This is a genomic window from Paenibacillus sp. J22R160 (assembly GCF_059692135.1).
Window position 1 is genome coordinate 1 of the sequence record NZ_JCAUAU010000006.1, and the last position, 230,686, is coordinate 230,686.

Sequence of the window (230,686 nt, forward strand, 5' to 3'; positions counted from 1 at the left end):
CTCGCGATCAGCTTCCGCTTGGAAGCTGCGTGAGAGGGCCTTTTGGGACTGCTCAGCAAGATATCTTGGTGAAAGCTTGGGTTTTCTCGCTCTGAGAAAGCCATAAAGGCCCTCTCGCGATCAGCTTCCGCTTGGAAGCTGCGTGAGAGGGCCTTTTGTGACTGCTCAGCAAGATATCTTGGTGAAAGCTTGGGTTTTCTCGCTCTGAGAAAGCCATAAAGGCCTTCTCGCGATCAGCTTCCGCTTGGAAGCTGCGTGAGAGGGCCTTTTGGGACTGCTCAGGAGAAACTACTTCCCTTTCATTATACTTAACGGTATTTAACAACGTTAAAATAGCCGAACTCTAAGTTCAGCGCTACTTAACGCTGAAAAACAGCTCTAACTGCAGCCGCACCTCGTAAATTCAAACCACCATCGTTTTAACGTTGTTTTTCAGCGTTAAAACGATGGTGGAAGCCTGGGACTTACCATTAACGATGTTAAACATCGTTAATTGGTACAAGGCCGCTGAACAAGCTGCGCTGCACGTTAAGCATCTTGCTCTACTGCCAGCTCCCGCAGCCGCAGCAGCAGCAAAGGAACCGCGACGAAAACGATCATCGTCGCGGCGGCAACAATGCCGGAGTCATTCAGCAGCAGCGCTGCTATGGCTCCGATCATATTGGCGGAAAACCCGTACATCCAGTACGGGTTTCTGTGCTGCCACACGCGCATGCGGCCGCGAGGACGAAGCACTAACACAGCCATCACGAAGAGGCTCGTGATAAGCACTTTGCTCCAGACGGATGCACGAAGCAAGTGCACGTTCATCCGCAGCTTCCGCACGATCAGATGGCCGATCTGATCGAACTGCCCGGCGCGCAGCGCGTGAAACGCGCGCCCGACATGGCTCTCCCGCGCGAACGCCGCGGGAGAATCGGCGCTGTTGAGCAGCCACAGCGCCCCAACCCCCAGCGCGAGCAGCGCCGCCAGCAGGGCCGAAGCCCTGCCTAGGCGCAGCTCGCGCCAGCGTTCGCCGGCGAAGCACTGCGCGCCGGCTACGCCGAAGGCGACCGCGGCGCTCAGGGCGCCGCCCGCGTTCGCGCCAAGTGACGGTGCACTCAGGCACACAGTCACGAGCAAGAACGCAGCGCATGCGGCGAGCGCCGCCGTGCGCGAAGCACGCGTGCCGCGAGCGGCATGACGGCGCTGCAGGGCCGCCGTCACGCCGAGGACTAGGGCGCCGATAAGGACGCCCATGTACTCGTTGCCGATGCCGTAGTAGCGTGCGCCGATCATCGGATCATAGCCGAGCACGGAATATTTCATCGCGTGCGCACCTGTACAGGCGTCCAGCACGATAATTGCCGCTATTCCCACACCCAGCCAAATCATCGCCGTTGTTTCGCTGTATGCGGCCAGAATCAAAGCTAGGAGCAAGCTACCCACGACGAAACTAAATACGAGGGCAATGATCGCTCCATCGATCCCGAGTTGAGATGTTAATGGCACAGCCAGCCACCCCAGTAACAACATAACGGAAGGAGCAGTCAAAAGTGACAGCAGCAGTATCCGCAGAACGCCATGACCTGGAACTGCCTCTTTTTTTGCATGAAAGGCAGTGCCCCTCCTTTTTACCCACATAACATAGATCAAACTGAGCAGGAGGACTATCATCTCAAAAGTGGCAAAGGGATACAGCAACGAGGGTCTGCTGCGATAAATCATCTGCATGCTGCGCAGATCCTTAACAAGCTCATCTAGTGCAGAGCTCACCCCAGCGGAAGCTAAAGGGATCCCTATCAGCCCAATAGGAATTGGGATTTTGAACTCATTCAGCAGTGTGCTTGTGAAGTCTTGTGAAGTGACAATCCCCTGTCTTCGAGTAGATTCCGAAACAAGGAGCCCTCCTCTACCTTCTGTTGTGTAATGAAGGATTGGGGATAAGTACATTTTGCTTCTGGCTGCTTCCGCGTTAACCTCAGGCGAGAACATCCACAGGCTGTCTATTCCAGGCTGCATCCCCTCCATCAATTGCCCCAACCACTGATCCATGTCACGCAGTACTAATCCTTTGAGCTCATTAAACCGATCCTGATCATAATGCGTTTTCTCACTGTACAATCTATACAGATCCCCAAATTCAACTAGAGTGATACTTGGCTGCCGCCTATTTTTCCACAACGACGCTAGCTGTGCATAATCGGTACTCATACCACCTGGTCTGTCCACAACAGCTATCGCCGCATCGTCACCCAGTTTCCCGTTATCCACAATTCCATTGGTATCCATAAGCATTAGAGGAGCAAAGCGACGCAGTTGTTTTTGTTCGAGGTGCATGCCTCTTCCCAAATCACTGCTTCCTAGCACGGAACGATGAACGCCATATGTTTTGAGCAAATCACCCAATACGCCTACGCCATAGGCTTGCTCCTTGTTAAGCCGTTTGAGCATCGCTAGCTCAGGAACAATCAGGGAGTCTTCCTCCAGAAGACTAATCTGATTCCCCTCCAATAGACCTGTATACCGGTTCATAAGCTCCGAAACGCGAACACCGTGTCTGGACTCATTTGCCTCAAAAGCCAACGCCTCCACAATCCCAGCAGCGGGTTCACCTGCCCCCAAAGAGGCATAGACATCCCGCATCGAACGGTTTGCCGTACGAATATTCATAGCACCAACTGCACCTGACTCTGTCATTTGCTTAAAATGAGGCAGCACCGACAGCTGATCGGGTTGAAGCTCTAGAAAAGAAAGACCGGGTATTGAAACCACGGTCACCTGTTTTGTTCTTTCGTTTCGGTCAGCACCCTTTAAATTGTGGATGGTTGTGTCATCATGAGCCACTACTGTCCCCCAACTTGTGGACAACTGCAAGAAAAAACCTAAGATACCCACAATCCAGACCCTTTTTCTAAACTTCATGGGCATTCTCCTGCTGTTTTTGCTTTTAGCATTTTCATCCATAGGGGAAAGTATCCACTGCTTGATTGTTCCGAAAATTTAAAATGAGCCCTCCATCGTCTATTTTCCATGTGTATAGCGTTATCCACACAAAAAAAGAAGGGCGAAATCCGCCCCTCTTAACGCTTTTCTGTTGTTTTCCACAATCTTATCCACATTATCCACAAAAAACTGTTCAAAAGTTATTCGACAAATTCCGCCTTTACAACCATTGATTTATGGGGGAATTTTAAAGTTATGCACATTATCCACAGGGCATGTGCATAACTTTGTTCACAAGTCGTGTATATAACTAAGTTTTCTTACAATTCAAGTGAATCCATTCCGTTAAGAAGCTGTCGTTACCTCACTTGAACCTGCAGGCTGACCTTGCATCCGAATGGCTTGGTTACACGCTGAGATAAAAGCCTTCGCAACAGCAACAAGCACATCTTGGTCGATACCTGTATTCTTATAGGTTTGACCCTCTACCGTGATCGTGACTTCCGCTTCACCGGTTGCTTTTTCACCTGTGGACAAGGAATGCAGCTCCAGATCGGAGAAATCCACATCCATCGGGATCGCTTGACGAAGGCTTTGAACGATTGCCTCAATCGGGCCTTCGCCTGTGCCTGAGTAGACATTCTCGACACCTGTCTGATTGTTTCGAACCGAGACGGAAGCAACACGATTGCGATCACTGCTAGAAACAACCTGCATATGTGTCAGCGTGAATGGCTCCATTTGCCCATCAACCGTTGAACCAACAAGCTCTAGCAGTTGATCGTCGGTCACCATCTTCTGCTCATCGGCTTTTTCCTTGAACTTGGTGTACAATGTATCCAGCTCTTCTCCTGAGAGTTCAATGCCGAATTGGCCTACGCGATGTTTCAGCGCATGTCTTCCGGAATGCTTGCCAAGAATGATCATGGAGCGTGGAATACCCAGCTTTTCCGGGTCCATAATTTCGTAGGTATTGCGGTTTTTCAGCAAGCCATCTTGGTGAATGCCCGCTTCATGCTGGAACGCATTTCTTCCAACAATCGGCTTGTTATAAGCAATCGGGAAACCCATGATTCGGCTGACCATTTTGGATGTGTTGAAAATTTCACTGGACACAATCCCTGTCTCCACACCCATCGTTTGCTTGCGAGTCTCTATCGCCATCACGAGTTCTTCAAGTGAACAGTTTCCTGCGCGCTCTCCTACCCCGTTCACTGTTACCTCTACGTGTGTGACACCAGCCGCAATAGCCGCAAGGCTATTCGCTACAGCAAGACCCAGATCGTTGTGGCAATGTGCACTGTACTCAACCGTATCTCCGCCTCTTACACTTTGACGCACTCTGCGGAACATCGCCCCGTATTCTTCTGGCAGCGCATAGCCGACTGTGTCAGGGATATTCAGAATCGTTGCGCCTTCTGCGATGACCGCCTCCAGCACTTCGAATAGGAATTCGTCCCCGGTCCGGGTGGCATCCATCGGCGAGAATTCAATGTTGTTCACGAACTGCTTCGCATACGCAACCATAGATCGAGCCATCTCAACGACCTGTTGACGGGATTTGCGAAGTTGGAAATCCAGATGGATGTCCGATGAGGACAAGAACATGTGGATACGGCGCGACGCCGCGTCTTGCGTAGCTTTGATCGCTGAATCAATATCAGCCTTCATCGCGCGGGCAAATCCGCAAATTTCTACGCTTTGCAGCTCACGTGAAATTTGCTGCACCGCATGAAAGTCGCCAGGACTCGAAATCGGGAAGCCAGGCTCGATCGTATCTACGCCCATTTTCGCCAATTGTCTCGCGATACGGATCTTTTCCTCCGGATAAAGAGAAGCTCCCGGCGCTTGCTCCCCGTCTCTAAGCGTTGTATCAAAAATGCGAATGCGGCGGTTTGTGTTATTTTCCATGGTTCAATTCCTCCTTGAGTTTGAGCCAATCTTTGTTGGCTATGGTTTGAAGTTTATTGTTGGTTGGTAACTAGTAACTGGAGACACAGGCCTTGATAAGCGGAACCTCGTTCCGTTATTTCTGCGAAAAGGTCAGGTTAGTAAGCTGAAGCGGAACTACAAGGCCTTATCCCCTCTCATCGGGCCAAGTTTTCACCCAAATCTGCGAAATAGCGGAACGTAGTTCCCGTTCCCACACTTGAATAGCTATTTCATTGAAATAGCGCCCTGCAGTTCCCCCCTCCATCTGCTCGGAGACGTCGCAGCCGTCCAGGAGACGACAAAAAGACCCGTCATCTCCACATAAGAGACGACGGGTCTTCACCCAGCGCGGTACCACTCTTGTTGGCTCCGCCTAACGAAGCCCACCTCAGACATAGCGGTTGCTATGTCACCCGATCACGGAGGTCATCCGTTCATCCCTAACAGCAGGTGAAACTGCCGATCAGGATGACCGCTTCCAAGCGAGTTCAGGGCATTCACGGTCTGCGTCGCATCACCCCGCAGCTTTCTGTACCGTAAAGCGAGCCCTTACTACTCTTGTTCATTGCGTTTGTTCTATATTTGAAAACCAAAAAGACCTGCCATCTCTATATAAGAGACGACAGGTCTGAACCTTCCGCGGTACCACTCTAATTGATCCGAGCTGTTACGCTCGAAACCACTCATGTCCCTGATCACGGGGGTCAACCGTCAAGACCTACTTGGGTGCTGGATCCTTGGCATCCTTATCAGCCTTACCGCTCCCGGGCGAGTTCTGGTCACGTTTCGTCTGTGCTTTCACCAAGCGCACAGCTCTCTGAGCGAAACTGAGGTTCCGTACTAATCCCGTTCGATGCGTTTTAAAGTATTGATTGTGATTATAATATGCAGATTTGGCAAAGTCAATACCGTTATCTGAACATTTATTTTTTTCAGACTACCATTCTTCAAGCTTGAGCTGCGGCTCAGCTTTGAGCTCCATGGTGTCGAACTCCTGCTTGTCCCACTTGAGGAAAGCGGCTGCGCCTATCATCGCAGCGTTGTCCGTACATAGGGCGTGCGGAGGCACCAGCAGCGGCACGTCCAATTCCCCGCAGCGCTCAGCAAGCGCACTGCGCAGCCCTTTGTTCGCCGCGACTCCGCCCGCGAGCAGGAGCTGTTTGGCGCCGTATTCACCGACGGCGCGCGCCGCTTTCTCGACAAGCACGTCGATGACGGATGCTTGGAAGCCTTTGGCGATTTGCGCGGTTTGTACGGCTTCGCCGCGCATTTTGCTTTGGTTGACGACGTTCAGCACAGCGGATTTCAACCCGCTGAAGCTGAAGTCGTAAGAGTCTGCCTCGAGCCACGAGCGCGGCAGCTTGATCTCGGATTCGGCTTCCTGTGCAAGCCGATCGACGTGGGGGCCGCCAGGATAGGGAAGCCCCATGGCTCTGGCGATTTTGTCGTAGGCTTCGCCAGCCGCGTCATCGCGTGTTCGCCCGATGATGCGGAATTTGCCTGGCTCCTCGAGCAGCACAAGCTCTGTATGCCCGCCGGATACGACGAGGGATATAAGCGGATATTCCAGCTCGTGTACGAGCTGATTCGCATAAATATGCCCTGCAATATGGTGGACACCGATAAGCGGCAGATCCAGTGCGCAGGCAAGCGCTTTGCCTGCAACAACGCCAACCAGCAAAGCCCCGATCAGACCAGGGCCTTCTGTAACGGCAATCGCTGACAGTTCCTGAAGAGATACACCTGCTTCTTCAACGGCTTCCTCCAGCATCCACGTAATCGACTCAACGTGCTTCCGGGAAGCCACCTCAGGGACAACGCCGCCAAAGCGCTGATGCGTCTCAATCTGGCTCGAAATGACATTCGAGCGTATGATTTTGCCATTTTCGACAATCGCTACAGAGGTTTCATCACAGCTAGTTTCAATTGCCAAAATATAGACAGGTTTACTAGATTTATCTGCTCTTTCTTCCGTAACTTCTCGTTGCTGTTGATCAAATTTACTCACATTCTTCACCTGCCGAAAGCCTCAATCCCCGAGACTATCCTTTCTTCTCTTAGGCAAATCCGCCCACATAATGACCGCATCTTCACGATTATCCGTATAGTAGCCTTTACGTACACCAACGGAGCGGAAGCCGACTTTTTCATACAAATTTTGCGCCACATAGTTCGTAGCCCGCACCTCGAGCGTCATTCGAATCGCCCCAAGAAATGCGGCAGTTTTCATCAACTCACGTATTAGACGCTCGCCGAGCTTACGACCTCTATAGCTGTCGCGGACAGCAATATTCGTTACATGCGCTTCTTCCATAATGAGCCACATACCGCCGTATCCAGCGACCTCGCCGCCTATATCCATAATCATATAATGAGCGAACTGATTGTTCGTTAATTCATTTTCAAAAGCACCTTTTGTCCATGGTGTCGTAAAGGCTTCCTGCTCGATTTCACAAATAAAGGGAATATCTTCCATGTCCATGGAGCGAAAAACCAACGTTTCTTCCGTTGTCTGCGGCTGATGTTGTTCCACGATCAATTCCCTCCCTTCTTCACCTGGATGCCGGCTAGCAAATTAGCTTCAGCTTCCGGCAGTCTTGTGTAATTTGGCACAAACGTATGCACATCTGCCTTCTCACCTTTGGCTAATCGCGGATAAGCAAGCTGGCCAATAAATTGGGCTTCGATTCCGTAGGAAAGCTGCTCCAAGCTCCCCTTCCAATCTTGCGCAAATTGAGCAAGTTCTTCGCTGAAGCCCTCCGTTTCGCCTACGAAGAGGATCTTATGTGGCGCTCGCACAGGCTCTTCACTTGCTGCCTGTGCGAACAATTGAGTAAGCCATGGCCCAATGACACGTATGCCATCCGGCAGTACTTCATGCCAATCTGCAGCTAGTGCCTCTTGATCGGACATCGGTGAAACACCAGAATAAGCGTAAACGGCAGTGAACGCCTGTTTGCGCCTTCCATCCAATAGCGGCACGACCCACGTAAGTCCCTTATTGCTCTTGTCCTCCTGCTTCATCGCTCCGCCAAGCGCCATGGCTTCCAAGCTCGAAACGCCGATAAGATCTAGGCCGAGCGACCAAGCAAATGTCTTGGCTACGGAAACAGCAATACGCACCCCTGTATACGAGCCTGGCCCTTGGCCCACTGCAACAGCGTGCAAATCTTTCGGTTTCAGCTGTAACGAAGCCAGCAAATCTTGAATATGGGGAAGCAGTCCGATGGAGTGATTCCGTTCAGCATGTGAACTCACCTCACCCAGCATCTTTCCGTTCTCTAGAATCGCAACGGTCATCGCTGAAGATGAGGTATCGATGGCTAAGCATCGTCCTGTATGATTTGTCCGGTCTGTCATTGTAAATGTCCGTTCTCCTTCATCTGCACACACCAACTCACATACGGATCCCCGTGCGGAGTTAGGTGAAACACTCTGGTTTGATCCCCCTGAAGGGATATCTTAATGGCAAGTCGCTCCGGCGGCAGAAGATCTTCAATTAGGCTTGACCATTCAATTAAGGTCACGCCAGTTCCATAGAAGTAATCCTCCAGCCCCAGCTCGTCCGCCTCTTCTTGCGAAATGCGGTACATATCCATATGGTAGAAAGGAAGCTTAGCTCCCTCATATTCTTTGATAATTGTAAATGTAGGGGAATTGACGTATTCTTGAATGCCTATCGCCCTTGCAAAGCCTTGTGAAAATCTCGTTTTGCCTGCTCCCAAATCACCGTCCAGCGTAAGGACGGAGCCGGGGGTCAAATAGTCGGCCAGTAATTTCCCCAGTGAATCCGTATCTTCCTCATGCTGGGAGTAGAACGTAAATGTGGATTGAGCCAGTGATCTCATCCCCTTCTTCCAAATGCGCTTGCTTGCTCCTATTATAGACTTCGCTAGTAGGCAACAGCAACCTGAAATGAAAAAAAGCCCGCTCCGAATTGCTTCGGGGCAGGCTTGCCATTTCCGTCAGTGAACTTCTTCTAGCTCTTGAACGGTCACTAATCGGGAATCGGCCGGATTTTCTTCCGCATGAACCTTAGCGAGCGCTTTGCTGGAGTCGACACTGTCGATCCAGACGGGAACGCCGTTAAGTTCAACCGTAATCTTTTCATCAGCGGCTAAAATTTCCTGAGCGCGATGAAGGTTCATGGCTCATCCAATACGGATTCTGGATGATCCATCGTATCCGTTGTCGAGGATTCGATTAATCCGTTATGCATGGTGACATTGCCGCCTCCCAAGCCCTCATTGATCATGCGGTCAATATCCATAAAATGATCATCTTTTCCCTGATCGCTCGTATCTTGGGATGCATTTGAATCTTGTGCCATCCGTGAATCCCTCCTTAGCATTAGCTTTGCCTATGACAAGCTGCTTAGCATTAAACTTGCATCTTTAACGTACCCACTCCATAAACAAACCATTCTCTTAAAATGCCTCCGTATAAAGGAAAGAAATCAAGAGAATACTAGTACAATGAAGCTCATTCGGGGAGGAATCAAGCGATGCATACGGTTTGGAAAGGCGCTATCTCTTTCGGACTTGTACATGTGCCTGTGAAAATGTTTTCGGCTACGGAAGATAAGGACATCTCCATGCGTTATATACATAAAACCTGCATTACCCCGCTAGCTTATGTACGCAAATGCCAGACTTGCGACAAGGAAGTAGAGTGGGATGAAATTACGAAAGGCTATGAATATGAACCGGGCCGTTTCGTCCTTTTTGAAAAGGAAGAGTTGGAAACGATCTCAGGAGAAGCGAATAAAGAGATTAAGATTCTGGATTTCGTCAACTTGACAGATATCGACCCTGTTTATTTTCAAAAAACGTACTATTTGGGACCTGGGGATACGGGGGCTGGCGCTTATAATTTGCTGCTCGATTCGATGCGCCAAACCGGCAAAATCGGTATCGCCAAGGTTTCAATCCGCTCCAAGAGCTCTCTGGCCGCGATTCGTGTCATCGAGAACTGCTTGGCGCTCGAAACCATTTTTTACCCCGACGAAATTCGTCCTATCTCGCAAGTTCCTAACTTGCCCGAGAAAGTGACCGTGAACGAGCGTGAGTTGGATATGGCAAAAATGCTGATTAGCCAGTTATCTTCTCCTTTTGAGCCAGAGAAATATAAAGACGAATATCGGGGACGATTGCTAGAAGCTATCGAGCACAAAATTGCAGGAGAAGAAGTGCAAGCCGCGCCTGCTCTGCAAAAAACGAGTGTTATCGACCTTATGGCTGCGCTGCAAGCTAGCCTTGACGCCACCAAGTCCTCCGATGACGGCAAAGTAACATTGAAAACAGATACAAGTGTTACGGAGGAAAAGAACCCAAAAGCCAAGCCTCGCGCCAAAAAAGCGAAGGAACCTGTCACGTAGAAAATCGCTTAAAAGCCTGCCCGGTTAATGATAAACCGAGCAGGCTTTTCTATGCGGATTCAACGCACACAACAAACTAGAATTGTTTAAAATTACACGCCTCGGGAGATACGGCTACAATGGATTGAATGCTAGGCTGGCGTAAATTTCTGTCTCGCGTCCAGGCCATATAATTGATTTTGACCGTAATAAGGGGCTGGATCCAGATGGCTTCTTTGGACCTTTCGGGGGTATTGATAAACGGTCTTTTCTCCAACACCATTTTATCTGTGACTTCGGTTAACGATCTCCAATCGCTTTGCGTCAGTTTGCCGGTTCCTGCATGACCTATGTACCAAAGCTCCCCGGCATCGTCATAAAGCCCCAGCATAATAGCATTAACTAAGTTCCCTCTCTTCGTTACCCCGCCTATGACAGCGACAAGATCATGAATAATTTTCTTTTTCATCCAGCGTTTATCTTTGCCATTGAGTTGGTATTTGCTGTTTGAATCTTTGATCACAATACCTTCCATGTCATGCTGCTCCATAACGGCATATAGCGAGGCAGGATCGGAATGATTGGGGACTAGCTGAATCATCTCACTCGTTGAGACCACGCTGGTTAAGAGCTGCTGCCTCTTATGTAATGGCTGATCAACGACCCATTGTCCATCATGAAACAGGATGTCAAAAATCATATAAACGACGGGGACTGTTTTTAGGAGCTGCGGAATGTTCTTGGAGTTTCTTACACCATCTCTTCGCATGATTTCATGAAAAGATGGCTTCCCGTCTTTGAGTGCAATAATTTCCCCGTCTAAAATGACTGATTTGGCTTTGCAGTAGGATGAAATATTCGCTATCTCAGGGTATTGCATCGTTCGATCGTTTAATCTCCGGTTGATGAGACGGACTTCGCTGCCATCGAAATACGTTAGCATTCTAACGCCGTCCCATTTAATTTGCGCCACCCAATCGCCAGACTCGGGCAGAGCTTCAGTGCTCATCGGCTCGAAAGGAATTACAGGCGTTAGTTCCATACATTCCTCCACTTGTTTAATCGGTATTCTTCATTATTTCCATCCCCGGAAAAGAAAAACCCCTCAGCCTTAGGCTGGTGGGTTGGATTGAAGAATTTCGAATGGGCAACTGAGGGGTGATTGCTGGAATACTTTAATTAACGCCGATTTCTCCTGCTATATTCTGCGATTGTTCCACTTTTACCCAAGTAACTGGAGTTTCTACCTCTAATTTCGCCGAATCTACCAGATTTCGGGTAGTTACGGACGAATTAGCTGGAGTTTCTACCGCTATCTCATTCCCTGCCACCAAGCAGCGCAGATTAACGGTAGAATTTCCAGCTATTTCAGTTACGTTTGCGCTGCGGTTGCGGCTACAGCTGCGACGCCGGCTGCCGCGCAGGCTGGTCCGCCTTGCGAGGCTTGAACACGGATAACGCGGCCAAGATCAAGCCAGCAGCAGCCATGCCAACAAGCACGTAAAGACTGTGGCTCAGTGCTCCTTCACCATCGAAATACATGATGCTGCGAAGTCCCGCAGCCGCATAGCGGAAAGGCGTCCACGAGTACAGCCAGTCAGCTGTTACTTGCGGCAACAATTCCTGCGGCATGCCGATAACCGGCATCGAGAAGAAGAAGATGAGCACGAGCAGAACCATCGACGGTAGTCCGATCCAGTTGAGCAGCGCCGTCTGCACGAGGAAGAATGCCACCGCCATGAGCCAGAGGTATAACCAGGTTGACCCAAGCTGCGCAAATGCCATGCCATACCAGGCATGCGCCATCCACAGCATGAACGCCGAGGCGATTGTAACGAGGAGCACGCCAGCTGTCAACTGAGAGGTGATTGTGCCGGTGAGGCTCTGTCTATTTCGGCCGTGCTGCTGAGCAGTAAGGAACATGAACGCGGATGTCACCATACAGGCAAGCCACAAGATTTGCACAAGCAGGTTCGGCGCTCCGCCATTCGCATTGTTCGAGCCAGCAGGATGCACGGATTGCTCCGTCACTTGGAACGGATGCAAGAGCGCGCTTGCCGCGGACACTGCCATCTGCTGCGTATGCTGTCCTATTTGGCTAAGCAATTGTCCCGCAAGCTGCGAGCTTAGTGTGTTCGTTGCCTGCTGCAGAATCATTCGAACAGCCGATACAGCTTGCGTATTGGTCCCCTCGTTCAACATGATGCGGACAGTTGCTGGCTTCGGAGACGGCGACTGCAACGATACGATACCCGAGCTTAAGTCTGCTGGGAGCACCAAAGCGCCGTACACCTTCTGCTCGTCAAGCTGGGTTGCAAGATCAGCTTCTGAGCTGACCTCCACCCATTTTACCGGCAGTTCAGCGATGCCCTTCAACTTCTCTTTCACCATCTCTCCGACCGCTAATGTGCTGCCATCAGGCAGTGTAGCTGGCTGATCGAGGACAACGAGTGCCACAGGCAAGTTTTGAGGTTTAGCGTTCAGTACTGACCCCATTAAAGCAAGCCCAAATACCATGATGACGACGAAAACGACTGCGAAACCTATACGTGCAGTCTTCATTTTGAAAAAAGACATGAACATGACCTCCTAATTTATAATCAACAACATGTTGAATAATAACCACATTGTTGATTATAATCAGGATTAAGAAACGTTCAATGCCCAATACTTCAATGATATGTTGAGTAATGAACAGCTTCGGAAAACACTGTCGATAATCGGGAAAAATAATTCGTTTCGAGGGGAGAGTTGGGCATGACAGAGAAGTTAGACAGAAGAAAAGCGAAGACCAAACAAGCACTTCGCGAAGCCCTTGTGGCGCTTATTAAAGAAAAAGGGCTCGAGACCATCACGGTCAGCGATCTAACACGCAAAGCAAATATTAACCGTGGTACGTTTTATTTGCACTATAGAGACGTGCTAGATTTGCGTGAGCACTTCAAAGCTGAAGTCAAGGAAGGGCTGCTGCGCATCGTCGCGCATTTGGAGCCAAGGGATATGTTTAACCAAGCTTCAGAAGGTAAAGTATATGACGGGCTTATTCGACTGTACGAATACTTCGATTCGCAGGCGGATTTCTTCGAGGTCATGCTCGGCCAGAATGGGGATTTGTCCTTCTCTAGTTTAATGAAGGATACAATCCACTCCCACATGTACCGCAAGTTGATTGAATCTCAGCCCCATAACGTTCTGCTGGTGCCGGCCGATATCTTGATCGGCTACGTATCTTCCGCCCACTTTGGCTTCATCCTGGAATGGATCCGAAATGGCCGACAACAAACCCCAGCTGAGCTAGCCAAATATATGTGTGATATCATGTACCATGGTCCACTCAGAGCGCTTGGTTTCATGCCACCTATGACGACATAAAAGCAAAACAAAGAAACTACAGAGCACTATTTCGACCAAATGACGAGATAGCGACCTATCGTTTCTTCAATTGACACTTTTGCGATTAACGAACAAAACCAAACCAAATGAGATAACAATAATCGCCCCTGCCCAGCACCATGCAAGGGTCTGGTTTCCAGATTCCACGGCAATATAGATAGCCGTAGGCAACGTCTGTGTCTTATGCGGAATGTTGCCAGCAATCATGAGGGTTGCGCCGAATTCGCCCAACCCGCGGGCAAAACCTAATATGTAAGCGGCCGTTATCGAACGCCATGCGAGTGGCAGCGTGATGTAACGCAGCACCTGCCACTCCTTGGCACCCGATGACCTTCCTGCATCCTCCACATCTCTGCTAACGGAGGCAAAGCCTGTTTTCATCGTTTGATATACAAGGGGGAAAGCTACCACAATCGAAGCGACGACGGCAGCACCCCATGTAAAAATGATGGACTGATTGAATAGCAACTCCATCCCTGCGCCGATCCAGCTCTTTTTGCCTAGAAGCACCAGCAAGATGAAGCCAACAACGGTCGGCGGCAGCACCAATGGCAGCAGGATCGCTGTTTCTACAAAGGACTTCCCGCGAAAGCTTCGCCGCGACATTCCCCAGGCCGCCAAGCCGCCAAGGAAAAGGACGAATACACTAGATAGAGCGGCTACTTTCAGAGAAAGCAAGATGGGATCCATGAATTCACGCCAAGTGATTTGTTCGATCATTTCGGAATCGTGAACCCGAATTTCACAAAGACATCCTGCGCTTCTTTCGTCTGAAGGTAGGCATAGAAATCCGCAGCCTCTTTGCTGTGCTTTGTCGCTTTGACAATACCTGCCGGGTACTCGATAGGCGTGTAGGTTTTGGAATCGACACTTAAAGCAACTTTCACTTTTTGGGAAGTCAGCGCATCCGTTTTATAGACGAAACCAGCTTCTGCATTTCCTGATTCTACATAAGTCAGTACTTGACGAACGTCTTTCCCCTGTACGATTTTGGCTTGCAGCCCATCCCAAAGCTTTGTTTGCGTCAGCGCTTCTTTGGCATAGCTTCCTGCCGGAACCGTCTGCGGCTCGCCAATGGCAACGTGCTTGATTCCTTCACTCATTAAATCTTCTACCTTCTGAACTGCCACTTTGCCATCAGCCGGTACGACAAGTACCAATTCATTGATTAGCAGGTTCTTCTGCTGTGCGGGATCAATCAACTGTTTATCAACAAGTGCTTTCATATTTTTGGTCGCCGCTGATAGGAAGACATCAGCCGGAGCTCCTTGCTCAATTTGCTGCTGAAGCGCCCCAGAAGCCCCGAAGTTAAAGTTAAGTTTCATTTGTTTATTTTTGCCTTCGTAACTTGTTTGAATCTCTTTCAAGGCATCCGTTAAACTGGCAGCAGCAGATATGGTCAATTCCACTTTCTCCGCCGGTGTTGATGCTGGTGTTGGTGACGGTACAGCTGTTTGCGTAGTCGCTGCTGGAGTTGCCGCCGATTGTTCTTTGGTGCTAGCACACCCTGTGAACACGATTGAAGCAATAATTAGAAAGGATAAGACATAACCAAACAGTCCTTTTTCGAACAAAATAACCCCTCCTTTATCATTAATATATCTATTTAAATATAAATAGCATGTTTTAGTATTATTCTATTATATAATCACTCTTTTTTCTAGAAGGGATTGCGATTGTCTTCCACCATAGATCCGCTTATGATAGAAGATAACGAAATAACCGAGAGCCACGGAGGGCAACCATGACAGCCGAAATATCCTATACCACGGAAGAAATCGCAAAACTTTTAAAAATCTCGAAACTAACGGTCTATGATCTCATTAAAAAAGGCGATTTACCCGCCTATCGCGTGGGAAAACAAATGCGTGTAGACGCCTCGGACTTAGAGGCTTATAAAACACGTGCCAAAGGCGATATGGTCACTACCCACAAAACGGACAGCGCGGAATTGTCGCCGCTAACCACACCGACAGCCGCATCTCCGGTATCCAAAAATACGCTGGTCATTACCGGACAGGACGTCAGCTTGGACATTTTGGCCAAACATATCGAGAGAAAAATCCCTAACAAATGGCCTCTGCGATCTTATGTAGGAAGCTTGGACAGCTTAATCGCCATGTACAGAGGGGAAACCGACATCGTGAGCACACACCTCTTGGATGGCGACACGGGAGAATACAACATTCCTTATGTACGCAAAATTCTGATCGGCTCCTCTTATGTTGTCATCAATCTCGTCTCCAGATCGGCAGGTCTCTATGTCCAGCAAGGAAACCCCAAAAAGATTCACAGCTGGGCCGATCTCAAGCAGCAGGGTCTTCGGCTGATTAACCGGGAGAAGGGCTCCGGTGCGCGCGTTTTGCTCGATGAGCAGCTCCGCCTTCATGGCTTTTCCTATCGAGATATGATCGGATATGAGCATGAGGAGTCGAATCATATGGGCGTAGCAGGCAAAGTGGCTCTTGGAGAAGGAGATTTCGGTGTGGGTATCGAAAAAGCGGCATACATGGTCGGTGGGGTCGATTTCATTCCGCTCATTCAGGAGCGCGTTGATCTTGTTATGTTGAAGAAACCAGAGAATCTGGCATGGATAGAGAGCGTAAAAGAAGTCCTGCAATCCGAGGTTTTCCATAACGAGCTTCGCCCCATCCAAGGATATAATCTATCCCAGACAGGGCGCGTTCTATTTGAAACTTAATAGACATCTTTCGCATATCGCTTTGTATGCGACATTTCTTTCACATAGCTCTCAGTTTCACTCGCGCTCATGCCGCTATGCTGCTGAATAATTTGTTTCAGCGTAGCATCGACCTCTTTGGCCATCGAGCTGGCATCCCCGCAGATGTAGAAGTGAGCGCCATCCTTTAGCCATCCCCACAGTTCTGCCCCATGCTCCAGCATGCGATGCTGGACGTAGATTTTCTCCTCTTGGTCGCGCGAAAAAGCGGTATCCAGCCGATGCAGCGTTCCCTCTTGGAGCATGGTCTCCAGCTCCTCTTTGAAGTAGAAATCACACGCTGCACGCTGTTCCCCAAAAATAAGCCAGTTCTTCCCTTTGGCCCCAGTTGCCTGGCGCTCTTGAAGAAAAGCTCGGAAAGGCCCAATTCCTGTGCCCGGTCCGATCATGATCATCGCAGCGTCCGGATTGACTGGCGGCCTGAAATGAGCGGACTTTTGGATAAAGAGTCCAACCTCGCCTTCATCCTGGACGCGATCTGCCAAGAAGCCGGAACAAATGCCGGTCCGCGGTTTGCCTTCCATTTCGTAGCGAACGGTTGATACGGTAATATGAACTTCATCAGGTTTCGCTTTGGGGCTTGAGGAGATGGAATACAAACGGGGCTGCAGTGGTTTTAACACTTGCAGAAGCTCCTCCGCAAGGACATCCTTGCTCATCGGATAAGCTTGTAAGACATCAACCAGTTGGCGGCCCCAAAGCCATTTCTTCAATTCTACCTTATTTTTCAACAAGTTACTTAGCGTTTCGTTATTAACTCGCTCCTGGATGAACTCCAGGATACCCGGTGTAACCCTGGCAATTTCGAAGTGGCGACGAAGCGCCTCGGTTAGCGTCATCTGACCTTTCTCTTTTACAGTTACCTGCGTCAACGGATCCAGCTTTACTGCTTCCAAAATATCAGAGACCAGCTTCGGATCATTGGTTGGCCATACACCCAGTGCGTCTCCTGCCTCGTAAGGCATCCCGCTGCCCGCCAGATCAAATACATAGTGACGGGTTTCTTTCTCGGAACCCTCGCCGTTCAAAAGCCGACCCTTAACAACTCGTGTAGTTAATGGATGATTGCGGTCATAAGTAGTTTGGGTTCCTGTGGTAACCGCAACCGGCTCACTTAGACTCGTCACAACAGTTTTCATCCACGATGCAGCCTGTTCCTCGTAATCCGTATCGCAATCGACACGCCCGTTAAGACGCGTAGCGCCTAACTGCTCCAAGCGCGCATCCAAATTGCGCCCAAAGCCGCAAAATAGATCATAGTTGGAATCCCCGAAGGCCAGAACAGAGTATTGCAGCTCAGGCAAACGCGTCATCGCTTCTCCTTTTAGCGCATTCCAGAAGCTTTCGCCGTTATCCGGTGGATCTCCAGCACCGAACGTGCTGACCAGGAAGAATACATAACGTTCCGACCTCAAATCAGCCATTGAATAAGCGTTCATATTCATGAGACGCACGTTGTAACCAGCTTCTTGCAACTTCTGCGCGCATTGGATAGCAGCACCTTCTGCATTGCCTGTTTGCGATGCCCAAAGTATCGATACTGGCACTTTATCAGACAGCGTTGTTTCAGCCGTCTTCACTTCTTGCTGGGTTTCCGGTGTTAACACAGGTAACGCCGCTGTTTCAGGAAGATACGTGCGGGAGAACATTCCAGCCAGCATGCCATCCAGCCAATACCGCTTGGAAGCCTCCAAAGGCGCCGTAGGAGGCAGAACAGGAATACCAGGCACCGGACGCGATTCTCCCGCTCTGAGACTTGTCAAGAATCCGGAAAGATACATCTTCTCATGATTATCCAGCGTCATTGACGGGGATGATTGAATGCCGAGCATCGTTGCAATCGCATCTATAGGTGCCATTGTAGCCATCTTCACTTCCTCCTTCTGTTTAACTAGTGAAACAGCACAATACTTTAGTTCAGGTTGATAGGAGATGCCATCAACCGCATCACTTGTCACCTCGTTAATCGCTAACTTCTCTCCGAACACATCATTCCAATGAAAAGGTGCGAAGCAGTTCCCCGGCCTCACGCGATCCGTAATGACCGCAGGCAGGATGGCAAGCCCGCGACGCGAGCGAATTTCAATTTTGTCCTGATCCTTGACGCCGAGCGACTCGGCATCCTCTGGGTGAATCTCGAGGAATGGACCGGGATTCAGTTTATTCAGCGTCGGTATTTTGCCCGTTTTCGTCATGGTGTGCCATTGATGCTGCAAGCGGCCCGTATTCAATACGAAGCTGAAATCGGAGTCCGGCATTTCAGCCGGCGGCAAATAAGGTCGAGCCAGGAAAATCCCTTTACCGCTCTCCGTCGCAAAAACAATGCGCGGACGACTTCCGTCAGCAAGTTCTTTCAAATGCTGGCTGACTCCGTCATTCAAGTAACGAATCGGATTACGATTATTCTGACGGTCTGGCGCAGCCGGCCATTGTATCGGTGTTTCGCGCAGCCGTTCATAAGAGGCTCCCCGAATATCGTAGCCGGTTTTAGGATTCCATGCTCGCTGTATCTCCTGATACACTTCCGCTGAGGATCCATAGGTGAACGCATCGGAATACCCCATCTCACACGCAACCTTGGCGATGATCTGCCAATCCGGCATGGCTTCGCCGGGCGGCTCAACCGCCTTCTCCATCAGCGTCAAATTCCGCTCGGAGTTGATCATTACGCCTTCGGCCTCCGCCCATAAGGCGCCGGGAAGCAGGATGTCCGCATACGGATTCGTCTCTGTCTCATTGAACGCATCCTGCGCGATGACGAGCTCGGCTGCCTCAAGACCTGCAATCACATTCTTGCGATTAGGTACCGTGGCCACTGGATTCGTACAAATAATCCAGCAGGCTTTGATATCTCCGGCTTTCATGCTCTCGAACATCGATACAGTGCCTGTGCCTGCTTCGGTCTTCAACGTTCCCCGCGGTACGCTCCACATGTCTTCGATGAAATCCCTGTCGGCTGGTGCCAGCACGGATCGCTGCCCTGGCAAGCCAGGTCCCATGTACCCCATCTCCCGGCCTCCCATTGCATTAGGCTGGCCCGTAAGGGAGAAGGGCCCGCTCCCTGGACGGCATATGGCGCCTGTTGCCAGGTGCAGGTTGCAGATCGCATTGGTATGCCAAGTTCCGTGAGTGCTCTGGTTCAGCCCCATCGTCCAGCACGTCATCCATTCCGGCGACTCGCCAATCCATAAAGCGGCTTTACGGATGTCCGCTTCGGGGATGCCTGTTAGTTCAGCTACTTTATCCGGCGTGTAGTCTTCAAGGAATGCCGGCATGCTCTCCCATCCAGACGTGAATTCCGCTATAAAAGCCGGATCCGTGTGGCCGTTCTTAACTAGCAAGTGCAATAAACCATTCAGAAGCGCCAGATCAGTCCCAGGCTTAATCTGCATGAAAAGCCCTGCTTTGTCTGCTGTCGCGTTACGGCGGGGGTCCACCACAATCAGCTTAGCTCCCGCTTTCACCCGATCCATCATGCGAAGAAAGAGGATGGGATGGCAGTCAGCCATGTTAGCACCAATGACGAAAAACAAATCCGAGCGGTCCATGTCCTGATACGATCCTGGCGGGCCATCTGCCCCAAGCGACAACTTGTAGCCGCTGCCAGCGCTAGCCATGCATAAGCGGGAGTTGGATTCAATGTTATTCGTGCGGATGTAGCCTTTTGCCAGCTTGTTAACCAGATATTGGGCCTCCAGCGACATTTGACCTGACACATAGAAAGACATAGCATCCGGGCCGTACTTGTCAACAATAGAACGCAACCGCTCCGCTGTTTCCTTGATGATATCAGCCATCCCAATTTTGACAGGCTCTTTCTTACGCCCTAGACGTTTATATGCGTACTCCATCCGCCCAGACTCTGCGATAGCTTGCGCACAGGTGTTACCCTTGGTGCACAGACGGCCAAAATTGGTTGGATGCTCCTTATCACCCGTCACTTTGAGCACTCGGTTTCCCGACACCTCAAGCACAATTCCGCAGCCAACACCGCAATAAGGACAGACGCTTTTCACTTTGTTTGTTGTCATGTTGGTTCACCAGCGCTAACGTGCAAGTTGCACGAATTGATTTTGTAAGAATGTAAGAAAAGTGACATGATTATAAACGAGTTATCTCTACTTATAACAAAATATATATCGTAATGCGATAAAAATCAAGTAAATATGTCAATTTACATAACATTTAAATGCCAATTTCCCTGAAACAAAATCAATTCAAGTTATATGTGTTATGTTATGTGACATAAAATCACTATTCATCTTCAGGGAATTCCAAAAGCCCAATATTTTTCAATTCATTCATATGAATTTCAGAAAGGTCTTCCAATATGCGCATACCAGACTCCGACAATCGAATAAAAATGCTCCGGCCGTCATCCGGATTAGGCACTCGATACACCAATTGAAGCTGTTCACAGCGGTTAATCAATTCCACACAAGCGTGCGGTGTAACTTGCAAGCGTTCGGCAAGCTCCTTCGGCGTTGCATAATCTCGTCCCGGGAACCCCATGATCGCCAGCATGAGTTGATGATTTTGCGGTGTGAGCCCATGCGCTCTTGCAGCCGACTCACTGAAATGAATAAACTTTCGAATCTGATATCGAAATAAAGCAAGCTGCTCGTAGACCGCTTTGGGTAATCGTTCTTTGGACATAATCGGCACCTCGAAAATAAGATACATCATTTTAACACACTACTTCGATATATAGGTACGGTTTGCCACTCTTTATCAAATCTTTTGATTTAAGCATTGACAAATGATAAAGGAACTATGAAAATGTTGAAGAAATCCGAGTAGGGAGGAACACATGATTTATCTAGCAGTCCTTATTTTTTTACTTACGATTACATTCGTCATCTGGCAGCCACGGGGACTAAATATTGGATACTCCGCTTCGGCAGGCGCTATATTGGCGCTTATTTGTCAGGTTGTTTCCCTGCAGGATGTCGCCACAGTTACAGGGTTCGTTTGGAATGCGACACTGGCTTTTATCGGCATTATATTGATTTCTCTAATCCTAGATAACATAGGGTTCTTTGAATGGGCAGCCCTCCATATGGCGCGCATGGCCAAAGGGAACGGCAAACGCATGTTCATTTACGTCATCCTGCTGGGAGCCGCGGTTTCTGCCTTCTTTGCCAATGACGGTGGGGCGCTCATCTTGACGCCAATTGTTCTGGCGATGGTCCGGGCTTTAAAATTTCCGGATAAAATGATTCTCCCGTTCATCATGGCAAGCGGTTTTATCGCGGATACAACTTCCATTCCATTCGTTGTCAGCAACTTGGTGAATATTGTTTCAGCAGACTTTTTCAATATTGACTTTACCACCTATGCGAGCCGCATGTTCGTCACTAGCCTTTTTTCATTAGGAGCAAGCCTGCTGGTGCTTTATCTGTATTTCAGAAAAGATATTCCTGCGGATTATGACGAGACTCATCTCAAACAACCATCAGCCGCTATTAAAGATCTTGTACTTTTCCGACTTTCCTGGGTCATTCTAGGCGTCCTGTTAGCGGCGTATTTGGCAAGCGGATTCGTTAAAATCCCTGTTTCCTTTATTGTAGGAATCGCTGCGCTCGTTTTCACTCTGCTCGCCCGCGGCAGTAAGGTCATCCAAACAAAGCAGATCGTCAAAGACGCCCCTTGGGCTATCCTTTTTTTTTCAATTGGCATGTATGTTGTCGTATATGGCTTAAAAAATACCGGCTTAACCAATGCGTTGGGAGAATTAATTGAAGTCATTTCGGGGCACGGTCTGTTGGCCGCCTCGATAGGCATGGGGTTCCTGTCAGCGATTCTCTCCTCGATTATGAATAATCTGCCGACCGTATTGATTGGCGCACTCGCTATTAATGGCACTGAGACAGACGGCCCGATTCGAGAAGCTCTCATTTATGCCAACGTGATTGGCTCTGATTTGGGACCTAAAATGACACCCATCGGGTCGCTGGCGACACTGCTTTGGCTCCATGTTCTTTCGAAAAAAGGGGTAACCATCACATGGGGCACTTATTTTAGAATCGGCATCATCCTTACGATCCCTACCCTGTTTATCACTTTGCTTGGTCTATATGTGTGGTTGAAGGTTATTACCTAGGGACTGCATGACGTTTGCATTTATGTCCACACTATAAGAATAAGCGTATTTGCTATTTAAGTAGTAAAGAGGTGAAGGTGATCCTTATGGGTAAAAAGCAGTGGCCTTTGTACGTTATGCTCGCCGTGTTTGCCGTGTACTGGATGTTTATGGCTATCTCACCAACGGATCGTATGCAGTGGCTGATGGAGAATGTACTGCTCGTCTCTGTCATACTTGTCCTTCTTTTCACGTATAAAAGATTTTCTTCTCTCAATTGTCCTATTTGTTCATCTTTATCTTCTTATGCTTTCATACCTACGGAGCTCATTATACCTATCAAGGCACCCCATTCGACGTTTGGTTGAAGGCTGCCTTACATACCCATCGAAGCTACTATGATCGGGTTGTGCATCTCCTGTTCGGGCTGCTATGGGTATACCCTGTCCGTGAATGGCTAAACCGTGTCGGCGGGATGAGTGGCTTGTGGTCCTATGCGATGCCAGTGGCGGTCGTTTTCGGGTTCAGTTCCTTTTTCGAAATCATAGAAATGGGGGCTGCCTATGTGGCTGGCCAAGCTGGCGAGGCGTATGTCGGTATGCAAGGGGATGTCTTTGATTCAGAAAAAGATATGGGACTCGGTTTAACAGGGGCGCTTATTGCGATGTTGCTGCTCGGCTGGAAGCGCAAGCATGATAAATCAAAGCTTGCCCATTGATGCAGGCATAAGTCTCCCCTAACCTCGAGGCGCCCATAACATGATAGAAACACCTATGACACAGACAACGGCACCGGTCCAGTCGTAAAGATCAGGTGTTTTTTTGTCGATGACCCATCCCCATAACACGGCAAGTATGATGAATACTCCGCCATAAGCTGCGTACACCCGCCCGAACGAGGGGAAGCTCTGCAAGGTTGGAATAATCCCATATACGATGAGGATGATACTGCCCACGATACCGTACCATAAAGGCTTGGACTCTCGCAGCCATAACCAAACGAGATAACCCCCGCCAATTTCTGCTAGCCCTGCAACAACAAAGATCAATATGGATAACAACACGGTTTCAATCTCCTTACTGGAAAAGATTCGGCCAAGGCTGACCTTGGTATTTTAAGCCATCATCTGAAATTTGCCCCGCCTTGTCAAGGAATTCCCGTTCCCGATACCGCCTCCACAGGAGAGGAACTACAGGACGCTATTTCGGTAAAATACGAAGGATTCGCATCGGCACGCTTCCACACCAAAAAAACGAATACGCTGCACCGTGAACCAGTTCACAAAGCAGCGTATTCGTTTGCGTCCATTTAGGAAGTCCCCAATATCTTCTTCCCGCGCGGCTGCAACCCATTGGGATCGGGTTCAAGCGTAACGCCGAAGGAATCGATCTGGAAATCCTTGCCCTTTACCGGAATGCTGTAAGTCAGCACGCCTGTGCCTTTCTCATCAACGCGGAGCGTTCCACAGTTATACCGCTTGCCGTTTCGGTTGAACCAAACCTGGTACGCGGTGTCCCCTTTTGTCTCTTGAAGTCCTTGCAAATTAATGACCACGTTGTGGACATCGCCGTTCTGAAGCACCCATGCCGTTCCTGAAGCAGCTGGCATTGTACTCTCTACGGACTTTAATTGGAACGTATGCATGATTTCCGCAGGCTCACTTAAGCCTGGGTTCGCTGAAAGCGCTGAATTCTTCGGTTGACCATTCCACCATATCCCCACAGCCAACCCTAAGATAATAGCAGCCGATAATCCGTATATCCACTTGAACGAACGTTTTTTCTTGTTTTTTATCGCCTTGAGCTTAGGTGGCAGGATGGACTGCATGACCTGCTGTTTCAAATCTGATGGCACTTCCACTTCTTCCATTTCAAAAGGCAAAGCCTGCCAAACATCCTGCAGGTCCCTTAATTCTTCGCGGCAGCTGGCACAAGTTCGTAGATGACGCTCGAAAGCCGCGCGTTCTAGCTCTGTGCAATCCCCAGTCAAATAGTTGACCAAGTTATTGCAATCGACAGTTTCATGTTCTTTCATGACGTCATCCCTCCCTCAGTGATGTCAGGTGCTTACGAAGTATTTTTAAACATTGATGCAAACGGCTCTTGATCGTGCCGACCGGTTCGTTTGTTCGAGTGGCAATCTCGCTTAAAGAATAGCCTTGCCAATACATCATATCGATCAATTGAATCTGACTCTCGGACAAATGCACATAAGCCTCGTGAATTTGTTCCCCAATCCATTTTCGCGAGATAACGGACTCAGGATCTGGAGCATCAGAAACAAGGGTATGTTCCCATTCTCTAGGTTCGAAACGGATGACTTGCTCAAGGCTACGTTTCTTCCTTAAATAATCAATCGTTATATTCCGCGTAACGGTAATGATCCAATTCACATATCCGCCTTTGCTTGCGTCATAGCCCTTCTCCGTCGTCCAAAGACGCGTAAAAACAAGCTGAACAATTTCTCTAGCCGCTTGTTCTTCCTTCAGAGATTTCAGCGCAAAGGAATACACTAGCTTCGCATAACGATCGTAAAGTTCTTCCAACGCAGGATGGTGTTTACTCAAGACCAACTTCATGAGTTCGGCATCCGTTCGATTTCGCATATTCGGCACACTCCGAGTCGAAATAAAGTTAATACTACTACCTTATCTCCCTCATGTTGTCTTGGCAATAGATTTATAGAAAAAGAAAACCCCGGCACTGCTGAGCCTGCCAGCATGCCGGAGCGGGATATCTTATCAGTTTATCTTGCTTCGGTTTTGGCCGGATCAAGCACGAACCAGACCTTGCCTACATTTTGTCCCGTCGTTTCACCAGGGAGATGATCCTTCACCCAGTAGTAAAGCGGCCAGCCTTTGTAGGTGCTTTGCTTTTTCCCGTCAGCTCGTGTAAGAACACCGAAGTCACTTGCCGCAAGATCCGAGGAGACCGTCAGGTTCTCGTCGTAGAAGATTGGCCAATTTACCAAACAAGGACCTACACAGGAGTTAGGGTCTGCTTTATCTTTGGTAAACAAGTACAGGGCCATCCCGTTTTGATCAACTAAATAGGTGCCTAGCGCATCGGATTTGCTTGTTTTTACAGAGGCATTCACAGCTTTGGTCCCGCTGAATTTCACAGGATCAATCACGTACCAGACATGACCAACGTCCTGTCCGGTTGTGTCGCCCATTTTCTTGTCATCGACCCAGTAGTAAAGCGGGAATCCTTTGTAAGTCGTTTGCAGGCTGCCGTCCGCGCGAACCAATGTGCCGAAATCGGCTGAATTCACTCCAGTAGGAGCAGAAATTGCATTTGAGTAGAAAACAGGCCATTTCTCCAAGCACTTGCCTGAGCAATTGCTTACGCCTTTCGTGTCTTTATCATAGTAATACAACGCCATGCCGCGAGCATCGGTCAAATAATTGCCAAGATCGGGCTTCGTGCCGATCGCGATTCCACCATTCGAAGGCTTAATGACGAACCAAACCTTGCCTACATTATCGCCAACCGTGTCTCCCGGTTTCTGATCCTTCGCGAAGTAATACAGCGGCCAACCTTTGTAAGTGAGTTGATCTTTGCCGTCAGCACGTGTGAAAACCGCAAAGTCCGCCGCGCTGAACTCAGCTGGAACCGTAAAGTTGTTGGCATTGTATATTGGCCAACTAGCCAAACAAGCACCCACGCAAGAATTAACATCTGCTACATCCTTGGTGAAGTAGTATAAAGTCATCCCTTTGGCATCTGTTAAAAAGCTCCCTAAAGCATCGCTCATCTTCAAGCTAAGTGCCGGAGTATCGAGTATGGTAAGCTTACTCGCACTAATTTTACCCTTGTCGCTTAAGTCTACCGCCAGCGTTTTGGTCGATCCTTTGATTGGCGCTTTTAACGCCTCAAGAGTAGCGGTCGCGATATGTAGGTTCTTGAATGACTTCACGCTGGCAATCTTGGACAAGCCATTTTTGGCTGCAAAAGTAATGACATCATCGTATTGGAAATCAGTGCCTTGCCCGTAGCCAAGGGATTCTAACAAAACTTTGTAATACTGCTGCGCTGTGATACTAGCCATAGGCTCGAAATTATCGCTGCCTGTTCCCTGCCAGCCTAGAGCAGGATGCGCTTTCAAATAGCCAAGTATCGCTTGATTCTCCTTGGAAACACCGCTAGCATCCTTGAAGTTCGCAGTCCCGCTATACGTCAGCGCCTCGGATTCCAAGCCTTTCAACCTCAAAGACATAACCGCCGCTTGCAGTCTTGTCGTCGATTTATTCAAGTATTCCGCGGTCAAGCCGCTGCCGTCTCCTTGCAGAATGCCCAAATCTCCCGCAATATCCGTTTCGGATTTCACGTTCAGCGGTTCCGCCGCCGCGGCCGATAAAGCCGTAGCGCCTGCTGCTAAACCTAATAACACGAGGGAAGATACGATTACTTTTTTCACATTAACCATGCGCGATGACTCCTCCTTATTTTTGCTACTTAAGGTAACGAAGCGTAGACAAGGGCGGTTTGCTTATTTTCAAAAAAAATTAAAAAACCCCCTTCACTGTCTTCTGACAATGAAAGGGGCCAGCACGCAACCATTTATGATTAGATAAATCTTACGCGATCTTCAAGAGGTTGAAACTCTTTGTCACCAGGAACAAAAGTTGGTTTGCCGAAAGGCATTTGTGCAATCAGCTTCCACTCGCTTGGAAGATTCCATGTTTGAGCAACTTCATCGTTAATGAGCGGGTTGTAGTGCTGTAAGGATGCTCCAAGACCTTCTTGCTCAAGCGCTGTCCAGATCACGAGCTGCAGCATACCTGAAGATTGGTTGGACCAAATTGGGAAGTTGTCGGCATAAGCAGCGAACTGAGCTTGAAGACCTTCCACTACGGTTTGATCTTCGAAGAAAAGAACAGTGCCGGAACCATTGCTGAAGCCGTTAATTCTTTCTTCTGTTGGCGCAAAGCTGCCTGCAGGAACGATTTTTCTCAAAGTTTCTTTGGTAATGCTCCATAATTTATCGGACTGATCACCGAACAAGACAACAACTCTAGCACTTTGTGAGTTAAAAGCGGAAGGTGTATATTTCACAGCCTCGTTTACAATCTCTTGGATGCGCTCATTGGAAATGACAGTACCTTTGCTTAATCCATAATACGTACGTCTTTCTTTGACAGCCTTCAGAAAAGCATTGCTTTTTTCTACTGCGTTACTCATATAAAATCTCCTCCATCACATGTGGTTTTGTTTGGTATATAAATACTATTTAATAACAAAACAGCATCTTCTTCCACTTCATATGTTACTTACTATTTGTTACTTACTTTTATTATTATGATTGATTAGGCGTCTTTTGTCAACCACTTCGGAGATTGAATTTCCGTAAAAGTTTGAGAACTCGTCCTAGAGGGAATAATCAGAACTAAACAAAGTGCAGGAGGGATATTGCCATGGCGGTCACAACCAAAGGGACACTGCTTGTGGAAGGGCATGAGCTGACAATCACTAATCCTAATAAGCTTCTATGGCCTGAAGCAGGCATAACCAAAGGAGATTATCTCTCCAAATTATCCGAGCTGGCTCCTTATCTGCTGCGTTACTGCCGCAACCGGCACTTGACGACCATCCGTTTCCCTAACGGGTATGATCAAAAGTCCTTTTATCAAAAAAACGCCCCCGATCCGGTACCTAGCTTCGTGAAGCTGGCTCCGCTCGATGGCATTCAATACGTTAATTTGGACTCTTTATCTACACTTCTATGGCTGGGGAATCTGGCTTGCCTGGAGTTCCATCCCTCCTTTCACCACATTGGAGATACGCTGCCGGCAGAATGGCTGATTGATATCGACCCCACGCTCGAGGAAGAGCCGCGCATTATGGAAGCTGCTCATATTATCGGCGAAGTGCTGGACTCCCTGCATATTCAGTCCATTGCCAAAACATCCGGCGCCACAGGCGTTCAAATTTATATTCCAATTCAACCTGGCTACACGTTCGAGCAGCTGCGGAAAATCGGTTATTTCATCGCCTCTTACGTTGTCAAAATCTACCCGAATCTGTTTACGATCGAGCGCTTTAAGAAAAACCGCGGGGATAAAATCTATATCGACTACCTTCAGCATTGGTACGGGAAAACGCTATCTGCTCCCTATACCCCTCGCGCCAAAAAAGACGCGTCCGTCTCCACTCCCCTGTTATGGAAAGAGGTTGAACTGCGTCCTAGCCCTCGTGAATTCAATTTACATACGGTTCTCGACCGATTAAGGAAGTACGGCGACTTGATTGAAGGGGTTCCCCTCCAAAATCTTGACGCAATTTTAGCCCGACTGAGTTAGTAGTTCCAATTAGAACTACTTTTTAGAATAAAGGAGATAACAGTCGGGCAATCACTTCTTTCCCCTTCTCCATCCGCGACCTTTGCTCAAACTCGGATAATTTCAGTTCATCGCTTTCTTTTAAATCCATCCAAAAGTCTGCTTCTAGACGATCAATCACGTCCTGATTAAACATGACGGCATTCAATTCAAAATTGCTAAAGAAGCTGCGCATATCCACATTTGCGGTTCCTACTGTAGCCATCATTTGATCGACGATCATGACCTTGGCATGCATGAATCCTTTGCGATAGAGGTAGATCTGAACCCCAGCCTGCATAAGCTCCAGCAAGTAAGAGCGGGAGGCATATTGCACGATCCGGGAGTCTGCTTTGTACGGAAGGATAATGCGGACATCCACACCGCTGAGGACGGCCGTTTTGAGCGCCATCGTAATGCTCGCATCCGGAATAAAGTAGGGCGTCGTCATATATACCCGCTTCTTAGCGGCGACAATCCCCGCGAAAAACATCTCCTGAATCGCATCCCAGTAAGCATCTGGACCGCTTGAAATAACCTGAACCAAGGAAGTCTTCGATTCATGATGCTCTGGAAACAGCGAATCTTCAGCCAATCGCTCCCCGCTTACGAACAGCCAATCGGTCATGAAAGTAGTTTGCAAATAATACACCGAGTCGCCATGCAGCATAAGATGCGTATCCCGCCAGAAACCAAGCTTGGGGTCACCCCCCAGATATTCATCTCCGATGTTAATCCCGCCGACAAAACCGACCAATCCGTCGATGACGATGATTTTACGGTGATTACGGTAATTCATTCGTTTATCGAAAAAAGCAATCAGTGGTCTGAGAAAGGGATGGATCTCAATCCCCGCCTGTTTAAATCTGTTTATGTAAGCTGCCCGAAGCGAGTAGGAACCGATTCCGTCATAAATGACTCGGACCTTCACCCCCTGCATCGCTTTGCGAATGAGCGCCTCTTGAAATCTGATGCCTGTTTCATCATGCCGAATCGTATAAAATTCAAAATGAATATGCTTCTCGGCCTTCTCAATTGCCTTCAGCATCTCCTCATATGTGATATCTGCATTTCTCAGTACCTCCACCCGATTGTTCGGCGAAATAGCCGAGCCCGGAATGTTGTGAAGCAAGCCGGAGAGCCGCGAGTCCTCGAAGAGTTGGTAATGGGGCTCCTCTACGCCCTCCTTGTTATGGTTTCCCATGCCCACCCATTGGTGTCTGGTTTCAGAACTTCTACGTCGCCCTTTGCGTCGAACCGTTTTGCGCTGCGTGTATTCCTTCGCCAAGAAATAGTACATGATGAAGCCGATGATTGGGAAAACAAATAAAACGAACAGCCAAGCCACCGTCTTAGCGGGTCGTTTGTACTCACCGATCAGTATCGTAGCCGTCTGAAAAATGAAAAGAAGCAGTACACAAACAACCCAAATCACGAGCTTCACCCCCTCTTCCCAGCACGAAAAACATCCTTCCATTTCCTTGTCACGTTAGCTTTTGCCAAGGGCTTCCCCTCTATACTGATCTGCCTTCAAGTCATGGACCCAATAAAATTTTCCAACTTTCGTAATAAAATCCTTCATTTCGCAGAGAATAATAAACGCATTCCTACGATCATTCTGGCAGGAGGTGCCATTCGCATGGTCAAAACATCCAATCCATTGATGAAGAGTATCCTGCGCAAGCGCACATCAAACAAGCAGGAGGATTCCAGTGGCGAGCAAAAAGAACTACATGATTCGCTGGACTATCAATTCATCGAAGAGTTGAAGAAAACACCGCTCTCTCTATTATTGGATGATAATCATGCCTTCATCAAAGCCATTTTCCAGGACTGCTCCGATGTCGTAGTTCGCCAATTTGAAATTGAGCCGAACATTCCCGCACTTCTGTTATTCGTTGACGGGCTCACGAACACCCAACTGCTGAATGACACGATGAAATCGTTGATGCTGCTTGGCGGCGGCGAAACGTCCATCGAGCGCATTGCAGGCGTCATACTCCCCGTCTCCCAAACACAGATCTCGGATAATTACGGAGACTTGCTCGTTTCCGTGCTGGGCGGGGATGCCGCCCTGCTCGTCGAAGGAAACGCCAAGTCCATCCTGCTCGGCATCCGCGGAACAGAAAAGCGCTCCGTCGCAGAGCCGGAGACGGAGACTGTCGTGCGCGGACCGAAGGAGGGGTTCGTGGAGAGCATTCGCACGAACACCTCGATGATCCGCCGCAAGCTGAAGACGCCCAGGCTGAAGATGAAATCCATGTGCGTCGGCAAAGAGAGCAACACCAATCTCGTCATCTGTTACATGGATGACTTGGCGATGCCCTCGCTTGTCGAGGAGGTCGTCAAACGGCTCGAGCTCATCAAGATCGACGCCATTCTGGAGTCCGGCATGATTGAAGAACTGATACAAGACAATGCGTACTCCCCCTTTCCGCAGATGCAGTATACGGAGCGGCCCGACGTTGTGGCCGGGGCATTGCTGCAGGGACGGGTGACCATCCTCACGGACGGCACGCCGTTTGCGCTCATCGTTCCTTTCGTTTTCATCCAAACGATGCAAACAGCCGAGGACTACTATGAGCGGTTCCAAATTGGCTCTCTCCTAAGGATGCTTCGCTATGTTTTCGTTTTCTTATCGTTGACGACACCCGCTTTGTACGTCGCGATAACGACGTTCCATCAAGAACTACTACCAACGACATTAATGCTAAGCGTCGCTGCATCCAGAGAAGCCATTCCGTTTCCTGCTGTCGTTGAGGCTTTCATCATGGAGATCACGTTCGAAGCACTGCGCGAAGCTGGCATCCGCTTACCCAAAGCCGTGGGCTCCGCGGTTTCCATCTTAGGGGCGCTAGTCGTCGGACAGGCTGCTGTGCAAGCAGGGATCGTTTCGGCGCCAATGGTTATCGTCGTTTCCATTACCGGGATTGCTTCCTTTACAATCCCTCGTTTTAACGGGGCCATCGCCATTCGCATGCTGCGTTTCCCTATCCTTTTCGCGGGAGCGCTGTTCGGCTTCTATGGCATCTTCTTCTCGTTGATGATTTTGATTGGACATATGGCGAATCTACGCTCCTTCGGCGTGCCCTACTTATCACCGATTGGACCTCTATCCTCGGGCGATATCAAGGATGTATTCATTCGCGCCCCTTGGTGGCAGATGGAGAAACGTCCGGAATTCCTGCCCGTTCAAGATGCTCAGCGCATGGATGACAAGCTCAGTCAACAGATCAAGCAGGACGGAGGCCTAGACGGAAGCTCTATCCAGCATAAGCATCACTCCAGTGAGGAGGGCAATCAGAATGGTTCATCCTAGACGGCTATGTCAGCTCTTACCGCTCCCCCTCCTACTTGTCTGCCTGACAGGCTGCTGGGATCGAACTGAAACCAACGATATCGCGTTTGTTCTCACCTCCTCCCTCGATCTAGAGGATGACGGCAAATTTCGTGTCTCCTATATGCTGCCCCTCCCCGGATCCATGGGCGGAGCCAGCGGCGGAGGCGGGGGCACCGCTGGCGGCAAGAGCTACTACATCGACTCGGATGTCGGGACGACGATGCGCGAAGCGACTAGCCGGCTGCAGATGCGCATGTCCCGCCGATTGTTTCTCTCCCATCGGAGGACGATCGTTATTGGGGAGAAACTGGCTAAGAAGGGTATTGGCGTGATCTTCGACACCGTTCCACGCTCACCTGAGAGCCGGATGACATCCTTCTTGGTCATAACCAAAGGTAAGGGCTATGACCTGCTGAATGCCGAACCGAGATTCGAACGGTTCCCGGCTGAAGTCATTCGGGAGCTGACGAAGTCTAGGCAGTCCTTAGCTACTTCCACCAAGGACATTGGCATGACCCTAAGCTTCAACAGCGATCCGATTCTGACTTATTTGGAGCCAAGGGAATCGCAAGGTTCCAAGGAGCCTTCCCATGAAATCCAAATGATCGGGTATGGCCAATTCAAGGGCGACCGCCTGGTTGGCATTTACAAGAAACACGAGGCCGAAGGGCTCATGTGGCTTAGAAACCAAGTCAAAGAACATCTGCTTACCTTCCCAACAGAGGAAGGCGATGAAATTTCCATTACGGTGACGAAAGGTCAAACACAAATCAGACCAAAGCTTGAAGATGACAAGGTCGTCTTCGATATACTCATCGACGCAAACGGCTCTGTTCGAGAGGATCTATCGAATTTGGATCTGAACAAAGCCGCCGTGATGCGAAAGGTTGAAAAGCAATTAGCGGAGCAAGTCAGTAAATCTATCCAAGCGGCGATTAAGCAAATGAAAAAAGAAGGAACGGACTCTGCCCAGCTTGGTTTGATCGTTTGGCGAAGTCATCCGAATGCATGGAGCAAGGGCATAGAAGCGAACTGGGAGGCTTATTTCAAAGATGCGGAGTTCCGTATTCAGGTCAATGCCTCCATTGAAGAAACGGGCCTGATCAACAAAAATGTTATCAATGAGGGGTTGTAACGTATGAACGGCATATTCATGTTATGTTTTCTGGTTACAATGGCAGGTTCGCTGCTCATCGATCGCAGGATGCTGAGACAAGAGAAAGGCTCGATCAAGATCACCTATGGGTTTTTCACTTTTCTCACCTTAGGCCTCTTCTTCAGCAAGTACTTGCATTGGAAAATCCCCATGCCTTCGCGTTTCTTTATTCATACAGTTTCCCCTTGGTTTGCACGAATGTTGGGCATCTAAGGGCTAAGGAATTACAGGGAAAAGGGCGGAATTCACCATGGATAGAAAACAAGTGATCAATCAGCGACAACTCTCCTGGCTGGCTTCTTCTGTCATCACAAGCGGAGGGATTCTCACCTTGCAAAATGTGCTGATACGCGTTTCACAGATGGATGCCTGGTACAGTTACTTACCATCTGTTTTCTATGTTTTCGGGGTGGCGAGCTTTTTTGGCTACATCACCAAACTCTATCCGCAAAAGAATATTTTCGAAATTGCACAGGAAGTGCTGGGCCGTTTTGGCGGTACTGTCATTAATCTGATTATGCTGTTTCATTTCTGGCAAATTGTGATGCGCGATATTTCATCTGTCTCACGTTTTAGTACAACGCTCTTGCTTCACAACACACCGCTTGAAATATTAACTTTGCTGCCTTGCCTATTGCTGATTTATTTTGGCAAAAGCAGCGTGGAAGTCATTGCCCGGGTGAATGATTTGTTCTACCCGCTCTTTGTCATTACCATACTGAGCATGCCGCTCTTGCTGTCTAACGAGCTTTACTTCCGACTTGTTACACCCGCGATGACGATGCCTCTGGATCGTGTAGCCGCAAGCTCTTTGCTCACAATTGGCAGTGCAGGAGACATCTTCATTCTTGGCGCCTTTCTTCATATGATGAGCAACCCCAATCAAGTCAGGTCTTCCATCCGGCATGGATCACTGCTCGGCATTTTCCTGCTCACCATGGCGATTTTCTTAACCCTGGTCGTTCTTGGACCCAAGATGCCGGGAAATTTCTTGTATCCCGTGTACAATCTGGTCCAAACGATTCATGTCACCGACTTTCTCGATCGTGTTGATCTCATCATCTTGATGATCTGGTATCCCACAGTTGCTTGTAAAATGATTGCGATCTATATGGCGCTTCTCCTGGGTATCTCCGCCATCCTGGATAAGCGTAACTACCCGACGATCAACAAGCCGGTCGCACTGTTCATGGTGATGACAACGTTGTTGTCATTCAAAACTACAACGGATCTCTTAACGTTCTCTAACTACAGCGCTCCAGTCTTCGCTCTTGCCTACCAGCCTTTGGTGATGGCCATTCTCCTGATAGCCGCCGCCCGGAAGAAACGCATGCTGGGCAATCAAACGGATACGAGAGATAACTCGCCCGGCGCTCAGCCTTCTGGCGTGCAAGCGTCTCAGAAAATTGGCAAGCTCAGTCAACGGCTTTCGTACAAGCACTGGCTTTGGGGAGGCAATGCGTTAATCGTCCTTGCAGCCCTTTGTTTGATGGTAGGACTTATGTTCAGTAAATACCATGCCAGCATCGGGACCGCCTGCGCTATCATTTTCGCCATCTGCATGCTGTTGACCTCACTCACGACTTATATGGAGGTGAGCCAACTGAAACAATTGGAAGCCGGCAAATGACATCGGGCATAAAAAAAAAGCACCCGGTTTCACAGGTGCTTGCTCGGTTTAGACAGGAACTGCCTGGCTTAACCGACTTTTGGCCACCTTCAGGTAGCCGTACATATTGAGAAATTCGCTTTCATTTGCGAAACGTAACTTAAGTGAACCTGCCGCCTCTTGGATGTAGGGTCTAAGGGCAGATGCGCCGCCGCCAATGACATAGAAGCATTGAATGTCGGGGTACTTACGCCAGCGCTTTTTGATCATTTCGATCATGCGCAAAGCTGCGCGCCGGAAGTGCTGATCCACGATTGGCCGTATGTCCACTTGACCTTCGCCAAGCAATTGGATCGCGAAATCCCGTTGCTTAATACGCTGCACGAGCTTGGCACGGCTTGGAAACACATAACTGTAAGCATCTTCCACATCGCGAATGATCGCATCAAGATACGTAGCGATGCCAATTTGCTCGCCATGACTGAAATGATTATCAATCGCCATCCGTTTAATAACTGGGAAATCAGTCGTGAGCGCGCCAATTTCACAAACGCCGATACAACCGTTGTAAATTTCTTCGTCCTTTACTTGCAAACTATCATGGGTGGCCAGATGGAAAATAGCTGCGGCCCCTTCAATCGAAACAGCGACCTTGCGAATGGATACTTTAATTTTGCGGTTATGAAATTGCGGTGTGGACAGAAACGTCACTTCATGCTCGCCAAGCAATCTTTGTTCGAACTGTTGATTGTACTTCGCGAATGCGCGAACGGGCAAACCCGTTCCCAGCGTATACTCGACTTCATCCACTGAGCCGTAGACGCTGTTGAAGGCTTGAGCGGCGAGACCTTGGTAGGCCAGCGCAGTAAGCGCGACAATGAGGGATTGATCCGAAACCGCCTTATTATCGGTGTCTTCAAGCTCCAGGTTGTCTTCGTGCTCCAGCGCAAGCTGACCGACGAAATAACGCTGATTTCTCTGGGAAAGAGAGGGACTGTAAATCATGACATCGAGCGCTTTCCAAGGGGAATCCTCTTCCTGTAAAATATGCCTTTCGTAACCCGGCGCAATAATGTTCGGGATGACTAAAGGTTCCCTGGAACCATCGAGAACCAGCTTAATGCTGTCGTTACCAATATCAATACCTGCAAGCTTAATCATGCGTGCCTCCACTCCAAATCTGCTGTCTAACCTGTAATTATTAAGAAGATTCGATTATATCTGACACTATTCCTTCCTACTTTCGACTCATTTTGACTAGGACCAGTAGGTATAAGGAAGGTTTTTATCGGATCATGACGAATCATGTTGTTAGATAAAGTTTACCAAATTCAACCACGACAAGGAGACAAATTAGCCTTTATGAAGCTCAAATGGAAACCCAAAAAACTGACGCTGGTGATCATACCAGATGCCAATCAATCGGTCGTCAGGTTTCGAGTACCCCATTTATTCGCTTATATCGCAGGGGCCAGCTTTTCACTGCTGCTCCTAATAACCCTCATTACGTACGCCCTGCACGCGCAAACCACGAAAAAGGCCAATGCGCTGCAAGCTAAACTTAGCGGAGCGAGCCAGCAATGGAACGCCACCTTAACCTCGAAAGACAAAGCAATTGAACAGCTGCAAAATGAAGTTATTCAACTGTCTCAGCAAGCGGAGCAGATGAAATCGCAAGTCGAAGAAATGAAAAAATTCGAAAATGATCTCAAGTCCATTGCCGGACTCGATGCCAACGCAACCGGCAGAGCGGTTGCCAGTACAGCAGCCAATAGCGATAACAAACCTACGGAGGAACAGACTCCCCCTGTCGCCATCAGCGGAATTGGCGGAAGTCCTAATCCAGCTTCTCAGGAAGCGATTATGCAGCTTGGCGAGCAGACTTCTGCCTCTTTTACAGCGCTAAACAGCGAAGTGAAAGAACTGCAAACCAGTTTAACCGAAACGAAACAAAAGGTTGCCGATAAACAGCACCTGCTCGCCATAACGCCGACGCTGTACCCGACGAATATCAAGGTCGTCACGTCGACGTTTGGGTATAGAACCGACCCCTTTACGCATCGCCCGAGCTTTCACTCCGGCATTGATTTCGGGGCCAGGGAGAATGATGCCGTCTACGCCACCGCTGATGGAAAGGTCGTCAGTACCGGAAAGGATATTTATCACGGCAATAACATCGTCATCGAGCATTCCAAGGGCCTACGCACTTGGTACATGCATTTAAATAAAATTCTTGTCAATAATGGAGACAACGTAGTCAAGGGTAGTACCATAGGCCTAGTTGGCTCCACAGGACGCAGCACTGGCCCCCACCTTCATTATGAAGTACTCAAAAATGGGGAAAGCATTGATCCTAAACCATATCTCAAAGCGAATCGAAAGGATGACTAGACATCATGTTTAAATCCAAGAAAAACCTTATGAATCCAAATACGACAGATACGTTAATCGGAGAAGGGACTACCTTTGAAGGACGCATTAAATCTGAAGCTAGCATTCGCATTGAAGGCGGCATCACAGGGGATATCGAATGTGCCGGGGATGTTATCATCGGGGAGCGCGGCGTAGTGAAATCCAATGTTTCAGCCAGAGATGTGATTCTTGCAGGGAATGTGCATGGCAACATTATCACCAAAGGCAAACTGACCATAACGTCAACAGGCTCGCTGCAAGGCAATATTAGCGCTGCTTCCTTTATTATTGAAGAAGGTGGACAATTCCAAGGAAACAGCAAAATGGAGACAGTATCCGCTACGGCGAATCCTCAGCCAAAAAACGAGCTGGATAACAGTAATTCGCCTGCACCCGCTGCAGGCGGCGCTTACAAAGGAAATACCATCGCCATGTAAGGAAAAGCATCATCAAGGCTGCCCTAGGAGATGCGATAAGAGCATGGTATAATGGTTGGAAATTCATTTCTAACTGATGCAGGAGACGCGCCTATGAAAGAACAATCGATACTTTTTGATCTTGATGATACATTAGTGCATTGTAATAAATATTTTGATGTGGTCATTGACCAGTTCGTTGATCTCATGCTGACTTGGTTTTCCGGGCACGGGCTTAACGCGCAAGACATTAAACAGAAACAGCTCCAAATTGATCTCGCCGGCATTCATATCCATGGCTTTATGCCAGATCGTTTTCCCAAATCGTTTGTTGAAACGTATCAATGGTTTAGCAGGCATTTCAACCGGAAAATGAGCGCCAAAGAAGAATCATGGCTGATGCAATTAGGCCACACCGTGTACGAATATACGGTCGAACCGTATCCGCTCATGAACGAAACGCTCGATCAGCTGAAGCAAGATGGGCATCGGCTCTTTCTGTACACAGGCGGCGATGCATCGATTCAAATGAAAAAAGTCAAGGACCTGAGCCTAGACACCTATTTTGATGACCGAATCTTTGTCACGGTGCATAAGACCAAGGAATTCATGGAAACGATCATGCATGAGCAAGGCTTTGATCGCAAACATACGTGGATGATTGGAAACTCCGTCAAAACGGATGTGCTCCCTGCCCTTCATGCGGGCATCCACTCCATCCACATTCCTGTCGAACAAGACTGGGCATACAACACAGGAACGATCGATATCGCGCCTCAAGGTGCGTTCTACCAGCTTGGTTCCTTGCAGGAAGTTCCCGCCACTATTCAATCGTATATCATGAAATAAATAACGCGATAACGCAAAAAGCTGTCCCTATAGTCATTAAATGACCGAGGGCAGCTTTATTTTTGTTTTTTAGGGCAGCCTTCTCAAATTAACGGGAAATACTGCCGCTATTTATTGGAATAACACAACTAAAACATGAATAACTGGAATTTCTCATGTTAATGGGACAACTGAGCTAGGAAGGCGCCGTATCCAGAGCTAATTAACGGTGTTTTTTCCAGTTAATTTACATCCCGAGCCAGGATTTGCTTGAAATAACGGGAGGATTTCCCGTTAAATGTTGAATCAGCTTAGTGAGGCGGGAATCTCCGACTTAAACGCTTCAGCTATGAGATACGAAGCTTCATACTGGAAAATCAGTATGTGAGGCTTACGCCGCCACATCGCGTCTGCGGAATATTTCCCAGGAAAGCAAGTTAAACAGCAGGAAGTAAACAACCAGGACGACAATGGAAAATCCAAGTGACATTCCCTCTGCAAGCGGCTGCCCGTCCAAATAAGGCGTAAGATCCGTATTGGCAAATAGGAAGTATTTGCCAAAGCTATATCTCAAGAGCAGCATGGCAATAACCTGTCCTGCGAACATGATAAATATGCTGAGACCGATGGCCAATGAGGAACTGCGGAATACAGTCGAGATCATAAACGCAAGCGTCACAATCATCACGAGCTCAATCAACTTCAACCCATAGGTCGCGAGCGTGAACACCAGCATGCTCCCTTCATGCACTTGCCCCTTTGCATCTACCGTCAGGTGAGGAAGCCCAAGGCTCTGAAAGCCGTATAGGAATCCATTCACGATGAGTGCCGTGATAAACATGACAATTAACAGGGTCGCAGCAAACAGAAGCGTTGTTATATATTTGGAAAGAAGGATTTTGGCCCTGCTGGCTGGACGAATAAGCAGCAGCTTGATCGTTCCCCAAGTGAATTCACCAGCCACCATATCCCCGGCAATAATGACCGTAAACAGCGTCACTAATATGATCATTCCAGAGGCCCGCAGCGCTCCGCCCCAGAGCGTATTATCCGTTGGCGGGAAATTATGATCCAGCATGTATTGCTGCAGCGCAATTTCTTCTCTCATCTGTTGTTTAAACTTTTCAGGAAGATCGACATTTTCCAGCTCTTTCTTATTATGCTCAATAGTTTCTGTCGCTCTAAGCTTCCACTGATCGCTTCCATCATTAGCGCCTGGATGAGAGACCAGACCAGCCAGGACGACAATGACGATCAGCAATAAGCCCAGTATCCATGTGCGCAGCCTGCGATAAATTTTCATCTGTTCATTTTGGATTAAATTAAGCAATCGGATCACTCCCCGTCATTTCTAAGAATTGATCCTCCAGCGACTTCGTTGCCGTACGGATTCCGTAAACCGCAATTCCTGCCTCTACAAATCGCTTGTTCCACAGGGCTGTTTCTTCCTTATCTATCATGAGGATCAGATCATCACCCTCTACCTCAGCCTTGACAGAATGTGCAGCAACCAGAGCTAGTGCCTTATCCGGCGACGACACTTCAAAAGCAACATGGAGCTTGCCATCCGACCGTGCATACTCTTTGATCAGCCTGACATCCACCAGTTTCCCGTTCTGAATAATGGCAACCCGGTCGCACATAAGCTCCATCTCCGCCAGTAAATGGCTGGACACAATGACCGATATGCCATCCTCACGCGTCAACTTGCGCAAATGATCGCGCAGCTCGCGAATACCAGCCGGGTCTAGACCGTTCGTAGGCTCATCCAGAATAAGCACATCCGGCTTATGCAGCAAAGCCTGCGCAATACCGAGTCTTTGGCGCATTCCCAAAGAATAGGTTTTCACCTTATCATGAATCCGGTTTTCCATCCCAACAAGCTCAATGACCTCTTGAATGCGATCCTCTCCTATTCCCGGAAACATTCTGGCGTAATGGACCAAATTGTGGTATCCGCTCAGAAACTTATACATCTCCGGATTTTCAACAATAGCGCCGACATGGCGAATCGCTTGTTCAAAATGAGTCCGAATCGAGTAGCCGCCAATCCGAATATCCCCTTCCGTGATCGACATGAGTCCGACCATCATTCGAATCGTTGTTGTTTTACCAGCCCCGTTCGGGCCTAGAAATCCAAAAACTTCCCCACGCGGGACGTCGAACGTTAATTGATCAATAATCGTCTTGGCGCCGATTCGTTTGGTAATCCGCTCGATTTGTACAATCGGCGATTGGTCTTGCGCTGCTGCTGCCATCATCTATCGCTCCCTACCGCTATAAGTCATAAGAGTCATACAGGATTGCTGCTGACAATATGACTGCGCTCACTATGGATTTTTCCAACAATTATGTACAATGATCTTATACGATTTAACCTAGAAGGAGTTCCTCTATGATTCAAAGAAGACCGTGGCATGGCGTGGAGTGGTCCTTATTTATCGTTTTGACCGGCTCTGTACTGCTAGGCCTGCTTTACGCACTGCTCCACATGAACGAAAATGAGCACGGTAATATCTTTTTAACCATATTAGCCCTGCTTCTATCCTATGGTGTTCCTTTTTTATTCTGGAGACCTACCTACATTAACACAACCATGTACCCGATTTCCGTATTGCTCACAGGTATTCCTCTACAAATCTATCTATCATGGATGCAAGAAGATGCCTACCTTACTATTAATTGCCCATTAATGGTCATTGGATTCCTCACGGATCGAAAAAATGCTTGGTGGGCTGCTCCAATCTCGCTGGTCGCGATGCCAGTTGCCTATTACTTGATCCTTCATCGAGATATGGGGATGGGCGTTAGTGAGTTGTTTAGCATCATCCTCAATGCGGTGCTGTTCTTCGCGATCGGCCTTAGCTTGCAGCGAGTTGTAACCTCTAATGAGAAGACAGAAAAGCTTTTAGCGGAAAATCAACGACAATACTATTTAATCCATGAGCAAAATAATGCCCTAGAGCAGTACGCCAACCAAATCGAGCAGTTGACGTTGCTGGAGGAACGCAATCGGATGGCTCGCGAGCTGCACGATACCGTCGGGCATACCTTTACTTCCGTCATCATGGGTATGGACGCTGTCTCCTATTTAATTGAAGCTGCGCCTGACAAAGCCAAAGAAAAGCTGGATGTCCTGCGGGGTGTCACCCGCAACGGTTTGGAAGAAGTGCGGCGCAGCATTCATCAAATGGTGCCCAAAGAAGGAGATATGCTGCTCTCGCAACAATTAACGAGGCTGGCTAACGAGTTTGCTCTCCATACCGGCACTCAGATCCGGTTCACGACTGTTGGCGAGGAATTTGAAATTCCTAAACAAACCAAGCTCTCGCTCATTCGCTGTTTGCAGGAATCCTTAACGAATGCCAAGCGGCATGGCCGTGCCACCACGGTCGAAATCAAGCTTAATTATGTGGAAGACGGTGTCGGCATTCGCATCGAGGATGATGGCGTTGGCACAGAGCAGCTCAAAGTCGGCTTTGGGATTAATGCCATGCAGGAGCGGATCTTTGCGCTGCAAGGTACGTTGCAGGTAAGCTCAGCCGTCGGTCAGGGGACCGTTGTCGAATGCTTCATTCCTGCTAAGCGCTTGCTTTCTTTTTAAATCCTTACTTTCAAGCTGTAGGCAGCGGGTGGTACAATATGGCTAACAACACCACAAGTAAGTTACGCTAGGAGGATTCCCGTATGAACAATGTCCCGCTGAAACTGCTCCTGGTCGACGATCAGGATTTAATACGAGAAAGCCTCCACATTGTGCTGGGCATGGACCCGGACATTGAAGTTGTGGGCTTAGCCGAGAACGGCCATATCGCCATCCAGCAGTGCGAAGAGCATCTGCCTGATGTCGTCCTGATGGACATTCATATGCCTGTCATGGATGGGGTCGAAGCGACCCGGAAGATCAAGGAGACATGGCCGCAAATCCGTGTTATTATCCTGACTACCTTCCAGGAAATCACCTATGTCGTTGACGCCTTGGGAGCGGGAGCTGAAGGCTATCTGCTCAAGGCCATTCATCCGAAGGATTTGGCCGCCGGCATCAAATGGGTGCATCAAGGCGGCACCCTCATCCCGCAGGATATCGCGAGAATGCTCGTCCAGCAAGCCAGAGGCGCTGCCGATCCTGCCGTTCGCGATGCGGAGTCCTCAAGATCAGCGAGCGAGGAGCCAGCTCGCACTGACGCTTACGGACTGAGCGAGCGCGAAGTACAGGTGCTGCACTGCATCGCTGACGGACTGAACAATAGGGAAATTGCCGAGAAGCTTTTCCTGTCCGAAGGCACAGTGAAAAATTACATTTCCAGCATTTACTCCAAAATGGACGTTCGCGACCGTGTGCAGGCTTCAAAGAAGGCGCATGAGGAAGGTATGCTTTAGGGTGAAGCAGCCCTGTGCGAAGCGGTAAAAGCAAAGAGCGATACAAGATGTGTTCTTGTATCGCCCTTTGTTGTTTTGGGGGTGAAGCGGGAGGGTTAAACTGCCAATACCGCACCGCATCGACCTGTTCCAGCCCTGTCCGATGCGATCCACAGGTTAAGGGAACTAGAGGCCGCTATTTAGCCAAAATCGGCTGTTTCAGCGGTTTCGCGGAACTACAGGGCCTTATTTGGCTTCCGGCACCTGTTTTTAAGCTTATAACCGTGAAATAGCGGAACGTAGTTCCCGCACATCTGCGATATGGCTATCTTCCTGATAATAGCGGACCGCAGTTCCTCTGATCCAAGCCGCGCAGCTTTTAACTACTCAAAGAGCTTTTCCAGAAAGCCCTTTTTTCTCTTGCGAATCTTCCGATAACTTTTCACTCGGGAATAAGTAGGCTGTTCCTCCGCCGAAGCTTGAACTTCCGAATACAGAGTCAATGCAGTTGAAGGCGCTTCTTCGATGACCTGCAGCTGGGTCCGTTCCTCATCCACAGGAGAGTCTTGTCTTCCGGCAACCCGGTTAATAATATGCTCATAGAGCTTATGCTCCATCTGATGATTCATTTGCCGAAGCAGCTGTTCCTGCTGCTTGTTATGGAGTTCATGGTGCTCATGAAGCTGAGATTGAAGATCGGCTACCTGCCGCGAAAGAAGGAGGACCACTTTTTGCAGTAATAACAGATGCTGTGTCCCCATAGGTTCATCCGCGTCAAATTCTGGAGCGTCCTCGCCATTCTCGGCTAACAGTGCATACAGCTCCGCAGCCGTCATGAGATTCTCTTTCTTCATGGGCTTCCTCCATTACCGTTTCATGTCGCAGCAACAGTTCCACTGCTTATCCATCTTATTGTACATGAAGTTGCGGAAATGTTCACCTTTTTGATTTCCCATTGACTTCCAATCGTGCTTCCACTATTCTTGGCCTATAATCTACTCAAACTATGAATTTAGCTGAAAGGGCATGTTCCTATGCAAATGGATACACAATTCAAAAAGAAGCCACGCATGTTGGATCAGTTCCTGCTTCCTTTTATCCAATCGCGCTCCTTCCCTTATTTATGGCTAAGCCAACTCATTTCGATGCTTGGCGGCTCTGTTACAACCGTTATTTTACCAATGGTCGTTTATTCACTCACAGGGTCAACGACGATGATGGGCTTGGTCATGACTGCCTATATGCTGCCCTACGTCCTCATGCTCCCCCTCTCGGGATGGATTGTCGACCGTTATGATCGCGTGAGAATTATGATGCTATCCGATATCGTCCGCTTCATCGTCATGTTGGCTATTGCAGTGCTTATATTCTCTGACACCTTGTCCGTCCGCATGCTTTTCGGCTTGGTAAGCCTTTATGGCCTTATGGAAGGGCTTTTTCACCCTGCTTATTCCGCAGTTCGAGCAACCGTGTTCACACCGGACATTCGCAATGCCGCCAATGCGCTGACACAAGTGAGCAATCAAGGGGTCAGGATCATAGGACCCATCCTAGGCGGGCTCATCATTTCCTCCATGTCTGCCAGTTATGGATTCGGCTTGGATGCGCTAACCTATCTAATCTCCTATTTGTGTCTGTTGTTGCTAGTAAAGAAATCGCTAGTTTCACGTCAAAATAAGCCAGAAACCTCAACAAGCAAGCTGTCCTTCGCATGGAAGCGTGAGTTCCTTGAAGGCATCACGATCCTCAAAGGTCATCCTTGGCTTTGGATTACGATCCTCGCCTTCTGTTTCATCAATATTTGCTACACAGGCATTATTGTCATTCTCGTCCCTTGGCTGTTCAAGGTTCATCTTGGGCTCGATCCACTCGCTTATGGGGTAGGCATCACTTGCTCCGGTGCTGGAGCTATTACGGCAGCACTTCTCTTTGGGTCCAAAAGGCAGTGGCATCACCGCGGCATAATCGCCTATGGCGCAGTGATCCTGAGCGGCGCTGCGCTGCTGATGATGACCTTCACTACGTCACCTATTGCGCTCTCGCTGCTCATGGCCGTCGAAGGCTTTGGGCTCATGATCTTCGGGCTCATCTGGGAGACCAGCCTTCAGGAGCTAGTGCCCCCCGAAGCTTTCGGTCGGGTGGTCAGTTTGGATTTGTTAGGCTCTTTTGCCTTATTGCCCTTGAGCTATTTCCTTGTCGGCTGGATTGCCGACCAAATTGGAGGCGTGATCACCATCACGATATTCGCTTCGATCGGCCTGGCCATTGTCGCCAGTGTGCTTTGTGTGCCGGCGATTCGGCGGTTCCAGTAGAAGGGGTGGCTATATCAGCCAGTCGCCTGAGTCAGTAAAATTTTATATCCAACCGAAATATCACAAATAAAGTCGGCTCAGTCCGTTAGACATAAAAGTATCGACAGACGAGCACGCCTGTTCAAATTGCAATAAAAAGGAAGGGCTCCTCCCGGAACCCTTCCTTCCTCCTATCTATGGCAAATTCGACGATCCCATCAAATAACGGTCAACCTCACGAGCCACCGCGCGACCCTCATTGATCGCCCAGACAACAAGACTTTGCCCGCGACGCATGTCGCCAGCGGCAAAAACACCTTCCACGCTCGTCGCAAACTTGCCGTACTCCGCCTTCGCGTTGGAACGCTCGTCTTTGGCGACGCCAAGCTGATCCAGCACCGTATTCTCCGGTCCTGTGAACCCCATCGCGATCAGTACCAGCTGCGCTGGATATACTTTCTCGCTGCCGGGCACTTCCACAGGCACGAACGCGCCCTTCTCGTTCTTCTGCCACTCGATCAGCACCGTGTGCAGCTCTTTCAAGTTGCCGTGCTCATCCCCCACGAATTTCTTCGTGTTGATCAAGTACTGGCGCGGATCTTCGCCTTGAACCGCAGCAGCCTCTTGTTGGCCGTAGTCTACTTTGAGGACCTTCGGCCACTCCGGCCAAGGATTGTTCACCGGACGCGTCTCCGGAGACTTCGGCATGATCTCGAACTGCGTCACGCTTTTGCACTTGTGGCGCAAAGAGGTGCCCACGCAGTCCGTCCCCGTATCACCGCCGCCGATGACGATCACGTCTTTGCCTTCAGCGGAGATAAATTCGCCGTCGGAATGCTCAGAATCCAGCAAGCTTTTGGTGTTCTTGCTGAGGAACTCCATCGCCAGGTGAACACCGCCAAGCTCGCGGCCTTCAATCGGAAGGTCACGGCCCTTGGTGGCTCCGCCGCACAGCACGATGGCATCGAACTCCTCTTGAAGCTTCTCAATCGGATAGTTCACACCGACGTGCGCGGAGGTAATGAACGTGACGCCCTCGGCTTCAAGCAGGTCCACACGGCGCTGGACGTACTTTTTGTCCAGCTTCATGTTCGGGATGCCGTACATGAGCAGTCCGCCCACGCGGTCCGCGCGCTCGAACACCGTCACCCAGTGACCGGCCTTGTTCAGCTGCGCTGCGGCAGCGAGTCCGGAAGGACCCGAGCCTACAACGGCAACCTTTTTGCCTGTGCGCACTTCAGGCGGCTCTGGCCTGATCCAGCCTTCAGTAAAGCCTTTATCGATAATGGCTTTCTCGATGCTTTTGATCGTAACCGGCGTGTCCTTAAGCCCCACGGTACAGGAGCCCTCGCATGGCGCCGGGCATACACGACCCGTGAATTCCGGGAAGTTATTCGTCTTGTGCAGACGATCCAGCGCTTCCCTCCATTGCCCGCGATACACGAGATCATTCCATTCCGGAATGAGATTGTTAACGGGGCAGCCAGCAGCCATGCCGCTAATCAAAGCTCCCGTGTGGCAGAATGGAATGCCGCAATCCATACATCTTGAACCTTGCGTCTGTAATTTATCATCCGTCAGCGGTGTCGCGAACTCTTTCCAATGGCCTATTCGGACCAGCGGAGCAGCCTCGGTTGCCACTTCACGGCGATGTTCTATAAAACCGGTTGGTTTACCCATGAACGTCTAATCCCTCCTAAGAGTTTTGCTTCAACAAAACTTACGCCGTAAGCCTCTGCTCTGATTCGTTAGTTCCCACCGACACGGGAAACATCCCGCATATTCGCCTCGAAAGCAACCATGATTGCCTCTTGCTGGCCAAGTCCGGATCGTTTCACCTTCTCGATGGCATCAAACATCCGCTTGTAGTCCTTCGGTATCACCTTCACGAACTTCCAAACGTATTCATCCCAGTGCTGTATGACGCGGTGGGCAACGCTGCTATCCGTAAATGTAGCATGATGCTGAATCATCGTTCTCAGTTCATTCATTTCAAAAGCTTCCTCGACTTGCTCAAGATGGATCATCTCTTTGTTCACCTTGTCGGCAAAATCGCCTTTTTCATCGAGTACGTAAGCTATTCCGCCTGACATCCCTGCTGCAAAGTTACGGCCAGTCGAGCCCAGAACAACAACACGGCCGCCTGTCATATATTCACAGCCATGATCGCCGACGCCTTCGACAACTGCGCGCACACCGCTGTTTCTAACACAGAAACGCTCACCAGCAATACCTCGAATATAGGCATCACCATCTGTAGCTCCATAGAAAGCCGTATTTCCGATGATGACATTCTCTTCTGGGATAAAAGTGGACTGGGCAGGCGGGAAAATAACAATCTTGCCGCCGGATAACCCTTTGCCCACATAGTCGTTCGCATCTCCTTCAAGGGAGAGCGTAATCCCCTTGGGCACAAAAGCGCCAAAGCTTTGCCCGGCTGAGCCGTTAAAGTGTAAACGAATTGTATCGTGCGGCAAACCTTCCACACCATGACGGCGCGTCACTTCACTGCCGACGATCGTGCCGACCACCCGATTCGTGTTAGCGATGTCCATGCTCACATGCACATGCTCCTTGCGCTCAATCGCGGGTTCGCAGACCTCAAGCAGCTTGCTAACATCCAAAGAGCGATCCAAACCGTGGTCTTGCGCCATTTGGCAGAATCGGCCTACGTCCTCACCGACATCCGGCTGATGCAGAAGCGGCGATAAATCAACACCTTTGGCTTTCCAATGCGCTACAGCTTGCTTAGACTCAAGCACATCTGTGCGGCCGACCATTTCCTCAATGGTGCGGAAGCCAAGCTCTGCCATCAGCTCACGCACATCTTGCGCGATGAAGGTCATGAAATTCACAACATGCTGCGGATCGCCGGCAAATTTCTTGCGAAGCTCCGGATTTTGCGTAGCTACCCCAACCGGACATGTGTCCAAATGGCACACACGCATCATCACGCAGCCAATTGTAATCAGCGGAGTTGTCGCGAAGCCGAACTCCTCAGCACCGAGCAGCGCAGCTACGACAACGTCGCGCCCTGTCATCAGCTTGCCGTCCGTCTCGACGGTGATACGGCTGCGCAGGTTGTTGAGCACGAGCGTCTGATGCGTCTCCGCCAGACCCAGCTCCCACGGCAGTCCCGCGTGACGAATACTCGTCTGCGGCGACGCGCCCGTTCCTCCGTCGTAGCCCGAGATGAGGACCACGTCCGCTTTCCCTTTGGCTACGCCGGCGGCAATCGTGCCAACACCAACCTCGGATACCAGCTTAACGCTGATTCGTGCACGAGGGTTGGCATTCTTGAGATCGTGGATCAGCTCTGCGAGATCCTCAATCGAATAGATATCGTGATGCGGCGGCGGCGAAATCAAGCCTACGCCTGGCGTAACACCGCGAACCTCGGCTACCCAAGGGTAAACCTTGGTGCCTGGGAGCTGACCGCCCTCGCCGGGCTTCGCGCCCTGCGCCATCTTGATCTGAATCTCGTCGGCATTGACGAGATAATGGCTCGTGACGCCGAAGCGGCCGGACGCCACCTGCTTGATCGCGCTGCGGCGCAGGTCGCCGTTCGCATCCGGCGTGAAGCGCTCCGGATGCTCGCCGCCCTCGCCGGTGTTGCTCTTGCCGCCGATGCGGTTAATCGCGATCGCGATCGTCTCATGCGCTTCTTTGGAGATGGAGCCGTAGGACATGGCTCCTGTCTTGAAGCGCTTAAAAATCGACTCGATCGGCTCCACCTCTTCGATCGGGATCGGCCCGCGGCCTGCCTTGAAGGTTAGCAGCCCGCGCAGTGCCATATATTTCTCATCTTCGCGCTTGATGAGCTTCGAGAAGTTCTTATACTGGGCGTAATTGTTAGTACGAACGGCCGATTGAAGGGCATGCACCGTTTCCGGTGTATACAGATGGTCTTCCCCGTCCCGGCGCCACTGCAAATCTCCGCCGGTATCGAGCACCTTATCGCGTCCCTCCTGCTCAGAGAAAGCACGCTGGTGACGAAGCACCGCTTCCTTCGCCACTACATCGATACCTACACCGCCAACCGGCGTATAGGTCCATGTAAAATACGCATCGACCAGCTCTTGGCTGAGACCGATCGCTTCGAAAATTTGCGCCCCGCGATAGCTTTGAATCGTGGAGATGCCCATTTTCGCCAAAACCTTCACGACGCCTTTGGTCACTGCCTTGATGTAGTTATAAGTTGCTTTATCATGATCGATGCCGACAAGCTGATTGCGTCTGATCATGTCATCTAACGTTTCCAAAGCCAGATACGGATTAATCGCGCCTGCGCCATAGCCAAGCAGCAAAGCAAAATGATGCACTTCGCGCGGTTCGCCCGACTCGACAAGCAAGCTGACTTTGGTCCGTGTGCCTTGTCGAATCAAATGATGATGCAGTCCTGACGTCGCCAGCAGCGCCGGAATCGGCGCCTTTTGGCCGTCCACGCCGCGATCCGAAAGAATTAACAGGGAAGCGCCATCCTGGATGGCCCCATCTGCAGCTGCATACAGAGCTTGCATCGCGCTTTCCAAGCCTGCAGTACCTTGAGCGGCCTCGAACAGCGTCGGCAGCGTTACCGTCTTAAAGCCGTCACGCTGAATATGACGCAGCTTCGCCAGTTCTTCATTCGAGAGGAACGGCGTTTTCAAACGAATTTGACGGCAGCTGGCCGGCTCAGGGCTTATGAGATTGCGCTCTGGCCCAATCGTTGTGCCCTGAGCTGTGATAATCTCTTCGAAATTCGCATCAATCGGCGGGTTCGTGACCTGCGCGAACAACTGTTTAAAATAGTTGTATAGCAGCTGCGGACGGTCCGACAGCACCGCAAGCGGCGCATCCGTACCCATGGAGCCGATGGGGTCTACGCCTGTTTTGGCCATAGGCTCAAGAATTTTGCGCAGCTGCTCAAATGTATATCCAAAGGCTTGCTGACGCTGCAAGACCGTATCATGATCGGAACCGAGCACGATAGGCGCATCATCCAGATCCTCAAGCGAAACGAGATGCTCGTTCAACCAGTCGCGATATGGCTGCTCGCTGGCAATGCCGCTTTTGATCTCTTCGTCCGCAACAATACGGCCTGCAACGGTATCAACAAGCAGCATGCGTCCTGGTCTGAGGCGATCTTTGTACAAAATTCGCTCAGGCTCAATATCCAAGACGCCAACTTCTGAGGCCAAAACGATTAAATCATCCGTAGTGACATAATAACGCGATGGACGCAAACCGTTACGGTCAAGAATAGCACCGATCTGACTGCCATCCGTGAAAGCAATCGCTGCCGGCCCATCCCATGGCTCCATGAGTGTGCTGTGGTACTCGTAGAACGCTTTTTTGGCGTCATCCATCGACTCATGCTTGGACCACGGCTCAGGTACCATCATCATTGCCGCATGCGGCAGCGAGCGTCCTGAAAGCATGAGAAATTCGAGCGTATTATCAAACATTTGTGAATCTGAGCCGTCGGTATCAATAATAGGAAGAATGCGTTTGAAATCTTCGCCAAATCGTTCTGAATCGCACATCGCCTGACGCGCATACATCCAGTTCACATTTCCACGCAACGTGTTGATCTCACCGTTATGAATCAGGTAGCGGTAGGGATGCGCACGCTCCCAGCTTGGGAATGTGTTCGTACTGAAACGGGAGTGAACGAGCGCAAGCGCGGACTCCACCTTCTGGTCCTGCAATTCCACGTAGTAAGCGTCAACCTGCTGAGGCGTCAACATCCCTTTATAAACAATTGTCCTGCTAGACAAGCTAGAATAGTAAAATTGCGCATCAGGAAGCGCTGATTTGATAGCGTTTTCAGAAAGTTTACGTATGACATACAGCTTCCGTTCAAAATCGAGATTGCTCGCCACACCCGCACTTGCTCCAATAAATACTTGGCGTACAAAAGGTTCTGCCGACTGTGCGGATTCTCCAAGTAAGCTGTTATCCGTAGGAACCGTTCGCCAACCTAAGAATTGCTGACCTTCCTCGCTAACAATGCGCTCAATGATTTTCTCGCATGCTTGGCGCGCCTCCAGATCCTGAGGCAAATAGACCATACCTACACCATAGTGACCTGCTGCAGGAAGCTTGATATTCTCCTCCGCACAAGCAATTTGGAGATACGCGTCCGGAATTTGCATCAAAATTCCCGCTCCGTCGCCTGTGTTCTGCTCACTGCCTTGACCACCGCGATGATCTAAATTGCAAAGTACACGAAGCGCTTGCTTGACGATTTCATGCGATTTAACACCCTTAATATTCGCGACAAAGCCAATACCGCAGGCATCATGCTCGAACTGAGGATCGTACAATCCTTGCTTGGGAGGTAACCCGTTTTTGGTCATGTTGTGCAACCTTTCTTTTCTGGTTTTTGGACACACTTTGTCCAATGTACGCTTTAAAGTATTACATTGTCGAAACATGGTGACGCCTATTCCATCCAAATATATTGAATAGTACAAATTGATGAAATAGTCCCAATATTTTTTATATTATATTAACACCAGAAATAGTATAGTTCAATCTAAATGTAAAGGTTTTCATTTTAATATTTTTATAAGATAGTCCTAAAAAAAGGAAGGACCATTTGAGGACGGCCATTTACCTCCTTTTTCATTGGATTTGCAGCTTGTCGTGCATGTTTTACGCTGCCTTTTCATACGCTCATGATAGCAAACTTTCTATGTTTCATGCTATGATAGCTAATGCGCTGAAATGAAATATACATCCAGATTCCACAGCCTAGGAGGAACGCTGCTTTGAGTCTACAGCATACTTTTTCGACTGGGATGATTTGGGAGCCCCTTTATAAGTGGCACATACCAGCCCATCCGGTTGAAGTCCAGCTTTTCCGTTCGCAGCCGGTTCGCCGCTTGAAGTTTTTGCATCACTTCGGGGCTTCTGCGCTTTTTTCACCAATGACCCATTCACGGTTCGAGCACACAGTTGGTGTGTGGTCCTTAGTGGCCCATTTTTGCCCAGACGAGCCTTTGCTGCGCATCGCTGCACTTTTGCATGACATCGGCCATTTGCCTTTCTCGCATGCGGTGGAACGAACACTCGGTTATGACCACCATCAACATACAGAGCGATTGATCCTGAACGGAACAGTTGCTGACATTCTAACTGAGCATGGTATCTCTCCAGCAGCGATCGTATCCATTTTGAATCAGGACAGCCCTCTGACGAATAAAACTTCCTTAATGGGACTCGATCATCTGGACAGTTTTCTGCGGGATATCTACTACGCAGGGCAGCAGCTCATGCCGCCTTCTGATCTCGTGCGAAAGCTTCGCCTTCGCGGGAATTATATAGAAACAGATGAAGAAACAGCGGCAGCCCTTATTCATGCCGTCGTGGAGGACCATCGTATTTTCCTTAGCCCGCCCTTCCTTGCCATGGATGCGCTGCTCGCCAAAGCGGTTGCTCATCACTGCGAAACGAACCCGGGTATGAAAGAACGGCTTCCCTCCTTGTTGGATCATGAGCTTATTCAGGAGTTGCTGCAAAGTGCAAACAGGGTAGCTAGGGACACGATGAATGTCTTGATGTACGAACCCCATCGCATTCAGATTACGGAAGAGCCAGTTAAAGGCAGTATAGAAGTCAATATTCGTAAAATATACAAGAAACAACCGCTGATCGGCGACAAGCCAGCTTCCGAAATAAGCTTCCAAGTCGCCGTGAAATTAGAAGAGCTTCAAGCTCTTTCAGCTACTTATTTTTTTAACATATAGTCATACATCCATTCGATCCTAGATCTACAGAGGGGACTGGCCAGCTTGGCAAAATTATATTTCCGTTATGGTACGATGAACAGCGGTAAATCCATTGAAGTACTGCGCGTAGCGCATAATTATGAAGAACAAGGCAAAAAGGTTCTCCTATTAACATCCGTTGTTGATGATCGTTTTGGCGTTGGCAAGGTCGTATCCCGAATTGGTATGCAAAAGAATGCCATTGTTGTCGACGATACATTGAATATGGTTGAACTGGCGCAAATCGAGTCTCCCAACTGCATTCTTGTGGACGAGGCTCAATTCTTAAAGAAAAGTCAGGTCGCGCAGCTGATCACGATTGTCGATGATTTGAACATTCCTGTTATCGCGTATGGCTTGCGGGCGGATTTCATGGGGCAGCTCTTTGAAGGAAGCACGGCGCTAATTGCGGCAGCGGACACGATTGAGGAAATCAAGACGGTCTGCTGGTACTGCGATAAGAAAGCGATCATGAATATGCGCTGCAAGGATGGAGAGCCGATTTTCCACGGTGAGCAGATCCAAATTGGCGGTAATGAAAGTTATGTCCCCGTCTGCCGCAAATGCTACGCATCGAAGCTGAAAGCATCGCTTAACTAGATTGATATATGGTAATTAAAGAAAGGTGAGTTCCTTGCGAAAAAAACGGATTTTGCTCTTTTCTGAGGGCTTCGGGAAAGGTCACACACAAGCTGCGCACGCACTTTCCGTTGAGCTGAGACAAAACTCATCGGAAATTATTACACGTGTTATTGAGCTCGGCGCTTTTTTGCACCCTACCCTTGCACCTTGGATCTTCTCGGCATACCGCCGCACGGTTACTTCACAACCCAAACTCTATGGTATGCTTTACCGCAATCAATATGAAAAGTCACTAGGCCGTTTTGCAGGACTCTTCCTGCATCGGATGTTTTATTCCCAAACGAAAGCGATCATCGAGCAGCTAAAACCGGATATTATCGTGTGTACGCACCCTTTTCCGAGCATCATCGTTTCTCGTTTGAAACGCGCCGGACTTACGGTGCCTCTGTTCACCGTCATCACCGATTACGATGTGCACGGCACATGGATTGACTCTGCTGTAGACAAGTACCTTGTGTCGACTCCGAAGGTGCAAGATCGTCTTATCGCCCGTGGCGTACCGGAGACGAACATTGAAGTCACAGGTATTCCCGTGCACCCTGACTTCCATCTCGAACATAGCAAAGTACAGACCCGCAAGCAGTTCGGGCTTAACGCAATGCCTACGGTGATGGTCATGGGCGGCGGTTGGGGCGTTTTTAAAAAGGAAGAAAAGGAAGAGCTGTTAACGTATTTGGCCAGCTGGAGCAAGGATATACAGCTTCTCATCTGTCTGGGGACGAATGAGAAAGCGCGCCAGCAGCTGTTAGAGGAAGAGATTTTCCGACAGCCGAATATTCATCTGATCGGGTACACCAATGAGATTAATAAGCTGATGGACATTTCGGATTTATTGATCACCAAACCTGGCGGGATGACCTGCACCGAAGCCATGGCCAAGGGTATTCCCATGCTGTTCTACAGCCCCATTCCAGGGCAAGAAGAAATGAATTGCCAGTATTTTCAGGATCAAGGCTATGGTCAAATGATAACATCGCTCGAAATGGTTGATCACTGGCTCAAGCTGCTGCTAGAGCAGTATCCCGAGCTTTCGAAACGCCGCATCACAATCCGCAAGCATCGGAAATTCGGCGCCCAAGATTGCTCAAGAGCGATCATTCAGTATTTAAAGTTATCCGACCAACGCCCCTATCGGCAGGCATCAACAACAACACCGCTCATACAATGGTATTAACCATGTATAGGGCGGTGATTTTTTTGGACCCCTTGAAACGTTTCGGCAAGCAGACGATCTTCGTTTATTTGCTCGCATGGTTCATCGGCAGTCTCTGGATGATGGCTGTGCTCGGCAGCGGGACCGTTCAGGGTAAGCTGTTAGGCATTGATGTAAGCCTATACCATGAATATGCCTGCTTTGGCTTCGCTGGTGCTTTGGGTGGAGCGTTATACGGTCTGAGGATGTTCCACGAGCATTATCATGACCTGACTTCACAGTGGATGTATTGGTATTTCATGCGGCCTATCCTCTGTTTCGGATCTGCTATCATCACCATCGTCCTGTTCGAAAGCGGCATTATGCTGCTGCAGGTTGACGATTCCATGTCTGCACGCATCTCTATTGCTTTCTTGACCGGTTACGGATATGGTAAATTTATGGAAAAAATCAAGGCGCTTACGACAACCTTTTTCAATGGAAATGGAAATGGGAACGGGAATGGGAGCAGCAATGGAAAGGGGAGCGAACCGCCAAAATCTTGAATTCCTTTTAGGGTTATGGGAAACGCTACTTGTACCAAATTAACGAAGGAGACATCATGAGAATCATTGCAGCTTTGTGTATTTGTTTGTTTTTGATACAACCAGTAGCAGCCAGCGCGGCTCCTAAAAAAGACCGTACCTATTATGAAACACGTGGAGAAATTGTCTGGGAAGTGAATACAGATGAGAAGGTGATTGCCCTTACCTTCGATGACGGCCCGCATCCTAAGTACACAGCTCAAGTTCTAGAGCTACTTAAGCAGTATGACGCGAAGGCGACTTTTTTCGTTGTCGGCAACAAAATACAGCTCTATCCTGATGTTCTGGAACAAACCGCCCGAGAAGGTCATGAGATTGCAAATCATACATACAGCCATGCCTATATCGGGCGAAATACCAACATCAAGAAAGAGCTGAACACGACGGAAGATCTGATTGTTGCGAAAACAGGACAGCGAGCACAATTGTTTCGGCCGCCTGGAGGCTTCTACAACGAGCGTCTTGTTTCTGTCGTCAAAGATGAGGGCTACAAAATGATTATGTGGAGCTGGCAGCTGGATACGAAGGATTGGGATACACCGGGGGTCAATCGTATTGTGAACACGGTGCTGAAAAATGCAAAAAATGGGAACATCGTTCTGTTTCATGACTATATTGAAGGCCCAACGCAAACCATCGCAGCCTTGAAGATTATTTTGCCTGAATTGAAAAACAGGGGATACAAGTTAATCACCGTATCAGAGCTTCTGGGCTATAACAAGGCCATCCCCGCGAAAATTCATTAAGACAGCACACGCTTGGCCTTAATAAAGCGATCTTTCCAAACGGCATCCAGCTCCGAGACGGTTACGCCGATGCCTGGACGGAAGGTATGCAGGATAAGTCCATTACCCATATAGACCGCTACGTGGCCGATCTGTTCGGTGCCTTCTTTGTTTTTCCGCTTGGGCGTTGTGAAAAACACGAGGTCGCCCTCGCGCAGTTCATCGACGGAGACCTCAGTCCCCCGCTCACTCTGCTGCCTTGAATCACGCGGCAAGCTTACCTCTTGAGCTGCAAATAGGTATTGGAGGAAGGAGGAACAATCGAACGAGTCGGTTTGACCTCCTTTCGCTCCGAACACATAAGGGGTACCAAGGAAGCTCATCCCTTTGACAATGAGATGATCGGCTTTACGTTTCCACATTTCGTCCTTGCTATCGGAAGCCGCCATTTGTTCGTATTGTTCTTTGATTTTCACGATCTCGGCTGAGGCGAGATTCACTTTCTTCATACCCGGAACAGGGTCATCTCCCTCTCGAATTTGTTCTGGCGTAGGCTTATTTATGGGAGGCGTCGCAGCAATTACCACAGACGGTGTAGGGCTTGCCTGCGGTGCTAGGTTCTCTTGCGCTGGTGCCGTTGCAACTGGAGCCGCTGTGGGACTCTCTACTTCGCTAGGTAAGATTGCAGGTGGCGATAGGCTTGGAGCTGCTGCTTTTGGCGTAGCTGAAGGCTTCGCTATTGGCTTTGCTGTCCGCACTGGGGATGACGTGGAAGGCGCTGACTCCACCGTAGCTTTGATTACAGGCGTTTCCGAGGCTGCTAGTTCCGGAGTCACCGATTCGGCTGGTTGTGCCGGTTCCGTTGTTATCGTATTATGATCGTTCGTATTCTTATTCGTATTAGCTGCGTTCAGCGCCATGTTCTCTGGATTTTGCACGGTAAAACCAATGAGTACGGCAAGTGCGATGACTAGCGTGGAAATCGTATATTTAGGGGCTAGCATGTCTGACCTCCTGTGTATGTGCAAAAATAGCAAGTCTACACATACCATTCTCACCCCACCCCCAAGGTCAGGGGGTCGCGACAATTGGAATTTCATGGATGAGAAGAAAAGCCTTACCGTTAGCTGTCCGCTTCCGGTAAGGCTTTTTTGTTATTTCGGTGCATCGAAGGTATGCACCTTCGTCCAGTTCACACCACCCGTGCCGGTGGTGTACATCACACTCGGCTGCTCATTGTCATTCGTGATCAGCCAACCTTGATTCGCGTCTGCCATGCCCAGCAGAAGCTCGCCGTAGCCGGTGAACGTCTCTTTGCCGTTCACCCAGGTTGTGCCGCCGTCTTTCGTCCATCCGACGGAGTTCGGCTTGTCGCAGCTCGGGCACTGGCCGCCCATGAAGGCTACGTCGGGACTTACGACGTATAACGGCCCGGGCTTCGAGCCCGTGTTCTTCGGCCCTGCGGTATCTCCTGCAGGGATCCCAGGGGCTGGCCCGCCTCCAGCGGTGCTGTTCGCGAGCACCGTCCGCCAGGTCTTCCCTCCGTCCTTCGTGTGGAACAAGGAATACGAGGTTTGGGTCATCCCCGACTCACCGATCAAAACAATCCAAGCGTCGTTCGCTCCAGCAGAACGAATCACGGCGCCTGTGAGGTTGGCGGCATTTGTGCGGGACATCACGCTGTTCCAAGTTTTGCCTCCATCCTGAGTCCTCACAACCTCCACGGTGTCTTTTCCTTGCTTGACGGCCCACCCGTTACTGGCATCATGGAAATAAGCATCTCCAGTAATACCGTCGGGTACAGACATATTCGTCCACTTTACACCGCCATCCACGGTATGTGCATTCCCGCTGAACGCCTCACCATTCGATATAAAATGAAAGAAGGCAGCGTTCGGCATTTTACCGACAGATGCCCAGTAGTGGCCTCCATCCTTGGTGCTCAGCAAGTTGCCTTCATTCCCGACACTCGCCCAGGCTTCTTTCCCATTCAGAGCAAATAATTGTTTGACATCGCCTTTGCCTTCATATTGAACCTGCCACTTTGCACCGCTGTCATCCGTATGAGCAATCCAGCCATTGCCGCCAATCCATCCGGATTTGGCATCCGCCAAGCGAACAGCCGTCACCCCAGTCATAGCAACGTTCGATGGTTTATCACTGGTTCCTGCTACAGGTGTCCCAGAAGGAGCTGTCGTTTGATCCGTTGGTTGCACAGTTGGTTGTGACGTTGCCGTCGTTGTCGGTTGCGGCGAATCGGAAACATTCACAGCCCCATTCGTTGTTCCGGACGACTCACATCCGGTAAGCGTCATAACAGCTAAGGCCAAAATAGGTACATATTTTTTCAGCATCCTATTCACTCCTTCTACTTCTTTTACTGCGCTACTCTTCCCTATAGACGTAATTTTTCTTGAAAAAGTTGAGTACGGGGACATGCTGCCTATACCCATTTTTATACCCAAATTTAGTATGTCCCGCACCAGGCAATTCATTGGCTGATCCTTTCAAAATAATAAATTAGGCATGACTCATCTTCTTTACGAATACAATCCAATCAAGGAGGAGGGACTTTATTACGGAAAGGAAGAGGATCGGTTGAGATTCATATGGGGTAAAAAAGAACTAACCTTAATGATCATTCCGGGCGCCAACCGCCGTACCGTAAGACTCAAGCTTCCGCACAGTAGCTTGTATATTGTGCCTAGCGTGATCCTGCTCGTGCTGATTGGTTTTTTTGTCACGATTTACTTCATGAATACCTACTCCCATCAAACAAAAGAAAACTTACAGCGAACGTTCGATGGACAAGAACGCCAACTAGTTAATCAAATTACACTTAAAGATAATGAACTTGAGCAGCTTCAAGCTAATTTGATTGACTTATCCCAGCAAGCAGATGAGTTTAAGGGCAAGCTCGAAGAAATTAAGAAACTAGAACACGTCATACAGTTAATGAGCCAGTCAGAAGAACCAAACAGGACAAGCAAAAAGCTGTCCGCTTTAAGTGACTCTGCTTCCGAATCGCATGTTGGAGGCAACGAGGTCCCGGTCACTTCACAGGAAGTGACTCAGCTTGTTAGCAGCACCAAGCAAGGGCTTTCTAGCTTAGTCGGAGATATTAACGCGCTGCTTATTAATCTCAGCGAGTCGGAAGCGAGATTGAAGGAAGCCGACTACTTGCGGAGTATTACGCCAACCCTCTGGCCCATCACGACGCACAGTCTTACTTCCGGCTTCGGCATTCGAAAAGATCCCTTCACCGGCAAGCCGTCCATGCATACGGGCCTTGACCTCGATGGCGAGTTAGGTGATCCCGTCTATGCGACTGCTTCAGGTAAAGTGATCGAAGCCAGCTTCGATAATGAGTACGGCAACCGTATCATTGTCGATCATTCGCGTGGCATTCAAACCGGTTATATGCATCTGAATAAAATGCTCGTTAAACGCGGAGAATCAGTAACAAAAGGTCAACTGATCGGCCTGCTTGGTTCCACAGGACGAAGCACGGGTTCCCATTTGCATTACGAGGTGCAGAAAAACCGTGTCCCCATTGACCCTACCCCTTATCTAATAACCAATAGAAAGGATGAACGCTAATGCTAGGAAACTCGAAATCGAAGCGCATTGATACAAAAACAACGGACACGTTAATCGGGGGCAGTACCATCTGCGAAGGTAAAATCATGTCCGAAGCCAGCCTTCGTATCGAAGGCCAGCTGCATGGCGACATTGAATGCGCAGGCGATATTACGATTGGTGAAAATGCGGTCGTCCAATCCAACATCCTAGCGCGCGATGTCATCATTGCCGGCAAAGTGAAAGGCAACATCCAGACCAAAGGCAAGCTCATCGTCACTAGCTCCGGCGTGCTGGTGGGCAACATCGATGTCCGCTCCTTCATTATTCAGGAGGGCGGGATTTTCCAAGGCAGCAGCGCGATGCAGATCGCAGCGGTGAGCGACAAAGGCGGCAAAGTCATCGATGCGCAGGCGCATAAGCAGCAGAAGAACGAGCAGCAAGCTGCTTCGGGCGGAAATTAATAAGGACTGTCCTCCAAAGAAAACAACTTCTTTGGAGGACAGTCCTTATTTGTGTGTGACCGAGGGAGGGAACTGCAGGGCGTTATTTCAGCTAAATCAGACGTCTCACTAGCATTTCCAGGCCATCTCGGCTTCCGAGAGGGCCTTTTGCGCTTTCTCACGCGGTAAGCCTCGTTGCGCGAGCAGCTTTTCGCCATGAGACGGCCTTTTCAGACGTCTCACTAGCATTTCCAGGCCATCTCGGCTTGCGAGAGGGCCTTTTGCGCTTTCTCGCGCGGTAAACCTCGCTGCGCGGGCGGCTTTTCGCCATGAGACGGCCTCTTCAGACGTCTCACTAGCATTTCCATGCCCTCTCGGCTTCCGAGAGGGCCTTTTACGCTTTCTCGCGCGGTAAACCTCGCTGCGCGGGCGGCTTTTCGCCATGAGACGGCCTTTTCAGACGTCTCACTAGCATTTCCAGGCCATCTCGGCTTCCGAGAGGGCCTTTTGCGCTTTCTCGCGCGGTAAGCCTCGCTGCGCGAGCAGCTTTTCACTCTCAAATACTGCGTAAAAAAAAGCCTGTATCCAGTCCAGATTCGGATCGATACTGGCCTCTTAGCTCACTTCCCGTTTTTCACTTCGTCGAGCATGGATAAATCAACAAACTTGCGAAGATCAAGTTCACTTTCCTTAATGCCCTTCACATATCGCGCAGCGATCGAGACCTTCGCCATCTCCTCCATCACCTTGACGTCAACATCCGTGGTGAGCTTCAGACGGCTAAGCGAGGCTTTGATTAAGCCTTTGTCCATGCCTTTGCCGCTGTATTGCTTCAGCTGGTTGTTGATGAGCTCATAGGCTTGCTCCGGGTTGTTCTGGATGAACGCGATGCCGTCCATATTGGCTTTGATCGCGCCCTTCACAATATCCCGGTGACGCTGAATCAACTGATCGCTCGCCACCATAATCACCGTCGGATAATCGCCATGATTCGGCGGGATGGCCTGCCAATCGACGACGACCTTGCCAAGCCCGGCCTTCTCAATCTGCGTCCCCCATGGCTCGGGAACGAGCGTCGCGTCAATTTCCTTCTGCCGGAAGGAAATGAGCGCATCCGACGGCGAGCGCACGATAAGATGCGCGCTTCCCGCATCACGCCCTAAGGAAATACCCTCTTGCTGCAGCAGCATCCGCAATGAAATCTCATTCGTATTCCCTTTGGACGGAATTGCGATCGTTTTATCCACCAAATCTTTAACACCGTTAATTCCTGCGTCATTGCGGGCAACAAGAACCGCACCGCCGTTATTGGAGCCGGAGACGACACGGTAATTCCCGCTTTTCAGAAAAAATGTTGTCGCAGGTCCCGGACCTACAAAGCCTACATCGATATCTCCAGTCGCCATCGCAATCGATAAGTCAGAGCCGTTATCGAAGGCCGTGACCTCTATTTTCACGTCATCGCCCCATTCCCGGGCGAAATAGCCTTTCTCCAGCGCGATATAGGCTGCGGCATGTGTGACATTTTTGAATATACCGACCCTGACCACCTGTGGCTTACCGGAAGCCGTGAGCTTCTCCTCACAAGCGCTCAGTGTCGTAACTACGAACAAAAACAGCAGCAACATCCATGCTTTTTTTCTCATGCGACCCGCTCCCTGCTAAGACTTCGAGCCGGCAAGGCCGTAGCGCTCCAGCACTTTATCTTCTAGTTTCTTAAAGCAGAAATGGTCAGAGACTGTGCCCAGCACGGCAATAATGATGACGATGCACAGCATGAGCGAAGTGTCGCCCAGATTGCGCCCGTCCTGCAGCAGCTGACCGAGTCCCGCCCCTTTGGCGATAAGCTCCCCGGCAACAAGGGCGCGCCAAGCAAAGGCCCAAGCCGTACGCACACCGTTGATTAAATGCGGGAAAGCCGCCGGAATCATGATTTGCACGAACATTTTATACCCGTTGCCAGTTCCCATGGTCTGTGCAGCGCGCAGGTAAATCGGCGGAATGTTTTTGATTCCTGTGCGGCTTGCAAGCGCCATCGTCCAGGTTGCGCCTAGCGTCGTAATGAAAATAACCGAAGATTCGTTAAGACCGAACCATATAATAGCAAAAGGCAGCCAAGCAATACTTGGAATAGTCTGCAGCGAAACGACCAAAAAGCCCAGCGTATCATCCAGCAGACGGTAACGTGCGAATAAGAAGCCTAATGTCGTCCCAATCGCAAGCGACAGGGCGAAGGAAACCAAAAGTCGGATCATGCTGGCTAAAGTCGCTGCGAGCAGCTCGCCATGTACCAATCCGTCATAAAAAGCTTGCAGCGTCTGGGTCGGCGAAGGAAATTTCCAGCCCCAATCAAACAACCTAAATCCCGCCTCCCAAGCTATCAGAAGCAGTACCAGAAAAATCGTTCTTCTTAATGCGGTACTCATCGCCCGTCTCCTCCCTTACCACCTTCTCAAGCTCATCCGCCAGCGCGTCCATGGCCGCATTCTCCACATGATGCAGCAGCGGATCGGCCGTATCTCGGGGTCTTGCCGCCTGCACGGTGAACTCCTTCTTAATCGTGCCAGGACGTGTGGACATGACGACAACTCGATCGGAGAGAATGACCGCTTCGCGGATGTTATGGGTGATAAAGAGAATCGTTTTACGCGTCCGCATCCAGATTTCTTCCAATTCTTTATGTAAAATAAGACGAGTCTGCTCATCTAACGCCGCAAACGGCTCATCCATGAGCAAAATTTCAGGATCCATCGCCAACGCTCTGGCAATCGCTGCCCGCTGCTTCATCCCGCCGGATAGCTCATGCGGGTAGCGATCTGCGAAGCGGCTGAGATGCACCGCTTTGATCTGCTCCATGGCGAGCTCGTGGCGCTCTTTTTTGGGGATGCCTTTCTGCTTGAGGCCGAAGGCTACATTGTCAAGTACAGTCAGCCACGGGAACAGGCCGTGCTCTTGGAACACGACCACGCGGTCAGCCCCTGCGCCTGTTACCTTCCTACCGTTCACTTCAATCGTGCCCTCAGTTTGTGTATCGAAGCCTGCAACGAGGTTCAGCACCGTGGACTTCCCGCAGCCGGATGGCCCCAGAACGGAGACGAACTCCCCTTTTTTTATCGTTAATGTAATATTGTCAAGCGCCTTGTAATTGCCGCCGATTCGCTGTACGAACGTCTTGCTGACACCTTTCATCTCGATCAAAATGCTTCCCCCCACTCGGGTATGTCCCGTAGTCGTTACTATTAAAACAGCATCTTTAATCCTGCGAGACCAAGTCCGATGATAAATCCGCAGATCGCACCGTTGACGCGAATCCATTGCAAATCCTTGCCAATCTTATCTTCCATCAGCTCAGTCAGCTTTTCGTTATCGAATTTATCCAGGTTTTCTTTGACGAGCTGTCCGATCTTGCTATGATTTTTCTCCAAATAGGACGCAATCTGCTCCTGCACCCAGATCTCGCCGCGCTGCAGCAAAGCTTCGTTCTCCTTCACGGAGGCGAGCACATTCCGAATGATCGGCACGACATGTGCAGGGACAAAATCAGGCTGATCCACGAACTCCTCAGCTCTAGCTTTCAGACGTGCGAGAAGTCCTGATAGCTTCGTATCCAGTTCGAACATATCTGGCAGCTTCGTTTTGAGTGAATCCAGTTCGGCCAAAAGCTTCGGATTTCTCTCCAGCTTATTCAGCTCATTGCGAATAAAGGAAAGCACAGCCTCTCTACGTGGATGCTGCTTCATGCGCATTTGCTCAATGTAGGAAAGCAAGAAGTTCTGGATAATGCCCCCGATCTTCTCCTCATTGACCATCCCGATGAACGCGTTCACGGCAAACGCCATGAAGCCGTTGGATTGCAGCCCCTCGAACGCCTTGAGCGCCATGGCCCCAAGCTGATCGCGTGTCTCTGTTTTGAACGCCCAGGCTTCCACTTTATCGAGGACAAAATCAAACGTTTTGCCGTCATAACCGCCGTCCTTAACCGTATCGACAAGCGCGCGAACAAGTCGGCTCGTATCCACATCCTGGAGCGCTTTGCTAATCTCATCCGCCAGCAGCGGTGTTAATTTTTCAAGATCAATGGCGTTTAACGCTTGTTTGGCAAGCGCACTTAGGCCTTTGTGAAGCGCTTCGCTGTCCAGATGGCTTTCCGCTAGCTCGAGCCCTCTTTCAAGAAAACGAATTTGCTGCAAACGGGCACGGATGGTTTCTTTGGAGAGCAGCTCATTTTGAACCGTGGAAACAAGCGCATTCGTAATTTTCTCGCGATTCTTCGGCAGCAGCGCCGTATGCGGAATCGGAATCCCCATCGGGTGACGGAACAAGGCGCTAACCGCGAACCAGTCTGCCAAACCGCCGACAACCCCGGCTTCAAAGCCGCCTTGCAGAAAGCCTCCCCACACCGTGGAAGCTACAGGAAGTGTAGCCAAAAAGCCTGCTCCCATCACACCTAAGGAGACTGTTGCTATATACTTTGCTTCTTTTTTCATCGTCATAACATCTCTTTCTACTCGAATTTCTATCGCTATTCGTTCTATTTTACCACAAATTCCGACGAAAGCTGTTCTCGAACCTGAATCGGTAGAATACACTTCGGTATGTGTAGTATCGGCAAGGCTTGGCCGGAAGTAAAGAGATCTAGGAGGAACCTTTCCATGAGCCTAAATGAGACCATCACGCCCTGGCAGGAACAATTGTTTTGGGTCGAAATTCTACAGGATCACGCCATTTTTGTGGACGAGGCGCTTGCCAATGAAGAGGTGCAGTGGATCACCATTGCCAAACGGTACATAGCGGCATTCACCGAACTGCGGAACCGCATTTTGAAAACAGATCCTTCCCTGCCGGTCTCCTCGGAAACCATGATTAAGCTCTCTAAAGACATATACCCCGTTGCGCTTGGTTTTTATCAGTTTGAAGGTTTTATGCAGCATTTGCGAATAGAAAATAAAGTCGTCATCTCGCTGACACCCGTGTATTTCAACGGAACCTTACTCGAGAACGGCGAATATCTGCGGATTTTGCACGCTTGGATGAACGGAGTGCCTTACGAGCCCCTGCCGCTTGTTGCGCTGATGGAGATGTGGCTGGAGGACCAACTTGGACATACCGTGCTTCTTGGCAATCACTTGGATCCAACGGAAATGGAGCTGCTGAAAAGCACCCAGCAGTACGCGCAGCAATTCAGCGCCCATATTGTCAAAAATACCGCCATCCGCGGCTTCCTCCGCTTCACCGCACCGGGATTCCCGGTCCAGCAGAAGTTCGCCAGACAAGTGGCGGAGACCGTTATCGGCTTCTATCGGGTCGTCGAAGAGGTGATCCGGGAGTATCAGCATACTGAGCTGCTTAGCCGCCTGACCTTGCGTTTCCTCGAGCATCACCTGCCGGAAACCTGCTATTTCTTGCGTAAGCTGGCTGCTTACAACCTGGAGATTCTTACTTTGCCGAATTGTCCGTTGACGAAGCCTTCGTTTGAGTGAAAACGCAAAAAACCGTTAGGCTCTTTGCTCTTCGCCTGGACGGTTTTTCTTCGTACGATTAAGGAAATTAACAGGAAAAAGTGGCGTTAATTTCCACTAGTATGCATCGATGGTATGAGTTAACTGGAAAAAGTCCTGTTAATTCAACCTTGTTTACCTGCTTTTGGGGTTTCCGGCGGCATTTAGATGGAGAAATTCCAGTTCATCCGCTCAAATGGCTCATTCGAGTGAAAATAACGGGAAATTTTCCCGTTAACAGCCCAACCCGAAAGCTGGCGTCGCACGAGCCCAGCTCTTGCTGCCGCAGCAAAAAGATTAACGTTCGCCTTCCCACTCCGCATAAAACTGCTCGAGGTACAGCTCCATGAAGCGGTGCCGCTCCTCCGCAAGCTTGCGGGCGTAAGCCGTATTCATCAGCTCCTTCAGCTTAAGGAGCTTCTCGTAAAAGTGATTAATCGCGGTGTCATTCCCCGCGCGATACTCCGCTTCCGTCAGGTGCTCACGCGCCGTGACGGAGGGATCATGAATCGGGCGGCCCTTCCAGCCCGAATAAGCAAATACGCGCGAGATGCCTACCGCGCCTATCGCATCCAGCCGGTCGGCATCCTGCACGACCTGGCCCTCAAGCGTGCGCATCGGAGGCCGCGCGCCGCCCTTGAACGACATCGTGCTGATGATCTCCAGCACGTGATCCACTGCGGCCGCCGGCGCACCGCTGGCGGCCAGCCATGCTTCCAGCCCGCGCTGCGCAGCGGCTGGATCCGCATTCAGCTTCTCGTCGACAACGTCGTGAAGCAGCGCTGCAAGCTCGCAGACGAAAGCGTCGGCGCCCTCTTGGGCGGCGATGCGCTTCGTCGTCTGCACGACGCGATAGATGTGCCACCAGTCGTGGCCACTGCTATCGCGCTCCAGCTTCTCCTTCACGAGCGTCTCCGCCGCGAGTAGGATGCTCTCTTGTTGTTCTCTCGCCAAGTATTCCCCATCATGCTGCGTCATTTCTTCTTTTTCCTCTTTCCTTCACCGGATTTAGCTTCGTTAGACTTTCCTTCAGCAGTTTTTCCTTCACTAGTTTTTCCTTCAGCAGTTTTTCCTTCACTAGTTTTTCCTTCTCTAGGCTTTTCTTCAACAGCTTTACCCTCAATTGTTGCGGGTTCCAGTCCTGCCTCTACGGCTGGTGCATCCTTCTCTCTACTTTCAGCAGCGGTATACTTCTGTATGATTTTCTTGAAATTTTTCCCATATTTATCTTCCAGCTTAGCGCCCATATCCTGCTGCAGCTCGTGAACCACCACATCACGCCAAAAGCTATTGAGCAGCAGCTCCACCATCGCTGGGTGCTCTGTCAACATCGCAAGTGTCGGCTCGTCGCCGCCTCTTGTGCCAACAATGGCCAGCTTGCGGTCGATCAGCAGTGTAAATTTCCGCCCATTGCGCTCGTTCCACATGGCATCACGTTTATGCGAGAACTGCTGCACGCCACTCGGCAGAGACGCATCGCCGATCGTCGAAACAAGCAGGCGCACTCCCTGCGTCGGAACCTTCCGCAGGTCCTCCTTCAGCAGCTGCGCTTCCTGCGCCCATAGGTCGCAAAGCACCTCTTCCTTCGCTTTCCTCAGCTCCGTTCGGATACGATCAAGTACCTTGGCGTCGCCTTCCAAGCTGAAGTACTCCGAACGGTGCGCACCTTGCTTCGGCATATGCTCTTTCACGTAGCGGATAGACGCCTGCAGCTCCGCCTCAACACGCTCGCCGATCTCCTCGATCGGCACGCTTTGGTAGTGCGTCGGCTCACCGTGACTGGTGAGCACTGCGCCCTTCTCCGCCAGCTTCTGGAGCGCGGAGTAAACATTCGAACGCGATACGCCAAGCTGCTTGGCGATTTCATAACCCGTCTGTGTGCCGCTTTCGGCAAGCACATGCAGGCACTTGGCTTCCAGGTCTGTGAAGCCGAGGTTTTTCAAATGCAGGTGGATATCCTCCATGCCAGTTCCCCTTTTCATAAGCTGCGATAAGTTCATGTTTTCGATATTGTAACATGATTTCTGCCTCAAAGTCGTATAGTCCTTCCTAGCCGGCCATCTCAGCAAAAAATGTTCATTCTCAACAAATTCTCAACTAAGTATTGACAATGATAATCATTATCAAATAATATGAAGGTGGTTGGTAACAACAAGACATTTACAAGATGACTACATACCTATACAAACAATTCGTGGAGGGATTCCCATGCCAAAAATCATTATTGTTTACGCCAGCATGTCAGGAAATACGGAGGAAATCGCTGAAGAAATCGCTGAGGGCATACGTGAGGCAGGCATTGAGCCTGTTGTGAAATCCGTCATGGATGCGAGTGGTGTAGATCTCTTGAACTACGATGGCATTCTGCTTGGAGCTTATACATGGGGCGACGGCGATCTGCCAGACGAATTCGAGGACTTCTACGATGAATTAGAAGATTTGGACCTAAATGGCCGCAAATCCGGTGCATTCGGCTCCGCTGACTCCTCTTACACGCACTTCGGCGCTGCCGTGGACACAATCGAAGCTAGACTTGCCGAGATCGGTACTGAGAAAGTGTTTGACGGTTTGAAAATCGAATTTAATCCGACTAGCGAGCAAAAGAAATTATGTCGCGAGCTAGGTGCTAAATTCGCAGCTGCTGTCGCTATTACGGCCTAATACATGTTGGCGGGCTTTGGCACTTCGCATGGCTCGCTTCTTACCTGAGTAATTGACACCGTCCCGCCTATGTTGCACTTATTACAATCTTATTGATCAAAATAAGTATCGTCTCAGCTCCTCGTTGTACATCGTGCAACCATTTTAGCCGAAATCACCCCATTCTCAGCCATTTGTCTGATAACGTTGTATGTTGTACAACGAACTACCCATCAGGCAGCAAAAATCTCCTCTTTCGCTGCACAAAATGCAACGAAGCATCCATCACAGCCAATTTAAGCTCCTAATAAAAAGGATCGGAACGCAGCTACTCATGCCGCTGCTCCAATCCCTACCTCTACAAAGTCTCTACTTCGGCCATTTCAATATACGCCATGCTCTTTAACTCTTCATATACTTCTGAAGCGTACTTACGGTCAATGAAAACGATGAAATTGAGTTCCTGCAGCTCCTGGCTCAACTCTTTTATGTGTACGCTTTTCATTCTATATCCTCTAGCAATAATGTCCTTGATGATATTCGTTAAACTACCCTCATGCGACACGATGAGCTTGACTCGCAAATCTTTCATTAGCAGCGGTCTTGGCCCCATTTTCTTAATATAGTACGGCAATACCACGACACTCACCATAATTAGCAGCAGTCCCACAAACGCTTCAACAAAAAAACCTGCGCCAATGGCAATTCCTAACCCAGCTGCTCCCCAGATCATCGCCGCCGTCGTTAATCCTATAATGACATCATTATGCTTCCGAAGAATGACCCCTGCGCCAAGAAATCCGATCCCGCTAACTACCTGCGCCGCAAGCCGCATAGGATCCATAACATGAAGCCCGGGAACTGCATATTTATTCGCAGATTCAATAGATACAATTGTCAGCAAGCAACTACTTAGACAAATGACTAGAGAGGTTTTGAGTCCAAGCGGTTTATTTCTGATTTCTCGTTCTAGACCAATTATTAAACCAAAAATAGCTGCGATTCCTAGCTTTATTAAGTCATGTATATCCACAGTCACCATCATCGTTGTTGTCTCCCCTATGTTAGATAACCTTTACAATATATTAACATTAACGATGTGTATATAAACAGAGATGAATGAATTGCTTTTTTAGGTAGAAAAATACAAAAAACCTTCTAGAGCTGTTCACTCTGGCAGGCTTCTTTTAAATGCTTAATTTACAAGTATCAGATACATTATCTTCTTTTCATAGAAACCGATACAAACATACTTAATAGAATCGCTGGAACAAAAATGACAGACACCGTGAACCAGCTCCAGTCAAACGTCCCCCGTAAAAGCATGGATATAACCGTAACTATAGTGAAAAATACTAAAAATATTAAGAACCGTATTCCAGTTTTCTTATCCAAGCCTTATCTTAGATTTTTTTTGGTGAAGTATACTATGGAAATAGTAGTAGATGCAATGAGTGCACCTATCCATCCAATAGTTGGAGCGTACTCAACGTAGTTTTTACCGTACAGAGCAAACAGCATAAAGACTATGTTACATGCCATAACAGAAATGACTAATCGGTTATTTTTCATCTAATTCTCCTATGCGGTATGAACAATCAGCGACCAAAAGTACCAACGTTGTTTTTTACAATCTACTTTTTCTTTATTTCTGAATTAGTAGAAACGAGCATAACAATCATGCAAACGAGAACGAAAATGGCGAAGTACCAGTGCCTATAATAGAGCTGAAAGGCCAGCGGAGGAAGGCCAAATAATAGAATCATTGCATTAATCAGGATTTTCATGGGGATGATTGTCTCCTTTGTTTGACCGTACGCTATTTTTCAATTCCCTCTCGAATGGAGTTTTTTACAAATTATTACTTTTATGAGTAATTCTATAGTGTATACAGTGACTTGGCAAGCATTCACAACTAAGTCATAGGGTTTAGCCAAAAACAAAAAAAGCCCGTCCAGAGTATCCACTCTTTCCAGGCTTCACTTTATATTCGGAACCGATATCCCGCACCCCAAATCGTCTCAATATACTGCGGATTCGAAGGATCTTGCTCAATCTTCTCACGCAGCTTCCGGATATGCACCGTGACTGTCGCGATTTCGCCCATGGCATCCATCCCCCAGAGGAGATCGAACAACTGCTCTTTGCTGTACACTCGATTGGGATTCATCGCCAAATGCGTGAGCAGGTCGAATTCTTTCGTCGTAAACACAACCTCCCGCTCATTTACAAAAACGCGGCGCGCTGTTTTATCAATCATCAAGCCGCGAATACGGACCTCGTCGTTCTTCGCTTCACGCCGCCCCATCAGCCTTTCGTACCGGGCAAGATGTGCTTTGACCCTTGCCACCAGCTCGCTGGGACTGAAGGGTTTGATCATGTAGTCGTCGGCGCCGAGGCCTAAGCCGCGGATTTTATCGATGTCTTCCTTTTTAGCGGAAACCATTAGAATCGGAATGTCCTTCTCGCTGCGAACGCGCCGACAAATCTCGAAACCGTCCATCTTCGGCAGCATTAAGTCGAGAATGATGAGGTCATACTCCTTTGAGAGCGCAAGCTGCAGCCCTTTGTCTCCGCTATTCTCGATATCCACTTCATAACCGCTGATCTCTAGGTAGTCCCGCTCCAGCTCGGCGATGCTTTGTTCATCCTCAATGATCAAAATCCGGTTCATCCTTGATTCTCCTCCTGCTTGTTAAGCGGTAATGCCATATAGACGGTTGTTCCCTGTCCAATCATACTCGTTGCGCCAATACGACCGCCGTGCTCTTCCATGATTTGTTTGGCTATCGCAAGGCCCAGCCCGCTTCCTCCGGTCGCGGTGTTGCGCGAAGGATCTGCCCGGTAAAACCGGTCAAATATATGAGGCAGCGCCTCCTCCGATATGCCTTGACCGGAATCTTTTATTTGAATGACGGCGTTGCCGTCGATTTCTCTGAGTGTTAGGGTGATGCGGCAATTGCCTTCATCACTGTATTTGATTGCATTTTCGATGATGTTCAGCAGCACGCGGCGCAGCTTATCACGGTCTGCTGTTACAAGAAGAGGCTCCTTTGGCAGCTCGGTAAGCTTGAAATGAACACCTTTTTTCTCCATATCGAACTGTAACTCTTGCGCGCAATCCTGTACATACTGACCTAGATCCACGGTTTCGAACTGAAACGGAACTTTGCCCAGATCCAGCTTGGAAAATAAAAACAGCTCATCAATCAGCCGATCCATATCCGCCGCTTTGGTGTAAATGGTTCGAATATATTTCTCCAGCTTATCCGGAGAGTTCGTGACGCCGTCCATAATGCCGTGGGCATATCCTTTAATGGCCGTAACCGGTGTCTTCAGATCATGCGAAATGTTAGAAATAAGCTCTTTGCGGTTTTCTTCATACTGAAGCTGAAGGTCAACGGATTTCTTGAGTTTGCGCCTCATTTCTTCAAAAGCTCTGCTGAGCTCGCCGATTTCATCATCGGATTGCTGCACGACTTCAAAATCCAGATTGCCTTCTTTGATCTCCTCCGCCGCTCGTTTGAGCGCCTTAAGAGGTTTAATTATGCTGCGTGAAACGAAGAATGTCAGTACGCCATTCGTACCAACGAGGATGAGGATAAACGTCAAAATAACCGCTTTTGAAAACTGATGCAAATATTTCTGAAATGGACCTCCATCCAAAAATACAAAGACGGACCCTTTACTATGATCCGAAAACAGAAAATCCTGCTGCCTAGTTATCCACAGAGAACCTTGATTGCGCTGAAATTGGCCGGATGAGGTGCCGTAAGAGGGAAGCTTGGAGCTGTTCTGCGCCTCCCCTTCTTTCAGGTAAGGAGAACTATAAGTGATTTCTTTATCCTTGCGGATGATAATGCCCATATTGATTTTATGAAAACGATCCTCCAAGTCCTGAATAAACACGGGATCGAGAAAAACATCGGGTTCGGTTTCCGTTTTCGCTTTCATGTAAGCGACATTTTCGAGTTCTTGTTCAACGACGCGTTTGATCGGATTTCCCTGCGAGAAATCAACCTGAAAGCCGGACTTCAGATTGCCGAACGTTGCGATGGAGATTAGGATCACGGCTAGCCCCGAAAGGACGAGAGGTACAAGCAGCATGGCGATATATGAGAGTACCAGCCGTAAGCGAATCGACATCGTGTTCAGATCTCCTTTTTATCAAACAAATAAAAACCTGCTGTAAAAAACAATATACTACACGCTATCAAAAACATAAAGATGCTGCTCACCTTGCCAAGCGCCATGCCGCTTCCAATCCAAAGCATATGCCAGTCTGTGTAGGCCGTCGGCGAGTACGTGGCGATTTGTGGGATAAAGAAGGCGGCCACTTTAAACGCCAAATATAGAAGTATGCTCACGGTCAATGCCGAGGAGGAGCTGGAGAAGAACTGTGCCAGAAACACAGCGGCGATGCTGAGCACAAGCAGTGGCAGAAAGGCCGCGCCATACGCGAGGAGCCAGGTCACAATCGTCCCAAAGCCGCCAAAATGCTGGAAAAACAGCGCTGAGATGACGGAAGCCAGTAAGCCGGCAACTAGGTACAGTGCAATAAATACACCAAGCGCAATCTGCTTGGAAGCGAACACTTTGAAACGCGTAATAGGCCGCGTCAATGTGTTCTTCATCGTGCGGTCACCCATCTCGCCGGAGAATACGTCCGCTGCGCCCATGAAAACGAACAACGGTAGAAAAATACTCGTGAGCAGCCCCAGCATAATGATGGGAAAATCCTGCGAGGCAATCGCTCCGATTCCGATACCGCTTTGGAACTGGGACAGCAGCAGTCCTGCTAGGAGTGGAAGCAGTAACGTAACTACGAGGAAAAAGATCGTTTTTTTCTTGGACGTGATTTTGATTGTTTCGTTCCAGACATTGGCTGTAAGGCTATGCATGTGCAGCGAGCCTCCTTACTTCTTTAATTTCGCGCAGATACGCTTCTTCCAGCGTCGCGCTTCCTTTGGCTATCTCCGATACGAGCCCCTCGCGGACAAGACGTCCTTGATGAATGATACCCATGCGGTTGCACATCAGCTCCATTTCATGGATGAGATGGCTGGAGATCAGGAACGTGATGCGCTCTTCTCGCGCCAGGTGCATAATAATCTCGCGGATATGAACCATCCCCTCGATATCCAGGCCATTCGTCGGCTCGTCGAGTATGAGCAGCTCTGGCTTCGACAGCATGGCTGCCGCGAGTCCTAGCCGCTGCTTCATGCCTAGCGAGTAGCCCGCTACCTTTTCCTGCTGAAAAGGGGTAAGTCCGACGATCTCCAAGACTTCGTCTATGCGCTGCTTTCCGATGCCTGGGTAAAATCTCGCAGCCAGCTCCAAATTCCGTCTGCCGCTCATATAGGAGTACGCTTCGGCGGTTTCGATCAGCACGCCTACTTTGGCCATCGCCTGCTCGTAGTGCGTTGACACCGGATGACCAAAGAGCTTCACTTCCCCTTGCTGCGCTTTGATTAGCCCGGTCATGATCTTCATGACGGTCGTCTTCCCGGCGCCGTTCGGTCCGAAGAACCCATAGATGTCGCCTTGCTGCACGGTCATGTTCACTTCGTGGATGCCGCGCAAGTTATTGTAAATTTTCGTGAGATGATTGATTTCTACGACTGGTTTCATGCATTAGCCGCCTTTCAAGGGAATAAGGAGGTGGGTGTTTCCCCCTGCCTCCTTCCTTTTTCTCCTTAGTTTCTGTGATGGGATTTCTCAGGGTCAATCTTTACGGTTTCCAGCTGCTTCCCTGTCAAATCTAACGTGTCCGGTGTTGTCGAGTTCAGGCTGGACAGTGTCATATCCACACTCAATACGACGTTGTGTGCTGTACCTTGTGCGTCTTTACCGGAAATATGAATTTGTGCGGTTTGATTAGTGATATGATTATCGCTGTCTACGCTGGCGTTCACTTCCACTTCATCCATTTTGATGTCGGAAGTTAAATGAGGCAGACTGTTTTTGAGTGTCGTCACGTCAACACCAAACGTATCTGCCTTGGACGGCATTGGGCGTTGATTGTTCTCCATCGCACCATGCTTAATGGCAAGTGAGCCGATCGTGTTGACAACCGGAGAAATTTGGCTGCCTGACAATTTGAAATGAATCTCCTTCACGTTGCCTGCGGCTTCATCCATGGTGACATAGTTTTTGAGGTTGCCGACGAGTGCGTCGACCACATTTTCAACTTCGCTAACGACTTGGGAATCTGGTGGATGCGCTGCGCCTTCACGATCTTTGAATTTGCCGCCCAGGCCCTCTCCTTCCAATACTTTGTAAACATCAGAATCGTCTGTTTTTATAATTTGTTTGCCGTCTTGGTTGTAGAAATGAATGGTTTGTTCGTCCGTGCCGTTATTCACGGTCACTTCTGCGCTTCCTGCGTGATTCTCGCCGCTGCTTTTAATCGTGGACTTTACGCCTAGCAATTGAGCTCCGTTATCCTGCAGTGTCACGTTCACTTGGCGTGTTACATTGTGTACGGTTGCCGTTTGTTTCACGGCTGATTTAAACGTCTCATACCCGGGCGCATCGCCCACACCAGCGTATACCGACGTTACCAGCATCATGCTGCCTACCGCCACGCCTACTCCCATCATCGCTAACTTCTTATTCATACCTTTTTGCCTCCGCGTCTTCTAACGCTCTATCTAATTTGGATGCGTTCCTCGCTTCCATGTAATCATCTTAACCCTCCGATCTTAATTGCCACTAAAACACCTATTAACCTCGCCTAAAACAATTCTTAAATATTTCTAAACTGGTCGGGAGGTGCTAGAGTGCGCGGAGTGTGGCTCTGATGGTGCGAATGGATGCGGCGAGTGTGACTTGTGATAGTGCGAATGGGCGCGGCGCGGCGCGAGTGACTTGTGATAGTGCGAATGGGCGGCGCGGCGAGAGGGCCTTGTGATAGTGCGAATAGGTGCTGTGCGGGGAGTTACAAACTTGGTAATTACTAAACTACCTGTAAAAAGTACATCAAAATTAGGCTCCTCACCACCGCTTGGGCGAAGATCATGTAAATTGTACAGCAAATTTCACGAAAATCCCTCATCTGCCGCATAGTCTCGATGATTTGATGTACTTTATGCAGGATGATCTCTCAAATCCTCATAAATACGGATATTTGCTGCACTTTTTGCAGGTTCACCCTATCGGTGACTTGTTGTGCTGCGAATGGGTGCGGCACGGCGAGTGTGGCTCTGATGGCGCGAATGGATGCGGCGGGAGTAACTTGTGATAGTGCGAATAGGTGCGGGAGCGGCGAGAGGGACTTGTGATAGTGCGAATGGGCGCGGCACGGCGAGTGTGACTTGTGATAGTGCGAATAGGTGCTGTGCGGGGAGACAAAGTTGGTAATTACTAACTACCTGTAAAAAGTACATCAAAATTAGGCTCCTCACTACCGCTTGGGCGAAGATCATGTAAATTGTACAGCAAATTTCACGAAAATCCCTCATCTGCCGCATAGTCTCGATGATTTGATGTACTTTATGCAGGATGATCTCTCAAATCCTCATAAATACGGATATTTACTGCACTTTTTGCAGGTTCACCCTCTCGCCTTCTGGCGAGTACCTCCCCACGCATTTTACACAAATAAAAAGAAGGAAGCATCGAGCTTCCCCCGCCAATTACGTCAGTACTGCTGATCTTTAACCCTCTCTCTCAGCATGCCGGAATGGGTCAGTCGAACGTCCACTTGAACATCCCCTAACTGATACCCTTCAAGCGGCTGCTTACCGTTCGAGGTCAAGCTAGCCCACTGCTTGAAATCCTGCTTATATAAGGTATGTTCCAGCTGATAGATATCAACACCTTGGCCCTTGCCCTGTTTGAACGTTTCCTCGATTTCTTCTATGATCTGCTTTTCAATTTGTTTTCGTATAGTATCCTCATCTATTGTTTCCTGAGATTCAATCGTGATCGCCTTGCATTTCATATGAACATCAAAAATCAGATTACCGCCATTACGCAGTGTAATATGGGGTTTTGGTCTTTGAATAGAAACCGTTCGAACGGGCTTCCCATTGATATGGACGACTAATGGCGAACGAGCGGTACTTTTCTCCATCCACCGGTCACCTTTAAACTGATTATCTGAAAACCATTCGACCCGATTATTTTTTCCTAAAGCATAAACACCGCTAACTTCTAATTTAGGATCGGGCTTCTGATTTTTCTTCCAGGCATCGTCTCGAATGCTCAAAGTCGGCATCATCAAGGTATAGCCAGGTTCACGAAGCAAAGCGGCAGCCCTGTACAATCGGAATGGACGTATAAAGGAAAATTGGCGATAATTTTCAACTGGATTCATCAATATGGAAGCCATTGGAGAGACATTAAAAAAAGGAACAACTGAGAAAATGGCTTCAATTGACTCATCTGTACTATATATCCATTGCGTAAATCTTGTTTCACTGTATCGAACAGATCCGTCCATAAACTTACTAATCCCTTGCTTCAGAGCCTCGCTGGAAAACAAATAGGCGCTGACATGTCCCCAAAAGACGCGCTGTTGCGTCGTTTTGTACAAGCGATTGAAAGCCTCATTCACGGTGGCTCCCTCTTCACGGCCTACCCAAATCTGCGGCGGCTGCCCGGCTTTGCCCCCCTCCTGTTTCGCGACGGAGCTGAAATCCAACATCTGCGCATAGACGATGTAATGCCCTTTTTGGAAATCGAAGCCTATCGCTGTAAAGTAATTCGTGTCTTGGATCGTTTTCATATCCCAGCAGCCTGTCTGACTGAAGAGAATCAGCACGCCAACCATCATCCGTCCTACTCGCTTCATGATCATTGAGGATCCTCACTCTGACGTGTGTCGTCCTTCGGGCTTAGCATCTTAGGTCTACTCTTCATACTGCCGAAAGGCTTGGCGAAAATCGCAGGAATCATTTCCCTAAACCGAGGCGGCGACAAAGGCGACAAGTACGGAACACCGAAAGATTCCAAGGTCGACATGTATAAAATAAGCCCGATCAGTGACACCATGAACCCGTAGATCCCAAAAATCGTCGATTCCAATAAGATAAGGACCCGTAATAAAGTCACGATCCCAGCAAGTGTCTGGTTCACGAGGGTATACATGGCTATGGTCGATATCGAGGTTATGACAAGGGTCGTCGGGCTGGTGATACCAGAGCGAATCGCCGCATCGCCAACAATCAGTCCTCCAACAACGGTAACGGTTTGTCCGACGACTTTAGGCAGCCTCGCGCCAGCTTCTCGAAACAATTCAAACAGCAGCAGCATAATGATAAAATCCATTGGACCCGATAACGGTAATCCCAGTCTGGATGACGAGATGGTAGCGACTAAAGAAAAAGGAATTTGATCGAGATTAAAAGCTGAAAGCGAGATCCAGAAACCAGGAAGAAACGTGGCAACGATCAAGCCCCCCAAACGAAGCACTCGTTCGAACGCTACATAATAAAAAGGAGAGTGAACATCTTCTGGCGATTTTAAAATAAACATCAAATTTGCTGGAGCGATGAGGGCCATTGGTGAACCGTCGACAATAACGACGAAACGACCGCGCAGCAAGCTATCCGCTACAAAATCAGGTCTACCCGCATAATCCAGCAGGGGGAAGAAATTGTACTTTTGCTCCGTTAACAATTCCTCGAGCTGCGCGCTGGAAATTAATGCGTCCACATCAATGTTCTGCAGCCGGCGTCTAGCATCCTGAAGGATATCCGAATCGATGACGTCATCGATATACATAAGAGCTACCGTGGTATGACTTCGCTTGCCGATTTGCATTTTTTCACAACAAAGACTGCGGGTTAACAGCCTCTTGCGAATCAACGCTATATTGGTTACGATGCTTTCCGTGAACCCGTCCCTTGGCCCTTTGATAGAGGTCTCTGTATTGGACTCTTCTGGTGAGCGATTGGGCGGATTGGACAAATCGAGCCCAAAGAGGCGCTGCTGCTCTTCAAAGTACATAACCAGATACCCAGAATATACATTGACCGTCATCGTTTCAATAACGTCAGGTCCGGTTATCTCCTGCATTTGAAGCAGTGTAGGGAGCGTGAACTCGGACATGTCCCTCTCCTGCCGATGTGAGATGACACGCTGAAGGTTAGGGAGTACACGCTGTTCAATATGATCCTTATTAATCATACCGTCGCAATATATTAGCAGGATCTTCTTACTGACATCTCCCTCTGATAACGGGTACTCCTTGATGATGACATCAGCCGACGAGGCAAACCAATCTCGCAAATCTTGCTCATTCACTTCATCACCTTCTCCTTGCGCCTTATCGGCAGAATGGTCAGTACAAGCAGGACAACGAGCAATCCTGCACCTGTAACAAACATCATGGGATAATACCAGTCTTGGATAAAATTCACCATTTGATTGTCCGTGACCGGCAGCAGGCACATCGTGACGAAAAATAGACTCAGCCCGATTAAAAGCAGTGTCCGGGTACGTTTCTTTTTGATCATCAACACATCAATCGAGAGAAACATCAGCATGGACATGCGGATACACGCGCCCGATATCCACTGGAAAATGGATAAGAAATCCAGGTGGGAAATATATTTCCCAAGTGTCGCCATGCGCCATTGTTCAAAAGCAGGATACCTTAATTCATCTGCTTCAAACGGCCCAAAAATCGCAATAGCCCCAATTAAAGGCCCGACAGTTAGACCCACTAAGCAAGCCCCAACAATGAGTAAGGCTGGTAGCCGAATGCGGGTATCTGCATGATGCTGAAGGAAAACAATACTTAACAGCTCAAAAGAAGAACCGCTAGTTAAATACATCGATTTCAGCGCTGGTCCGTATCCATGGGTAAATAAGGGCGTAAGCAAGCTGTAGTCTTTGTATTGAAAATTTACGCCCATCACAAAGTAGCCTAGCAATACAACCACGGGGAGCAAAATACCCGAGGTTATCGCGATGGCCCGCATCCCTTCACGGGCGGCAAAAAAACAGAAAACCATAAACGCCAACGAGATCATAATCGGCGGGGTGCGCGGCAAATAGGAGATGTGCGTCCATGTCACCATATCCTGCATGGTAATGGTCGCATGCGTCATGGCAATGCCAATGACGACCACTTTTAGAAGGAATACAACGAACTTCCCATATCTCTGTCCGATCCATAGCAGTAAATTCTGTTGATTAGAGCGTTTGATCACGATATACATGAGACATACCCACATTAATGTAGGCAGGATAGATAGGCCCGCACCCACCCAAGAATCACGTTTGCCGATATGCAGCAGCACAGGGATTAGGAGCACATGATTCGTTATGGCAATTGAAATAATGATGACGTAATACAACTGAAGCGCAGTAATTTTTTTAGAACTTGCAGCCATAAGGTAATCTCCCACTTTGGTATTAGGTGGAAACTTTTTTATTTGTTAAGTTTTCCAATCCAGGTGGAATTCATGCAAACAAAAAGCCGCCCCTCGATTTCTCGAAGGGCGGTATATGACTTTATCCTAATAGAATGTTGCGAGAATGATAACCAACAGAATGTACAGTACCAGAACAACAGCTGCGCTAGAGTATCCAACTCCTGACATCGCGACATCCTCCCCTCTGCCCGTTGATAACGCCTCATCTTGTGTTATTGCCTGATATATCCTATGTCGGGCAGGGCGAATGGGTATGGACGAATGTCTACCTTTGCGGGAGAAAAGGAGTCAATTCACCTAGATAGCAGACATCCAGGTGATGCAGCGCACGGGTGCAAGCCGTGTAAAACAGCTTGCGCTCCTTCGCTTCCGCGTAAACAGCCGCCCCGGCATCGTAGAGGATCACGGCGTCGAACTCGAGCCCTTTGGCGAGGTACGCCGGCATGATCATGACGCCTGCTTCATAGTGCAGCGTCTCCTTCGTGATCCGCGTGAGGCCCGGCAGCAGCGCCGTAAGGGCTGCGTGCGCGGCTTCCGTCTCGCGCTCGGTCTTGCACAGGATCGCGACGGAGCTAGCGCCGCCGTGCTGACGGGTCAGCGCGGTATCCGCCACCAACCGGCCGAGCTCGGTCGCGTTCGCCGCGCGCAGAAGACGCGGCTCCTCGCCGCTGCGGCTGAACGGCTCGATCGGCTCGCCGAACGGGAGCACGCGGCTAGCGAACAGGACGATTTCGCGCGTCGAGCGGTAGCTCTTGACGAGGCGGATCGTCTCCGTCTCCTCCTCTTTCATCAGCTCGCTGATCGAGCTGTACTCGTTCTTAGGGCCGTCCGCGTCGCTTGCTGCGTTCGCGTGCGTGAATATCCCTTGGTTCCAGTCGCCAAGCAGGGTAAACCGGGCGCGCGGGAACAGCTTCTTGAGATACGCATAGTGGAACGGCGAGTAGTCCTGCGCCTCATCCACCAGACAGTAGCGAATCGTTCCAACGCGCAGCTGCCCTTCAACAAGTCCCTTCAGATACACAAGCGGTGTCGCATCCTCATAGTGCAAGATCCCTTGTTCCAATGCAGCCGATGTGAAAGAGCTGATGCTATCCCAAGTCTCGGGAAGCTGCTGACCAGCCTGCGCGGTCAGCTCCTGATGCAGCTCCTTGTTCGTATACAGATCACGATACATGCCAAGTACGTCAACATAAGTAAGGTTGCGCGCCTTCTCCTTAAGCGGAGCGATCGCTTTGTGAGCTTTCATTTTGCTCATTTTCTTCATCTCGGGTTCCGTACCCACATATTTGGGCTCACGCACCATTTTGCGATAGAAACGTTTCTGCGCATCCGCTTGAATCTCATCCAGTTTCTCCAGCATCCACTCGGACAATTGCTCCATACGTTCTCCGAGCGCGAGAATAGAAGTTTTGCTGTAGAAACGTTCGCTGAGCTCTTCAGCCGTGATCAGCACTTTCTTGCCAACCGACAGATCAACGAAGCGGATACCGCTATGCTTCAGCTTCTCGCCATAAGCCTCAATGACGCTGAGGAAGGCTGCCGATGTCTTGTACGGTATGCTTTGCAGCCGTGCTTTATAGGCAGGATCTTGCTCCGTGCCAGTCAGAATGAATTCCAGCTGATCGTAGGGATCTTCGAGCTTTAACCCTGAATCGCTTAATTTATGGGTTAAATAATCTTGAAAGGTCGTCTGCTGCATAGTCGCCTCGCCCAGCTCCGGAAGCACGTGCGAGACGTAATCGCTGAACAGCGAGTTCGGCGAGAACAAAATCATATTATCGGCGCTGAGCGTCGTCCGATATTTGTAGAGCAAATACGCGATGCGCTGCAGCGCGACCGAGGTTTTACCGCTGCCGGCTGCTCCTTGCACGACAAGCACCTTGTGCCGGTCATCGCGGATGATCTGATTCTGCTCGCGCTGAATCGTCGTCACGATGCTGTGCATTTTCTCGTCGGCGCTGCGGCTGAGCATCTTCTGCAGCATCTCGTCGCCGATGGAGATTCCAGTGTCGAACACATCCTGCAGCTCACCAGCCTTGATGATGTACTGGCGCTTGAGCAGCAGCTCACCGCTGACATCCATCTCAGGCGTGTGATACGTCGCCGGTCCCGGCGGGTAATCGTAGAATAGGCTGGCTATCGGTGCGCGCCAGTCATATATGAGAATTTCATCCGTCTCCGGATCAATGAAGGAAGTGAGACCGATGTAAATCTTCTCGCGCTCCTGCTCGCCGCGTTCCTGGAAATCAATGCGCGCGAAATACGGCGCATCAACAACGCGCTGTAGCTTGTAAAGCGCATCCTGCGCCACCTGAAAACTGCGCTTCTGACCCATCAGCACATGCTCCTGCTGGGCCATACTCGCTGCTGTCTCGATCACGTCGTCCGCATTGTCCGCATTGACGGAGATATCATCCCAGAAGCTGCGTCCAATCTCCGTTACTTCCGAGCGGCGCTGATCTACCGTCTCCCCTAGGTCAATAATTCGCTCTTTAATTTGGGAGCGTACAGAAGCAACACGCCGATCTTCCCGCTCCCGCTCATCTTTATCAATTGGCATTTATTCTCCCTCCTGCCTATTTGTATACCCCGTGGATGACTTCTTCAAACTCAGGCTCTTCCATATGTACATCGTCCATATCTCCCCAAAGGCTGACAATCCGCAGCACGTCCATCGCTTTCAGCTCTTGGCGGTTGCAGGCAACCGTCAGCACGTTGGCCTCCTGCTCCACTACGCGGAACGGCAGCTCCCAGCTCTCTGGCACAGTGATCTCCCCTCGATACGTGATCTTCATCATCGTTGGCAAACCGATTCTGTCTCGCAGTGTATCCAGCGAGCCGTCATATCCGATCTGACCGTGATTAATCACGATCACCCTTTTACATAACTGCTCAATATCATCCATGTCATGTGTCGTCAGCAAAATCGTTTTCCCAAACTCCTGATTTAACGTCTGTAAGAAGCTGCGCATGTTCTTTTTAGCCACAACGTCCAATCCAATTGTAGGTTCATCAAGGAACAGAATATCCGGATCGTGCAGCATGGATGCCGCCAAATCAGCCCGCATCCGCTGACCGAGTGAAAGCTTGCGTACGGGCATATCCATCAACTCTTTGAGCTCCAGGAGTTCATTCAACTCGTCTAACCTGCGGCGTGAGGTGCTCTCCTCCACGCGATACATCGCTGTTAGAATTTCATAGGAATCCTTAACTGGCAAATCCCACCATAGCTGGCTGCGCTGCCCGAACACAACGCCAAGCTTGCCTACGACGCGCCTTCGGTGCTTTTGCGGACTTAAGCCATGGATCAGCACCTCGCCCGATGTTGGATGCAGGATGCCGGTCAGCATCTTGATTGTCGTTGATTTTCCCGCTCCATTAGGTCCAATATACCCGACGAACTCGCCGGATTCAATCTCAAAGCTGAGATCTCGTACAGCTTCCTTCTCTTTATAGGCCCGCGAGAACAAGGTGCGGACACCTGAAAATCTACCTTCTTGGACGATGGGGGTTTGAAAGGTTTTGCGCAAATTCGTGACCGTTATCATGTTGATGCCATCCCTCCTTTTTATTAACGACATTAACTTCCTGTACTCTGATAGCGTGATAAGCCCAGTTTCCAAAACCGCATAGCCAGCCAGAGCGCTGCGCAAGCAACACCTATGGTTCCAAGCAGCATTCCGATCCCGCCTTCATGTCTCAGCAAATATAAAGTTGGTATATAATTCACGAAACCTACCGGTACAAGCACTAGAAGAGCGCCTTGCAGCCATTTCGGATATAACGTGAGCGGATAGCGAGCCGCCGTTTGAGAGGCGTCTTCCGTCATATTTTGTAAGGACTCGATGCGTGTCAGCCAAAAGCCCGCAGCTGCCGTAGCCAGCCCGATCGCGAATAAAATAACCGCTCCCGAACAGATAATTAATGCCGTTAACGGAATCGCCGACCACGCGATCTGCCCATTGGCCATAAGCGCTCGCATGGCAATGACTAGCAGGACGATACCCTGCCCGATCTCAGCGAAGAGGATCCGGGAGTTTTGTGTCATCAGCGCGAGCAGCACCGGGACTGGGCGCGTTAATAACGCATCCAGGTCACCGGATACGAGATATTTCTCCAAATGATGCACATCAGAAGCCAGCGTACGGTAAATCGCTTTCGAGATCATCATGACGCCATAGAGATAACAAACTTCATACAGCGTCCAACCCTTGATATTCCCGAAGCGCATCATCACCAACGCCACCATGAGAAATTCTGAAACTTGTATGCATGAGGCCATGGCCATTGTGAAAATAAAGTTAAACTTATACTGCATCCGGCTGCGCAAACTCGCCCTGATCAGTAGGAGATAGAGTTTAGCTGATATCATCCGCCTTGCACCTCCAGCTTTCTTCGCACCGCCTGCGTAACGGCCAGACAGACACAAGTAAACCCGATGCCCCAAAGAAGAGCTCCGAGCACAATCGTGCCTTGTTCATGCTGCAAGTAAATACGAGTCGGATAATAGAGAAGATACGGATAAGGCGTGTAACCACTTAGGGTGCGAAGCCAACCCGGCAGCCATTCGAGCGGAATGAAAAATCCGGAGAGCAGCATGCTGAAGGAGTAATTCAACCAGTAAAACCAACGGGATTCGGTGGTCCACAAGGCGGCAATGCCAATCAAATAGTTCATGCATATGGAGATATAAGCTGCTGCAACCAGCGCAATCGCTGTCCAGCCGTAAACCGAAGCCTTATGTGGAAGCTGTAAGGAGAAAATGAAAAAGTAGAGGACGTAAATCGGGATAAATTTATACAGAAACTGATACCATACCTGGCCCCATTCCCTGCTCATGGCTTGATAGAACAAGTGAACGGGTCTCATGAGATCAACTGCAATTTGACCTGTGCGTACCGACTGCTCGAGCCCTAGTCCGTTCGTCGTAAACTGTGTAATCCACAGGATCGCCTGGTTAAAGGCAATGTAGCCGACCATCCCTTTTGCTCCGTAGTCGCCGAGCGAGGAGTCGCTCCCGAGTCCAGACCAAATACTTGCATAAATGAAGCCAAATACTGCACTGACTGCGTTGTGGAGCAAATGCGAACCGCGATATTGCAAGTTCCTTGCGTATGCCTTGCGGGCTAAAACCGCGAAAAGCATCGTACACCTCCTATGTTTTTTCGTGCAAAAAAAACGATTTTCCACTGCAGCCGCAGCGTAGAGACGGAGTTTCATATTACCAAAATTCCCCTATGAATGGCAATGTTTTTTTTCTTACATAGAGGCTGTCCCGGAAATCATCAACGGAACGAGGATCAGCTTCACTTTTGAACGTAGGAGGCAGCCTCTTCAAATTAACTGGAAATACTACCGCTATATAGTCAAATAACGCAGTTAAGACATGAATAAAAGGAATTTCTCCTGTTAATGAGAAAGATTGAGCTAGGAAGCAGGGTTTCGAAGCAAATTAACGCCACTTTTTCCAGTTAACTGGATTACAAAATAAAGATTTGCTGAAATAACGGGAGGATTTCCCTTTAAAAATTGAATCAGCTTAGCGCAGCAACTGCAGTCTGGACCCGTCCATGGTGTACGGCGGAGGCACAGAACCATACCAACGTAGAAAAAGAAGCTCTCCCAAAAGTCAATAAATGACCGTGGGACAGCTTCTTTCATTGAACATATGGGACAGTCTCTAGTTTTACTGTACGCTCACAGGCTTAGCTTCCGGAGGACTGCTGCTCTCCCCCGTTGCCCGAAGCTTCGTATCAGGTTGATCAAACTCGGCATTATAACTTGGCTGTGATGACTTCGTTAAATAATCATGATCAACGTAACCGGCCAAATATTGCTTGCCGAAGAGGAGATCATATTGGACGTTCCTGTAATCGTCAATGAGTGTTTTGGCAGATTCAGGCGCCTGTGCATGAAGCGTTTGGTCTTGATCCACAACCAGATTGCTCAACAATCCGGGTACTTGCGCGGCTAGTTCCGCGTTAAGCGTGAAGTTCGCCGGTTTCTCCATATGCAGCATATCCAGCACGTGGGCGCCTAAGAAGGAATCGCTAAGCAGCGGAATATCCTGCTTGGGCATATCGAAATTCGACCAAGTGACCAGCGGAATGCTGTGCATTTTCTTCACTTCATCCAGCGACCAATTGTTGGCATTGCTCGTTGAGATGAACCCGGCTTCTTTGTACACTTGGTAGTCGAGGCCAAGCATCGGCAGATGGTCCCCGTAGAAGACGATCATCGTAGGTTCATCCGAATTTTGATAATGATCGATGAGCATTTGCAGACTTTGATCCGCATCATGCGCACCTTGCGTGTAAGTTTCCAAAATCGTTTTGGCCTGCGGCGTCAAATTGCCTTCCGCCTTGAACTGATTCTCACCGTACCGCGGATCATCATAAGGACCGTGATTTTGCATAGTAACCGTGTAGATAAACATAGGATCTTCTGTTTTATCTACTTCATCGATAATGTTTCGAGACACCTCAGCATCCGAGATGAAGTAACCCTTCGTTTCCGGATTCACGAAATGCTCGCTGCTTTTGAACGATTCAAATCCAAGCTGTTTATAGACGGAGTTACGATCCCAGAACCAGCCTTCATAGGAGTGAATCCCCATGCTTTTATAACCTTGGCCGGCAAAATAACTCGCTAAGCTAGGAACAGGCTTACTTACATACTGCTGATACGGGATAGATCCCCCCGGCAGGAAACTCATAGAATTACCCGTGAGTACTTCAAACTCTACGTTACTTGTTCCTCCACCGAATTGAGGAGACAACAGGTAACCGGAAGTCGACTCCTTCTGCAAACGGTGAATCGTAGGCAGCGGGTCCTCACTAAATGTTACATTTGGCAGTAAGGTTGGGTCCCAGAATGCCTCGCTCATAATGAAGATCACATTCGGCTTCTTCCCTTGCAGTGGATCGACGGACGCTTTTCTCATAGCCGGTTGTGTTTGGGAGACTTGCTCAATATTTGCAGCTACAGTCCCAATCGACTCATTGCTGTAGGTTTCCGGCTTTTGTACGATGGAATTTTTGACGTTGAGTGTAAAAGCGAGCGCTGTCCCATTATTCGCGTAATTCTCTTGCTGATTCCATACAATTTCGTTCACACCGATATGGTCCAGAATTTTACCGGCTAGCGGTGTTTTGATCCCAAAAGCATATAAGGCATAGAGCGAGAACAGCCCTAAACCAATTCTTGAGATAATAGGAATCGTGGCACGTGGAATAACCCATCTTAATGCAAGAACAACAAGAATCGAGACAATGATGGCTCCGATTCTTACCAGCGCGGCTTTACCCGTCACAAGCGAAGCGATATCCATACTTTCTTTGTTGAGCAAAATATCCCATGGGAAGAATGGCTCCCCAATCATTGTCACCTTCATGTAAGAAATTAAAGCCATAAGGCCAAGTAGTAAGGTCGAGATTGCTCCTGAGATCGCTAAGGACCCCACCACAGCATAAATAAAAATAAGTAAACAAAAGGTGATTCCTGCATTTAATAAAAAAAGCGATTGATTGGCTGTTATCCAGCTCATCGTATCATGCAGCGATCCGCGCTCGATTAGCTCCATGCCGGCCACTGATAATACGGGTAATAAAATTAAAAAAAGTACTAACGAAATCGTCGCACCCAGTCGTTGTGGTCTCATCTTCTTATTCGGCTTCTTGCGAAGACGGCTCCGGGGCTTCAAATTCAAGTGCATATTGCATCACTCTCCTCTTGCCCCTATTGTAAACCCCAATTGTGAAGAAAATATGTAGATAACCTTAAAGGAACCTTAGGATACCCATTTTTTCCCTCTACTTAAGACCTGACAACCATGCTGCTAACGCCTTTAACTCTTCTTCTTTGAGAGCAACTTGGAACGGCGGCATCCCGCCACCACCCTTTTGTATCCGCTTTATGATCTCATCTTCCGTCAAACGTTCTCCGACCTTTTGAATATTCGGGCCCTCTCCGCCCTGTAATTGATTACCATGACAAGAGATACAAAAGTTTTGATAAACCTTATGCGGATCGGTTTGTGCAGGCGTTGTCTGCGCGTTGTTTTGTTGTTTATTTCCATTTCCGCAGGCAGTCAGCCCCAAAGCTAAAATGATCATGCTCATCAGCAGCAGCTTTATTTTCATACAGGAAACTCCTTAAAGAAATATTTCCCTCCATCATACCAGAGCTTGGACTGCAAAATAAAGAATTCTCCAAGCCTGAAGGACTTCCGCTGAGCTGCTTGGTGATAGTATGTGACGCGTAAGGATGATTTATTTTGTTAAGAAGATGTAAAAAACACTTAAAAAGAACAATATAAAGACATGGCAGAAGCAGTTGCTTCTTACCATGCCTACTTTTACAAAGCTGTTAACCAGCCTATGAACTTAAGCCAATTTCAAACGAATAACATTCCAAGATGCTTTTCCAAGTGTTGCGTGAATTTGACCATTCGTATCCACTGCTGCATTGCCGCCGTTGTGCGGTTTGACACGATCCTGAGCGTCTATCGTATTCGCGGCTTTCAAATCGTCACTCTCCAGCACGATATGCTGGGTAACCTGGCATGCGCCGAAGCTGCGAAGATCCAACTGCAGCGGAAGCGCCTCCGCCAAATGACGGTTAACCGCGAAGATCGTTACTTCCGACTTCTCTTCGTTATGAACAGCAACAGCCTCCAAATAAGGTACATCGGTATAATCTTTGGCATCGTATTTGGGAGATTTAATGAGAGGCACAAGAACCGTTCCGCGCCCGAACAAGCTTGCGTGCATATAGGGATAGTAAATCGTTTGCTTCCAGGCTGCTCCGCCGTTAGCCGTCATAATTGGCGCAATAACGTTGACGAGTTGTGCTAAACAAGCCATTTTGACGCGATCGGCACGCTTTAGCATCGAAATCAGCATACAGCCTACGAGGAGCGCATCCTCATGATTATAACTATCTTCGAGCTGCGGCGGAGCGATGGACCAAGGTTCGATTTTGCGGTCAGCTTCGTTAGAGTGGTACCAGACATTCCATTCATCAAAGGAAAGGTTAATTTTCTTTTTGCCGCGTTTTTTGGCCTGAACATAGTCTGCTGTAGAGATTACGGTATTAATAAAGCGATCCATACCCATGGATTGTGCCAAGAAATTCGAAGAATCCTTATCGCGATTGCCGTAGTACTGATGCAGGGAGATATAATCAACATGGTTATAGGTATGCTCAAGGACAGTCGCTTCCCAATCGGGGAAGGTCGCCATCGTCAAACTCGAGCTGCCGCATGCCACTAGCTCAATCGTAGGATCAACCCACTTCATAACTTTAGCTGTTTCGCAGGCTATGCGCCCGTATTCCGCAGCTGTTTTGGCTCCAATTTGCCATGGACCGTCCATTTCGTTGCCTAAGCACCAGGTTTTGATGTTATGAGGCGCCTTGTACCCGTGGGAGATCCGCAAATCGCTCCAGTATGTACCGCCTGTGATATTGGAATATTCAATAAGATCTCTGGCCTCATCCGGTCCGCGAGTCCCTAGGTTTACCGCCATCATCGCCTCGGTGTTCGCTTTGCGGCACCAATCCATGAATTCGTTGAGTCCTACCAAGTTAGGCTCAATCGTACGCCAAGCGAGATCTAACCTTTTCTTACGCTGCTCTATCGGTCCAATCCCATCCTCCCAATTGTAACCGGATACAAAGTTGCCGCCCGGGTAGCGTACGATAGGCACATCCAGCCCTTTGACTAGTTCCATTACGTCTGCACGAAATCCTTGCTCATCAGCCTGCGGATGTCCAGGTTCATAAATGCCCCCATATACAGCGCGTCCCAAATGCTCAATAAACGAGCCGTAAATACGGGAATCTACTTCTCCTATTGTAAAATCTTTGTCGACAATCATGCTTGCTTTCATAGACATTGCCATCACCTCATCGTATAATTAATATTAATATAAATCAGTTAATATAAATATTATGATATTGTTTCTATTAAACAATATTCAATGCTTGATTTCAAGCCTTTCTTTACGAAGGTTTTGGATTTATATTTATATGAATCAGTCAAAGTTAGGAATAGAGGAGATTTGTATCATGATACATGCGTCAACAGACCGCAAATGGCTGCCGCTCTATGAAGCTTTAGCCAGCGATGTGCGGCTTCAAATTTTGGATTTGCTTGCCGAGCAAGAGATGAATGTGAAGGAATTAGCCCAAACGCTAGGCTTAAGCAGCGCCATCGTAACGATGCATGTGAAGAAGCTCGAGGCCGGCGGCCTGATTCACACGGAGTTAGTACGTAAGCAAGGCGGCACGCATAAAATGTGCTCGCTTGCGGTTTCACGCGTCGAGATTCAGCTGCCGCAGCTGAGCGAGCCTAAGCGCGTGTTCGATGAGGTGTCTATTCCCATCGGACATTACACGCGCTTTGAAGTGCAGCCTACGTGCGGTCTCGCGACTGCCGATCATACGATCGGGCAGTACGACGATCCGCGCTACTTTTTAGAGCCTGAGCGGATGCATGCGAAGATTCTCTGGTTCGGGAGCGGCTTCGTGGAGTACCGCATCCCGAATTATTTGCTCCCCAGCCAGACGCTGGAGGAGATTGAGATTTCGCTGGAGCTTGGCTCGGAAGCGCCGGGCATTGCCGAGAATTGGCCATCGGACATTCATTTCTATGTCAACGACACCTTGCTCGGCTATTGGACAAGTCCCGGCGATTCGGGGCAGGGCCGCGGGCATTACACGCCTAGTTGGTGGCCGGACTCCATCAACCAATACGGCTGGTTGAAGGTGATTCGGATCACCGAACAGGGCACTTTCCTTGACGGGCAGCGGCTGTCGGGCGTCACGATCAAGGACATCCGCATGTCGCGCAACGAGTGGCTACTACGGATTGAAGTGCCGGAACATGCGGCGCATGTCGGCGGGCTTACGCTGTACGGTGAAGGCTTCGGCAACTACAACCGGGATATTATTTTTCGCACCTATCGGCGGTAGGAGCAGGTGTAAAGCGAAAACCACGGGCAACTGATTCTGTAAATCTCAAAGCATATACGGAGCTCTCTGGCAATACAGTAATGTAAATGACTGCGAGGTTTGATGCCAGAGGAACAAAATGCGCCAATACTAAGTGTCAAGTCTCATGATCATTCCCGCAGAACGGGGTAACCAAGTGGATAGAGGCTTACTTATAAGCAACGCCGATTTCTCCTGCTATTTTCTGAAATTGTTCTACTTTTTCTAATTAAACTGGATTTTCTACATCTAATTTTTCCATATTAACCAGATTTCAGGTAACTACCGACGCTTTAGCTGGAGTTTCTACTGCTATTTCATTTGCTGCCACCGAGCAGCGTAGATTAACGGTAGTTTCTCCATCTATTTCAGCTGAGGCGCCTTGATGGATCATTACTGAAAGGTGGAGCCTCTAGAATCACTTCCAAGGCTCATTTCATATTTAGGCGAGGCATTTTTGACCGCCCTAATTTCTAAATTTTTCAGTGGCTATCCGCTTCGGGATGGCTTTTTTTATTTTCCATCCCCCAATAAATGGTGTCGAAGTGAAGTATGCTATACTGGAAAAAAAAGATAAGGAGCCTCTCTCTAATGCCTGCACCTTTACATTGGAAAAAGTCACTATGGATATTATGGGGGGCTAACTTTTCCATCATGTGCGGAATGAACCTTATTCTTCCGTTTCTGCCCCTATACGTTGAACATCTTGGGGTTCACGAGGTAGGCGATGTCGTGCGTTGGACAGGGTGGATCGTTGCCGCCCAGTTTATCACGTCGTTTCTTACACAACCTCTCTGGGGAGCCATCGCGGATCGCCGCGGCCGCAAAATCATGCTGCTTCGAGCCGGCTTCGGCATGGCTATTGTGACTGCCTTGATGGGGATTGTCACGGAGCCCTGGCAGCTGCTTGCGCTTCGGCTGTTGAACGGTTTCTTCTCCGGCTTCATCTCCATGGCTGTCTCCCTGCAAGCATCGGTGACACCGAAGGAGCATTCCGGGAAGTCGCTCGGTACCTTGCAAACAGGATCAATCGCCGGATCGCTTATCGGCCCTTTGATCGGAGGGTTGCTTGCTGGTATGATCGGTTATAGCCATATCTTCTTTGTTACCGGCGGTCTCATGCTCTGCGCCAGTCTCATCGTGATGATTTTCATTCATGAGGAGCGCAAAGCCCCTGCTCAGAAAAAAGCGCGCCAGCGTACAGAATGGCGCCTATTTCGGCCTCTGCTGCCGGTCTTTGCCGCTTCGCTCATTACACAAATCGGCATGATGAGCATCGAGCCGATCGTGACGGTCTATGCCAAGACGATTTACTTCGGCAATCATTTGGAGCTGTTTGCCGGTCTAATCGTGGCGATTACTGGTATCGCCAACTTGTTCGGCGCGCCATCCTTAGGAAGACTGGGCGACCGTATCGGCCAACGCAAAACGCTGGTCATCGCCTTGTCGATGGCGGCACTTGCCTTCATTCCGCAGGCTTTCGCCACCAGCATTACCATGCTGCTGGTCGGAAGATTCCTGCTGGGGCTGTTCATCGGAGGCATGATTCCCTCCTTGAACGTACTGGTCTTGAAGCTGGCTCCCACTCAAATTCAAGGAACGGCCTACGGCTTTAACACCTCATCGCTGTTTCTCGGCAATCTGATCGGCCCTTTGCTGGGCAGTCATTTTGCAGCAGCATACGGGTTTAAATCGGTGTTCTATATCACAATGGGTATCCTGCTGCTCTGTGCTGGGTTCGTTTACTTGAATCGCAATTTAGAGACCTTGCGCCACTCGGATACGGCTTAACCATTTCTTATTCAAATTTTACTAGTTCATGGAGGATGATTTATGAAACACGAGATTTTATATAAAGGCGCATTTCCAATGCTGCGCGTGGAACTTGAAGCCGGAGAAAATATTAAGGCTGAGTCGGGAGCAATGGTCTCGATGTCGCCTAATATTGAGCTTAAAGGAACAGTTGATGGCGGCATTATGAAAGGTCTTGGCCGTATGCTGAGCGGCGAGAAGTTCTTCTTCCAAGAATTAACCCCAACGCGTGGCGGCGGCGAAGTACTATTGGCACCCGCGGTGATAGGCGACATTGAAGCTGTCGAGCTTGACGGATCGTACAAGCTGTATGTGCAAAAGGACGGCTTTCTTGCCGGAACATCCGGCATTCAAGTAAATACGAAAATGCAAAACCTGATGAGCGGCTTCATGTCCGGCGAAGGCTTCTTCATCGTTGAAATTAGCGGCAGAGGCACAGTTTTCCTCTCCTCCTACGGAGCTATTCATGCCATTAACCTTGCACCTGGGCAAGAGGTTGTCATTGATAACGGGCATCTGGTCGCATGGCCGGATTATACGCAGTATACAATTGAGAAGGCAGCCAAAGGCTGGCTCTCCAGCTTCACAAGCGGTGAAGGTGTCGTATGCCGCTTCCGCGGCGAAGGCGTTGTGCTTATTCAAACGAGAAATCCGCAAAGCTTTGGCGGATGGCTGAAGCAATTCATGCCTGGCGCTAGGTAGCGCTGGGTGTAAGCCTGATGTGCATAACAGGATGCTTATTTGCACGTTCACAAGAGACTATCCCTACGTCATTTTTATGACTTAGGAAAGTCTCTTTTTCATTCCTTTTACCCCCTCGTTTTTTCCACAGCCCTATGCTATGATAGTTTTAATTAGTAAACTAAGTTTTGTATATTAAACCAAATGAGCTGGGAGGTCCACGATTGGACGATAAATATCGCGTTCCAGCCATTGAGCGTGCGCACCTTATTCTCAAAGAAATCTCGCTGCAGCCCGGTCAGCTGAAACTCATCGATCTCTCGCGTTCGCTCAGCATTAACAAAAGCTCGATGTACTCGCTGCTTTTAACGCTGGAGAACCTAGGCTGGATCGAGAAGGATACCGGCGAAACATACCGCCTTGGACGCGAGCTCTCTCGTTTGGGCCATGCAGCTGTCCAGCATCGAGACTTGAACGAGTCCTTCCACAAGGAAGCTTCTCAAACCAAGCTCAAGCTGGGTGAATCGCTGCAATTAGCTAGACTGGATGGTAATGAAGTGCTCTACCTTGCCAAGGAGGAAGCGCTTACACCCGTTCGACTCGCCTCTGGACCAGGCATGCGCCTGCCTGCACATGCCACTGCACTCGGCAAGGTCATGCTGGCTGATCTTAGCGATGAGGAACTTGATCATCTCTACCGCGCAGATCAAGAACCATTTTCACAGTTGACTTCGCATTCCATCGTCTCCTTGAAAGACCTAACAAAAGACTTGGAGCAAATCCGCAAGCAAGGCTTCGCGCTCGATTTGGAGGAAGCCGTTATCGGATTCAACTGCGTCGCCGCTCCAATCCGCAATTCGCATGGGAAGGTCATCGCCGCTGTCAGCTGCTCTATGATGTTGCCTCAATGGCAGCAAAAGAAGCAGATCTGTATAGAAGAAGTTTGTAAGCTTGCTCATCAACTATCCGACTAGTAAAGGAGAATTGAACATGCGGTTACACAACAAAGTCATTCTCATCACAGGCGCAGCATCAGGTATTGGCAAAAGTACTGCTCTCTTATTTGGACGGGAAGGCGCCCAGGTCATCGTAAATGATCTCGATGAGACCAAAGGGATCGAGACAGTAAATGAAATTATTGAGGTTGGCGGGGCAGCCCGCTTCATTCAAGCGGACGTTACGCACTCTGACTCCGTCAAGGCGATGGTTGAACAAATTATTCAGGCCTACGGCCGAATTGACGTGCTTTTCAACAACGCAGGCATTAGCGGTGTAGGAGCGCTTCATGAGCTGGAACCTGAAGCGTGGGACCGCATCATGAGCATTAATGTGAAGGGTGTCTTCCTGCCTTCGAAGCACGTCCTTCCCTATATGATGGAACGCAAGTCGGGCTCAATTATTAACATGTCATCCTGTATTGCCGAAATTGGACTGGCCCGCCGTGCCTCTTATGCCGCAACCAAAGGCGCCGTTCTTGCCCTAACCAAATCCATGCAGGTGGACTATGCCTCATACGGTATACGGGTGAACGCCTTGCTGCCGGGAACGATCATGACTCCTTTCGTTGAAAATTACATACACACCTCTTATGATGATCCAGAAGCCGCTATCGCCTCTCTGAAAACCAGACAGCTCAGCAACGAAATGGGCCGTCCCGAAGATGTAGCTTCAGCCGCCTTGTTCCTTGCTTCTGATGATTCCAAGTTCATGATGGGCTCACCCTTATACATTGACGGCGGGGTAACTTTTGGCAAGAATGCTTAGCCTGTTCCTTATCAACTCTTCATATATAATTATTCAGGAGGTTTTCAAATGAAACTGCTTACATTTAGCCAAAACAATGCTTTCCAGCTAGGGATTCAAACCGATTCCGGTGTCATCGACGTCGCACAAGCTGTTCAGCAGCTATCACCGGCATTCGCTGTTCCGACAACGGTTACCGAAGCTATCCAAGGCGGGGCAGCTGCTACCGAAGCTCTACATCAACTTGTCCACCTCGCACTTGAGAGCAATGATCGCCAAACGCTGATACATAATGAAGAGACTTTAAACTACGGTCCCTGCGTCACAGATCCTGGCAAAATTATTTGTGTCGGACTTAACTACCGTAAGCATGCCGAAGAAACGAATGCCCCCATCCCACAGTATCCGATTCTTTTTAACAAATTTAATAATACGCTGACAGGACATGGCCATGATATCGCCCTCCCCCGTGTCACTAAGGAAGTCGATTATGAGGCGGAGCTCGTTATCGTCATTGGCAAGCAGGCCAAATACATCTCCAAAGAACAAGCGTTGGATCATGTCTACGGATACTGCTGTGTCAATGATCTCTCTGCACGCGACCTGCAAATGCGTACTGCGCAATGGCTGCTGGGGAAATCGTGCGACGATTTCAGCCCACTTGGCCCTTATCTGGTCACTGCAGACGAGGTTGGCAATCCGAATGACCTGAAGATCAGCACCACGGTCAACGGCAAAGTACGCCAAAACTCGAATACAGCGGATATGATTTTCCATTGTGACGAAGTCGTCAGCTATATTTCCCAGCATATGACTTTATACCCGGGAGACATCATTCTCACAGGAACGCCAGAAGGTGTTGTACTCGGTGATCCGGTTGATAAGCGCGTCTACTTGAAGGATGGCGACGTTGTCACCATTTCCATCGAGAAGCTGGGAAGTTTGACGAACCGCATGGTTAGCGAGTAAAGCATTCCACCGAGTTAAGGGCTGAGGATACGTATCCTCAGCCCTTTTTCTCATATCAACTCCTCACCTGCATAAAATGATATAAGCAAAAAAGAATCACCCTAGATCCGCTGAACGATATTGGATTTGCGAGGTGAAGGGAGCGCGCTATGAGGGTTTATGTCGCACATGACGGGGAAACACTCGCTACAGTCTCGAGAAAATGGGGCGTTGATCTCCAAGAGCTATTGCCGCTTAATCCGCATATTTCACATAAAGATCTGAACATTTCAGGTAACTCCATCTATCTTCCTCCCCATTTTCCAACTCATCAACGAACCTCACTTCCTCCTGTATGTCCTAGCCCCAGTAAGCCCCAACATACGAAATCATGGATACCGCTTGCTCCCCTCGATCAGATGGAGATGACCGATTATGATGTCCTCATAGTTGGAACTGGCGCAGGTGGCGGAGCCGCACTCTGGCGACTATGTGAACAGTGGGGCAAAGACGGTAAACGAATTGGCGTCATCGATGCTGGAGAGCTGATCCTGCCTACACATGCCTTTAATACCGCCACACTGAACCCGAGTCATTATGATCGTTACGTACAATTCTGGACGAATCCCAAGTACTGGGAGAAAATAGAAACGGAATGGGAGCCGTATATCCCTTCCTCTAGGTCGACTTGGGTACCGCCCTCTTTTCATCAGTTTTATGGCGTCGGCGGCAGAACGATCTTCTCATCTGGCAATAGCACGCGTATGAGTCCCCTAGATTTAGCACATTGGCCGGTACCCCCTCAAGAAATGGATAAATATTACACAATGGCCGAGCAGTACATGACTGTCACGCCCTTTTTTTCAGCCAGGGCACCGGCTCTACTCCAGCAGCTTCAAAACAACGGGTTTCCTGAAGCCACTTATCTTCCGACTTCTACGGATCTGCAAACTACAAGTTATGGTCAGATTCGTTCCGACATTTGGTTCAGTACGATTCGCCTTTTGGCGAATGCCATGTTCCGCAAGCCATTCGACCTAGCTGTGAAGTCGCGAGCTGTCCAAGTGTTTGTTGAAAATGGCAAAGCAGCTGGCCTAAAAGTGTTAGGCCCGGATAAAAAAGCCTTTTTCCTCAAGGCCAAAACCATTGTGTTAGCCACGAGTACCTTTGAAACCCCGCGCATTCTCTTAAATTCGGGTATACGCAGAGGTGCGGTTGGTCATTATTTGACAGGTCACTCAAGAATTAAAGCAGACATAACCATTCCTTGTCCTCCTGACATCTCTGGCTCCCTGCAGCTTCTGCTGCCCCGTACGCTTGAGCGTCCCTATCAAATTGCCATTCAAAACAGCTCGAACTCCAAACAGGAGCCGTGGGCACTTCATCTGAATGCCTATGGCGTAGTCGAATCCAAGTATAAGAATTATGTTTCACTTGATTACCTCAAACGGGATGATGATGGGATCCCCTTGGCTATCGCTCATTTTGCATACAGCCCCCAAGATGAATCCGTCATTCATCAAATGAATGAAGGCGTTGCTCTTGCTATGAACGCATTAGGTGGACGATTCAGTAAACACATTCTTCTGCCGCCCGGACTCGAGTTCAATGATATGGGAACGTGCCGAATCGGCCATGATCCGGCCACCTCCGCCGCTAATCCTTATGGCCAAATCCATGGGATACAGGGTCTTTATGTTGCAGACAGCAGTATGCTCCCAACTAGTGGTGTAGGCAGCCCGATGCTCTCGATTGTGGCCTTGTCGATTCGAACAGCCGACAGCATCATTGAGCACTTAAAATAAAGCCTCAGACATGCCTGTTGCCCCATTTCTCAGCGCATACAAAAGCAGCCTTAGATTTATGATCTAAGGCTGCTTGCATTGCTCAACAATATAATCTGCGGTGCGAATCGCTAGTGCTACCGTGGTTAGGGTTGGATTGGCCGCCCCGCTAACAGCCACTACACTGTTATCGGCCACATAAAGTCCAGATATTCCATGAACTTGACCATAAGGATTCGTCCCAGAGGTCGATGGATCTGCACCCATGCGACAAGTCCCCATGTCATGTCCGTCCTGTCCCGGCAAGCTTAAACAGATGGTTGGCTGCCCATTTTTTGAAATTAGAGAAGCTTGCATGGCCGAATAGGCCTTCTCAAGCCCCTCCCACATTTGCTGTATAACATCCAAATCACGTTGGCTGTAGCAGAAATCAATCTGAAGCTCAGGCACACCGTACTCATCGCGTTTATTTTCATCTAGGCGAATGTGGTTCTCAACGCGCGACTCAACGACTCCTATTCCTATTCCTGAAATTTCAATTTCAGCTTGCAATGGCTGTTGCTTATTATGGTACCAATAATATTCACCAGGACCGTATAGCAGAATCTCATAAGGATACACTTCTGTATGAGGCACCAATATATTTAAATTACCCAATACTTCAGGAAATTCACTCCGACTTATGATTGCTGTGCTAATTAATCTGGAGTGATTAACTAAATAGTGACCGATACCAGGCCCACGAATGCCGGAATTTAGCAGTAATCTCGGTGTCTCCATGGTGCTTGCTGACAAAACGACATTTCTGGCTCGTAGCTCATACACCTGTTTGTCAGATGACATTACCTGCACGCCACAAGCCCTCCCTTGCTCATGCAGCACCTGTACAGCTCTTGCATTTACGGCTAGATCATATGGGATGCGGTCCAGGGCATTAGCAAGCAATAAAATCGAACTGAAAAACACGTTTGAATTCAATGTTAAATTTGCTGCAAGCGGCATGGGGGTCGCGTTAGGAAACCCGCCGCTCAGTAAGCGCCCAAGTAGGAGCTCCGTCATTGCGGCTCCCTGGGGATAACTTTTTGTAACATTTAATAGTGCTTCCGCAATGTTGTAGTAAACTTCCAAATCGCCATAACTTATCGGCCAATCCTTATAATCAGCAGGGTGCATCCGTGGACTTGTTGCAGCCCACAACAACGTCCTGCCACCCAAAGCCTGAAAACGTTTTAGGCTCCACGGGAGATTTGAACCATAGGCACATCCGTTCCGTGGAGGATATCGTCCCATCTCTGTACTATTCCAAAGGTCCTGCAACCGATTGAAGTCATAGGTAGGCATATTCATCGCATGTGAGGTCAGAAATAGATCTCCCGCCTCAATTATACCAACGCGCTTTCCGCATCCCTCCCATTGTTCGGCCAATCTCCAAAGCATGGCGCCTCCTCCAGCCCCGGTGCCAACAATTAGGACGTCATACTCCGTTGCTGCCATCTCTTCTAGTGAGGTAAGAGGAATCCATCCATCCAGATGCTCGCTCTGCGAGGTTATCCCATTTCCTATCATTTTCAACCACATCCTTGGGTCAGATAACCCAAATATATGATTTCTTTACTAATCTCAGACTTTATGTGCTCCAACAAAACAGAAAATGTGCCCGGTCAACTTACGTTGAACCGGGCACATCATGTTGAACAGCTTTTAGAGGATCAGTTTGGCGATACCTACTATATCTTCAATGCTAATCTTGCCGTCATGATTGTAATCCGCGCTTTTCGCCTCATTCCAGTCGCTGCTAATCGAAGTTTTCCCATAATGTGCAGCTGCCTTGCCCAAATCGCCAATATCGACGGCGTTATCCCCATTGATATCTCCTTGCGCATATACGGTGATGATCTGCCCGCTAAAAGCTTGCAACGCCTGGTTTAACGTATTGGCCGCTTCATCTAGCTGTTGTTGGGTAGCCGCTGGGTTCCCGCCCACAGCAGCTGCCGCTTGGATAGCAGATAATAACACTGCTTTGGAGTTAAGCGCATATTGTCCAACTAGGGTTCCTTCTACTGCATGATCATAAATGGACTGTGCCAGCTGAATGACTGTCTGCAGCGTTGTTTTATCTGTCGCCGACGCTGTAACCGATACCGTTAGGTTAGCTGGAGTAGCATCCAGTTTCTGCGCTAGCCCATTGGAAACAGCTACTTGGGTCAGGACCAGATTTGTTGTCGTGAACGGGTGATTCGGCTTCGCGAACCAATTGAATTTGAATACATCCCCGCTTGCCGTTATCGCCCCTGTATTCCCTTGGCTCACAGCGATAATCCGAATTTGGCCAGGTACGTCGGTATGCGTCTGAACCTCCGTAAAGCCAGATACTAACGGATCTACGGATACAAAGTCGATGGTGCCGGCATCAAAAGTTAATGTGATATCTGCCGCATAAACCGCCGAATATACGCTGGCTGTTACATTGTTTAAGCCGAACTGCGTCGAGAACGCAGCACCTGCTTGAACGACTGCCGGACCCGTAAGCGTAGCCTGCGGCATGTCCGTCGGCAGAGGTGTCTGACCGCTGATGATAATGTAATTGGAGCCTTGAATACCGCTGCCATCTGTAGCTGTTGCTACCACCTTGACGATCCCGTCCTTTTTCGCGGTTAGCAGTCCGCCATCTGTAATGGTCGCTTTATCTGTTATGGTTACGCCATCTGTTTCATAGAACGCCCATGTCACAGACTTGTCCGTCGCATTGGCCGGGAGCACCGAAGCCTGTAATTGAAGGCTTCCGTCCTTCTCGGTAATCGTAGTCGCCGAACTTGTGACAGCGATCGATTGTACGTTCACCTGCCCAATCTGTGTTAGCACAAACGCTTGCAGTGCGGTGTTCAACGCTGCCGTTGCAGCTTCGAGCTCCTGATTAGCAGCAGAATTCAGGTCTACAGTATACTGCGCTTGTACGATTGCTGCTAGCAGGGTTGATTTCGAACTTGCCGGGTAATTGCCGACGGCTGTTCCTACTACAGCAAGATCATGTTGAACCTGGGCATTCGCAATAAGCGCCACTAGATCAGCTCTATACGTGTTTTCAGTAACCGTAACATTCGCTACAGCCGGAATGACTGTGCCATCTACATCACCATTCACGATAAAACTGCCAGCTGCCGCATACTTGGACGAATCTATCGGATCCCACTGAACCGACTTAACGGCAGTTGTTCCATTGTTGTACATCACGGTGACACTTGCAGGCAGAACCGGTGCAACATCCTCAGCCGTAACTACATTTACTGGCATAACGCCCGAAATCACGGGAGCCTCTGCTTCAACAGTCAGCTTCGCATCCGCCCAATCGCCGTGATCCTCACTGTTTCCATTGCCTGAATCCGTAACTTCCAAGATTAGCTCTTTATAACCTTTAACATTCACTTTCATAAATTGGGCATTATCCGACTCTCTCAATACACTTCCGGAGTAAAGTGACTCGATTGTGTTATCGTTCTTCACTCCTGACACTTTAAATTGGATCGAGCCGTTGTAACTTCCGCCGTTCACTTCCTTATCTACGCCAATGAAGGAGGAGAAAGTTTCATAATTAGCCCCAGTAAGATCATACTTGATCACTGAATTGGCATGAGTGCCAAGGCCTTTGGCCAAAGAAAGATCCTCGGCTCCATTCATCAATACGATCGCATTGCCGCCAATGCTCTTGTCTTTCTTAACATCCAACCATCCCGAGGTTGCGCTTAACCAGTTCAGATCGCTCAAATAGTTAACTTCAGGCAAATCTATCTTCTGTTCGGCTTTGCCTTCCGCAACTCTAAACGTCGCATTGGCCCAGCTAGCATGATCCTCGCTATTATCGTTATCGCTCTGCGTAACAACAAGCTCCACGATGCTTGCGCCAGCTACACGGACATCAACTGATTTAGCCACGTCGGTAACTTTCATTACACCGCTCGCAAATTTCTCTACGCCGTCTACAAGCACCTTGAACTCTACATCGGCGTAAGATGGCGATTTGGCGATTTCTTGGTCGACTCCAACAAGAGCATTGAAGGACTCATAATTTTTACCGGAGATATCAAACATAATTCTTGAATTCGCATGTACGCCAAAGCCCTTCTCGTACGTTACAGCGCCGTTACTGCCCATTAGTCTTATCGCATTTCCGTCCAGGCTTTTGTCCTTCTTAACGGTTAACCAGCCTGAGGATGCATGTAACCATTCCAGGTCGCTCGCGTAGCGATCCACCAACTCAAAGTTCAGCGTGTAGACTTCTTGTTTCGCTCCGCCGTCTGCTGTAGCTGTGATGGTTGTTGCGCCTGGCAAGCTGTCGGCTGGGTCGATGACCAACTGCACGTTTTCAGATGCTTTGTCCACGGTAACTGTCGGAACTTCCAGGTTTTTTTCTCTCAAAACAGTCAGCATCGCCGTGCGATTCTCAGAATGCAGGCCACTGACCGGCACTCCGTTCACTTTTACATTTTTAATCAGAGAAGGCAGTCTTTCCACTTTCCATAATTGACTGTCGCTTCCGGTATATGTGTTTTGAACAACCGGATTTCCTTCAGCTGCAGAACCGTTGCTGTTTTCCAATGCCAACAAGCTATTTACGTTGGTAATTTTGAAGTAGCCATTGCCGACATTGGAGATGGCCCACTGCTGGTTTATGGCTGCAGGATCTGCTGCAGTTTCAGAATCTGTCCATTGAATGACTGGTTTTCCAGGCGATTTACTGGCGCCCGGAACATCCATAACATGTCCGCTTTGCTTATTGGCAAGCTTATATTTGCCCAGACCCAAATCATCGATAACCCACTGTTGATCCAGCGCACCCGATTGGGTTCGCCCGGCAACAGCCGCTCCATTCGCAGGCGGACTCCCGACTCCCAATGCTTTGCCGGTCGCTTTATTGACGATGCGATACAACGTATTGACATCAAAGGAGTCAATCCCCGTTCGAGTTGGAACTTCATTGGTGTAAGAGCCGACTGCCAGCTCGCCTGCAGCAGCGAAGCCGCCTACGGCCGAATTCACTTCCAGTTTGACATAGCGTGCTGTTTGCGATGGGAAGGTCACACGTTTCATGGTCTTGTCCCCGTCCCATGTGCCGCTTTTAACCGAAGTGAAATTCGTTCCGTCCTCGCTTACGTATAACGTATAAGAAGTAATCATGCCTTGTGTTAAATTTTGCGAAGGCAAATAATTCAACATATTAACGTTGTTGTACGTGTAGCCTAAATCGAGTGTAATAGATTGAGGCAGAGATGTGCTGGTCTGCCAAACCGTCTCAACGTAAGTATTTACATAATCCATATGCCCATCAATCGCATTGCTTGCATTCCCGCTAGTAGCCGTTGCTGAATTCGCTGTAATCGGATGCTCCATCACGATTGGTTGTTGCGGCAGCGGAGGTCGAGATTCATTCGGCGTCCAGGCTTGTCCAATCTCCCCCAATCGATTGACTACGTTATCATCCAACTCCCCATCCGGATTCGGTGAAACGTTGACCAAAAAGTTTGTATAACGCGGTTCCAAATAGCCAAGATGATCCTGCACAATATTCTGCACGCTTGCCGGCTCTGTATTCGTCATCCAATCGTGCCAGAACCATTGATTGGATACTAGCGGCATGCCCTGATTAGCGGCAAACGAATTGTTGGCAGGTGCCCAAACGCCCTTAGGTTCTTCGAAATAAATGATGTCCTCATCCCATGGCTGCGTTTGTCCATTATGATCCACAATAAGAATATTAGGTTGTAAGCGCTTTATTAATTCGCGAATTTCTTGATAGGGAACTTCATTATGACCCATCTCCCAGGCCCAGCCGTCGATAATCAACACCGGAATTTCGCCGTAATTCGTCAGCAACTCGGTTAGTTGCCCTTTAATAAATTCGATATCCGATCTGCTGACCGAACCTTTCTCAATCCCTTGCTGACGATCCCAGATGGAGAAGTATAGCCCCGGCAAAATTCCCTGAGCACGCATGGAGTCTACATATTGTCTTACGATATCTTTCTTGTAGGGGCTCTTCATCACATTGTAATTGCCATATTGGGTTGGCCATAGGGCAAATCCGTCATGGTGTTTGGTCGTTAGAACGGTATATTTTATGCTTGCGGATTTGGCGGCTGTTGCCCATTGATCCGTATTCACATGCTCAGGATTAAAAGATAGCGGATCTTGTCCTGGCGTGACCCATTCCTGATCGTGATAGGTTCCCATGTTATAGTGGATAAACATACCAAACCTGAGATCCACATAGTTTTTCTGATTCGTGTAACTATCATTGACAACGGGGTTTGCCGGGGTTTGATTATTTGTAGTTGCAAATACGGGGGCCACTGAGGCAAAAAAAAGCATAAATATTAGTCCTACGCATGTTGAAATCTTCTTATTCAATTAAATCCCCTCCTTTTGAAAAAGTAAGCCTGCTGAAAGCAGGCTTACCGTACATGTTGCTATAAACTTTCTTTCTAATTGATCAAATTCGCATATTGCAGCACTCGTTTGATGATGACAGCCGCTTCAGCGCGAGTGGCTACATCTTGAGGTGCAAACGTCGTTGCTGTTTTGCCTTGAATCAATCCTTTGCTGGCGGCGTCTGCTACCGCGCTTCGGGCATAATCCGACAACAGGTCTTGATCAGCGAACGGAGCATTCAGCGCGCTGGCGTTAGATGCTGATGATCCCTTCACGAGCCCAATTGCTTTCATCATCATCACGACCATTTGCTCTCTTGTAATCTGCGCATCTGGGTTGAATTGACCCTCTGCTATGCCTTGAACCAAGCCGTACTTGGCCGCTGTATTCACTTCTGGGGCATACCACTGCGTGTCTGGGACATCGGTGAAAACACTTTGCCCGGCCTCCTCAGCAAGTCCCAATCCTCGCACAAGCAAGGCGGCGAATTGAGCGCGGGTGACTTGCATCTCAGGCGTATACGTACGCTCCGAAGTCCCGTTAATAATCATCTTCGAAGCTAACTGTTCCACATCTTGCTGCGCCCAGTGACCAATCATATCGTCAAACGTTTTCTTGTTTTGAACGATCGCGTACAAACTGTTCGTATTCCGGGTCACCTTCACTTCAGTTTTGCCGCCCTTCACGGAAAATACGGAAGGCACGAATTTCATTTCTCCTGTAGCCGGGTCATAAACGACCGCTGTCGCTGCCGACGAATCTTGAAGCATTGTATCTACATGAATAACGCGTGTCACAAAGCTGTTGCCAAAGCTATGAATTTCCTCTTCTTTGTCCTTGGTTTTAAGAATGACTTTATAATCGATCATATCGCTCACACGCTCCATGCCCTTATCGGAAATGGATTGATCAAATTTCGTTTCATGCAGTGATTTGGCCTTATCGATACGAATAATCAGCGTCGCACCTTCTACACCTGCCATAGCTGAGAAATCCGCATTGTTCAGTATCGACATCGGAAGATCGTATGTGCCCAAATGGCTTTGTACCCTTAAAATGGTATCTTCATGATCCTTCAGGTTGTCGAACAACGTTGGCAGCGGTAATTCTATGGCATTCAACTCACGCTCACCAGGAATCTCAAAACTCAAAACGGCGCTGCCGCTCGTTGCTTGCAGATCTGTTAGTTTCTGCGTCAGACGTTTGCTGTCAATAACCGCTGTTACAGACGTTTGACCGTCTTGTGCCGTTTCGATTCGGAGTTCCGATTCTTTGGGTACGTATAGGGTCGCATCCTCTTTCGTTGGCGGAGTTATCGGCCCCGCTCCTCCCCCTATTCCAGTTCCAGGTTCAGACACTGCAACAGAAATCGTTAGATTTGCCAGGGACGCATCCATCTTTTGACCAAGTGCATTAGAAACGGTTACCTTGGTTAGATTCAGATTCGTTGTCGTGGATGACTGTTGAGGCTTTGCCTTCCAATTGATTTTGAATACATCTCCGCTTGCGGTAATAGCTCCTGCTTCACCTTCACTGATCGCGATAATCCGAACTTGACCCGGTACATCCGCTTTCGTCTCAACCACTGTAAAGCCGGATTTCAATGCATCCACGGATACAAATTCAATCGCATTCGCATCGAAACTTAGTAATATGTCTGCTGCGTACACGCTGGAAGATGCGCTATTCATTACGTTAGTTAATCCAAATTGGGTTGAGAATGCAGCTCCTGCTTGAACCGCTGTCGCGCCTGTTAACGCAGCATGAGGCACATCGGTCGGTGTCGGTGTCTGACCGCTGATCAGAACATAATTGAAGCCTTGAACACCGCTGCCATCAGTCGCTGTCGCCACCACTTTCACAATTCCATCATTATTCGCCGTGAGCAGTCCGTTGGCATTAATCGTTGCTTTATTCGTCATCGTGAGACCGTCGGCTTCCCGAACGCTCCAAGTGACTTGACCGTTTGCACCCGAAGGCAGTACTATGGTATGCATTTGCAGCGTGCCGCCTTGTGCCGTAATCGTATGAATACCACCTGCGCCGCTCACAGAAATCGATTGAACGAGGTACACACTATCGGTTACTGTCACATTCGCAACAGCAGGTATGCTCGTACCGTTAACTGTACCGTTCACGATAAAGCTGCCGACTGCCGCATATTGGGACGGATTAACCGCATTCCATTGCACAGACTTCTGAGCCGTCGTCGCATCATTAAAAGTCACGGTTACCGTGCCAGGCAGCACCGGCGCGGTGTAGGTAACAGTAGACACTGTTACTGGTATTACGCCTGTAATGACAGATGCAACTTGCTCCCACTTCGCATACAGCGTGATATCAGTTGCTGGGATCGTATTCACACTGAAATCCCATGGTGTAGTCAACGCTTCCTCTTGATACCAGCCCGCAAAAGTAAACCCGTTCTTCACCGGAGCTTCAGGTGCTGCAATCTTCGAACCTTCTACAGTTCCGTACACAGAACGAACCTCACTTCCACCGTTGCTGTTGAAGCTCACGGTCGTACCTGTTTTGAAGACGGAGAAATTCCACTCGTAGGACCATCTTGCGGCAATCGTTCGATTCTCGGTATTCAGTTCGATAGGAAGCCATACATATCTGGAATCTTTTAGATCATTTGGATACCAGCGATCGGCCATAAAAATGAATTTATTCGGCACAAGATTGCCATTGACATCGCGGTAAGGCAGAACATGCGTGCTTTGACTTTCGTGAGTCGTTCCTTTCCAGTCATCCACAAACGGATCGCCTTTATCCTCCCATGGACCAAACATGCCATTCGTGGACACGTGATAGTTAGCACGGTTTGGATTCCAACCCGTCAAGCCGGACGTAATCATATAATAAACGCCGTCTTGCTTGAAGACCGTTGGGGCTTCCCTCCAAGATTTAAAAGCTCTTACATAATGAACGCCCTCTACAGACTCGCCATTTCCATTCTGAGCAGGACCCGTGTAATCATCATTCAACATCGTGATAACGGTCGTAGCATTTTCTTCAGATGCATAAATCAAATAGGCTTTGTCATCTGTAGCATCATTGCCATCATCATCGACATATAGCGTCATATCGCGAAGCATGCCGTCATTGCCACCGGGTTCGCCTTTATTCGGCAATCGGAATGTTCCAAGATATTTGAACGGCCCCGTCGGCGAATTGCTGACGGCAACGCCACCTTCCGCCGTCCAATAAGATCCGGCGATCGGCCCGTCTTGATGCCACCACATCACATATTTGTCCGTTTTCTTGTTGTAGACGACCTTTGGACGTTCGACAACTTTATCCCAGTTAAAATCTTTGTACATCGCTTGTTTCTCTGCATTCGTTTTGTCCGCGTACAAAGCATTTAGCTCAGCTATACGTTCAGGCGAATTATGTTTGCTTAACGAATTGACCGGCGATTTCATTGAACCCGTATAGTCGGCATCTCTGCTAGTGATGTTAACTACCCGATTCGGATCGAAAGGAACACCGCTGTTCTTATACGTCTCGCTATTCTCGTCCAAATATAACGGCAGGTTCCCGCCAGGCAATACTGATTCGCCAAGCTGCGGGTTGTTGAATACCGGCAATACGATCCCTTCATTTTTCCAATTATACAAATCCTTAGAAGAGTACGCGTGAACGCCAGTTACCGGTACATAACCTGAGCCAACATTATTTTCTGTTTTGTCTTCCCCATACCAGTAGTACGTTTTGTTCTTCTCGTTGTACAGAACTCCTCCGCCATGAGCCTGAATGGGAACGCCGTCTCCATCGAGCCACACTTCGCCACTTTTAATGGAATCTGTTTTACCAATAGTCTGATAGAGATTGTATAAGTCCTGCAGAGCGCTAGTGTAGTAAGGAATGCTTTCCTCCGTTAAATCGCTGAGCGTACCGATTGATGCAATTTTACTTTCAATTGCAGCCGCTACTTTCGGACTAATGCTAGACGCTGTACGTAATTGCGTAATGGCATTTTCCAAGCTTGACGTATCGAAGCCAGTGGATATTTTCTGGCTGACAGCGATCTCTGCAGTAGTTAGCGTATTACCATCGCCGCCTGTAGAAATAGCCTGAATTGCTACATATCTGGCTTTATGCGATTTGAATGTTGCCGATTGTGCGCTGGAACTGGATGTGTCCCAAACGCCATTCGCTGCAAAAGTGAAATTTTGGTCCAAATAAGCTTGCGTACCGTTCACCGGTTTATTGGTTAAATCCGCTTCGCTATAGTAAATCTTAAATTGCCCAATTCTTCCGTTCGCCTTGTCCTGTCTTGGCGTAACCATAACTTTTCCAACATCCGGCTTGTTCTGACCCAGGTCCACAATGATGTAATCGCCAGCTCTGTATTTTCTTCCGTTTGATTCCCAGTTGGTTTCATAAAACGTTGAATTGTTGTTATCCAGCATGAGGCTGGAAGGATTTGATCCATACGCTTCCGGAGCGTAGAAGAGACTAATCCCGTTAGTTTGCTGTTCATTGCTTTGGATTTTGGCTATTTCGGCAGTGAGTTTGTTTGCCTGCTTCACCATTTCTTCTTTGGTTGCCGTACTGTTGTTCAGGAGCGTCGTACCTTGCGTGCGCAATGTTTTCAGATCAGTCAAATAAGCAGAATCACCTGAAAAATTGTTAATGAACGTAGACGCTGCAGCCATCGCATTGTCAAGCTTGGACGTATCCAGAGTAAATCCAGTCTTGTTGAAAAAATTAATTTCAGCTGCAGATGCATACTGCTTACCTGCATCGCTTTTCGAAGCAAGCGCTGTAAACTTCACATAGGAAGCGCCGTGTGCGTTAAAGGTTGCCGACTTCTCCAGCCTGTCCGCATCCCATGTTCCTTCGGCAACTTTGGTGAAAGAGGTGCCATCAGGGCTAACGGATATTTCAAACTTGGTTACAACGCCGTTCCAATCAGTATCCTGCCTCGGCACATAGCTTAGCTTGTAAACACCGTCATACGCCTTGTTAAGGTTGTAAGTTATGGATTGTGGAAGCGGTGTATAGGAGCCATCCCAAGCCGTATGCCATTTCGTGCCGATGTCGCCGTCCAACGTTTTCGCAGGTCCTTCGCCGGATGCGGAACTGTCTGCCGCTGCCGTTATTTGGCTTTGCGGTATGATTCCGGACGAATTAGATTGCTGATTATACTCAGCGGTAATTTTGCCTGTGATGTTTGTGATAGCTTCTTGTGTCACGTAAGCGGTATCCCGAACTGCCTTACCCTCGCTAACTAACGATTGCAATGCCGTCAAGCTAGGGTTAGCAGTTATCAATGCCTCTGCGCTGGCAATTGTCTGATTTAGCGTATCCTTATCTACGGTAAAACCTGGCTTTCTCATCATGTTGATCTCGGCTGCCGATGCATACTGTGCTCCGGAGCCGTTCGTTTGGTCAACTTTTAGTCTTACATAGTGAGCGGCGGTCGACGTGAATGTTGCTGTTTTCTCGGTTTTGTCGTTATTCCATGTGCCTTGCGCAACAGGATTGAAAACGGTACCATCATTGCTCGTTTCGACGGTATACTTCGTAATAATGCCATTCCAGTCTGCATCCTGCCTTGGTAAATAGCTCAGCTTGTAGACATCGCTATAAGTTTGCCCAAGGTTATAAGTAAGGGTATGCGGACCTCCATCGTAAGGATCCCAAGACGAATGCCATTTGCTTGAAGCATTCCCATCCAGTGTTTTCTCAGGTCCTTCTCCGGATTGAGCGCTGCTAGCCGTTGCACTCATCTGACTCTGAGGAATAACTGTATTACTCGTATAGGATGCTCCGTCAATCACAAACGTTGTAATTGATTTCGGGCTAACTGTCGTAGTTAATGTTTTATTAACGATCGGAACATTTGCATGCTGCTCTACATTTTCCGCAGAAGATGAAACATATGGCGATGCAGTCCCAGTGACCGCATCGAACTGCGACATGTCTAATGAAATATCTTGGCTCGTCGTGTTTGCATTTTTATATACAACATAGATTTTATTATTGGAAGGATCATAAGCGGCTAACGTGTTATCGTTGTTATCTCCAATGAATCTTGATCCCTCTGGGATAAATCTACTAAACTGCGCCATTGCATAATATTTCTTCCCGTACCACCATTGCTCCGTATCGAAATCTGCGTGAAGAAGACCCCAGTTCATGTCTTCCTTCTGCATGTTTTTTTCGCTCTCAATAGCCTGCCAAAGTACCCAAGCCTTAGGTTCAAGCCAAGTAATATCCGTCATAATTCTTTCTGCTAGTGCCAAGGCTGGTTCGAAATCATCATGATTATGAGCAACACCGGAAGGACCTAGATCCACCTCAGACATCCATAACGGCTTATCTGCAGCTTTAGCTGCATCTCTTACAGCAGTTCGGTTCGACCCGCTGTATGTATGGGTATTCATTTGGCCAATGTTATCCTTTGTTGCAGCGTCATACGAGTTCCAGTCGGTCATAAATGTATCTACACTTGTTTCGTCCATAGCCGAGATTGCGACAGATTGGAGTCCTTTGGAGTCAAGCTTGGCACGAGCCGCATTAATCATTTTCGCTTGCGAGCCCGTATCCCAGTGAGAACCTTCTTGCCCTCCGCCAAATCCCCAATAATTCGTATTCGGTTCATTGATCGGAGACAACGTATCGAACTTAATTCCCTCTGTATCGAAGTGTTTGACAACAGTCGCCAAATAATCTGCGAAATTATCATACTCCGTCGATTTCAAGTTATCTTTCCAAGCATCCGAATTCCCAGTCGTACTTCCACTAACCGTCATATAGTAAGGAGCAGAATTGGAGAACGCTTCCAATTTATCGGCCCCTCTTGCTATTGCTGCTCCAAGCCACCAACGTTGATTCGCATCCTGTGTCCAATCGTACACGCCAGCCGAAGGCGAGAATCCAGGTACTTCACCGCCTTGGCGCATCGTTTCATACGCAGGATTTTCACCACCACCTATGTTGTACCTGGCAATATTGAAATTCAATCCCTGGGGCGAATAAAGCGCATCGGCCAAAGCGTTTTTAGTATCCTCGTTCCAGCCGCCTGTAACATTACCAAACCAAGCTAAGGCTGTCCCCCACCCGTCCCAGGATTGCTGCATGTTGCTTGGATCTAGATTAATCGTAGCTGCAGCGGCACTTGCCTTCTGAGCAGGTAATCCGTAAAACGTAGGTGTAAGTAAAGAAACAGCAAGGCAAGAAGCAAATAACCTACGTCCAGTTTTTGTAGTCATCATAAAAACCTCCATCTTAGATAGCTTAACAACAAAAAACCATAATTTGGAACCGCTTACCAAAATACCTAAAAAAATAATGGGAACCGATTTTCATCAATCTCCCATAAAATGAGGAGAGGAGATGACAACGCATCCCTCTCCCATTTTCATGCCTAAACCTTACTTACTTGCTTGCTCTTGCTTTCGCCCACTTGTCATTCAGATCATTAGCGATCTTATCAAGTGCCGTTCCGCCCATCATTTCTTGACCAAGCTTTTTCCAATCCAATTGAATGGAGTTTACATATTTGTTGAAGTTTTCGCCGCCTGGACGATAGTTGAACTCTTCAAATTTGTTATTTTTGTAGAAATCATTCAAGAATGGAACATCCGCTTTGACGCCTTCCATGACGGAGTTCGCTTGCTTCTTATTCACGTAGAAGGTGTAAGCATCCGAGCTGAACATCCACTCTTGGAATTTCTTAGCCGCTTCTTTGTTTTTGGATTTATTGTTAATACCGAAGAAGTTATCCGTGAAGGTCATCACTTTCAGCGGCTCTGTCTCCGAATGACGAGCAGGCAATGGGAATGCTGCGATATCGTCGATGTTACCTACTTTAGATTTGTATTGTGGCAAGTACCACAGACCCGCGGCAATAACAGCTGCCTTTTTCGCTTCAAACAATCCTGTTGCTTGGTCATTGCTTAATCCTAGTGGATCTGCGCCCATTACCTTGGCATCATACAAAGCTTGGATATCGCTGTAAGATTTGTAGAAAGGTGTACCCTTCTCAAAAGGCTTGTCCATACCAGCGATTTTGTCGTAGTAATTTTCGTCACCGGATGCTAACAACGGCATAAACTCATTGAACGGATAGTTCGGCCAGGAGTCCTTACCGCCCATTGCATAAGGCTGATATTTACCGCTCTTCTTAATCTCCGTTAATACGCTTACAAACTGCTCCCAGGTAGTTGGAACGCTTAAGCCTAATTCTTTAAAAACACTTGGATGGTAGTAAACAAGTTCTGGGAAAGAGATGACTGGCAATGCTAGAACTTTGCCATCGACAGCAAATTGTTTCGCTTTTGTATTTTTAGCCGTAACAGTCAAATCATCAAGTGGCAGAAGCTCCGCTTTGAAATCATTGATGAAGTTAGGCTTCAATTCGATAATATCCGGCAGCTCGTTAGCAGCTAATCTTACTTTCATCGCTTGCAGATAGTCGCCGTCGCTTTTGAAAGTTTCAACTTCCATCTTCACGTTCGGGTTAGCTGTTGAAAACTCTTTCACTTTTTTAGTCCAGCTATCTAGGAACTCGCTGTCGCTATCCCACATAGCAAGTTTTAATGTAATCGCATTCTCTTTTGTGGTGTCTGCTGCTGGAGCAGCTGTAGTACTCTCTTTAGTAGCCGTGTTTGCTCCGCAACCTGTTAATCCAATTGTCAGGGCAATGGAAAGTACGGATGTGACTAATTTCTTTTTCATAATATTTCTTAACCCCCTCAAGATTACGTACGTTATTTACATCTTTATCTTACAGAAATACAGAATACGCTTTCATTGATATATTTAGTGATTAACTTGATAAATTTTGTGCTCATTCTTTTTTCCTTGAATAATTATCCCGATATTTCTGAGGGCTGAGTCCCCGATACTTCTTAAACACGCGGCTGAAATGTTCAGGATTCTCATACCCCACCTTAACCGCAATTTCGTACATTTTCATATCCGTTTCAATCAGCCTGGTGGCCTCATTGATCCGAAGTTTCGTCACATATTCAATAAAATGTTCGCCGGTTTCTTTCACAAACTGTTTGCTCAAATGGCTTTCCGTTACCTGTGCCCACTCACTAACTTGCCCCAGGGTAATAGCTGTACAGTAGTTTTTCTCTACGTAACGTTTGACTCTTTCCACCAAGCGCTGCGGGTTTTCTTCACGTATTTTGTCAGGATGAAGTAGATCGGCCATGCGAAAGACAAGCTTCTCAATCCACTCATGCAGGTCTTCACGGAACGTGAACTGTTCAACAATCTCATAGGGCCTACGTCGTGTTTCTATCACGTGCGTCCAGTTCATCCCCTTTGCATGCAGCAATGCGCCTATGTTCCAGATCAATTCCTCATAAATCGGCAGAGAGCTCTCCAGGGTCACATTCGGCACGTCACTCAACTGACTTAATCCTGTATGCAGTTGCTGCTGCCACAGGCTATCCCCCTTCTCCATCAGGTACATCATCACAGTATAATCCCATGGTATAAGATGGGGCCTCTCGGTTATGTTGACCGTTTCGGGATAATACACGCGCCCAGGTCCTTCTGAGAATCGCAAACTTGCCAAATTGCTTGCTTGACTGTATCTAAGATGCCAACTTTTCCAGTCTGTACACGAGTCTGATACGCCTATAGAAAGCGAAACATTTAGAAAGTTTTTTACCGTATTGCGCAATGAATCCAGGAGCTCCATCACGCGTCCCCGTAGATTTAAATAGCTGGTCGATGACTCAAAACAAAGTAAGAACGCATACTCATCCTCTTGAACTTGCAATAATTCATAAGGGTGTTTAACGATTTCCATCCCTTGTTTAATGATCTTAACTAAATGATCCTGATTTTCCGTACCTCCATGCAGCTCCACATTCGCAGTAGGAGATTGTATATCCGGCAAAACAGATACGATAACATGCTGAAAGTTCGCAAATTGCAGCATCCACTTTTGAAAGGAGGCATCCTGCGTCAAGTTATGGCTGTAGATGTAATCTTTATCGCACAACAGACCTCGGAGCCAGGTTTCTCGCTGCTTCAAATCGGACTCATTGGTGCTTTTATTCAAATTTGCCGTAGAAATCGTCTTTTCTTTAATCTGGCTAATCGCTTTTTCAATCACAGGGATGATATGTTCGGGATCAAGATCCGCCTTCATAATGTAATCGACAGCCCCAAGCAGAAACGCTTTACGCACAAAATCAAAATCTGAATAAGCACTAAGCACAATACTTAGCGGTGGATTAGCCAAATTTGCTTCCTGCAATTTAGATAGCAAGGTAAGTGCATCCATAACCGGCATGCTCATATCAACAATCATCAAATCAACGTCCTGATGCACCGATATGCGTTGCCACGCTTCATAGCCATCCGCAGCCTCAGCCACCACCTCGCAGTCCAAATCACCCCACGGAATAATCGCCCCCATGGCTAGTCTTACAAGCGGCTCGTCATCAACGATCATGACTCTAAACATTCTTTTCCCCCATTCTGAATAAAGCCGATATTGCCGCCTTAATCCTGAACAATGACTTGATCGTACTTTTGTTCTATGATACCTGGGACTTCGTATAGTAAATAAGATCGACCACTTACTTCTCCGCGAAACGAGCTCGGAAAGGACATGTATTCTTGTTTGGATAGAATAGGAAGGACCGCAATATCAACGGACAGCCCGAATTTCTCCTTCAACATCAAAGCCGAAATAAAGCTTTTTTCAATGAGGATGACACGATCATATTTCGTATCGTATAAGCAGAATTTCATAGGAAAGACACGCCCCCCTTTATCCGTTTCTCTAAAATAATCCGGATAATAACAGTTACTTGCGGCACCATCTTCGGTTTAAGCAGACTTGTCATCGGTCAATGATGCCTGCAATTGGTCAGGGTCACTCGATAATAGTGGCAGTACCACGATGACTTCTGTTCCGACACCTAATTCACTGTTAATTTTCAAGCCGTACGGCTCGCCGTAATTTAATCGAATCCGATCATTCACATTGGCAATGCCAATTCCGCATAATGACTCCACCTTTTTCTCATGCAGCAAGGCTTCCATCGTCCGCTGTTCCATCCCTTTTCCGTTATCCGTGATTGTAATAATGAGTTGATCATTATTTTTTCTACTCGTTATTTTGACGATTCCCATTGCTTCTGTGCCGTAAAATCCGTGAATAATTGCATTTTCCAAAATAGGCTGCAGTAATAGCTTGAGTATATACGTGTCTATCACACAATCATCGATGTCATATTCGACTTTAAATCGGTCACCATAACGGACTTTCATAATATGGATATACTTCTCCAAACTTTGCATTTCGTCAAATACTTGGATGTAAGAACCGCCGCGATGAAAGGTTGAAGCTAACAATTTGATCAGAGAATCCGTCATTTCCACAAGATTGGTAGCCTTGGACAACATCGCCATAATCTTAATAGCATTAAGAGTATTCACTAGAAAATGAGGATTAATTTGAGATTGAAGCGCATCGATTTCCGCGCGTGTTTTCAGCTTTTCTTGTTCTTGCCTTTCAATGATAAGCTCCTGTATTCGAACAGTCATACTTTGAAATGTTTTGCCTAACGAATAAATTTCCAATGGCCCAGAAAGCTCCAGATCCACATGAAAGGATCCGCTTTTCATTTTATTCATTTGATAAATGAGTGACTTAATAGGACCAACGATACTCCTGATAAGGAAAAACGAGACAATCAAAAAAAGGATTAGCCCTGCCGCGGACACATTCATAATAAACTTGTAGATTTGTCTAACTGGGGCAGTCATCTGATCATATGGCGTAATGTAGATGATCTTCCATTCCGTCCGCTCCATGGTCAGGAAGGTTACGAACATCTTTTCGTCGTAAACCATTGTTTTAAAGTTACCGCTTTTCTTGTTTTGGGCTTGTTCGATTGTTTGTTTCTCAATGTTCTTATTTTTATCTTTGCTTGTGTCCAGCATGATACTTCCACTGCCATCCAGAATAATAAAACTACCGTTTTGGTTGGAGGTCGATTCTGCCAGATTCTCAAATGTTTTTGCTTGTATCACAAAATAGATCATTTCAACATCACTAAATGACCTTTCATATTGAGGAGCTATCGCTGCGGATAAAATATACTTGTCATTCGATTCTATCAGTACATTCTCTTCGGACCCGAACAACAAAACTCGCCCTTGATTTTGAAGAGCTTTCTGATAAAGCGGCGTTCCTTTCAATAAATTTTCGTTAATCCTAGTATTAATGTTATGAAAATGGGTGCCCTCAAAGAAATAGGCGCCTCCATCGCGATAAACGAACATCGCTGAGACAACGTCAGGCATATCATGCAAATAATTTTTTAATTGATTTTCTAATTGGATGGAAGAGTTGAATAGATCTTTGGATTGTGTGCTGCGATGGTACGAAGTAGCAAGGGTAATTAGATTATTATCCGAGGCAATTGCGGCAATCGTCCTGATATATCTACTTTTTTCCTGATCGATGGAGTATGATACTTGTTCCAATGTTTGCATGGTGCGCGATGTGATGTTAGCTAGCAAAATATCTGTATAAGCTCTTAATGACAGGAACGCAACTAAAACAATAGGCATCACGATGACAAAAAAGAACATCACGTACAGGATCGATGTGATTGGCCATCTCTTTTTAAGAATACGCACTGGCCGTCCCCCCATTTTCTCAAGTTAAACTATGGCTGTGAGATTACACACCCCACAAACTGATGGGTATCTGGGCACCAGGTATTTCGCGTAAAAGTTGAGGCGCTTTCATTTATTGCTAATCTCTTTTTCAACAGCATTCGACATGATCTACCGTCATCATAAATTTTATTACGAAATACGTCAACCCCCTATTAAATCCAATTAATTACAACGAAAGATAGAGAAGACATTGCCGTCTTCCCTATGAAATTAAATTATTTACAAACTTCTAAGATAGCTACTCCGTACGGCTCAAGCACCAGCGTCCGCTCATAGACTCGATGAGATAATAAATCCTTATAGGATCCAACATTCAATAGAACAGCTGATTCGTAAGCATTATGATTCAAAACAAAGGTATACGTTTTGTCTTCTTTCTGTCTGCTTCTAATCTCAACACCTTCAGGAGCTTGATGAGCCGTCGCCAAATTTAAACGTTCACAGATCGTTTTGCTGAGCCCTTCCAAGAATCTCTGTTCAGGGTCGGTTGCGACATAATAAGCTTCCCCTTGCCCGAATTTATTGCGGGTGATTGCCGGCATGCCTGCGTAAAAGTCACGTCCATAAACACCAAGCGCCTCTGCTCCTTCTAGGTGCAGCAAATCGCACAAAAGCCCGCATTCGTATTCACCATGGAGTTCTCCAAAAGCTGAATGCATCCTAATTTTATTTGTCATTTCCGGTTGAAGCGAATCGATTTCCTCTACCCATATTCCGAGCAGATCACGTAATTCACCTGGGTATCCGCCTAGTGTTACAAGATCGTTCTCATTCACGATCCCACTGAAAAATGAGGTGACAAACGTTCCGCCCTGCTTTACAAACGACTTCAGCCGATCGCTCACACCAGGTTTCATCATATACATCACTGGAGCGATAATTAATTCATATTTGGAAAAATCGCTAAGCGGACTAATAACATCAACATTTACGTTTAAGTCATAGAAAGCCTTGTAATATTTCTGTGCTTGCTTGAGATAATCCAGATCCACGTTCGGACCACTGGTCATTTCTACAGCATTCCAAGTATCAATGTCGAACAACAGCGCTACCTTGGACTCCGTTACGGAATCTATAAGCGTATCTCCCAATACCTGCAGCTCTTTACCTAATTGTGTGCACTCTTTAAATACTCTTGTATGCTCGTGTCCTGCGTGAGCAATCAATGCACCATGATACTTTTCACACGCACCGACAGATCGACGCAATTGGAAAAACATAACCGTATCTGCCCCGTGCGCTATCGCTTGATAGCTCCAAAGCCGCATAACACCGGGCCTTTTGAGACTATTGTAAGGCTGCCAGTTTTGCTGGCTTGGCGTCTGCTCCATCAGCATGAAAGGTTGTCCGTCCTTTAACCCTCTCATGTAATCATGCCTCATCGCGACGTTGCTCATGGGCTCATTCATTTGGGGATAGCTATCCCATGAAACAACATCCATATGGTCGGCCCATTTCTTAAGATCCAGACCGTTAAATAGTCCCCAAATATTCGACGTGATTTTAATATCCGGAGTGATCTTTTTGATCGTGTCGTACTCGCCCTGATAACACTCTAAGATAGCGTCAGACATAAATCTCTTATAATCTAATGCGATCCCTTGGAAGCACTTATTGTTTCCGTTCAAATTCGTAGGAGGTACAATCTCCTCCCATTCGTATACCGTATGAGACCAGAAGCTCATATTCCACACACGATTTACAACTTCTAATGACCCGTATTTCTTCTGCAGCCAAGTACGGAAAGAGGATGCACACGTATCACAATAGCAATGAGGCGCATATTCATTGCCAATGTGCCACACAAGCAAGGATGGGTGGTGTCCATAGCGCTCTGCCATCTTGGTCGCTAAACGCTGAGAAAACATCCGATAAACCCCGCTGTTTGGGCAGAAGTTGACGCGGGAGCCATGCGTACGTTTCCTCCCGTCAATATCGACGGGAAGGACTTCGGGGTACAAGCGCGACATCCAGGCAGGCTGTGCGGCAGTTGATGTAGCTAAGCACAGGAAGATGCCTTCCTTTGCGACTGTAGCAATAATTTTATCCAGCCATTCAAAATCATACGTATCTTCCGAGGGTTGCAGCTTCGCCCAGCTAAAAACGGGCAGCGTAACGATATTAATGCCCGCCAATTTAAACAATCGCATATCTTCTTGCCAAACTTCCTCCGGCCATTGGTCAGGATTATAATCGCCGCCATAATAGATGTATGGCAGTTTGTCATTAATCATTGCAGGTACCCCCAAAGTTCAATAATTGAACAGCTCTACTCTTTCATCGCTCCGTCCATTAATCCAGCAAAAATAAATTTCCGCAGCACCAAGTAAATCAAGATGGTTGGTAACATAACCAAAATAATGGCAGCTGACAGCTCATTCCAATAGGTCGCGCGCTCGCCTACAAATGTCATCAACGCGGTTGATAACGTACTAAGTTTCTTCGAAGGCATATACAGATATGGAATGTACATATCGTTCATGATATCAACGGCTTTGATGATCGCCAAGGTAGCCGTGGCTGGCAGCAAAAGCGGGAATAGAATCGAGCGGAAAATTCGGAAATACGATGCTCCATCGAGCAGTGCGCTTTCGTCTAGCTGCTTCGATATTTTCTCAATGAATTGCAGATAAATGAAAATTTGCATCAAATCTGTTCCTGCGTAAATGATCAGCGGCGCAAATAGCGTGTTGTAAAGGCCTAACGACTTAATAGTCTGAAAACGCGCCACTTCAGTCGTATAGGCTGGTACGACGGATGCGATAATAAATAGCAGAAAGATTGTTTTCTTGAAGCGGAAGTTAAACCGATTGAGCACAAATGCTGTCATAGCGCCGAGAATAGCATTAATGATTACGCTAGAGACCGTAACACTAAGTGAGTTAATTAACCCTACAAGCATATTCGCTTTCTCGAATGCGACGGCAAAATTGTGGAATGACCAGCTCTTAGGCAGCGCGAACGGCGATGTAGCCGCAAGCTCCGGAGACGTCTTGAATGCTGCGAACACAACCACAAGCAACGGGACGAAGATAATGATCGTGATGAGCGATAAAACGACGTAATAAAGCGACTTGCCCAGAAAGGAAACCAGCGATGCCTTGTCCATCCTACGAGGTTTGGCTGCTAGTTCGGCTTGAGACATGCTCATGATGATTTTTCCCCTTTCTCACGGATCAATAAGTTCTGAATGAAGCTAAACGCGATGATCATAACCATCAATATTATCGCCAAGGCCGAAGCTAAGCCATAACTATTGAATTTAAATGCCGTATTGATTGTGAAAATCGTAAACGTGCTACTGGAGGTACCAGGACCGCCTTGCGTAACAAGAAAAGGAATATCAAAGACTTGTAGTGCTCCCCGAATATTTAAGAACAAAATAATTTCAATGACGCGGCGGATACCTGGTAAAACGATAAAACGAATCTGCTGCATTTTGTTTGCACCATCAATTGTTGCTGCTTCATACAAATCGCTTGGTATGGACTGCACACCTGCTAGAAATAAGATGATATGGAAACCTGCAAATCGCCATAAAGAAATTGCAATAAGCGAATAGTTAACAATTTTCACATCACTAAGCCAGTTATGAATCCAACTCTCCAAGCCGACAGCCATCAAAAACTCATTGATCGGACCGTTTACTGGATTGTACAAATATCCAAAAATATAAGCGACAGCTACACCGTTGATGATGTAAGGAAGTAAAACGATAGAACGGAAAAACTCGCTAGCTCGCATTTTGGCATTCAACATAACCGCCAATAAAATCTCAATGGGAATCAGCAACGCATGGATAATAAAATAAAGCCAGTTATTCGAGAGCGATTGCCACACTTGCGACATTTTGAGCGCTTTCAAATAATTGTCAAACCCTACAAAGTGCAAATCTCTGCTAATCCCGTTCCAATCGGTCAAACTGTATTGAAACAGCTTCACCGTAGGATAAATTAGAAATAACAGCATTAATCCAATCGGCAACGCAAGAAAAGAAAAAATGAGCACTCTTTTTTGCATGATGTTATTCATGTACTTCCCTCATTCCTTAATCAATGGTCTTTGTAATGACAGCGGTGCAGGTGCATTCCCCTTTGATATCATCTTTTTGTAAGCCTAATTTTAGAGAGATTGGACGCGCTTTCACATGATAATTTTTGTGCTTTCAATTGATAAATTTTGTTGAGTAATCAAATAACCCCCGATAAATCAACAAATTGATTTATCGGGGGTTATTTAAATATGGATTGTTATTTTCCATTTATTGTGTTGTCATATCAATTAAAGTATAATTTATATCGTTCATACATTCGCACAGAATTTACACCGGCGCTTCCAGGAGATGAGAACGTTGCAGCTGTTAATAAAGCTGTTATTGAAGGTAATATTCAATATGCACAGCCCAGTAGCAACCCACTTAGTAAATAAAGATAATCATATTTTCACCTTATACGCCCGCATCGCTTTGCGAAGCTCCCGCCACGTAGGCCTTTTACCATACATGAGCACGCCTGTGCGGTAGATTTTAGCTGCCACCCAAGCCATTGCTCCGATTGAGACCAATTGGATGACGATCGACAGCCCTATTTCCCACAACGCTGGCGAGCTCATCCCAATTCGCAGGAACATGATCAACGGTGAAAAGAATGGCACGAATGACATCGTGACAACGAATCCCGCATTCGGATTGTTTAATCCGAAGATCGCGATCATAAACGCCGCTACGACCAGCATCGTCACTGGCATAATCGCCTGCCCTACATCTTCTGTTCGGCTTACCAGCGAGCCAACAGCCGCGAATACAGTTGCGTAAATGAAGAAGCCTAAGAGATAGAAAATCAAGAAATAAACGATGAGTGAAACCTCCAGATCTTCCCAATTCAGATTAAGCTGTGAGACGAGCTGACTGCTGCTGGATAAGCTTAAATTTACAATACCTACAGCGATCGAGAGGGCTATCTGCGTTAAAGCCAGCAAGCAAATACCAACGATTTTACCGAACATCTGCTTAAGAGGTGAAACACTCGTGATGAGCAGTTCCATCACCCGCGAACTCTTCTCTGCGGTTATTTCCATGGCTACCATGTTGCCGAAGCCGATGACGCCCATGTACAACATGAACAGCATGACATACACGAGGGCATAGGACATGACCATTTGTGACTCTGTTTTACCTGCTCCTTCATTGTTCAATAGAAGCTGCACCGTTTCCAAGGAGACGGGGGCTTGCATGTTGGCTTTTTGCTCAGGGGCGATTCCTGCTCCTTGCAGGACCACGTCAGTTTTGACCAACTGAAGGGCGGTCTGAAGCTTGTTTTTAAGCGAAAACTCCATCGTTCCTTCCGATTTATAAACCGTTTTGGGGAAGCCCGCTACGGCTGTATCTGTAAACTCAAGATAACCTTTTATCGTTTTGTCCGCTATTTGCTTCTTAGCGAGTGCCTCATTCGCGGCAGCACTTCCTGCGTCTTGCATAGGTACAATGACTATGTCGGGCTTCTGCTGAGTATTATAAAATCCAGCCAGCTTCTCCGCAATCTCCCCTTGTTTCCCTGCGAATACGCCGATTTTCGTCGCTTCATGCGAAGCTAATTTCTCCATTATAGTTGGTAGATGAATGAGAACCGATAAAAGTACAATTAGAATCAGACTCATCACGCGAAATGATTTGGAGCGGAAACGGGTTAAATAGGTAAACTTTATAACGGTCCATGTCCTATTCATGCGCTTTTCCCACCTTTTGAATAAAGATTTCATTCAGAGTAGGCTCCATGATTTGAAACCTATGTATAGAAGACTGTTCTATCGCATGGTGCAGAATCTGCTGCGCGTCAGCAGTTGAATCTATCCGAATTTGATAGCCGTTCAGCTGCCTCTCCACAGACGTAACGCCCTGGAGCTGTTCCAAACCCTCAATCAGCTGCTCGGTTTGCAGAGTGATTCTCTCTTTTGGAAAGGTAGATTTAATCTCCTTCAAGCTCCCTTGCAGAATCGTATTTGAACGATGCAGAATGCAAATATGTTCACATAGCTCCTCCACATGATCCATGCGATGGCTCGAAAAGAGTATCGTTTTTCCCTCGTCGCGGAGGCTTTTCACTGTCTTTTTCAACAGCTCCACATTCACAGGATCAAGTCCGCTAAAGGCCTCATCCAGGATCAAAATGTCAGGATTATGAATGACGGCAGCAATAAATTGTATTTTCTGCTGATTCCCTTTGGACAGCTCCTCGACCTTCTTATTGTAGTACTCAGGGACGTCGAACCGTTCAAGCCAAGCTTTCAGCTCTGTCTCTGCCTGCCTACGGGATAAGCCGCGCAGCTCCGCTAAATAGATGATTTGTTCGCTTACTTTGATTTTGGGATATAAGCCACGCTCTTCGGGCAAGTAGCCCATAAGCCTCTTCAACTCTTCACGGTAGCCCTGCCCTTTCCACAAAATATGTCCTTGATCGGGATATATAAGTCCTAGAACCATTCGCATCGTTGTTGTTTTCCCAGCACCATTAGCACCTAGGAGCCCATATATTTCTCCCTCCTGCACACGAAGATTGATAGCGTTAACAGCGGTTTTCTCACCGTACTGCTTATAAACGTTTTCTACCGTAAGCGGGTATGTCATGGATTGAACCTGCCTTTCTAATTGAGATAAGATTCTATTATCTATTAGTTTACATTAGATTGGAAAATAAAAGAAATGTGCGATTGATTGGTACTTGGGGTATTTGACAAAAAAAGAAGCTAACTCAGCTGCTCAACGCAGTGAATTAGCTTCTTCTCTTTATTCCTCTTCCGAATCAAATCTCCTACAATCCAAAAATCGCATCAATAACCGGCTTCGTCGTTCCACCCGGATACATCAAGTAGAGCAAAACATAAACTAAAACACCCGTTGGCGCAGTTAAAAGCCAGACAATTGCAGCCACGCGGCCAATTTTCTTATGCTTAAGAAATTTATTTTTGTAGGCAAACCAAAGTGTTATTAACCCAAGAACACCGCCAACCGTAGCTAAGGCAATGTGGAAGAACAAGAATAAGTGATACGGCAGTTTCAAGCTCTCAGGTCCACCGAATGATGTGTTACCCTCAAACAACGTACGCGACATATATATAATAAAGAACGCTAGTGCGAATATGGCTCCAAGTACCATCAACTTTTGATGGGTTTCCCGATTCCCTTTCACAATATGATACCAGCCGAAACCGACAAAAATGGCACTGATCACGATAAACATCGTAGAAATCGTTGGTAAAATGTGCATCTCCCTAAATCCTTTCCCCTAAGCGCGATTCCAATTACCGCCCTGATTATTCAGACCCTCTTGTGACTCTATAAGATCCATATCGTCATCTTCTTTCCGCTCTCTGCGATACCAACGGAAGAAAATATACGCAAGTGTTGCTCCATAGACAACTTCCTGGACAATTTTCATTAGAACGCCACCCAATTGCTGATCATCAAGAGGTGATAAATGGGCGAAGGGTACGGTTACATTCGCGTACATGTCATAAATAATCGTATCCGCGAAAATAATGAGTGCACAGGCTGGTGTTAGCAGAATGCCATTCCCAAAGATGTAAGCCATCTTCTTCAAATCATTCAAGCGATTCATCTCAGGCAGTGGACAAAAGACAGGGAACCACATCATAAAAGCTGTGAATAACAGCACGGAATGGTAACCGAATAACGCTAGATCATTTATCATTAAGTAATCCATAACCAAAGGCATATGATATATGGAGAAGAGCATGTTAAATAGGAATAGTGCAATCAACGGCCGTGTGAAAAATGAGAATATACCGCGAATAACCGTAATTTTCATAATCGAACGCATCATCCACGCTGGTGTACCCAGCCATATACAGATAGGTACAATTAAATACAAGATAGTTTGCTGCAGCATATGCATACTGAACAAGTAGTGATGACCGATATAATTAATCGGACTACCTTGGCCAATATAGAAAAGAGCAAGCCCAACATAGAAAGAGATCTGCTGTGATACCGAAACTGGCTCAATATTTGCTGAATTCCCTTTCCCCTTAGCGACAAAGTGACGATATGTATATCCGACAACGACGATCACCAACAGTAATACCGGATTCCACAACTCAAAAAATCCACCAATTTGGCTCATAGCTGATCTCTTTCTCCTTTCAACTTCATGCTAGACCCTCATTCTAAAAAAAGAGGAGGCACTTTGCCTAGACAAAGTTGCCTCTTCCAGTGGTTTACCACCACATCCAATATACAGCTGTAATAACACCAGTAAGAGCTACGAAAGCTCCTCCCCCAAGAAAAATTAACGGGAATAAGTGTCCTCTTTCTTTGGCGTGCATCCAGAAGAACAACTGGATAATCGCTTGCACTAGCGCCAAAGTGACGATGAAGATCAATATGAACGAACGATCCAGGTCACCATAGAGCACGACTGCAAATGCAAGCATTGTCAGCAAGATCGAGACAATGTAAGACAAGTAGTGGTTCAATGGAGATTCATGCTTAACTCGTTTGCTAGGTGCGTGTGTATCGTGAGAATTGCTGCTCATCTTAATGACCCACCTTCCCCATCAGATAAACGACTGTGAAGATAAATACCCAGACTAAGTCAATAAAGTGCCAGTACAACGCTGCTACGTAGAACTTAGGTGCTGTAACAACGGTAAGACCTTTTTTGAGTCCTTGTAGAATCAACAGTGTAATCCAGCAGATACCGAAAGCAACGTGCGCTCCGTGGAAACCAACTAGTGTATAGAACGAAGTCGAGAAAGCACTTGTTGTAAATTTATGACCCTCGTGAACATATTCAACGAACTCATAAATCTCAAGCCCCAAGAACGAAAGACCAAACAATACCGTAATAAGAAGCCAGAACAACAATTGGCCCAGCTTCTGTTTGTGCATTGCGATAATCGCGAACACGCTTGTTAAACTACTTGTTAAGAGGATGAAAGTTGACCAGCCCACTGTTTTGAGCTTGAAAATTTCATCAGCTGTTGGACCGTCTGGAACAGAGTTCCGAAGTGCAATGTAAGTTGCGAATAAACAACCAAACAATACAACCTCGGCGCCAAGGAATAACCAGAATCCGAGAACCTTATTTTTCCCTTCGAGGGTAGCCGTTTCCGGATTAGCAGGCAGTGCGCCCGTGTGATGAGTACTCATGCCTTTACCCCCTTATCATCTTCAAGTTCTTCCGGCTCAATATGCCAACCATGATCGTCGTATACAGAGCGTAAGAACATAGCAATTAATGTAACAACCAAACCCGCGCCTGCTACATAGTAGTTTTTGTACATAAAACCAAAACCAGCGATGAACAAACCAACGGACATAACTAGCGGCAATATGGATGCTGACGGCATATGAATCGAACCAACCGGTTCTGCCGGAGTCATTTGTTTATTACCTGCCATTTTTTCTTTCCAAAGTGCATCATAGCCGCGAACAAGCGGAGTTTGTTTAAAGTTATACTCAGGTGCTGGTGAAGGAATCGACCACTCCAATGTACGTCCATCCCATGGATCGTTTAGAGCTGTAACTGGTTTTCTTGCTGTTGCAATGATGTTGATCAGGAACACAAGTGTACCGATACCCATGAAGAAGGCACCCACCGTTGAAATCAAGTTACCCACTTCAAGATCATACCCTGGCTGATACGTAAATACTCGACGCGGCATCCCCATTAGACCCAAGAAATGCTGCGGGAAGAATGTTAAATGGAAACCGATGAAGAACAACCAGAAATGTAATTTCCCCAGTCCTTCGCTGAGCGTGCGACCAAACATTTTTGGCCACCAGTAGTAAAGACCTGCAAACAAGCCAAGTACTAGACCACCAACGATAACATAGTGAAAGTGAGCAACTACGAAATACGTATCGTGGTATTGGAAGTCTGCTGCAGGAATCGCAAGCATAACCCCTGTTGTTCCACCCATAACGAACGTCGGGATGAAAGCTGTTGCAAAAATATTAGCTGTAGTGAAACGAATCTGCCCGCCCCAAAGGGTGAACAACCAGTTAAAGATTTTAACACCAGTAGGAACGGCAATCGCCATCGTTGCAATCGAGAAGATCGAGTTAGCAACTGGACCCAAGCCTGTTGTAAACATATGGTGAACCCAAACCATGAAGCCCAAGAAACCGATTAATACAGTTGCGAAGACCATGGAGCTGTATCCGAAAAGACGTTTCTTGGAGAACGTTGATACGATCTCAGAAATAATACCAAATGCAGGAAGAATCAAAATGTATACTTCGGGATGCCCGAAAATCCAGAACAAATGCTCCCATAGTACATTGTTACCGCCTCTGGCAGCATCGAAGAATGCTCCGCCAAAGACACGGTCAAACATAAGTTCAACTAGTGCTACTGTAATTGCAGGGAACGCAAGTACGATCAAAGCTGAAGTGATGAAAGCTGACCATGTGAACATCGGCAAACGCATGTACGTAAGACCAGGTGCACGCATGTTAATGATTGTAACGAGGAAGTTAATCCCCCCGATAAGTGTACCAATACCGGCAATTTGCAAACCTAGTACATAGAAATCTGTACCTTGAATGTTACCCTCGAGCGTCTGCCCCCAACCGCTGTCGGTAATCGAAGACAATGGCGCATACCCCGTCCAACCAGCATCCGGTGCACCACCCAAGAACCAACTTGTGTTCATCAATACGCCGCCTGCGAAGAACAGCCAGAAACCAAGTGAATTCACGAATGGGAACGCAACGTCCCTTGCACCAATCTGTAGAGGAACGATGGCATTCATGAATGCGAAGATGATCGGCATCGCCGCAAAGAAAATCATCGTTGTTCCGTGCATCGTTGTTAATTGGTTAAATGAATCGCCGATAAAAATATGTTGATCGGGATAAGCGAGCTGAATCCGAATCAGAATGGCTTCAAGTCCTCCTACGAGGAAGAAAAGCCCGCCCGCAAGTAAGTACAGGATACCGATTTTCTTATGATCGACTGTTGTAAGCCAATCCATTAGACCGGTATGTTTTTTTACTGGATGAGAGTGAGCCAACGTATTAACCTCCTTTACCTGAGAAGTTTATTTCAAAGTCTGTAAGTACTGAACGATATCGTTAATTTGAGCGTCATCAAGCTTACCGCCTGCTGCTTTACCGAACGCCGGCATTTTGTTGCCTGGTTTCTGCTCTTGCGGATTATGTATCCATAGCGCCATTTTCTCAGGAGTATGTTCCAGAATACCAGCAAGCGTATCGCGATCAGCGAAACCTTTGAGGTTCGGAGCAACACCAGGACCATTGGCAGTAACTGCGTGACAAGACATACAATTTTCTTTGAAAAGCTCTTCACCCTTCTGTGCTGTTGCCGGCACAGTTGCAGGTGCTTTCATTTTCGCTACCCATGCATCGAAGTCCGTTTGACTCTTCGACTCAACCGTGAAGTTCATCAAAGCGTGAGATGCTCCACAAAGCTCTGTACATCTACCTTGGAATGTAGAGATTTCATCGGCTTGCAGGTAAAGCGTATTCGTGATTCCAGGGTTCGTATCCACTTTACCGCCAAGGGATGGTACCCAGAATGCGTGAGAAACGTCCGCGGAAACAAGTTCAAAAGCAATAATTTTATCCTTAGGCACAACAAGTTCTTGAGCTGTCGCGATGCCTAGATCTGGATATTCAAACTGCCACCAGAATTGATGCGCAGTGACTTTGACGTGAACGGCGGCTTTGTCCTTCGTGTAATTCGTTGAATGCTTGAATGTGTAAGATACTGTTGGCACCGCAAGCACTAACAGTAAGAGAATCGGAACAACGGTCCAGATAATCTCAAGCACATGGCTTCCTTCCACTTGTTTCGGAATGCTGTTGTCGCCCTTGCGTTTCCTAAAGCGAATTAACACATACACATAAATCGCAAATACGACAATTACGACAAAAACCATGATAAAGAGACTTAATTTCATCAAAAACAATTGCTCTGATGCAACAGGACCTTTTGGCTGCAAAGCAGACAGATTTGGGTCTCCACACCCGGTTAGCAAGAACGTCATTACCGCTAAAAGGGGTAGCAGACGCCATAACTTTTTCAATCGACTCATTGTATCAACCCCACTTTTAAAACATTATTTTTACCACGATGGCCATGCCCATGTCAATTCACTTTATTAACTATAAATTCGTGAAAAGTTTTTGTCAATCGCTGGAGGAGAGTTCACAAATTGTTCTTAAACCGCTCTGTAGCGATATATTTTCCCTTCATGGTTATTTCCATACACCCACCTCTTTATGCACAAAAGCGTATATTTCTGAACACGAATAAAAGGAGAGAAACATCCCATCCTATAGACATTACACTCTAGATTGGGAGGTCATTATTGATGCTCAGTAAGTTAGGTTTTCCGATTTCTGGATTGCTATTCCTCATGCTGACTTTATCAGGCTGCACGGAGGGCGGACGGGAATATGGCAAGAGTCCCGACCATACCAACTTCGGTTCTCCAGTCGATAAATCGACAGATTCCGAGAGAGCCTACCAAACCCAACAGCTCTATGGTCCAGTTACGCACAATAATACTAGTATTGAGTACAGTCAGTTTCTATCAAATCAACTCAATGCTATGAATGGTGTCAATACGGCCATCGTCATGACGACGGACAAAAACGCTTATGTTGCCCTCATGATTGACAGCAGCGCTACAGGTACCAAAGGAACAACGAAGGAGACCAACAACCAAGGAACGAACAAAGGCTTTTACAATGATAATGCTCCTCACGATGACTATTTGCCTTCCAATGACTTAAACAACGGGTACAACAGTTACGAGACTGCCGTTCATCATGACCTGCTATCTCATCGTTTCAAGCAAGCCATGGCGGAGAAAATCCGTTTGCTCCAACCAAGTGTTATGGATGTCTATATTTCAGCTAATCGGGATTTCCTCAATAAAATGAATAATTACGCTCAGGAAAGCTGGAAAGGCCATTCTCTTATGCCGCTTCTAACGGATTTCAACCAAACCGTAGCGCGTGTTTTCGGGACTGCCCAAGTATTGCCGGATAAATAAAATCAATTTCTTCTATATAAAGTAGATATTTATTGCTTGTAGGCCGGCCCCTGTTTCCATTTGTCTGGCATTCCTGTACAATGGGGGAATCGTCTTAACAAGGAGAGACTTTGGACTACCACCAAAGATCCCTATAAATAGTAGGAAAAAGGGAGCTGGCCAATTACCATGTCAAGTGGATTTGCCTCATTAGGAATTAGAGAAAGACTCGTTGGAGTCTTACAAGCATCAGGCGTTATCGAACCGACCCCCATTCAAAGGGAAGCTATACCTGTTTTATTAAAAGGAACGGATGTTATTGCACAAGCGCAAACAGGCACAGGTAAAACCCTTGCCTTTGTTCTTCCAATATTAGAAACGATCGATGTGGAAAGTGCAGATGTTCAAGCTCTGATTCTGACACCTACACGCGAGTTGGCGATTCAAATTACGAATGAGCTGAAAGACCTTGTCCCTGTGACGGGAGCAAAGGTACTTGCGGCATACGGCGGGCAAGATGTAGAAAAGCAGCTTAGAAAGCTTCAAGGGAACATACATATAGTAGTAGGAACACCGGGAAGATTGCTCGATCACCTTCGCCGCGGTTCTATCAATTTCTATAAATTGAAAATACTCGTATTGGATGAGGCCGATCAAATGCTGCATATGGGCTTCCTTCATGAAGTGAAGGATATCATTGCGCAAACGTCTCCTTATCGTCAGACCCTTCTCTTCTCAGCCACTATGCCTGAACAAGTGATGAACCTCTCCAAAGCTTATATGAAGGAAGCAAAAGAAATTAAGATTCAAAGCAAACAGGTTACGTTGACCGAAATTGAGCAAGTTCTCATTCCGACGACTGACCGTCAGAAGCAGGATGCTTTGATTGCCGCTATTAAACAGTATAAACCTTACCTCGCGATGATTTTCTGCCGTACAAAGGCAAGAGCCATTGCATTAAATGAAGCTTTACAGGAACTCGGACTTATGTCTGACGAACTACACGGAGATTTGTCACAAGCCAAACGTGAGCAAGTTATGAAACGATTCCGGGATGGTCGTATTGAGTTATTGGTTGCCACTGATATTGCTGCGCGCGGGTTAGATGTCGAAGGTGTCACACATGTCTTCAATTATGATGTGCCGCAAGACGCAGAGAGCTACATCCACCGAATTGGCCGAACAGGTCGTGCCGGGGATACTGGCGTTGCCGTGACTTTCGCTACAGAGCGGGATATGCTGACAATCGAACTCATCGAAAAAGGCATCAAAATGTCCCTAAGAGGGGCATCCGAACCTAAGGTGCGACGCGTTCGTTCCAGCTCCGAGGATCACTTCGAGCAAGAAGGCCGCGGATCAGCCCGTCGAAGCGGCGGGGCTTCTCGCAGCGGTCGCAGCGGCAGGTCATCAGAACCGCGCGGTCAGATGAGTCGCGGAAGATCCGGCGCGCGCGAAGACAAAGCCGGCATGCAGTACGGCACTGGCCGTTCCGCGTCCAGAGGCAGCGATAAATATGGTGCGCGCAGCAGCGATGCGCCAAGAGGACCTCGCCCTGCGAAAGTAAATTCGGAGCGTAATCCGAACACTTGGGGACGCGCAGAAAGAAAAGAACCCGTGAACGCAGAACCAGGACGCGGCAGCAATATGAACGCTGCGAAAGCGCGAGTCACCAGTTCATGGGGACGCGGCGAATCTGCCGAACGGGCACCTCGCACGGCAGGACGCGGTGAAGGCACAGAACGCAAGCGTTCTGCTCCTCATGGCGATAAATCCTACTCGCCGTACAACAAGTACGCCGGCACAGGCCGCGACGATGCAGCAAGCGCATCACGCGCGATTCGCGGCGGCGGCAAAGGTCGCAGCGCCGAGCGCGGTGCAGAACGTGGCGACAGCTTCGGAGCTGCCCGTGGCGGAGCAGCTTCACGCAGTGACCGTCCTGGTCCAGCACGCGGCTACCAAAGTGGCGGGGAACGCAGCGGTCAAACGCGCGGACGCAGCGACGGTTCTGGACCTCGCAATGGAGCGCCTCGTGGCAGCGATAGAAGCGGTTCACCTCGCGGCAGTGCACCGCGTGGCGGCGGACGCGGCGGGAAACGCTAGTCAAAAAAGCGTTTCCATCGCTAGACCTTTACCGAACAACCCGAACCATGTAAAATATAGGTACGGCTGAAAGTGATCCTACTTAGACAAAAATCGTTTCATACCGTTGCACGCACGTAGGATTTACCCCCCATTTTTCACAATTAAGGAGGTATGTTCCATGTACGCATTAAAGGACAAGGAAATGATTTTTGTATTCACCGGTCCACACGGAGCCGGTCGTAAGACGGTTGCTGAAATGTCAGGTTCTACACTGGGCATGAAGCAGGTTATCTCTTACACCACCAGACCTCCGAGGGCAACTGAGGAAGACGGTCAAGATTATCACTTTATCTCCCCTGCTGAGTTTGTACAGGCGCAGGCAAACGGTGAATTCATTGAGGTTAGCACCGTCAATGATCATTTATATGGGATTAAAAGTGCCGATATTGAACGGATGTTCGAACACAGCGGAAGCATTTATTTAATCTTGAACCGCTTCGGCGCCGAGACGCTCAAAAAGCATTACGGTGATCACGTCGTTCTGGTTTTCATCTACGCTCAGCGCGGTACTCTCGAAGAGCGGATGAGAGAAAGCGGAGACTCCGAGGAGATCATTCAGAAGTACCTCTCTTATTACGAAGACGAGCTGGCTTACCGCGATCAATGCGATCACGTTTTCGAGAATGTGGATTTAGCCCATACGGTGTTTGATCTCACCAAAACGCTCGACAAATACTTAAACCGCAACCTCGTTGATTTAGATTAAATATGAAATGCCTATAAACAGGCCTGGACGTTCATACGTCCGGGTCTTTTCATGTAACCCCGATTGGAAGGAGTGTCATTAATGAAAATTATATCTATAGAACCTACACCAAGTCCAAATTCCATGAAGCTTAATATGGATGAATCGCTGCCGGCGGGTGTGCGCAAAACCTATGCAAAGAAAAATAGCGCTGAAGCCCCAGACAACATTCAGCAGCTGCTCGCTGTACAGGGCGTGATCAGCGTTTTCCACGCGGCCGATTTTATTGCACTGGACCGTACCTCCAAAGGGGACTGGCAGTTCATTTTAGCCAAAGCCCGCGAGATTTTCGGTGAAGCCCAAGGCGAAGGCTCTACCAGCGGCAACGGCTTACCCCTGGAACAAACGCAAGCTGAAGCGGCCTTCGGAGAGGCACAAGTCCTCGTGCAGATGTTCCGCGGCATCCCGCTCCAGGTGAGAGTGCGCGCCGGCAATGAAGAAGCGCGCGTGGCGATGCCCGAGCGCTTCACGCAAGCCGCGGTCCGCGCAGGTACGGCATCGCCGAACCTGATCAAGGAGCGCAAGCTCGAGGAGCTCGGCGTGCGCTACGGCGAGCTGAAGGACATCGCGGGCGAAGTCGTCCAGGAGCTGGACGCTTCTTACGACGACGCCCGCGTCGAAAGCCTGGTCTCCAGCGCGATGCTGGAGACCCCGGTTCCCGCTTCTTCGGAAGCTGCCGAAGAAGAACAGATTGGCGCAACGCTGGAACAGCTGCGCCACAGTGACTGGAAGCTGCGCTACGCCGCGCTTCAGAAGATCCAGCCGTCGCTTACGACACTGCCGCTTCTCGTCCATGCCCTGCAGGACGAGAACACGTCGATTCGACGACTGGCAACGGTGTACCTCGGGGATATCAAAGAACCCGAGGTACTGCCCTTCCTGTATCGTGCCCTCGAGGACGATACCCCATCTGTTCGTCGGACAGCAGGCGATACGCTGTCCGACCTGGGTGACCCTGCCGCCATGCCGGCTATGGCCAAGGCACTCAAGGACCGCAACAAGCTGGTCCGTTGGCGCGCAGCGCGCTTCTTGTACGAGGTTGGCGACAACTCCGTGCTGAAGGATCTGCAGGAAGCGGCAGACGACTCCGAGTTCGAAGTTCGCATGCAAGTGAAAATCGCGCTGGAGCGTATTGAAGGCGGGCATGCAGCTGAAGGATCCGTCTGGCAGCAAATGACGCGCAGGAACGAGCAATAATTCATTCACGCCACGTTGCGTAAACAATAAAAGCTAGTGATGAAGCGATAATCCGCTCCCTCACTAGCCTTTTATTTATCAAACTGCTTAAAATACATAATCCGATCCATGATCTCCGGATGCGAGCCACGAAACCAGTGAACCAGCTTCGGTTGTGTGACAGGGCTTAAATTCTCTTTGGCAATTTGCTGAAAAGCGCGAATGGCGGCGTTGCCGTCTCCTGTCATTTGCATCGCATACACATCTGCTCGATGCTCGATCACACGGGAGAAGGCATTTTGCGCAGGAGCGGACACAAAGCTCATGAACGTAATAAGCAGCAGCAAAATAGGCAGCGCTGCTAAATCATTTTCTCCCCGAATGCCCCATCTGGAACCCCAGCGTTTAAGAAAGAAGCGATAAGCGTGAAAAGCTAGCCATAAACCAACAAAGCTAAGCGCGATCCCATAGGCAATGCCAATATAGATATGCTTTTCTACATAATGCCCCATTTCATGTGCCATCACTGTCAAAATCTCATCGGGCTGCAGCTTTTTCAGCGTTGTATCCCAAAGCACGATTCGGGCGTTGCCCCCTATTCCATTGACATAAGCGTTAATCGCGTTGGTCCTCTCGGACATATTAACCTCATAGACCTGCTTGGCCGGAATATGCGACTGCGCCGCCAATTGAAGAATTTGCGCTTTAAGCTCTTGATCTTGCAGCGGCTTGAAATCATTATACAGGGGATCAAGCACAACGGGTTGAATGAACGTGACGAACATGATCAATGGCACAGACAACAACCAGAACCAGAACCACCACCGGTTGGGGCTCCATTGCAGCACCAGTCTGAATATCCAAACCATCACAATCGTTCCTACGGCATTAAGCAGAAAATCTTTCCCATGGTCGCCCCAAAAGATCGCCAGCGTCTCCGTGGATATTCCGTAGGCTTGGTCGATTTTGAACAAGAAATAATCCACTGGCAAGAACAGCACGTCCATCAGCAGAATAAAGAGAAGCACAAAAACGACCATTTGCAGGAAGGAGGCTCTGAACAGCTTTTCAGCAAACTTTCGAATATTGACGGCCACACCGAGGAGCAGCAGGATCAGTCCCATTTGCAGCGGAGAACTGAGGAAATAAGTTAATGAGCGGATGCGCGATAAGGATTCCGCTTTGTCTATTTCCTGTGCAGTCATGAACGTGTGCGGGTCCGCGCTGGTTCCAACCAGGGCATGCGGTATCGGAAATAGATCTCCTTTTAATAAGTACACAACCATAATGATCGCATATACGCCAAAAGCTGCGCCAAGCCCTATGTAGAGACGTTTCATTTCATCCCTCCGCCGCCAACCTCATATAGGTTAATTAACAGCCAATCTGGTGTAAAATCTCTGGACAACAGCCATACTTGCGTGAACATTCCGTTTGGCGGGACGAGCTTATGTTTGAAGCTGAGCACATCGGACATCCCGAACAGCAGCGATACATTGCGTATGAGCAGCATACAAGGATAATCATGGGAGTAGTCCTGAAATTTCTGTTCCTTACTAACAATCCGATCATTAATGACCTTAATAAAATTATCCAGCACTTCTGCCCCAGGCTTCGTGAGCTCGGATCGTGACATCATGAGTCTGGCCTCTTCCATATCATAGAACAAATGAGTCACTTCAAGCCCTACTAGTTCGTTATTGGCATCCTCCAGAAGCGCGTCCGGCTTCTCCTGTTGTCGAACCATTTGCAGCGCTGCCTGGTTATTTACATTATATAGTTCAAGAAAAATATCGATAGCGGCTTGCTCTAACGCCTTTTTCTCATCCTCATGCTTATTCATAAACTTCCCTCTTATCCATGGAACAGGTATTTTCACTATTTTACCTTATTGTATGAGCTTTTGCCTCAGAAGGTCTTTCCTAGTCCTCATTTCATGCCGTAAAATATTCTCAAGATGCTGTCCGCTTTCCTAGACTATGCAGTTTGGCCACCTTTCTATGACTTTGCGACTTCATATTGCTTTTCCATATTCTTCATGATGTAATGAGAAGATCGTACTAGATCGGAAGTGATTTCGCATAAAAAAATTAACATGCAGCCTGATCATTTTATGGTCTGTGATGTGCCTGACATGGCCCAAGCCAACAGCGCCTGGTTTTGAACAAGCCCTCCAAGCGACCGCTCCAAGACCGCCTGTCATCGTGCTCGGTGAGCCGCTTCTGAATGCGCTTGTGCCGCTGCCGTCCGCTGATGCTCCAGTGGAGCACCATTATCAGGTGGCTAATACCCCTGCCTTATCACAACTGCCAGAGCTCCCCAATGGGTGCGAAGCCGTGGCGGCCACCATGCTGCTGAACTGGGCTGGGCTTCCTGTCACCAAAGAGGAAGTAGCCGACGCGCTCCCTAGAGGCGAGATGCCTACAGAGAATGACGATGGGGCTTTTGTTGGCGGCAACCCAGAGGACGTGTTTGTCGGCAACCCTTATGAGGCGGGATATGGCATTTACCATAAGCCGGTGTATACGACAATGAACCAGCTGCTGCCGGGGCGTTTCCAAGATATCACAGGTGCTTCCTTTGATGCGCTGTTGAACGTAATAGAACAAGGTAAGCCCGCCATGATTTGGGCCACTGAACACATGGATACCCCCTATCTGGATCTGGAATGGCAAGATGAAGAGGATCGGCTCGTGGAGTGGTATCAACCCGAACATGCTTTGCTACTCACAGGTTGGGATGACGATTACGCCTATATGAACGACCCGATGACCGGACAGCAGGAAGCCTATGTTCTAAGCGAAGTGAAACAAGTTTGGGAACTTATGGGCTCGCAGGCCATTACCTTGAATTAAGCTGTTACTTGAACTAGTTTCCCTGTGGCTGAAAAAAAGCATGAACGTCCCTCCCATTTCGAAGAGAAGGAGCGTTCATGCTTTGTTATAAAGGGTCCAACTGTACGGATGCTTGCTTCCCGCTTAGCTGAATACCCGTTTGTTTGCGTCCATAAGCGCTTAAATCTTTCACCAAATCTTCCAGCAAAGCTTTGGCTTGAGCGCCCTCTTTGCCTGAAATCTTCACAACCAGCTGCACGGCATCTCCGCCTTGCAGAATCCGCCCCGCCTGCTGGCGCTTCGTTTCCAGATCGTGATCCTCGATGTGCGGCGTTAAGCGCAGCTCTTTGAGCTTTGGCGCTTGCTCCCGCTTCCGGGCTTGCTGCTTCTCCTGCATCGCTTCCTGCTTGGCTTGACCTGCTCCAATTAATTTGCACGGCGGCGGACTGCTCATGAGCGATGTACAGACTAAATCGACTTTCAACTGCTTCGCCAGGAGCAGCGCTTCCTTCGTGGACATCACGCCTAGGTCTTCACCCTGAATACCCGTGACGTGAACCTCGGAGGCTTTGATCTTCTCATTCTTAATCATTGTGATTGCACCTGATCTTTCGCTATAATGAACCCATCCGCCCTATAAGGCTGAATAGGTAGTTGAAGGAGATGTTTACCCTAGTATGAATAAAAAACAATTAGAAGAACAGATGATCGAAAACTATAAACGCGAGGAGCATATGATGATTCTCGTTTTTGCCCAGTGGTGTATCAATCATGATTTGGACCCGGCTGCACTCTATCGTGCCGCTTATCCGGATCAGCAAGATAATGCCTCTCTGCAGCAAGCGCTCGATTTAACGGTTACCAAAGAGGAAGCCGGCGAGGTCGCCGATAGCACTGTATTAGGCGTGCTGTCTCTCTTTGGCAACGAAGAACTTGCTTTCATCGTGACACAGGAGATCGATAGAAGGAATAAGAAAAGTCGTTAAACCCCATAAAGGAAATCACACTTTGAGTGTGGCGAGATCGAACGCTTCGGCTAAAAGTTCTATGGTCCGCTGCCTCGTCTCAGGCAAATAACCACCTGCAACGACCATGACTTCATCCACTTGGTAGCTCTCGGCCAAGTTCAGCATTTGTTCCCGGACTTGCCCGGGGTCGCCGATAATCATTCGGGACCGATTATCCCTTACTCGGGTATGATCCCAATCCGAGTAGACATACTCAGCCGCTTCCTCTGGCGATTTCACTCCGGTGAACTCGCCTTTTTCCATTTGCAGAATGCGCAAATCGATGGAAGCGGCAAGCTCTTCCGCTTCTGCCCGCGTTTCGGCGCAGAGCACATAAATGCAGACCGTCGCCTGCGGCACGACATTGAGCGCGGACGGTTTGAACGAGCTGCGGTAGCTGCGCACCGCTTGCTGTCCGCCCGCTCCGTTAATGAAGTGCGCGAAGCAGAACGCTGCGCCTGCCTGCGAGGCGTACACCCCGCTCTGCCCAGTGGAGCCGAGCAGCCACACCTGGGGCACTCCAGCCACCATCGGGGTGGCGCGGATGCCCTCGAACACATGCCCGGGTTCCACCGAATCGGTGAGGAACCCGAGCAGATCCGTGACTTGCGCCGGGAACCGCTCAAGTCCTTCGAACAGATCGGCGCTGACTCCTCTCAGCGCTTTGGCTGTGTGCGGCGTGCCGCCAGGTGCACGCCCGATGCCAAGGTCGATGCGCCCCGGATAGAGTGCTTCGAGCATCCGGAAGTTCTCCGCGACCTTGTAGGGGCTGTAATGCGGCAGCAGCACGCCGCCTGAGCCGAGCCTTATGCGGCTTGTGCGCGCCGCCAGTGTCGACAGCAGCACCTCCGGCGACGAGCCGGCGAGACCCTGCGAGTTATGATGCTCCGACACCCAGAATCTCGTGTAGCCTAGGCGGTCAGCCAACTGCGCCAGCCGGATCGTTTGCTGCAGCGCATCGCTATGCGTAAAACCGGAAGAAACCGGTGATTGATCAAGAATACTTAGTTTCAGCATAGTCATCCCTTCTTTCTGAGTCATCTAGCCGATGGGTTAATTATACAACGTCCTAGGAGCAAAAGAAAAAGGACGAACCCCTGGAAGGCGTTGTCCCCGATGTGAACTATGTCTTTAGTGATCCTCTTACTTACTAAAAGTGTATGACTTTGGCCTCACTTTATGCCTTTCTTTTTTGCAAATAAACCTCAACTCGCCTATGCAGGAATGTCGTTGTTTGGCCGACTTGGTTGACCCATCCCTTGCTGTATGCGGGTTCTGCGATTTATGATACGATGTATCGCCATGATGCATACGATCAGACCGGCGCCGCCTGCTGTGAATCCAGCCAGCACATCGCTGGGATAATGAACGCCTAAATAAATTCGGCTAAATCCAATACACAAAACGAATGCTGCTGTTAGAACCGGTACCAGCCAAGCCGCCTTCCATCCTTTGCGCACATTGACCCACACCAAGTAGCCTATTAATCCGTAAAATAAAATAGACACCATCGCATGCCCGCTGGGGAAGCTGAAGCCTGTTTCCTCAATTAGCCACGGTCCCGTAGGGCGTTCACGTTCAATTAAACCTTTGATCACGATGTTAAGCCCCCAGGTAGCTAGAACACCAATGAATAGCACAAGCGTCTCCCATCTCTGTTTAAGCTTAAACAACAAGATTGCAGCAACTACTAGGAAGACGATGCTTTCTGCTTTTGCTTTTCCGAGTGTCGTAATAAATTTCACAGCAGGTGTTAACCCGTCACTTCGAAGTGACTGAACAGCACTGCCAATCCCTTCATCAAATGCTTGTAACCAACTGGACGATATGCTCTGCCATAAAATGATAAACCCAATTAGCAGCGCGCACGCCGCCCCGAAACCCCAGAATAAGTCTTTGTACAATGCTTTCCCCTGCATGTCTGATTTCTCCTCTGATGATTAACTAGTGTTCGTTAGGCTCTGTTTCGAGCGCGTACAGTCTGTCTTCTTTTTAAAAGCAGTGGAATTAAGGCAAATAGGATATACATCCCAACCGCTGCATAAAATTTCCCGGATCCAATGTCTTGCAGCGATGCACCAAACACGTTATAAACCACTGCACCTGGAATTATACCAATCAGCGTTCCCCATGTGTAGTCCCAAAAACGAATTTTGGAAAGCCCGGCTCCGTAACTGACACCATCAAACGGAAAGAAAGGCATTAAGCGCATGTACAACACGACCATAAACCCTTTCTCTTCGGCTTTCTGATCAAAAGATTGCAGCTTCTTATTACGTAATATTCGTTGAAAGCCGTTTCTGCCCCATTTTCGAGTTATATAAAAAGAAAGCATCGCACCGGCACCCGCTCCAATGATATCGTAAACCGTCCCCCAAAAAGCGCCAAACACATAGCCCCCATACAACGTCAAAGGCGTTGCCGGAAACAGTACCAAGGGACGCAGCGTGTAAACTATGATGTACAAAAGCCCGCCAAGCGGACCTGAATTCCGCAGCCATTCCGTCACTCGGCTTAAATCCATGCGAGCCCATACACCGGTCCATTGCAGAACAAGCAAGCCCGCTGCAGCAACCAGAAACCATCCAATCAATAACCAGAGCGATTTTGAACGCGCCATGGGCTGCCTCCATTCGTACATTCTCTTATTTGAATTCCATCTTACAAAACCGAGGAGGCAATATCAACAATTTAGCTCTTTTAATAGTGCCTCTAGTTCCGTTATCCTCGCACAATCATGCCAAGAGTGCTTTAGACTAGGTCGACTACTTGTAATTAACGCCGATTTCTCCTGCTATTATCAGCAATTGATCCAATTTTAGGTAATAACCTGGAATTTATACCGCTAATTTTTCTAAATCCAGCGGTTTCAGCCAGTTAGCGACTTTTTAGATGGAGTTTCTACCTCTAATTCATCCCCTGCCACGATGAAGCGCAGATTAGCGGTGGTTTTTCCCTCTATTTGGATGAGACGGTGAAATGGATCGCCCATTGGAACATGATGAGGAATTTAACTAACGGAGGTGATGAGTTAGCGTTGTTAAACAGCGTTAACTCAGGCACGGTGGGGAAACTAGCTACTTTAAGGATGTTTTTCAGCGTTATAGTGGCAGTGGTGCGTGAAGTGGTATCGCACCATTGGAACGCCATAACAAAAAACCGCCAAGACATATTGTCTTGACGGTTTAGCGGCTGTTGAGCCCGGTTATTAATCGAAGTCATTAACCCGCACAGCACTTCTTAAACTTCATACCACTCCCGCAAGGGCAAGGATCGTTCCTGCCTACCTTCACGCGCGTCTTCATATCAATAACATCCGCTGCGACAGAAGGTTGCTGGAGGACAGCCAGAGGTTTGGCTGGTGCTAGCTCACTTGGTGAATAGCCCTTGAGAAACCATTGTCTTGTTGTATTATTCAGAGCTGAAATGTGATTCATAAAGCTCCTTGTCAGCTCTAGGTCATTAATTTCAAGATCCTGTTGGACCGATTGAAGCAGAAATCCTGGAGTTGCTCCATTACGGATATGATCTACACAATCTTCTACGATAAAGTCTGCCTCTTCATACGAAATCGTATAGTTTTTGCGAATGAAGTCCACAAACGCCTTATGTGCCGGAGTACGATCCACAAATTCTGGTTCCCCAGCAGCTAGAAGCTGCTCTTTGGTGAATGGATACAGGGAAACACTCAATCGGGACTCCTGCTCTTGCTGCACCTGTTTCGGATTGTTCAAAAGGGCGTTATGATAGCCCCTGGAGTCCGGCATAATTTGCATATAGAACCGAATCGAATCCTCAACAATAGATAAGTATTCATACCGATACAATTTCGTCCCCATATAGCTTTCAACGAGGTCAAGCAGCTCTTCCGTACTCAGATGACCATAGTAATACAAAAGGCCATTCGTGAGCTTAATCCATTCCGCATTTCTTTGAAACTTCTCGCGGAAGTATTTGTAATCCAGCTTCTGAAAGCTTTCACGCACATCCTGAGGCATGGCTATAGCAGGTTTCCCATTGTTCATGCCAGCAAAAAGCAGTCCTCGCGCCGTAAAATAAGAAATCTGATCTCGATCAATCATCGAACTAGGGGATACGCCGCCGCGCCCTGCAATTTGTTTCATAATTTGATAGCGCGTATCATCGAATTTATGAAATAAACTTGGCAGCGCGTTTGGAATATGCTCCACCAATGCCATAGCTAAATCCTGTTTTTTTAATGTGCTTACACCTTTAATCTCTAAATTAGTCCGAATTTCCGTAAGATCGCCCTTCGTTAATCGAACAAGACAGTCAGCGAGTGAAAGCGGAATTGTAAGCTCGGGTCCAAACTCCTCCCCTACATAAGCCTCATTCTGATTTTTGGCGCTCTTGCGCTTGTCCATTTTCTTCATCCTTTCCGAAAAGAAAAACAACTTCAACTTTTAATGACATCCTATCATTGTACAATTTATCAGGCGTTTGGGATAGAGTTTCCCACTAGTTTCCATAAAAGTTAACGAAATAGCCATAAAAAAGGCACCCGCCAACCTATCGGCAAGTGCCTTACAAACCCTTAAAAAGCAGTTAAACCGGCCGCATGGCCACTCCCGCCAGGAAGCTGAGCATGAACTGCACCGCGAGGCGCGAGGTCACATTGCGCACGTCGACGGTCGGATCGATGCAGACAAAATCTAGCCCCTGCACCTTCGGAAGCGCTCCTAAGCGATGAAGGGCATCCATGGCATCCCACGGATGCATACCGCCAGTGCCGATCGCTGGACAGCCAGGTGCGTAAGCCTGGTCGATCACGTCTACATCAAAGCTCACGTACAGCACATCCGTATCCTTCCCAGCAAGCTGAGTCGCTTCATCAAGCACTGCGTCTATCCCCATGCGTCTTACATCCCGCGAGGTGTACACGTGCACGCCTTTGCTAATCACATAGTCATGATACGGTTTAGAGTTCATAAATCCCCGAATTCCGATTTGCACGAGGTTAGGACCGTGAACCACACCCGACTCAAGGATGCCGCGAAACGGCGTACCATTGGTCACCCCGCCATCCTCGAAGTTACGCACATCATGGTGCGCGTCAAAATGGATGATGCCCACCTTCTGACCTGGATGGCGGTCAGCAAAGGCTTTGAGCGACGGACAGCTCGTCGAATGATCGCCGCCGACAATAATCGGGATCAGGTTAGGCTGTTCCTTATACAGAGCCCGAAGACTCTCTTCAATACGCCGATGGCATTCCGCGAGGTCGGTCACATGCATCTGGATATCGCCTAGGTCACGGACGGCCAAATCCTGCAAATCGACCCCATATTCCAGCGAATAGGTCGTGAATGATTTGAATGCCGCACGAACGGCGGCAGGGGTCGTCGAAGCGCCAGAATGCGAGATCGACGCCTTTGATAACGGGACGCCGACGATTCCAGCGAGAAGCTCCTCGTGACCGTCCCATGGACGAATCCAGTGGGCTACTTTGGTTTCCATATGATCATGGAATACAGCTTGATCAGGTGATTTCAAGAAAGGGATCTCGTGGCTCATACGACTTCCTCCTCCCCTTCAGCGCCCGTCACAAGCATGCGGTTCCATACGACCAGTTCCCCATTTTTCATCACACCGTACGTGTGGTTGATCCCAAAATGATAAGGCAGATACGCGATATTAGGCGCATCAAAAATCGCTAGATCCGCGTGTTTCCCCACCTCAATCGATCCGATATCGTCCCCGCGTCCCAGCGCATTCGCCGCGTTGATTGTGCAGGCGGTCAGAATTTCCTCCGGGGACATTTTCAAGTTGAGCGACGCCAGCATCATGATGAGCTGAATCGACTCCGTCGGACAGGAGCCCGGGTTATAGTCCGTAGACAGAGCTACCGGCAGATCGTACTTGTCGATCATGTCACGGGCACGCGCATGCTTGGATAGGCCGAGATTGAACGATGTGCCAGGCAGCAGCACCGGAATAACGCCACTCTTGGCAAGGGCTGCCAATCCCTTATCTGTTGCCGCCAACAAATGCTCGGCAGATATCGCCCCTACCTCTCCTGCCAACTCGGCACCGCCAAGCGGCACGATTTCGTCCGCGTGGATCTTCGAGCGCAGTCCTAAACGCTGCGCTTCAACCAAAATACGACGCGATTCCTCAACAGAGAAAACCCCCTCTTCGCAAAACACATCGCAAAACTCCGCAAGGCCCTCCTCGGCCACTTTTGGCAGCATACCGCCCACAAGATAATCGACGAACGCGTCGCTGCGACCCTTAAATTCCTCCGGCACCGCATGCGCTCCCATAAAAGTCGATACGACATCAACAGCATGAGTCGCATCCAAGCGCTTGGCAACACGCAGCTGCTTTAACTCCGCTTCTAAGGATAGACCGTAGCCGCTCTTCGCTTCCACGGTTGTAACACCATTCAGAAGCATTACATCCAGACTGCGGCGCGCCTTCTCATACAGCTCCTCCTCGCTGGCCGCGCGTGTGGACTTCACGGTATGAAGAATGCCTCCGCCCTGTGCCAAAATGTCCAAATACGGGACTCCAGACCGTTTTAGCGCCAACTCATGCTCACGTGAGCCTCCATGCACGAGATGGGTATGCGGATCAACGAGACCCGGCGTGACCAGTCGTCCGCCGACATCTATCGTCACCGCGATTTCCCGGCCAGCAAGCTGATCCTGAATCTCATTCGACGATCCGAACCAAGCAATTCTCCCCTGCCTGATGGCGATCACCGCATCTTTGATCTCGCACACCTCTTTCATGGACTGCCCGCAGCGCGGCTTATCTCCCTGCGGGGTCACCAAACTTCCAATACCAGTAAGGAGCAAATCAACGCGTTCCATTCTCGCTCCTCCTTCCCTACCCCTGCTCGCGCATCGGGATGCGGATGCCGTGTTTCTCCGCTGTTTCGACCGCTTCGTCATACCCGGCATCCACATGGCGGATAACCCCCATGCCAGGGTCTGAGGTCAGCACACTGCGCAGCCTTTCTGCCGCTGCATCCGTTCCATCCGCCACCACAACCATGCCTGCGTGAAGCGAATAACCCATGCCTACACCGCCGCCATGGTGAATAGAAACCCAAGAGGCGCCTGCTGACGTGTTGATTAAAGCATTCAATATCGCCCAGTCGCCAACGGCATCAGAGCCGTCCTTCATCGCTTCCGTTTCACGATTCGGCGAGGCGACAGAGCCGCAGTCCAGATGATCGCGGCCGATAACAATCGGCGCCTTCAGCTCTCCGCTGCGGACCATCTCGTTAAGCGCGTGGCCGAATTTCTCGCGCTCGCCATAGCCCAGCCAGCAAATTCGCGCTGGCAGCCCTTGGAAGGCGACGCGTTCGCCCGCCATTTTAATCCAACGATGCAAACGGGCATTATCCGGGAAGAGTCGCAGCACGAGCTCATCGGTTTTGCGAATGTCTACTGGATCGCCAGAAAGCGCGGCCCAGCGGAACGGCCCTTTGCCTTCACAGAACAGCGGTCTAATATAAGCCGGAACGAAGCCCGGGAAATCAAAAGCATTTGTGACGCCTTGATCAAAAGCAACCTGTCGAATGTTATTACCATAGTCAAATACAATGGATCCCATCTTCTGCAGATCGAGCATCGCTTGCACATGCACTGCCATGCTGCCTTTGGAAAGCTGCACGTAGGCTTCAGGATCACGCTGCCGAAGCTCAGCCGCATCCTCCAGCGTCTTGCCAGCCGGGATATAGCCGATAAGCGGGTCATGAGCCGAAGTCTGATCCGTTACAAAACTGGGCTTAATCCCGCGCCGCACAAATTCCGGATACACCTCTGACGCATTGCCCAGAAGTCCGATGGCGAGCGGCTTCCCAGCTTCCATCGCTTTCTCGGCGAGTAGAAGCGCTTCATCCAACGTTTCCGCAAGCACATCGCAATAGCGGGTTTGAATGCGGCGCTCGATCCGGGTACGATCGACTTCAACGGCGATGACGACGCCCTCATTCATCGTGACCGCTAATGGCTGTGCGCCGCCCATGCCGCCAAGACCTGCTGTCAGAGTCAGCGTACCTTGCAAGGAACCTCCTGTATGCTGTCTGGCCGCTTCAGCAAACGTTTCGTAGGTGCCTTGCAGAATGCCCTGCGTTCCGATGTAAATCCAGCTGCCCGCTGTCATTTGGCCGTACATCATCAGCCCCTTCGCTTCCAACTCGCGGAAATGCTCCCAATTCGCCCATTTGGGTACGAGAACCGAGTTGGACAGCAGTACACGGGGGGCTCGCTCATGGGTTTTGAAAACACCAACCGGCTTACCCGATTGGATGAGCAAGGTTTCATCGTTGTCCAAACGCTGGAGCTCGCGCACGATGGCGTCAAACGCTGGCCAATTTCTTGCTGCTTTGCCGATACCGCCATAAACCACAAGATCCTCCGGGCGCTCTGCGACCTCAGGGTCCAGATTGTTCATCAGCATACGCATCGCCGCTTCCTGCACCCAGCCTTTGCAGGTTAAATCTGTGCCCCGAGGGGAGCGGATTACTCTTTTCACGTGGTTAGTATTCGTCATATCAGCGTCTCCTTTGATTTAAAATAACGAACCGGTAACAGCCTCAACAGCTTGCAGCCATTCGCCTTCCAGAAGCGCAGAAGCTACTTCTTCAATCTCACGGGAGGTGGAACGATCCTCGATAACGGGTGGAACAACCGCTCGCAGTTTGTCATACAGCACGCGAGTCGCTGGGGCAAGCCCTTCCGCACCAAGGAACTCGGCGGCTTCAGCTGCACAGATAAGCTCAATCGCCAGCACCTTCGACACATTGTCAATCACTTGAGCCGCATGGCGAGCTGCCGTTGTCCCCATCGACACATGGTCCTCCTGATTCGCCGAAGACGGGATGGAGTCCACGCTCGAAGGGTGCGCAAGCACTTTATTCTCCGAAACGAGCGATGCACTGACATACTGTGTAATCATCATGCCGGAGCCGACGCCAGGGTTATGACTGAGAAAAGCAGGCAGTCCGCCGGATAAAGCCGGATTCACCAGTCGCTCCGTTCGGCGCTCCGAGATGTTCGCAAGCTCACTCATGCCGATTTTCAGAAAATCCATCGCAAAAGCTATCGGCTGCCCATGGAAATTACCTCCTGAGATAACCAGCCCCTTATCCACAAATAACAAAGGATTATCTGTCGCTGAATTAATCTCTATGGCGATCTTATCTCCCGCATAACCAAGAACTTGGCGCGTCGCGCCATGAACCTGCGGCAAGCAGCGCAAGGAATAGGCATCCTGCACGCGGATCTCACCTTGGCGCGTAGTTAGCTTGCTGCCTTGCAGCAGCGTGCGCAGGTTGCCCGCTACTCCGATCTGCTCCGGATATGGGCGTACGCGCTGCACCTCATCGGCAAATGCATCCGGGATGCCGCGCAAGCACTCCACGGTCATCGCTGCGATGACATCGGCGATCCGTGCGAGGCGCTCCGCTTTGACGAACGTTAGCGTGCCGATCGAGGCCATAATCTGCGTGCCGTTGATTAAGGCAAGCCCTTCTTTGGCCTGAAGCGTAATCGGCTTCAGCCCTGCTTTGGCAAGCGCCAGTGCGCCTGGCAGGCGCTGCCCTTGGTAGATGGCCTCGCCCTCGCCCATCAGCACGAGCGCCAGATGAGACAGCGGCGCTAAGTCTCCGCTAGCGCCAAGCGAGCCCTGCTCCGGCACAATGGGATGCACGGCGCCATTGATGCAATCGACCAGCAACTGCAGCGTTTCCAGCCGGATGCCGGAGTGCCCTTTGGCCAGCGCGTTTGCGCGCAGCAGCATCAACGCCCGCACGGTCGGTTCCGGCAGCGGCCTGCCCACCGCGCAAGCATGGCTGCGGATCAGATTGAGCTGCAGCTGCACGGCGTCTTGCGGGGAAATGCGCACATCGCTGAATTTCCCGAAGCCCGTCGTGACGCCATAAACCACTTGGCCGGTCGCGACAAGCTCCTCCACCATAGCGCGGCACTTCACCACGCGCTTCATAGCTTCATCCGCCAGTTCCACAGCTACTCCCTCGTAAGCAACCGCTGCCACAAGTGCTGGCGTTAACTGCTCACCATCTAATTTCACTGGAGTTCTACCTCCTCCGTCATCTTGTTGTTGCTTTTCTTTATATACCATCGCCATGTCTAATCAGATCCTTTCTCGCTTTAACAAAAGAAAGGGACCGTACGGAAGATGTTCTCTTCCATACGGTCCCTTTTTTTAAAAAAGAGGGTTCTATGCGATTGTCCGGTATCCTGCTCCAGCCGATCCATCATCGCGCTCACTCGCTTTTTATTTTTTTGTTATACCTAATGTTCTACCTTCCCTCATTGTCACACGGGGGTTCGCAGACTGTCAATATGGCTTATTGCCCAAATGCTGGAACTAAGCCAACCATTCTTTCACTTTCGAAGAGAAATTGTTTAGCATCTCCTGCGAGCCGTATTGCGCGCTGAAATCTTCGATTCCGAGGTAGCCGTCGTACCCAACAGCTTTCAAATCAGCAAGCAGCTGTTTCCAATTCACGATACCCGCGTCAATCGGTGCCCACTCGCTTTTCCAAAGCTTAATGCCATCTTGTGTTTCACCTGTCGGTACCCACTGCGCATTTTTCACATGCACGTGTGCCAGGTATGGCCCTAGCAGCTCAAGACCCATGCGGTAGTTCTCGTAACCTTCATGTACCATGTTGCCTGCATCATGCAGCACGCCGATGTGGTCTGGATTGAACTGAGAAACTAGGCGATGAGACAGCCCTGCGCTCGGAGTAATCGTGTTATGGTGGATTTCAGCCAAAGCTTTGATGCCGTATTGCTGGGAAAACTCTTGCACATGGTGCAAATAGTCCGTAGCTTTTGCAAACAAATCGTTATAGTTTACGCTTTTATCATAATTAGGAACGCCACAACGGATGAAGGAAGCTCCTACTTTTTTCGCTGCTTTAAACACATTCTCAGTCTCATCAACATTACAGTTATTCAAATAAGGAGTAACACTTAAATTTACTAGGTTATTGTTAACGGCAATCAGTCTGAACCGCTCCAGCTCTTCATCTGAAGCACTTGGATCAATGGAGCAAAGGTTATTACGCCAGAAAGACGGCTTCTCGTTCGCCACTTCCGCAGGAGTATCTTTAAAACGCCATTCAATCCCTTCAATACCAGCTGCAGTTGCCGCTTTTGCCAGTTCCTCAGGGGTTAAGTCAGGTGTTGCAACAGTAAAAATAGACAATTTCATATTGAATCCTCCTTAGAGTATGGATCATCGTTGTAGAAGTAAAATAGCTTGTTTGTTTAACTCTTCTTTATTTTGCAGTATAATAAAAACGTATTCATTGCATTAATTGGGCAAAAGTTTGCTAATATTGACTCCAGTTTAATAGAGGAGAGCCTCTCATGCAGGATCTATACCAAAATCTTAATCAGATGATCAATTTCCGGCATACCGTGACGAACGAACCGCGTCCGATGGATTTTCATCAGCATCAGGATCAATACGAAATCTATTTTTTCCTAACCGGGGATGTTCACTATTTTATCGAAAAGCAAGTCTATCATTTGCAGTATGGCGATCTATTGATCATGCACAGCAACGAGCTTCACAGGCCTAATTTTCAATCCAAAAAACAGCGTTACGAGAACTGCGTCATCCACTTTAATCCTGCGCTGCTCGCAAACATAAACTCTTCGCAGTTTGATTTGCTGCAGTGCTTCAATAACCGCAAGTTCGGTGAACAAAACCGGATGCGTCTGAATCCCCAGCAAATTGACGACTTCTTGAAAATAATCGAGCGCATGGAGTTGTACACGCGCCCTCAGGCGTTGCCTGGATCGGACATTTTGTTTGTGGCCGCTTTTACCGAGCTGCTGGTGTTTATTAACCGGATCTTCCTCAATCAAGGCAAACAGGAGGATCAGGTCATGATTCCTGACAAGTTGTCCTCCCTTTTTACGTATATTGACGAAAATCTGGATCAGGATCTGTCGCTCGAAGTGCTCGAACATGTTGTGTTTATGAATCGCTCCTATCTTTGCCGTTTATTCAAAAAGCATACGGGCAGCACCATTCATGAGCATATTCTGTTTAAGCGCATTAACAAAGCGAAGCAGCTGCTCCGCGAAGGCTCTACGGTCACGGATACGTGCCAGCTGGCCGGCTTCAACGACTACTCCAACTTCATCCGCACCTTCAAAAAAGCGGTCGGCCTTCCTCCGCGCCAGTACCAGGCGCAGCAGCGGCGGGGATGATCGTGCACACTGCCACAGTAAGTTGCCCCAGTCATGGACTGGGGCTGTTTGTTTCTCGCTTTGGGATGAGAAACCATCGTTGGATTAGCATTCTTAGAGCAGCTAATTTGCTTATCAAGCCTCCGTTAACGATGTCTAACATCGTTAACTTCTCAATACACACCTGCTTCACGCACCACTGCTACTTTAACGCTGAAAAACATACTTAGAGTAGCTAATTTGCTTATCAAGCCTCCGTTAACGATGTCTAACATCGTTAACTTCTCAATACACATCCATATTTCGCGCACCACTGCCACTTCAACGCTGCAAAACATACTTAGAGTAGCTAATCTCCTCATCGTGTTCCAAGGGAACGAGCTATTTCGACGCCTTTCCTGCAACAATAGATGGAAAAACTACCGTTATTCTTTGCCGATCCGTGGCAGGGAAGGCATTTGCGGGAGAAACTCCATCTAAATCGTCGGTAGCTACCCGAAATCCACTAGATTCGGTGAAATTAGCGGGAGAAATTCCAGCTAATTGGCTAAAAATGGATCATTTGCGACAATTAGCTGGAGTAATCGGCGTTAACCAGAATAAAAAGTCCCCCATCCCCCGCACATCGTGCAGGGTCTAGAGGACCTCATCACTCAAATTATTTCAAATTTTCCGGGTTCAGCTGCAAAAGCTCAGGCAGAACGAAAATGCCGTCCTTCCGAATCAGCACATCATCAAACCAAATCTCGCCGCCGCCGTATTCCGGACGTTGGATGTTCACGATATCCCAGTGCAGCGAGGACTTGTTGCCGTTGTAAGCATCGTCGTAGCAGTTGCCTGGGGTGAAGTGGAAGCTGCCGTCGATTTTCTCATCGAACAATGTATCCTTCATTGGATGTTGGATGTACGGATTCACGCCGATCGCGAATTCCCCAACATAACGGGCGCCTTCGTCCATATCGAAAATCTCATTAATACGATCCGTATCGTTCGCCGTCGCTTTAATGATTTTACCATTTTCAAACTCAAGCACGATGTTTTCGAAAATAAAGCCGTCATGCGGCGTAGGCGTATTGAAGGAAATGACGCCGTTCACGGAATCACGAACCGGCGCGGAGTATACCTCGCCATCCGGAATGTTGAGTTCGCCGTCGCATTTCACGCCGCCGATTCCTTTGATCGAGAACGTCAAATCCGTTCCAGGACCAACCAGACGCACTTTATCCGTGCGATCCATCAGATCTTTCAACGCGTCCATCGCTTTGGACATTTTGCCGTAATCCATCGTACATACATTGAAGTAGAACTCTTCGAAAGCATCTGTGCTCATGCTAGCCAGCTGCGCCATGGAAGAAGTCGGGTAACGTAGAACGACCCATCTTGTATCCTTTATACGAACATCAAAATGAACTTGTTGATAGTATATGGAATTATAAAGCTTCATCCGGTCCGCCGGGATATCCGAGAGCTCATAAATGTTAGCTCCGCCGCGCACGCCAATGTAGCCTTGCATTTTCTTCATTTGGAAAGCATCCACATCCGCCCAAGTTTGCATTTGAGCTTCTGTTCCTTCCATAACAAGCTGGCGAATGATTGCATGATCTCGCACGTTAACGTAAGGATGAGCGCCGGCTGCGTGAATTTTTTTCACGAGTTCTTTGACAAGCGCGTTATCGATGCCGTAAGCTTCGATCAAAATATTTTCTCCAGGCTGCGCTTTAACCGAATAATTCACAAGCACATCAGCCAGTTTCGTTAATCTTGGATCTAACATTCTTATCTCTCCTCTACTTCTTCCACTGGGTCAAAAGACGGCTCATTCGTCTGGAAGCCGACTGTCGTTAAGTAAAACCATTCCCCGTTCTCTTCCTGCTGAGAATCGAGTTCAAAAATAAGGGCGCGAAACTTTCTAAGCCATTCCGCATATTTTTCTTTGCTCATTTTGACTTCAACCTGTGTCATAATGATTGGCCAATGCGCACGGTCAGCAGATGGAATTTGGAACGCCTCTTCCGGGGCATTAATCGCTCTGCGTCTGGCACGTGCGAGTACGCTCAAAGTTCTCTCACGGTAGTAATTCTCTACCTCGGAAACATAGGGGAGCAGCGCTTCACTAGGCACAAAGCCACGCGCGACGGCTCGGTAAAATTTCTGGACGATACCATTTTTAAGTTCCGTACGTACGACTGAGATCAATCCATGCTTTTCCAACTCATTCAAATGATAGTGTACTTTCGCACGCGCCATCCCTAGTAGTTTAGCCAATTGTTGGCCGGTATACGCTTTCTCGATGAGATAAAGCAGCACCTTTGCGCGTAGTGGATCACTTATCGTTTTTAATTGTTCTAACTCTTCAATAATATAAACCGGTTGCAGCTTCATCTGGATTCGACCTCCCTCTCATGTACCAATTTTGCCGTGGAAATAAGCGTCTTTGGTCAACTCTTAATCTCTTACGAGATTAATTAAACGACGGTCAAATCTTTTTAACCGTATCATAATGCGAAAAGGAAATCATGTCAATTGCCGTTTCTGCAATGCTCATAGACATCCCCCTCACTTAAATGTTTCAACGCGTTAACGAATTACCGAAGTTAAGCTTTATTCTCTATGGTAGCAAAAAGGGACGTTTCTGTCACCAAGAAAGGTAGAAACGTCCCATAATTATTTAGCTGTAGATCTGGCTCCCTGCTTCACGGAACTCTTTGGACTTCTCCTGCATCCCACTGCTAAGGGCGGCTGCTTCATCCAGCCCCTGTGCATGCGCATACTGCCTGATATCCTGCGTAATTCTCATGGAGCAGAACTTCGGACCACACATGGAACAAAAGTGTGCTGTTTTCGCGCCTTCTGCCGGCAGCGTCTCATCGTGATACTCGACCGCACGCTCCGGATCGAGCGAGAGATTGAACTGATCGCGCCAGCGGAACTCGAAGCGCGCCTTCGACAGCGCGTTGTCGCGAATTTGCGCGCCCGGGTGCCCTTTGGCCAGATCGGCGGCATGCGCAGCGATCTTGTACGTGACGACCCCAACGCGGACGTCCTCTTTGTTCGGGAGGCCAAGGTGCTCCTTCGGCGTCACATAACACAGCATCGCCGTGCCGAACCAACCGATCATCGCTGCCCCAATAGCAGAGGTGATGTGGTCATAGCCCGGCGCAATATCTGTCGTCAGCGGCCCTAGCGTGTAGAATGGCGCTTCATCGCAGACTTCCAGCTGACGGTCCATGTTTTCCTTGATCATGTGCATCGGCACATGACCCGGGCCTTCAATCATCACTTGGACGTCATGGCGCCAAGCGATTTTGGTCAGTTCGCCGAGCGTATCCAATTCGGCGAATTGCGCCTCGTCGTTCGCATCTGCGATCGAACCGGGACGCAGCCCATCGCCCAGAGAGAAGGCGACGTCGTAGGTTTTCATAATTTCGCATATCTCTTCAAAATGCGTATACAGGAAGTTCTCTTGGTGATGCGCCAAGCACCATGCAGCCATAATTGATCCGCCGCGAGACACAATACCCGTTACACGCTGAGCTGTCATTGGAATGTAACGCAGCAGCACGCCTGCATGAATCGTGAAATAGCTGACCCCTTGCTCCGCCTGCTCAATCAGTGTATCCCGATACACCTCCCAGGAGAGGTCCTCGGCTTTGCCGTTTACTTTCTCAAGCGCTTGGTATAAAGGAACCGTCCCTACTGGAACCGGTGAGTTGCGAATGATCCACTCGCGTGTTGTATGTATGTTTTTACCTGTCGATAAATCCATGATCGTATCTGCGCCCCAACGGGTGGCCCACGTCATTTTCTCCACCTCTTCCTCAATGGAAGAAGCGACAGCGGAATTACCAATGTTGGCATTGATCTTTACCAGAAAGTTGCGTCCGATGATCATGGGCTCACTCTCTGGATGATTAATATTAGAAGGAATAATGGCGCGGCCTAGCGCGACCTCTTTGCGCACAAACTCGCTATCAAGATTCTCGCGAATCGCAATGTACTCCATCTCAGGCGTTACAATACCTTTGCGGGCGTAGTGCATCTGTGTTACGTTGGCGCCTTTTTTGGCGCGGAGCGGTCTCCGGTGCAGGCCTGGGAATACTTCCGCTGCCCCTCTTGCGTCTGGTGAGGAGAGTCCGTTATCTTCCGGCTTTATTTCACGCCCCTCATAGGCTTCTACGTCCCCGCGCTCCTCAATCCATGATAAGCGATTAGCCGGCAGCCCTTGGCGAATATTGGTATTTTCCTCCGTATCCGTATAAATACCGCTTGTGTCATACACATGTACAGGTTCATTCGCCACTTCGTCACCGTGAATATTCGTGGAAGTCCCGAGCGAAATTTCCCTCACAGGTACTTGGATATCCGGTCTGGACCCTTGTACATACACCTTTTTACTGCCAGGAAATGTAGAAACTTGAACGTCTTTCACGGGACTGCTGTTCTTGCTTGTTGTCACATCATGACCTCCTTTTAATGGGTTATTGTTAAAATGCGGACCAGCTCCGACGCCGCTTCCTGCGGGGAGCGCGCGCCAGCGATCGCGCTCACAACGGCTACGCCATCCGCCCCTGCGCGGATGACGGGCAAGGCATTCGCGGCATCGATGCCGCCGATGCCGACCAAGGGCAGCCGGATGCCGCCTTCGCGCATCCGGGCAATCATGGCAGGCCCCTGGACCTCACGCGCATCGAGCTTCGTGCGCGTGGCGTATTGGGGGCCTACGCCCAGGTAGTCGGCGCCTTCGGCTAACGCCGACTGCGCCTCCCCCAGATCGTGGGCTGACACGCCCACGATCATATGCTTCAGCCGCTTCCGCACGGCGGCGGCTGGGGCATCCTCTTGGCCGATGTGAATACCATCGGCCTCCAGCTCTAGAGCAAGCCTTTCATCGTCGTTCACGATGAAAGGGATCTTGTGCTGCGCGCACAGGCCGCGCAGCCGGGCGCCCAGCTCGAGCAGCGCCGGCCCCTGCAAGGCGCCTGCGCCTTTCTCGCGGAGCTGAAACATCGTGATGCCGCCGGCAATCGCAGCCTCCAGCACCGCATAAGGGTCAGCCCCTCCGCAGTTCGGGCTGCCCATGACCAAATACAAACGCAGCTCTTTGCGTAGTTGTTCGCTATTCATCGCGTCCCTCCAGCATAAACATCAAGGCTCACAATGACGGTGTTAGAGGCAGAAGCAGCGCTCTCCTGCCTTTGCCCGCGTTGGTACGCCCAATGGTTCGTAGGCCCATGACCGCTTCCAATATTCAGCGGTTCGGCTATAGCTGCTTGGATGAAATTTTTGGCCAAACGTAAAGATTCTGAAGCTGGCAGACCCTGCGCAAGCCCTGATGTGATAGCCGCGGCAAACGTGCAGCCGGTACCGTGCGTATGCGGTGTATGTAGCCGGCGGGAAGAAAACTCTGTGAACGACTTCCCGTCATAAAACAGGTCCGTAGCATACAGCGTATCCGCTTCATGTCCGCCTTTGATCATCACATGCCGACAGCCGTATGCATGGATTATTCTTGCTGCTTGCTGACGCGACTCGCTATCCGTGATCGATATTCCGCTAAGCGCCTCCGCTTCCGGAATGTTCGGTGTGACCACGTCAGCCAGCGGCAGCAGGTACTCAAGCATGGCGTCAATCGCCTCTTGCTGAAGCAAAGAGGCGCCGCCTTTGGCAATCATGACGGGATCGACGACGACTCGTTCCCATTTGTAGCTTTTTATCGCCGCAGCTACGATTTGGATAATTTCAGAGGAGAACAGCATCCCGGTTTTGAGCGCATCCGGGCGCAAATCAACTCCGATGGACGCTAGCTGCTGCTCTACCGCCTGGGCGCTCATCGGATACACGCCTTGAACGCCAAGTGTGTTCTGCGCGGTCACAGCAGTAATCACCGACATGCCGTAGACGCCCAGCTCTTGGAACGTCTTTAAATCAGCCTGAATTCCTGCTCCCCCTCCGCTATCGGAGCCCGCGATCGTCAACGCTTTATAAATGGACATTTTGGCCTGGCTCCCCCTTTCGAATGGTTAAAAACTTAAGTCCCTAAGCTCCTTGCGGCTGAGATGGCCTTTTCCGTCCGCTCGTTGGCGGCAGCGCCGGTTTTCCAGCCCGAGATCGCCTTTTCGGCTCTCTCGTGCGAGCTTATTCGCCCGTTACTCGCCGCCTTGCGGCTGAGACGGCACTTTCCGTCCGCTCGTTGGCGGCAGCGCCGGTCTTCCAGCACGAGACGGCATTTTCGGCTCTCTCGTGCGAGCTTATTCGCCCGTTAAACGCCGCTTGCGGCTGATACGGCATTTTCGGCTCTCTCGTGCGAGCTTATTCGCCCGTTACTCGCCGCCTTGCGGCTGAGACGGCCTTTTTCGACCGCTCGTTGGCGGCAGCGCCGGTTTTCCAGCACGAGGCGGCCTCTTCGGCTCTCTCGAGCGAGCTTATTCGCTCGTTACTCGCCGCCTTGCGGCTGAGACGGCACTTTCCGTCCGCTCGTTGGCCGCAGCGCCGGTTTTTCAGCACGAGGCGGCATTTTCGGCTCTCTCGAGCGAGCTTATTCGCTCGTTACTCGCCGCCTTACGGCTGAGACGGCCTCTTCCGTCCGCTCGTTGGCGGCAGCGCCGGTTTTCCAGCACGAGACGGCATTTTCGGCTCTCTCGTGCGAGCTTATTCGCCCGTTACTCGCCGCCTTGCGGCTGATACGGCCTTTTTCGACCGCTCGTTGGCGGCAGCGCCGGTTTTCCAGCACGAGGCGGCCTCTTCGGCTCTCTCGAGCGAGCTTATTCGCTCGTTACTCGCCGCCTTACGGCTGAGACGGCACTTTCCGTCCGCTCGTTGGCCGCAGCGCCGGTTTTTCAGCACGAGGCGGCATTTTCGGCTCTCTCGTGCGAGCTTATTCGCCCGTTAAACGCCGCTTGCGGCTGAGACGGCATTTTCCGTCCGCTCGTTGGCCGCAGCGCCGGTTTTCCAGCACGAGACGGCATTTTCGGCTCTCTCGTGCGAGCTTATTCGCCCGTTACTCGCCGCCTTGCGGCTGAGACGGCCTTTACCGTCCACTCGTTGGCGGCAGCGCCGGTTTTCCAGCACGAGACGGCATTTTCGGCTCTCTCGTGCGAGCTTATTCGCCCGTTACTCGCCGCCTTGCGGCTGAGACGGCATTTTTCGACCGCTCATTGGCGGCAGCGCCGGTTTTCCAGCACGAGACGGCATTTTCGGCTCTCTCGTGCGAGCTTATTCGCCCGTTACTCGCCGCCTTGCGGCTGAGACGGCACTTTCCGTCCGCTCGTTGGCCGCAGCGCCGGTTTTTCAGCACGAGGCGGCATTTTCGGCTCTCTCGAGCGAGCTTATTCGCTCGTTACTCGCCGCCTTACGGCTGAGACGGCCTCTTCCGCCCCCATCCCTAAACCCGGCTAAAACCATCCATCGGGCTGCTTGCCGAAGCATAACGCTTCTTCGGAATTCGGCCTGCCTCGAAGCCAGCGCGTCCCGCTTCAATCGCGAGCTTCATGGCGTAAGCCATTTTAACCGGATCCATAGCACCCGATACCGCTGTATTCAGCAGCACGCCATCTGCACCCATCTCCATTGCAAGCGCAGCATCCGAAGGAGCGCCAATGCCAGCATCGACGATGACTGGCACCGTAGCTTGCTCAATAATGAAGCTCAAGTTGAGCGGATTGATAATGCCTTGCCCTGTGCCAATTGGTGAAGCTCCCGGCATGATGGCATGCACCCCGAGCGCTTGCAGGCGTTTAGCCAATAGCACGTCATCCGACGTATATGGCAGCACGATGAAGCCCTCTTCCAGCAGCATCTCAGATGCTTTTAATGTTTCGACGGGGTCAGGCAGCAGCGTCATCTCATCTCCAATGACTTCGACCTTAATCATGTCGCAAAGCCCGGATGCCTTCGCCAATTTGGCGATGCGCACCGCTTCCTCCGCTGTTTTGGCCCCTGCCGTGTTCGGCAGCAGCGTGAAGTTCGACACATCCAGCATGGATAAGAAATTCGGCTGGCTCGCCTCAAAAATGTTCATCCGCCGCACCGCAAACGTCAAAATCTGCGATTCACTCACATCAACAGCCTGTTTCTGAATATCAAAATTAGGGAATTTGCCTGTGCCTAACAATAATCTCGAGCGAAACTCATATGGTCCGATTTTTATCATGGTTAATTATCCCCCTCCAACAAAATGAACGATTTCAATTTTATGTCCTTCTAATAATTCTGTTTTCACGTGATCTTCTTTTTGTAAAATGTTGTGATTATGCTCGACGACGAGCATTTTCTCTTGCAGCTCAAAATGTACAAGCAGTTCATCAATCGTCCGAATCGTATCCGGCACCTCGACGCTTTGACCGTTAATGTGCAGCTTCAATCCTGTGCAGCTCCTCTCCTATTCGTTGCACGCCTTCCACCCGCTTGGATGCTCCCGACAGATCTGGGCTAAAAGCAGGCAGATTAGCTTGCAAGGCACCTAAGTCCTCGCCTGACACAAGCTGAGATATGACCTTCCCCGTGACTGGGCTGAGCAAAATACCATTGCGGTAATGCCCGAAGGCCGCAAATAATCCCTCGTACATCGGGACTTTGCCGATGTACGGCATGCCGTCTGGCGTCTGCGGGCGCAGGCCCGACCATGCTTTCTCCCACTCGGCTTCGCCGATTGCGGGCATTAATTGCTTCGCTCTCGCCATCAGCTCTGCCAGTCCTGCCAGCGACACCTTGCGGTCGTAGCTGCTGGGCACAACCGTCGCGCCGACGAGCAGCCGTCCTCCCGCTTTGGGGACAATATAGCACCCTGGCGTGAACAGGGTCTTCTGCAACTCACGCTTCTCGGTGAGAACTGAGAAGCACTCCCCCTTCACGGGATACACCGGCAGGTCGATCCCGCTGCCAGCCAGGAGCTGACCGCTCCACGTCCCGGCCGCCACAACCACCTGGGCGCTATACAGCGGTCCCTCGCTCGTCATGACGCCGATGATGCGATCGCGCTCCGTCAGCAGCCCTTGAACTTGGGCGAATTCCTGCAGCTTCGCCCCGAGCACCCGCGCTGCCTGCGCGAAGGCCGCCGCCAGCTGCGGCGCCTCCACCTGCCCATCCTTCGGCAGGTACAAAGCTCCGCGCGTCGCCCTGCTCAGCGCGGGTTCGAGCTCTGCGGCTGCAGCTGCGCTCAGCCACTCCGCTCTTTCGCCCGCTGCGCGTTGGAGTTTCTCCCTCGCGCGCAGCTCCTGTTCCTGAGCGTCGCTGAGCGCGACGTTCAAGAGCCCTTCACGGACGAGGCCGATGTCGATGCCCGTGAGGCTTTGCAGTTCCCCGCTCAGTTCGGGGAACATCGCTCTGCTATGCCGGGCCCACTGGAACAGGGGCCCTGTGTCCTCCATCTCGGACTGCGCTCCGAGCATGCCGGCTGCGGCAGCCGAGGCCTCCGTCCCTAGTCTGCTGCGCTCCAGCAGCGTGACGGACTGGCCTCGCTTCGCCAAGTGATAGGCGATGGATGCGCCTATCACGCCTCCGCCAACGATGATAACGTCACTCGTATGCTTCATATCTCTCACCTCTAATTTCTTCTAGCTGCAATTCTCGGAGATAAGCTTTTACCGTTTCCACAGGGTCTGCCGCCTCCCAAATGCCGCTCATCACCGCGATGCCGGATGCTCCCGCTGCAAGGACAGACTTTACTCTTTCAGGTGTCATGCCACCAATTGCGATGACCGGAATCGTGACCTGCTCGGCAACATGCCGTAGTTGTTCAAGCCCTCTTGGCCCAACCCCCAACTTTGAGTTCGTTGCAAAAATATGGCCATACATGATGTAATCCGCCCCCTCCCGCTCGCGTTTTACGGCTTCCTCAGCGCTATGTACGGAGACTCCCGTTCGATGCACACTTTGGCAGCTCTCTCTTATCTCCAGCAGCTGTGGAGAGTTTTCGGGAAGGTGCAAACCTCCAAGCCCGGCAGCGGCTGCCATCCATGGATATCCGTTGATACAAAGGATTTGCGCAGGTACGCCTTTTTCCAATAAATACTGTACGCCCATAAAAACTTCATCCATCGGCTTCGTTTTCTCGCGAATATGAATGGCCCTGACATAAGGATGAATCTGGGTAGCAATCGCCGCCATATCCTTCCATGCCAATTTGCCGTTCGATATCACATGCAGCTCGCACTCGGACATTGAGGTCCGCCTCCTCACTTTGAACCGCTGTATCAATAGGCCCAGGCACCCTTCAGCGCCAATCAAGACGCAAAAAAACCACTTTTCCAGAGAAAAGTGGTTGTAGGTTGCCCGCATAATAATCATGCATAAATGAGGCGCCAAAAGTCCGGTTTCCACTTTCCTCCGCTGGTATGACCCAGTTCAGGTTCAAAGGGTTCAGATTGCTCTGTCTCAGCCTTGCGGCGCCCCTAGGGATACATTCGTATTCATTTGTTCATTATCATAACACGGTATCCAGTCGTTGGAAATAGAAATTTCCATCCCATCTTATCCTAGTCACCCTAACTTATTGCTCTTATAATAGGGAGAACGCGAACCTCGGCCCTTATTCCCCATTGTCAGGAAGGATGAACACCCTAGATGCTATCTCAATTGAATCGTCAACTAGAAAAAATTATGCCGCTCATCACGCCGGTCAGCGTACTTATCGGTGTTTGGCTTGGCAGTCATTTATCCAGCTTTACCTTCTTATCGCCTTGGCTGTTTGCTTTTATGACGTTTTCGGGCAGCATTAGCTCCAGCTTCAAGGAATTTGTTAAAGTTATCGTTCAGCCTCTACCTCTTATTACTACACTGCTTATTCTGCATGTTGGCATGCCGCTGCTTGCGTTTGGGCTCGGGCACGCTGTTTACAGCCATGAATCGTTAACCATCACTGGCCTCATTCTCGCAGCAGCCATTCCAACAGGAATTACAAGCTTCGTGTGGGTCGCCATTTATCGTGGAAATATCGTGCTCACGCTCTCCATTATTCTCATGGATACCGTTCTTTCACCGTTTGTTGTCCCTTATACACTCTCTGCGCTGGTCGGCACGAAAGTCCACATGGACACTTTGGCCATGATGAAAGGTCTGTTCTTCATGATCGTCGTCCCCTCCATTCTAGGTATGCTGCTTAACCAATGGACAAAAGGAAGAGTTAAGGAGCAATGGAGCGGTCGTCTAGGCCCTTTTTCGAAAATATGCATGGGCATCGTTGTCGCTATTAACAGCTCCGTTATCGCGCCATACTTGCGAGATTTTAATGCCAAGCTGCTTGGTTTGGCTGGGTTTGTACTAGCCCTCGCTTCCCTGGGCTACATCCTGGGATGGATCGTCGCGAAGTTGCTGAAGTGGGAGCAGGACGTCGTCGTAGCACTTACTTTTAATAGTGGCATGCGAAATATTAGTGCCGGCGCCGTGCTCGCTGTAGCGTACTTCCCGCCTCCGGTAGCGATTCCTGTTGTGCTCGGAATGCTGTTCCAGCAGTCGCTAGCGTCGTTATTTGGTTTTCTTTTGAACAGAAAATATGCCCTGAAAAATGATAGGCAGCCTAATCTAACTGCGAGTCGTGCCAAACAAGTTTAATGGAGGGGCTCCGTGTGCAGCTTCTCTTTTAAATTTGGAAATAAAAGGAACTTTTTACTCACACTTCAGTCTAATATTCTGGAGGTGATCGCATGTCATTGTTTAATAAACAGACTCATTTTCGAACAATTCTCAGTAGTTATCTCAAAAGTCCTCTGATCTGGTTCTGCATTGTAACAGGAATATTAATTGTGCCCCTTCTAGGCTACCTAGTACTTTGGCTATTAGTACTTGGAGAGTAACCACATGCCATTACGGAAGCAAGAGTTTGCCTATATTCAGTTGATGAATTTGATCCTCTGTTAAACCACTCAGCTTATTTTTGGCCGTCACACCATTCAAGGTAATTCCATACGTTATTTTTTAAATATTCATGCATATCTTTTTGTGTTAATTTACTTAAATCCCTCTCTCCTTTTAAATGCCCAAGTAGGATCCCTATGACTTCAGCAGCTAAAGAGGTATTAGCTTGAATGCGCGCACTGCCATAGGCGACAGATGAGGTCCCACGTTTTTACCTGCTAAAATGACGTTGGCAAACCCTTTGGGAATAAAAGAACGTAGTGGCATACCATATTTGTCGGGGTCCCCACTATGTTGTCCCCAAGTGTGACTTGCTGTTCCTTGAAGATAATTGGATATCCTCCGATACTCACGTTGTCCCAGAACATGCTGCCGCCCATCAGGTCCGATGCCTGCAATACATACTCCGTTTATATAGAGATGCCAGATTCAAATGGTATCCCCTTAATGAGTGAATTGAAATACTGCTCAAATTCATTTGCTTTTCTGATCTCACCACTTTTATAGCGATTAAAAAGCTCTTTTACTCTTCCCTGAAGCAAGGAATGATTTTGGTCATCAACCGGTTCATCCAGAAACTGCATCTGCCCTTGAATGAGCTGTCCTCCAGGTTGCTCTCTGGGATCTAGAATGGTCACCGACACCCCTTCGTCGATAGCCGCTCTGGCCAGATAAACGCCTTCTATTTCCGATCCAATCACAACAACATGGGTTGCTTGGTGTTTTTCTTTTTCCACTTGAGCTTTCTGCTGATCACAAGCAGCTATAAATAATAAACAGGTAAAAAGCAAACTGATTTCTAAGCCTTGATACTTTCTCATCGCTTCCTCCACATACAAATAATGGATATTCAACAATTTGACGATACCCCTGCTTTAAAGTTCAATCGCATTACACTCAGCCATCTTTAAGCTAACTTTTATCTACAATTCAGCTTCCCTTCTCTTTTTTTTCATAATTGGGCCGTACAATGAGGGAGAAGATCAAGGATAGGAGTGGTACATAAACATATGAAAATGAAACAAATAGCCGGCTTATGCATCCTTATTCCCGCATTGCTCAGCGGCTGCGGCAATCAAGCTTCCCCTCAGCAAGCAGCGGCGAGTACAGCTCAGCCTGGGCAGTCTTCGCAGCAGAACGCGCAGTCTACAGCCGATGGGAAGCAGGGCCAGAATCGGCCTGCCATGAGTCAGGCGCAGAGACAATTGTTCACCACCTTCCAAACGCTTCTCATGATGGACAAGGCTGAAGGACTTGCAATCACCAAGGAGCAGGCTCAAGTCATGCTGCCTGTTGCGCAGGATATCGAATCCAAAGCTGAGCTCAGCGACGACAACAAAACCAAGTTGTTCGAAAAGCTGACGGATGCTCAGAAGAAGTTCATCGACGACTCCGCGAACCGGATGGCTAATCGGGGGAATGGCGGCGGGAATGGACCAGGAGGAGCTAACGGCGGAAATCAAGGTGATGGCACGCGCGGGAATGGCGGCGGACAAAAAGGTGGAAAACCAGACGCCTCAGCATCGGCTTCACCGAATGCAGCAGCTTCACCCTCGGCTTCACCGAATGCAGCAGCGGGTTCAGACGGCACAGACACTGGGAAGCAGCCTCGCGAGAACGGCGGTAAAGCAGGCGGCAACCGTCCTGCCGGTGGCAACGGCAATGGCTTTGGCAATGGCGGGCAAATGAAAGATCCGGCCAAACAGCTTGTTGAGCTCTTGCAGGAGAGAGTGAAATAAAGCAACAAGTCTGCTTTAGAGGACTTCAGAGCCTGTCGATGCATGGATGACTGTTTTGGATAGATGGAAAAACTACCGTTAATCTTCTTAGCTTATTGGCTGGGAGCGAAATAGCGGTAGAATCTCCAGCTAATGGCCCCCTAGCTGGGTGAAAATGCGCTAGTTTGGCGAAATTAGCGGTAGAATATCCATTTAATTGGACAAAAATGGAATAATCCAAGGAAATAGCAGGAGTAATCGGCGTTAATTATGCATATCCCAGTTCTACCCTACCAGTTGCCCGGTTCCCAAGGGTGCTCCAACCAGCCATGCCGTTAATTAACCAAGAGGCCATCTTTTGGCGAGTAACAGGTAAATGGAACTATGATCTGCTATATCCCTATTTTCCGGCTAAATGGTCCGTCCAACGGGCAAATAACGCCCTGTAGTTCCGCCTAAGCTTGGAATAGGGCGATTTCGCACAAATAGCGGCCCCCAGTTCCCTTAAACTGGATCACACGAAAAAAGGGCTTCCCATCAGTAGATTCATCTACATTTGGGAAAAGCCCTTTTCGTCGTTCCTATTTAACCTCTAAGTGCCTGAACAACCTGCTCGGCATTAGCCTCACCGCTGGCTACCAGCTCGACATGATCGGCAAACATATCGCACATATAAACGAACAAGCTCAAAATTTCCAGCACTTCTTCGCTGTCAAAAGAGCGCCCAGCCGAAACACTGTACACATAGCGGTAATGCAGCTCATTATGCTCATTAATGCCATAATGGCCAATCGGCAATCGCGTATTGATTTCAAGCAGTACTGCAGCAACCTCATCGCGCTTTCCTTGTTCGAGGTGAAAAGGAAGCGTACTGTATATTTGCAGCAGCTGGATCGCAGCGATCTCTTCGTCATTTAAAGGTAAAAAGCTAAAGTGCAGAAAGCGTTCCCGCTCTTTTTTATCCTCTTGAAAACCCGCCATCAACACGTGAAGCGGAATCGCTTCTGATTTCTCCAACAAATTGGTGGCAAGACCTGTCTCATCCAAAATCTCTTTTAAAAGCCCTAACTGCGCGAAATGACGCGCGTGTACATGGTCTGGCAGCATATGTGTCCGCCCTCCTGCTATTCGTTTAATCTGATCATTCTTAACTTTCTCAAGTACAAATATACCTGCTCCCAAAGCTTCTGCGGTGCACCGAATTAGTTAGGCTCACTCCTGCATGCGAAAAAGCAACAGGCGACATTATTATCCCTGTTGCTCATAAGGAGATTCTCTTATTTGCCGCCTCGCTGTTGAATGACATGTGTTAACTCATGCCCAAGCAGCTCCTGGCCTTGATGCGAATCGGGGTTATACCGACCTTCTCGGAAAAAGATATCATTCCCTGTCGCAAATGCCTCCGCACCTAACGAAGCATTAAGCTTCGACGACTCGGAATCATGATGGATGTTAACATTACTGAAATCCGCGTTAAAAGCTGATTCCATCTTTGCTTGAATTTGCGCATCCATCTTACTGCCGCTGCCTTGCTTGGATTTAATCTGCGACTCAATGGAAGCCCCTGCCTCAAACGCTTCGCCGTCGGAAGACTTCATCTGCAGCTCTTCCTCCTCAGACTCCCCGCCTTCGCTCCGCTGAATCGTCTCCGAGGACGGCTTCATCTGCAGCTCTTCCTCCTCAGACTCCCCGCCTTCGCTCCGCTGAATCGTCTCCGAGGACGGCTTCATCTGCAGCTCTTCCTCCTCGGACTCTCCACCCTCGCTCCGCTGAATCGTCTCCGAGGAAGACTTCATCTGCAGCTCTTCCTCCTCGGACTCTCCGCCTTCGCTCCGCTGAATCGCCTCCGAGGACGGCTTCATCTGCAATTCTTCCTCCTCCGACTCCCCGCCTTCGCTCCGCTGAATCGTCTCCGAGGAAGACTTCATCTGCAGCTCTTCCTCCTCGGACTCTCCGCCTTCGCTCCGCTGAATCGCCTCCGAGGACGGCTTCATCTGCAGCTCTTCCTCTTCGGACTCTCCGCCTTCGCTTCGCTGAACATCAGCTGACGCCCCGCTGTTTTCTGAGGCAGCTATCTTGTCCGCCACTTCTTTGCCAACTTGATCAGCCTCTTGTTCATAGGCATCTCCAGCGGGTCCAACCGTCAACTTCGTCTGTACAGACAGCATGCTGCCTACCGCTTTGTTGCCCATGGCCCGTTGTATATTCATGAGGTCTGCTCCCGCAGACTGCCCTTGTGCATGGCTTTTGTTGCGAGGATGATTGTGCAGGGAAGTATCTGGCTGCCTGTTGATACGCGATAGATGCATTGGCATATGAACCCTCCTAGAATGGTAGTACTGAGTAAAATGCCATCAATCGACGGCTTGCGCCCCATCATTATCCGTGTCTGAGCGCATGATGTCATCTAATTTCACTATATCATACCTGTGGATCTTTGAGGTTACATTTTGTTTGGTTTTCGATCTACGATGAGCACGGCAATATCATCCGATTGGATAGCACCATTTGCGAAGCGGTCGACATCCTGGGTCATTCGTTCCAATAGCTGCGTCGGCTGGCTGGACAATTCCCTTTTTAAAAGTTCATGAAGACGTAAGAAGCCATATTGCTCCTGCCTTCGGTCCTCGGCTTCCGTAATACCATCCGTATACATAATAAGGCGGTCACCCCGGTCAAGCGTCATTTCGTTATCTGCATAAAACATGTCATCCATGACACCAAGCGGAAGCCCCTTTCTCCCCTTCAGCTGCTCCACATCTCCGTTCTCACGGACTACGTATGGCGGACAATGGCCGCCGTCGCTGTACTGCAAACGCCCCGTGCATACATCAAGCACACCGCAGAAAATCGTTGCAAACATCGTAGAATCGTCCTTATATAGCTCTTGATTAACGGCGGTAAGCAACTCTCCCGGCGACATGTCCGGCGACATTTTACCCTTGAGCAGAGTCATCGTAACCGCCATAAACAACGCTGCAGGAATTCCTTTATCCGATACGTCTCCTAAAACGAAAAACAGCTTATCTTCACCAAGTCGAAAATAATCATAGAAATCCCCGCCAACCTCACGCGCCGGACGAATATAGGCCTGCGCTTCTGCCGTAATCTCATTCGCTTCGCCGAGATCTGACCCTGAACTTCTGGTCATGTACAAGCCTTGGCGTGGCAAGAAGCCCATTTGAATGTCCGTTGCGATGCGCAGCTCGCTTTCCATTCGTTCCTTGGCGGCTGTCGTCTTCTCCAGCACATCGTAGAGCATAGCATTCTCCAAAGATGCCGCGATCGGAGATGCAATGGACTCTAGAAGATGCAAGTCACGGTCGGTAAAATGCACATCATCGCGCTTATTCAGCACCTGCAGGACGCCGATAATTTTACCTTTGCTAGCAAGCGGCACGCAAAGCATGCTGCGAGTCGGGTAATCGACACGCCTCGCAACCTTGGAGGACCAGCGTTCGTCCTGCGCCGCATCGTCGATTTTGACCGATTGACCGGTCTGGGCCACCCAGCCGGCGATGCCTTCGCCGATTTTGAGGCGAATCTCGCGGACTTCATCGCCCTTTTCACCAAGCGCAAGGTCGAAAAACAGCTCTCCCTTTTCCTCGTCAACCAAGATGACGGAAGACGCTTCTGCATTCATGATGCGGGAGGAGGTCTCCATGATTTTGATCAGCAAATCCTGCTTCTGAATCGTCGAATTCACTTCCAAGCTGACATCGAACAGCTGCATCGTCCGCTGAAGCTCCAGCTCAGCCGTCTTGCGCCTTCGCTCGCTGAGCTGCCATACGATACCAATCACCAAACAGACAAGAAGAAGAACACCTGCGACGATATTCATCAAATGCGCCTCCCCAGCTCTTGGACCAATCCTTTGTTTATTGGGCTAAGAAATGGCATGGATCGCATCTGCTTCCTTGTCATAAATCGAAAAAATGGAGCTAAACCCTGACATGTCGAAGACCTCTTTGACATTCTCATTCATACGCGCAAGCGCCAGCTTGCCTTGAATGACCTTGATCATTTTGGCTGCGGACAACAAGCTTCTAAGTCCTGCAGAGCTAACATACTCAAGTCCTTGCAGATCAAATACAAACTTGCCCTTCCCCTGCTCGACCAGCTTTGCGAAAGCTGCTTCCAAGCTCGTTGACGTATTTGCATCCAACCTGCCATTTAGGCTCAACAGGACGATATCCCCCTGTATGTTCTCAGTAATATTCATGATATTCCCTCCTCCTGAACTCGCCGTTTTGTCATCATCAGTACATTTTCTTCATTCAAACGCTCATAGCGGATATCATCCACTACTTGTCTCACGAAGTGAATGCCAAGACCGCCGATCCCACGCTCGTCCATACTAAGATCAACCCTGGGGCTTGCCTTGAGCAGTGGATTAAAGGGCACTCCGTGATCTGTCAGGCAAAGCTCCCAGCCATCTGCAGCAGCCCCAATGTCGATACGGATCGTATGCATAGAGCGTTCTTCCGGGGGATGCCCGTAGAGAATGATGTTTGTTACAAGCTCGTCGCAGACCAAATTCAGTTGGAATAACGTCTGATCATCCAAACCCATCGCTGGGGCCAGACCTTTTAAGAATGCGCCTAGCCGCTCAAGCTCCTTCAGATCATTGCTTAACACGATGGTCTCTACTGACACGTTCATCCCACCCTCTCTGCTCAACTATCTAGCTAGCCTACGCCATTTTCAATAGCATATTTTCCAGCAAACGGACGCGTGCACTTGATGCATGCAGCAGCCCGATGCCGATCTCCGGATACAATCTCACCAGTCGGGAGAGACTTTCACCTTGCAGCGCAAGCACACGCACTTCATCGAAAATGGCCTGCGCCGTAATCGAGGATGGCGATCCGTCCAGAGCTGTCGTTTCCCCGAATGCTTGTTTAGGTCCCAGAACACCAATCGTTCCTGTCTCGCCTACACCCGTCTCATTGCTTAGCTCAACGTTGCCCTCAATGATTAAATACATTGCTGAATTACTTTGCCCCCGGCGCAGTAAATAGGTCAAGTCTTCATGGACTTCTTCCGTCGCAATACTAGCGATTAAACCCAGTTCGTCCACCGACAAGTCAGCGAATAAAGATACCTGCTTGAGAAAAATAACTTTATCCAGCATAGTCAAAAACTTGCGCTCTTCTCTCATCCCATCACGCTCCAGTGAACTTAATGCGTAAACCGCAATATCCTTCAGCCAATCGTCCGACCACCTTGCAGCTTCTTGTAATAACACAAGCGGCTCGGTCATCGCCGTATCGCTGCCAGCTGTTCCTTGCTTCAATAGCTCCAGCAGCGCCAAAGCCAATTTGCGATCGCCTAATCCCTCGGCCAGCACCTCAAGCGCATTCTCGCGGACTTCTTCGCTCTCGTCCTTGGTTGCTTCGCGCAGCGTCGCCACAATACGTTCGTCAACGAACTTGGCCATGACGGCCCATGCTCCGCCGACAAGCGCATTATGCAGCTCAGCGCACCGCTGATTCGCAAGCTCCGCTAACCCCTTCATGCCAAGCTGCAGCAAGGCTTCCGGCAATGCGCGTTCTTGCGTAGAAGCGAGCATGCGATTTACGCAAGGTTCAACGAGCTGCGTTCTCAGGTTATTTTCATCGAGCAGCTCAGCAAGGGCTGTAACGGCTGCGTTCCAAATAAAAGGATTCGCATGGTTTACACTGTCGATCAGGGCTGGCAAAGCTGTATCGCCCATATCTACCAAAGCCTGAAGAATGGCTTTGCGCAGCTCCTGGTCCGCAAGCGGCACCATGCTCAGAAGAATCTTAATTGCCTCCACATGACGAAGCTTACCCAGACAAGCTGCTGCAGCTACTTTAACCGCAGGCCGATGATCCTCGAGCAGCGACAGCACCCAAGCGGAATAGGCATCCAGCTTCAAATCCGCTACGGTATGGCAGCCATAGACAGCCCATTCGCCGCCGTTATCGAGCATTTTGATAATCGCCTCGTCACAGGCCTGATAGCTTTCCTCGCTTTCGAGCGCGTAAAGCGCCTTAACCCCTTCATGTACAACCTTTGGATGGTTATCCAGCAGCTTGACGCGAATGAAGAAGTGCGACTGACTTCTAAGATGCGTTGCTTTTGAAATCAGTTTAACGCTTTCTGCTCGCACCTCCGGGTCTTCGTCCTCAAGAAAGGACGCAACCTGTACAAGGTCTTGAATTGTAGCACTTTGGAGATTCATCGCACGCAGCACAGCAATGCGGATTCGCGAGCTTTCTTCCCCAATCATCCCGATCAGATGTGGCAGGAACGCGGAATCCTTTGCCTTGCCTATGACTTCGAGCGCCAGCTCCCGCACGTAATCGTTCGGATGCTTCAAGTAGCCCAGCATGGCGGACAGCGCTTTGGAGCTGCGGATGCCCCCGATAAAAGACTCCGCAATATCAGACAAATCGGCGTGAAGCGATTGCACACTTTTGACCAGCTCACGGATGTACAAATGTCTGCCATACCAAGCGACAAATACGAGAATAACTGCTAAACCTACGCCTAACCAAGCAAGCAGAGAAAGCTGAATCAGACCGAAGGATTGAAGTAACGACAGCAATGAGCCGATTAGAATCCCGCCTGAGGCTGCGACCCCCTGAGCAAAATAACGGTAGCCGTCCCGTTTGGAGATGGGCATCATTTTGAAAAAAAGCTGATAACAAGGCTCTGCAATGTAATACAGCAAGATATAGAAGACGGCATAGGAGCCCGAAACCAGCGCCAGTCCAAGAGACTGATTGATAAATAAAGCCGTCAGCCCGAATCCGCCGAAGAACAGCACAGTAATGGCGAGCAGCATATTGCTTGCTCCTAGCCAATTCATTAAGCGCGTAGACACTGTTTGCAGCAAAAGGCAGAACGTAAATTGGATAGCCGTAATTAAGCCGTAATAAGAGGTTAAATCGCCCTCTAGTGGAAACTTGGCTTCCGCCGCGGTAAAGTACTGATACTCGATCATGAAATACACGGCCGGCATCAATGTCATTAACGCAACAGCACACAGTAAGAACGGGCTGCGCAGCATCTGCTTCGCATAGTAGCCGGCTGGCAGTTGCTTTTCTTCTTGTGCATGACCCATTCCGCTCTGGTTTTTCAGTCGCAGGTCTTCTTTTAACGTTAAAGGCACCAAGTAACGCGACAGCGCCTTACGAAAAAAGACAAAGCCGAACACCATCAACACCGGAGCGAGCGCATAGACGGCCTCTGTTCCGAGCAGCTTGCCGATTTGATGAGCGATCAAGCCGGCGGTAATCCCGCCTGTCGTCGTGGAAGCGATGAACACTGGCATCAATCTTTTGGCTTGCTGAGTAGGGCATAAGTCAAAGGCTGTACTCCATAAAAGCAGCGTCAGCTGCCTGACAACAAAGTTGGAGGAAAGGAACAAAATGGGATAATAAAAGCGGAAATCGATACCCCCCAGCTTGAAACCCAGCAGCACCGCACCGTTCAACGCTAGTAAACCGATCATCAACAGATAGAGCGTCGTCATCATTTTGGCCTTCGGCAAACGGTTGGCCAGCTTCGCCAAAAGCCAGCCCTCCAGAGGCATGATGGCCGCTTCAGCAATATAGATATAGGGCAAATACTGCACGCCGAATCTCTGGTTAAAAAGGGCCATGAACGCCGTATAGTTCAATGACTCCGCAATCCCGCTAAAATAAAAGATCGGCAGCATCATCCACAACTTACGGATATCTTCCGTCCGCAGACCCATCCATCTGGTTAAGCTTCCTTGCATATCATCAGGTCCAATCTATCAGTTCATTTGTCATCGATAAGTGGTTTATAGAAAGCTAATCGTGCTTCGCCATCATAGTAATAATTCGGATAAGTGCCGATGAGTTCGAAGCCGCTGGCCCGGAACATTTTTTGAATAGGCTGATATTCGGGTAAATCGCATGTATACGTAAGTATGTAGCGCCCTCCCGCTTCTCTCGAGAACGTTTCTAGCACTTGGTACAAAATTTTCGCAAAACCATGCCTGCGGTAATCGCGATGCACAGCTAAGTAATCCCATAAATAGCCACCGGACTGATGCTCATTCTCCTTGCAGCTGGTCACCGCAATGATCTCTCCTGCTTCATTCTCAATGAACCAATGCCAATGATTGCGGTGTGTCAAGCTAAGCAGGGGAGCATTGCGAAAATGCTCTAACTCTCCTGGTGTATGCCTTTGATCATCAAATGATGAGGAGGATAAATAAAATTCAGTAATTCGGCGTGCGTCTTTCTCCGTAGTCAGCTCCTGCACTTGCATGTCAAGTTCGCCTCTTTCATCATGAAACCGATAATGTGCCATTCCACTCTGCTGTCGTGCCGTGTTGGAAATACTCATCGCAAATATAGAAGTACAACTGTGCCGCCTTATCCTGACGATTCTGTTTAATGACCATCAAGAAGGCTTCCCTTGCATCATAGAAACGCCCTACCTGGTAATACGTAACAGCCTGCTCGAATAGCGTCTTGGTCTTCTCCTTCAGTACCCGAATCGTATCAGGATCGCCTTGATAAACGTCGAACAATCGAAGCGGCTCCTTCACCCCTTCTACCTGTATTAATCCCAGGTTCCGGTATTGGAAGGCTGCCGTCTGTTGCAGGGATTGCACCACATGATCGGTAATGAGAATTGAAGCGCCAAGGGGCTCCGTCATTTTCTCCAGCATACTTGCCACATTCACACCATCAGAGATCACATTGCCCTCTAGACGCTGCTGCTCGCCGATGATTCCAAGACGAAGCGGTCCTTTATGCAGGCCGATACCGAAATCAAGCGGCGAATAACCGACTTTTGCCCGATGCGAATTGTAAAGATCCAATTCCTTGCGCATCTCAATGCACGCTAGCAGCGCTTCATCCGCTTGATTCGGGAATAGCGCCATGAAGCCTGCGCCCAAGTACTTATTCATAAGACCTTGATGCTTGCGGACATAAGGCCCGAATCGGCTAAGGAACGAATTGACGAAGTTGAAGTTCTCTTCCGGCGTCAGCTTTTTGGAGAGCAGATAGAAGCTGCGGATGTTAAAAATCAAAATCGACATATTCTTCTCCACTTGATCGCCCAGTTCAACCTCCAGAATGCTTTCCTTGTTCAGGAACCGCAAAAACTGCTGCGGAACGAAGCGATAGTAGGACTGGCTAAAGTTCTCTACCTTGGTAATATAGTCCCGGATGCGCGCTGCCATCGTATTGACGCTGTCGCCCAAATCTGACACCTCGTCGCGCGTATTAATCGTAACGACCGTATCCCAATTGCCTTTGGCGATCTCGCCAACGCTGTTGCGCAGCTTCCGAATCGAAGAGAGCAGCACATAAGTCATAATTACGAGAACAAGCAGCAAACCAATTGAAATGAGCGCAATATTGCGGATAATCGATTGGAGTACCGTTTGGCGATGCTTGAGGATGCCATCCAGGTTTTTACTCGTTTCGAAGACACCGACAATTTTCCCCGCTGAGTTAAAAATAGGGGCAATCGCATAGCGCCACTCGCCGGAGAAATCCTGCCACTGCCCTGTGGCTGGCTTGCCTTCGAGGACAACCTGCTGATTCTCAGGGGTTTGTTGGAACGGATTGAACATATGCATGCCATCATCGTCTTCTAGAATCCGATAAATGACCCCATTCTCGTATTTATATACAGCTTTGTAAAAGCCTTGATTATCATCACGGGCGTTATTCTCAAAAACCGATTGAATCTTTTTGCGGAAAGATTGATAGGTTGCCCCGTTGTAATCCAGCGGTGACGCCAGACTTTCCAGCTTATCGCCATCGACCAGATTTTGACCGTTTTTGGCCAGCAAAATAAGCTCGCTGAACGTTTCCTCTTCCATTTTCTTCGAGAAACTCTCATAAATAACGGTCGACAGCAGAATCATTGAAGCCGCAATGACCGGCACTAGAATGAGAATTTGCTTCATCATCAAGGGAAGACGACGCTGCAGCAAATTGAAGAAGACAAGTTTAATCGCATACAGCACAAGGATCAGAGCTGCTACGGCAACCGACCAATGTACAAACGAATGGGTTCTTGCTGGTTGGCTGTACAGAGCTTCTACCATGGATGGCGTAATCGTCCCATCCGGCAGGCGGCGATTAATCTGCGTCGATTCTACGATAATAAGGCTGCCATCCTGCGCAATGGAGCTCGATGTGGCATCAAAGGCAAGCTCTATGCCGTTTGCTTTCGCCTTCTCTTCGGTCACAAGACCTTCGATCATGTAAGGCTGTGCGGGATCGAGCCGGGAAATCATTTTGTTGTTAAAATCAATGAAGATCAGACGGCCTTGATTATCAAGATGCAGACTTTCGGGGAAATTGCGTCTTGTGCGATCCAACCCAGCAAGCGGATAAACAAGCTCGGAATGCCCGTCGCCAAAAGCGCGATAGATCTCTCCGCTGCGCGTTGAATAGTAGATTTCTCCAGGCTTAAAGCCGTCTGCCTCGGCAACAAATTTATTTTGCGGGAGCTTTATTGTATACACTGGCTTAGGCTCGGTTGTCTCCTCTTTGCCAATTGGAGCTTGATAGAGAGTTAACTGCTGTACTTCGTCATTGAAAAAGTAGACCATCCCGTCGCGAACCTGAACATTTCGCAAGGACCCCAACCTGTACCGCTGGGTTTGCGCGTCATTGTATTCCTGCGTGAACAAACTGCGGTCGAACTGCCCATCCGGCGTATAACGAACAATTTGCTCGGATTTAACCGCAATCCCATACGGATCTAGCAGTGTACGAATCGTGTAGAGATAACCGAAATCATCGACAGCCATATCGTTAAAACGGTACACTTCCCCGTTCTTCCCGGTCTCACTTGTAATGGAATACTGAAGAACACCGTCCCCATTCAGCTTATGGATCGTTTTCTTCGCGTTGTCAATAACAAACAAATTGTTATGCCCATCCGAGATCGCCTTCGATAAACCATCGAAAGGCATGCTCTTGTGAAAAGGCCATAGTGTGAAGCTTTCCCTGTTTAAGCTTTCCCTGTTTAATCCAAGGTAGGTTCCAGCAGCACCCAGAAGCAGCAGTACGAGCAGCAATGCCGCAATCGATTTCTTCATCGCTCTTTAATCTCCTCTTAATATGAAATCTGAATGATTTGCGTCGGTGCGTTCCAATCAACCTGCAAGCCCAAGGATTCCGCTATGAACCTTAACGGGACATAAGTCCTTCCTTCAAGCAGATAGGCAGGTCCGTCGATCTGCACAGGATCGCCATCAACATAAGCCTTGTCGTCACGAATGCGGCTCGTGATCGTCCTATATTCCGTGCTGACCGTAACCGTAAGACGATCCTGATCCCAATCTACAGCGGCACCGAACGATTCCGATACGGATCTTATAGGTAAATATGCCTGCCCGTTTATTATAACAGGCGGAACATCGAATTTGATGTAAATATTGGGAGAAAGCACGTTGTCTGCTGGAACCGGTTGAATGGTGACCGGCGTGCTGCTATCTACCTCGGTTATCTGCGACAAAGCCGCTGAAACATCGGCCAGGGCCATCTGCTCCTCAGGCCCATACTTGGCCTGCTCCTGCTGCTGCAGCTCCTTCAGCAGCTCCGTCACCTGCTGTTCAAGCTGCTGCTGCACGCCAGCCTCTTGCGGCAGGGCTGCCGCAAGCACCTGAACGGCGTCCAGCTGCGCGAACAGCGCTTCCTTCTTCGCCGTCTGCATCGCCTCGGCGACGGCCCCCATCGAGCGGGTCAGCGTCGCGACCCGCTCCGTGTCCCCCTGCGCGAGCTTCAGCGCAGCCTCTAGCTTCTGCTTCGCCTCTGCGAGCGAAGCCTGGCCCTCGGATGCGCCCGTTTGCGCATCCGCGAGCTGCGCCTGCGTCGCCAGGAGCTGCTGCAGCGCTGCTGCAGCAGCTTGCGGCTCGCCGGCGGCGAGGGCTTGCTCCAGCTTCGCCTGCTGGAGCTCAGCCTGCTCGGCCAGCGCATCCTCGCTGGCCACTTCCTTCCCAGGCGCCGTGCCGCCTGGGGGTTCTTCACCGCCTGGCTCGGCCGGCGGTGTCTCGGTCTCTTCGGACAGCGCTGCGATCAGCGCGTCCGGGTTGTTCACCAGCTCCATCTGCTTGAGAGCTGCCTGGCTGTCGCCTTTCTGCAGCGCCTCCAGCATCCCGAGCTGAGCCTGCGCATCCTTGATCTCGACCGCCAAATCGGCGATCTCACTCAGCTTCATATCCGTAACGGCCGCTTCCTTGGCCGTCTCCAGCTTCACAATATCTTTCTTCAACGTGTCAATCTGCTGCGTCAGCTGTTCAGGCGTTTGCAAAGAAGCAATGGCACCAGGCTTTGTAATTTCCACGGTGACTTTCAGAGCATCCGCATCCCTCTTTGAAAGCGCTGCGGAACTCGTCGGATCGGCTATCGCGCTCGGGTCTACCGCATTATCCATGCCGAACCAGACCGCTCCAGGCACATCCGCTTTATAAAAAATCCCCTGCCCCGATGAAGACATCGTTGCCGAAGCCGCATTGTAGGCCTCAGGGGTCAGCGCGTCCAGCTGCACTTTGTAGGAACCGATGATGACGGTACCGAGCCCTTTTTCCTCATCAGCACCAGAACCGCTCTCGCTGCCTGTCGCTTCGTCTCCTCCCGCCGAGCTTCCCCCATTGGCTGCACCATCCGTGACCTCAGCGTCTGCCGCCGCCAATTGTCCGGCATTTCCTTTGCCCTCCAGAAGCAGCTCTCCAATCGGTTTCCCCTTCGCGTAGAGCATGACCTTCAAGTTGTCAATCTGACTAAGTTTGAGCGTTAATTGTCTCACAGCCTTATTCATTTTGGTGCGTTTGCCGATTGCTCGGCCATCTTTGGTAAACAGGGCATATTCCGTTGCGCCGAGCTTCTTATTCACCGTCACGCTAAAATCACTGAGCAGCGGACCAACAACCGGCTTCAACTTCCAAGAGCCTGCAGGAGCCTTTGGATTTTGCGGTTTGACGGCGGCAAGCCCGTCATCCAGATTGCGATAAGGCAGGATGCCCGTCTTCAACGTCTTTTCAACTGCTCCGCCCGTGTCGATATCCAGATTGCCAAGCGCTGTTTCATAGCTCATTTGCGCCATTAGAATTTGCTCGTCCGCCTTGCTCACGGCTTCTTTATAAACCGCAAGCTCTTCGGTTTTCATCAGGCTGAGTTTCACCTTCTGGGCAGCTTTGTCCAGCGCGTTCACAGCGCTATCCTTATCGCGCAAAGCCTGCGCGTAACCTTCCTCCGCACCCTTCGCTTCCATATAGGAAGCTCTAACGGCTGCTATAACCGATGATCTGCTTTCCTTCTCCTGCAGCAGCGCCTTGTTTTGTTCCATGGTAGCAATGGGCAGCGCATCCCGCAGGTCGTCGAGGTAACGCAGTCCGTCGAACTCCCCTTGGAGCAGAGATTTCGGAATCGGAATGAATCCTAGCAAAAGGAAAAATCCTTCCCAATCCGTCTTCACCTGTGATAACGTCGTTTCATAACTGGCTAGAAACAGTTCCATGTCGACATCCTTGGCCTTATATAACCCGTCAATAACCTTCATACGGCTGCTGCCAAATTTCGAGCTGTACAACTCACGTGTCGTGCTTAGCTTGTGATCAGCTAAACGCCGATCCTCCGTATCTTTCAGCAGACTAACCGTCGACTTAAGCGCACTGGTTATGTAACTTGGCAGCTGCTTCTGATCCAAATTCGCATAATCCGGTTCAAAAGAAAGCTGAACTTTATTTTCCATATCCAATTGAAGCAGCTTGCCCAGCGCCAAACGGCTCGACTTAGCCGTCAATTGCGCTTGTTTATAGACGGATGCCGCCTTCTCCAGCGCCTTCTCCGCCTGTTCCTGCTCGGCGCTGTCCGCGAGCCCGAATTTCCGCTTCTTTTTAACCGTATCCAGCACCGTTCTGGCGTCTTCCCACTTCTTGCGCGCATTCTCTTCCGCTGCTTCATCCTGATAAGCCGTTAAGTACGCTTTCTGCACATCGAACCGCACGGTATTCATCGATTGGCGCAATGTTTCCTGTGCGATATATAGCTGCTTGCTAGCCTCAGGCACCTTCAAACGTGTCGTCAATTCCTGGCTCAAATTACGTGGCTTGGCAAAAAGGCCGGAAGCCTTCGCTTCCTCGCTTTTAACAGCATGCTGCGCTTGCTCGAGCTCCAGCTTTTTTTTCAAAATATCCGTTTTGGCGTCCCGCAGTACGGAACTTATTTTCAACCCTTGATCCATCGCTTCTTTCATGGTTAAAGCCTTTACTGACGCAGCTTCCACGCTTGGCCCTGCCGCCAGAACCGGCGCTGTTGACAGCAGCACTACAAGTCCTAGCCTTACTGCTTTTAACCCTACCACTATGAATCCCTCCGCTCGCATACTACTCTACCTTTATAGTACAATATCTCCCTCACTCTCGCACCCATCATTTGGAGAAACTTAGCGAAAAGAATCGAATAGAGTAATAGATTGATGGTTACCTGCTTTTCTAGTAGTATAAATGTAATAGCGACCCGCATATTTTGACATCTCTGTCTGTTTTCACATACACCGTAAACACTCCCTGCCGAATAGCTATAAGCAACCTAGCCCTTTTCAAATTGACAACCGCATTATAGGAAGGAGAAAAACCTATGGGTAACCTTGTTTGCGGCGGTGCCATGCTTCAATGCTCCTTCGGCGCAGCGCCCAGTTCATTAATGGTACTGCCAGCGAATATGGTAATGACGGCTATGCCAATTGCAAACATCATGGACAATAAGCCGATGGTGAACATTTTGCCGTTCGGAATGTGCAATTCGTTGGCTAATCCCATGGTTGCCGCAGCAACGGCGGCGGCGTTCGGCGCACTGACTCCCATGCCCTGCATACCGGTCACAGCAGCCCCTTGGGCTCCTGGATCGCCAACGGTGCTCGTCGCTAACATGCCTGCTCTGAACAACTCCTCCAAATGCATGTGCAATTGGGGCGGTGTCATCCAAATTCAGCAGCCTGGACAAATGACCATTCAAGTGCCTTAACCCCTTTTTAAAAATCGAACATCCTTCTAGGAGTGAAATCATTTGGAGATTCAGCCGGTCAAAGCCATTGAAAAAGTGCTAAAGCCCGTCGTTGCACCTTTCATTGGACATGTCATGAAAGCCATCCAAACCGTTGGAAGGCTGCCCAAACTAGCGATCATTAAGTTTCAACAGATTCTTAGAGTCATGCTGCAAACGCGTGAGACCTCGTTAAAAAATTATATTTTGATCGGCTCCTACTACGTCTCCAAAAGGCTGCTGCTTTTCATCAGCTTGCTGATTCTCGTCCTGATCTTTTTTATCTTCATACGACCGCCTGCGATTGTGAACAAATGGTTGAACCGGGTTCCTGTTTTGCAGGAAAACACCACGAAACTGACCAGCTTCTCGGGGAATGGTAAAGTCGTAGGTGCCGAAAAAGCGGCGCGTTATGAAGGCGGGCTAGTTGACGGGCTGTACGCAGGAAAGGGCAAGCTGTATCACAAGAACGGCATTCTCGCTTACGAAGGCGATTTTGAAAAGGGGCAGAAATCAGGCGCTGGCTCGCTCTACGACGAGCATGGCACACTGCTGTATAAGGGGGTTTTTGCCGGAGATGCCTACAACGGGGCGGGCACCTTATATACGCCCAACCAGAAAGTGCTGTATATCGGCGAATTCCAAAATGGCAAGTACGGCGGGGCCGGAAAATTATTTGCCCCAAGCGGCGATCTGCTTTACGAAGGCGCGTTTAATGGCGGCCTATACAATGGGGCGGGCAAGCTGTTCTCTTCAGTCGGAATCGCCCAATATGAAGGTGAATTTGCAGCCGGCCAATATAGCGGGGCTGGTAAACTGTACGATACCAAAGGCCTTCTCGTTTATGAAGGCGGCTTTAAGAACGGCAGCTACTCTGGCGACGGAACCGAGTATTATGCTAGCGGCCTGATGAAGTTTAAAGGCCAGTTCCTAGCAGGCACGTACGGCGGTGAGGGTACCGCCTTCGATGACAAAGGCGTGCCCCGTTTCAAGGGCACGTATGTGAGCGGCGCCTTGAACGGCGCTGGAGAAGCCTATGACGAGCTTGGCAAGCTCGTCTACAAGGGTGATTTCAAGGCTGGCGTCTATGACGGCCTTGGCACGGTGTTTGACGCAGACGGCGCGCCGCTGCTGCGGAGCTTTTTTGCAGGCGGCCAGGCCAGCCTGCAGGGCTTCCTCGGTTTGTCCAGCAAGAAAGTCGAAGACTTGCTGGGCAAACCGGCCGAGGTGACGCTGCAGGATGTTAGCGTCATGCTTGCGGGCCAGGAGGCGGCGGTGGACGCCTCCGTGGGGGCTTCGGCTGCTGCTGGCGCTAGTGAGGCAGCAGCTCCGGCTGAAACTCCCGCGCCTCCGGCAGCGGGCGTGGGTGATGCGGCAGCAGCTCCGGCAGGCGTGAAGCTGCTGCTGAGCTACCCAGCCTACCAGCTCTCCCTGCTGGTAGAACCTGCGAAGGGCAACCCGAAGGAGGCCGTCGTCACTTCGCTTAGCATTTGGGGCTCGAAGCCTTTGGCGCTGCTGCAGCCAGCCATCGAGACCGTCAAAAAACGCGGCGAGCCTAACGATGCCGGCTACATCGTGATGGAGACCGAGGTAGGTGCCGGGAGTGGCACTTACACGAACAGCTACTACAAGGGTGATTACCTCTTCACCTTGACGCATTTTGATAAAACCAAAGAGGCCCACCTTCTGCAGGTGAGCTCTACGAAATAGAAACAGTCGGGAGACGCTTATAATGAGCGTCTCCCGACTGTTTCTTTTTTCCAAGTTATTTGCCATTTCCTATAAATTTACATATTTATGCACATTACAGTTTTTATTCCATTAATTCATAAACCTTTCTACTATCTCAAAATTTATTCAGGTAATAATATGTCCTGACTTGTCAAGTTATCATATTTAAATTGTAGTGTATAAGCCCCCAAGCTCGATGTTCCAGCTTTAATTGCAAAATAAAACAAACCAGAACTAACCTTTTTATTTAGTATCTCTGGTTCCGATACCTTTCCTAAATTAATTTCAGTAAAAGTACCATTTTCATCATAAAAACAAATAATTGGATTAAGTTTAGAATCGATGACAGATGTAATGATTTGAATTACTGATTTTTTCTCCACTGATATGTAATACCAATCCATATCTAATGCCTCATGAATATTTGCATTTATTTGGTTAGTATTATCAAGAGAATAAGCCGATTCGATAGAGTCATTCCCTTCATACTTATCATCGTTGTATGAGAAGTTAGGGGTTAGTTTATACTCTAAATTCTCAATATTCTCATCCAAAAGGTTTAAATCAAGTTGGTATATCCCTTTTTCAACACTTAACTTAATACCTTTCGCCTCACCTTGTAAAAATGACGCTTCAATCTTATTTTCTCTTAATAAGTTTATTTTAAGCGGCTTACTTTCATTAAATTTAAGATTATTAAATTCAATATTAATTTCTAAAATGCCCTCGCTTTGAAAGTCTAAGAGGTAACTATTCTTAGTATTATTCTGACCAAGGAGTGCATATATTGTTTTACCATTATCAATACTCAGAGATTGTTTGTTCAGAGTTTTAAGAGCATCTATTGAATCTACACTTAATAAAGCTTCTATATTTAATAGTCCATATCCAGTTTCATTATTCCACCCAATATCCTTCATAGGTTTGGCAGTATTTCTTAGTAGATTTCTAATTTGGTAAGGTTTTAAATCCGGAGACTTGCTTAGTAACACAGCAACTCCTGCTGCCACTTGAGCCGCTGCCATAGAAGTCCCACTGCTAAAAGAGTATCGACTATGAATATCAGATGTATATGTAAGGTTTTCAGCAACAAGATCAATACCATGCCCACTATTTGAAAGAGGAGCTCTTCTTCCACCGTTTTCATCAATTGCTCCAACACCTATTACAGTTGGATAACAAGCAGGAAAGTCAACTGAACTATTATTGTTTCCAGTAGCAGCTATAATAGTAACGTTATGTTGTTCTGCGTATTCAATTGCCATACTAAGATCAAATGAATCCACTGTGGTGCCTAACGCAAGACAGATTATTTTAGCTCCATTTTCGATAGCATAATAAATTCCTTTTATTAGATCTTCTTTTTTACCGCTAGCTCTAGTGTCAAGCACCTTAATAGGAATAACCTTAATATTAGAAGGATTACTTGTATATTGGGCGATATTTACGATAATCCCCGCCACATTTGTACCATGACCTGCTTCGTCATTGTATGAAGATTTTTCATCCAATATACTAGTACCTTGCGTTATATGACTAACTAACTCACTATCATGTAAGTTAATGCCACTATCCAGTACTGCAACAAGAATTGGTGAATCTATCGCTGGAATGTTCATTATTCCTTTAATACCAATTTTTTCAATGAAGTTAGATACATTCCCTTGATTAAAGATCTTTTCAAAGTCATTGGACCTCAGAAATAATGAGTTGTTTATCAAATACATAGGAATTGTTGTTTTATAATTAGAATCAATACTCACAGAATTATCAGCATAACTCAACAAAATATTATGATTATTTTTTGTAACCAATACTGTTCTGTTATCTTTATTCCACTCAATGCTATAATTTAATGATTCTAGCATTGGTCTAATCCTAAGGAGCTTAACTTCAGTCTCTTTATCAATATTGCTTTGTGAATCTGCATGTATAAAAATTGAAACAATGAAATTACTCATAAATACTAGTAGTAATACTATTGAAATTTTAAACATATCATTTACACACCCTATGTATTAAACTACGTGATTAAGGCGTGATAATGATCACGCCTTAAATTGTAATACACTATCTATAAAAGTGATGTCCACCATTTGTAGGTGAATGCCAATGCGGGTAATTTCCTGGCGTATAATAGCTGTTGGTGTAATCGTGTTTAGCGTGTGCGTATGGGGTTCCTGGGAGTGCATTTGCCACTTGCCAAGCATATGTGCTATTTCTATTGAATGTATCTAATGCTAACCAAGCCCTGCTTTGTGCAGCCAATAAAGTAATTGGACTACCAATCGATAATCCACCACCAACACTTTCACAACAACGTGATGCACTATAATGATTTATACCTTGCTGAAAATTCCAAAGTACACTAGACGTTATGGCTATAGATCCGTTTACCGCATTTTGAATTTGTGTACCGTGATAAAGTCCCATATTTTGAGCAATTGCTGTCTGATTATTAACGTAATTATATGCGTAAATTCCTAGTGCTGCAGTCCCTGCACATAATAAGATAAAATCGCCAACAGGTAATGGGCCATCGGAAATTGCAGCAATCAAGCCTATTTGAACTAATCTAGAAGCTAATTGTGATTCAGTTAAATAGACACCAGTTCTTGCCAGAACAGTAACAGCCTCAGCATTTGATGAAGTTACATCAATCTCGGGAAGTTTATTATTCTTTTTATAATAATTATAATAATCTTTAGCCAGAGAATTAATTCTATCTTCCTGTTCTTTACTTAAACCTTCAATACCTTCAGCTTCTTGTCTAACATCCTTTGATTTTAATAACTGTTTATATGAATCTTTTTGTTCTAACTGACTAAAAACGTCAAGACTAGTAGATTTATTCTTGCTTTCTTTAACAATTAATCTTAAATCGGAAATGACCTCATTTAACTTTGGATTCTCCTTATAATCGTTATCTGATAATGAATTAATTAAATCATTCAACTCAGAGATACCAAAGTAAGTGTTTGCAAAATCGCTCTTCTGTGTGCCTTCTTCCTTAGCTGATGCTACAGATAATGCTGAAAAGACTAATATTATAGCCATTAAAATAATAAATAAGTTTTTAATTTTTAGCATAACTAAAATTCCTCTTTTCATATAAGAATAGCTACTGGCCAGTAGACTACCAAATTATACATATATTGTAATTTATAATCAATATAAAATGTATTTTTTGGAAAATATGATACAATATTGATATTAATAGTGGAGGAGATGAAGATTTGAAAGAAGAGAAGTTTAAATCTGATTGGGAAGTACATCAAAGAATTGAAAACCTTGCAATCGACGCACTTAAAAAGGGATTAAGTGTAGAGGAAGCACAACAATTAGTTTTGAGATCTAATGAGTATAATGAGTGGCAGTCAATTGAAAGATGCTTTGGAACTGAATATACAATGCAATCCTATTATAGGGATTTAGCAGGGGCTGTTGAATTTGAAAAATATGAAAATAAAGTTAAACAAATTTCAAAATTGGTCATGAGCGAAGTAACCATTGACGAAACTATTAACTATTCTTGGGAATACGAGTATGATCGTCTTTTTAATCAAATAGGGGTTATGATCACACCAGTTGAATTAGGCATACAGATCGGTATGATTAGTCAAAGATTAAATTTAACAGAACCCATTGGCGTGTTGCAGTTTTTAGGATTAATAACAAATAACCCCAGTCACTTGTTACAACTTGAATTGGAAGATGTACTGATTTTAGAAGACAAAGAAAAAGAGATATTATTATACCTTGAGGAATTTCAAAAGAATTACATTAGGAGATAAATACAGACTGACTCCCCCTACTCTAACACTACATACCAACAAATATTCCGCCAGCGACATGTGCAAAGTAAGAACTATACAACTGTCCATCTCTTCAGAATTAAATAAAAAACCTGCATTTCCTACATCAAAAATCCGTCATTCAGCCGAAAACGGCGTGAAGTCGCGATATTTGATGTAGGTTTTGCAGGTTTTTATCCGTTAACAGGAAATCGATTCAGATTTACTGTACTTTTTACATTTTTCTGCTTCATCGTCCTAAGGCAAAGCCAGCTTGCCCATAACAGTCAGGCGTTCCGCACCTGTCGCCGAAGGCAAATTGTTTGGCACGCCGTGAATACAATCGTTGCCCAGCAGGGCGAACAGGATCGCTTCTTTGGCATCGCCGGAAATACCCAGCTCATCGGAGGTAAGGATCGCTTGCCCAGGGAGCAGCTCCTGCATCATGCTGAGCAGTGTATGATTGCGCGCACCGCCGCCGCTAACGATAACTTCCGCTATGGCACAGTGCGGGAAAACAAAATCCTTATAAGCACGAGCAATGGAATGCGCCGTGAACGCCGTCGCCGTAGCGACGATGTCCTCATGGGCAAGCCCGCGCTCCAAAGCGGTCTTGAGCCATGCCGCGGTATACGCCTTGCCGAACAGCTCGCGGCCCGTGGTCTTCGGAGGAAGCTGCGCAAAATAAGGATGCGCCAGCATCTCCTCCAGCAGCTCGGTGTGGACTTGACCACGAGCCGCCCATGCGCCATCAGCATCATAGGTAAGCCGGCCTTCGGACAACTCATAGACCACTTGATCCATGATCATGTTACCCGGACCTGTATCGAAAGCAATGAGCTCGCTCGCATCGGACATTGTAGCGTCCGTTCCCTGAGCCGGAATCGCCGTACAGTTGCCGATGCCGCCGATATTTTGGAGGATACGCCCTTTGGCCGCATCGCGGAACATAATGAAATCACCATAAGGTGCAAGGGGAGCACCTTGCCCCCCTACCGCCATGTCAGCGGTGCGGAAGTCGCCGACAACTACTCTTCCTGTCCGCTTGGCAATCACAGACAAATCACCGATCTGCAGCGTTGATTTCGGCAGATAAGGATCCGCCTCATCCGCCACCGGAATGTGCCACACGGTCTGTCCATGGGTGGAGATAAGATCGATCTCCTCCATTTTCATTCCCGCAGCCGCAGCCGTACTCACCACTGCGTCAGCAAAGCGTTCAGCAATGGCAAAGTTCATACCGCACAAAAGGGCAACATTCGAGTGGTCGATGGAACACAGCTGCTTCAGCTTTTCGCGCATTTCTTCCTCATAGGAGAAGCTTTCGAAGTGAAGCAGTTTCACTTTGGCATCGATCCCGCAGCCATCGATACGGACAATGGCCACGTCGATGCCATCCAAGGAGGTACCTGACATGATACCTGCTACTGTCAGGGATTCTTGATTTAGAAGGGTACGGAGCATCACAGTCCGCCCTCCCACTTCCAGCCTGCAGGATATCCAGCGCCTAGAGTGACAGGCAGACGGCCTTTCATCTCCAGCTCGCCGAGCAGACCTTTGGCTGTGCTTTGCAGCGCAAGCGGACGGCTTTCGTAAGCAGCGATGAAGGTAGAAACCTCCGGCAGCTCCAGCAAATCGTACGGTACGCGCAGCGCGACAACGACCACCGGCTTGCCGAGTGCTTGCAGGGCGCGCACCAGCTCGACCTGCGCCGGATGGAATCGGGCATTGTACGTCCCGATGACGATCTGTTCCGCTTCTTCAGCTGCTGCTAGCACCGATCCCATCAACCCGCCGACCTCTGCCAGCGGCAGCACGCGGTCGATTACGTCAAGGCCGCGCTCCGCAAGCGCTGCGCCCAGACTTGCCGGTCCGGCGTACGCTTCGTCCACGCCGGACGATACCGCTGCGGCCACAGTGACCGCTAGCGTTCTTACACGCTTCAGCGGCAGCAGCCCCTGCTCGTCTTTGACGAGCGTAATGCTGGCTTCGCTGAGACGCTCAGCGACCGCGCAATGCTCCGCGGTCCCTACTTCAGCCGCAGTACCCGACTGCGGCACCAATAACCCGCGGCGCTCCTTGAGCGCGAGCAGCCTCTGTACCGATGCGTCGATGCGCACTTCACTTAGGCGACCCTCCTTAACAGCCTGCTCGATCGCATCAATAGCGCCGATCTGGCGGTCAAGCCTGTGGCTGATCAACACAAGATCAGCTCCAGCTTCAATCGCCATAACGCTTGCGGCAACCGTGCCGTAATGCTCGGCAATGGCATTCATCTCCATGCAATCCGTCATTATGACGCCTTCATAGCCTAGCTCCTCGCGCAACAGTCCGGTTAACACGGACTTGGAAAGCGTCGCAGGCAACTTCTCGGATTCAAAAGCCGGGAAATAAATATGCGATGACATAATCGCATCAACGCCGCCCTCAATAGCTCGGATGAATGGCACCAGTTCCAAAGAGCGAATCCGTTCTTGATCATGCATGATTGTTGGCAAATCCAAATGGGAGTCAACGCTCGTATCGCCATGTCCCGGGAAATGTTTCGCCGTTGCGACAACATTAGCGTCCTGGTAACCTTGCACCGAACGCTGTCCGAATTCAGCGACTAGCTCAGCTGACTCGCCAAATGACCGCACACCAATGACCGGATTATCCGAATTGTTATTCACATCGAGAACTGGAGCGAAGTTCAGGTTGATCCCAAGCGCTCTTAGCTCTTTCCCTGAAATCAACGCAGCTTCATAAGCGGCGTCGCCTGCGTCTTTTACGCCAACTCTTGCTCCCTCTTCCGGCCCAATCGCTCCCGCTGCAAGCGCCATCTGCCCAGGCATCAATGCAACGCCTTCCGTAATACGGGCAACCATCCCGCCCTCTTGATCGATGGAAACCCAAAGAGGTAATGTGCCCGACTGCTCTGCGATTTGCTGCAACTTATCGGATAGTTCAGCTACCTGTACAGTTTGTTCTACGTTACGCGCGAAATAAATAACCCCGCCAATATGATGCTCAGCAATAAGCACTTTGAGCTGATCTGTTGCTTCAGTGCCTTCAAATCCGCAAAGAAGCATCTGCCCAATTTTCTCTCTTAGCGTCATGTTCTGAATCTTTTTCATCTCTATCCCTCTCCCTCAGTAGAAAAACTTCTATCCGCAAATTAAACTCTATATGGCCTTACTCGGTCTTGCTCGGCCTTACTCGGTCTTGCTCGGTCTTACTCGGTATCGTTCTGTCTTGCTCTGTATTGCTCTGTATTGCTCTGTCTTGCTCTATCTCAATCATCCACTTATCTATCCAAACGGTTCAGCGCCATCAGAACAGCGCCGCTAGCTGCATCCTTTTTAGCCGTAATACACGTCAAATCCGGATATCTTTCGCTCAATTTCTGAACAAAAGCATTCCGCACATGGCTATTGTTCAGCAATACGCTACCAACCATCGCAAGGCTCCCCTGCTGCATGGACAGCTTTTCCACGACAGGCACGGCCGTCTCGAACAGCGATACAGCGCTTTTCGCCGCAATAGCCAGCGCCGTTTCGTCTCCTAGCTCACAAGCCTTAGACAAGATTGGCGCCAAGGCTGCGATATCCTTTTTGTTCGTCTCTTTGTTATAGACGAATCCAACGATCCCCTGAACCGTCGTCAGTTGAAGCTGCTCATAGACCATACCGGTAATGACGGTCTCCCCAATCCTTCCATCCTGCGACTGCACGAGAGCAGACAACAGGTCGCGACCGATGCTGTACCCGCTGCCCTCATCATCGATGAGGTGTCCGAGACCGCCGGCGCGGTGAATCTTTCCGTCTTCATTTTTGCCATAACAAATAGACCCTGTTCCCGCAATCATGATAATGCCGTATTCACGATCATGCGCGCCGCAAAGTGCCGTCTCCTGATCGCCAGTGATATATACTTTCCCTTGATAGCCGCATTCTCTTACATTCGCTTCTAAGCGGGTAGTAACGGTCGGATTGCTAACCCCAGCTGCACCAATCACGATTTGTTCACAGTGCTCTAGTCCCCCGCACGCATCGCTGATCCCTTGAAAAATGTCCTGAAAGCTCCGATGGATACTATCCGCATCTTGCCCATTATAATTAATAGCGCCAGATGTAAAGGTATGCACCACTTGACCGCTCTCATCCGCTATTATCACCGCTGTTTTGGTACCTCCGCCGTCTAGCCCCGCTACGTATCTTGTCATTGGGTTACTTTTCACTTCTTCCGTATATTCTATTTGTACAAATGATACTGCTGTTTCATCTGCGCAAAGGTTTGGCTCTCTTCACGAAATTGCTGAAGCAGATCTGGAACATCCACGTTATCTTGACGATATACATTGTCTCCGCATAATAAATCCATGAAAGGTCTTGAGCCCTCTCGGAAAGGAGGCAGGAACGCAAATTGCTCATAATTGTTCTTAATCGTGTACAACAGGGTAATCCCCGTTTCCAGAGGCTTGATAGCACGAGTATCCAACACATGGACTTGAACGCCGCTGCAGGACTCTCCCTGATGCTTGGAGAAACTCGGTTTAAAATAGACCGGACGGAAAACAACCCCTGGCAGTTTCTTTGCATTCATTTCATCCGCAAGCTTCTGCCCGTCTATGAACGGAGCCCCAATAGCTTCAAAGGGAACTGTCGTCCCGCGTCCTTCCGACAAGTTCGTGCCTTCAAAAATGCAAGTTCCGGGATACAGCAAAGCTGATCTAAAACGCGGAAGTCCTAGGGAAGGCATGATCCACTCTTGGCCGGTCTCTGGGAACAGCATGTTTCGATCCCAACCTTCACAGCGAACCACGTGCAGCTCACATTGCCAGTTCATCTGATCATTCGCCATCATCGCGAGTTCCCCGACCGTCAGCCCATAGCGTACAGCAAGCGGGTAATTACCTACAAATGATTGATATTCCGGTTTTAAAATGTTGCCTTCCACGGTCACCCCGTCCAAAGGGTTAATCCGGTCCAGAATAACAAAAGGCTTGCCTGCCTTCGCACAATCTTCCAAAGCATATAACATCGTATAAATAAAGGTATAATAGCGGGTACCTACATCCTGAATATCATAGACAACCATATCGACTTCATCCAGCATTTCCTGGCTCAAACGTTTGGAATCTTTGCGATACAAGCTATGCACCGGCACCTGCGTTATTGGATCCAAGTAAGTTTCTACCAATGCGCCGGCGGCTTGATCTCCCCGCACCCCATGCTCTGGAGAGAATAAAGCTGTGAGGTTGAAATTCTCGTGCAAAATTTGAATCGTCGAAACAAAATCCTTGTTCAATCCCGTTGGCGCCGTAATCAGCCCAAGCCGTTTCCCTTTGAATAGATGAGCATATTGCCCGATACAATCAATCCCATTAAGAATCATAGCTTTCCCCTCGCTCGCTTCTTTTTATTGAACAAACCTCTACCCAAGCCATATTGGTGATAAGCGGCTGCGTGTAGAGGTCGGATAATTATCTATAATTCAGTTTTGAGCACACGCATATTTTCTTCTGGAATCATGAACGTTTGTGCATATTCTTTCCTGGCTTCAAGTCCGCGGACTCTCATCAAATGCTTGTAGTATTCCAAGTACTTGAAAGACTTGCTGCCAGTTACGAACCAATGCGTGGAAACGGCCTCAACCCATAGATCGAAGGCTTCCTGATCGTAATCAACATAGACATACGGACGGTAGTCGACGGCGTCTTCCCAGTTCTCAGCATAATACAATCTCTGTGCAAAATGTGCAGGAAGCTCCCGCTCAAATGTCGGCAAGGCAGCAAAATAGCGGGCATCATTCACGATGCGGTGCGTTGTCATGTGATCCTTGTGCATGCTGTTTTTCCAATGGGTGATGATCACGTTAGGTCGAACTTGACGAATGACATCGCATACACGGAAGCGCATCTCTTGGTTATCCTGCAGCTCCCCGTCAGGGATATCGTCGAAGACGAAGGCTTCCCCGCCCAGCATCTCGGCAAACGTTTTCGCCTCGTTTACTTTCTGCACGCGATATTCAGCCATATCTTGCCCTGCTGGAACACCACGTTCGCCTGCGGTCAGCGCTAGCGTCGCAATGCGGTCCCCTTTCAAGAAGTGACTTGCCAATACGCCTCCAGCCGTTAATTCGGCATCACCAACATGGCCGCCGATCGCTAATATCGTTAACTTTTGCTCGCTCATTTTACACAAACTCCCTTCTCATCACAGAAAATTGTTTGACGGTTGTAAAACCTGCCTTCTCGTAAATGCGAATGGCCGGATTCGTACTGCCTGTGTAGAGGGACATGTAAGCCGTCCCGATTGAACGGAAAGCTTCGCACAGCTTAAAGAAAAGCAGGCTGCCCAGCCCATGACCCTCATGCTCAGGAAGCACGCCGATGCCCGCAAAATAGCCTCGCCCGTTGTCCTGACGAATAACTGGGCCTGCAAATCCGATGACTTTGCCTTTATATGCAGCAATGACCACTGGCACACCATCTGCCGTGCACTGCCCGATTTCCCTTTGCCACAAAAGATTGTTAAAGCCATTAAGCATTTCATTAACGCCGTTATGCTTTTCCTTATCGAACAATTCCACCGTGTATCCCTCGGTTGCTGCCTTATGCTCCTTGGCCCTTACATCCTCCGGTATGGCGAAACCGTCTAACTTCAAATACATCGCACATTCTTTCGCACGTTCCACATACCCTGCTTGCAGCAAAAACGCATACAATTTACTTTCGATCGGCACTCCGGGCGCATTGTTATGCTCATGCTTTGGAGTCCCAGGTATATACCATGGCAATAACATCGGATTAAAAAATAAGACCTCGCCTTGCTTTTTCCCCAATAGCTGAAAACGACGTTCCAAAGCGTCAAGCATGCCTTGATAATGATGATCGGTTTGGAAACGCTCGGCCATAACGATGCAAGTGATGTATCCGGCCACTTCCCCAAGCGGCAGATCATCTCCTGTGCAGCCACAGGCGAAGCCTTTGACCTCATTTTGATCGAGTAACACAAAAGCATTTTCACTATCAAAATAAGGATTAGCCGTGAAAATACGCTCAAAGGATTCTTCCGTCAGTTCCTTATAACCATCTTTCACTGCTGCTTCATTCCATAAATCAATAACGGCCTGACGATACTGTTGATCCCAAGACACAATCATGCTGAAGTGATACCTCCCCCACGCTAGGCTTGTATTAGCCTTTTACCGCTCCAACCGTAACACCTTCTAAGAAGTACTTTTGCAAGCTGAAGAAAAGAATGAACATCGGTAGTGCAGAGATTGTAGCACCTGCCATCATCGGCGCGATAAACGTCGTATTGGCGAAGCGGAAGTTTTTGAGTCCCAATTGAATCGTCTGCATATCCATCGTATTGGTTACCAGAAGCGGCCAGAAGAACGTGTTCCAGCTATCCATAAACGTTAGAATTGCCATGACGGCAAGTACGGTTTTGGACAAAGGCAGAATGATTCTCCAATAGATCGTGAACTGGCTGCACCCTTCGATTTTGGCACTTTCCATAATCTCGTTCGGGATGCTGCTCATAAACTGTTTAGCAAGAAAAATATTATAGACAGTAACGATACCAGGCATAATTAATGCGCTGTACGTATTTTGCAAATTGAACACATTAACAACCAGAATATACAAAGGAACTTGCGTAACTTGGTAAGGGATCATCATGGAGACAAGCAAGACGGCAAACAGCACGCCTCTCCCTTTGAAACGAAGTTTAGAGAATGCATATCCGGCCATACTGGCGAAAATAACATTGGATATCATCACGGTACCAGCTACAATCAGGGAATTCAGAATCCACCGATACGAATACTCGCTATAATCGAAGAAATATTTAAAGGAAGCGAATGTGAATTTGCTTGGTAAAATGGAGTAATTCACCGCTCCTGCCTCAACCGGATCTGCAAAGGATGAAATGACCATGAAATAGATTGGAAATATCGTCGCCAAAGCAAAAAGTAGAAGGGCGATAAAAATGATTGAATTGCGAATGGTTTTTACTCTAGGTTTGCCTGCGTGACTGCTGTATAAAGCCATTATTTATCCATCCCCTCTCTTAATAGTCGACATCTTTTCCGGCAAATTTGAACTGAATAACCGAAATCCCTGCGATAATAACAGCTAGAATCAGCGATTGTGCCGCGGCTTTACCGAATTCAAAATAAGTGAATGCATTGTTGAAAATCAGTAGGCCAACCATGGTAGTCGCATTATTCGGGCCACCGCCGGTCATCAGGTAAGCGTTCTGGAATACTTGGAATGAACCGATAACACCCGTTACCAGAAGGAATAATGTAGCTGGTTTCAAAGAAGGAACAACGATGTACCACAGCTTCTGGAAGAAGTTCGCTCCATCCATTTCCGCTGCTTCGTAGAACGTATCATCAATACCCAGAAGTCCTGCCAGGTAGATGATAATGCTTGTGCCGTGACTGGAAAGCCAAGACATCAGTACCAAAGAAAACATCGCTGTTTTACTTGAGCCCAACCAATTCTGATTGCTGAGTCCGAAGAAATGAATAAATTGGTTGAGAATCCCGCCCTCAAGAGGATCGAAGATCCAAAGCCATACGACGGATAAAGCAACACCTGAAGCTACGACTGGCAAGTAATAAACACCTTTGAAGAATCCCTGCGTTTTCTTCCTCAGCGGAAGAATCAAGATCGCGATCACCATCGATAAGATCAAGTTAACAGGCACTGTTAGAATCGTATAAACGACCGTGTTGCGCATGGCTTGCCAGAACAAAGGATCTTTCAATGAAGAAGCGTAGTTGGCAAATCCAACATACGTGGAACCAAGAGGCTTGTATTCCTGGAGACTGATAATAAAAGCACTTACAACCGGGTATGCGGTGAACATCGCAAAAACAACCAAAGCGACGGCAATAAATGCATATCCCCAAACACCTTCTCCTCGGATTCCTCTTCTTTTTATCGGTTTAGCGATACTCGTTGCCATTTTCTCTAACCCCCAAACCCCGTTTCAGAAAACCCGGATTAAAATAGTTCGGATAGCCGTGTAAGTTGCATTCACGACTATCCGAAATTTACTGTTTATAATTAGTCTTTAACAATACCGTCTGCGCCAAATGCAGCAATTGCAGCAGCTTTAACAGCTTCGTACATCGCTTCTGGTGTAACTTCACCAGCGATTAGCCCTTGGAACTTAGGAACGATAACTTCTGTTTCCAATTTAATCGCTTTAGCGCCTAGTTCACTTGGAATGTCGGAACGAGCTGGCGTTGCATTTTTAAGCATGTATTCAACAGCAGCAACGTTCTCTGGGCTTCTCTCAATTTTCATGCTTTCAGCCGCTTTTTTACCGCTTTGTGTGATATGAGCGGAGAACAAATCATTGTTTGTTGTTGCCGCATTTTTACCGCTAGCTAGGAAGTAAGCCGCTTTAACGACATTTGCTTTGTGCTCAGCAGTTGGTTCCTTTTTACCGCGGAACGTCATGTAACCATCAACTACAGCAGCAGATGATTGTTTGGCACCTTGGAAAGTCGGAGCCGGCAATACGACATAATCAACAGGGATGGAGTCTTTTACTGCACTTGCATCACTTGCTTTTAGTTTTGCATTGTTTGTTTTTGCGGAATTCTCAAACACTGCAAGACCTTTACCCGTGATCATCGTTTGACCTGTCAAGAACATGTTCCAACGTTTACCAGCGTCTACGGAGCTAAGCTCTTTCGGCATGGAGCCGTCATCAATCAATTGACGAAGATCTTTAAGTAGACCTAAGTAATTTTTGCTAGTGTATGCATATTTCAAATCTTTATTAAACGCGTTTGGCATACCGGCATTTTTCGCCATAATACCCAAGTAATCTACCGCGGCAACGCCTTTCACTGCAAACACAAAACCGTAACGCGTTTTGCCGTTTTCAGTGACTACGCCTTTTTTGATCGCTTGACGGAATTCGTCATAAGTCCAGCCATTTGTCTGCACTTTTTTCCAATCAATTCCTGCTTTTTCTAAGAACTCTTTATTTCCGCCCAGTGCGTGCACTTCCATGTACGCCGGGAAGCCGTAAAGACCTTTACCATTTTTCATGTAATCAAGTGGGGCTTTGTCATAATCACTAATCATTTCAGGAGTTGCTGTATCCGTGATATCCATGAGCAAACCTTGCTGCACGTATTTCGGGATACCGTCAGAGCCTCCGAATGCAATATCCGGCGGGCTGCCCGCATTCACTTGTGTGTCCAACTTCTGCTTCATATCTTCCCAGCTTGCTGGTTCGATTTTCAATGTCAGATTTGGATATAAGGCATTAAAATCTTTGGTCATTTGTTCGAAAGTTTTTTGGTAGTTCGGTGAAACCGGCGGCAGAAGTGCCGTAATGGTATCTTTAGCTGTTGAAGCGCCAGCACTTGCAGCTGGAGCTGATGCAGCCGGTGAACTCGACTCTTTCGTACCTGAACCGCCGCCACAAGCTGTTAAAGCCATTGTCAAAGCTACAACGGATGCTAATACGGGCATTTTTCTTTTCATGAAAAACAGACCTCCTAATAATTTCAGTTATTTACACAACTTGAACAAAGGTACGTATAGCTCTTTTCAAGCTGCCTTCACTTTGCTGCAGGGCTTGTTCAGCGTCCGCGGCATTCATGCCTGTTTTGATCATCATAATTGCTAATTTACAGTTCATAGAAGCAGCTTCCAAATGGGAAATCGCAGTCGCCTCGTCAACGCCTGATGCCGCCCGAATAATACGTACGGAACGATCACGCAATTTGATGTTACTTGCTTTCATGTCAACCATGAGGTTGTTATAAGTCTTCCCTAATTTGACCATCGTACAAGTCGTAAGCATATTTAGAACCAGCTTCTGTGCTGTTCCCGCTTTCAAACGGGTAGATCCCATAATCACTTCCGGCCCTACGACAGGCGCGATGCATACGTCACAGACAGGTGCTAATTTCGAGTTCTTATTATTTACAACACCGATTGTAGCAGCCCCAATATCCTGCGCTTTTCTCAAAGCAGCAATGACGAATTGTGCGCTCCCACTAGCTGTAATACCAATAACTGCATCCTTGTCAGTCACTCCGCAACGCTCAATGAGTGCAACCCCCTCCTCTGCGTTATCCTCAAATCCTTCAACCGCAAATCTTAGGGCCACATCGCCTCCAGCAATATGACCTTGCACCAGCATGGCATCTACACCAAAAGTAGGAGGACACTCAGAAGCGTCGAGCACACCGAGTCTGCCAGAAGATCCAGCCCCTACGTAGAACATTCTGCCACCATTTTTTAGTACATGATGCAAAATGTCAACCGCTTTCATAATCTGCGGGATCTCCGCTTCCACGGCTGCGGGAACTGTCGCATCCTGTTCGTTCATCAAACGTAACATTTGTTCTGTTGTACATTCGTCGATATTCAGTGTTTTCTCATTTATCTCTTCCGTAGTCAACCCCGACAGATACTCATCCATAGTCTCATCCTCCTATCCTGTATCTTTAAGTTTCTTAACCCATACTAGCGAAAAATTTCATCATGGTCAATAGTTTTTGAAATTTTATTTTATTTTATCGGAAAAAATTGAATTTTTATTTTGGAATACTACAAAAAAAGACAACGACTTTATCATGCTTAGCCGTTGTCTTTCTTATTCATCAGCGGTGCTTGCTGCTGGCAATAATATCATGCGTTTTGGACAAATATTTCTTCACTTTTTTGTACTCTGCGCTGGCTACCCCAGCAAAAAGGATGTCAATTACCGTTAGCATCGCAATGCGCGATCCCATCGCCCCACTGCGAATGGTAACCTCAGGCGTCGATATGCTGAGCACGATGTCCGCCTTTTCGGCTAACTCGCTCTTGTTATACTTCGTAATAGCAATGACAGTAGCCCCGTTCTTTTTGACAATGTCCAGCGACTCTAGAATTTCAATTGTGCTGCCGGAATTTGAAATAAAGATGGCCACATCCGATTTATCAAGAAGCGTCGCGGCCGTTAGCTGGCTATGTCCGTCTGTGTAGGTATGGCACATCTTGTTAATCCGCGAAAACTTCTGCTCCGCATCGATGCCGACCAGTCCGGATGCACCAATCCCGAAGAACACAATGCGGCTGCTCTCGCGCAGCACTTTAACTGCACGGGCGATTTCATTTTTATCAATCACGCTCAAGGTATCTTCAATCGATTTACTATTATTGCGGGAAATATTAGAGATAATAATCGAAAGATCATCCCCAGGCTGAATATCGGTATATTGATCCTTCTGCTCATCATCCATTGATCCAATTGAAGCAGAGATACTGACGATGAAATTACGGTAACCTTTGTATCCCATCGTTTTGCAGAACCGTAGCACCGATGCGTCGCTAGTTTTCGTCAACTGAGCGAGACTCTTAATCGATAAATGAGGAATCTCTTCTAAATTCTCTAAGATGTACTCGGCTACCAGTTTCTCTACGGGCGTAAGACTTTCTTTCATATCCCTAATTTTGATCAAAATGTTATCGTTAATTGCCATCGCTTTTCCCTACTCGCCATATATTGTCTGAGCTAAAATTACTAATATCATACGAATATTTTTTTAAAAACACAAGATGATCTTCTCCTATCGTAACGGATTCCTAGTCGCCAATCAAGAAATTTTATTTCAAGGATTAAATATTAATATAAAATTAAATTCCAATGCAGTTTGACCGCTTGGGGCAAACAATTAAAGGACTATCCATACAAGTCTAGCAAGACTTGTGGGATAGTCCTTTTCAAGGGAGAGGGAACTGTGTTCACCTATTTAGTTGAAAAGCGGGCATTTGGCAAGTTTGGGGGAACTACGCTCCGCTATTCAGCCGATTTTGGCATCAATGTGCCAATTTGGGGGTGAATAAGAGCCTGTGGTTCCGTTTGGAATGTGACAAGGGCTGATTAAGCTCAAATAGCGCCCTGTAGTTCCTCTTTCGGCGGCTTGGCTTAGCCAACTCGCCGTTGTTAAGGTGACTTGTGCATGCCCACCAGCAGCGCATTAGCAAAACCTCTATTCCACCACTGCCGCAGCAGAAGCAGCAGCCGTCGTCCTAGACATACGCATCGACGCCAAGGCGTAGACGATGAGCGCCGCCCAGATCAGGGAGAAGCTGATAAGCAGCACCGGCGAGAACTTCTCCTTAAATACGAATACGCTGAGCAGCAGCGTAATGGAGGGGCCGATGTACTGAATGAAGCCCAGCATCGATAACGGAAGCCGAGCCGCTGCTTTGGCGAACCACAGCAAAGGCAAAGCCGTCGCTGCGCCTGACAATAAAAGCATGACAAACGAAACTGTCGGAAGCGACCAAGCCGCTTCATGATGAGTGAAATGCAAGTAAACGACGTAAGCCACAGCGATAGGAAAAACGATCGCGGTTTCCCCAGCCAGTCCAATAGAAGCTTCGTAGGACACCTTCTTTTTCACAAGGCTGTACACGCCAAACGAAGCCGCCAGCGACAAGGATACCCACGGGAATCTGCCGTAATCGATCGTAGCTACCAAAACGCCGGCTCCCGCCAAAGCGACAGCGATCCACTGACTGCGGCTCGGTTTTTCACGCAGAAACAGGACGGCAAGCATGACATTAAAGAGCGGTGTAATATAATATCCGATACTCGTCTCAATGACATGGCCGTTGTTAACAGCCCAGATGAAAATCAACCAGTTGGACGAAATCAGGATCGAGCTAGCCGCGACAACGAGCAAAGTCTTACGGTTTGTAAACATCTCTCGAAGCTGCTTCATTTTGCCTCGCCCTACGAATAGAAGCAGAGCCATAAATACAAATGACCAAATGACGCGGTGTGCCAAGATTTCCCCAGCAAGCAGCGTCTCAAACGACCTCCAATAAACAGGCAGCAAGCCCCATGCGATATAGGCAATAATGGCGTACCAAAGCCCTTTTTTCATAATCGAATCCTTCTTTCAAATGTCTAGTTACAGAACCCTATGAATCTAGTTGATTCATCCGCGGGTCAATTTTGCATTGTCCTATTGTAATGTAGTGTAGGGCTTTTGTAGAAAAAAATAGGTTACAACCCCAAACTCTATCATTATTACTCCTAATTTGGGGTTATCTCGACATCCTCAGCAAGTTCCTCTGCTTGTTGTTCTATTTTATCCAGGTTATCTGGAAGAGGCAATACTTTTCACCCCTTCATATGTTTGCCTTCTATTAGAGACAGATGTACCAGATGTTTTGTTCTCGGCCGCCACTCCAAGATATTTTTTAAATTCGAGATACGTGGAAAATCTTTCAACATCACCAATAGCACCTATGAATGTGCACGCCATGTTATCACTCATCATTGGAGATGATTTGCTTGTCAATACTTTTTATTGAGACATTGCCTTAATTCCTCTTGGCTCGCTCTAGCCATTTCTTGAGCTGTAGGATACTGTAATGCAAGCTTAAGAACCGTGACAGAGCCTTGGCTTTTAAATGCACGTTTAAGCTCAGGGTTAGTTACTGCAAAAAGTTGTTGAACTTGGTATTGAGTAGTTAGTAACCAACGATCGCGCGTTAATGTTCGATACAGCACTTGTTCTGCACCTGCTGGACGGACTATTCGAACCGCTCTCATATCGGGATGTAGTGTCTTATGCCACCCCATATATGCCATCACTTTTGCATCAATATCATCGGATTTTTCAAGTTTGCATATATAAAAGGACGCAATTCCTTTACTAATTCTTAAAATAAATATAAGCCCCGTTAGCAAAAATATTGCTAAGGGGCCAATCACATTATCTATGAAATAACTTCTCAAGTGCCTCACATCTACAACGTAAGTTATAGCTTGCTGGAACAGTTGATCTTGTGGACCTTCCGCATTGTCACCAAGCGGCACCTGGAGCCATTCAACGCCATATGCAGGATAGGCACATTCAGTAGCTTCACCACGCAAATCGACAATAACCTCAACGTTCTCGTTTTTAACCATATCCTCGACGTCTGAAGCTCCGCCAAAAAATATTTTGTCTTCAACCAAAGCTTGATAATTTTTCTGCATATTGAACTCCTTACTTTTTCTTAAAGGGTGTGAATTCAATCGTCACAGGTGAAGACGGCGCAGAGGGTGGGGCACAACATAGTGACATATCCTGCAAATCCCCTGCAGATTCAAATTCGGAATCTTCTTTAGTGTAAAAAATTTCCCACGCATTACCGTCCGGATCATAAACCCAGACTTTATCTTGAACCGCATAACAGCATGTTGTGTTCATTTCATCGATGAGAAGAAGTCCGCTTTGTCTCAATCGCTCACCCATGGCCAGAACATCTTCCGTGTTATCTACCTGGAATCCCAAATGATTAAGGACGCCTTTTTTCTCAAAAGGGCGAACATTTAAGGAAAAATGTAGGGCTGGATCATCCAACTCGAATTTAGCGTAATTGTCTTTAACTTTAGAAGGCCCCGTACCAAAGAAAGCACGGTAAAAATCAAGCGACTTTTGAAGATCTGAACAGTTAACCGCAACGTGCATTCTTTTGATCATCTTACTTGCCTACTTTCACGAATTGCTCGATCCGGCTTTTAATGGAATCACGAACTTCACGGAATTTAGCTGTAATTTCTTCTTCTGTCCCAGTTGCTTTGGCAGGGTCATCAAAGCCCCAGTGCCATCTTTGAGCCTTATCATTACGGACAACAGGGCAGTGTTCGTCAGCATGACCGCATAATGTAATAATGTAATCAGCACGGCCTAGAATCTCGGTATCAATCACATCAGAAGTGTGGTTTGAGATGTCGATACCGGCTTCCTTCATCGTTGCTACAGCACGCGGATTTAATCCGTGGGCTTCCAAACCAGCACTTTTCACTTCGTATTTATCCCCGCCTAATGCTTTCAAATATCCATCAGCGATTTGGCTGCGGCAAGAATTTCCTGTGCAAAGAAAATAAACTAACGGTTTTTTGTTCTCCATGGTTTCATTTCTCCTTTTTGTGTGGGATCATTCGGGCTTAAACGCCTTGATGCCCTTTTTTTATCTGTTTTGTGCCTAAAAAGGCTTTTATAATCAACGCGGCGACTACCAGAATTACAGCAATCGCAACAATTAACAACCAAATATTCACGCTTGTTGTATTAATAACGTGAAGCCATAAATAAAGCCCGGTGAGGGTAATTAAGAGCGTTGGGACAGTAAGGATGATACCTGTCTTAAAATAATTGCCCCATGTGATTTTTACACCTTTCGTAGATAGAACATGAAGCCATAAAAGCGTTGCGAGTGACCCGATCGGTGTTATCTTAGGTCCAAGATCGCTTCCAACAACATTGGCGTAAATCAGTGCTTCTCGTATAATACCGTCTGTATTTGTACCTTTAATGGCAAGAGCATCAATCATAACCGTCGGCATGTTATTCATAATGGAGGACAAAATAGCCGACAAGAAGCCCATTCCTACTGTTGCAACAAATAATCCTTGTCCTGCTAAGTTCTCAACCACCGTTCCTAGGGCATCGGTGAGACCGACGTTTTTAAGGCCATAAACGACGACATACATGCCGATAGAGAAGATGACTACAGCCCAAGGAGCATCCTTGATCACTCGTTTTGTTTCGATTACTTTACTGGATCTAGCCATTAAAATGAAGATCAGTGCTACGACTCCCGCGATGATGGAAACAGGAATTTCAATAAATCCGCTGCTTATATACGCGACGAGAAGGATACACAGGATAACCCATGACATTTTGAACAGCCTAAGATCTTTGATGGCATTTGAAGGTTGCTTTAGTTGTTTTATATCATAACTCGTAGGGATGTCCTTTTTGAAGAAAACGTACAAGACCACCAGACTTGCTGCTAATGAAAACAGGCTCGTGACAATCATGCGGCTTGCATACGTGACAAAGTCGATACCGAAGAAGTCCGCAGATACGATGTTCACTAAGTTGCTGACAATCAAAGGCAAAGACGTTGTATCAGCAATGAAACCACTTGCCATAATGAAAGGCAAAATCATTTTATCTGGCAGCTTCAACGCTCGGACCATCGCTAATACAATTGGCGTTAGAATTAACGCTGCACCATCATTTGCGAAAAAGGCAGCAACTGCCGCGCCTAATAAAATGACGTACACAAACATGAGCCGTCCGTTCCCTTTTGCAATCCTCGCCATATGCAAGGCAGCCCATTCAAAAAAACCGATATTGTCTAAGATTAAGGAAATGAGAATAATTGCAACAAAAGCGAGCGTGGCATTCCAAACGATGGATGTAACTGTCAGTACATCGTGAAGAGACACGACTTGGAAGATAAGAGCTAGGATTGCGCCAGCAGAAGCAGACCATCCGATGTTGAGGCCCTTAGGCTGCCAAATAACAAAAGTTAACGTAATAAGAAAAATAAGTACCGCAATGTAAGTCATGTTTCCTCCTAATCACAACAATTTAGATCTTCACAAGATATAGCATCCACTTTTTCTTTTTGGGATGGCAGGTGCTGAAAAAACTCGTTCAGATAGGGTTTATCCTCAATATTTAAAGAATAAAAAACCCATTGGCTCTTTTTGGCCTCTTTTACTAAACCGCCAGCCTTCAGTTTTCGCATATGCTGACTCACATTGGGCTGACTGGTTTGTAAGAGTTCAACAAGCTCATATACACATAGCTCACGTTCTTTGAGCAGAGAGAGAATCGTTAATCTCATTTTGTCACCAAGCAGCTTACACACCTCAGATAATTGTTCAATATCGGTCAAAATTACACGCTCCTTTAGATCGGCACATTCAAGCCTTTTAAGAGTTCAATCACTTTCTTTTGTATGGTGTCACGTGTATGTCGAACTGACTGGATATCATTTGAAAGTAATGGGTCCTCAATGTTCCAATCGACACTCGTGACGCCAAAAGGTACAATGGGACAACGCTCCGCAACTTGTTGACAGAGCTTAACGATGACATTCTGCTATTTGACTTCGGCAGCGATTTTGAATACATAAAAAGTAAATGCGAACTGGTTTCTTCAGCATTATCTCAGCTCCAATAACATTTGTAAATGATTATATAATTATTTAGTTATATATTAAAGTTAAGGTTTTGTAAATTTAATATATAAACATAATATTTGGATACAAAACATGTGGGAATTGTAGTTATTGCGGTAATAAATCACAAAGTGTTATTCCAGTATATGAGTTAACTTCAGATTTCGAGGTGTTTTTTAATATTTATGATAGATCACAGAAAGGTGGGCATTGGGAAAGTTATACTCCTTATAGTTTTTCAAAGATAACGAGTTTTTGAATGATCTATGGGTAAATAAAGTACATACCCGAAAGCATGTAGTGCTTTAAAAAATATTAAAATTACATAAGCACTAAGAAAACATAGAGTGTCACATCTGTCCGTACCTAGTTAAGTCCTCTTTTTCACAAAAAAATAAACCCCCGATAGACGAGAGTTTGAATAAATAACTGTTGTATGCTTCTATTACCCTTTTACAGAACCCGCTGCAATACCTTCCACGATACGATTGCTAAGCAGCAGGAAGGCCACCAGTATCGGTAAAATACTGATCATCAACGTAGCGCCGATAGCTCCCCAGTCCGTCGTATATTGACCGATGAAATTTTGCACCCCGACCGTTAGCGTTTTATATTTCTCCGAGCTAATGAAGGTATTGACGAAAATAAACTCGTTCCAATTGTAGATCATATTAATAATAACAGCCGTGGATAACACGGATACGGTCATCGGCAGTGTAATGCTGAAGAACATACGATTCACCGAGCAGCCGTCCATGACAGCCGCTTCTTCCACTTCACGAGGCAGCGTGTAATAGAATCCTAGCATAATCATAATTGTAATCGGCAGATTGAAAGAGATGTACGACAGGATAATGGACAACGGATGGTTGGTCAGATGTGTTTTTGTGAAAAAACTGAACAGCGGGATCAACGTCGAGTGCACCGGGATCATCAATCCGACCATGAACAGTCCCAGCACGAACGATTGCAGCTTCCACTTCATCCGCGTTAATGCGAAGGTGACCAGGCTCGCCAACAATACCGTAACCGCTACAGAAACCACTGTCATCCAGACGCTGTTGAAAAAGTAATTGTTGATATGGCCCTGCGTCCATACCTTCTCATAATTTTCCCAGCGCAGCCGTTCTGGAAAGGCCATTGGCGCCAGGTTAAATATTTCTTCGTTATTTTTTAAAGAAAACAACATCAGCCACAACAGAGGTACCACCTGAATCACAGCGACGATGGTCAAAACGGCATACAGCACGCCATATCCAATCCGCTCCGGCAGCTTGCTCCGCAGAACCTGAGGGCGCGCTTGACGTTCAATCATTTCGATATTCACCCTATTCAAGCTCCTTTCGTTACGAATATTGGATATTATCTTTGGATGCTGTCGCCTTGCGAATCAGCCATGTCACAACGAGACAGATGATCAACAGGAAAAAGCCAATCGCGCTGGCATAGCCGAAGTCGTAGCCTTTGAACGCTTTGCGGTACATGTACGAGGCCATAACTTCGCTGGCACCATTGGGTCCACCGCCTGTCATGACATAGATCAGGTCAAAATATTTCAGCGACCCGACAACCGCAAGGACTACGGTCACTTTCATGACTTCGGCGATCAAAGGAATACGTATGGATAGCGCAATTCGCCATGGGCTGGCGCCGTCGATGCGCGCTGACTCAATCAACGAAGTGGGCACATTTTTCAAAGCGGCATAGTAGATCAGAATATAGAATCCCGCGTACTGCCACAAGATCGGAATAAAGATAGCATAGAGAACTATCGATGGATTCGAGAGCCATTCAGGTGTATGCTCTACCCCCAGCGACGTCAGGATATGATTCAGCATTCCGTTCGTCGGGTGGAAAATTTTCAGCCATAGTTGGGCAATTGCTACCGAGGACAACAGCATCGGAATTAGATATATTTTACGAAAAAGATTCGCTCCACGAAGGTTGGCCGATAGTACCAGCGCTACCAATAAGTAGACGAGCAGGCTCAGCGCCGAAAAGATTGCAAGCAGAAAAGAGTGCTTCGCACTGCTCCAGAACAATTCATCGCGAAGCAGCTCCGCGTAATTTTGCAAGCCGATAAAGCTCATTTTACCGACGCCGTCCCACTTCATTAATCCGTAATAGCCCGTCATGACGATTGGCATGTAGATAAGGGCCACAACCAGAAGCAACGAGGGAATGACGTACAAAGCGATCATGGATTTATTGGACATCACTTTATCCATAGCTGACACTTCCCTTTCTTACCGATAAAGGAAAAGGACATACCGCAGTCTCGGGATATGTCCTTCCCACTCGTTTCATTTGGTTACTTAGCTTCTTTGGCCAATGCTTCTTCATGCTTTTTCGCAAATTCTTCCGGCGAAACTGCCTTGCCGAATAACGCTTGAATCATATTCAAGTGAACTTCAGCAGAAGCTGGTTTCATCTGTACGTCAGCGAACAATGTGATATTGCTGGCTTTATTTAGTTCATTTAATAAGTCAATGTACATTTGCGGCAACTTCACTTTGGAAGTATCTACTTTCGTCGCTGGGATAACACCCGCTTCGGAAATCGCGTGCTCGCCCCACTTCTGAACGAAGAAGGAGACGAATTTCTTGGATTCCTCTTTGACCTTCGAGTTGTTGGCAACGAACAAACCTACGCCCGGTCCGCCAACCCAGCTGTCCAAGTTCCCTTTGCCGCCATCGACAGTCGGGAATTTAAAGAAGCCGATTTGATCCTTGAACGCTTGTGGAACATCTTTGTTCGTTGTGTAATTCGGCAGCTCCCATGTTCCCATCATGTACATCGCCGATTTGCTGTTCATGAATTCGGCTTTGCCTTCATCATTAGAAAGCCCGTTGAAGCCTTTGTTGAACCCGTTCATATCAACCAGCTGCGTAATTTCGGAAGCAGCGCGAACCAAGCCAGGATCATTGAAGGAACCGGTGCGGTCAATGGCTTTCTTCAACGTTTCCGGTCCGCCAATGCGATCGGCCAGGTACATGTACCACAGGGAGCCGGTCCAGCGGTCCTTGTTACCAAGCGCGATTGGGGCAACCCCGTTGGTGCTTAGTGTTTTGACCACATTTTTGAATTCATCATAAGTTTTCGGGACTTGCAGGTTATATTTCGCAAAAATCGCTTTATTGTAGTACACCGGCACAATGTTCAGCTCCACAGGAAGCCCGTAGGTTTTACCGCCAAAAGCATAAGCGTTCGTCGTTCCGTTAACGAATTTGTCCTTCAAATCTCCTTGCAGCAGATCATCAAGCGGAGCGAACATGTCGCCTTTCACATAAGGATCCATGTAGCCTGCAGCCCATGTGAAGCCTACATCCGGCAACGCGTTGGAAGTGGATAGAACCTTCATTTTATTTTTATATTGCTCATTCTCAAGCACTTCTTGTTCAATAGTCACATTCGGGTTTGCCGTTTGATACTCTTTAATGATATCGTTTACAATTTTGTTTTGCGTTGCGGAGTTACCGGTCGGCCAGAGGTGCATCATTTTGATCGTGACTTTCTTAGCTGGTTGCGCGCTTTCTCCGCCTGCCTTCGCTGTTTCTTTGGCTGGTTGCGGTGAGCTGGCGCTCTCTGTCGTAGAACTGGAGCACCCGGATAGAACCAATCCGAGACTAAGTATCGTCGTCATCGTCCATGTAAGCGTTTTTCTTGACATGCGTTGTTTCCCCCTTAAACTATGTTTGCTACGAGTCTTATTGTAGCGCTTTCATTGCGACGACAGGGAGTAACGGCTATCGGGAAATATACCACTATTTTTGGGTTTCTAATTTCTCTTCGTTCTCGTTCGCCTGCTTGCGGTATTGATTCGGGCTGATTCCTTCGTAGTCTTTGAACAGTTTGATAAAATATTTCGATGTCTGGTACCCAATCTGCTCGGAAATGTCCGCAATCGTCAGCCTAGTCTGCAAAAGCAGCTCCTTCGCTTTCTGAATCCGGCTCCTCGTGACATATTCACTGAATGTGAAGCCTGTCTGTTCCTTAAAAAGAGCACTGAAATAGCTCGGGTTCAAATGGATGTGACCTGCCACCTCGCTCATACCTAGAGGTTCCTGGAGATGCTCCTCCACATAAAGCACCGCTTGCCTGACGGGAGGGCTGTAGTTCATGGAGACGGTTTTGGCCTGCATGAGCCGTGAATCGACCATTTTCTCCATTGTTTCCACGCGTCCGCGTTCTTCCTCAATTTGCAGCGCCTGTTCTACGGCTTCAAGAAGTTTGCTCTTTTTAATAGGCTTTAGCAAATAGTTAACGACGCCTAACTGAATGGCTGTTTGAGCATATTGAAAATCGGGATGTCCCGAGATGACGATAACGACAGGCTTATGCCCTGTGCTGCGCGAGTCCTCTACGACTTGCAGTCCGCTGATCTCCGGCATGCGAATATCGGTGATAAGCAGATGCACCGGGCGAGTGTTCAACACTTCCAGCGCTTCCGTTCCATTGCTGCTGCTTATGATGTGATAGCGGCCTATCGACCAGGCTTCGAGCGTTTTGCGAATGCCTTCCCTAGTTAGCGGTTCATCGTCGACGATCAGAATTGTTTTGCTCGGTGAAATCATCGTTATCCTCCTTGTGAATCGGAATATCGAAGCTGACGCTTGTCCCCTGACGCGGAATACTGTGGATGGATAAGCCTCTGGTGCCCTCTGCCAGGGCCGGGTAATACAGCTGAATGCGGCGCTGCACATTGGATATTGCCATGCCTTTTCCTTTACCCAACGGTGCGCCCCCGCGCTCCATCGCATCTTTGACGGCTTGGAGCGTCTGCTCGCTCATGCCGGGTCCGTCATCGCTGACTGTGATGCGCAGCTCCGCAGCTTCCAGAGGTGAAGGCTCTACACGGATTGTGATGAGTCCAGGGTCTGTTTTTCCTTCCAAGCCGTGCAAAATCGCATTTTCCACCAACGGCTGAATCAGCAGTTTGGGGATAAGGACATGATTGTAGGCATCATCGTTGTTGATTTCCCAGACCAGGCGGGAACCGAACCTCACACTCATAATGCTCAAATACCGCTTAATGTGCTCCAATTCCTCTCCCATTGACACCCATTCATCTTTATTGGGGCTGCCGATCACATAGCGGAACAAGTCGGACATCGCGACAACGAGGTCAGCCAGTTCCTCCTCATCTTTATCCTGTAAGGACCAGTATAGAGCCTCCAGTGTATTGTATAAAAAGTGCGGATCAATCTGGGCTTGAAGCGCTTGCAGTTCCGTTCGGCTTTGGATGACTTCTTTCTCATACACCAGTTTAATGAGTCCGTTGATATTGTCCACCATCTGATTATAGGTCACATTCAAATCGTTCAGCTCTGTTGTATACGTTTTCGTAAGATTCGGCGTCAGCACGCCTTGCCGTGTATTTCTCATAGCTCTCATAAGCCTAAGAATCGGGCGCGTAATCATCATGGAGAGCACGAACGAGAGGATAATGAACAATACGGAGCCAATCGCCCCGGATACGATAATCGCCCAGCGCAGGACGGAGATCCCATCGGTAATATCGCTTACTGGATACAAAATCATAAGTGTCCAGCCGGTTTGCTCAGATGGCTGCTTCACTAGAATGTAGCGTTTCTGTTTGATCGTTACGGTCTGAGAGGAGGTCTGCATTAACTCGCCTACACCGTCTGTGACATCACCATCCGGTAGGATAGGCCTTCCTGAGCTGTCTGCCAGCACCAGCAATTCCTGGTGACTGCCTGTATCCGTTAACTGTTTCTGAAAATCAAAATAGCTGCTGTTGATGCGGACAAGCAAATACCCGCCGTTCGAAAACCAACGGTCAATTAAATTGATCCGGCGAATCGCTAGAACCGTACCGGGCTCCTTTGGGTCATTCCCGATCCAAACCAGCTTCCCTTTTTCCTTGTCCGCCTGCTCAATCCAAGTGTTGTCTACCCGATCGGACATTTTCTGATCGTCCAATGGGAACAAACGTACAAATCCCGTCGTGTACAACTCCACGTTGCTTACACCGCTATACGCTTGTATGTGGTTGGCAATTTTCAACAAAGCCTGCCGCTCGCTAAAGCTAACCTCTTTACCTAGCACATTTGAAAGAAATAGCTGCTGTAGATAGGCGTCGTTGACGGCCTGCAGCGTTAGCATATCAATTTGCGTGATGATCGCTTCGAGCCTGCCGTTCGCTTGCGAGGCGATTTGCTTCATCTGTGTTTCCGCTTTCGTGTTCAGGAGGGTGGAAACCGAGTTGAACGTAATGGCGCCAGCGCAAATTAGCACGATGATCATTACAAAAACGAAGCCGGCCAGCATTTGATTGCGCAGTGTATTCCAATTAGCCACCTTCTGCCACAAGTGGGTTCCCCTTTTCCATCTGGATTCGTGCACATGTTTCTTGCCAAATCATACTACAGACGTGTGAAATTGCCTACCAGCTTTCTCAGATTAAAAAAGGCTAGACTCACGCTGGCAGTTGGCGGTTAGCATAGTGCCAGTTCAACTGCCGCAGCTAGTTGCCCCGCGGCCCACAGATGAGCTTCACATGCTTCGCCGTGTACTCCATTGGATGAAATCCAATGAAAGTTCCCTTTCTATGGGCAAAATTCACATTTCATTGGACAAAATCCCAAGCACTTCTGGTCAAATCAACGCATTTGATGCAAAAAATAACGGCTTCGTTGGATTTACTCCAATGAAATGTGCAATCCAACCTTCAAAACTGGCTTGTCATTGGATTTCATCCAATAACAGCACTCAACAATGGCCACTGGCTACTCTATGTTGCACTTTGTGCAATATTAAAGCCTCAGTTCGGCCACTGCCTCCCTCTATGTTGTACTTTGTACAACGTTTCGGGCAAAATAGCCCGCTTTTCGCGCCATTTGGGCTAAAATGATTGCACTTTGTGCAATGTAATGTGGGGTGGTAGGGTGTAAAGCTGGTTTATGTTGTACAAAGTACAACATAAATAAGGGTTACTTGGGGCGACGCGGACAATTGGCGCGGAATGGTTACTCTATGTTGTACTTTGTACAACAATATAGTTGCATTTCAGCTCGAACCTCCTCTATGTTGTACTTTGTACAACGTTTCGGGCAAAATAGCCCGCTTTTTGCGCCATTTGGGCTAAAATGATTGCACTTTGTGCAATGTAGTGTGGGGTGGCAGGGTGTAAAGCTGGTTTATGTTGTACAAAGTACAACATAGATAGGGGGTTACCTGGGGTGATGCGAGCATTCGGCGCGGATGGTTACTTGGGGCGATGCGAGCATTCGGCGCGGAATGGTTACTCTATGTTGTACTTTGTACAACGTTTCGGGCAAAATAGCCCGCTTTTCGCACCATTTGAGCTAAAATGATTGCACTTTGTGCAATGTAGTGTGGGGTGGCAGGGTGTAAAGCTGTTTTATGTTGTACAAAGTACAACATAGATAGGGGGTTACTTGGGGCGATGCGGGAAATCGGCGCGGAATGGTTACTTGGGGCGAAGAGGACATTCGGCGCGGATGGTTACTTCGTACGACGCGGACATTCGGCGCGGGATGGGTTACTTGGGGCGATGCGGCATTCGGCGCGGGATGGGTTACCTGGTGCGACGAGGGCATTCGGCGCGGAATGGTTACTTCGTACGACGAGGGCATTCGGCGCGGGATGGGTTACTTGGGGCGATGCGGGAAATCGGCGCGGGATGGTTACTTGGGGCGACGCGGACATTCGGCGCGGGATGGGTTACTTGGGGCGAGTCCTGCAATCGACGCGGAATGGTTACTTGGGGCGACGCGGGCATTCAGCGCGGGATGGGTTACCTGATGCGACGAGGGCATTCGGCGCGAAGTGGTTACTTGGGGCGACGCGGGCATTCGGCGCGGAATGGTTACTTGGGGCGACGCGGGCATTCGGCGCGGAATGGTTACTTGGGGCGACGCGGACATTCGGCTCGGATGGGTTACTTGGTGCGACGCGGGCATTCGGCGCGGGACTGTTACTTGGGGCGACGCGGGCATTCGGCGCGGGATGGGTTACTTGGTGCGATGCGGGCATTCGGCGCGGGATCGGTTACCTGGTGCGACGCGGGCATTCGGCAAGGAATGGTTACTTGGTGTGACGCGGGAAATCGGCGCGGAATGATTACTTGGTGCGAGGACATCCCCTCCAACAACAACAAAAAAAGCAGGCCGCCAAGGCGCCTGCTCTAATTCTCCTATGCCTCATCGCGATAAAAAAAGTTGGGCAGCTTCACTTCATTGCTGTAGTGCTGATGGAAAATATGCGTCGTGGCCGGAGAAAGCGGCGGGATCAGCCACGTCCAATCGCCAGTGACCTCACGGCTCGCCCTCTCCTCTTTCTCCTCGAACCGCTTGAACTGCCGCGCTGCGGTGTGATGATCAACGATGGCTACGCTTTGTTGCTGAAAAGAATGCAACACAGCCACATTCAACTCCACAAGCGCACGATCCTTCCAGAGAGAAGCGTCGCGCCGAGTATCTAGCCCCATCACAGCAGCTACACGCGGCAGCATGTTATAACGCTCTTTGTCAGCAAAGTTACGTGCCCCGATCTCTGTGCCCATGTACCAACCGTTGAAAGGAGCCGCCGAGTAATGGATGCCGCCTATCTCAAGGTACATGTTAGAAACGATCGGCACCGCGTACCATTTGAGGCGCAAATCCGCCATGGCAGCGATATCCGGATGCGTGATAGCCACTTCTTTGACCAGTCCGCTCGGAATTTCATACAGCTTCGGCGTGTTATTCCCCATCTGAAGGAGCAACGGCAGGACATCGAAGGGCGTCCCCGCTCCCTGCCATCCGAGGGAGCGGCACATGGCCGTTATTTGCACGGAAGCCGGATCGCCAACGATGACATCCTCCGTCTCATAGCCTGCATATCGAATTAGCTGTGCATTATGAATAAAGGGTCCCGGAGCCACCCCTGCCCCCTGCGCAGGCGAAAATACCGTAATCATCGGGCGAATTTTCCCGTCATTCGTCGCCGTCTCGATATGCCGAAAGAGTGCTTCGGCCATCTCATCTTCCGTTTCCACATCACGAGCATCCTGCACGTTCAGTGTCTCCCAGAACAGTCGCCCGATACAGCGATTACTATTTCGCCATGCCATTTTGGCCCCATGCTCCAGCTCTTGCAGCGTGTGCTCATAGGAACCCTTGTACCCGATGGAACGGGTAATTTCGGCAATGCGTGCTTCTGCTTCGCTCTCGCTTTTGCCTAATTCACGATAACATTCTCTAATAAAAGGAACGGCCTTATCTAGTAGTTGATCCTGCACTTCTTTCATAGGTGTAACTCCACTCCGATTCATAGAAGCTCCCACGGTTTTTCCTCCCGCCAGGGCTCCTTATCTCTTACAATTGTGCGCTAAATTGCTCCGGTACATAGGCTATTTGAGAGCCAGCGATAATGGTTAACTCGCCCTGCTCCTCTGAATATTGAACGGCGTCATCGCCAACATAGAACCATACTTTCCGTGTCGGCTGATTCTCAAACTCTTGAAAAATAAAAACATTAAGTTCATCTTTCCATTTTAAAAGCTCATCAATACGCTCCCGATCAATCTTCACGGTGAAAACCCACTGGTCATCTACTTGCTTATACGTATAATTAACAGGCTGCTTACCTGTATCGATAAATGCCCGACCGCCTACCGCATGCTTCACCAAAAATTGTTCCTTCATCTCCGCAGCCTCCTTATTATGGCAGATCGATTAACATGAAATGGGCATCTTCCGCAGCACGAAGCGCAAGCGTTGACTCCGCCTCCATGCGTGCGCTGTCCATAGTTTCCAACTGAGCGTTATTCGCCTCTAACTTCCCGCTAATGACCATTAGGAAACTACGTCGATTCTCGCCCTGATGGAAGACCAGCTCTTTGCCCGCTTCCAGCTTGCTGAGATAGATGCTCATATCCTGGTAGATTTTCGCTTTGTGCTCGCCGCCTTCAGGCGTTACAACCGGGAGCAAGGCATTCGTCATGGCCTCTGGCACATAGGTCACATTCTCGAAGGACGGCTCCGTGCCGCGTTTCGCAGGCATAAACCAGAGTTGGAACAGGCTGAGCGGCTCTGAGTCCGAAGCATTGTACTCGGCATGAATCACGCCGCTGCCCGCTGACATGCGCTGTACACCACCTGCCGCTGTTACTGCCACGTTCCCCAAACTATCCTCGTGCTTAATAGCTCCGCTGAGAACGACGCTGACAATTTCCATATCGCTGTGCGGATGCGGCCCAAATCCGCGACCTGCAGCAATTTCATCATAATTGCACACGCGCATAACCCCGAAACCCGTATTATTTTCATCAAAATAATCACCAAACGAAAAGCTCTTATACCCCTTGAGCCAGCCCAAATCCGAACTGTTTCGCGTATGTGCAGGAAATACTTGTATCACAGCAATCGCCTCCTTTATTAAGTACTCTAAGCTTATCATATTGTGACAATCGACTTCCATGTCAGAACGGTGGCGGAACGGTTGCAAAATAGAGGCGAGGCGCCAAAAGTAACAAAAAAAGGCCGTACCCCGGTCTTTTCAGACCTTCCGGAATAGCCACTAGAACCGGCGACACCTCAGCATATGTCGTTAAATTTCTGCATCAGCATCCCAACATTACGGCTGTTTTTGCTTTAACAACCGAGATGGCGAGGCTTACGCATCATGCCCTCCATGAAGAGGAGGGACTACATCCAAACACCGTGCTTGTGTCCTTCGACGATCCGGAAATCCCGGGCATCTCGCACGTGCTGCAGGACGAGGAGCAAATGGCGCTTTCCGCCGTAAGCTTGAGCAGTGCAGCGGGCAATATACTCCGCAGCGTGTGGAGATCCCTGTGCGGTGGATTCAGGTTTAGCAGCGGGGCTAGAGCGCAAGGCTAGGGCGCGGCTTTGGGCAAGCTCAGAGGAACTGTGGTCCTCTATTTCGGCATAATCAGCCTATATCGCTGACCTAGCGGAACTACAGGGCGCTATTCGTCCGAAGTTACCTGCATATCGGCCCGAACAAACGAAATAGCGCCCCCTAGTTCCCCTTAACAGGGCAAGGGGGCGCTTTACTACATAATAGCGGAGCAGAGTTCCCTCTCTCTCCGCCGCCGCAACCAAAAAAAGAGGAGCCTGCGGCTCCCCTCTTTCTATCCTTCAAGCTGTATCCATTCTGCATACAGCCGATCCAACGCCCCCTGCGCCGCTTCGCGCTCTGCCCAAAGGCGGCTCAGCTCCTCAGCCGCCGGATTCTCCAGCGCCTGGTCGAGCCCGCCGAGCCGCGCCTCCGCCTCCGCGATGTCCCGCTCGAGCCGCTCGCGCGCGAACGCAGCCGTGCTGCGTGACTTCCCGCGCGGAGCCGATTCCTCGCGCGGCTCCGCCTTGGCCGCGGCTGCTCTTGAACCTGCGCCGGCTGACTTCGTCGCCGGAGCGGCATTCACCTCGCGCGCCTGCGCCGCGCGCAGCTGAGCGCTCTTCGCTTTGTAGTCATCAAAGCTGCCCAAATAAACGGTGATGCGCCCTTGATCCAGCTCCCATATTTTCTGGGACAGCCGGTTCATGAAGTAACGGTCGTGCGTCACCGCAAGCACCGTGCCCGGAAACTCCTCAAGCGCTTCCTCCAGCGCCTCCCTTGAGGCAATGTCCATATGATTCGTCGGCTCATCCAGAATGAGCAGATTCGGTTTGCGCAGCACGAGCAGCGCCAGCCGCAACCGCGTCCACTCCCCGCCAGAGAGCGAGCTCACAGGCTTGAAAACATCCGCGCCATAGAACAGATAAGCAGCTAGCCGGCTTCTAGCTTCGCCTTCTTCCATGCGAGCTTCCTCGCAAAAGTAGGCCAGCACCGTCTTCTTCTGGTCCTCGGGGTACTCCTGCTGTGCCAAGTAACCGATGTCCACGCGCGCGCCGATTTCAAGCTCGCCCCCGTCAGGCTGCACTTCGCCCAACAGCATTTTCAGCAGCGTCGTTTTCCCAGAACCGTTATGCCCCAGCAGCATCACTTTCTCGCCATACTCCAACAGGCCGCTTGCCCGCCGCAGCAGCACTTTATCCCCGTACTGCTTACTTACATCATCGAACACGATGACCCGCTTGCCGGAGCGATCATCCACCTTCAGCCCAAACTCAGCTGCCTTCGGATCAAGGACGGGGCGCTTCAGCTTCTCCATTCGATCCAACGCTTTCTGCATGGACGCCGCCCTGCGGAAAAACTTCTCGTTCCCTCCGACACGCCCCCACTCCATAAGCTGCTTGATCGTCTCTTTCATCTTCTTGATGACCTTCTGCTGCTCTTGATAATCCGCGAATTGCTGCAGCAGCCGGACTTCTTTCTCCTTCATATATCCTGTATAGGAAGTCAGATAAGTCGAAGATTCTCCGTCTTCCAACTCTACAATCTTGGTAACGACCCGGTCTAAAAAATAGCGATCATGAGATACAATGAAACATGCGCCTTCATAATGGGTCAAGTACTCCTCCAGCCACTCAACGCCAAATAAATCGAGATGATTCGTCGGCTCATCGAGCAGCAGTACATCAGGCTTGCCGATCAGTTGAGAGGCGAGCGCAATCTTGGTCTTCTCTCCCCCGGACAGCGAGGTGAAGCTTCGCCCGTATACCTCACGGGCAATGCGCAGTCCGCTTGCCACCTGATCGATCCTAGCGTCTAGCTCATAACCGCCTTCCCGCTCAAAACGCTCCTGCAGCTGCGCATACCGCCCCAGCAACTGTTCAAGCTCACTGATGGCTGACGGGTCTGACATGCGCTGCTCCAGCTCTGTCATCGCGGCGCGGCACTCGAGCAGCTCCGCAAAGCTAGCCGCAAGCACATCGTACACGGTGCCGCTCTCCCACTCCGTCGGAATCTGGGCTAAGTAGCCGATTCGCGTATCCTTGCGCACCGTCAATAGCCCTTCGTCCGGCTTTTCCATCTTGGAAATGAGGCGCAGCAGGGTCGATTTACCGCTGCCGTTGCGTCCGACCAATCCGATTCGTTCCCCCTGATGAATCTCAAAAGTGACGTCTGCCAGCACCAGCTGGGCACCGTGGTATTTCTTCATATTTTGACCATTTATAATTAACATTGTTAAGGATCCTCCCTGGTTATGAAAGACCCTATCCTGAACATCCTGAGCGCAGCAAAAAAGGCCGCAGGAAAATTCCTACGACCTTGAGCGGATCATCCGATTGAGGTTAAGGTAGGTGTCTTTTCGTGAGTTGTGACGCCGTATGAGCATATTTGGACAGACTTCTCCCGTTGTCTGCTGCTGCATGAACGATGCCAGCCATCGCGATGGGCAACTGGCTCACACGGTTGTTCACTAACTCTCGATTCATCCTACCTTCACCTCCTTTGCTTACTATGTACAAAATCATATCATAACCGTCGGTCAATTCGCAACCGCAAAGCGCCCATATTCCGGGGCCCTACTGCTCGCTTCGCATCTTGTCCGTGACTTCCAGATAGAGGACCTGGAGAAACTTTTTAATATTAATTTTGCTTTTCTCCGACTTCAAATTCTCATCGATTTCTTTCATCTTCAACCGGACATCCTGAAACTCAAAATAAAGCGGCGCATAATGCTCGAATTTCGGATTGCTGTAATCGGTCAGACCTATGCTTGCTATATGAGCTAAGGCAGCCATAACGGCGCGGCGAATGCGCTGTTCGGCGGCTTTCCCTTCCTTTTCCACATCAGCTTCTTGCAGTTTGTGGCTGCGGGCCGCCGTCTCATACAATTCCTTCAAGGGCGGTATCCCATCACCTCTATGGTGCTTTGTCAGATGCTCGATAATATCCGTCAAATCCCGGCTTCCGCTCTCCCCGACAATCCCCATATCCATGAGAATGGGCTGGACAATCTCGCGCACGCTGCGCTTTTTACGAACGCTCTCTGGGCTGAGGTTCAATAGGCTCAGCTTCGTCAAAGAGTCCTGAATCTCCTTCAGGGAACGACTGATCTTCCACTGCTCGTTGACCTTGGAAAGCACCGCTTCGACTTCGATTTTGTTAATCGGCTTTTGAATATAGTATTCGACGCCGGCCTGATATGCCTTGCCGATCATCTCTTTATTTTCTATCTGCGAAATCATGACGTACTTCCCTTGAAAACCTTGCTCCTTAAGCCGAATGATGGTCTCAATGCCATCCTGATCCGGCATCAACAGATCGATCACAACGACATCCGGTGTCGTTTCGAGCAGCACTCTTTCCCCTTCGCTCCCGCTGCCTGCTGTTCCTACGACCTCGCCTAGCCCGCCTTTTTCAATAATCTTGTGCAGCATTAGCCTGCTTACCGCATCATCGTCCACAATTCCAAAAGACAGCATGATTTCTACGCTCCTTTTTTCAACGTATCGGTCAATAAGGTGATCACAAAAGTTGTCTGAGAGCCAAGCTCATCGGAACGCAAATGAATATCCCCGCCTAAGGAATGAACAATATCCCGTACGTGAGAAAGCCCGATGCCCGTTGCGGCAAAGCCTTCCTGATTGAATTTCGTCGTGAAGCCAGGTTCGAAAATCATATCCTTTTCAAACTCAGCAATCCCCGTCCCTGTATCCGACACAGTCAGAATCGTCTCGGCGCCGCGCTCGTAAGCACTTACGTGAATTGCCCCCTGTTCCTCGATAGCCTCTACACTGTTCGACAACAAATTATTCATGACGGTCAGCAGAGGTAGGTGGTGATCCGAATCATAATTGATGCGCAGATCTGTGGTGAATTGAATCCTTTTGCCGATCATACCGCTGTATCCAAGATTGGATTTTACCGCGAAATCCATGATTTCTGCCAGCCTCATATCCGAGGCAAATTCCCGATCAAACAGCTTTAATAAGCCGGCAAGGATGCGCTGCGAGTCTTTTTTTACCTCATGGATCTGTTGCGTAATTTCCAAAATCGTGCGGGCATAGCTTTTCAGCCCCGAGCCGTTCACTCTTTCGTATAAATTGTGGCTTTTGGCCGTCAGCTGCTCGATCGTTTCCATGGACTTGCGCAGGTAAAATACCTCGCCATATAGCCCGCTGTTTGTATTCAGCATCTGCTCCATCCGTTTCTGCTGCTCACTGTGGAGGACCCTCATCTGATGAATGGTCACGCTGCTGTAAATGCCGACCACAAAGTAGCTTCTTACGAGGGCAATCACCGAAATATACACTAATTGCTGTGAAAACTTGTAGGGTGTATCGAAAATGAAGCTGCGCGCCAGCAGCTCAATCTCATTGGACAGGAGATCGATAAGCGATAGGAATAAACCAAGCACGAGGGGATGGAATTTCCCCATTTTCTGTTTCATCAAGCTCATGCCCACCGCAAAAGCCATGTAATACAGCATCGCAGGTAAGTGGGTCTGCATGCTCCAGCCGAGCGATACAGCCCCATGCGTCATGATCCCTGCCTCTAAGGAACGAAACAGCAAAACGGTAATTCCAGTAATAATGCCTGTGTAGATATAAGGCAAATGTTTGAGCAAGAGCAAGCACAGAAGGAAAGTGCTGCTCCCAAGACCGATCCGAAACACTTCGCCGCTGAAGGGCGTAATTTTGAACTCGCCAGCAATTGCTGTCACAATGGCGATGAGAATCATTTGAAGCCCTTCATTTTTTAAGCGTCCCAGCCGATCACCCCCTACAATAGATCCCATATCTGCTTGCTAATTAGAAGTATACACACGGTAAGAAATAAAGGGCGCACATAAGCCGAACCTTTGCGAATCGCCATGCGCGAGCCCAGCAGAGAACCGCAAATCATTGCGATGCCCATCGGAATCCCAATGCTGTAGTTAATGGAACCTAGAACCATGAACGTAGCCAAGCTCGCTATATTACTTCCAAAATTCAGCATTTTGGAGTTCCCTGCCGCTTTCACAAAGTCAAAACCTAACATAAGAAATACGAATATTAGAAAGGAACCTGTGCCAGGTCCAAAAAAGCCATCATAGAAGCCTAAGCCGAATGCGGCGCCTCCCATTAACAGAGCCGTTTTGGTAGAGTACTGGCGGAATGTCGAGCTGGCTCCCCAATTTTTACGAAAAAGTGTATAGATGGTTATCAGAATCAGCATGACAACGACTAGCGGCTTTAGAAAATCCGAAGGAATTTGCCGAAGTACCATCGTGCCGCAAACGGCTCCTAATAAAGATAAAACGAATAAGCCTTTTACCGCTTTGAAATCGATATTGCCCGAACGCATAAAGGAAATGGTGCTCGTCAGCGACGACATCGTGCCAGCCAGTTTATTCGTTCCCAGTGCGATTGCCGGAGGCAATCCCGTTGCCAGGAGAACAGGTAAGGCGATCAATCCCCCGCCTCCCACGACCGAATCTACATAAGCGGCCAGAAACCCTCCAATGATGACGAACAATAACATTTCCCAACTCAAGTGTAACATGATGTCAATGACTCCTCTTTCAGCTCAAATTCTCTATACCATTCTCGCTTCAAATCTCCGCGCCGCTAACGATAATGCATAATTGACTGCAAAATAAAGCACAGCCACGATAAACAGAATTGGCAGGGTATAGCTATAACTTTGTCCAATTACTATTTTCGCATGATGCATCAGTTCAGGCAAGGAAATAACAATGGCAAGAGAAGTATCTTTGAGCAGGGCGATAAACTGGCTGACCAGCGGAGGAACCATGCGGCGAAGCCCCTGTGGAATCACGATATGCCAAAGGGTTTGGACATAGCCTAGACCAGATGAACGCGCGGCTTCAATCTGCCCTTTGTCAATGGAGTTGAGCCCGCTTCGCACAATTTCCGCGATCATCGCCCCTTCAAAAAGCGTAAGCGCCACAATCGTCGCATTCATCGGACCCAGCTTAATGCCGATATCCGGCAAGGCAAACCTGGCGAAAAAAATGATCAAAAGTAAAGGCAAGTTACGAAGTAACTCTACACCTACGCCTAAAATAGGTGAAACGATGGGCATTTTCGTATAGCGGACCGTTCCCACGACGCAGCCTACAATAAAGCTGAGAATGATGGAAATCAGGGCAACTTTTAGCGTCATGTAAAATCCTTCGAGAATAAACCTCATATTATCTACAGAGAAAGCATGCAAGATATCCATTCATTCACCCCCTCGCCAGCTTGCGTTCTAGATACAATGCGCCGTAGCTTAGCGGCAGCGTTAAGAGCAAATAAAGCACAGCGACGAAAATATACGTATCAAATGTGGCGTACGTCTCGCTTGCAATCATATCCCCGAAATACATGAGATCAAGGCCCGCAAACACCCCTAGCACCGACGAATTCTTAACCAGGTTAATAAATTGGTTGCTCAGCGGCGGTATGACGATTTTGATCGCTTGCGGAAGGACGACATGCCACATCGCTTGCCCATAGGTCAGCCCGGAGGATCTTGCGGCTTCCGATTGACCCCGCGGGACTGACATGATGCCCGCGCGAATCGCTTCGGCGATGAAAGCTGCCGTGTACACCGTCAGGCCCAAGGTTCCGCAGACGAAGCCGCTTAAGGTAACCCCGATCGACGGCAAGCCGTAAAAGAATACAAAAACGACGAGCAATAGCGGAATGTTCCGAATGAACTCCACGTAAGCCGTTCCTACCCACTGCAAGGGTTTTACCGATGAGATCCTGCATATGGCGATTAACGTCCCCAGAATAAAGCTGCCGATTAAGGCAATGAGACTAGCCCAGATTGTGTTAACAAAGCCCTTCATAAAGATATCAATGTGGTCGGTAAAAATGGAGAAATCCGGCATTGGCTTGTGCCCCCCCTCATAGACAGAAGATGGGCAGCTTGCGGCCACCCATCTGATCTTTGTTATTTGGATGGCGCCTCGCCGATCCATTTCTTATAAAGCTTGTCGTACTCGCCGTTCGTCTGCAGCTTTTTCAGGTTTTCATTAACTACGGTTTGGAGTGCTGTTTCACCTTTCTTCATCGCGATTCCGTAAGGCTCATCCGTGAACGGGTCTCCGACGACGGTAAAGTTCGGGTCTTGCGCCACCATGCCGTAGAGGATCGCATTATCCGTGGTTAGCGTATCCCCTTGCCCCGCTTTCAGTGCGCTGAAGGCATCTTGGTAATTATCGAACTCCAGAACCGTTGCTTCTGGTGATTTGGCTTTAATGTTTCCAACGGACGTAGCGCCTTTTACCGCCAGTACCTTGGTGCCTTTTTTAATATCGGCAACCGATTTAATCGGGCTGCCTTTCTTAACAAGCAGGGACTGTCCCGCTTTAAAATAAACATCGGAGAATTCAACCTGCTTCTTGCGCTCCTCCGTGATTGTCATCGTGGCGACGATCATGTCGATCTCCTTGTTATCGAGCATTGGGATGCGCGTCTTGGAAGTTACTTCCTTGAACTCGATTTTCTTCTCATCGCCGAGAATTTCTTTCGCCAGCGCCTTGGCGATGTCCACGTCGAAGCCTTCTACTTCGCCGCCGGTCGGATTTTTCAAGCCGAACAGCTTCGTGTCATATTTGACGCCAACCACCAGCTTGCCTCTGCTCTTGATCTCGTCGAGAACCGATGCCCCGCCTGCCGGTTTGGCCGTGCTTGGCGCGCTAGCGCTAGTTGCTGGCGAGCTTGCTGGTGTACTGGACGCGCCTCCCGTTGTGGATGTTGAGGCACACCCTGCCAATGCGAATACGGCTGTTAACAACACGATAAAATTCCACTTTTTAGCTATCATATAAGTTCATCTCCTCATTATTAATGGTTCAGGACGCGGTTCAGAAACAGTCGTGCTCGCTCTTCTCTCGGATTGACGAAAAACTCCTCCGGAGGCGACTCTTCGACGATTTGTCCTTTGTCCATAAAAACAACCCGATCCGCGACTTCCCGGGCAAAGCCCATCTCGTGCGTGACCACAACCATCGTCATTCCCTCATGCGCCAGCGCCTTCATAACATCCAGCACCTCACCCACCATTTCGGGATCCAGGGCCGATGTTGGTTCGTCAAACAGCATAATTTTCGGCTTCATCGCTAGCCCTCTGGCTATCGCTACCCGCTGCTGCTGACCGCCTGATAATTGCGAGGGATAGCTTCCTGCTTTCTCCTGGATCCCCACCTTCTCGAGGTAGTACATCGCCGTTTCTTCCGCTTCCTTCTTCGTTAGGCCAAGAACCTTCATTGGCGCAAGCGTGATGTTATCGATGACCTTTTTATGCGGATACAGATTAAAATGTTGGAAAACCATCCCAATGTCCCGGCGCAGCTTATTGATATCCGTCTTCTTATCGCTGACTTTGCGCTCGTTCACGGTTAGATTACCGCTGGTGATCGTCTCCAGTCGGTTGATGCATCTGAGGAGTGTGCTTTTGCCCGAACCTGACGGACCAACGACGACAACAACTTCCCCCTGATTGACCTGAAGATCAATTCCTTTGAGCACATGGAAATCGCCGTAATGCTTCTCTACTTGTTGGAATGAGATCAATGGAACCCCCCCTTCGCTTAAAAGCTTAACCATGTAAACTATTTGTCATGTTAACTTACACTTGATGTCTTTAAATCTTAATGTCAAACTATGGAATCTTATACAATCCGACATGAGGGCTGAAAAAAGAATTAATATTTTGTTAAGGCAGGGTGCTGGCCTATAGTATGCTTAACCGTCTCATCTGTGGGTGAAACAATGGAATTGGGGGCTTGTCCTGATTGAGCGGGTTGGACGGCGGAGTTCGGAGACCGGGCCTGGGCGTGCGGGGGCAAGCGGGGCGTGCGGGGGCGTGCGGGGGCGTGCGGGGGCGTGCGGGGGCGATTAAGTGCCGGTGCCGATCGATGGGAACTATGATCCTCTATTTATCTGGAATGCCGCCATATGGCAGCTCGGGGGAACTACGGTCCTCTATTTCGATGCTTTCGGCGGAATGACAGCCGTGAGGGGGCGGATAAGACCCTGTAGTTCCGCTTGGCAACCGAAAACAGCTAATTTCGCAAAAATAGCGGCTTGTAGTTCCTTTTCGCTGGGTGGTTATGACAAAATGCATAGAAAAACCGTTAGGCATTGAGCATTGAGCCTGACGGTCTTTCTATGTTGTATAAAGTACAACATTTTGGCTTTAATTAGCTTCAGTGCTCCTCTATGTTGCACAAAGTGCAATGTTTTTTTGCTGAAAGTCGGTAATTTCAGGGAGTTTGGGTGAAATCATTGTACTTTGTGCAACGAACTATGAGCTTGGAGGCGCGGATCTCCATTTTTATTGTACAAAGTACAATATAGAGGTGTTGTGGAAGCGCCCAGGTGTAATAGGGGCATACGTTAGCGATGGTAAACACCGTTACAGCGAGCATTCCGGGACGCGATGGGGCATCGCCTCAGCGTTAAGCTTGTTTTACGACGCTAGCGCAGATTTTCGGAGCGCTCAGCATATGTTAGCGATGATAAACACCGTTACAGTTGAGCGATGTAATCATCACCTCTCCGGAACAACGGCATACACAGTCGTCTCCGCCTTCCTCCGCTCCACAAGGGTAGAGATTTGCTCAACGCCGCTGATATCAGTTCGTCCATTGTCATGTTTCGTCAGGGTGAGTGACAGAATCATGCCCCGAACTGTGTTCGTCCCCTTCGTCAGCTTCGCCGATACGAAATTCCCTAAGGAAGATGCCGCAACGCGAGTTCGCTCTACGCCGTATTTATCCTTCACCACGGACTGAGTGACCGGGTGAAGCACATGCGGATGTGCCCCTAAGACCACGTTCACACCTTGTCTGAAGAGGAAATCCATCCACTTTTTCTGACTATTGTCCGGGTGGTTCCTATACTCTTTACCGAAGTGAAGACAAGCTAGGATAACGTCTGCCTTATCCTTCATTTCCCGAATATCCGCTGCCATCTGATCCGCATTGAAACGATTAACAAGCCACCTCTTCGGTACTGGGATGGCATTCGTTTTCTCGGTATATGCCACTATGCCGATGCGCACACTTTTTACATCCACGATTAACGGGCCTTTTGCTTCTTTAGCAGAACGCGCGGTTCCCGTATGCTGAAGCTTGTGCGCATCCAAAACCTGCAAAGTTCGTTTCACCCCGCTGCTCCCGCCGTCCATGCAATGGTTGTTGGCCGTTGTAAGGACATGGAACCCTGCTTTCTTCAGCGAACCTGCCAATTCATCCGGACAGTTGAACACGGGGAGCCCTGTTCTTGGATTTCTCCGTTCTCTTGGGCAGTTGCATTTGGGACGGATGCCGGGGGAGCCCAGCAGTCTTTTGCCAGAGAAGGTCGTTTCCAAATTGCCTAATGCCAAATCATGCGCTTTCAAAATGGGAGCGACCTCTTCGAAAATGGGATCGAACGCATGCCCGCCCGGCCGTTTGGCTGCGGCAATAATTTCACTTTTCATCAATAGATCTCCGACAGCAGCAATCGTAACTTGGATCAACGCCCTCACTCCTCTCTTGAGCACAATATTCAAGAAAAGGAGATGATGCTTGTAAAATAGGCATTGAACTGTCTCTATTTTAATCCAGTAATCCCGTAGGCAGCTTGGCATCCCAATCTCTCGGGATCGACAAACCAAGTGCATGAAGCGCGACCGCAGCCGTGTCCATAATCGACAGGTCCATCAAGTTGCCCTCCGGATTGATGCCTGGACCTCGGCAGCCCCAGAAAATGGTCATATCCTGAGGCGCGTCACTCCCGTGATTGAAAGCATCCAAACCGCCGCCGCCGTGGTCCGTCGTGATGATCAGCAGACTGTCTTCCAGCATTCCCTCTTCGAGCAACGTTTTGCTGATCTCGCCGATCTGCTTGTCAGCACGCGTGATGGCTTCCAGGTACTCCACGGAACCTTCCCCGTATCCATGGCGATGTCCGGCGGCATCCACATCATCCAGTTGAACGAACAGGAGCTCGAGTTCTGGATTTGAACGCAGGTAAGCCCCGATGGCGGGTACGAGCTCTTCATCCGATGCGGCGTATTTCTTCATGCCATCAATCTCTTCAATGACGCCAGTAATAATAGGTTGCCAGGAGACGAATGCCGCCATCGTACTGTCAGGTCTCACTTCTCGCAATATCCGGAAAATAGACGGTGTCGACGAATCCGCCGGAAAGCTGCGATTCTTTTGAATATGTACATGAGACTCATGCCGCTGTGGCATTACGCCATGCAAAAGCGATCCCCAGCACTCCCCGCTGTTGGACGGATAGACCGTACGAGCCTGGTACGTTTGTACGCCTCCTGCAAGCAAAATATCCAGATAAGGGGTCTGCGCCTCACTGATGAATGTTCCCGCTCCGTCAATACCTAGAATAATGACTCTTTTGATCGCTTTTTTCGATGCCATTGCCATATGTTCGACTCACTCCCCCGATTTATCCTAAATCAGGTGAATCCGTCAAGGCGATCACGGGTTCCTCCGTACGATGCAGCTCGAAAACGATGATTTCATTGCTGCCCTTCCGCAGTAACGGCGCCGGTACATACAATGTACGCTGAGGCCCTAAATCCCAGTAACGCCCAAGGTTAAAGCCGTTGATCCATACAATGCCTTTGGACCAACCGTCCAAACGGACGAAAGTGTCCCCGGCCTCTTCAACATGAAATTCCCCGCGATAGAACGTCGGGCGCTCCCGATCCGGTGCTTGGTCCTGCTGCACGCTCTTCGCTGAACTCACGAATGGAATAGCATCCGTATTGTCCAGTGGCAGTGGATAAATCGTCCAATCAAACAAGAACTGATTGTTGAAGCGAACACCCTCCGTAATCCCTTTGTAATCTTTTAGTTTCGGTCCGTAGTTTACGCGGCCCATGTTCTCGACAACGATGTCCAGTCTCGCGCCTTCGGCAGGAACGTCCACTTGGAGAGGACGCGGGTCCCAGCGTTCAATGGTACCTTGGTAGACGCCGTCCAAGTAAATTTGCGCGCGGTCATGCACCTCTTGCAAGTGCAGCTTTTCGCCGGTCCGCGGACCAGATACCTGTGTCGAATAGACGATGAAGCCATAGTTTTGGCCAAGCATCTCCATCGGCTCCGGGCAGGTACGTTGAACAGGCGTAGAAAGCTGAGTCAACTGTCCAAGCAGATCTGCCTTTTCCGCTAAGGCAATGCGGCCGTAGCTTTTCTTCAGAAGAGGTGCTGGAAATGCAGGGAATTCCTTCTCGTCCTTCTCCAGATATCGCGCAATAACGCTGCGAACGGCTCGATATTTCTCCGTTTCATCTCCGCACTCTGAAAGTGGTGAATCGTAGTCATAGCTGGTAATCGTCGCCTCGTATTTCTCCCCAAAGTTCGCACCATTATAGAAGCCAAAGTTGGTTCCGCCGTGGAACATGTAGAAGTTCACGGAAGCTCCAGCGCGCAGCATGCGATCGAAAACATCTGCGACATCGCCCGCATCTCGCATGTGGTGCGGCTTCAGCCAATGATCAAACCAACCGTTCCAATACTCCATGCACATGAGCGGCTCATCTGCTCGGTATTCACGGAACTTCTCGAACGCTTCCTCCGGTCTGGAACCGAAGTTAACGGTCGCAAGCGTGCCGGGAATCGTCCCTCCTTGCAGCATGCCATCCTCCGGACCATCCGATGTAAACAACAAAACATCTACGCCACGCTTCGTCAGACCATCACGTAAATACGTTAGATAGGCAGTATCATTGCCATAGCTGCCATACTCATTTTCGATCTGCATCGCAATGATCGGGCCGCCATTTGTGCTTTGCAGCCGGGTTAATCTAGGAATTAACTCATCATAATAACGATCAACTTTCATCAAATACGTGGCATCCATGCAGCGAAGCTTCATATACGTGTACTGCAGCAGCCAAGCTGGCAATCCGCCGAATTCCCACTCCGCACAGATGTAAGGACTTGGCCGAACGATCACATGAAGCCCGAGGTCTCCCGCAAGTGTGATGAATCGCTCAATGTCCGCAAGGCCTTCAAAATTAAACGCATTCTCCTGAGGTTCATGCAAATTCCAGGGTACGTACGTTTCCACGGTATTAAAGCCGCACGATTTGAGCTTCAGCAGCCGATCCTCCCAATACTCAGGGACTACGCGGAAATAATGAATGGCCCCGGACACAATTTGAAAGGGTTCCCCATCTAATAAAAATTGTTTATCTTTAGCTTGTAATATGGCCACAATGATCCCTCCGGATGATGAGTGCTGTCGGGTAATCTTATAAGCTTACCTACTCTCATCTTCGCTGAAAGGAGAATGGATCTCCATCGCCAAATGGATCATATTCTATACCAAATGTGCCGAATGACATGGTATGATGAAATAAAAATGAAGTCTAACGGGAGGAACAGCAGGTGGAACAACAGTTGGAGGATTTGTATCGATTCCCTAATATTATCAATACTCTACAGGTGACCGGATGCCATTTCGGCTTGAAGTCTCCAGGGTGGCATTACCCTAGACATCATCACCATTTGTTCGAATTGTTGTACTGCGTGGAAGGGGAAGTCGCACATGAAATTAACCGTGATTCGATGACGATGCAGACAGGAGACTGGCTGCTGATCAAGTCTGGCGTCAGACACCAATCCTCCAACACCGCCCTTGCGGACTACGGCTTCTTTAATGTGCATTTCGATCTCGACGACCCCGAAATTCGCAGCTTGCTCTCCCTGGCGCCATATCGACTCATCCGGCACAAAGAAGCAGAACGCAGCAAGCTCCGCTTCTACGTTGGCGAGCTAGAGGAAGTGATGCAGCGCAATCGCTCTGATCAGCCTGAAGCCTCAGCAGATGTCGAGTCCTCTCCTCTGCGTTTCGAGGATAAGCTGCTCCTGCAGTCGTATACGCTGCTCATCATACACGATGTGCTTCAGCTCCTTCGTGAGCACGGCGCACCTCGCGGGCAAGGGATCGCTGCCGAGAAAGATCCCTCGCTCTTCACCGCCGATATCGCTCACATGATTGAAGAGAAGCTCTCGCTCGGTTTATGCGAAGAGGCAACAGTAGCGGGGGTCGCGAAAGAGATGAACCTGAGCCGCAGCCAATGCAGCAAGCTGTTCTCCGAGGTATACGGGCTATCCCCCCGCCAGTATGTCAGCCAACAGAAGCTGAAGCTGGCCAAGGAACTGCTCGTCACAACCCATCTGCCGATGACGGACATCGCGGAGAAGCTCGGTTTCCACTCGGCCAGCCACTTCTCCCGGCAATTCCGGCGCTGGACCAGCCAGTCGCCGAGTGAATTCAAGCCGAGGCATCACTCGACGAACTAGTTAATAATCCCATGAGACACAATGTCCATGCTCACTGAAACCTGGAAATCCACTTCCGGGTAAGCTTTCTCCCAATCAAGCTCTGTCCACTCCTTCGGATGGAAAGCGATCAAGTCCCTTCCGATACCCAGCGCATCGGAATGCGCCTTCTGAAGCTGTTTGCAGATGCCTTGTGCTTCCTGCGTGAGCAGCTCAGAGAACCGTTTGTTCAGCTGCTCAATGAGCTTCTTGTCAATGCGGTTATATTTGGCGTGTTCGATGATAATCCCTTTCAACTTCAGCTGCAATTGGACCTGAACTTGTCCGGACGAGCTAACCAAAACCTTTTTGTTACTGCTAGACTTGACGATGTTTAGCGATACGTACTGCGACAGGTCGGTTTTGCCCTTCGTTTCTTCTGTTTTTCGCGTGATAATGCAGGTTTCGCCCTTCTTGCCGTTCATTAAGAGGAACAAGGAAGATTGCTCAGGAGAGAGATAGTATCCCGTATACTTACTCTTATGAAGAAGCCCTACACCGTCGATGACAGCTTTATCTTTGTCCGTCTCACTGTCTCTCCCCTTTTCCATTCTCAGAATCGGAATGACGCCATCTTTTCCCCGATCATGTAGAAGAGGGTAAATCGAATGCACGGTAACGAACGGAATGATCGTTTCGTACTGGGCGCTTTTTATAATTTTGCGCAAGTACTCTCCTGATGTTGCAGAGCCGATGCGATCCAGTTTAATCAATTCCGCCGCTTCGCCATTGACGATAGCCACTTTGGCCAGCATAGGATCGTTTGAGTTGCGGAAAGTGGCGTCCAGGAGATTCAGAATATCCGATTTCGCCAGCTTATCGCAGATTAGCATAACTTGATTTTTGGAAGTGCCAATGGGCCCTGCGATTTGCAGGCCGATTTTTTTATACAAGGACTCCTGCAGCGTCGGTCCCGTTGCCGTCAACACCTCATGAATGGGAACGGTTCTTTCCTTGCCTCCGGGAGATTGGATAGTGACGGTGGTGACGATCTCATTTTTCTCGTTCGTATCCAGAGAGGTTGCATAGATGAGCTGCAGATTCTTCAAATCGGAATGATAACTGCACCCTGAAAACAACAAAACAACGATTAGCCAGAGCAGAGCCAAGCGATTCACAGCTGCTGTCCCCCTTTTTTGCCTTTTAGCCAAACAAACAAGAAAAGTAGCACTGGGAGTCCGATCAAGATGAAGCTCTCGTATTCCGTAATCTTCTGTAAAAGAGCAAGCCGTTTTTCCGAACGCCATGCGAAACCGATCAAGCAGACTATGGGAACTAAATAGTACATGGCCTTTTTGTGTTCATTGTGATGAAACCAGTAACCGAACCCCTTGCCTGCAGCATACATGTAGCTAATAAGCGATGCTGTCACTTTGACCAACCAGACAGAAAGGAAAATCAAGTCCATCCGTTCCAGAAAAGGTAAGGAAATCCCGTTCAAAAAGTAAGGGACAGGCTGCGGGATGAAGGGAATCGACTCGGGACTGAAATTCAGAAAGCATAGCAAGACGACAATCAAGAAGAACAAAGTCGCCAGGGTGTTCGCCCATAGTACAGGGGCCAGTATACTCTTGTCTTTGGACTGCACATCGGAAGAGACGATCAAGAACAGTTCGAATCCGAGGAAAGTAATCACGGAACTTTTCATTCCCGCAATAATAGCTGTCCAACCCTTCTGTCCGATTGGCAGGAGATAGCGATAATCCATTGTGTAAAAGCTGGTAAGCATCATAGCTACCATTAAGATGAGCAGAAAAGTGACCATCGTATGATAACGGGCGATGATCGGCAATCGTTCTTTAGCAAAATAGAGCAAAATGATAAAGTTGGCTGCAATGACGAGCCATGGATTCGTAAACGGCAATATCCAGAGTTCGACAAACATCATTTCCATTAACAAAACTAGACATGAAAGAAATAGGAAATGAAACGTGTAAAAGGCGTTGACCACATTCCCTACCCATTTGCCAAGAATAAGCGGCATAAACTCATATAAATTTTTACTTGGAAATCGTTGACATAGAGCGGCATAGATGATCAGGAGCCCATTCACACATGCCCCCGCCAGAATGACGGATATCCAACCATCTTCGCCAGCAGCTTGATGCAATACATAAGGGAAGGACAAGACACCGATGCCTACTTGCGTTTGCAGGATGAAAGCAAATAATTGCATTCTGCTCATGACATCCTCCTATTCGAAGCTTTCCTGCGAAAGATTCGCTTAGGAAGCTGAACGAGCGTAGTCAAGATTCTGCGCGGTTGGAATGGCGTAAATGGATAAAAGTAAGGGACGCCGTAAGTTTCGAGCTTGCTTAAGTGCATGAACAACAATGAAAAGCTAAAGGCTATCCCAGCAAAACCAAGCAGCAAGGAAGCGATCATGATCGGGAAGCTGACTAACCGAACCGCGAGACGCATTTCATGAGATGGCAAACTGAAAGAAGCGACGGCAGTCAATGAAATAACGACGATCATCGTCGTGGACACTAAGCCGGCGTTAACTACCTCGCTGCCGATAACCAAACCTCCCACAATAGACAGTGTAGAGGCAATGGACTTTGGAAGCCGAATAGCCGCTTCTCTTAGCAGTTCCAGTACAGTAATCATAAACATGGCCTCAATGAGCGGATTGAAAGGAATGTTCTCCAAAGAAGCTTTTAATGAAAAAAGCAAATCAATCGGCAGCACCTCGAAATGGTTCGAGACGATGGAAATATACACGGAAGGAAGAGCCATTCCCATCATGACGCTAATAAACCGGAGAAACCGAAAAAAAGTCCCGTTCCACCACCGGACATTGAAATCGTCTGCAATTTGAAAAAACATAAAGAATGTTACCGGGAGAATGACCGCAAATGAACTGCCATCCACAAGCAGGACAACTCTGCCCTCCATCAGATGAGAAACCGTGGTGTCAGGTCTTTCGGTATACAGTAATTGCGGAAATGGCGACCACCAACTGCTCTCCAATCGATTCAAAATTTGTCCGGGTGATTTAATAAATACGTCATCATTCGTCAAGATTCTGGCAATCACTTCGTTAACAACATTGAGGTCAGCAAGCTCGCTCATGTATAGCAGTTTGACTCCAGTCGGGCTTTGCGCGCCTAAGGTGAAGTCCCGTTCGACTAGATTCGGATTCTTGAGTCGTCTGTGAATCAGCTGTACATTCACTTCTGCGTCATCGACAAAGCCTTCATGGGAACCGCGAATGACTTGCTCATTCTGGGATTCTGCGATGCTGCGTTCAATACTGGCACCGACATCAGCGAGAATAATGTCCAGTCGTTGATCAAGCAGAATCGCACATTTCCCCTGCAGCATCCCAGCTGCCGCACTCTCCAAATTGTTAACGATTTCAATGTCAAGAATTGGAAGAATATCTTCCAGAAGCCCCTCTTTGGATTCGAGCAAAGGCCTCAACACATCAGACTGGAGCTTGTCGCGGTTTGTAGCAGCGTTAAGATAAAGAATCGCGCCCTGAACGCCCTGCAGGCGGAATTCCCTGGTCCGAATATCGTCGGAAGAGTGAAAGCAATCGAAAAGCTTATGTATATTCGTTTTAATCTCTGCTGAGATTTGGAATGAATCTTGTGGCAATTCCATGCTTCTCCCTCCCGCCTTCTAACAATGCGGTTAGTATTTGCCATTTT

Annotated in this window: 189 protein-coding genes, 2 pseudogenes, 1 riboswitch and 2 other annotated features; of the genes and pseudogenes, 47 read left to right on the forward strand and 144 right to left on the reverse strand. The window is 48.7% G+C overall.

Annotated elements, in window-relative coordinates; genetic code table 11:
- Nucleotides 1-528: 528 nt before the first annotated feature.
- The 8 genes from AC58UW_RS15410 to AC58UW_RS15445 all read right to left on the reverse strand — a co-directional run bounded on the left by AC58UW_RS15410 (nucleotide 529) and on the right by AC58UW_RS15445 (nucleotide 9,187).
- On the reverse strand, nucleotides 529-2,904 hold the full coding sequence (locus AC58UW_RS15410; RefSeq protein WP_497421532.1) for a hypothetical protein: 2,376 nt from the start codon (nucleotides 2,902-2,904) through the stop codon (nucleotides 529-531).
- Nucleotides 2,905-3,270: 366 nt separating this feature from the next.
- Nucleotides 3,271-4,836 (reverse strand): 2-isopropylmalate synthase, encoded by a 1,566-nt coding sequence (locus AC58UW_RS15415; RefSeq protein ID WP_497421533.1) that lies wholly within the window; start codon nucleotides 4,834-4,836, stop codon nucleotides 3,271-3,273.
- A 342-nt stretch (nucleotides 4,837-5,178) separates the two neighbouring features.
- Nucleotides 5,179-5,432 (reverse strand) — a binding site (T-box leader).
- A 37-nt stretch (nucleotides 5,433-5,469) separates the two neighbouring features.
- Nucleotides 5,470-5,720: a binding site (T-box leader), on the reverse strand.
- A gap of 74 nt (nucleotides 5,721-5,794) precedes the next feature.
- Entirely contained in the window at nucleotides 5,795-6,865 is a 1,071-nt protein-coding gene (gene tsaD / locus AC58UW_RS15420) for a tRNA (adenosine(37)-N6)-threonylcarbamoyltransferase complex transferase subunit TsaD (RefSeq protein WP_497421534.1), read from the reverse strand.
- A gap of 21 nt (nucleotides 6,866-6,886) precedes the next feature.
- A complete protein-coding gene (gene rimI / locus AC58UW_RS15425; RefSeq protein ID WP_497421778.1) occupies nucleotides 6,887-7,339 on the reverse strand; it encodes a ribosomal protein S18-alanine N-acetyltransferase in 453 nt (150 codons plus the stop codon).
- A gap of 53 nt (nucleotides 7,340-7,392) precedes the next feature.
- Complete coding sequence (tsaB, locus tag AC58UW_RS15430) at nucleotides 7,393-8,217, reverse strand: tRNA (adenosine(37)-N6)-threonylcarbamoyltransferase complex dimerization subunit type 1 TsaB (protein ID WP_497421535.1); 825 nt, start codon at nucleotides 8,215-8,217, stop codon at nucleotides 7,393-7,395.
- Nucleotides 8,214-8,705, reverse strand: a complete 492-nt coding sequence (gene tsaE, locus AC58UW_RS15435; protein ID WP_497421536.1) for a tRNA (adenosine(37)-N6)-threonylcarbamoyltransferase complex ATPase subunit type 1 TsaE — start codon at nucleotides 8,703-8,705, stop codon at nucleotides 8,214-8,216. Before tsaE ends, tsaB begins: the two co-directional genes overlap by 4 nt.
- 117 nt (nucleotides 8,706-8,822) lie before the next feature.
- A complete protein-coding gene (locus AC58UW_RS15440) occupies nucleotides 8,823-9,005 on the reverse strand; it encodes an H-type small acid-soluble spore protein (protein ID WP_127453533.1) in 183 nt (60 codons plus the stop codon).
- Nucleotides 9,002-9,187 carry a hypothetical protein gene (locus tag AC58UW_RS15445; protein WP_497421537.1) on the reverse strand — a complete coding sequence of 62 codons (186 nt, stop codon included), beginning with the start codon at nucleotides 9,185-9,187 and terminating at the stop codon, nucleotides 9,002-9,004. The genes AC58UW_RS15440 and AC58UW_RS15445 overlap by 4 nt, the downstream gene beginning before the upstream one ends.
- 174 nt (nucleotides 9,188-9,361) lie before the next feature.
- Here AC58UW_RS15445 and ku point away from each other — a divergent pair, with 174 nt between their 5' ends.
- The gene (gene ku, locus AC58UW_RS15450) at nucleotides 9,362-10,234 is read left to right on the forward strand and encodes a non-homologous end joining protein Ku (RefSeq protein WP_497421538.1); all 873 of its coding nucleotides are present in this window, start codon (nucleotides 9,362-9,364) and stop codon (nucleotides 10,232-10,234) included.
- Nucleotides 10,235-10,310: 76 nt separating this feature from the next.
- Here the strand turns inward: ku and AC58UW_RS15455 are convergent, their stop codons facing one another.
- The 3 genes from AC58UW_RS15455 to AC58UW_RS15465 form a co-directional block, all read right to left on the reverse strand.
- On the reverse strand, nucleotides 10,311-11,255 hold the full coding sequence (locus tag AC58UW_RS15455; protein ID WP_497421539.1) for an ATP-dependent DNA ligase: 945 nt from the start codon (nucleotides 11,253-11,255) through the stop codon (nucleotides 10,311-10,313).
- A 133-nt stretch (nucleotides 11,256-11,388) separates the two neighbouring features.
- Complete coding sequence (locus AC58UW_RS15460; RefSeq protein ID WP_497421540.1) at nucleotides 11,389-11,544, reverse strand: hypothetical protein; 156 nt, start codon at nucleotides 11,542-11,544, stop codon at nucleotides 11,389-11,391.
- A gap of 64 nt (nucleotides 11,545-11,608) precedes the next feature.
- Nucleotides 11,609-12,790, reverse strand: coding sequence for a YhgE/Pip domain-containing protein (locus tag AC58UW_RS15465; protein ID WP_497421541.1), 1,182 nt, complete (start codon nucleotides 12,788-12,790; stop codon nucleotides 11,609-11,611).
- Between the two features lie 180 nt (nucleotides 12,791-12,970).
- Between AC58UW_RS15465 and AC58UW_RS15470 the strand changes: the two genes are divergently transcribed.
- The gene (locus AC58UW_RS15470; RefSeq protein ID WP_497421542.1) at nucleotides 12,971-13,585 is read left to right on the forward strand and encodes a TetR/AcrR family transcriptional regulator; all 615 of its coding nucleotides are present in this window, start codon (nucleotides 12,971-12,973) and stop codon (nucleotides 13,583-13,585) included.
- A 66-nt stretch (nucleotides 13,586-13,651) separates the two neighbouring features.
- Here AC58UW_RS15470 and modB read toward each other — a convergent pair whose 3' ends face one another.
- Complete coding sequence (modB, locus tag AC58UW_RS15475; RefSeq protein WP_497421543.1) at nucleotides 13,652-14,296, reverse strand: molybdate ABC transporter permease subunit; 645 nt, start codon at nucleotides 14,294-14,296, stop codon at nucleotides 13,652-13,654.
- A 26-nt stretch (nucleotides 14,297-14,322) separates the two neighbouring features.
- Entirely contained in the window at nucleotides 14,323-15,180 is an 858-nt protein-coding gene (gene modA / locus AC58UW_RS15480; RefSeq protein WP_497421544.1) for a molybdate ABC transporter substrate-binding protein, read from the reverse strand.
- Nucleotides 15,181-15,350: 170 nt separating this feature from the next.
- On the opposite strand from modA, the gene AC58UW_RS15485 reads away from it, so the two are divergent.
- On the forward strand, nucleotides 15,351-16,307 hold the full coding sequence (locus tag AC58UW_RS15485; protein ID WP_497421545.1) for a helix-turn-helix transcriptional regulator: 957 nt from the start codon (nucleotides 15,351-15,353) through the stop codon (nucleotides 16,305-16,307).
- Here AC58UW_RS15485 and AC58UW_RS15490 read toward each other — a convergent pair.
- Nucleotides 16,304-20,377, reverse strand: coding sequence for a sulfite reductase subunit alpha (locus tag AC58UW_RS15490; RefSeq protein WP_497421546.1), 4,074 nt, complete (start codon nucleotides 20,375-20,377; stop codon nucleotides 16,304-16,306). The genes AC58UW_RS15485 and AC58UW_RS15490 overlap by 4 nt on opposite strands.
- Before the next feature lie 223 nt (nucleotides 20,378-20,600).
- Entirely contained in the window at nucleotides 20,601-21,032 is a 432-nt protein-coding gene (locus AC58UW_RS15495) for a MarR family winged helix-turn-helix transcriptional regulator (RefSeq protein ID WP_497421547.1), read from the reverse strand.
- A 124-nt stretch (nucleotides 21,033-21,156) separates the two neighbouring features.
- Between AC58UW_RS15495 and AC58UW_RS15500 the strand changes: the two genes are divergently transcribed.
- Nucleotides 21,157-22,449 carry an arsenic transporter gene (locus AC58UW_RS15500; protein ID WP_497421548.1) on the forward strand — a complete coding sequence of 431 codons (1,293 nt, stop codon included), beginning with the start codon at nucleotides 21,157-21,159 and terminating at the stop codon, nucleotides 22,447-22,449.
- 149 nt (nucleotides 22,450-22,598) lie between these two features.
- Nucleotides 22,599-23,146: pseudogene (locus tag AC58UW_RS15505) on the forward strand (DUF2238 domain-containing protein).
- 18 nt (nucleotides 23,147-23,164) lie between these two features.
- Here the strand turns inward: AC58UW_RS15505 and AC58UW_RS15510 are convergent.
- The 5 genes from AC58UW_RS15510 to AC58UW_RS15530 form a co-directional block, all read right to left on the reverse strand.
- The gene (locus AC58UW_RS15510; RefSeq protein ID WP_407869546.1) at nucleotides 23,165-23,491 is read right to left on the reverse strand and encodes a YnfA family protein; all 327 of its coding nucleotides are present in this window, start codon (nucleotides 23,489-23,491) and stop codon (nucleotides 23,165-23,167) included.
- A 245-nt stretch (nucleotides 23,492-23,736) separates the two neighbouring features.
- A complete protein-coding gene (locus AC58UW_RS15515) occupies nucleotides 23,737-24,462 on the reverse strand; it encodes an anti-sigma factor domain-containing protein (protein ID WP_497421549.1) in 726 nt (241 codons plus the stop codon).
- A 4-nt stretch (nucleotides 24,463-24,466) separates the two neighbouring features.
- Nucleotides 24,467-25,033, reverse strand: a complete 567-nt coding sequence (locus AC58UW_RS15520) for a sigma-70 family RNA polymerase sigma factor (RefSeq protein ID WP_497421550.1) — start codon at nucleotides 25,031-25,033, stop codon at nucleotides 24,467-24,469.
- A gap of 140 nt (nucleotides 25,034-25,173) precedes the next feature.
- Entirely contained in the window at nucleotides 25,174-26,856 is a 1,683-nt protein-coding gene (locus AC58UW_RS15525; RefSeq protein ID WP_497421551.1) for a hypothetical protein, read from the reverse strand.
- Between the two features lie 140 nt (nucleotides 26,857-26,996).
- A complete protein-coding gene (locus AC58UW_RS15530) occupies nucleotides 26,997-27,611 on the reverse strand; it encodes a nitroreductase family protein (RefSeq protein WP_497421552.1) in 615 nt (204 codons plus the stop codon).
- Between the two features lie 233 nt (nucleotides 27,612-27,844).
- On the opposite strand from AC58UW_RS15530, the gene ligD reads away from it, so the two are divergent.
- On the forward strand, nucleotides 27,845-28,729 hold the full coding sequence (ligD, locus tag AC58UW_RS15535) for a non-homologous end-joining DNA ligase (protein WP_497421553.1): 885 nt from the start codon (nucleotides 27,845-27,847) through the stop codon (nucleotides 28,727-28,729).
- A 22-nt stretch (nucleotides 28,730-28,751) separates the two neighbouring features.
- Here the strand turns inward: ligD and cls are convergent, their stop codons facing one another.
- A complete protein-coding gene (gene cls / locus AC58UW_RS15540; RefSeq protein WP_497421554.1) occupies nucleotides 28,752-30,182 on the reverse strand; it encodes a cardiolipin synthase in 1,431 nt (476 codons plus the stop codon).
- A 204-nt stretch (nucleotides 30,183-30,386) separates the two neighbouring features.
- Between cls and AC58UW_RS15545 the strand changes: the two genes are divergently transcribed.
- Genes AC58UW_RS15545 through AC58UW_RS15560 form a run of 4 tightly spaced genes read left to right on the forward strand, consistent with a single transcriptional unit; the run spans nucleotide 30,387 to nucleotide 34,873 of the window.
- The gene (locus AC58UW_RS15545; RefSeq protein ID WP_497421555.1) at nucleotides 30,387-32,066 is read left to right on the forward strand and encodes a spore germination protein; all 1,680 of its coding nucleotides are present in this window, start codon (nucleotides 30,387-30,389) and stop codon (nucleotides 32,064-32,066) included.
- The gene (locus AC58UW_RS15550) at nucleotides 32,053-33,222 is read left to right on the forward strand and encodes a Ger(x)C family spore germination protein (RefSeq protein ID WP_497421556.1); all 1,170 of its coding nucleotides are present in this window, start codon (nucleotides 32,053-32,055) and stop codon (nucleotides 33,220-33,222) included. The genes AC58UW_RS15545 and AC58UW_RS15550 overlap by 14 nt, the downstream gene beginning before the upstream one ends.
- A gap of 3 nt (nucleotides 33,223-33,225) precedes the next feature.
- Nucleotides 33,226-33,456, forward strand: coding sequence for a hypothetical protein (locus AC58UW_RS15555; protein ID WP_497421557.1), 231 nt, complete (start codon nucleotides 33,226-33,228; stop codon nucleotides 33,454-33,456).
- A gap of 37 nt (nucleotides 33,457-33,493) precedes the next feature.
- On the forward strand, nucleotides 33,494-34,873 hold the full coding sequence (locus AC58UW_RS15560; protein WP_497421558.1) for a GerAB/ArcD/ProY family transporter: 1,380 nt from the start codon (nucleotides 33,494-33,496) through the stop codon (nucleotides 34,871-34,873).
- A gap of 48 nt (nucleotides 34,874-34,921) precedes the next feature.
- Here AC58UW_RS15560 and AC58UW_RS15565 read toward each other — a convergent pair whose 3' ends face one another.
- Nucleotides 34,922-36,013, reverse strand: coding sequence for a ParM/StbA family protein (locus tag AC58UW_RS15565; RefSeq protein WP_497421559.1), 1,092 nt, complete (start codon nucleotides 36,011-36,013; stop codon nucleotides 34,922-34,924).
- Nucleotides 36,014-36,157: 144 nt separating this feature from the next.
- On the opposite strand from AC58UW_RS15565, the gene AC58UW_RS15570 reads away from it, so the two are divergent.
- The 3 genes from AC58UW_RS15570 to AC58UW_RS15580 all read left to right on the forward strand — a co-directional run bounded on the left by AC58UW_RS15570 (nucleotide 36,158) and on the right by AC58UW_RS15580 (nucleotide 38,529).
- Nucleotides 36,158-37,243, forward strand: coding sequence for a M23 family metallopeptidase (locus AC58UW_RS15570; RefSeq protein WP_497421560.1), 1,086 nt, complete (start codon nucleotides 36,158-36,160; stop codon nucleotides 37,241-37,243).
- A gap of 5 nt (nucleotides 37,244-37,248) precedes the next feature.
- Entirely contained in the window at nucleotides 37,249-37,701 is a 453-nt protein-coding gene (locus AC58UW_RS15575; protein WP_497421561.1) for a bactofilin family protein, read from the forward strand.
- 93 nt (nucleotides 37,702-37,794) lie between these two features.
- Nucleotides 37,795-38,529 carry an HAD family hydrolase gene (locus tag AC58UW_RS15580; protein ID WP_497421562.1) on the forward strand — a complete coding sequence of 245 codons (735 nt, stop codon included), beginning with the start codon at nucleotides 37,795-37,797 and terminating at the stop codon, nucleotides 38,527-38,529.
- 370 nt (nucleotides 38,530-38,899) lie between these two features.
- Here the strand turns inward: AC58UW_RS15580 and AC58UW_RS15585 are convergent, their stop codons facing one another.
- Together AC58UW_RS15585 and AC58UW_RS15590 are read right to left on the reverse strand one after the other, a co-directional pair.
- Nucleotides 38,900-39,847 (reverse strand): ABC transporter permease, encoded by a 948-nt coding sequence (locus AC58UW_RS15585; protein WP_497421563.1) that lies wholly within the window; start codon nucleotides 39,845-39,847, stop codon nucleotides 38,900-38,902.
- On the reverse strand, nucleotides 39,831-40,766 hold the full coding sequence (locus AC58UW_RS15590; RefSeq protein WP_497421564.1) for an ABC transporter ATP-binding protein: 936 nt from the start codon (nucleotides 40,764-40,766) through the stop codon (nucleotides 39,831-39,833). Before AC58UW_RS15590 ends, AC58UW_RS15585 begins: the two co-directional genes overlap by 17 nt.
- A gap of 137 nt (nucleotides 40,767-40,903) precedes the next feature.
- On the opposite strand from AC58UW_RS15590, the gene AC58UW_RS15595 reads away from it, so the two are divergent.
- Nucleotides 40,904-42,112, forward strand: coding sequence for a sensor histidine kinase (locus tag AC58UW_RS15595; RefSeq protein WP_497421565.1), 1,209 nt, complete (start codon nucleotides 40,904-40,906; stop codon nucleotides 42,110-42,112).
- 83 nt (nucleotides 42,113-42,195) lie between these two features.
- Nucleotides 42,196-42,888, forward strand: coding sequence for a response regulator (locus AC58UW_RS15600; protein ID WP_497421566.1), 693 nt, complete (start codon nucleotides 42,196-42,198; stop codon nucleotides 42,886-42,888).
- A 362-nt stretch (nucleotides 42,889-43,250) separates the two neighbouring features.
- On the opposite strand, the gene AC58UW_RS15605 is transcribed toward AC58UW_RS15600, so the two are convergent.
- Nucleotides 43,251-43,721: a hypothetical protein gene (locus AC58UW_RS15605; RefSeq protein ID WP_497421567.1), complete on the reverse strand. Its 471-nt coding sequence runs from the start codon at nucleotides 43,719-43,721 to the stop codon at nucleotides 43,251-43,253.
- Between the two features lie 180 nt (nucleotides 43,722-43,901).
- On the opposite strand from AC58UW_RS15605, the gene AC58UW_RS15610 reads away from it, so the two are divergent.
- Complete coding sequence (locus AC58UW_RS15610; protein WP_497421568.1) at nucleotides 43,902-45,179, forward strand: MFS transporter; 1,278 nt, start codon at nucleotides 43,902-43,904, stop codon at nucleotides 45,177-45,179.
- 174 nt (nucleotides 45,180-45,353) lie between these two features.
- Here the strand turns inward: AC58UW_RS15610 and AC58UW_RS15615 are convergent, their stop codons facing one another.
- Entirely contained in the window at nucleotides 45,354-46,838 is a 1,485-nt protein-coding gene (locus AC58UW_RS15615) for a glutamate synthase subunit beta (protein ID WP_497421569.1), read from the reverse strand.
- 68 nt (nucleotides 46,839-46,906) lie between these two features.
- On the reverse strand, nucleotides 46,907-51,499 hold the full coding sequence (gene gltB / locus AC58UW_RS15620; protein WP_497421570.1) for a glutamate synthase large subunit: 4,593 nt from the start codon (nucleotides 51,497-51,499) through the stop codon (nucleotides 46,907-46,909).
- A gap of 414 nt (nucleotides 51,500-51,913) precedes the next feature.
- Here gltB and AC58UW_RS15625 point away from each other — a divergent pair, with 414 nt between their 5' ends.
- Genes AC58UW_RS15625 through AC58UW_RS15645 form a run of 5 tightly spaced genes read left to right on the forward strand, consistent with a single transcriptional unit; the run spans nucleotide 51,914 to nucleotide 56,037 of the window.
- Nucleotides 51,914-52,891 carry an HD domain-containing protein gene (locus AC58UW_RS15625; protein ID WP_497421571.1) on the forward strand — a complete coding sequence of 326 codons (978 nt, stop codon included), beginning with the start codon at nucleotides 51,914-51,916 and terminating at the stop codon, nucleotides 52,889-52,891.
- A gap of 45 nt (nucleotides 52,892-52,936) precedes the next feature.
- Nucleotides 52,937-53,512, forward strand: coding sequence for a thymidine kinase (locus tag AC58UW_RS15630; RefSeq protein ID WP_497421572.1), 576 nt, complete (start codon nucleotides 52,937-52,939; stop codon nucleotides 53,510-53,512).
- A 34-nt stretch (nucleotides 53,513-53,546) separates the two neighbouring features.
- Nucleotides 53,547-54,728, forward strand: a complete 1,182-nt coding sequence (locus tag AC58UW_RS15635) for an MGDG synthase family glycosyltransferase (RefSeq protein WP_497421573.1) — start codon at nucleotides 53,547-53,549, stop codon at nucleotides 54,726-54,728.
- 32 nt (nucleotides 54,729-54,760) lie between these two features.
- On the forward strand, nucleotides 54,761-55,252 hold the full coding sequence (locus tag AC58UW_RS15640) for a hypothetical protein (RefSeq protein WP_497421574.1): 492 nt from the start codon (nucleotides 54,761-54,763) through the stop codon (nucleotides 55,250-55,252).
- Between the two features lie 56 nt (nucleotides 55,253-55,308).
- The gene (locus AC58UW_RS15645) at nucleotides 55,309-56,037 is read left to right on the forward strand and encodes a polysaccharide deacetylase family protein (RefSeq protein ID WP_497421575.1); all 729 of its coding nucleotides are present in this window, start codon (nucleotides 55,309-55,311) and stop codon (nucleotides 56,035-56,037) included.
- Here AC58UW_RS15645 and AC58UW_RS15650 read toward each other — a convergent pair.
- Complete coding sequence (locus AC58UW_RS15650; RefSeq protein WP_497421576.1) at nucleotides 56,034-57,020, reverse strand: C40 family peptidase; 987 nt, start codon at nucleotides 57,018-57,020, stop codon at nucleotides 56,034-56,036. The genes AC58UW_RS15645 and AC58UW_RS15650 overlap by 4 nt on opposite strands.
- Before the next feature lie 150 nt (nucleotides 57,021-57,170).
- On the reverse strand, nucleotides 57,171-58,370 hold the full coding sequence (locus tag AC58UW_RS15655) for a YCF48-related protein (protein ID WP_497421577.1): 1,200 nt from the start codon (nucleotides 58,368-58,370) through the stop codon (nucleotides 57,171-57,173).
- A 244-nt stretch (nucleotides 58,371-58,614) separates the two neighbouring features.
- Between AC58UW_RS15655 and AC58UW_RS15660 the strand changes: the two genes are divergently transcribed.
- Together AC58UW_RS15660 and AC58UW_RS15665 are read left to right on the forward strand one after the other, a co-directional pair.
- Nucleotides 58,615-59,616: a M23 family metallopeptidase gene (locus AC58UW_RS15660; protein WP_497421578.1), complete on the forward strand. Its 1,002-nt coding sequence runs from the start codon at nucleotides 58,615-58,617 to the stop codon at nucleotides 59,614-59,616.
- Entirely contained in the window at nucleotides 59,616-60,059 is a 444-nt protein-coding gene (locus AC58UW_RS15665; RefSeq protein WP_497421579.1) for a bactofilin family protein, read from the forward strand. The genes AC58UW_RS15660 and AC58UW_RS15665 overlap by 1 nt, the downstream gene beginning before the upstream one ends.
- A 599-nt stretch (nucleotides 60,060-60,658) precedes the next feature.
- Here the strand turns inward: AC58UW_RS15665 and AC58UW_RS15670 are convergent.
- From AC58UW_RS15670 to AC58UW_RS15685, 4 genes are read right to left on the reverse strand one after another with little or no spacing between them, the layout of a single operon-like run.
- Nucleotides 60,659-61,684 carry an ABC transporter substrate-binding protein gene (locus AC58UW_RS15670; protein ID WP_497421580.1) on the reverse strand — a complete coding sequence of 342 codons (1,026 nt, stop codon included), beginning with the start codon at nucleotides 61,682-61,684 and terminating at the stop codon, nucleotides 60,659-60,661.
- Between the two features lie 15 nt (nucleotides 61,685-61,699).
- Nucleotides 61,700-62,464: an ABC transporter permease gene (locus tag AC58UW_RS15675; RefSeq protein ID WP_161407932.1), complete on the reverse strand. Its 765-nt coding sequence runs from the start codon at nucleotides 62,462-62,464 to the stop codon at nucleotides 61,700-61,702.
- Nucleotides 62,397-63,236, reverse strand: coding sequence for an ABC transporter ATP-binding protein (locus AC58UW_RS15680; protein WP_497421581.1), 840 nt, complete (start codon nucleotides 63,234-63,236; stop codon nucleotides 62,397-62,399). Before AC58UW_RS15680 ends, AC58UW_RS15675 begins: the two co-directional genes overlap by 68 nt.
- Nucleotides 63,237-63,277: 41 nt before the next feature.
- Entirely contained in the window at nucleotides 63,278-64,525 is a 1,248-nt protein-coding gene (locus AC58UW_RS15685; RefSeq protein ID WP_497421582.1) for a DUF445 domain-containing protein, read from the reverse strand.
- Nucleotides 64,526-64,690: 165 nt separating this feature from the next.
- On the opposite strand from AC58UW_RS15685, the gene AC58UW_RS15690 reads away from it, so the two are divergent.
- Nucleotides 64,691-65,518, forward strand: coding sequence for a DUF2935 domain-containing protein (locus AC58UW_RS15690; RefSeq protein ID WP_497421583.1), 828 nt, complete (start codon nucleotides 64,691-64,693; stop codon nucleotides 65,516-65,518).
- Nucleotides 65,519-65,833: 315 nt separating this feature from the next.
- On the opposite strand, the gene AC58UW_RS15695 is transcribed toward AC58UW_RS15690, so the two are convergent.
- Both AC58UW_RS15695 and AC58UW_RS15700 read right to left on the reverse strand, forming a co-directional pair.
- Complete coding sequence (locus tag AC58UW_RS15695) at nucleotides 65,834-66,514, reverse strand: HD domain-containing protein (RefSeq protein WP_497421584.1); 681 nt, start codon at nucleotides 66,512-66,514, stop codon at nucleotides 65,834-65,836.
- On the reverse strand, nucleotides 66,511-67,536 hold the full coding sequence (locus AC58UW_RS15700; RefSeq protein WP_497421585.1) for a helix-turn-helix domain-containing protein: 1,026 nt from the start codon (nucleotides 67,534-67,536) through the stop codon (nucleotides 66,511-66,513). Before AC58UW_RS15700 ends, AC58UW_RS15695 begins: the two co-directional genes overlap by 4 nt.
- Before the next feature lie 208 nt (nucleotides 67,537-67,744).
- Between AC58UW_RS15700 and AC58UW_RS15705 the strand changes: the two genes are divergently transcribed.
- Nucleotides 67,745-68,197 (forward strand): flavodoxin, encoded by a 453-nt coding sequence (locus AC58UW_RS15705; RefSeq protein WP_497421586.1) that lies wholly within the window; start codon nucleotides 67,745-67,747, stop codon nucleotides 68,195-68,197.
- Nucleotides 68,198-68,534: 337 nt separating this feature from the next.
- Here the strand turns inward: AC58UW_RS15705 and AC58UW_RS15710 are convergent, their stop codons facing one another.
- From AC58UW_RS15710 to arfA, 16 genes are all read right to left on the reverse strand, one after another.
- Nucleotides 68,535-69,209: an MgtC/SapB family protein gene (locus AC58UW_RS15710; protein ID WP_497421779.1), complete on the reverse strand. Its 675-nt coding sequence runs from the start codon at nucleotides 69,207-69,209 to the stop codon at nucleotides 68,535-68,537.
- 951 nt (nucleotides 69,210-70,160) lie between these two features.
- Nucleotides 70,161-70,850 (reverse strand): response regulator transcription factor, encoded by a 690-nt coding sequence (locus AC58UW_RS15715; protein WP_497421587.1) that lies wholly within the window; start codon nucleotides 70,848-70,850, stop codon nucleotides 70,161-70,163.
- A complete protein-coding gene (locus AC58UW_RS15720; protein ID WP_497421588.1) occupies nucleotides 70,847-72,322 on the reverse strand; it encodes a sensor histidine kinase in 1,476 nt (491 codons plus the stop codon). The genes AC58UW_RS15715 and AC58UW_RS15720 overlap by 4 nt, the downstream gene beginning before the upstream one ends.
- 5 nt (nucleotides 72,323-72,327) lie before the next feature.
- Nucleotides 72,328-73,077: a DUF2705 family protein gene (locus AC58UW_RS15725; RefSeq protein ID WP_497421589.1), complete on the reverse strand. Its 750-nt coding sequence runs from the start codon at nucleotides 73,075-73,077 to the stop codon at nucleotides 72,328-72,330.
- Nucleotides 73,070-73,807, reverse strand: a complete 738-nt coding sequence (locus AC58UW_RS15730; protein WP_497421590.1) for an ABC transporter ATP-binding protein — start codon at nucleotides 73,805-73,807, stop codon at nucleotides 73,070-73,072. The genes AC58UW_RS15725 and AC58UW_RS15730 overlap by 8 nt, the downstream gene beginning before the upstream one ends.
- Before the next feature lie 65 nt (nucleotides 73,808-73,872).
- Complete coding sequence (locus AC58UW_RS15735) at nucleotides 73,873-74,796, reverse strand: hypothetical protein (protein ID WP_497421591.1); 924 nt, start codon at nucleotides 74,794-74,796, stop codon at nucleotides 73,873-73,875.
- Between the two features lie 1,022 nt (nucleotides 74,797-75,818).
- Nucleotides 75,819-76,979, reverse strand: coding sequence for a Ger(x)C family spore germination protein (locus tag AC58UW_RS15740; RefSeq protein WP_497421592.1), 1,161 nt, complete (start codon nucleotides 76,977-76,979; stop codon nucleotides 75,819-75,821).
- Nucleotides 76,976-78,427, reverse strand: coding sequence for a spore germination protein (locus AC58UW_RS15745; protein WP_497421593.1), 1,452 nt, complete (start codon nucleotides 78,425-78,427; stop codon nucleotides 76,976-76,978). Before AC58UW_RS15745 ends, AC58UW_RS15740 begins: the two co-directional genes overlap by 4 nt.
- Entirely contained in the window at nucleotides 78,424-79,521 is a 1,098-nt protein-coding gene (locus AC58UW_RS15750; RefSeq protein WP_497421594.1) for an endospore germination permease, read from the reverse strand. The genes AC58UW_RS15745 and AC58UW_RS15750 overlap by 4 nt, the downstream gene beginning before the upstream one ends.
- A gap of 307 nt (nucleotides 79,522-79,828) precedes the next feature.
- Nucleotides 79,829-82,123 (reverse strand): RNA polymerase recycling motor HelD, encoded by a 2,295-nt coding sequence (gene helD, locus AC58UW_RS15755; RefSeq protein ID WP_497421595.1) that lies wholly within the window; start codon nucleotides 82,121-82,123, stop codon nucleotides 79,829-79,831.
- Nucleotides 82,124-82,139: 16 nt separating this feature from the next.
- Nucleotides 82,140-83,111: an ABC transporter ATP-binding protein gene (locus AC58UW_RS15760; RefSeq protein WP_497421596.1), complete on the reverse strand. Its 972-nt coding sequence runs from the start codon at nucleotides 83,109-83,111 to the stop codon at nucleotides 82,140-82,142.
- Nucleotides 83,112-83,143: 32 nt separating this feature from the next.
- Complete coding sequence (locus tag AC58UW_RS15765; protein ID WP_497421597.1) at nucleotides 83,144-83,935, reverse strand: ABC transporter permease; 792 nt, start codon at nucleotides 83,933-83,935, stop codon at nucleotides 83,144-83,146.
- Nucleotides 83,932-84,708, reverse strand: a complete 777-nt coding sequence (locus AC58UW_RS15770; RefSeq protein WP_497421598.1) for an ABC transporter permease — start codon at nucleotides 84,706-84,708, stop codon at nucleotides 83,932-83,934. The genes AC58UW_RS15765 and AC58UW_RS15770 overlap by 4 nt, the downstream gene beginning before the upstream one ends.
- A gap of 541 nt (nucleotides 84,709-85,249) precedes the next feature.
- Nucleotides 85,250-87,277, reverse strand: a complete 2,028-nt coding sequence (locus AC58UW_RS15775) for an LTA synthase family protein (protein ID WP_497421599.1) — start codon at nucleotides 87,275-87,277, stop codon at nucleotides 85,250-85,252.
- 97 nt (nucleotides 87,278-87,374) lie between these two features.
- Nucleotides 87,375-87,704: a c-type cytochrome gene (locus AC58UW_RS15780; protein ID WP_497421600.1), complete on the reverse strand. Its 330-nt coding sequence runs from the start codon at nucleotides 87,702-87,704 to the stop codon at nucleotides 87,375-87,377.
- A 243-nt stretch (nucleotides 87,705-87,947) separates the two neighbouring features.
- Entirely contained in the window at nucleotides 87,948-89,465 is a 1,518-nt protein-coding gene (gene arfA / locus AC58UW_RS15785) for an arabinosylfuranosidase ArfA (RefSeq protein WP_497421601.1), read from the reverse strand.
- A 166-nt stretch (nucleotides 89,466-89,631) separates the two neighbouring features.
- On the opposite strand from arfA, the gene AC58UW_RS15790 reads away from it, so the two are divergent.
- From AC58UW_RS15790 to AC58UW_RS15820, 7 genes are all read left to right on the forward strand, one after another.
- Nucleotides 89,632-90,537, forward strand: a complete 906-nt coding sequence (locus AC58UW_RS15790) for an ArsR/SmtB family transcription factor (protein ID WP_497421602.1) — start codon at nucleotides 89,632-89,634, stop codon at nucleotides 90,535-90,537.
- Between the two features lie 609 nt (nucleotides 90,538-91,146).
- Nucleotides 91,147-92,346, forward strand: coding sequence for an MFS transporter (locus AC58UW_RS15795; protein ID WP_497421603.1), 1,200 nt, complete (start codon nucleotides 91,147-91,149; stop codon nucleotides 92,344-92,346).
- A gap of 42 nt (nucleotides 92,347-92,388) precedes the next feature.
- Entirely contained in the window at nucleotides 92,389-93,069 is a 681-nt protein-coding gene (locus tag AC58UW_RS15800) for a TIGR00266 family protein (RefSeq protein ID WP_497421604.1), read from the forward strand.
- A gap of 203 nt (nucleotides 93,070-93,272) precedes the next feature.
- Entirely contained in the window at nucleotides 93,273-94,022 is a 750-nt protein-coding gene (locus tag AC58UW_RS15805) for an IclR family transcriptional regulator (protein ID WP_497421605.1), read from the forward strand.
- 16 nt (nucleotides 94,023-94,038) lie between these two features.
- Nucleotides 94,039-94,812: an SDR family NAD(P)-dependent oxidoreductase gene (locus tag AC58UW_RS15810; protein ID WP_497421606.1), complete on the forward strand. Its 774-nt coding sequence runs from the start codon at nucleotides 94,039-94,041 to the stop codon at nucleotides 94,810-94,812.
- Between the two features lie 48 nt (nucleotides 94,813-94,860).
- On the forward strand, nucleotides 94,861-95,760 hold the full coding sequence (locus AC58UW_RS15815; RefSeq protein ID WP_497421607.1) for a fumarylacetoacetate hydrolase family protein: 900 nt from the start codon (nucleotides 94,861-94,863) through the stop codon (nucleotides 95,758-95,760).
- A 149-nt stretch (nucleotides 95,761-95,909) separates the two neighbouring features.
- Nucleotides 95,910-97,544: a GMC oxidoreductase gene (locus AC58UW_RS15820; RefSeq protein WP_497421608.1), complete on the forward strand. Its 1,635-nt coding sequence runs from the start codon at nucleotides 95,910-95,912 to the stop codon at nucleotides 97,542-97,544.
- A gap of 63 nt (nucleotides 97,545-97,607) precedes the next feature.
- On the opposite strand, the gene AC58UW_RS15825 is transcribed toward AC58UW_RS15820, so the two are convergent.
- The 18 genes from AC58UW_RS15825 to coxB form a co-directional block, all read right to left on the reverse strand.
- Nucleotides 97,608-99,089, reverse strand: coding sequence for a GMC oxidoreductase (locus tag AC58UW_RS15825; RefSeq protein ID WP_497421609.1), 1,482 nt, complete (start codon nucleotides 99,087-99,089; stop codon nucleotides 97,608-97,610).
- Nucleotides 99,090-99,224: 135 nt separating this feature from the next.
- Entirely contained in the window at nucleotides 99,225-103,925 is a 4,701-nt protein-coding gene (locus tag AC58UW_RS15830; RefSeq protein WP_497421610.1) for an NPCBM/NEW2 domain-containing protein, read from the reverse strand.
- 74 nt (nucleotides 103,926-103,999) lie between these two features.
- The gene (locus AC58UW_RS15835; RefSeq protein ID WP_497421611.1) at nucleotides 104,000-111,172 is read right to left on the reverse strand and encodes a discoidin domain-containing protein; all 7,173 of its coding nucleotides are present in this window, start codon (nucleotides 111,170-111,172) and stop codon (nucleotides 104,000-104,002) included.
- Between the two features lie 166 nt (nucleotides 111,173-111,338).
- Nucleotides 111,339-112,640 carry an ABC transporter substrate-binding protein gene (locus AC58UW_RS15840; RefSeq protein ID WP_497421612.1) on the reverse strand — a complete coding sequence of 434 codons (1,302 nt, stop codon included), beginning with the start codon at nucleotides 112,638-112,640 and terminating at the stop codon, nucleotides 111,339-111,341.
- A 112-nt stretch (nucleotides 112,641-112,752) separates the two neighbouring features.
- Nucleotides 112,753-114,393: a response regulator transcription factor gene (locus AC58UW_RS15845; protein ID WP_497421613.1), complete on the reverse strand. Its 1,641-nt coding sequence runs from the start codon at nucleotides 114,391-114,393 to the stop codon at nucleotides 112,753-112,755.
- Nucleotides 114,394-114,431: 38 nt separating this feature from the next.
- Nucleotides 114,432-114,683: a hypothetical protein gene (locus AC58UW_RS15850; RefSeq protein ID WP_497421614.1), complete on the reverse strand. Its 252-nt coding sequence runs from the start codon at nucleotides 114,681-114,683 to the stop codon at nucleotides 114,432-114,434.
- Between the two features lie 78 nt (nucleotides 114,684-114,761).
- On the reverse strand, nucleotides 114,762-116,582 hold the full coding sequence (locus AC58UW_RS15855) for a sensor histidine kinase (protein WP_497421615.1): 1,821 nt from the start codon (nucleotides 116,580-116,582) through the stop codon (nucleotides 114,762-114,764).
- A gap of 257 nt (nucleotides 116,583-116,839) precedes the next feature.
- On the reverse strand, nucleotides 116,840-118,858 hold the full coding sequence (locus AC58UW_RS15860; RefSeq protein ID WP_497421616.1) for a beta-galactosidase: 2,019 nt from the start codon (nucleotides 118,856-118,858) through the stop codon (nucleotides 116,840-116,842).
- 35 nt (nucleotides 118,859-118,893) lie between these two features.
- On the reverse strand, nucleotides 118,894-119,775 hold the full coding sequence (locus tag AC58UW_RS15865) for a carbohydrate ABC transporter permease (RefSeq protein WP_497421617.1): 882 nt from the start codon (nucleotides 119,773-119,775) through the stop codon (nucleotides 118,894-118,896).
- Nucleotides 119,772-120,656, reverse strand: a complete 885-nt coding sequence (locus tag AC58UW_RS15870) for a carbohydrate ABC transporter permease (RefSeq protein ID WP_477504521.1) — start codon at nucleotides 120,654-120,656, stop codon at nucleotides 119,772-119,774. Before AC58UW_RS15870 ends, AC58UW_RS15865 begins: the two co-directional genes overlap by 4 nt.
- A gap of 402 nt (nucleotides 120,657-121,058) precedes the next feature.
- Entirely contained in the window at nucleotides 121,059-122,348 is a 1,290-nt protein-coding gene (locus AC58UW_RS15875; RefSeq protein ID WP_497421618.1) for an ABC transporter permease, read from the reverse strand.
- Nucleotides 122,341-123,246 carry an ABC transporter ATP-binding protein gene (locus tag AC58UW_RS15880; protein WP_497421619.1) on the reverse strand — a complete coding sequence of 302 codons (906 nt, stop codon included), beginning with the start codon at nucleotides 123,244-123,246 and terminating at the stop codon, nucleotides 122,341-122,343. Before AC58UW_RS15880 ends, AC58UW_RS15875 begins: the two co-directional genes overlap by 8 nt.
- Nucleotides 123,247-123,430: 184 nt before the next feature.
- Entirely contained in the window at nucleotides 123,431-123,886 is a 456-nt protein-coding gene (locus AC58UW_RS15885; RefSeq protein WP_127453741.1) for a DUF420 domain-containing protein, read from the reverse strand.
- 18 nt (nucleotides 123,887-123,904) lie between these two features.
- Entirely contained in the window at nucleotides 123,905-124,762 is an 858-nt protein-coding gene (locus AC58UW_RS15890) for a cytochrome c oxidase assembly protein (RefSeq protein ID WP_497421620.1), read from the reverse strand.
- A 94-nt stretch (nucleotides 124,763-124,856) separates the two neighbouring features.
- Nucleotides 124,857-125,174, reverse strand: coding sequence for a cytochrome C oxidase subunit IV family protein (locus AC58UW_RS15895; protein WP_497421621.1), 318 nt, complete (start codon nucleotides 125,172-125,174; stop codon nucleotides 124,857-124,859).
- Between the two features lies 1 nt (nucleotide 125,175).
- Nucleotides 125,176-125,790 (reverse strand): cytochrome (ubi)quinol oxidase subunit III, encoded by a 615-nt coding sequence (locus AC58UW_RS15900; protein WP_127453747.1) that lies wholly within the window; start codon nucleotides 125,788-125,790, stop codon nucleotides 125,176-125,178.
- Nucleotides 125,787-127,658, reverse strand: a complete 1,872-nt coding sequence (gene ctaD / locus AC58UW_RS15905; protein ID WP_497421622.1) for a cytochrome c oxidase subunit I — start codon at nucleotides 127,656-127,658, stop codon at nucleotides 125,787-125,789. Before ctaD ends, AC58UW_RS15900 begins: the two co-directional genes overlap by 4 nt.
- A gap of 27 nt (nucleotides 127,659-127,685) precedes the next feature.
- Nucleotides 127,686-128,702, reverse strand: a complete 1,017-nt coding sequence (gene coxB / locus AC58UW_RS15910) for a cytochrome c oxidase subunit II (RefSeq protein WP_497421623.1) — start codon at nucleotides 128,700-128,702, stop codon at nucleotides 127,686-127,688.
- Between the two features lie 279 nt (nucleotides 128,703-128,981).
- On the opposite strand from coxB, the gene AC58UW_RS15915 reads away from it, so the two are divergent.
- The 4 genes from AC58UW_RS15915 to AC58UW_RS15930 all read left to right on the forward strand — a co-directional run bounded on the left by AC58UW_RS15915 (nucleotide 128,982) and on the right by AC58UW_RS15930 (nucleotide 133,731).
- Nucleotides 128,982-129,668, forward strand: coding sequence for a YhcN/YlaJ family sporulation lipoprotein (locus AC58UW_RS15915; RefSeq protein ID WP_497421624.1), 687 nt, complete (start codon nucleotides 128,982-128,984; stop codon nucleotides 129,666-129,668).
- A 168-nt stretch (nucleotides 129,669-129,836) separates the two neighbouring features.
- Nucleotides 129,837-131,747, forward strand: coding sequence for a DEAD/DEAH box helicase (locus AC58UW_RS15920; RefSeq protein ID WP_497421625.1), 1,911 nt, complete (start codon nucleotides 129,837-129,839; stop codon nucleotides 131,745-131,747).
- 160 nt (nucleotides 131,748-131,907) lie between these two features.
- Entirely contained in the window at nucleotides 131,908-132,495 is a 588-nt protein-coding gene (locus tag AC58UW_RS15925; protein WP_497421626.1) for a guanylate kinase, read from the forward strand.
- 81 nt (nucleotides 132,496-132,576) lie between these two features.
- Nucleotides 132,577-133,731, forward strand: coding sequence for a conserved virulence factor C family protein (locus tag AC58UW_RS15930; protein ID WP_497421627.1), 1,155 nt, complete (start codon nucleotides 132,577-132,579; stop codon nucleotides 133,729-133,731).
- Between the two features lie 71 nt (nucleotides 133,732-133,802).
- Here AC58UW_RS15930 and AC58UW_RS15935 read toward each other — a convergent pair whose 3' ends face one another.
- Together AC58UW_RS15935 and AC58UW_RS15940 are read right to left on the reverse strand one after the other, a co-directional pair.
- Nucleotides 133,803-135,050: a M48 family metallopeptidase gene (locus tag AC58UW_RS15935; protein ID WP_497421628.1), complete on the reverse strand. Its 1,248-nt coding sequence runs from the start codon at nucleotides 135,048-135,050 to the stop codon at nucleotides 133,803-133,805.
- Complete coding sequence (locus AC58UW_RS15940) at nucleotides 135,047-135,553, reverse strand: hypothetical protein (RefSeq protein ID WP_497421629.1); 507 nt, start codon at nucleotides 135,551-135,553, stop codon at nucleotides 135,047-135,049. The genes AC58UW_RS15935 and AC58UW_RS15940 overlap by 4 nt, the downstream gene beginning before the upstream one ends.
- 280 nt (nucleotides 135,554-135,833) lie before the next feature.
- Between AC58UW_RS15940 and AC58UW_RS15945 the strand changes: the two genes are divergently transcribed.
- Nucleotides 135,834-136,565, forward strand: a complete 732-nt coding sequence (locus AC58UW_RS15945) for a C39 family peptidase (protein WP_497421630.1) — start codon at nucleotides 135,834-135,836, stop codon at nucleotides 136,563-136,565.
- An 85-nt stretch (nucleotides 136,566-136,650) separates the two neighbouring features.
- Here AC58UW_RS15945 and infC read toward each other — a convergent pair whose 3' ends face one another.
- Nucleotides 136,651-137,136 carry a translation initiation factor IF-3 gene (infC, locus tag AC58UW_RS15950; RefSeq protein ID WP_497421631.1) on the reverse strand — a complete coding sequence of 162 codons (486 nt, stop codon included), beginning with the start codon at nucleotides 137,134-137,136 and terminating at the stop codon, nucleotides 136,651-136,653.
- Nucleotides 137,137-137,221: 85 nt separating this feature from the next.
- On the opposite strand from infC, the gene yxiS reads away from it, so the two are divergent.
- Nucleotides 137,222-137,530 (forward strand): protein YxiS, encoded by a 309-nt coding sequence (yxiS, locus tag AC58UW_RS15955; RefSeq protein WP_497421632.1) that lies wholly within the window; start codon nucleotides 137,222-137,224, stop codon nucleotides 137,528-137,530.
- Nucleotides 137,531-137,545: 15 nt separating this feature from the next.
- Here the strand turns inward: yxiS and AC58UW_RS15960 are convergent, their stop codons facing one another.
- The 9 genes from AC58UW_RS15960 to AC58UW_RS16000 all read right to left on the reverse strand — a co-directional run bounded on the left by AC58UW_RS15960 (nucleotide 137,546) and on the right by AC58UW_RS16000 (nucleotide 148,768).
- Complete coding sequence (locus AC58UW_RS15960) at nucleotides 137,546-138,568, reverse strand: LLM class flavin-dependent oxidoreductase (protein ID WP_497421633.1); 1,023 nt, start codon at nucleotides 138,566-138,568, stop codon at nucleotides 137,546-137,548.
- Nucleotides 138,569-138,765: 197 nt separating this feature from the next.
- Nucleotides 138,766-139,470 carry a phosphatase PAP2 family protein gene (locus AC58UW_RS15965; protein WP_497421634.1) on the reverse strand — a complete coding sequence of 235 codons (705 nt, stop codon included), beginning with the start codon at nucleotides 139,468-139,470 and terminating at the stop codon, nucleotides 138,766-138,768.
- Nucleotides 139,471-139,505: 35 nt separating this feature from the next.
- Nucleotides 139,506-140,171 carry a TVP38/TMEM64 family protein gene (locus tag AC58UW_RS15970; protein WP_497421635.1) on the reverse strand — a complete coding sequence of 222 codons (666 nt, stop codon included), beginning with the start codon at nucleotides 140,169-140,171 and terminating at the stop codon, nucleotides 139,506-139,508.
- A gap of 601 nt (nucleotides 140,172-140,772) precedes the next feature.
- Nucleotides 140,773-141,936 carry a YecA/YgfB family protein gene (locus AC58UW_RS15975; protein WP_497421636.1) on the reverse strand — a complete coding sequence of 388 codons (1,164 nt, stop codon included), beginning with the start codon at nucleotides 141,934-141,936 and terminating at the stop codon, nucleotides 140,773-140,775.
- Between the two features lie 181 nt (nucleotides 141,937-142,117).
- Entirely contained in the window at nucleotides 142,118-143,086 is a 969-nt protein-coding gene (hutG, locus tag AC58UW_RS15980) for a formimidoylglutamase (protein WP_497421637.1), read from the reverse strand.
- Nucleotides 143,083-144,387, reverse strand: a complete 1,305-nt coding sequence (hutI, locus tag AC58UW_RS15985; RefSeq protein ID WP_497421638.1) for an imidazolonepropionase — start codon at nucleotides 144,385-144,387, stop codon at nucleotides 143,083-143,085. The genes hutG and hutI overlap by 4 nt, the downstream gene beginning before the upstream one ends.
- Before the next feature lie 16 nt (nucleotides 144,388-144,403).
- Nucleotides 144,404-146,077 carry a urocanate hydratase gene (gene hutU / locus AC58UW_RS15990; protein WP_497421639.1) on the reverse strand — a complete coding sequence of 558 codons (1,674 nt, stop codon included), beginning with the start codon at nucleotides 146,075-146,077 and terminating at the stop codon, nucleotides 144,404-144,406.
- 18 nt (nucleotides 146,078-146,095) lie between these two features.
- On the reverse strand, nucleotides 146,096-147,667 hold the full coding sequence (gene hutH, locus AC58UW_RS15995) for a histidine ammonia-lyase (RefSeq protein WP_497421640.1): 1,572 nt from the start codon (nucleotides 147,665-147,667) through the stop codon (nucleotides 146,096-146,098).
- A gap of 249 nt (nucleotides 147,668-147,916) precedes the next feature.
- Nucleotides 147,917-148,768, reverse strand: a complete 852-nt coding sequence (locus AC58UW_RS16000; protein WP_497421641.1) for a sugar phosphate isomerase/epimerase family protein — start codon at nucleotides 148,766-148,768, stop codon at nucleotides 147,917-147,919.
- A gap of 158 nt (nucleotides 148,769-148,926) precedes the next feature.
- Here AC58UW_RS16000 and AC58UW_RS16005 point away from each other — a divergent pair, with 158 nt between their 5' ends.
- Nucleotides 148,927-149,778 carry an AraC family transcriptional regulator gene (locus tag AC58UW_RS16005; RefSeq protein ID WP_497421642.1) on the forward strand — a complete coding sequence of 284 codons (852 nt, stop codon included), beginning with the start codon at nucleotides 148,927-148,929 and terminating at the stop codon, nucleotides 149,776-149,778.
- A gap of 152 nt (nucleotides 149,779-149,930) precedes the next feature.
- Here AC58UW_RS16005 and AC58UW_RS16010 read toward each other — a convergent pair whose 3' ends face one another.
- From AC58UW_RS16010 to AC58UW_RS16060, 11 genes are all read right to left on the reverse strand, one after another.
- Nucleotides 149,931-150,119, reverse strand: a complete 189-nt coding sequence (locus AC58UW_RS16010) for a hypothetical protein (protein WP_497421643.1) — start codon at nucleotides 150,117-150,119, stop codon at nucleotides 149,931-149,933.
- A gap of 296 nt (nucleotides 150,120-150,415) precedes the next feature.
- Nucleotides 150,416-151,531: an aminopeptidase gene (locus AC58UW_RS16015; protein WP_497421644.1), complete on the reverse strand. Its 1,116-nt coding sequence runs from the start codon at nucleotides 151,529-151,531 to the stop codon at nucleotides 150,416-150,418.
- Nucleotides 151,532-151,533: 2 nt separating this feature from the next.
- Nucleotides 151,534-152,139: an ArsR/SmtB family transcription factor gene (locus AC58UW_RS16020; protein ID WP_497421645.1), complete on the reverse strand. Its 606-nt coding sequence runs from the start codon at nucleotides 152,137-152,139 to the stop codon at nucleotides 151,534-151,536.
- Nucleotides 152,140-152,425: 286 nt separating this feature from the next.
- Complete coding sequence (gene thiC, locus AC58UW_RS16025) at nucleotides 152,426-154,213, reverse strand: phosphomethylpyrimidine synthase ThiC (protein WP_497421646.1); 1,788 nt, start codon at nucleotides 154,211-154,213, stop codon at nucleotides 152,426-152,428.
- 14 nt (nucleotides 154,214-154,227) lie between these two features.
- Nucleotides 154,228-154,881: a thiamine phosphate synthase gene (gene thiE / locus AC58UW_RS16030; RefSeq protein ID WP_497421647.1), complete on the reverse strand. Its 654-nt coding sequence runs from the start codon at nucleotides 154,879-154,881 to the stop codon at nucleotides 154,228-154,230.
- Nucleotides 154,878-155,750 (reverse strand): bifunctional hydroxymethylpyrimidine kinase/phosphomethylpyrimidine kinase, encoded by an 873-nt coding sequence (gene thiD, locus AC58UW_RS16035; RefSeq protein WP_497421648.1) that lies wholly within the window; start codon nucleotides 155,748-155,750, stop codon nucleotides 154,878-154,880. Before thiD ends, thiE begins: the two co-directional genes overlap by 4 nt.
- A gap of 843 nt (nucleotides 155,751-156,593) precedes the next feature.
- Nucleotides 156,594-156,722, reverse strand: a complete 129-nt coding sequence (locus AC58UW_RS16040; protein WP_497421649.1) for a hypothetical protein — start codon at nucleotides 156,720-156,722, stop codon at nucleotides 156,594-156,596.
- A gap of 416 nt (nucleotides 156,723-157,138) precedes the next feature.
- On the reverse strand, nucleotides 157,139-157,906 hold the full coding sequence (locus AC58UW_RS16045; RefSeq protein WP_497421650.1) for a thiazole synthase: 768 nt from the start codon (nucleotides 157,904-157,906) through the stop codon (nucleotides 157,139-157,141).
- Nucleotides 157,907-157,912: 6 nt separating this feature from the next.
- On the reverse strand, nucleotides 157,913-158,110 hold the full coding sequence (gene thiS, locus AC58UW_RS16050; RefSeq protein WP_497421780.1) for a sulfur carrier protein ThiS: 198 nt from the start codon (nucleotides 158,108-158,110) through the stop codon (nucleotides 157,913-157,915).
- Nucleotides 158,100-159,287, reverse strand: a complete 1,188-nt coding sequence (thiO, locus tag AC58UW_RS16055) for a glycine oxidase ThiO (RefSeq protein WP_497421651.1) — start codon at nucleotides 159,285-159,287, stop codon at nucleotides 158,100-158,102. Before thiO ends, thiS begins: the two co-directional genes overlap by 11 nt.
- Nucleotides 159,271-159,915: a thiamine phosphate synthase gene (locus tag AC58UW_RS16060; RefSeq protein WP_497421652.1), complete on the reverse strand. Its 645-nt coding sequence runs from the start codon at nucleotides 159,913-159,915 to the stop codon at nucleotides 159,271-159,273. Before AC58UW_RS16060 ends, thiO begins: the two co-directional genes overlap by 17 nt.
- 143 nt (nucleotides 159,916-160,058) lie before the next feature.
- Nucleotides 160,059-160,157: riboswitch (TPP riboswitch) on the reverse strand.
- A gap of 160 nt (nucleotides 160,158-160,317) precedes the next feature.
- Here AC58UW_RS16060 and AC58UW_RS16065 point away from each other — a divergent pair.
- Complete coding sequence (locus AC58UW_RS16065) at nucleotides 160,318-161,304, forward strand: bile acid:sodium symporter family protein (RefSeq protein WP_497421653.1); 987 nt, start codon at nucleotides 160,318-160,320, stop codon at nucleotides 161,302-161,304.
- Between the two features lie 713 nt (nucleotides 161,305-162,017).
- Here the strand turns inward: AC58UW_RS16065 and AC58UW_RS16070 are convergent.
- Nucleotides 162,018-162,428, reverse strand: coding sequence for an FAD-dependent oxidoreductase (locus AC58UW_RS16070; protein ID WP_497421654.1), 411 nt, complete (start codon nucleotides 162,426-162,428; stop codon nucleotides 162,018-162,020).
- 189 nt (nucleotides 162,429-162,617) lie between these two features.
- Between AC58UW_RS16070 and AC58UW_RS16075 the strand changes: the two genes are divergently transcribed.
- Complete coding sequence (locus tag AC58UW_RS16075) at nucleotides 162,618-163,346, forward strand: hypothetical protein (protein WP_497421655.1); 729 nt, start codon at nucleotides 162,618-162,620, stop codon at nucleotides 163,344-163,346.
- Nucleotides 163,347-163,910: 564 nt separating this feature from the next.
- Here AC58UW_RS16075 and AC58UW_RS16080 read toward each other — a convergent pair.
- From AC58UW_RS16080 to AC58UW_RS16120, 9 genes are all read right to left on the reverse strand, one after another.
- The gene (locus AC58UW_RS16080) at nucleotides 163,911-164,432 is read right to left on the reverse strand and encodes a YbjN domain-containing protein (protein ID WP_497421656.1); all 522 of its coding nucleotides are present in this window, start codon (nucleotides 164,430-164,432) and stop codon (nucleotides 163,911-163,913) included.
- A 170-nt stretch (nucleotides 164,433-164,602) separates the two neighbouring features.
- Nucleotides 164,603-165,640 (reverse strand): eCIS core domain-containing protein, encoded by a 1,038-nt coding sequence (locus AC58UW_RS16085; protein ID WP_497421657.1) that lies wholly within the window; start codon nucleotides 165,638-165,640, stop codon nucleotides 164,603-164,605.
- 128 nt (nucleotides 165,641-165,768) lie between these two features.
- Nucleotides 165,769-167,166 (reverse strand): PP2C family protein-serine/threonine phosphatase, encoded by a 1,398-nt coding sequence (locus AC58UW_RS16090; protein ID WP_497421658.1) that lies wholly within the window; start codon nucleotides 167,164-167,166, stop codon nucleotides 165,769-165,771.
- A gap of 45 nt (nucleotides 167,167-167,211) precedes the next feature.
- Nucleotides 167,212-167,547: an STAS domain-containing protein gene (locus AC58UW_RS16095; RefSeq protein WP_497421659.1), complete on the reverse strand. Its 336-nt coding sequence runs from the start codon at nucleotides 167,545-167,547 to the stop codon at nucleotides 167,212-167,214.
- Entirely contained in the window at nucleotides 167,544-167,981 is a 438-nt protein-coding gene (locus AC58UW_RS16100; protein ID WP_497421660.1) for an ATP-binding protein, read from the reverse strand. Before AC58UW_RS16100 ends, AC58UW_RS16095 begins: the two co-directional genes overlap by 4 nt.
- A gap of 37 nt (nucleotides 167,982-168,018) precedes the next feature.
- Nucleotides 168,019-171,078, reverse strand: coding sequence for a HEAT repeat domain-containing protein (locus AC58UW_RS16105; protein WP_497421661.1), 3,060 nt, complete (start codon nucleotides 171,076-171,078; stop codon nucleotides 168,019-168,021).
- A gap of 23 nt (nucleotides 171,079-171,101) precedes the next feature.
- Complete coding sequence (locus AC58UW_RS16110) at nucleotides 171,102-171,638, reverse strand: GNAT family N-acetyltransferase (protein WP_497421662.1); 537 nt, start codon at nucleotides 171,636-171,638, stop codon at nucleotides 171,102-171,104.
- Entirely contained in the window at nucleotides 171,616-174,399 is a 2,784-nt protein-coding gene (locus tag AC58UW_RS16115) for an adenylate/guanylate cyclase domain-containing protein (protein WP_497421663.1), read from the reverse strand. Before AC58UW_RS16115 ends, AC58UW_RS16110 begins: the two co-directional genes overlap by 23 nt.
- A 17-nt stretch (nucleotides 174,400-174,416) precedes the next feature.
- On the reverse strand, nucleotides 174,417-177,665 hold the full coding sequence (locus tag AC58UW_RS16120) for a stalk domain-containing protein (protein WP_497421664.1): 3,249 nt from the start codon (nucleotides 177,663-177,665) through the stop codon (nucleotides 174,417-174,419).
- A 275-nt stretch (nucleotides 177,666-177,940) separates the two neighbouring features.
- On the opposite strand from AC58UW_RS16120, the gene AC58UW_RS16125 reads away from it, so the two are divergent.
- The gene (locus tag AC58UW_RS16125) at nucleotides 177,941-178,327 is read left to right on the forward strand and encodes a DUF4280 domain-containing protein (RefSeq protein WP_497421665.1); all 387 of its coding nucleotides are present in this window, start codon (nucleotides 177,941-177,943) and stop codon (nucleotides 178,325-178,327) included.
- Nucleotides 178,328-178,402: 75 nt separating this feature from the next.
- Complete coding sequence (locus AC58UW_RS16130; RefSeq protein ID WP_497421666.1) at nucleotides 178,403-180,055, forward strand: MORN repeat-containing protein; 1,653 nt, start codon at nucleotides 178,403-178,405, stop codon at nucleotides 180,053-180,055.
- Nucleotides 180,056-180,198: 143 nt separating this feature from the next.
- On the opposite strand, the gene AC58UW_RS16135 is transcribed toward AC58UW_RS16130, so the two are convergent.
- Both AC58UW_RS16135 and AC58UW_RS16140 read right to left on the reverse strand, forming a co-directional pair.
- Complete coding sequence (locus AC58UW_RS16135; RefSeq protein WP_497421667.1) at nucleotides 180,199-182,073, reverse strand: S8 family serine peptidase; 1,875 nt, start codon at nucleotides 182,071-182,073, stop codon at nucleotides 180,199-180,201.
- 73 nt (nucleotides 182,074-182,146) lie between these two features.
- Nucleotides 182,147-183,187: a hypothetical protein gene (locus AC58UW_RS16140; RefSeq protein ID WP_497421668.1), complete on the reverse strand. Its 1,041-nt coding sequence runs from the start codon at nucleotides 183,185-183,187 to the stop codon at nucleotides 182,147-182,149.
- Nucleotides 183,188-183,312: 125 nt separating this feature from the next.
- Here AC58UW_RS16140 and AC58UW_RS16145 point away from each other — a divergent pair, with 125 nt between their 5' ends.
- A complete protein-coding gene (locus AC58UW_RS16145) occupies nucleotides 183,313-183,870 on the forward strand; it encodes a hypothetical protein (RefSeq protein WP_497421669.1) in 558 nt (185 codons plus the stop codon).
- 258 nt (nucleotides 183,871-184,128) lie between these two features.
- Here the strand turns inward: AC58UW_RS16145 and AC58UW_RS16150 are convergent, their stop codons facing one another.
- The 22 genes and pseudogenes from AC58UW_RS16150 to AC58UW_RS16255 form a co-directional block, all read right to left on the reverse strand.
- Nucleotides 184,129-185,334, reverse strand: coding sequence for an anhydro-N-acetylmuramic acid kinase (locus tag AC58UW_RS16150; RefSeq protein ID WP_497421781.1), 1,206 nt, complete (start codon nucleotides 185,332-185,334; stop codon nucleotides 184,129-184,131).
- Nucleotides 185,334-186,986: a beta-N-acetylhexosaminidase gene (gene nagZ / locus AC58UW_RS16155; RefSeq protein ID WP_497421670.1), complete on the reverse strand. Its 1,653-nt coding sequence runs from the start codon at nucleotides 186,984-186,986 to the stop codon at nucleotides 185,334-185,336. The genes AC58UW_RS16150 and nagZ overlap by 1 nt, the downstream gene beginning before the upstream one ends.
- 170 nt (nucleotides 186,987-187,156) lie before the next feature.
- Nucleotides 187,157-188,074 carry an N-acetylglucosamine kinase gene (locus AC58UW_RS16160; RefSeq protein WP_497421671.1) on the reverse strand — a complete coding sequence of 306 codons (918 nt, stop codon included), beginning with the start codon at nucleotides 188,072-188,074 and terminating at the stop codon, nucleotides 187,157-187,159.
- A 29-nt stretch (nucleotides 188,075-188,103) separates the two neighbouring features.
- Nucleotides 188,104-189,246, reverse strand: coding sequence for an exo-beta-N-acetylmuramidase NamZ family protein (locus AC58UW_RS16165; protein WP_497421672.1), 1,143 nt, complete (start codon nucleotides 189,244-189,246; stop codon nucleotides 188,104-188,106).
- 92 nt (nucleotides 189,247-189,338) lie between these two features.
- Nucleotides 189,339-190,046 carry a PIG-L deacetylase family protein gene (locus AC58UW_RS16170; protein WP_497421673.1) on the reverse strand — a complete coding sequence of 236 codons (708 nt, stop codon included), beginning with the start codon at nucleotides 190,044-190,046 and terminating at the stop codon, nucleotides 189,339-189,341.
- Nucleotide 190,047: 1 nt separating this feature from the next.
- Nucleotides 190,048-191,016 carry a GNAT family N-acetyltransferase gene (locus AC58UW_RS16175; RefSeq protein WP_497421674.1) on the reverse strand — a complete coding sequence of 323 codons (969 nt, stop codon included), beginning with the start codon at nucleotides 191,014-191,016 and terminating at the stop codon, nucleotides 190,048-190,050.
- 34 nt (nucleotides 191,017-191,050) lie between these two features.
- Nucleotides 191,051-191,911, reverse strand: a complete 861-nt coding sequence (locus tag AC58UW_RS16180) for a carbohydrate ABC transporter permease (protein WP_497421675.1) — start codon at nucleotides 191,909-191,911, stop codon at nucleotides 191,051-191,053.
- Nucleotides 191,912-191,930: 19 nt separating this feature from the next.
- Entirely contained in the window at nucleotides 191,931-192,836 is a 906-nt protein-coding gene (locus AC58UW_RS16185; protein ID WP_497421676.1) for a carbohydrate ABC transporter permease, read from the reverse strand.
- A 101-nt stretch (nucleotides 192,837-192,937) separates the two neighbouring features.
- On the reverse strand, nucleotides 192,938-194,377 hold the full coding sequence (locus AC58UW_RS16190; protein ID WP_497421677.1) for an ABC transporter substrate-binding protein: 1,440 nt from the start codon (nucleotides 194,375-194,377) through the stop codon (nucleotides 192,938-192,940).
- 31 nt (nucleotides 194,378-194,408) lie between these two features.
- Nucleotides 194,409-195,323: an N-acetylmuramic acid 6-phosphate etherase gene (gene murQ, locus AC58UW_RS16195; RefSeq protein WP_497421678.1), complete on the reverse strand. Its 915-nt coding sequence runs from the start codon at nucleotides 195,321-195,323 to the stop codon at nucleotides 194,409-194,411.
- 181 nt (nucleotides 195,324-195,504) lie between these two features.
- Nucleotides 195,505-196,368 carry a MurR/RpiR family transcriptional regulator gene (locus AC58UW_RS16200; RefSeq protein ID WP_497421679.1) on the reverse strand — a complete coding sequence of 288 codons (864 nt, stop codon included), beginning with the start codon at nucleotides 196,366-196,368 and terminating at the stop codon, nucleotides 195,505-195,507.
- A 510-nt stretch (nucleotides 196,369-196,878) separates the two neighbouring features.
- Nucleotides 196,879-197,781: an EamA family transporter RarD gene (rarD, locus tag AC58UW_RS16205; RefSeq protein WP_497421680.1), complete on the reverse strand. Its 903-nt coding sequence runs from the start codon at nucleotides 197,779-197,781 to the stop codon at nucleotides 196,879-196,881.
- 237 nt (nucleotides 197,782-198,018) lie between these two features.
- A pseudogene (locus tag AC58UW_RS16210) lies at nucleotides 198,019-198,524 on the reverse strand (transposase); the annotation flags it as partial.
- A gap of 370 nt (nucleotides 198,525-198,894) precedes the next feature.
- Complete coding sequence (locus AC58UW_RS16215) at nucleotides 198,895-199,371, reverse strand: ArsI/CadI family heavy metal resistance metalloenzyme (protein WP_497421681.1); 477 nt, start codon at nucleotides 199,369-199,371, stop codon at nucleotides 198,895-198,897.
- Between the two features lies 1 nt (nucleotide 199,372).
- Nucleotides 199,373-199,801, reverse strand: coding sequence for an arsenate reductase (thioredoxin) (arsC, locus tag AC58UW_RS16220; protein ID WP_497421682.1), 429 nt, complete (start codon nucleotides 199,799-199,801; stop codon nucleotides 199,373-199,375).
- 37 nt (nucleotides 199,802-199,838) lie between these two features.
- On the reverse strand, nucleotides 199,839-201,251 hold the full coding sequence (locus AC58UW_RS16225; RefSeq protein WP_497421683.1) for an arsenic transporter: 1,413 nt from the start codon (nucleotides 201,249-201,251) through the stop codon (nucleotides 199,839-199,841).
- Nucleotides 201,252-201,259: 8 nt separating this feature from the next.
- The gene (locus AC58UW_RS16230) at nucleotides 201,260-201,583 is read right to left on the reverse strand and encodes an ArsR/SmtB family transcription factor (RefSeq protein WP_497421684.1); all 324 of its coding nucleotides are present in this window, start codon (nucleotides 201,581-201,583) and stop codon (nucleotides 201,260-201,262) included.
- Nucleotides 201,584-202,313: 730 nt separating this feature from the next.
- Nucleotides 202,314-203,183, reverse strand: coding sequence for a carbohydrate ABC transporter permease (locus AC58UW_RS16235; RefSeq protein WP_497421782.1), 870 nt, complete (start codon nucleotides 203,181-203,183; stop codon nucleotides 202,314-202,316).
- Between the two features lie 31 nt (nucleotides 203,184-203,214).
- Nucleotides 203,215-204,096, reverse strand: coding sequence for a carbohydrate ABC transporter permease (locus AC58UW_RS16240; RefSeq protein WP_497421685.1), 882 nt, complete (start codon nucleotides 204,094-204,096; stop codon nucleotides 203,215-203,217).
- 83 nt (nucleotides 204,097-204,179) lie between these two features.
- Nucleotides 204,180-205,538, reverse strand: a complete 1,359-nt coding sequence (locus tag AC58UW_RS16245) for an extracellular solute-binding protein (protein WP_497421686.1) — start codon at nucleotides 205,536-205,538, stop codon at nucleotides 204,180-204,182.
- Nucleotides 205,539-205,632: 94 nt separating this feature from the next.
- The gene (locus AC58UW_RS16250) at nucleotides 205,633-206,442 is read right to left on the reverse strand and encodes a response regulator (protein ID WP_497375239.1); all 810 of its coding nucleotides are present in this window, start codon (nucleotides 206,440-206,442) and stop codon (nucleotides 205,633-205,635) included.
- The gene (locus tag AC58UW_RS16255; RefSeq protein WP_497421687.1) at nucleotides 206,402-208,201 is read right to left on the reverse strand and encodes a sensor histidine kinase; all 1,800 of its coding nucleotides are present in this window, start codon (nucleotides 208,199-208,201) and stop codon (nucleotides 206,402-206,404) included. The genes AC58UW_RS16250 and AC58UW_RS16255 overlap by 41 nt, the downstream gene beginning before the upstream one ends.
- 1,096 nt (nucleotides 208,202-209,297) lie before the next feature.
- On the opposite strand from AC58UW_RS16255, the gene AC58UW_RS16260 reads away from it, so the two are divergent.
- Nucleotides 209,298-209,951: a hypothetical protein gene (locus tag AC58UW_RS16260; protein WP_497421688.1), complete on the forward strand. Its 654-nt coding sequence runs from the start codon at nucleotides 209,298-209,300 to the stop codon at nucleotides 209,949-209,951.
- 96 nt (nucleotides 209,952-210,047) lie between these two features.
- On the opposite strand, the gene AC58UW_RS16265 is transcribed toward AC58UW_RS16260, so the two are convergent.
- The 3 genes from AC58UW_RS16265 to AC58UW_RS16275 all read right to left on the reverse strand — a co-directional run bounded on the left by AC58UW_RS16265 (nucleotide 210,048) and on the right by AC58UW_RS16275 (nucleotide 212,254).
- The gene (locus AC58UW_RS16265; RefSeq protein ID WP_497421783.1) at nucleotides 210,048-211,142 is read right to left on the reverse strand and encodes a nitric oxide synthase oxygenase; all 1,095 of its coding nucleotides are present in this window, start codon (nucleotides 211,140-211,142) and stop codon (nucleotides 210,048-210,050) included.
- Between the two features lie 67 nt (nucleotides 211,143-211,209).
- Nucleotides 211,210-211,539, reverse strand: coding sequence for a hypothetical protein (locus tag AC58UW_RS16270; RefSeq protein WP_497421689.1), 330 nt, complete (start codon nucleotides 211,537-211,539; stop codon nucleotides 211,210-211,212).
- Nucleotides 211,540-211,555: 16 nt separating this feature from the next.
- Nucleotides 211,556-212,254, reverse strand: a complete 699-nt coding sequence (locus AC58UW_RS16275; protein ID WP_497421690.1) for a pirin family protein — start codon at nucleotides 212,252-212,254, stop codon at nucleotides 211,556-211,558.
- Between the two features lie 245 nt (nucleotides 212,255-212,499).
- On the opposite strand from AC58UW_RS16275, the gene AC58UW_RS16280 reads away from it, so the two are divergent.
- Nucleotides 212,500-212,736 (forward strand): hypothetical protein, encoded by a 237-nt coding sequence (locus AC58UW_RS16280; protein ID WP_497421691.1) that lies wholly within the window; start codon nucleotides 212,500-212,502, stop codon nucleotides 212,734-212,736.
- 254 nt (nucleotides 212,737-212,990) lie between these two features.
- Here the strand turns inward: AC58UW_RS16280 and abc-f are convergent, their stop codons facing one another.
- From abc-f to AC58UW_RS16340, 12 genes are all read right to left on the reverse strand, one after another.
- Nucleotides 212,991-214,925 carry a ribosomal protection-like ABC-F family protein gene (gene abc-f / locus AC58UW_RS16285; RefSeq protein ID WP_497421692.1) on the reverse strand — a complete coding sequence of 645 codons (1,935 nt, stop codon included), beginning with the start codon at nucleotides 214,923-214,925 and terminating at the stop codon, nucleotides 212,991-212,993.
- A 109-nt stretch (nucleotides 214,926-215,034) separates the two neighbouring features.
- Nucleotides 215,035-215,178 carry a hypothetical protein gene (locus AC58UW_RS16290; RefSeq protein WP_202556434.1) on the reverse strand — a complete coding sequence of 48 codons (144 nt, stop codon included), beginning with the start codon at nucleotides 215,176-215,178 and terminating at the stop codon, nucleotides 215,035-215,037.
- A gap of 90 nt (nucleotides 215,179-215,268) precedes the next feature.
- Complete coding sequence (locus AC58UW_RS16295) at nucleotides 215,269-216,171, reverse strand: response regulator (protein ID WP_497421693.1); 903 nt, start codon at nucleotides 216,169-216,171, stop codon at nucleotides 215,269-215,271.
- A 5-nt stretch (nucleotides 216,172-216,176) separates the two neighbouring features.
- Nucleotides 216,177-217,487, reverse strand: coding sequence for a sensor histidine kinase (locus AC58UW_RS16300; protein WP_497421694.1), 1,311 nt, complete (start codon nucleotides 217,485-217,487; stop codon nucleotides 216,177-216,179).
- Complete coding sequence (locus AC58UW_RS16305; protein WP_497421695.1) at nucleotides 217,472-218,233, reverse strand: TSUP family transporter; 762 nt, start codon at nucleotides 218,231-218,233, stop codon at nucleotides 217,472-217,474. The genes AC58UW_RS16300 and AC58UW_RS16305 overlap by 16 nt, the downstream gene beginning before the upstream one ends.
- A 33-nt stretch (nucleotides 218,234-218,266) precedes the next feature.
- Nucleotides 218,267-218,917, reverse strand: coding sequence for an amino acid ABC transporter permease (locus AC58UW_RS16310; RefSeq protein WP_497421696.1), 651 nt, complete (start codon nucleotides 218,915-218,917; stop codon nucleotides 218,267-218,269).
- A 4-nt stretch (nucleotides 218,918-218,921) separates the two neighbouring features.
- Complete coding sequence (locus AC58UW_RS16315) at nucleotides 218,922-219,572, reverse strand: amino acid ABC transporter permease (RefSeq protein ID WP_497421697.1); 651 nt, start codon at nucleotides 219,570-219,572, stop codon at nucleotides 218,922-218,924.
- Between the two features lie 62 nt (nucleotides 219,573-219,634).
- A complete protein-coding gene (locus AC58UW_RS16320) occupies nucleotides 219,635-220,510 on the reverse strand; it encodes a glutamate ABC transporter substrate-binding protein (protein WP_497421698.1) in 876 nt (291 codons plus the stop codon).
- A 20-nt stretch (nucleotides 220,511-220,530) separates the two neighbouring features.
- Nucleotides 220,531-221,259: an amino acid ABC transporter ATP-binding protein gene (locus AC58UW_RS16325; RefSeq protein WP_497421699.1), complete on the reverse strand. Its 729-nt coding sequence runs from the start codon at nucleotides 221,257-221,259 to the stop codon at nucleotides 220,531-220,533.
- A 979-nt stretch (nucleotides 221,260-222,238) separates the two neighbouring features.
- Nucleotides 222,239-223,210, reverse strand: coding sequence for a CapA family protein (locus AC58UW_RS16330; RefSeq protein ID WP_497421700.1), 972 nt, complete (start codon nucleotides 223,208-223,210; stop codon nucleotides 222,239-222,241).
- A 79-nt stretch (nucleotides 223,211-223,289) separates the two neighbouring features.
- Nucleotides 223,290-224,123: an alkaline phosphatase family protein gene (locus AC58UW_RS16335; RefSeq protein ID WP_497421701.1), complete on the reverse strand. Its 834-nt coding sequence runs from the start codon at nucleotides 224,121-224,123 to the stop codon at nucleotides 223,290-223,292.
- 22 nt (nucleotides 224,124-224,145) lie between these two features.
- Entirely contained in the window at nucleotides 224,146-225,921 is a 1,776-nt protein-coding gene (locus tag AC58UW_RS16340) for a glycoside hydrolase family 35 protein (RefSeq protein WP_497421702.1), read from the reverse strand.
- Nucleotides 225,922-226,094: 173 nt separating this feature from the next.
- Here AC58UW_RS16340 and AC58UW_RS16345 point away from each other — a divergent pair, with 173 nt between their 5' ends.
- On the forward strand, nucleotides 226,095-227,012 hold the full coding sequence (locus tag AC58UW_RS16345) for a helix-turn-helix domain-containing protein (protein ID WP_497421703.1): 918 nt from the start codon (nucleotides 226,095-226,097) through the stop codon (nucleotides 227,010-227,012).
- Here AC58UW_RS16345 and AC58UW_RS16350 read toward each other — a convergent pair.
- Genes AC58UW_RS16350 through AC58UW_RS16360 form a run of 3 tightly spaced genes read right to left on the reverse strand, consistent with a single transcriptional unit; the run spans nucleotide 227,009 to nucleotide 230,639 of the window.
- Nucleotides 227,009-228,148 carry a Ger(x)C family spore germination protein gene (locus AC58UW_RS16350; protein WP_497421704.1) on the reverse strand — a complete coding sequence of 380 codons (1,140 nt, stop codon included), beginning with the start codon at nucleotides 228,146-228,148 and terminating at the stop codon, nucleotides 227,009-227,011. The two genes, AC58UW_RS16345 and AC58UW_RS16350, sit on opposite strands and share 4 nt — an antisense overlap.
- The gene (locus AC58UW_RS16355; protein ID WP_497421705.1) at nucleotides 228,145-229,215 is read right to left on the reverse strand and encodes a GerAB/ArcD/ProY family transporter; all 1,071 of its coding nucleotides are present in this window, start codon (nucleotides 229,213-229,215) and stop codon (nucleotides 228,145-228,147) included. The genes AC58UW_RS16350 and AC58UW_RS16355 overlap by 4 nt, the downstream gene beginning before the upstream one ends.
- Complete coding sequence (locus tag AC58UW_RS16360) at nucleotides 229,212-230,639, reverse strand: spore germination protein (RefSeq protein WP_497421706.1); 1,428 nt, start codon at nucleotides 230,637-230,639, stop codon at nucleotides 229,212-229,214. Before AC58UW_RS16360 ends, AC58UW_RS16355 begins: the two co-directional genes overlap by 4 nt.
- Nucleotides 230,640-230,686 lie beyond the last annotated feature (47 nt).

Bases quoted from the DNA above. Each gene is read 5' to 3' on its own strand.
- AC58UW_RS16315 (WP_497421697.1), bottom strand. From the start codon at position 219,572: ATGCCGGATTTCTCCATTTTTACCGACCACATTGATATCTTTATGAAG.
- AC58UW_RS16115 (WP_497421663.1), bottom strand. From the start codon at position 174,399: ATGAAGAAATCGATTGCGGCATTGCTGCTCGTACTGCTGCTTCTGGGT.
- rarD (WP_497421680.1), bottom strand. From the start codon at position 197,781: ATGAAAAAAGGGCTTTGGTACGCCATTATTGCCTATATCGCATGGGGC.
- AC58UW_RS15490 (WP_497421546.1), bottom strand. From the start codon at position 20,377: ATGACAACAAACAAAGTGAAAAGCGTCTGTCCTTATTGCGGTGTTGGC.
- arfA (WP_497421601.1), bottom strand. From the start codon at position 89,465: ATGGCAATGTCTATGAAAGCAAGCATGATTGTCGACAAAGATTTTACA.
- ku (WP_497421538.1), top strand. From the start codon at position 9,362: ATGCATACGGTTTGGAAAGGCGCTATCTCTTTCGGACTTGTACATGTG.
- AC58UW_RS16180 (WP_497421675.1), bottom strand. From the start codon at position 191,911: ATGGCTTTATACAGCAGTCACGCAGGCAAACCTAGAGTAAAAACCATT.
- AC58UW_RS15895 (WP_497421621.1), bottom strand. From the start codon at position 125,174: ATGAGCAGCAATTCTCACGATACACACGCACCTAGCAAACGAGTTAAG.
- AC58UW_RS15580 (WP_497421562.1), top strand. From the start codon at position 37,795: ATGAAAGAACAATCGATACTTTTTGATCTTGATGATACATTAGTGCAT.
- AC58UW_RS15880 (WP_497421619.1), bottom strand. From the start codon at position 123,246: ATGACATACCCGCTTACGGTAGAAAACGTTTATAAGCAGTACGGTGAG.
- AC58UW_RS16280 (WP_497421691.1), top strand. From the start codon at position 212,500: ATGGCGAGGCTTACGCATCATGCCCTCCATGAAGAGGAGGGACTACAT.
- AC58UW_RS16110 (WP_497421662.1), bottom strand. From the start codon at position 171,638: ATGGCACATTATCGGTTTCATGATGAAAGAGGCGAACTTGACATGCAA.
- rimI (WP_497421778.1), bottom strand. From the start codon at position 7,339: ATGGACATGGAAGATATTCCCTTTATTTGTGAAATCGAGCAGGAAGCC.
- AC58UW_RS15470 (WP_497421542.1), top strand. From the start codon at position 12,971: ATGACAGAGAAGTTAGACAGAAGAAAAGCGAAGACCAAACAAGCACTT.
- AC58UW_RS15890 (WP_497421620.1), bottom strand. From the start codon at position 124,762: ATGAGCCAAATTGGTGGATTTTTTGAGTTGTGGAATCCGGTATTACTG.
- AC58UW_RS15515 (WP_497421549.1), bottom strand. From the start codon at position 24,462: ATGAAAGAACATGAAACTGTCGATTGCAATAACTTGGTCAACTATTTG.
- AC58UW_RS16140 (WP_497421668.1), bottom strand. From the start codon at position 183,187: ATGAAAAGAGGAATTTTAGTTATGCTAAAAATTAAAAACTTATTTATT.
- AC58UW_RS15765 (WP_497421597.1), bottom strand. From the start codon at position 83,935: ATGATATCAGCTAAACTCTATCTCCTACTGATCAGGGCGAGTTTGCGC.
- coxB (WP_497421623.1), bottom strand. From the start codon at position 128,702: ATGAGTCGATTGAAAAAGTTATGGCGTCTGCTACCCCTTTTAGCGGTA.
- AC58UW_RS15500 (WP_497421548.1), top strand. From the start codon at position 21,157: ATGATTTATCTAGCAGTCCTTATTTTTTTACTTACGATTACATTCGTC.
- AC58UW_RS15865 (WP_497421617.1), bottom strand. From the start codon at position 119,775: ATGAGCATGTCTCAAGCCGAACTAGCAGCCAAACCTCGTAGGATGGAC.
- AC58UW_RS15935 (WP_497421628.1), bottom strand. From the start codon at position 135,050: ATGAAACGTCTCTACATAGGGCTTGGCGCAGCTTTTGGCGTATATGCG.
- AC58UW_RS15725 (WP_497421589.1), bottom strand. From the start codon at position 73,077: ATGCATAGCCTTACAGCCAATGTCTGGAACGAAACAATCAAAATCACG.
- AC58UW_RS15565 (WP_497421559.1), bottom strand. From the start codon at position 36,013: ATGATTAAGCTTGCAGGTATTGATATTGGTAACGACAGCATTAAGCTG.
- AC58UW_RS16305 (WP_497421695.1), bottom strand. From the start codon at position 218,233: ATGTTACACTTGAGTTGGGAAATGTTATTGTTCGTCATCATTGGAGGG.
- AC58UW_RS16270 (WP_497421689.1), bottom strand. From the start codon at position 211,539: ATGAAGGAACAATTTTTGGTGAAGCATGCGGTAGGCGGTCGGGCATTT.
- AC58UW_RS16200 (WP_497421679.1), bottom strand. From the start codon at position 196,368: ATGGCAATTAACGATAACATTTTGATCAAAATTAGGGATATGAAAGAA.
- AC58UW_RS15810 (WP_497421606.1), top strand. From the start codon at position 94,039: ATGCGGTTACACAACAAAGTCATTCTCATCACAGGCGCAGCATCAGGT.
- AC58UW_RS15915 (WP_497421624.1), top strand. From the start codon at position 128,982: ATGCTCAGTAAGTTAGGTTTTCCGATTTCTGGATTGCTATTCCTCATG.
- AC58UW_RS15705 (WP_497421586.1), top strand. From the start codon at position 67,745: ATGCCAAAAATCATTATTGTTTACGCCAGCATGTCAGGAAATACGGAG.
- AC58UW_RS15930 (WP_497421627.1), top strand. From the start codon at position 132,577: ATGAAAATTATATCTATAGAACCTACACCAAGTCCAAATTCCATGAAG.
- AC58UW_RS15665 (WP_497421579.1), top strand. From the start codon at position 59,616: ATGCTAGGAAACTCGAAATCGAAGCGCATTGATACAAAAACAACGGAC.
- yxiS (WP_497421632.1), top strand. From the start codon at position 137,222: ATGAATAAAAAACAATTAGAAGAACAGATGATCGAAAACTATAAACGC.
- AC58UW_RS15790 (WP_497421602.1), top strand. From the start codon at position 89,632: ATGATACATGCGTCAACAGACCGCAAATGGCTGCCGCTCTATGAAGCT.
- AC58UW_RS15975 (WP_497421636.1), bottom strand. From the start codon at position 141,936: ATGGACAAGCGCAAGAGCGCCAAAAATCAGAATGAGGCTTATGTAGGG.
- AC58UW_RS16225 (WP_497421683.1), bottom strand. From the start codon at position 201,251: ATGACTTACATTGCGGTACTTATTTTTCTTATTACGTTAACTTTTGTT.
- AC58UW_RS15940 (WP_497421629.1), bottom strand. From the start codon at position 135,553: ATGAATAAGCATGAGGATGAGAAAAAGGCGTTAGAGCAAGCCGCTATC.
- AC58UW_RS15445 (WP_497421537.1), bottom strand. From the start codon at position 9,187: ATGGCACAAGATTCAAATGCATCCCAAGATACGAGCGATCAGGGAAAA.
- modB (WP_497421543.1), bottom strand. From the start codon at position 14,296: ATGGATCCCATCTTGCTTTCTCTGAAAGTAGCCGCTCTATCTAGTGTA.
- AC58UW_RS16240 (WP_497421685.1), bottom strand. From the start codon at position 204,096: ATGGATAAAGTGATGTCCAATAAATCCATGATCGCTTTGTACGTCATT.
- AC58UW_RS15600 (WP_497421566.1), top strand. From the start codon at position 42,196: ATGAACAATGTCCCGCTGAAACTGCTCCTGGTCGACGATCAGGATTTA.
- murQ (WP_497421678.1), bottom strand. From the start codon at position 195,323: ATGGATGAGTATCTGTCGGGGTTGACTACGGAAGAGATAAATGAGAAA.
- AC58UW_RS16290 (WP_202556434.1), bottom strand. From the start codon at position 215,178: ATGAATCGAGAGTTAGTGAACAACCGTGTGAGCCAGTTGCCCATCGCG.
- AC58UW_RS15715 (WP_497421587.1), bottom strand. From the start codon at position 70,850: ATGAACCGGATTTTGATCATTGAGGATGAACAAAGCATCGCCGAGCTG.
- AC58UW_RS15615 (WP_497421569.1), bottom strand. From the start codon at position 46,838: ATGGGTAAACCAACCGGTTTTATAGAACATCGCCGTGAAGTGGCAACC.
- AC58UW_RS16265 (WP_497421783.1), bottom strand. From the start codon at position 211,142: ATGAAAGAAGTGCAGGATCAACTACTAGATAAGGCCGTTCCTTTTATT.
- helD (WP_497421595.1), bottom strand. From the start codon at position 82,123: ATGCCAATTGATAAAGATGAGCGGGAGCGGGAAGATCGGCGTGTTGCT.
- AC58UW_RS15720 (WP_497421588.1), bottom strand. From the start codon at position 72,322: ATGTCGATTCGCTTACGGCTGGTACTCTCATATATCGCCATGCTGCTT.
- AC58UW_RS15835 (WP_497421611.1), bottom strand. From the start codon at position 111,172: ATGACTACAAAAACTGGACGTAGGTTATTTGCTTCTTGCCTTGCTGTT.
- AC58UW_RS15920 (WP_497421625.1), top strand. From the start codon at position 129,837: ATGTCAAGTGGATTTGCCTCATTAGGAATTAGAGAAAGACTCGTTGGA.
- AC58UW_RS15685 (WP_497421582.1), bottom strand. From the start codon at position 64,525: ATGAAAAAAGAAGCAAAGTATATAGCAACAGTCTCCTTAGGTGTGATG.
- AC58UW_RS15780 (WP_497421600.1), bottom strand. From the start codon at position 87,704: ATGAAAATAAAGCTGCTGCTGATGAGCATGATCATTTTAGCTTTGGGG.
- AC58UW_RS15760 (WP_497421596.1), bottom strand. From the start codon at position 83,111: ATGATAACGGTCACGAATTTGCGCAAAACCTTTCAAACCCCCATCGTC.
- gltB (WP_497421570.1), bottom strand. From the start codon at position 51,499: ATGACCAAAAACGGGTTACCTCCCAAGCAAGGATTGTACGATCCTCAG.
- hutI (WP_497421638.1), bottom strand. From the start codon at position 144,387: ATGGAACGCGTTGATTTGCTCCTTACTGGTATTGGAAGTTTGGTGACC.
- AC58UW_RS15750 (WP_497421594.1), bottom strand. From the start codon at position 79,521: ATGGCTGCAAGTTCTAAAAAAATTACTGCGCTTCAGTTGTATTACGTC.
- AC58UW_RS15945 (WP_497421630.1), top strand. From the start codon at position 135,834: ATGTGCCTGACATGGCCCAAGCCAACAGCGCCTGGTTTTGAACAAGCC.
- AC58UW_RS15730 (WP_497421590.1), bottom strand. From the start codon at position 73,807: ATGAAACCAGTCGTAGAAATCAATCATCTCACGAAAATTTACAATAAC.
- AC58UW_RS16260 (WP_497421688.1), top strand. From the start codon at position 209,298: ATGCGGGAAATCGGCGCGGAATGGTTACTTGGGGCGAAGAGGACATTC.
- AC58UW_RS15545 (WP_497421555.1), top strand. From the start codon at position 30,387: ATGGTCAAAACATCCAATCCATTGATGAAGAGTATCCTGCGCAAGCGC.
- AC58UW_RS15595 (WP_497421565.1), top strand. From the start codon at position 40,904: ATGATTCAAAGAAGACCGTGGCATGGCGTGGAGTGGTCCTTATTTATC.
- AC58UW_RS15925 (WP_497421626.1), top strand. From the start codon at position 131,908: ATGTACGCATTAAAGGACAAGGAAATGATTTTTGTATTCACCGGTCCA.
- AC58UW_RS16040 (WP_497421649.1), bottom strand. From the start codon at position 156,722: ATGCCGTCTCGTGCTGGAAAACCGGCGCTGCGGCCAACGAGCGGACGG.
- AC58UW_RS16355 (WP_497421705.1), bottom strand. From the start codon at position 229,215: ATGAGCAGAATGCAATTATTTGCTTTCATCCTGCAAACGCAAGTAGGC.
- AC58UW_RS15825 (WP_497421609.1), bottom strand. From the start codon at position 99,089: ATGATAGGAAATGGGATAACCTCGCAGAGCGAGCATCTGGATGGATGG.
- AC58UW_RS16185 (WP_497421676.1), bottom strand. From the start codon at position 192,836: ATGGCAACGAGTATCGCTAAACCGATAAAAAGAAGAGGAATCCGAGGA.
- AC58UW_RS15415 (WP_497421533.1), bottom strand. From the start codon at position 4,836: ATGGAAAATAACACAAACCGCCGCATTCGCATTTTTGATACAACGCTT.
- AC58UW_RS16090 (WP_497421658.1), bottom strand. From the start codon at position 167,166: ATGAATATCGTCGCAGGTGTTCTTCTTCTTGTCTGTTTGGTGATTGGT.
- AC58UW_RS15965 (WP_497421634.1), bottom strand. From the start codon at position 139,470: ATGCAGGGGAAAGCATTGTACAAAGACTTATTCTGGGGTTTCGGGGCG.
- hutH (WP_497421640.1), bottom strand. From the start codon at position 147,667: ATGGTATATAAAGAAAAGCAACAACAAGATGACGGAGGAGGTAGAACT.
- AC58UW_RS16235 (WP_497421782.1), bottom strand. From the start codon at position 203,183: ATGATTGAACGTCAAGCGCGCCCTCAGGTTCTGCGGAGCAAGCTGCCG.
- AC58UW_RS16335 (WP_497421701.1), bottom strand. From the start codon at position 224,123: ATGGCAATGGCATCGAAAAAAGCGATCAAAAGAGTCATTATTCTAGGT.
- AC58UW_RS15645 (WP_497421575.1), top strand. From the start codon at position 55,309: ATGAGAATCATTGCAGCTTTGTGTATTTGTTTGTTTTTGATACAACCA.
- AC58UW_RS16085 (WP_497421657.1), bottom strand. From the start codon at position 165,640: ATGCCAATGCATCTATCGCGTATCAACAGGCAGCCAGATACTTCCCTG.
- AC58UW_RS15520 (WP_497421550.1), bottom strand. From the start codon at position 25,033: ATGCGAAATCGAACGGATGCCGAACTCATGAAGTTGGTCTTGAGTAAA.
- AC58UW_RS16095 (WP_497421659.1), bottom strand. From the start codon at position 167,547: ATGAATATTACTGAGAACATACAGGGGGATATCGTCCTGTTGAGCCTA.
- AC58UW_RS15820 (WP_497421608.1), top strand. From the start codon at position 95,910: ATGAGGGTTTATGTCGCACATGACGGGGAAACACTCGCTACAGTCTCG.
- hutU (WP_497421639.1), bottom strand. From the start codon at position 146,077: ATGACGAATACTAACCACGTGAAAAGAGTAATCCGCTCCCCTCGGGGC.
- AC58UW_RS15900 (WP_127453747.1), bottom strand. From the start codon at position 125,790: ATGAGTACTCATCACACGGGCGCACTGCCTGCTAATCCGGAAACGGCT.
- AC58UW_RS15775 (WP_497421599.1), bottom strand. From the start codon at position 87,277: ATGCACTTGAATTTGAAGCCCCGGAGCCGTCTTCGCAAGAAGCCGAAT.
- AC58UW_RS15740 (WP_497421592.1), bottom strand. From the start codon at position 76,979: ATGATCATGAAGCGAGTAGGACGGATGATGGTTGGCGTGCTGATTCTC.
- AC58UW_RS15870 (WP_477504521.1), bottom strand. From the start codon at position 120,656: ATGAATAACATCATGCAAAAAAGAGTGCTCATTTTTTCTTTTCTTGCG.
- AC58UW_RS16020 (WP_497421645.1), bottom strand. From the start codon at position 152,139: ATGAAGCTGCAACCGGTTTATATTATTGAAGAGTTAGAACAATTAAAA.
- AC58UW_RS16005 (WP_497421642.1), top strand. From the start codon at position 148,927: ATGCAGGATCTATACCAAAATCTTAATCAGATGATCAATTTCCGGCAT.
- AC58UW_RS16010 (WP_497421643.1), bottom strand. From the start codon at position 150,119: ATGAGGAGATTAGCTACTCTAAGTATGTTTTGCAGCGTTGAAGTGGCA.
- hutG (WP_497421637.1), bottom strand. From the start codon at position 143,086: ATGAGCCACGAGATCCCTTTCTTGAAATCACCTGATCAAGCTGTATTC.
- AC58UW_RS16310 (WP_497421696.1), bottom strand. From the start codon at position 218,917: ATGGATATCTTGCATGCTTTCTCTGTAGATAATATGAGGTTTATTCTC.
- AC58UW_RS15690 (WP_497421583.1), top strand. From the start codon at position 64,691: ATGAGCCTAAATGAGACCATCACGCCCTGGCAGGAACAATTGTTTTGG.
- AC58UW_RS15455 (WP_497421539.1), bottom strand. From the start codon at position 11,255: ATGGAACTAACGCCTGTAATTCCTTTCGAGCCGATGAGCACTGAAGCT.
- AC58UW_RS15845 (WP_497421613.1), bottom strand. From the start codon at position 114,393: ATGTTTAGAGTCATGATCGTTGATGACGAGCCGCTTGTAAGACTAGCC.
- infC (WP_497421631.1), bottom strand. From the start codon at position 137,136: ATGATTAAGAATGAGAAGATCAAAGCCTCCGAGGTTCACGTCACGGGT.
- AC58UW_RS15485 (WP_497421545.1), top strand. From the start codon at position 15,351: ATGACAGCCGAAATATCCTATACCACGGAAGAAATCGCAAAACTTTTA.
- tsaE (WP_497421536.1), bottom strand. From the start codon at position 8,705: ATGAGATCACTGGCTCAATCCACATTTACGTTCTACTCCCAGCATGAG.
- AC58UW_RS16165 (WP_497421672.1), bottom strand. From the start codon at position 189,246: ATGATTCTTAATGGGATTGATTGTATCGGGCAATATGCTCATCTATTC.
- AC58UW_RS15875 (WP_497421618.1), bottom strand. From the start codon at position 122,348: ATGAATAGGACATGGACCGTTATAAAGTTTACCTATTTAACCCGTTTC.
- AC58UW_RS16075 (WP_497421655.1), top strand. From the start codon at position 162,618: ATGAAAATGAAACAAATAGCCGGCTTATGCATCCTTATTCCCGCATTG.
- AC58UW_RS15840 (WP_497421612.1), bottom strand. From the start codon at position 112,640: ATGAAAAAGAAATTAGTCACATCCGTACTTTCCATTGCCCTGACAATT.
- thiD (WP_497421648.1), bottom strand. From the start codon at position 155,750: ATGTCCATTTATAAAGCGTTGACGATCGCGGGCTCCGATAGCGGAGGG.
- nagZ (WP_497421670.1), bottom strand. From the start codon at position 186,986: ATGAAAAAGATTCAGAACATGACGCTAAGAGAGAAAATTGGGCAGATG.
- AC58UW_RS15560 (WP_497421558.1), top strand. From the start codon at position 33,494: ATGGATAGAAAACAAGTGATCAATCAGCGACAACTCTCCTGGCTGGCT.
- AC58UW_RS16250 (WP_497375239.1), bottom strand. From the start codon at position 206,442: ATGATTTCACCGAGCAAAACAATTCTGATCGTCGACGATGAACCGCTA.
- AC58UW_RS15960 (WP_497421633.1), bottom strand. From the start codon at position 138,568: ATGCTGAAACTAAGTATTCTTGATCAATCACCGGTTTCTTCCGGTTTT.
- AC58UW_RS15700 (WP_497421585.1), bottom strand. From the start codon at position 67,536: ATGAACTTATCGCAGCTTATGAAAAGGGGAACTGGCATGGAGGATATC.
- AC58UW_RS16000 (WP_497421641.1), bottom strand. From the start codon at position 148,768: ATGAAATTGTCTATTTTTACTGTTGCAACACCTGACTTAACCCCTGAG.
- arsC (WP_497421682.1), bottom strand. From the start codon at position 199,801: ATGGAGAACAAAAAACCGTTAGTTTATTTTCTTTGCACAGGAAATTCT.
- AC58UW_RS15465 (WP_497421541.1), bottom strand. From the start codon at position 12,790: ATGTCTTTTTTCAAAATGAAGACTGCACGTATAGGTTTCGCAGTCGTT.
- AC58UW_RS15650 (WP_497421576.1), bottom strand. From the start codon at position 57,020: ATGCTAGCCCCTAAATATACGATTTCCACGCTAGTCATCGCACTTGCC.
- AC58UW_RS15735 (WP_497421591.1), bottom strand. From the start codon at position 74,796: ATGAATAAGAAGTTAGCGATGATGGGAGTAGGCGTGGCGGTAGGCAGC.
- AC58UW_RS15410 (WP_497421532.1), bottom strand. From the start codon at position 2,904: ATGAAGTTTAGAAAAAGGGTCTGGATTGTGGGTATCTTAGGTTTTTTC.
- AC58UW_RS15800 (WP_497421604.1), top strand. From the start codon at position 92,389: ATGAAACACGAGATTTTATATAAAGGCGCATTTCCAATGCTGCGCGTG.
- ligD (WP_497421553.1), top strand. From the start codon at position 27,845: ATGGCGGTCACAACCAAAGGGACACTGCTTGTGGAAGGGCATGAGCTG.
- AC58UW_RS16170 (WP_497421673.1), bottom strand. From the start codon at position 190,046: ATGAGCGAGCAAAAGTTAACGATATTAGCGATCGGCGGCCATGTTGGT.
- AC58UW_RS15675 (WP_161407932.1), bottom strand. From the start codon at position 62,464: ATGAGTACCGCATTAAGAAGAACGATTTTTCTGGTACTGCTTCTGATA.
- AC58UW_RS15550 (WP_497421556.1), top strand. From the start codon at position 32,053: ATGGTTCATCCTAGACGGCTATGTCAGCTCTTACCGCTCCCCCTCCTA.
- AC58UW_RS16175 (WP_497421674.1), bottom strand. From the start codon at position 191,016: ATGATTGTGTCTTGGGATCAACAGTATCGTCAGGCCGTTATTGATTTA.
- AC58UW_RS16105 (WP_497421661.1), bottom strand. From the start codon at position 171,078: ATGCAAGGAAGCTTAACCAGATGGATGGGTCTGCGGACGGAAGATATC.
- AC58UW_RS16190 (WP_497421677.1), bottom strand. From the start codon at position 194,377: ATGAAAAGAAAAATGCCCGTATTAGCATCCGTTGTAGCTTTGACAATG.
- AC58UW_RS16060 (WP_497421652.1), bottom strand. From the start codon at position 159,915: ATGTCCGAGTGCGAGCTGCATGTGATATCGAACGGCAAATTGGCATGG.
- tsaB (WP_497421535.1), bottom strand. From the start codon at position 8,217: ATGACAGACCGGACAAATCATACAGGACGATGCTTAGCCATCGATACC.
- AC58UW_RS15695 (WP_497421584.1), bottom strand. From the start codon at position 66,514: ATGACGCAGCATGATGGGGAATACTTGGCGAGAGAACAACAAGAGAGC.
- AC58UW_RS16065 (WP_497421653.1), top strand. From the start codon at position 160,318: ATGCTATCTCAATTGAATCGTCAACTAGAAAAAATTATGCCGCTCATC.
- AC58UW_RS15850 (WP_497421614.1), bottom strand. From the start codon at position 114,683: ATGAAATTCTGCTTATACGATACGAAATATGATCGTGTCATCCTCATT.
- abc-f (WP_497421692.1), bottom strand. From the start codon at position 214,925: ATGTTAATTATAAATGGTCAAAATATGAAGAAATACCACGGTGCCCAG.
- AC58UW_RS15860 (WP_497421616.1), bottom strand. From the start codon at position 118,858: ATGATTAATGACAAACTGCCATACATCTATTATGGCGGCGATTATAAT.
- AC58UW_RS15570 (WP_497421560.1), top strand. From the start codon at position 36,158: ATGTTGTTAGATAAAGTTTACCAAATTCAACCACGACAAGGAGACAAA.
- AC58UW_RS16080 (WP_497421656.1), bottom strand. From the start codon at position 164,432: ATGCTGCCAGACCATGTACACGCGCGTCATTTCGCGCAGTTAGGGCTT.
- AC58UW_RS16215 (WP_497421681.1), bottom strand. From the start codon at position 199,371: ATGATCAAAAGAATGCACGTTGCGGTTAACTGTTCAGATCTTCAAAAG.
- AC58UW_RS16015 (WP_497421644.1), bottom strand. From the start codon at position 151,531: ATGTTAGATCCAAGATTAACGAAACTGGCTGATGTGCTTGTGAATTAT.
- AC58UW_RS15970 (WP_497421635.1), bottom strand. From the start codon at position 140,171: ATGGCGCGTTCAAAATCGCTCTGGTTATTGATTGGATGGTTTCTGGTT.
- AC58UW_RS15885 (WP_127453741.1), bottom strand. From the start codon at position 123,886: ATGCACATTTTACCAACGATTTCTACGATGTTTATCGTGATCAGTGCC.
- AC58UW_RS15525 (WP_497421551.1), bottom strand. From the start codon at position 26,856: ATGGTTAATGTGAAAAAAGTAATCGTATCTTCCCTCGTGTTATTAGGT.
- AC58UW_RS15590 (WP_497421564.1), bottom strand. From the start codon at position 40,766: ATGGCAGCAGCAGCGCAAGACCAATCGCCGATTGTACAAATCGAGCGG.
- AC58UW_RS16300 (WP_497421694.1), bottom strand. From the start codon at position 217,487: ATGGGATCTATTGTAGGGGGTGATCGGCTGGGACGCTTAAAAAATGAA.
- AC58UW_RS16245 (WP_497421686.1), bottom strand. From the start codon at position 205,538: ATGTCAAGAAAAACGCTTACATGGACGATGACGACGATACTTAGTCTC.
- AC58UW_RS16070 (WP_497421654.1), bottom strand. From the start codon at position 162,428: ATGAGAAAGTATCAAGGCTTAGAAATCAGTTTGCTTTTTACCTGTTTA.
- AC58UW_RS16360 (WP_497421706.1), bottom strand. From the start codon at position 230,639: ATGGAATTGCCACAAGATTCATTCCAAATCTCAGCAGAGATTAAAACG.
- thiO (WP_497421651.1), bottom strand. From the start codon at position 159,287: ATGAAGCATACGAGTGACGTTATCATCGTTGGCGGAGGCGTGATAGGC.
- AC58UW_RS16160 (WP_497421671.1), bottom strand. From the start codon at position 188,074: ATGACAAGATACGTAGCGGGGCTAGACGGCGGAGGTACCAAAACAGCG.
- AC58UW_RS15670 (WP_497421580.1), bottom strand. From the start codon at position 61,684: ATGAGAAAAAAAGCATGGATGTTGCTGCTGTTTTTGTTCGTAGTTACG.
- AC58UW_RS15795 (WP_497421603.1), top strand. From the start codon at position 91,147: ATGCCTGCACCTTTACATTGGAAAAAGTCACTATGGATATTATGGGGG.
- AC58UW_RS15575 (WP_497421561.1), top strand. From the start codon at position 37,249: ATGTTTAAATCCAAGAAAAACCTTATGAATCCAAATACGACAGATACG.
- AC58UW_RS16150 (WP_497421781.1), bottom strand. From the start codon at position 185,334: ATGCTCCGTACCCTTCTAAATCAAGAATCCCTGACAGTAGCAGGTATC.
- AC58UW_RS16295 (WP_497421693.1), bottom strand. From the start codon at position 216,171: ATGCTGTCTTTTGGAATTGTGGACGATGATGCGGTAAGCAGGCTAATG.
- AC58UW_RS16125 (WP_497421665.1), top strand. From the start codon at position 177,941: ATGGGTAACCTTGTTTGCGGCGGTGCCATGCTTCAATGCTCCTTCGGC.
- AC58UW_RS15440 (WP_127453533.1), bottom strand. From the start codon at position 9,005: ATGAACCTTCATCGCGCTCAGGAAATTTTAGCCGCTGATGAAAAGATT.
- AC58UW_RS15770 (WP_497421598.1), bottom strand. From the start codon at position 84,708: ATGCTTTTCGCGGTTTTAGCCCGCAAGGCATACGCAAGGAACTTGCAA.
- AC58UW_RS16045 (WP_497421650.1), bottom strand. From the start codon at position 157,906: ATGATAAAAATCGGACCATATGAGTTTCGCTCGAGATTATTGTTAGGC.
- thiE (WP_497421647.1), bottom strand. From the start codon at position 154,881: ATGAATAGCGAACAACTACGCAAAGAGCTGCGTTTGTATTTGGTCATG.
- AC58UW_RS15605 (WP_497421567.1), bottom strand. From the start codon at position 43,721: ATGAAGAAAGAGAATCTCATGACGGCTGCGGAGCTGTATGCACTGTTA.
- AC58UW_RS16135 (WP_497421667.1), bottom strand. From the start codon at position 182,073: ATGTTTAAAATTTCAATAGTATTACTACTAGTATTTATGAGTAATTTC.
- AC58UW_RS16320 (WP_497421698.1), bottom strand. From the start codon at position 220,510: ATGATAGCTAAAAAGTGGAATTTTATCGTGTTGTTAACAGCCGTATTC.
- AC58UW_RS15495 (WP_497421547.1), bottom strand. From the start codon at position 21,032: ATGATGTATCTTATTTTCGAGGTGCCGATTATGTCCAAAGAACGATTA.
- AC58UW_RS15555 (WP_497421557.1), top strand. From the start codon at position 33,226: ATGAACGGCATATTCATGTTATGTTTTCTGGTTACAATGGCAGGTTCG.
- AC58UW_RS15655 (WP_497421577.1), bottom strand. From the start codon at position 58,370: ATGCTGAAAAAATATGTACCTATTTTGGCCTTAGCTGTTATGACGCTT.
- AC58UW_RS15530 (WP_497421552.1), bottom strand. From the start codon at position 27,611: ATGAGTAACGCAGTAGAAAAAAGCAATGCTTTTCTGAAGGCTGTCAAA.
- AC58UW_RS15815 (WP_497421607.1), top strand. From the start codon at position 94,861: ATGAAACTGCTTACATTTAGCCAAAACAATGCTTTCCAGCTAGGGATT.
- AC58UW_RS15610 (WP_497421568.1), top strand. From the start codon at position 43,902: ATGCAAATGGATACACAATTCAAAAAGAAGCCACGCATGTTGGATCAG.